Origin of the sequence: Pseudomonas synxantha (assembly GCF_900105675.1) — a bacterium.
Lineage (GTDB): Bacteria > Pseudomonadota > Gammaproteobacteria > Pseudomonadales > Pseudomonadaceae > Aquipseudomonas > Aquipseudomonas synxantha.
Genome location: NZ_LT629786.1, coordinates 228,287 through 456,095 on the forward strand (window position 1 = coordinate 228,287; position 227,809 = coordinate 456,095).

At 56.3% G+C, this 227,809-nt stretch carries 217 protein-coding genes, 4 tRNA genes and 5 pseudogenes (2 of these 226 cut by a window edge); 90 read left to right on the plus strand and 136 right to left on the minus strand.

Translation table 11 applies throughout. The annotated features are described in order from the left end of the window. From clpB to BLU48_RS01080, 5 genes are all read left to right on the plus strand, one after another. Positions 1 to 1,511: the 3' portion of an ATP-dependent chaperone ClpB gene (clpB, locus tag BLU48_RS01060; RefSeq protein ID WP_043049306.1), read on the plus strand. It extends 1,054 nt beyond the left edge of the window; only the last 1,511 of its 2,565 coding nucleotides appear in the window; its start codon lies beyond the left edge, outside the window; its stop codon occupies positions 1,509 to 1,511. Between the two features lie 295 nt (positions 1,512 to 1,806). Continuing rightward, positions 1,807 to 1,882: transfer RNA gene (locus BLU48_RS01065), tRNA-Asn, on the plus strand. Positions 1,883 to 1,891: 9 nt separating this feature from the next. After that, positions 1,892 to 1,968 (plus strand) — tRNA-Pro (locus BLU48_RS01070). A 5-nt stretch (positions 1,969 to 1,973) separates the two neighbouring features. Next, positions 1,974 to 2,049: transfer RNA gene (locus BLU48_RS01075), tRNA-Lys, on the plus strand. 188 nt (positions 2,050 to 2,237) lie between these two features. Further along, positions 2,238 to 2,314, plus strand: a tRNA-Pro gene (locus BLU48_RS01080). A gap of 169 nt (positions 2,315 to 2,483) precedes the next feature. On the opposite strand, the gene BLU48_RS01085 is transcribed toward BLU48_RS01080, so the two are convergent. Next, the gene (locus BLU48_RS01085) at positions 2,484 to 3,803 is read right to left on the minus strand and encodes a site-specific integrase (RefSeq protein WP_008432853.1); all 1,320 of its coding nucleotides are present in this window, start codon (positions 3,801 to 3,803) and stop codon (positions 2,484 to 2,486) included. Then, positions 3,800 to 5,686, minus strand: a complete 1,887-nt coding sequence (mobH, locus tag BLU48_RS01090) for a MobH family relaxase (RefSeq protein WP_008432854.1) — start codon at positions 5,684 to 5,686, stop codon at positions 3,800 to 3,802. Before mobH ends, BLU48_RS01085 begins: the two co-directional genes overlap by 4 nt. A gap of 205 nt (positions 5,687 to 5,891) precedes the next feature. On the opposite strand from mobH, the gene BLU48_RS01095 reads away from it, so the two are divergent. Further along, on the plus strand, positions 5,892 to 6,380 hold the full coding sequence (locus BLU48_RS01095) for a hypothetical protein (RefSeq protein ID WP_019821334.1): 489 nt from the start codon (positions 5,892 to 5,894) through the stop codon (positions 6,378 to 6,380). 235 nt (positions 6,381 to 6,615) lie between these two features. Beyond that, complete coding sequence (locus BLU48_RS01100) at positions 6,616 to 6,939, plus strand: Ac45/VOA1 transmembrane domain-containing protein (RefSeq protein ID WP_008432855.1); 324 nt, start codon at positions 6,616 to 6,618, stop codon at positions 6,937 to 6,939. Between the two features lie 32 nt (positions 6,940 to 6,971). On the opposite strand, the gene BLU48_RS01105 is transcribed toward BLU48_RS01100, so the two are convergent. From BLU48_RS01105 to BLU48_RS01125, 5 genes are read right to left on the minus strand one after another with little or no spacing between them, the layout of a single operon-like run. Next, the gene (locus tag BLU48_RS01105) at positions 6,972 to 8,486 is read right to left on the minus strand and encodes a conjugal transfer protein TraG N-terminal domain-containing protein (RefSeq protein WP_008432856.1); all 1,515 of its coding nucleotides are present in this window, start codon (positions 8,484 to 8,486) and stop codon (positions 6,972 to 6,974) included. Further along, on the minus strand, positions 8,483 to 8,863 hold the full coding sequence (locus tag BLU48_RS01110) for a hypothetical protein (RefSeq protein WP_008432858.1): 381 nt from the start codon (positions 8,861 to 8,863) through the stop codon (positions 8,483 to 8,485). Before BLU48_RS01110 ends, BLU48_RS01105 begins: the two co-directional genes overlap by 4 nt. A gap of 8 nt (positions 8,864 to 8,871) precedes the next feature. Next, positions 8,872 to 10,233 carry an integrating conjugative element protein gene (locus BLU48_RS01115; protein ID WP_024073345.1) on the minus strand — a complete coding sequence of 454 codons (1,362 nt, stop codon included), beginning with the start codon at positions 10,231 to 10,233 and terminating at the stop codon, positions 8,872 to 8,874. Between the two features lie 20 nt (positions 10,234 to 10,253). Next, positions 10,254 to 11,195: a TIGR03756 family integrating conjugative element protein gene (locus BLU48_RS01120; protein ID WP_008432863.1), complete on the minus strand. Its 942-nt coding sequence runs from the start codon at positions 11,193 to 11,195 to the stop codon at positions 10,254 to 10,256. Then, the gene (locus BLU48_RS01125) at positions 11,192 to 11,620 is read right to left on the minus strand and encodes a TIGR03757 family integrating conjugative element protein (protein ID WP_008432865.1); all 429 of its coding nucleotides are present in this window, start codon (positions 11,618 to 11,620) and stop codon (positions 11,192 to 11,194) included. Before BLU48_RS01125 ends, BLU48_RS01120 begins: the two co-directional genes overlap by 4 nt. 948 nt (positions 11,621 to 12,568) lie before the next feature. Between BLU48_RS01125 and BLU48_RS01135 the strand changes: the two genes are divergently transcribed. The 5 genes from BLU48_RS01135 (at position 12,569) to BLU48_RS01155 (ending at position 16,157) form a co-directional block, all read left to right on the plus strand. Continuing rightward, positions 12,569 to 12,901 (plus strand): DUF2790 domain-containing protein, encoded by a 333-nt coding sequence (locus tag BLU48_RS01135; protein ID WP_008432869.1) that lies wholly within the window; start codon positions 12,569 to 12,571, stop codon positions 12,899 to 12,901. 217 nt (positions 12,902 to 13,118) lie between these two features. Further along, positions 13,119 to 14,444: an OprD family porin gene (locus BLU48_RS01140; RefSeq protein ID WP_008432871.1), complete on the plus strand. Its 1,326-nt coding sequence runs from the start codon at positions 13,119 to 13,121 to the stop codon at positions 14,442 to 14,444. A gap of 219 nt (positions 14,445 to 14,663) precedes the next feature. Further along, on the plus strand, positions 14,664 to 14,939 hold the full coding sequence (locus BLU48_RS01145) for a metal/formaldehyde-sensitive transcriptional repressor (RefSeq protein ID WP_024073346.1): 276 nt from the start codon (positions 14,664 to 14,666) through the stop codon (positions 14,937 to 14,939). A gap of 11 nt (positions 14,940 to 14,950) precedes the next feature. Then, a complete protein-coding gene (gene dmeF / locus BLU48_RS01150; protein WP_008437453.1) occupies positions 14,951 to 15,916 on the plus strand; it encodes a CDF family Co(II)/Ni(II) efflux transporter DmeF in 966 nt (321 codons plus the stop codon). Positions 15,917 to 15,959: 43 nt separating this feature from the next. Beyond that, positions 15,960 to 16,157, plus strand: coding sequence for a DUF1289 domain-containing protein (locus BLU48_RS01155; RefSeq protein ID WP_008437450.1), 198 nt, complete (start codon positions 15,960 to 15,962; stop codon positions 16,155 to 16,157). A gap of 303 nt (positions 16,158 to 16,460) precedes the next feature. Here the strand turns inward: BLU48_RS01155 and BLU48_RS01160 are convergent, their stop codons facing one another. The 5 genes from BLU48_RS01160 to BLU48_RS01175 all read right to left on the minus strand — a co-directional run bounded on the left by BLU48_RS01160 (position 16,461) and on the right by BLU48_RS01175 (position 20,661). After that, positions 16,461 to 16,928, minus strand: a complete 468-nt coding sequence (locus BLU48_RS01160; protein ID WP_008437448.1) for a DUF411 domain-containing protein — start codon at positions 16,926 to 16,928, stop codon at positions 16,461 to 16,463. A 162-nt stretch (positions 16,929 to 17,090) separates the two neighbouring features. Continuing rightward, positions 17,091 to 18,143 (minus strand): copper resistance protein B, encoded by a 1,053-nt coding sequence (locus BLU48_RS01165; protein ID WP_008437443.1) that lies wholly within the window; start codon positions 18,141 to 18,143, stop codon positions 17,091 to 17,093. Then, complete coding sequence (locus tag BLU48_RS31585; RefSeq protein ID WP_024073347.1) at positions 18,115 to 18,360, minus strand: hypothetical protein; 246 nt, start codon at positions 18,358 to 18,360, stop codon at positions 18,115 to 18,117. The genes BLU48_RS01165 and BLU48_RS31585 overlap by 29 nt, the downstream gene beginning before the upstream one ends. A 12-nt stretch (positions 18,361 to 18,372) precedes the next feature. Next, positions 18,373 to 20,277: a copper resistance system multicopper oxidase gene (locus BLU48_RS01170; protein ID WP_008437439.1), complete on the minus strand. Its 1,905-nt coding sequence runs from the start codon at positions 20,275 to 20,277 to the stop codon at positions 18,373 to 18,375. A gap of 177 nt (positions 20,278 to 20,454) precedes the next feature. Next, positions 20,455 to 20,661, minus strand: coding sequence for a co-regulatory protein PtrA N-terminal domain-containing protein (locus BLU48_RS01175; protein ID WP_019821302.1), 207 nt, complete (start codon positions 20,659 to 20,661; stop codon positions 20,455 to 20,457). Between the two features lie 386 nt (positions 20,662 to 21,047). Between BLU48_RS01175 and flgB the strand changes: the two genes are divergently transcribed. Further along, the gene (gene flgB / locus BLU48_RS01180; protein ID WP_008437437.1) at positions 21,048 to 21,461 is read left to right on the plus strand and encodes a flagellar basal body rod protein FlgB; all 414 of its coding nucleotides are present in this window, start codon (positions 21,048 to 21,050) and stop codon (positions 21,459 to 21,461) included. 30 nt (positions 21,462 to 21,491) lie between these two features. Here flgB and BLU48_RS01185 read toward each other — a convergent pair whose 3' ends face one another. The 8 genes from BLU48_RS01185 to tnpA (BLU48_RS01220) all read right to left on the minus strand — a co-directional run bounded on the left by BLU48_RS01185 (position 21,492) and on the right by tnpA (BLU48_RS01220) (position 28,083). Further along, positions 21,492 to 21,692 (minus strand): heavy-metal-associated domain-containing protein, encoded by a 201-nt coding sequence (locus BLU48_RS01185; RefSeq protein WP_008437435.1) that lies wholly within the window; start codon positions 21,690 to 21,692, stop codon positions 21,492 to 21,494. A 111-nt stretch (positions 21,693 to 21,803) separates the two neighbouring features. Then, positions 21,804 to 24,161 (minus strand): heavy metal translocating P-type ATPase, encoded by a 2,358-nt coding sequence (locus BLU48_RS01190; RefSeq protein ID WP_024073349.1) that lies wholly within the window; start codon positions 24,159 to 24,161, stop codon positions 21,804 to 21,806. Positions 24,162 to 24,163: 2 nt separating this feature from the next. Continuing rightward, complete coding sequence (locus BLU48_RS01195; protein ID WP_032899631.1) at positions 24,164 to 24,409, minus strand: DUF2933 domain-containing protein; 246 nt, start codon at positions 24,407 to 24,409, stop codon at positions 24,164 to 24,166. Between the two features lie 94 nt (positions 24,410 to 24,503). Beyond that, positions 24,504 to 25,040 carry a cupredoxin domain-containing protein gene (locus BLU48_RS01200; RefSeq protein ID WP_008437431.1) on the minus strand — a complete coding sequence of 179 codons (537 nt, stop codon included), beginning with the start codon at positions 25,038 to 25,040 and terminating at the stop codon, positions 24,504 to 24,506. 165 nt (positions 25,041 to 25,205) lie between these two features. Beyond that, positions 25,206 to 25,559 carry a co-regulatory protein PtrA N-terminal domain-containing protein gene (locus tag BLU48_RS01205; RefSeq protein WP_008437430.1) on the minus strand — a complete coding sequence of 118 codons (354 nt, stop codon included), beginning with the start codon at positions 25,557 to 25,559 and terminating at the stop codon, positions 25,206 to 25,208. Between the two features lie 229 nt (positions 25,560 to 25,788). Further along, a complete protein-coding gene (tnpC, locus tag BLU48_RS01210; protein ID WP_041476245.1) occupies positions 25,789 to 27,357 on the minus strand; it encodes an IS66 family transposase in 1,569 nt (522 codons plus the stop codon). Positions 27,358 to 27,418: 61 nt separating this feature from the next. Further along, positions 27,419 to 27,754, minus strand: coding sequence for an IS66 family insertion sequence element accessory protein TnpB (gene tnpB, locus BLU48_RS32150; RefSeq protein WP_014335806.1), 336 nt, complete (start codon positions 27,752 to 27,754; stop codon positions 27,419 to 27,421). Beyond that, entirely contained in the window at positions 27,751 to 28,083 is a 333-nt protein-coding gene (tnpA, locus tag BLU48_RS01220; RefSeq protein WP_014335805.1) for an IS66-like element accessory protein TnpA, read from the minus strand. Before tnpA (BLU48_RS01220) ends, tnpB (BLU48_RS32150) begins: the two co-directional genes overlap by 4 nt. A gap of 117 nt (positions 28,084 to 28,200) precedes the next feature. Here tnpA (BLU48_RS01220) and BLU48_RS01225 point away from each other — a divergent pair, with 117 nt between their 5' ends. The 8 genes from BLU48_RS01225 to BLU48_RS01260 all read left to right on the plus strand — a co-directional run bounded on the left by BLU48_RS01225 (position 28,201) and on the right by BLU48_RS01260 (position 38,374). Continuing rightward, positions 28,201 to 28,896: a heavy metal response regulator transcription factor gene (locus BLU48_RS01225; RefSeq protein WP_008437429.1), complete on the plus strand. Its 696-nt coding sequence runs from the start codon at positions 28,201 to 28,203 to the stop codon at positions 28,894 to 28,896. Continuing rightward, positions 28,893 to 30,281 carry a copper resistance membrane spanning protein CopS gene (gene copS, locus BLU48_RS01230; protein WP_008437425.1) on the plus strand — a complete coding sequence of 463 codons (1,389 nt, stop codon included), beginning with the start codon at positions 28,893 to 28,895 and terminating at the stop codon, positions 30,279 to 30,281. Before BLU48_RS01225 ends, copS begins: the two co-directional genes overlap by 4 nt. A 359-nt stretch (positions 30,282 to 30,640) precedes the next feature. Then, positions 30,641 to 31,024 carry a copper homeostasis periplasmic binding protein CopC gene (gene copC / locus BLU48_RS01235; RefSeq protein WP_008437424.1) on the plus strand — a complete coding sequence of 128 codons (384 nt, stop codon included), beginning with the start codon at positions 30,641 to 30,643 and terminating at the stop codon, positions 31,022 to 31,024. A 3-nt stretch (positions 31,025 to 31,027) separates the two neighbouring features. Continuing rightward, positions 31,028 to 31,966, plus strand: coding sequence for a copper homeostasis membrane protein CopD (copD, locus tag BLU48_RS01240; protein WP_008437423.1), 939 nt, complete (start codon positions 31,028 to 31,030; stop codon positions 31,964 to 31,966). 74 nt (positions 31,967 to 32,040) lie between these two features. Next, positions 32,041 to 32,382, plus strand: coding sequence for a hypothetical protein (locus tag BLU48_RS32155; RefSeq protein ID WP_073844967.1), 342 nt, complete (start codon positions 32,041 to 32,043; stop codon positions 32,380 to 32,382). Between the two features lie 99 nt (positions 32,383 to 32,481). Beyond that, positions 32,482 to 33,738, plus strand: a complete 1,257-nt coding sequence (locus tag BLU48_RS01250) for a TolC family protein (RefSeq protein ID WP_008437421.1) — start codon at positions 32,482 to 32,484, stop codon at positions 33,736 to 33,738. Then, a complete protein-coding gene (locus BLU48_RS01255; RefSeq protein ID WP_008437420.1) occupies positions 33,735 to 35,219 on the plus strand; it encodes an efflux RND transporter periplasmic adaptor subunit in 1,485 nt (494 codons plus the stop codon). Before BLU48_RS01250 ends, BLU48_RS01255 begins: the two co-directional genes overlap by 4 nt. After that, the gene (locus BLU48_RS01260) at positions 35,216 to 38,374 is read left to right on the plus strand and encodes an efflux RND transporter permease subunit (RefSeq protein WP_008437418.1); all 3,159 of its coding nucleotides are present in this window, start codon (positions 35,216 to 35,218) and stop codon (positions 38,372 to 38,374) included. The genes BLU48_RS01255 and BLU48_RS01260 overlap by 4 nt, the downstream gene beginning before the upstream one ends. Positions 38,375 to 38,479: 105 nt before the next feature. On the opposite strand, the gene BLU48_RS01265 is transcribed toward BLU48_RS01260, so the two are convergent. The 22 genes and pseudogenes from BLU48_RS01265 to BLU48_RS32540 all read right to left on the minus strand — a co-directional run. Then, the gene (locus BLU48_RS01265; protein WP_008437415.1) at positions 38,480 to 39,163 is read right to left on the minus strand and encodes a DsbA family protein; all 684 of its coding nucleotides are present in this window, start codon (positions 39,161 to 39,163) and stop codon (positions 38,480 to 38,482) included. Next, positions 39,160 to 39,456, minus strand: a complete 297-nt coding sequence (locus tag BLU48_RS01270) for a hypothetical protein (RefSeq protein WP_008437414.1) — start codon at positions 39,454 to 39,456, stop codon at positions 39,160 to 39,162. Before BLU48_RS01270 ends, BLU48_RS01265 begins: the two co-directional genes overlap by 4 nt. Further along, positions 39,453 to 42,416 (minus strand): conjugative transfer ATPase, encoded by a 2,964-nt coding sequence (locus BLU48_RS01275; RefSeq protein ID WP_057023788.1) that lies wholly within the window; start codon positions 42,414 to 42,416, stop codon positions 39,453 to 39,455. The genes BLU48_RS01270 and BLU48_RS01275 overlap by 4 nt, the downstream gene beginning before the upstream one ends. Then, complete coding sequence (locus tag BLU48_RS01280) at positions 42,416 to 42,844, minus strand: TIGR03751 family conjugal transfer lipoprotein (RefSeq protein ID WP_008437412.1); 429 nt, start codon at positions 42,842 to 42,844, stop codon at positions 42,416 to 42,418. The genes BLU48_RS01275 and BLU48_RS01280 overlap by 1 nt, the downstream gene beginning before the upstream one ends. Next, positions 42,822 to 44,312, minus strand: coding sequence for a TIGR03752 family integrating conjugative element protein (locus tag BLU48_RS01285; protein WP_024073352.1), 1,491 nt, complete (start codon positions 44,310 to 44,312; stop codon positions 42,822 to 42,824). The genes BLU48_RS01280 and BLU48_RS01285 overlap by 23 nt, the downstream gene beginning before the upstream one ends. Further along, positions 44,302 to 45,204: a TIGR03749 family integrating conjugative element protein gene (locus BLU48_RS01290; RefSeq protein WP_008437410.1), complete on the minus strand. Its 903-nt coding sequence runs from the start codon at positions 45,202 to 45,204 to the stop codon at positions 44,302 to 44,304. Before BLU48_RS01290 ends, BLU48_RS01285 begins: the two co-directional genes overlap by 11 nt. Next, positions 45,204 to 45,857 carry a PFL_4703 family integrating conjugative element protein gene (locus BLU48_RS01295; protein WP_020302977.1) on the minus strand — a complete coding sequence of 218 codons (654 nt, stop codon included), beginning with the start codon at positions 45,855 to 45,857 and terminating at the stop codon, positions 45,204 to 45,206. Before BLU48_RS01295 ends, BLU48_RS01290 begins: the two co-directional genes overlap by 1 nt. Then, positions 45,854 to 46,234: a TIGR03750 family conjugal transfer protein gene (locus BLU48_RS01300; RefSeq protein ID WP_008437403.1), complete on the minus strand. Its 381-nt coding sequence runs from the start codon at positions 46,232 to 46,234 to the stop codon at positions 45,854 to 45,856. The genes BLU48_RS01295 and BLU48_RS01300 overlap by 4 nt, the downstream gene beginning before the upstream one ends. Before the next feature lie 13 nt (positions 46,235 to 46,247). Further along, positions 46,248 to 46,586: a TIGR03745 family integrating conjugative element membrane protein gene (locus BLU48_RS01305; RefSeq protein WP_008437401.1), complete on the minus strand. Its 339-nt coding sequence runs from the start codon at positions 46,584 to 46,586 to the stop codon at positions 46,248 to 46,250. A gap of 18 nt (positions 46,587 to 46,604) precedes the next feature. Further along, positions 46,605 to 46,844, minus strand: a complete 240-nt coding sequence (locus BLU48_RS01310; protein WP_008437400.1) for a TIGR03758 family integrating conjugative element protein — start codon at positions 46,842 to 46,844, stop codon at positions 46,605 to 46,607. Next, positions 46,841 to 47,149: an integrative conjugative element protein, RAQPRD family gene (locus BLU48_RS01315; protein ID WP_178110642.1), complete on the minus strand. Its 309-nt coding sequence runs from the start codon at positions 47,147 to 47,149 to the stop codon at positions 46,841 to 46,843. Before BLU48_RS01315 ends, BLU48_RS01310 begins: the two co-directional genes overlap by 4 nt. Positions 47,150 to 47,306: 157 nt before the next feature. Continuing rightward, positions 47,307 to 47,618: a hypothetical protein gene (locus BLU48_RS01320; RefSeq protein ID WP_008437393.1), complete on the minus strand. Its 312-nt coding sequence runs from the start codon at positions 47,616 to 47,618 to the stop codon at positions 47,307 to 47,309. A 75-nt stretch (positions 47,619 to 47,693) separates the two neighbouring features. Continuing rightward, positions 47,694 to 49,172, minus strand: a complete 1,479-nt coding sequence (locus tag BLU48_RS01325) for a UvrD-helicase domain-containing protein (protein ID WP_008437391.1) — start codon at positions 49,170 to 49,172, stop codon at positions 47,694 to 47,696. Between the two features lie 9 nt (positions 49,173 to 49,181). Next, positions 49,182 to 49,937, minus strand: a complete 756-nt coding sequence (locus BLU48_RS01330) for a TIGR03747 family integrating conjugative element membrane protein (protein WP_008437388.1) — start codon at positions 49,935 to 49,937, stop codon at positions 49,182 to 49,184. An 18-nt stretch (positions 49,938 to 49,955) separates the two neighbouring features. Next, entirely contained in the window at positions 49,956 to 52,172 is a 2,217-nt protein-coding gene (traD, locus tag BLU48_RS01335) for a type IV conjugative transfer system coupling protein TraD (RefSeq protein WP_024073353.1), read from the minus strand. A gap of 3 nt (positions 52,173 to 52,175) precedes the next feature. After that, entirely contained in the window at positions 52,176 to 52,586 is a 411-nt protein-coding gene (locus BLU48_RS01340) for a hypothetical protein (protein WP_008437384.1), read from the minus strand. Next, entirely contained in the window at positions 52,546 to 52,830 is a 285-nt protein-coding gene (locus BLU48_RS31950; RefSeq protein ID WP_024073354.1) for a hypothetical protein, read from the minus strand. Before BLU48_RS31950 ends, BLU48_RS01340 begins: the two co-directional genes overlap by 41 nt. 7 nt (positions 52,831 to 52,837) lie before the next feature. Beyond that, positions 52,838 to 53,341, minus strand: coding sequence for an integrating conjugative element protein (locus BLU48_RS01345; RefSeq protein ID WP_008437383.1), 504 nt, complete (start codon positions 53,339 to 53,341; stop codon positions 52,838 to 52,840). Further along, positions 53,338 to 53,895 (minus strand): lysozyme family protein, encoded by a 558-nt coding sequence (locus BLU48_RS01350; protein WP_008437382.1) that lies wholly within the window; start codon positions 53,893 to 53,895, stop codon positions 53,338 to 53,340. The genes BLU48_RS01345 and BLU48_RS01350 overlap by 4 nt, the downstream gene beginning before the upstream one ends. Continuing rightward, positions 53,880 to 54,632, minus strand: coding sequence for a TIGR03759 family integrating conjugative element protein (locus BLU48_RS01355; RefSeq protein ID WP_024073355.1), 753 nt, complete (start codon positions 54,630 to 54,632; stop codon positions 53,880 to 53,882). Before BLU48_RS01355 ends, BLU48_RS01350 begins: the two co-directional genes overlap by 16 nt. A gap of 40 nt (positions 54,633 to 54,672) precedes the next feature. Continuing rightward, complete coding sequence (locus tag BLU48_RS01360) at positions 54,673 to 55,383, minus strand: methyl-accepting chemotaxis protein (protein WP_082636678.1); 711 nt, start codon at positions 55,381 to 55,383, stop codon at positions 54,673 to 54,675. A gap of 159 nt (positions 55,384 to 55,542) precedes the next feature. Beyond that, positions 55,543 to 55,774: pseudogene (locus BLU48_RS32540) on the minus strand (DEAD/DEAH box helicase); the annotation flags it as partial. Between the two features lie 191 nt (positions 55,775 to 55,965). On the opposite strand from BLU48_RS32540, the gene tnpA (BLU48_RS01370) reads away from it, so the two are divergent. The 5 genes and pseudogenes from tnpA (BLU48_RS01370) to BLU48_RS01390 form a co-directional block, all read left to right on the plus strand. Continuing rightward, on the plus strand, positions 55,966 to 56,298 hold the full coding sequence (gene tnpA / locus BLU48_RS01370) for an IS66-like element accessory protein TnpA (protein ID WP_073844970.1): 333 nt from the start codon (positions 55,966 to 55,968) through the stop codon (positions 56,296 to 56,298). After that, on the plus strand, positions 56,295 to 56,630 hold the full coding sequence (gene tnpB / locus BLU48_RS01375) for an IS66 family insertion sequence element accessory protein TnpB (RefSeq protein ID WP_024073357.1): 336 nt from the start codon (positions 56,295 to 56,297) through the stop codon (positions 56,628 to 56,630). Before tnpA (BLU48_RS01370) ends, tnpB (BLU48_RS01375) begins: the two co-directional genes overlap by 4 nt. A 61-nt stretch (positions 56,631 to 56,691) precedes the next feature. Continuing rightward, positions 56,692 to 57,999, plus strand: a pseudogene (tnpC, locus tag BLU48_RS01380) (IS66 family transposase); the annotation flags it as partial. Positions 58,000 to 58,577: 578 nt separating this feature from the next. Continuing rightward, the gene (ltrA, locus tag BLU48_RS01385; RefSeq protein ID WP_024073359.1) at positions 58,578 to 60,239 is read left to right on the plus strand and encodes a group II intron reverse transcriptase/maturase; all 1,662 of its coding nucleotides are present in this window, start codon (positions 58,578 to 58,580) and stop codon (positions 60,237 to 60,239) included. Between the two features lie 104 nt (positions 60,240 to 60,343). Further along, positions 60,344 to 60,565 (plus strand): annotated as a pseudogene (locus BLU48_RS01390) (transposase domain-containing protein); the annotation flags it as partial. A 38-nt stretch (positions 60,566 to 60,603) separates the two neighbouring features. Here the strand turns inward: BLU48_RS01390 and BLU48_RS01395 are convergent. Beyond that, positions 60,604 to 61,566, minus strand: a complete 963-nt coding sequence (locus tag BLU48_RS01395; protein ID WP_024073360.1) for an arsenic resistance protein — start codon at positions 61,564 to 61,566, stop codon at positions 60,604 to 60,606. A gap of 93 nt (positions 61,567 to 61,659) precedes the next feature. Here BLU48_RS01395 and BLU48_RS32465 point away from each other — a divergent pair, with 93 nt between their 5' ends. The 4 genes from BLU48_RS32465 (at position 61,660) to BLU48_RS01415 (ending at position 65,910) form a co-directional block, all read left to right on the plus strand. Further along, positions 61,660 to 62,094, plus strand: a complete 435-nt coding sequence (locus BLU48_RS32465) for a MerR family transcriptional regulator (protein WP_024073361.1) — start codon at positions 61,660 to 61,662, stop codon at positions 62,092 to 62,094. A gap of 265 nt (positions 62,095 to 62,359) precedes the next feature. After that, positions 62,360 to 62,491 carry a hypothetical protein gene (locus BLU48_RS32470; RefSeq protein WP_024073362.1) on the plus strand — a complete coding sequence of 44 codons (132 nt, stop codon included), beginning with the start codon at positions 62,360 to 62,362 and terminating at the stop codon, positions 62,489 to 62,491. Positions 62,492 to 63,005: 514 nt separating this feature from the next. Next, the gene (locus BLU48_RS01410) at positions 63,006 to 65,465 is read left to right on the plus strand and encodes a heavy metal translocating P-type ATPase (RefSeq protein WP_024073364.1); all 2,460 of its coding nucleotides are present in this window, start codon (positions 63,006 to 63,008) and stop codon (positions 65,463 to 65,465) included. Between the two features lie 46 nt (positions 65,466 to 65,511). Beyond that, complete coding sequence (locus tag BLU48_RS01415; RefSeq protein ID WP_073844972.1) at positions 65,512 to 65,910, plus strand: TFIIB-type zinc ribbon-containing protein; 399 nt, start codon at positions 65,512 to 65,514, stop codon at positions 65,908 to 65,910. A gap of 124 nt (positions 65,911 to 66,034) precedes the next feature. Here BLU48_RS01415 and BLU48_RS01420 read toward each other — a convergent pair whose 3' ends face one another. Continuing rightward, on the minus strand, positions 66,035 to 66,316 hold the full coding sequence (locus tag BLU48_RS01420; protein WP_181125140.1) for a DUF411 domain-containing protein: 282 nt from the start codon (positions 66,314 to 66,316) through the stop codon (positions 66,035 to 66,037). 233 nt (positions 66,317 to 66,549) lie between these two features. On the opposite strand from BLU48_RS01420, the pseudogene tnpC (BLU48_RS01425) reads away from it, so the two are divergent. Then, positions 66,550 to 67,394, plus strand: a pseudogene (gene tnpC, locus BLU48_RS01425) (IS66 family transposase); the annotation flags it as partial. A gap of 761 nt (positions 67,395 to 68,155) precedes the next feature. On the opposite strand, the gene BLU48_RS01430 reads toward tnpC (BLU48_RS01425), so the two are convergent. Then, on the minus strand, positions 68,156 to 68,830 hold the full coding sequence (locus BLU48_RS01430; protein WP_019818115.1) for a heavy metal response regulator transcription factor: 675 nt from the start codon (positions 68,828 to 68,830) through the stop codon (positions 68,156 to 68,158). 495 nt (positions 68,831 to 69,325) lie between these two features. Next, entirely contained in the window at positions 69,326 to 70,669 is a 1,344-nt protein-coding gene (locus BLU48_RS01435; RefSeq protein WP_024073368.1) for an OprD family porin, read from the minus strand. 392 nt (positions 70,670 to 71,061) lie between these two features. Between BLU48_RS01435 and BLU48_RS01440 the strand changes: the two genes are divergently transcribed. The 7 genes from BLU48_RS01440 to BLU48_RS01470 all read left to right on the plus strand — a co-directional run bounded on the left by BLU48_RS01440 (position 71,062) and on the right by BLU48_RS01470 (position 80,889). Beyond that, positions 71,062 to 72,333: a TolC family protein gene (locus BLU48_RS01440; protein ID WP_131672237.1), complete on the plus strand. Its 1,272-nt coding sequence runs from the start codon at positions 71,062 to 71,064 to the stop codon at positions 72,331 to 72,333. 67 nt (positions 72,334 to 72,400) lie between these two features. After that, positions 72,401 to 73,645, plus strand: coding sequence for an efflux RND transporter periplasmic adaptor subunit (locus tag BLU48_RS01445; RefSeq protein WP_024073370.1), 1,245 nt, complete (start codon positions 72,401 to 72,403; stop codon positions 73,643 to 73,645). Between the two features lie 24 nt (positions 73,646 to 73,669). Next, a complete protein-coding gene (locus BLU48_RS01450; protein ID WP_024073371.1) occupies positions 73,670 to 76,822 on the plus strand; it encodes a CusA/CzcA family heavy metal efflux RND transporter in 3,153 nt (1,050 codons plus the stop codon). Between the two features lie 149 nt (positions 76,823 to 76,971). After that, entirely contained in the window at positions 76,972 to 77,298 is a 327-nt protein-coding gene (locus tag BLU48_RS01455) for a DUF2790 domain-containing protein (protein WP_019818112.1), read from the plus strand. A gap of 789 nt (positions 77,299 to 78,087) precedes the next feature. Continuing rightward, positions 78,088 to 78,507 (plus strand): GtrA family protein, encoded by a 420-nt coding sequence (locus BLU48_RS01460; protein WP_024073372.1) that lies wholly within the window; start codon positions 78,088 to 78,090, stop codon positions 78,505 to 78,507. Then, on the plus strand, positions 78,473 to 79,456 hold the full coding sequence (locus BLU48_RS01465; RefSeq protein WP_024073373.1) for a glycosyltransferase family 2 protein: 984 nt from the start codon (positions 78,473 to 78,475) through the stop codon (positions 79,454 to 79,456). Before BLU48_RS01460 ends, BLU48_RS01465 begins: the two co-directional genes overlap by 35 nt. Beyond that, complete coding sequence (locus BLU48_RS01470; protein ID WP_019818109.1) at positions 79,450 to 80,889, plus strand: ArnT family glycosyltransferase; 1,440 nt, start codon at positions 79,450 to 79,452, stop codon at positions 80,887 to 80,889. Before BLU48_RS01465 ends, BLU48_RS01470 begins: the two co-directional genes overlap by 7 nt. Before the next feature lie 187 nt (positions 80,890 to 81,076). On the opposite strand, the gene BLU48_RS01475 is transcribed toward BLU48_RS01470, so the two are convergent. From BLU48_RS01475 to BLU48_RS01490, 4 genes and pseudogenes are all read right to left on the minus strand, one after another. After that, positions 81,077 to 81,307: a hypothetical protein gene (locus tag BLU48_RS01475; protein ID WP_019818108.1), complete on the minus strand. Its 231-nt coding sequence runs from the start codon at positions 81,305 to 81,307 to the stop codon at positions 81,077 to 81,079. A 603-nt stretch (positions 81,308 to 81,910) separates the two neighbouring features. Continuing rightward, positions 81,911 to 83,326: a heavy metal sensor histidine kinase gene (locus BLU48_RS01480; RefSeq protein WP_019818107.1), complete on the minus strand. Its 1,416-nt coding sequence runs from the start codon at positions 83,324 to 83,326 to the stop codon at positions 81,911 to 81,913. Further along, complete coding sequence (locus BLU48_RS01485; protein WP_019818106.1) at positions 83,323 to 83,997, minus strand: heavy metal response regulator transcription factor; 675 nt, start codon at positions 83,995 to 83,997, stop codon at positions 83,323 to 83,325. The genes BLU48_RS01480 and BLU48_RS01485 overlap by 4 nt, the downstream gene beginning before the upstream one ends. A 486-nt stretch (positions 83,998 to 84,483) precedes the next feature. Then, positions 84,484 to 85,390, minus strand: a pseudogene (locus BLU48_RS01490) (cation diffusion facilitator family transporter). Positions 85,391 to 86,244: 854 nt separating this feature from the next. On the opposite strand from BLU48_RS01490, the gene BLU48_RS01495 reads away from it, so the two are divergent. After that, positions 86,245 to 86,979 carry an NADPH-dependent F420 reductase gene (locus BLU48_RS01495; RefSeq protein ID WP_032873293.1) on the plus strand — a complete coding sequence of 245 codons (735 nt, stop codon included), beginning with the start codon at positions 86,245 to 86,247 and terminating at the stop codon, positions 86,977 to 86,979. 485 nt (positions 86,980 to 87,464) lie between these two features. Here BLU48_RS01495 and BLU48_RS01500 read toward each other — a convergent pair whose 3' ends face one another. The 17 genes from BLU48_RS01500 to pilL2 all read right to left on the minus strand — a co-directional run bounded on the left by BLU48_RS01500 (position 87,465) and on the right by pilL2 (position 103,127). Continuing rightward, positions 87,465 to 87,689 (minus strand): hypothetical protein, encoded by a 225-nt coding sequence (locus BLU48_RS01500; RefSeq protein ID WP_019818103.1) that lies wholly within the window; start codon positions 87,687 to 87,689, stop codon positions 87,465 to 87,467. Positions 87,690 to 87,772: 83 nt separating this feature from the next. After that, a complete protein-coding gene (locus BLU48_RS01505; RefSeq protein WP_019818102.1) occupies positions 87,773 to 88,378 on the minus strand; it encodes a DUF3275 family protein in 606 nt (201 codons plus the stop codon). A gap of 77 nt (positions 88,379 to 88,455) precedes the next feature. Beyond that, positions 88,456 to 88,791 (minus strand): hypothetical protein, encoded by a 336-nt coding sequence (locus BLU48_RS01510; RefSeq protein ID WP_019818101.1) that lies wholly within the window; start codon positions 88,789 to 88,791, stop codon positions 88,456 to 88,458. A gap of 74 nt (positions 88,792 to 88,865) precedes the next feature. Beyond that, on the minus strand, positions 88,866 to 89,363 hold the full coding sequence (locus BLU48_RS32605) for a hypothetical protein (RefSeq protein ID WP_019818100.1): 498 nt from the start codon (positions 89,361 to 89,363) through the stop codon (positions 88,866 to 88,868). Positions 89,364 to 89,471: 108 nt separating this feature from the next. Then, the gene (locus BLU48_RS01520) at positions 89,472 to 90,008 is read right to left on the minus strand and encodes an STY4534 family ICE replication protein (RefSeq protein WP_019818099.1); all 537 of its coding nucleotides are present in this window, start codon (positions 90,006 to 90,008) and stop codon (positions 89,472 to 89,474) included. 95 nt (positions 90,009 to 90,103) lie between these two features. After that, entirely contained in the window at positions 90,104 to 90,355 is a 252-nt protein-coding gene (locus BLU48_RS01525; protein ID WP_008437363.1) for a hypothetical protein, read from the minus strand. Positions 90,356 to 91,890: 1,535 nt separating this feature from the next. Further along, positions 91,891 to 92,331 carry a type IV pilus biogenesis protein PilM gene (gene pilM, locus BLU48_RS01535; RefSeq protein ID WP_019818097.1) on the minus strand — a complete coding sequence of 147 codons (441 nt, stop codon included), beginning with the start codon at positions 92,329 to 92,331 and terminating at the stop codon, positions 91,891 to 91,893. A gap of 57 nt (positions 92,332 to 92,388) precedes the next feature. Then, complete coding sequence (locus BLU48_RS31595; RefSeq protein WP_124356003.1) at positions 92,389 to 92,826, minus strand: hypothetical protein; 438 nt, start codon at positions 92,824 to 92,826, stop codon at positions 92,389 to 92,391. Continuing rightward, positions 92,759 to 94,075 (minus strand): shufflon system plasmid conjugative transfer pilus tip adhesin PilV, encoded by a 1,317-nt coding sequence (gene pilV, locus BLU48_RS01540; RefSeq protein WP_019818096.1) that lies wholly within the window; start codon positions 94,073 to 94,075, stop codon positions 92,759 to 92,761. Before pilV ends, BLU48_RS31595 begins: the two co-directional genes overlap by 68 nt. Next, the gene (locus BLU48_RS01545; RefSeq protein WP_008437359.1) at positions 94,065 to 95,006 is read right to left on the minus strand and encodes an ATPase, T2SS/T4P/T4SS family; all 942 of its coding nucleotides are present in this window, start codon (positions 95,004 to 95,006) and stop codon (positions 94,065 to 94,067) included. Before BLU48_RS01545 ends, pilV begins: the two co-directional genes overlap by 11 nt. Positions 95,007 to 95,016: 10 nt before the next feature. After that, positions 95,017 to 95,532, minus strand: a complete 516-nt coding sequence (locus tag BLU48_RS01550) for a type 4 pilus major pilin (protein WP_019818095.1) — start codon at positions 95,530 to 95,532, stop codon at positions 95,017 to 95,019. Positions 95,533 to 95,557: 25 nt separating this feature from the next. Then, a complete protein-coding gene (locus tag BLU48_RS01555) occupies positions 95,558 to 96,697 on the minus strand; it encodes a type II secretion system F family protein (RefSeq protein WP_019818094.1) in 1,140 nt (379 codons plus the stop codon). Beyond that, the gene (locus tag BLU48_RS01560; protein WP_019818093.1) at positions 96,687 to 98,246 is read right to left on the minus strand and encodes a GspE/PulE family protein; all 1,560 of its coding nucleotides are present in this window, start codon (positions 98,244 to 98,246) and stop codon (positions 96,687 to 96,689) included. Before BLU48_RS01560 ends, BLU48_RS01555 begins: the two co-directional genes overlap by 11 nt. A gap of 12 nt (positions 98,247 to 98,258) precedes the next feature. Further along, the gene (gene pilP / locus BLU48_RS01565; protein ID WP_008437355.1) at positions 98,259 to 98,831 is read right to left on the minus strand and encodes a type IV pilus biogenesis protein PilP; all 573 of its coding nucleotides are present in this window, start codon (positions 98,829 to 98,831) and stop codon (positions 98,259 to 98,261) included. Continuing rightward, positions 98,821 to 100,152, minus strand: a complete 1,332-nt coding sequence (gene pilO2 / locus BLU48_RS01570; RefSeq protein WP_024073376.1) for a type 4b pilus protein PilO2 — start codon at positions 100,150 to 100,152, stop codon at positions 98,821 to 98,823. The genes pilP and pilO2 overlap by 11 nt, the downstream gene beginning before the upstream one ends. A gap of 3 nt (positions 100,153 to 100,155) precedes the next feature. Continuing rightward, entirely contained in the window at positions 100,156 to 101,970 is a 1,815-nt protein-coding gene (gene pilN, locus BLU48_RS01575; protein ID WP_019818091.1) for a PilN family type IVB pilus formation outer membrane protein, read from the minus strand. After that, the gene (gene pilL2 / locus BLU48_RS01580) at positions 101,970 to 103,127 is read right to left on the minus strand and encodes a PFGI-1 class ICE element type IV pilus protein PilL2 (protein WP_019818090.1); all 1,158 of its coding nucleotides are present in this window, start codon (positions 103,125 to 103,127) and stop codon (positions 101,970 to 101,972) included. The genes pilN and pilL2 overlap by 1 nt, the downstream gene beginning before the upstream one ends. A 456-nt stretch (positions 103,128 to 103,583) precedes the next feature. On the opposite strand from pilL2, the gene BLU48_RS01585 reads away from it, so the two are divergent. Genes BLU48_RS01585 through BLU48_RS01605 form a run of 5 tightly spaced genes read left to right on the plus strand, consistent with a single transcriptional unit; the run spans position 103,584 to position 107,028 of the window. Next, positions 103,584 to 103,934, plus strand: a complete 351-nt coding sequence (locus BLU48_RS01585; RefSeq protein ID WP_008437351.1) for a metalloregulator ArsR/SmtB family transcription factor — start codon at positions 103,584 to 103,586, stop codon at positions 103,932 to 103,934. A 22-nt stretch (positions 103,935 to 103,956) separates the two neighbouring features. After that, entirely contained in the window at positions 103,957 to 105,246 is a 1,290-nt protein-coding gene (locus tag BLU48_RS01590) for an arsenic transporter (protein ID WP_008437350.1), read from the plus strand. Between the two features lie 9 nt (positions 105,247 to 105,255). Further along, entirely contained in the window at positions 105,256 to 105,726 is a 471-nt protein-coding gene (locus tag BLU48_RS01595) for an arsenate reductase ArsC (protein WP_008437349.1), read from the plus strand. After that, positions 105,726 to 106,460, plus strand: a complete 735-nt coding sequence (gene arsH / locus BLU48_RS01600; RefSeq protein ID WP_008437348.1) for an arsenical resistance protein ArsH — start codon at positions 105,726 to 105,728, stop codon at positions 106,458 to 106,460. Before BLU48_RS01595 ends, arsH begins: the two co-directional genes overlap by 1 nt. 19 nt (positions 106,461 to 106,479) lie before the next feature. Next, positions 106,480 to 107,028 (plus strand): arsinothricin resistance N-acetyltransferase ArsN1 family B, encoded by a 549-nt coding sequence (locus tag BLU48_RS01605; protein ID WP_008437347.1) that lies wholly within the window; start codon positions 106,480 to 106,482, stop codon positions 107,026 to 107,028. Positions 107,029 to 107,283: 255 nt separating this feature from the next. On the opposite strand, the gene BLU48_RS01610 is transcribed toward BLU48_RS01605, so the two are convergent. From BLU48_RS01610 to BLU48_RS01710, 22 genes are all read right to left on the minus strand, one after another. Beyond that, positions 107,284 to 109,239, minus strand: coding sequence for a DEAD/DEAH box helicase (locus tag BLU48_RS01610; RefSeq protein WP_024073377.1), 1,956 nt, complete (start codon positions 109,237 to 109,239; stop codon positions 107,284 to 107,286). Then, on the minus strand, positions 109,236 to 111,116 hold the full coding sequence (locus BLU48_RS01615) for a hypothetical protein (RefSeq protein WP_019818088.1): 1,881 nt from the start codon (positions 111,114 to 111,116) through the stop codon (positions 109,236 to 109,238). The genes BLU48_RS01610 and BLU48_RS01615 overlap by 4 nt, the downstream gene beginning before the upstream one ends. Before the next feature lie 110 nt (positions 111,117 to 111,226). Beyond that, positions 111,227 to 113,131, minus strand: coding sequence for a type I DNA topoisomerase (topA, locus tag BLU48_RS01620; RefSeq protein ID WP_008437341.1), 1,905 nt, complete (start codon positions 113,129 to 113,131; stop codon positions 111,227 to 111,229). 99 nt (positions 113,132 to 113,230) lie between these two features. Next, positions 113,231 to 113,428, minus strand: coding sequence for a CrpP family ICE-associated protein (locus BLU48_RS01625; RefSeq protein WP_073845721.1), 198 nt, complete (start codon positions 113,426 to 113,428; stop codon positions 113,231 to 113,233). Between the two features lie 178 nt (positions 113,429 to 113,606). Beyond that, positions 113,607 to 114,032, minus strand: a complete 426-nt coding sequence (locus BLU48_RS01630) for a hypothetical protein (protein WP_008437339.1) — start codon at positions 114,030 to 114,032, stop codon at positions 113,607 to 113,609. 110 nt (positions 114,033 to 114,142) lie between these two features. Next, positions 114,143 to 114,607 (minus strand): single-stranded DNA-binding protein, encoded by a 465-nt coding sequence (locus BLU48_RS01635; RefSeq protein WP_008437336.1) that lies wholly within the window; start codon positions 114,605 to 114,607, stop codon positions 114,143 to 114,145. Between the two features lie 15 nt (positions 114,608 to 114,622). Beyond that, complete coding sequence (locus tag BLU48_RS01640; protein ID WP_008437334.1) at positions 114,623 to 115,162, minus strand: DUF3158 family protein; 540 nt, start codon at positions 115,160 to 115,162, stop codon at positions 114,623 to 114,625. Positions 115,163 to 115,167: 5 nt separating this feature from the next. Beyond that, a complete protein-coding gene (locus tag BLU48_RS01645; RefSeq protein ID WP_008437331.1) occupies positions 115,168 to 115,893 on the minus strand; it encodes a PFL_4669 family integrating conjugative element protein in 726 nt (241 codons plus the stop codon). Positions 115,894 to 115,961: 68 nt separating this feature from the next. Further along, a complete protein-coding gene (locus BLU48_RS31600) occupies positions 115,962 to 116,552 on the minus strand; it encodes a hypothetical protein (protein ID WP_124356005.1) in 591 nt (196 codons plus the stop codon). 203 nt (positions 116,553 to 116,755) lie between these two features. Beyond that, a complete protein-coding gene (locus tag BLU48_RS01650; protein ID WP_019816979.1) occupies positions 116,756 to 118,057 on the minus strand; it encodes an STY4528 family pathogenicity island replication protein in 1,302 nt (433 codons plus the stop codon). Continuing rightward, positions 118,054 to 118,749, minus strand: coding sequence for a DUF2857 domain-containing protein (locus tag BLU48_RS01655; RefSeq protein WP_008437329.1), 696 nt, complete (start codon positions 118,747 to 118,749; stop codon positions 118,054 to 118,056). Before BLU48_RS01655 ends, BLU48_RS01650 begins: the two co-directional genes overlap by 4 nt. A 28-nt stretch (positions 118,750 to 118,777) precedes the next feature. Beyond that, positions 118,778 to 120,544: a ParB family protein gene (locus BLU48_RS01660; RefSeq protein WP_057023790.1), complete on the minus strand. Its 1,767-nt coding sequence runs from the start codon at positions 120,542 to 120,544 to the stop codon at positions 118,778 to 118,780. Further along, positions 120,541 to 120,777: an Arc family DNA-binding protein gene (locus tag BLU48_RS32475; RefSeq protein WP_008437327.1), complete on the minus strand. Its 237-nt coding sequence runs from the start codon at positions 120,775 to 120,777 to the stop codon at positions 120,541 to 120,543. Before BLU48_RS32475 ends, BLU48_RS01660 begins: the two co-directional genes overlap by 4 nt. A 33-nt stretch (positions 120,778 to 120,810) precedes the next feature. Beyond that, positions 120,811 to 121,812 carry a nucleoid-associated protein YejK gene (gene yejK / locus BLU48_RS01670; RefSeq protein WP_008437326.1) on the minus strand — a complete coding sequence of 334 codons (1,002 nt, stop codon included), beginning with the start codon at positions 121,810 to 121,812 and terminating at the stop codon, positions 120,811 to 120,813. Next, complete coding sequence (locus BLU48_RS32170) at positions 121,812 to 122,051, minus strand: type II toxin-antitoxin system HicA family toxin (protein WP_008437325.1); 240 nt, start codon at positions 122,049 to 122,051, stop codon at positions 121,812 to 121,814. The genes yejK and BLU48_RS32170 overlap by 1 nt, the downstream gene beginning before the upstream one ends. Beyond that, a complete protein-coding gene (locus BLU48_RS01680) occupies positions 122,048 to 122,569 on the minus strand; it encodes a hypothetical protein (RefSeq protein WP_008437321.1) in 522 nt (173 codons plus the stop codon). Before BLU48_RS01680 ends, BLU48_RS32170 begins: the two co-directional genes overlap by 4 nt. 180 nt (positions 122,570 to 122,749) lie before the next feature. Further along, entirely contained in the window at positions 122,750 to 124,099 is a 1,350-nt protein-coding gene (gene dnaB / locus BLU48_RS01685; RefSeq protein WP_008437319.1) for a replicative DNA helicase, read from the minus strand. Then, positions 124,096 to 124,314, minus strand: a complete 219-nt coding sequence (locus BLU48_RS01690) for a hypothetical protein (RefSeq protein WP_008437317.1) — start codon at positions 124,312 to 124,314, stop codon at positions 124,096 to 124,098. The genes dnaB and BLU48_RS01690 overlap by 4 nt, the downstream gene beginning before the upstream one ends. After that, positions 124,298 to 125,017: an HNH endonuclease signature motif containing protein gene (locus BLU48_RS01695; RefSeq protein WP_020301295.1), complete on the minus strand. Its 720-nt coding sequence runs from the start codon at positions 125,015 to 125,017 to the stop codon at positions 124,298 to 124,300. The genes BLU48_RS01690 and BLU48_RS01695 overlap by 17 nt, the downstream gene beginning before the upstream one ends. Next, positions 125,014 to 125,715, minus strand: a complete 702-nt coding sequence (locus tag BLU48_RS01700) for a DUF2786 domain-containing protein (protein WP_008437315.1) — start codon at positions 125,713 to 125,715, stop codon at positions 125,014 to 125,016. Before BLU48_RS01700 ends, BLU48_RS01695 begins: the two co-directional genes overlap by 4 nt. Further along, positions 125,712 to 126,470, minus strand: a complete 759-nt coding sequence (locus BLU48_RS01705) for a hypothetical protein (RefSeq protein ID WP_008437314.1) — start codon at positions 126,468 to 126,470, stop codon at positions 125,712 to 125,714. The genes BLU48_RS01700 and BLU48_RS01705 overlap by 4 nt, the downstream gene beginning before the upstream one ends. A 1-nt stretch (position 126,471) precedes the next feature. Next, positions 126,472 to 127,332, minus strand: a complete 861-nt coding sequence (locus BLU48_RS01710) for a ParA family protein (protein WP_008437313.1) — start codon at positions 127,330 to 127,332, stop codon at positions 126,472 to 126,474. Between the two features lie 1,037 nt (positions 127,333 to 128,369). Here BLU48_RS01710 and BLU48_RS01720 point away from each other — a divergent pair. The 4 genes from BLU48_RS01720 to BLU48_RS01735 all read left to right on the plus strand — a co-directional run bounded on the left by BLU48_RS01720 (position 128,370) and on the right by BLU48_RS01735 (position 133,536). Then, the gene (locus BLU48_RS01720; RefSeq protein ID WP_057023911.1) at positions 128,370 to 129,110 is read left to right on the plus strand and encodes an AraC family transcriptional regulator; all 741 of its coding nucleotides are present in this window, start codon (positions 128,370 to 128,372) and stop codon (positions 129,108 to 129,110) included. Between the two features lie 259 nt (positions 129,111 to 129,369). Further along, positions 129,370 to 130,851, plus strand: coding sequence for a TolC family protein (locus BLU48_RS01725; protein WP_057023792.1), 1,482 nt, complete (start codon positions 129,370 to 129,372; stop codon positions 130,849 to 130,851). Continuing rightward, a complete protein-coding gene (locus tag BLU48_RS01730) occupies positions 130,848 to 131,999 on the plus strand; it encodes an HlyD family secretion protein (protein ID WP_057023793.1) in 1,152 nt (383 codons plus the stop codon). The genes BLU48_RS01725 and BLU48_RS01730 overlap by 4 nt, the downstream gene beginning before the upstream one ends. After that, positions 131,992 to 133,536 (plus strand): MDR family MFS transporter, encoded by a 1,545-nt coding sequence (locus BLU48_RS01735; protein WP_057023794.1) that lies wholly within the window; start codon positions 131,992 to 131,994, stop codon positions 133,534 to 133,536. Before BLU48_RS01730 ends, BLU48_RS01735 begins: the two co-directional genes overlap by 8 nt. Before the next feature lie 129 nt (positions 133,537 to 133,665). On the opposite strand, the gene BLU48_RS01740 is transcribed toward BLU48_RS01735, so the two are convergent. Both BLU48_RS01740 and BLU48_RS01745 read right to left on the minus strand, forming a co-directional pair. Next, positions 133,666 to 138,627, minus strand: a complete 4,962-nt coding sequence (locus BLU48_RS01740) for a hemagglutinin repeat-containing protein (protein WP_057023795.1) — start codon at positions 138,625 to 138,627, stop codon at positions 133,666 to 133,668. 123 nt (positions 138,628 to 138,750) lie between these two features. Then, complete coding sequence (locus BLU48_RS01745; RefSeq protein WP_057023796.1) at positions 138,751 to 140,466, minus strand: ShlB/FhaC/HecB family hemolysin secretion/activation protein; 1,716 nt, start codon at positions 140,464 to 140,466, stop codon at positions 138,751 to 138,753. A gap of 492 nt (positions 140,467 to 140,958) precedes the next feature. On the opposite strand from BLU48_RS01745, the gene nadA reads away from it, so the two are divergent. Then, a complete protein-coding gene (gene nadA, locus BLU48_RS01750) occupies positions 140,959 to 142,017 on the plus strand; it encodes a quinolinate synthase NadA (RefSeq protein ID WP_057023797.1) in 1,059 nt (352 codons plus the stop codon). Positions 142,018 to 142,153: 136 nt separating this feature from the next. On the opposite strand, the gene BLU48_RS01755 is transcribed toward nadA, so the two are convergent. From BLU48_RS01755 to arcD (BLU48_RS01805), 11 genes are all read right to left on the minus strand, one after another. Further along, positions 142,154 to 142,642: an RDD family protein gene (locus BLU48_RS01755; protein ID WP_057023798.1), complete on the minus strand. Its 489-nt coding sequence runs from the start codon at positions 142,640 to 142,642 to the stop codon at positions 142,154 to 142,156. Positions 142,643 to 142,736: 94 nt separating this feature from the next. Next, positions 142,737 to 142,949 (minus strand): cold-shock protein, encoded by a 213-nt coding sequence (locus tag BLU48_RS01760; protein WP_057023799.1) that lies wholly within the window; start codon positions 142,947 to 142,949, stop codon positions 142,737 to 142,739. A gap of 393 nt (positions 142,950 to 143,342) precedes the next feature. Further along, positions 143,343 to 144,467 carry a glycine cleavage system aminomethyltransferase GcvT gene (gene gcvT / locus BLU48_RS01765; protein ID WP_057023800.1) on the minus strand — a complete coding sequence of 375 codons (1,125 nt, stop codon included), beginning with the start codon at positions 144,465 to 144,467 and terminating at the stop codon, positions 143,343 to 143,345. A 166-nt stretch (positions 144,468 to 144,633) separates the two neighbouring features. Next, entirely contained in the window at positions 144,634 to 147,471 is a 2,838-nt protein-coding gene (gene gcvP / locus BLU48_RS01770) for an aminomethyl-transferring glycine dehydrogenase (RefSeq protein ID WP_057023801.1), read from the minus strand. A gap of 10 nt (positions 147,472 to 147,481) precedes the next feature. Then, on the minus strand, positions 147,482 to 147,865 hold the full coding sequence (gcvH, locus tag BLU48_RS01775) for a glycine cleavage system protein GcvH (RefSeq protein ID WP_057023802.1): 384 nt from the start codon (positions 147,863 to 147,865) through the stop codon (positions 147,482 to 147,484). A gap of 346 nt (positions 147,866 to 148,211) precedes the next feature. Beyond that, the gene (locus tag BLU48_RS01780; protein ID WP_057023803.1) at positions 148,212 to 149,720 is read right to left on the minus strand and encodes a sigma-54-dependent transcriptional regulator; all 1,509 of its coding nucleotides are present in this window, start codon (positions 149,718 to 149,720) and stop codon (positions 148,212 to 148,214) included. A 206-nt stretch (positions 149,721 to 149,926) separates the two neighbouring features. Then, complete coding sequence (locus tag BLU48_RS01785) at positions 149,927 to 150,289, minus strand: DUF5064 family protein (RefSeq protein WP_057023804.1); 363 nt, start codon at positions 150,287 to 150,289, stop codon at positions 149,927 to 149,929. 18 nt (positions 150,290 to 150,307) lie between these two features. Then, a complete protein-coding gene (gene arcC, locus BLU48_RS01790) occupies positions 150,308 to 151,237 on the minus strand; it encodes a carbamate kinase (RefSeq protein ID WP_057023805.1) in 930 nt (309 codons plus the stop codon). Between the two features lie 152 nt (positions 151,238 to 151,389). After that, positions 151,390 to 152,400 (minus strand): ornithine carbamoyltransferase, encoded by a 1,011-nt coding sequence (locus BLU48_RS01795; RefSeq protein ID WP_057023806.1) that lies wholly within the window; start codon positions 152,398 to 152,400, stop codon positions 151,390 to 151,392. Positions 152,401 to 152,412: 12 nt separating this feature from the next. Beyond that, a complete protein-coding gene (arcA, locus tag BLU48_RS01800) occupies positions 152,413 to 153,669 on the minus strand; it encodes an arginine deiminase (protein ID WP_057023807.1) in 1,257 nt (418 codons plus the stop codon). A 25-nt stretch (positions 153,670 to 153,694) separates the two neighbouring features. Next, positions 153,695 to 155,122, minus strand: a complete 1,428-nt coding sequence (arcD, locus tag BLU48_RS01805) for an arginine-ornithine antiporter (protein WP_057023808.1) — start codon at positions 155,120 to 155,122, stop codon at positions 153,695 to 153,697. 406 nt (positions 155,123 to 155,528) lie between these two features. Here arcD (BLU48_RS01805) and arcD (BLU48_RS01810) point away from each other — a divergent pair, with 406 nt between their 5' ends. Together arcD (BLU48_RS01810) and BLU48_RS01815 are read left to right on the plus strand one after the other, a co-directional pair. Then, positions 155,529 to 156,956, plus strand: coding sequence for an arginine-ornithine antiporter (arcD, locus tag BLU48_RS01810; RefSeq protein ID WP_057023809.1), 1,428 nt, complete (start codon positions 155,529 to 155,531; stop codon positions 156,954 to 156,956). Continuing rightward, a complete protein-coding gene (locus BLU48_RS01815; protein WP_057023810.1) occupies positions 156,953 to 157,816 on the plus strand; it encodes a DNA-3-methyladenine glycosylase family protein in 864 nt (287 codons plus the stop codon). Before arcD (BLU48_RS01810) ends, BLU48_RS01815 begins: the two co-directional genes overlap by 4 nt. Before the next feature lie 103 nt (positions 157,817 to 157,919). Here BLU48_RS01815 and BLU48_RS01820 read toward each other — a convergent pair whose 3' ends face one another. The 7 genes from BLU48_RS01820 to BLU48_RS01850 form a co-directional block, all read right to left on the minus strand. After that, the gene (locus BLU48_RS01820) at positions 157,920 to 159,269 is read right to left on the minus strand and encodes a CoA transferase (RefSeq protein ID WP_057023811.1); all 1,350 of its coding nucleotides are present in this window, start codon (positions 159,267 to 159,269) and stop codon (positions 157,920 to 157,922) included. A 40-nt stretch (positions 159,270 to 159,309) separates the two neighbouring features. After that, positions 159,310 to 160,653 (minus strand): sensor histidine kinase, encoded by a 1,344-nt coding sequence (locus tag BLU48_RS01825; RefSeq protein WP_057023812.1) that lies wholly within the window; start codon positions 160,651 to 160,653, stop codon positions 159,310 to 159,312. 67 nt (positions 160,654 to 160,720) lie between these two features. Further along, entirely contained in the window at positions 160,721 to 161,182 is a 462-nt protein-coding gene (locus BLU48_RS01830) for an LTXXQ domain protein (protein WP_057023813.1), read from the minus strand. A 103-nt stretch (positions 161,183 to 161,285) separates the two neighbouring features. After that, positions 161,286 to 161,963, minus strand: a complete 678-nt coding sequence (locus tag BLU48_RS01835; RefSeq protein WP_046069286.1) for a response regulator transcription factor — start codon at positions 161,961 to 161,963, stop codon at positions 161,286 to 161,288. A gap of 7 nt (positions 161,964 to 161,970) precedes the next feature. Further along, positions 161,971 to 162,378, minus strand: coding sequence for a hypothetical protein (locus tag BLU48_RS01840; protein WP_057023814.1), 408 nt, complete (start codon positions 162,376 to 162,378; stop codon positions 161,971 to 161,973). Positions 162,379 to 162,484: 106 nt separating this feature from the next. After that, complete coding sequence (locus tag BLU48_RS01845) at positions 162,485 to 162,784, minus strand: YciI family protein (RefSeq protein WP_057023815.1); 300 nt, start codon at positions 162,782 to 162,784, stop codon at positions 162,485 to 162,487. A 1-nt stretch (position 162,785) separates the two neighbouring features. Further along, positions 162,786 to 163,382: a septation protein A gene (locus BLU48_RS01850; protein ID WP_005790819.1), complete on the minus strand. Its 597-nt coding sequence runs from the start codon at positions 163,380 to 163,382 to the stop codon at positions 162,786 to 162,788. An 87-nt stretch (positions 163,383 to 163,469) separates the two neighbouring features. Here BLU48_RS01850 and BLU48_RS01855 point away from each other — a divergent pair, with 87 nt between their 5' ends. The 6 genes from BLU48_RS01855 (at position 163,470) to rluB (ending at position 168,418) form a co-directional block, all read left to right on the plus strand. Beyond that, positions 163,470 to 164,333 carry a PHP domain-containing protein gene (locus BLU48_RS01855; RefSeq protein ID WP_057023816.1) on the plus strand — a complete coding sequence of 288 codons (864 nt, stop codon included), beginning with the start codon at positions 163,470 to 163,472 and terminating at the stop codon, positions 164,331 to 164,333. Between the two features lie 13 nt (positions 164,334 to 164,346). Continuing rightward, positions 164,347 to 164,976, plus strand: a complete 630-nt coding sequence (locus BLU48_RS01860; protein WP_034115727.1) for an L-threonylcarbamoyladenylate synthase — start codon at positions 164,347 to 164,349, stop codon at positions 164,974 to 164,976. A gap of 120 nt (positions 164,977 to 165,096) precedes the next feature. Next, a complete protein-coding gene (locus tag BLU48_RS01865; protein WP_172833438.1) occupies positions 165,097 to 165,795 on the plus strand; it encodes a segregation and condensation protein A in 699 nt (232 codons plus the stop codon). A gap of 12 nt (positions 165,796 to 165,807) precedes the next feature. Next, the gene (gene scpB, locus BLU48_RS01870; RefSeq protein ID WP_057023817.1) at positions 165,808 to 166,722 is read left to right on the plus strand and encodes an SMC-Scp complex subunit ScpB; all 915 of its coding nucleotides are present in this window, start codon (positions 165,808 to 165,810) and stop codon (positions 166,720 to 166,722) included. Positions 166,723 to 166,858: 136 nt separating this feature from the next. Next, the gene (locus BLU48_RS01875; protein ID WP_005790815.1) at positions 166,859 to 167,050 is read left to right on the plus strand and encodes a DUF1289 domain-containing protein; all 192 of its coding nucleotides are present in this window, start codon (positions 166,859 to 166,861) and stop codon (positions 167,048 to 167,050) included. A gap of 144 nt (positions 167,051 to 167,194) precedes the next feature. Beyond that, positions 167,195 to 168,418: a 23S rRNA pseudouridine(2605) synthase RluB gene (rluB, locus tag BLU48_RS01880; protein WP_057013687.1), complete on the plus strand. Its 1,224-nt coding sequence runs from the start codon at positions 167,195 to 167,197 to the stop codon at positions 168,416 to 168,418. A 144-nt stretch (positions 168,419 to 168,562) separates the two neighbouring features. Here rluB and BLU48_RS01885 read toward each other — a convergent pair whose 3' ends face one another. Then, the gene (locus BLU48_RS01885; RefSeq protein WP_057023818.1) at positions 168,563 to 169,522 is read right to left on the minus strand and encodes a M29 family metallopeptidase; all 960 of its coding nucleotides are present in this window, start codon (positions 169,520 to 169,522) and stop codon (positions 168,563 to 168,565) included. Between the two features lie 72 nt (positions 169,523 to 169,594). After that, on the minus strand, positions 169,595 to 169,732 hold the full coding sequence (locus BLU48_RS31955; protein ID WP_003237751.1) for a hypothetical protein: 138 nt from the start codon (positions 169,730 to 169,732) through the stop codon (positions 169,595 to 169,597). A gap of 647 nt (positions 169,733 to 170,379) precedes the next feature. Here BLU48_RS31955 and BLU48_RS01895 point away from each other — a divergent pair. Both BLU48_RS01895 and arfB read left to right on the plus strand, forming a co-directional pair. Further along, a complete protein-coding gene (locus tag BLU48_RS01895) occupies positions 170,380 to 171,801 on the plus strand; it encodes an amino acid permease (protein WP_057023820.1) in 1,422 nt (473 codons plus the stop codon). A 110-nt stretch (positions 171,802 to 171,911) separates the two neighbouring features. Continuing rightward, on the plus strand, positions 171,912 to 172,325 hold the full coding sequence (gene arfB / locus BLU48_RS01900) for an alternative ribosome rescue aminoacyl-tRNA hydrolase ArfB (RefSeq protein WP_057013684.1): 414 nt from the start codon (positions 171,912 to 171,914) through the stop codon (positions 172,323 to 172,325). On the opposite strand, the gene BLU48_RS01905 is transcribed toward arfB, so the two are convergent. The 4 genes from BLU48_RS01905 to BLU48_RS01915 all read right to left on the minus strand — a co-directional run bounded on the left by BLU48_RS01905 (position 172,322) and on the right by BLU48_RS01915 (position 174,479). Beyond that, positions 172,322 to 173,518: an MFS transporter gene (locus BLU48_RS01905; protein WP_057023821.1), complete on the minus strand. Its 1,197-nt coding sequence runs from the start codon at positions 173,516 to 173,518 to the stop codon at positions 172,322 to 172,324. The genes arfB and BLU48_RS01905 overlap by 4 nt on opposite strands. A gap of 103 nt (positions 173,519 to 173,621) precedes the next feature. Beyond that, entirely contained in the window at positions 173,622 to 173,804 is a 183-nt protein-coding gene (locus tag BLU48_RS01910; protein WP_057023822.1) for a hypothetical protein, read from the minus strand. Between the two features lie 74 nt (positions 173,805 to 173,878). Next, positions 173,879 to 174,007: a hypothetical protein gene (locus tag BLU48_RS32480; RefSeq protein ID WP_255320444.1), complete on the minus strand. Its 129-nt coding sequence runs from the start codon at positions 174,005 to 174,007 to the stop codon at positions 173,879 to 173,881. Between the two features lie 160 nt (positions 174,008 to 174,167). Further along, positions 174,168 to 174,479 (minus strand): Mpo1-like protein, encoded by a 312-nt coding sequence (locus BLU48_RS01915; RefSeq protein WP_057023824.1) that lies wholly within the window; start codon positions 174,477 to 174,479, stop codon positions 174,168 to 174,170. Between the two features lie 161 nt (positions 174,480 to 174,640). Here BLU48_RS01915 and BLU48_RS01920 point away from each other — a divergent pair, with 161 nt between their 5' ends. After that, positions 174,641 to 175,699, plus strand: coding sequence for an AraC family transcriptional regulator (locus BLU48_RS01920; RefSeq protein WP_057023825.1), 1,059 nt, complete (start codon positions 174,641 to 174,643; stop codon positions 175,697 to 175,699). On the opposite strand, the gene BLU48_RS01925 is transcribed toward BLU48_RS01920, so the two are convergent. From BLU48_RS01925 to BLU48_RS01950, 6 genes are all read right to left on the minus strand, one after another. Continuing rightward, positions 175,656 to 177,110 (minus strand): TrkH family potassium uptake protein, encoded by a 1,455-nt coding sequence (locus BLU48_RS01925; protein WP_057013678.1) that lies wholly within the window; start codon positions 177,108 to 177,110, stop codon positions 175,656 to 175,658. The two genes, BLU48_RS01920 and BLU48_RS01925, sit on opposite strands and share 44 nt — an antisense overlap. 246 nt (positions 177,111 to 177,356) lie before the next feature. After that, on the minus strand, positions 177,357 to 178,694 hold the full coding sequence (locus tag BLU48_RS01930; RefSeq protein WP_057013677.1) for an imelysin family protein: 1,338 nt from the start codon (positions 178,692 to 178,694) through the stop codon (positions 177,357 to 177,359). A 126-nt stretch (positions 178,695 to 178,820) separates the two neighbouring features. Further along, positions 178,821 to 180,872 carry a putative bifunctional diguanylate cyclase/phosphodiesterase gene (locus BLU48_RS01935; protein ID WP_057023826.1) on the minus strand — a complete coding sequence of 684 codons (2,052 nt, stop codon included), beginning with the start codon at positions 180,870 to 180,872 and terminating at the stop codon, positions 178,821 to 178,823. Between the two features lie 193 nt (positions 180,873 to 181,065). Then, entirely contained in the window at positions 181,066 to 181,251 is a 186-nt protein-coding gene (locus BLU48_RS01940; protein ID WP_124356236.1) for a hypothetical protein, read from the minus strand. 150 nt (positions 181,252 to 181,401) lie between these two features. Beyond that, positions 181,402 to 181,998: a superoxide dismutase gene (locus BLU48_RS01945; RefSeq protein ID WP_043049045.1), complete on the minus strand. Its 597-nt coding sequence runs from the start codon at positions 181,996 to 181,998 to the stop codon at positions 181,402 to 181,404. A 178-nt stretch (positions 181,999 to 182,176) separates the two neighbouring features. Further along, positions 182,177 to 182,776 (minus strand): LysE/ArgO family amino acid transporter, encoded by a 600-nt coding sequence (locus BLU48_RS01950; RefSeq protein ID WP_057023828.1) that lies wholly within the window; start codon positions 182,774 to 182,776, stop codon positions 182,177 to 182,179. A 99-nt stretch (positions 182,777 to 182,875) separates the two neighbouring features. On the opposite strand from BLU48_RS01950, the gene BLU48_RS01955 reads away from it, so the two are divergent. The 10 genes from BLU48_RS01955 (at position 182,876) to BLU48_RS02000 (ending at position 194,087) form a co-directional block, all read left to right on the plus strand. Then, positions 182,876 to 183,769 (plus strand): LysR family transcriptional regulator ArgP, encoded by an 894-nt coding sequence (locus BLU48_RS01955; RefSeq protein ID WP_057023829.1) that lies wholly within the window; start codon positions 182,876 to 182,878, stop codon positions 183,767 to 183,769. A gap of 52 nt (positions 183,770 to 183,821) precedes the next feature. Next, the gene (locus tag BLU48_RS01960) at positions 183,822 to 184,820 is read left to right on the plus strand and encodes an NAD-dependent epimerase/dehydratase family protein (RefSeq protein WP_057023830.1); all 999 of its coding nucleotides are present in this window, start codon (positions 183,822 to 183,824) and stop codon (positions 184,818 to 184,820) included. A gap of 127 nt (positions 184,821 to 184,947) precedes the next feature. Beyond that, positions 184,948 to 185,772, plus strand: a complete 825-nt coding sequence (locus BLU48_RS01965) for a hypothetical protein (protein ID WP_057023831.1) — start codon at positions 184,948 to 184,950, stop codon at positions 185,770 to 185,772. Between the two features lie 221 nt (positions 185,773 to 185,993). Beyond that, positions 185,994 to 187,253 (plus strand): D-mannose isomerase, encoded by a 1,260-nt coding sequence (locus BLU48_RS01970; RefSeq protein WP_057023832.1) that lies wholly within the window; start codon positions 185,994 to 185,996, stop codon positions 187,251 to 187,253. A 104-nt stretch (positions 187,254 to 187,357) separates the two neighbouring features. Beyond that, positions 187,358 to 188,644: an ABC transporter substrate-binding protein gene (locus tag BLU48_RS01975; RefSeq protein WP_057023833.1), complete on the plus strand. Its 1,287-nt coding sequence runs from the start codon at positions 187,358 to 187,360 to the stop codon at positions 188,642 to 188,644. Between the two features lie 157 nt (positions 188,645 to 188,801). After that, complete coding sequence (locus BLU48_RS01980; RefSeq protein WP_034115703.1) at positions 188,802 to 189,710, plus strand: carbohydrate ABC transporter permease; 909 nt, start codon at positions 188,802 to 188,804, stop codon at positions 189,708 to 189,710. Then, positions 189,703 to 190,548 carry a carbohydrate ABC transporter permease gene (locus BLU48_RS01985; RefSeq protein ID WP_056847651.1) on the plus strand — a complete coding sequence of 282 codons (846 nt, stop codon included), beginning with the start codon at positions 189,703 to 189,705 and terminating at the stop codon, positions 190,546 to 190,548. The genes BLU48_RS01980 and BLU48_RS01985 overlap by 8 nt, the downstream gene beginning before the upstream one ends. Before the next feature lie 2 nt (positions 190,549 to 190,550). After that, positions 190,551 to 191,711 (plus strand): ABC transporter ATP-binding protein, encoded by a 1,161-nt coding sequence (locus BLU48_RS01990; protein WP_057023834.1) that lies wholly within the window; start codon positions 190,551 to 190,553, stop codon positions 191,709 to 191,711. An 85-nt stretch (positions 191,712 to 191,796) separates the two neighbouring features. Beyond that, the gene (locus BLU48_RS01995; protein ID WP_057023835.1) at positions 191,797 to 193,143 is read left to right on the plus strand and encodes a carbohydrate porin; all 1,347 of its coding nucleotides are present in this window, start codon (positions 191,797 to 191,799) and stop codon (positions 193,141 to 193,143) included. A 98-nt stretch (positions 193,144 to 193,241) separates the two neighbouring features. Further along, positions 193,242 to 194,087 (plus strand): D-hexose-6-phosphate mutarotase, encoded by an 846-nt coding sequence (locus BLU48_RS02000; RefSeq protein ID WP_057023836.1) that lies wholly within the window; start codon positions 193,242 to 193,244, stop codon positions 194,085 to 194,087. 142 nt (positions 194,088 to 194,229) lie between these two features. On the opposite strand, the gene BLU48_RS02005 is transcribed toward BLU48_RS02000, so the two are convergent. Further along, positions 194,230 to 195,090, minus strand: a complete 861-nt coding sequence (locus BLU48_RS02005; protein WP_169856377.1) for a MurR/RpiR family transcriptional regulator — start codon at positions 195,088 to 195,090, stop codon at positions 194,230 to 194,232. A 219-nt stretch (positions 195,091 to 195,309) separates the two neighbouring features. Here BLU48_RS02005 and zwf point away from each other — a divergent pair, with 219 nt between their 5' ends. From zwf to BLU48_RS02020, 3 genes are read left to right on the plus strand one after another with little or no spacing between them, the layout of a single operon-like run. Continuing rightward, positions 195,310 to 196,776: a glucose-6-phosphate dehydrogenase gene (gene zwf, locus BLU48_RS02010; protein ID WP_046069259.1), complete on the plus strand. Its 1,467-nt coding sequence runs from the start codon at positions 195,310 to 195,312 to the stop codon at positions 196,774 to 196,776. Further along, positions 196,763 to 197,476 (plus strand): 6-phosphogluconolactonase, encoded by a 714-nt coding sequence (pgl, locus tag BLU48_RS02015; protein ID WP_057023837.1) that lies wholly within the window; start codon positions 196,763 to 196,765, stop codon positions 197,474 to 197,476. The genes zwf and pgl overlap by 14 nt, the downstream gene beginning before the upstream one ends. A 17-nt stretch (positions 197,477 to 197,493) precedes the next feature. After that, a complete protein-coding gene (locus tag BLU48_RS02020; RefSeq protein WP_017735662.1) occupies positions 197,494 to 198,159 on the plus strand; it encodes a bifunctional 4-hydroxy-2-oxoglutarate aldolase/2-dehydro-3-deoxy-phosphogluconate aldolase in 666 nt (221 codons plus the stop codon). Between the two features lie 201 nt (positions 198,160 to 198,360). Here the strand turns inward: BLU48_RS02020 and BLU48_RS02025 are convergent, their stop codons facing one another. Both BLU48_RS02025 and BLU48_RS02030 read right to left on the minus strand, forming a co-directional pair. After that, complete coding sequence (locus BLU48_RS02025) at positions 198,361 to 199,536, minus strand: aminotransferase class V-fold PLP-dependent enzyme (protein WP_057023838.1); 1,176 nt, start codon at positions 199,534 to 199,536, stop codon at positions 198,361 to 198,363. A 10-nt stretch (positions 199,537 to 199,546) separates the two neighbouring features. Continuing rightward, the gene (locus tag BLU48_RS02030; protein ID WP_017139191.1) at positions 199,547 to 199,783 is read right to left on the minus strand and encodes a DUF3820 family protein; all 237 of its coding nucleotides are present in this window, start codon (positions 199,781 to 199,783) and stop codon (positions 199,547 to 199,549) included. Positions 199,784 to 199,986: 203 nt separating this feature from the next. Here BLU48_RS02030 and BLU48_RS02035 point away from each other — a divergent pair, with 203 nt between their 5' ends. Continuing rightward, the gene (locus tag BLU48_RS02035) at positions 199,987 to 200,454 is read left to right on the plus strand and encodes a ferritin-like domain-containing protein (protein ID WP_034139096.1); all 468 of its coding nucleotides are present in this window, start codon (positions 199,987 to 199,989) and stop codon (positions 200,452 to 200,454) included. Positions 200,455 to 200,598: 144 nt separating this feature from the next. Here the strand turns inward: BLU48_RS02035 and BLU48_RS02040 are convergent, their stop codons facing one another. Together BLU48_RS02040 and BLU48_RS02045 are read right to left on the minus strand one after the other, a co-directional pair. After that, positions 200,599 to 201,069, minus strand: a complete 471-nt coding sequence (locus BLU48_RS02040; protein WP_057023839.1) for a MaoC family dehydratase — start codon at positions 201,067 to 201,069, stop codon at positions 200,599 to 200,601. Between the two features lie 55 nt (positions 201,070 to 201,124). Further along, positions 201,125 to 202,069 (minus strand): alpha/beta hydrolase, encoded by a 945-nt coding sequence (locus tag BLU48_RS02045; protein WP_057023840.1) that lies wholly within the window; start codon positions 202,067 to 202,069, stop codon positions 201,125 to 201,127. 210 nt (positions 202,070 to 202,279) lie between these two features. Here BLU48_RS02045 and fadD2 point away from each other — a divergent pair, with 210 nt between their 5' ends. The 7 genes from fadD2 to BLU48_RS02080 all read left to right on the plus strand — a co-directional run bounded on the left by fadD2 (position 202,280) and on the right by BLU48_RS02080 (position 212,445). Continuing rightward, positions 202,280 to 203,968: a long-chain-fatty-acid--CoA ligase FadD2 gene (fadD2, locus tag BLU48_RS02050; protein ID WP_057023841.1), complete on the plus strand. Its 1,689-nt coding sequence runs from the start codon at positions 202,280 to 202,282 to the stop codon at positions 203,966 to 203,968. Between the two features lie 382 nt (positions 203,969 to 204,350). Continuing rightward, positions 204,351 to 206,042, plus strand: coding sequence for a long-chain-fatty-acid--CoA ligase FadD1 (gene fadD1 / locus BLU48_RS02055; RefSeq protein WP_057023842.1), 1,692 nt, complete (start codon positions 204,351 to 204,353; stop codon positions 206,040 to 206,042). A 176-nt stretch (positions 206,043 to 206,218) separates the two neighbouring features. Further along, positions 206,219 to 207,007, plus strand: a complete 789-nt coding sequence (locus tag BLU48_RS02060) for an SDR family oxidoreductase (protein ID WP_057023843.1) — start codon at positions 206,219 to 206,221, stop codon at positions 207,005 to 207,007. A 300-nt stretch (positions 207,008 to 207,307) separates the two neighbouring features. Then, positions 207,308 to 208,660, plus strand: coding sequence for a 3-phosphoshikimate 1-carboxyvinyltransferase (aroA, locus tag BLU48_RS02065; RefSeq protein ID WP_057023844.1), 1,353 nt, complete (start codon positions 207,308 to 207,310; stop codon positions 208,658 to 208,660). 63 nt (positions 208,661 to 208,723) lie between these two features. Further along, entirely contained in the window at positions 208,724 to 209,503 is a 780-nt protein-coding gene (locus BLU48_RS02070) for a phytanoyl-CoA dioxygenase family protein (RefSeq protein WP_057023845.1), read from the plus strand. 13 nt (positions 209,504 to 209,516) lie between these two features. After that, positions 209,517 to 211,247 carry a thiamine pyrophosphate-binding protein gene (locus BLU48_RS02075; protein WP_057023846.1) on the plus strand — a complete coding sequence of 577 codons (1,731 nt, stop codon included), beginning with the start codon at positions 209,517 to 209,519 and terminating at the stop codon, positions 211,245 to 211,247. Between the two features lie 10 nt (positions 211,248 to 211,257). After that, the gene (locus BLU48_RS02080; protein ID WP_057023847.1) at positions 211,258 to 212,445 is read left to right on the plus strand and encodes a multidrug effflux MFS transporter; all 1,188 of its coding nucleotides are present in this window, start codon (positions 211,258 to 211,260) and stop codon (positions 212,443 to 212,445) included. Between the two features lie 49 nt (positions 212,446 to 212,494). Here the strand turns inward: BLU48_RS02080 and BLU48_RS02085 are convergent, their stop codons facing one another. Beyond that, positions 212,495 to 212,872 carry a hypothetical protein gene (locus BLU48_RS02085; protein WP_057023848.1) on the minus strand — a complete coding sequence of 126 codons (378 nt, stop codon included), beginning with the start codon at positions 212,870 to 212,872 and terminating at the stop codon, positions 212,495 to 212,497. Positions 212,873 to 213,070: 198 nt separating this feature from the next. On the opposite strand from BLU48_RS02085, the gene BLU48_RS02090 reads away from it, so the two are divergent. From BLU48_RS02090 to def, 3 genes are all read left to right on the plus strand, one after another. Beyond that, positions 213,071 to 213,256, plus strand: a complete 186-nt coding sequence (locus BLU48_RS02090) for a CsbD family protein (RefSeq protein WP_057023849.1) — start codon at positions 213,071 to 213,073, stop codon at positions 213,254 to 213,256. A gap of 179 nt (positions 213,257 to 213,435) precedes the next feature. After that, positions 213,436 to 214,395 carry a YihY/virulence factor BrkB family protein gene (locus BLU48_RS02095; RefSeq protein WP_057023850.1) on the plus strand — a complete coding sequence of 320 codons (960 nt, stop codon included), beginning with the start codon at positions 213,436 to 213,438 and terminating at the stop codon, positions 214,393 to 214,395. Further along, positions 214,392 to 214,931, plus strand: a complete 540-nt coding sequence (gene def / locus BLU48_RS02100; protein WP_057023851.1) for a peptide deformylase — start codon at positions 214,392 to 214,394, stop codon at positions 214,929 to 214,931. Before BLU48_RS02095 ends, def begins: the two co-directional genes overlap by 4 nt. A 130-nt stretch (positions 214,932 to 215,061) precedes the next feature. On the opposite strand, the gene BLU48_RS02105 is transcribed toward def, so the two are convergent. Further along, the gene (locus BLU48_RS02105) at positions 215,062 to 215,475 is read right to left on the minus strand and encodes a GNAT family N-acetyltransferase (protein ID WP_057023852.1); all 414 of its coding nucleotides are present in this window, start codon (positions 215,473 to 215,475) and stop codon (positions 215,062 to 215,064) included. A 279-nt stretch (positions 215,476 to 215,754) separates the two neighbouring features. Beyond that, positions 215,755 to 216,357 carry a glutathione transferase GstA gene (gene gstA, locus BLU48_RS02110; RefSeq protein WP_057023853.1) on the minus strand — a complete coding sequence of 201 codons (603 nt, stop codon included), beginning with the start codon at positions 216,355 to 216,357 and terminating at the stop codon, positions 215,755 to 215,757. A 96-nt stretch (positions 216,358 to 216,453) separates the two neighbouring features. On the opposite strand from gstA, the gene BLU48_RS02115 reads away from it, so the two are divergent. After that, entirely contained in the window at positions 216,454 to 217,323 is an 870-nt protein-coding gene (locus BLU48_RS02115) for a LysR family transcriptional regulator (protein ID WP_057023854.1), read from the plus strand. A 115-nt stretch (positions 217,324 to 217,438) separates the two neighbouring features. On the opposite strand, the gene BLU48_RS02120 is transcribed toward BLU48_RS02115, so the two are convergent. The 5 genes from BLU48_RS02120 to gntR form a co-directional block, all read right to left on the minus strand. Beyond that, positions 217,439 to 217,936: a hypothetical protein gene (locus BLU48_RS02120; RefSeq protein WP_057023855.1), complete on the minus strand. Its 498-nt coding sequence runs from the start codon at positions 217,934 to 217,936 to the stop codon at positions 217,439 to 217,441. Positions 217,937 to 218,070: 134 nt separating this feature from the next. Then, positions 218,071 to 219,480, minus strand: coding sequence for an MFS transporter (locus BLU48_RS02125; RefSeq protein ID WP_057023856.1), 1,410 nt, complete (start codon positions 219,478 to 219,480; stop codon positions 218,071 to 218,073). 9 nt (positions 219,481 to 219,489) lie between these two features. Beyond that, a complete protein-coding gene (locus BLU48_RS02130) occupies positions 219,490 to 220,227 on the minus strand; it encodes an NAD-dependent epimerase/dehydratase family protein (protein WP_057023857.1) in 738 nt (245 codons plus the stop codon). Positions 220,228 to 220,242: 15 nt separating this feature from the next. Further along, complete coding sequence (locus BLU48_RS02135; protein WP_057023858.1) at positions 220,243 to 220,875, minus strand: glutathione S-transferase family protein; 633 nt, start codon at positions 220,873 to 220,875, stop codon at positions 220,243 to 220,245. 357 nt (positions 220,876 to 221,232) lie between these two features. Then, positions 221,233 to 222,264, minus strand: coding sequence for an HTH-type transcriptional regulator GntR (gntR, locus tag BLU48_RS02140; RefSeq protein ID WP_167659874.1), 1,032 nt, complete (start codon positions 222,262 to 222,264; stop codon positions 221,233 to 221,235). A 213-nt stretch (positions 222,265 to 222,477) separates the two neighbouring features. Between gntR and BLU48_RS02145 the strand changes: the two genes are divergently transcribed. Both BLU48_RS02145 and BLU48_RS02150 read left to right on the plus strand, forming a co-directional pair. Beyond that, a complete protein-coding gene (locus BLU48_RS02145) occupies positions 222,478 to 223,011 on the plus strand; it encodes a gluconokinase (RefSeq protein ID WP_057023860.1) in 534 nt (177 codons plus the stop codon). Positions 223,012 to 223,095: 84 nt separating this feature from the next. Next, entirely contained in the window at positions 223,096 to 224,448 is a 1,353-nt protein-coding gene (locus BLU48_RS02150) for a GntP family permease (protein WP_032902782.1), read from the plus strand. Positions 224,449 to 224,573: 125 nt separating this feature from the next. Here the strand turns inward: BLU48_RS02150 and alaC are convergent, their stop codons facing one another. Further along, positions 224,574 to 225,785, minus strand: a complete 1,212-nt coding sequence (gene alaC / locus BLU48_RS02155; protein ID WP_057023861.1) for an alanine transaminase — start codon at positions 225,783 to 225,785, stop codon at positions 224,574 to 224,576. A 197-nt stretch (positions 225,786 to 225,982) separates the two neighbouring features. Here alaC and BLU48_RS02160 point away from each other — a divergent pair, with 197 nt between their 5' ends. Next, the gene (locus tag BLU48_RS02160) at positions 225,983 to 226,465 is read left to right on the plus strand and encodes a GyrI-like domain-containing protein (protein WP_056847666.1); all 483 of its coding nucleotides are present in this window, start codon (positions 225,983 to 225,985) and stop codon (positions 226,463 to 226,465) included. 64 nt (positions 226,466 to 226,529) lie between these two features. Here BLU48_RS02160 and BLU48_RS02165 read toward each other — a convergent pair whose 3' ends face one another. Next, entirely contained in the window at positions 226,530 to 227,021 is a 492-nt protein-coding gene (locus BLU48_RS02165) for a GNAT family N-acetyltransferase (protein WP_046069231.1), read from the minus strand. 143 nt (positions 227,022 to 227,164) lie between these two features. On the opposite strand from BLU48_RS02165, the gene BLU48_RS02170 reads away from it, so the two are divergent. Together BLU48_RS02170 and BLU48_RS02175 are read left to right on the plus strand one after the other, a co-directional pair. Beyond that, positions 227,165 to 227,584, plus strand: a complete 420-nt coding sequence (locus tag BLU48_RS02170) for a YybH family protein (protein WP_043051286.1) — start codon at positions 227,165 to 227,167, stop codon at positions 227,582 to 227,584. Positions 227,585 to 227,626: 42 nt separating this feature from the next. After that, positions 227,627 to 227,809, plus strand: the 5' portion of a protein-coding gene (locus BLU48_RS02175) for a YciI family protein (protein WP_057023862.1). Its footprint extends 165 nt past the window's final position; the window shows 183 of its 348 coding nt (coding positions 1-183); the start codon lies at positions 227,627 to 227,629; its stop codon lies beyond the right edge, outside the window.

Consider the following 227,809-nt stretch of genomic DNA (forward strand, 5'->3'; position numbering starts at 1 on the left):
GCCTGAAAGAACGCTATGAGGTCCACCATAAGGTGGCGATCACCGACGGCGCGATCATTGCGGCGGCCAAGTTGAGCCATCGCTATATCACTGATCGTCAGTTGCCGGACAAGGCCATCGACCTGATCGACGAGGCGGCCAGCCGTATCCGCATGGAGATTGACTCCAAACCGGAAGTGCTCGACCGCCTGGATCGGCGCCTGATTCAACTGAAGGTCGAATCCCAGGCGTTGAAGAAAGAAGAGGACGAGGCGGCGAAGAAGCGCCTGGAAAAACTCCAGGAAGAAATCGTCCGCCTGGAACGTGAGTATTCGGACCTCGAAGAAATCTGGACCTCGGAAAAAGCCGAAGTACAGGGCTCGGCGCAGATCCAGCAAAAGATCGAGCAGTCCCGCCAGGAGCTGGAAGCGGCGCGCCGCAAAGGCGACCTGAACCGCATGGCCGAGTTGCAGTACGGGGTGATCCCGGACCTGGAGCGCAGCCTGCAAATGGTCGACCAGCATGGCAAGCCTGAGAACCAGTTGCTGCGCAGCAAAGTAACCGAAGAAGAAATTGCCGAAGTGGTCTCCAAGTGGACCGGTATTCCGGTGTCGAAAATGCTCGAAGGCGAGCGCGACAAGCTGCTGAAGATGGAAAGTCTGTTGCATCAGCGCGTCATCGGCCAGGAAGAGGCCGTTGTCGCGGTGTCCAACGCGGTACGACGTTCCCGGGCTGGTTTGTCCGACCCGAACCGCCCAAGCGGCTCGTTCATGTTCCTGGGCCCGACCGGCGTGGGTAAGACCGAGTTGTGCAAGGCCCTGGCCGAGTTCCTCTTTGATACTGAAGAGGCCATGGTACGGATCGATATGTCCGAATTCATGGAGAAGCACTCGGTGGCTCGCCTGATCGGCGCACCGCCAGGCTACGTGGGCTATGAGGAGGGCGGTTACCTGACCGAAGCCGTGCGGCGTAAGCCCTACTCGGTGATCCTGCTGGACGAGGTCGAGAAGGCCCACCCGGATGTGTTCAACATCTTGCTGCAGGTACTGGAAGATGGTCGCCTGACCGACAGTCACGGGCGCACCGTGGACTTCCGCAATACGGTGATCGTGATGACCTCCAACCTGGGCTCGACGCAGATCCAGGAACTGGTGGGCGACCGTGAAGCCCAGCGTGCTGCGGTCATGGATGCGCTGACCTCGCACTTCCGTCCGGAATTTATCAACCGGGTGGATGAGGTGGTGATCTTCGAGCCTTTGGCGCGGGATCAGATCGCGGGTATCACCGAGATCCAACTGGGTCGCCTGCGCAGCCGCCTGGCTGAACGCGAGCTGGACCTGGAGCTGAGCAGCGAGGCGTTGGACAAGCTGATCGCGGTCGGGTACGACCCGGTGTATGGCGCACGGCCTCTGAAACGTGCGATCCAGCGCTGGATCGAGAACCCGCTGGCGCAGTTGATCCTGTCGGGCAGCTTTATGCCGGGAACCCGCGTCACGGCCACGGTGAAAGACGACGAGATCGTCTTCCATTAAGGCCGGCATCTGGCGTAATAAGAAGAGGCCCCGCATTGCGGGGCCTTTTTTTTCGCTAGGGCGTTGAACTGTAAGGCAAAGGCTTGTAAAGTGCGCCCCGCAGCAACGTCAGCCCACGGGTTTCTTCTCCCCAAGAAGAAATCAGAAAGAAGCGCAAATCATTGTCTTAAAAGCAATTTAAAGGGTTGACAGGGGTTTTTAAGATTGTAGAATAGCGCGCCTCAGAGACGCTAACGTAGCGATACGGACAGGGTCGAAGAGAAGGTTACACAGCAGTAAATTTGAAATATGTAGTTCCGTGATAGCTCAGTCGGTAGAGCAAATGACTGTTAATCATTGGGTCCCAGGTTCGAGTCCTGGTCACGGAGCCAATTTCAAACCGGGGTATAGCGCAGTCCGGTAGCGCGCCTGCTTTGGGAGCAGGATGTCGGGAGTTCGAATCCCCCTACCCCGACCATATTTGGGTCGTTAGCTCAGTTGGTAGAGCAGTTGGCTTTTAACCAATTGGTCGTAGGTTCGAATCCCACACGACCCACCATTTTTGAGACCAGTTGACGCTGGAATCAAATCTTAGAATCAGAGGTTCTAGCTCTGATAGAGGCGGTTTTACGGTTTTGGAAAGTGTTACAGCACTTAGATATCGCCGTAGACATGCAGCCGTCTGAGGCGAACAGTAGTTTCGGTTCGTCATGATGTCAATGTGCATAGGCTTTGCGATGCGCATTCCGGGGTATAGCGCAGTCCGGTAGCGCGCCTGCTTTGGGAGCAGGATGTCGGGAGTTCGAATCCCCCTACCCCGACCATATTTAATGAAAAAGGCGTCTTTATGACGCCTTTTTTTGTGCCTTGAGCAAAGTCGTACCGTTCGTCTGGAAAAAATCCGGATTTCGACCTGGTTCTTTATTCCGGGCATGCGAAAGCCTCTGGCCAACCAGAATTCCCTATAGCCAGTGCGCTTTGATTATGAGCGTACTAGGGCGATGCTCTGGAAAATGATGAGCTTCGCATTGAATGCTCAGTTGAGGTGCGTTTCCTGAATGTGCCGACACCAAGCCCGCTCGCCATTAGCGTCAATAGTAGACTCTGCTCTACTTGATCTACTGGTGGGTCCATAGAGCATGTCATTGACTCGCGATGCAGTTGCGCAGATGCGAGCTCGAGAGCCTTCTGTAGCGCGCTTCGGCCAGTCGACTTGGTCCGCCGATCAATACTGACCTCTGTGCTGCTAGATTGTTGTGGAGCTGGCAGCTTCTTGGGCTCTGGTTGAGCGGTTTCCTGTGAATGCACACCTATTTTGGCGGGTAAGGGGGCAGAGGGTTTGCCACTTGGATCAACCCGTGTCACTCGGCTCAGAGCGCCCTGAGCCCGACTCCGCTCATGTAGAACAGCACGCATATGGTCGTAGTCCGCCTCTATGTAATTCATCGTTGTCGCTAGATTCGAATGATTCAGCAGGCTTTTCGTGAGATGAATGTTTCGCTCAGGCTGCTTCATCAAGTCTGTTGCTAATGTGTGCCTGAAGCGGTGAGGGGTCATGCGCACGCCGATCTTATCGGTGAGCTTGCCGTACATTGACTCCACCTGGTCGATGTTCATTTCCTTGCCATGGAAGTGACGAGAGAATCTGTTGACGTTGAACAGCTGATCGTCTGGTGAAAAACCGATTTTCTCGGCCTCCCCCAAGATCCTGGATAAGTGTGGAGCGAGTCCTTCCATAATGGGGAGGAAAAACTCCCGATGGGTCTTCTCTGTTTCACCGCGGACCAAGATCATCTGGCTGTCCCAGTCGATATCTTTGTAACGCAGGCACAGCAGGGCATTCAGACGTATGCCTGTGTAATAAAACATCTCGAAGACGCTGAGCCAGAACCAGGCAGGTGTGATCTGGCTACGTTCATGCGTACAACGTTCTTGGCCTACAAGGGATATGAGCCAGTTGCGTGCTCGTTGGATGGCGTCTCCATTGATTGTCTTGCTGGCTCGCTTTGGTGGGATAACGCTGGTTTTCTTGAATGGGTTGATCGTGGTATGGGTCATCAGGCCGTGTTCTATGGCGTAGCCCCAAACAGTTCGAAGGTGATTTGAATAGGTGTTCCAGCTGCGTTTGGATAATCCGTTCTCAAGGACTTTTTTTCGCCATGTCAGAACCGCACGATGATCGATCTCCTCAACTGAGGCCGTTCGGAAATGCTTGAGTAGTGCTTTGGTCGAGGCGCGATAGATCTTTGCACTGGCAGGCCGCAGATCATGGGCAAAGATGTATTCCTCCGTCAGATTCGAGGGCGTCGTCATTGTGGCGGCTCCGTTGCTTCTGACTTCAAGGACAGGCTGATATTGTCGAAAGGGACCTCAGAGAAGATTGTTCGCGGGTCTAGTAGTAAGTACCCCTTGAGCTGCTTGGATTTTCGAGGTCCAACAACGTCACAGGTCCAAATATTCAAACTCTTATGCGTTTTTCGATGAAGTTTCTGTTTCTCGAAACTACGTTGAACCAGCTGCCAGGCGCTGACTTGCTGTACTTTGGCTTGCTGTTCGATATGGGGGAATTCAAGGACGTAGCGTTTGAAAATTCCAGGCGTTACCAGCATAGCGGTCCCTGCTACGGTATGAACCAGCGCTTTGGTATCGTTGATAATGATGGTCCGGGATGCGATGCCTTTCTTAAGCCATTCAACAAATCCCTGACCGATCTCGGTGTTATTGCTAGGCATCGGAGTGACTTCTTCGATTATTGCTAAAGGCGCACCTCCTTGATTGGAGGTTTGGGAAGGCTGGATTTCATCCAGTTTCGGAGGCGCGGTATGTGCCGCTGAGACCGCTTTGTTTTTGGTGTCTTCTGATGGCTCATTGATGTTACCAAGGAGCGCCAGTAGCTCGTCAAATTCATCTGTACTGCTCGAGGAATGCTGAGGTAGTTCGAACGGTGATGGCTGTGCCGGTGCTAAAGGCGCCGGCACAGGGCTGGATTGAATTTCCGAAGGCAACTTTTTGGCCGGTGTGGCGACGGTATTTTCAGCTGCAGAGTCTTCTACCGGGTTGCCAGCTTCTACCTCAAGAGTCCCAGCGTAAGCTGTGGGCCGATCACTTGGATCATTCCAGATCAGTGCCGGTGAGAGCTTCAGCAGGGTGAAGGTGTTTCGCCAGCCACGACCATTGTCTATCGTGGCTTTCCAGATTGCCTTGTCTTGGGCATTGGTTTGGATTACCCCCTGATCTTGCAGCATGTTGAAGAAAGGCGCATTCGTACTGGGTACACCTTCAACGCCTTTGGTCAGCAAATAGGCTCGCAATTGATCAGCAATAGGCTTGCTAACCAGCCAAAGAGCATCCTGTGTCAGCCATCCATCTGACGGTCCATCGGGTTGATTCAGTTTGAATGTATCTCGGACCAGGTGACGCAACCCATCTGCTAATTGACGCTGCAAAGACTGTTTGGGCGCGGACAGCGCGCGGGCTGGATTTCCACCGAGCTCCTGTGCGACGGACGCCTGATCGGCCTTGACCACGATCTCTCCCAAAATGCCGGCATGTTCGTACTGACCAGCCAAAATGAAGATTAACTGCGACCACACTTCGGGGAAATTACTGAGCCAATCTAAGATTTCTGAGGAGAGGATCTGCGCGTAGATCAGTGCGGCAGCGGCTCCGTGAAGTTGGTAGTTGCGTCCTTTCACGTAACGGAATCGATAGGGACGATCGATTGGGCCGTGCCACGGGTGCCAGGTTTTACCTCCTGCCAGCTCGACGTGCACGTCGACGGCGATCTTGCCGAGGTCGTGTATCAGAGCGCCGTAAGCCGCGGCGGCAGTCCAGGCCTCAGCCTGTGCTGATTGAGACTCCGGCGGTGCGCCTATAGGAAGCAGGTAGCTCTGTCGAATTTTCAAGGCATAGGCGACGATTTCAAGCCCGTGATCCAGCATGCCGCCAGGGTGTGCATGATGGTGGTTTTGCGAAGCAGGGAGCTGCTGGACCAACTCCGCGTAGCGCTCAAGTGGACGCCTATAGAGCTCGACAAACTGTGAGCGAGATAACGATGCGCGCTGCCAAATGTTCTCCAGTAGTTTCTGACGGCGCGGCGATGCCAGTAGTGCTTGGCTAGAGGCCGGCTGTATAAAACCGTTAGGGGAGGGGCTTTGGGCGGGTAGCGCTTTATTGCGGCGGAAAATAGAGAACATCGCCTGCTCCGTAAATGATTCATGGGGCAGGCTTTTCTCCTATCAAAGGGGGGGCGAGCAAGGGGAAAGGATCACTGGTTGCCTCGGGTATTTCTTTTGGCGAAGAGCCATCTTTCTATGGTGGTGACGGAGAAAGGAATGCAGAATTATCGTCGTTTCGGTCTAAGGGCACGGGGCCGCAGATCGACTATGTGAGGAAAAAATGATGGTTTCACTTCGCTACGCTACGAAATCAACCTCAGATAATGTTTGGGCACTTTGTGATTTGATACGTGACAATAAGTGTGATGAGATCATTCTTTTTGCTAGTGTAGGGAATGATCTTGATGATGAGGAAGCAAGGTGGGACAACAACCTTCCTCTGGTTGTCGCCTTAGCTAAATATATTATTCCTCACGTTGATAGCGTCTTGGTCATTTTTGATGGAGTGTTTCTAACCGCTGCGCGTTCCGCTCGTTATGGTGAAGTACGTGAACTGCTGGATGTAGCTATTGCGTCTGACAAGGTTTATTACTCTGGGCAGAGAGCCCCACTTACTAGCGAAATGACTCCTGACGAGGCTGTTTCAACTCTTATTAATTTAGGTTCTATCCAACCGTTGACGGTTGAGTCCAGAGCTGAATACTTTTCTTTGCTTAGTAATTTTACAGAAGACGAGTTAGTTGAAGTTTATTCGACTCGCGAGATGCGTTGATGAGATTGGACCTTTTTCCCGCTGAAAGCGGCCCTTTCGGGTAAGGCTTTTACCCTTGTGAACCATTCCATTCGCTTCTACAAAACCTTTTACCTTTTGGGCCATTTTTGTTGTGAAAGGGGGGCATCTGGTGCTGAAGGCAAAGGCCGTTTGTCTCATGATCTTGCAGCATAGAAAAATCGGTATTATAAGTAATGTCAAATCGCCCCTAGACCGGGTAAGAAGGAGACGCACCATGACCGCACAGACCTCTCAGGGAGTAGCAAGTCGCTTAGGCTATGGCCTGGGTCAGGCTGCGCGCCTCGTTTGGTGCAGTCAGAACCGTACCCTGCGTTGGGTCAAGCGTCTGGTTGTGGCTGCCGTACTCCTATATTTTTCTGCAGACATTTTCAGCGGGATTATCAGCGTTGCAGTATTTACCTTGGTTTTGGGTGGAGGGCTCTGGGCGTTGAATCACAGACCTACGCCTCGCAGAAACCAGATAGAGTATGGTCAATGCTATGGCCCCGATGGCTATGGGTACTATGTTGCTGGTCAACGTGTAGACGACGATGATTAAGGGTCTCATATCAATGATATGAGACCCTTACGTTACATAACGCTACGTTTGACAGTATTCACCCCTTCCTGACCTGCCTTTTGAACATCTTTTGTTCCGCTGGTAAGGCCTTCCAATGCTTTTCCTGCGCTCACCCCTGCCCATCCCAGCGCGCCCATCCAAAACACTGGCAGGATGATGAACATCGAGCCCATCACGAAGTTTAAGATTGCGTCCTGGGTGGCAGTGTTCAAACCCATCACAGGATCAAATGATAAATGCGGAGAACCGGCTCCATATAAAGCGTCCAATATCGTGGTATCGACCCATCTAGCCAGTTGAAACCAAAAGTCCACGAATATCAGAGCGAAAAAAACAACGGACATAGTCATGGCCACTTTTAGTTGGTAAGCCCCGACGATTAGCACCAAGGGAATGCAAATCACCATCGCCATTTTCAAGAACGCCATGACCATCGGTAGCGCCTGGCGAACCATGTCCATCGCTGGAAAATAGGCCATAGATCCTAATGCAACCCCGAGAGTCCCCGCTGCCCGGGCTGCACCATTCCACACAGTTCCGTCGATTTGTCCCCCGTAGTCCGTATAAACATCCCCTTTCACCTGGTTCGACGGCGAGACCAGTTGCCGGACAAGCGAGTCAGTGACTTCGTCCGGGGACAACCACTTTGCCCAGCCGAGCATTTTGGTCATGAGGTCCGGCGACACTTGAGCCTTGATACGGTCCCGCAGTCCCACTCCGCTATCTGACCACCATTGTTTGCAAGTTGGATAGCCCCCACCTCCACCCACTTGTGGTAAACCCACATCACGAGATGCGTTATAGGGCCATGATGCCCTTGGAGTTTTGGAGTAGTCCGTGTCGTAATAACCCGAGGTGTTCAATAAATAGTGCGAACCAATCCAGCTGAGTTCCTGCGCAAAACGAGGGTCATTCCCTTGCGCTCCCAATTCGGGTTGGCGCATGAATAATCTGGCACGGGAGGGTCCATAGCAATCGTGCGTAAAGTCGCCAATTTCCTGAGCCAATAGCGGGTTGTTGATCTTGGTGTTGCTAACTTCCATGCGTACTTGCCGTAAATCAGTCCCGCAGGGAATTGCTGCTACAGCGCCATTGGTTAATCCCTTTGATAATGCATGCATTAATGCCCACCACATGGGCATCTGGGCACTCTTTCCTGCCAGTGAGCTGAATGTTGTGTTCCAGCCTGTGTCTGTGGGTTTAGGTAAGTTGTATTGACATTGCTGAGCTCTACTCTGGTCAAATGCCAAGGTATCAAAACTCACATTGACGGCTGGTACAGCGAAGAATGCGACTACGATGTAGCCAACGTAGATATTGGTTTCGATACGTGCCAGTGAGAGAACGCCTTTGTTGCCCTCATCGGCCCCCTCACCACGGACTTTCAGCCACTCTCGAATAACGATGATGCAGAAGGGGAGGGCGAATAGACCGGTATCTGAAATCATCGCCCAGATACCATTGTTGATGATCCAACCGACCAACGTCAGGTAGTACTCTAAATAGTCATTGGTGTAGAGCGTCACAGAACACCCCCTGCCTGATACAGCACCTTGCTCAGTTCAACCATCAGAAATAATAAGATCACCATTATCTCGATCTTCAACAGGCCTTTGCGCCGTTTCGAGCGTTCTGAGTTCGATAACCGTACCTTGAATTTGAACCAGGCAACGGTCAGTGCGATATAAAGCATTAGGCGCCAGGTAAAGAGCGGCCAATAGTGGTCGGTGCGCCAGGCTTGCCATTGCTCGGCGCTGTCGAACATGTTCATCAGGACAGCGCTGAGTAGGACTACGAGGGCGGCAGTCGCGAGCAAAACACCCAGAACAAGCAGAATGCTCCTCCCGGTTCGTCGAACCAGCGAACGGTTGGGAGCGGCGACAGGCTCCTGTATTTCGGTCATGGCCTTTCTCACTGTTTGTTCTGGGCGGGTGACTGCAACTGGTCCAATCGATTCGTTTCTGGGGCTCCCGGGGACACGCCACGAGAGTCTTCTGCCCGTGCTTTGCTGCGTTCAATGATGGTCAGAGGCGAGTTCTTCGCGAGCTGCTGACGCATGTCCAGTTCCATTTTGAGGTTGCCGATCTCCTGTTGCAGCGAGGAGCTCTGCTGGCCGACTGCCTGGACGGCGAGGTCATTAGCCGCGACGTTCGGTTCCCGACTGCCTGCCATCAAGGTGCGCTGTAGGGTCAGAGCTTTCTCCAACACATCGGACAACGCGACTTCGGAGGCAAGCCGGCGAGCGAGTACGTCCTGGTCGCGCTCATCCTTGAGTGCTGCTACAACGCCTCGGGTGATGGGTAACGAGTTGCTGCTCGCTGCTTCCAGGTTTTCTAGCGACAGCGTTTTGCTTCCGCTCAGCAGTTCCTGCAGGGCCTTCAGCTTGGTGTCGTACGTTTCCTGGATCAGCGGCGTGAGGCCGACGCCTGCGGCTGTCACCGTTTTAGGGCAACTGTCACAGGTCTGCTGTTGTTGTTCACCCAGGACACGATTGGCAAAGGTGGTGGCTTCCTGGGGCGATGACCAGACATTGCACACCATGCCGTTGTTGCAGTTCGCTTTACTGATGGATGCGGTGTCGCCGGCCGCGCGCTTGTTCAGAAGGTTGTAGCCCGCCTTGGTGACGTCGCCTACGATACGAATTGGCTTCTGACCGGAACCACCTGCTCTATCACCACCAACCCAAGTGACGCCATCGTTTCCACCTTTCTTTTCGACTTGTTCCACCGCCGACACTGCGTCTGTGTTGGATGTTAGCGCCTGACTCATAGCCTGACCTTCAGCAAGCTTGCCCCAGCCCATTTGGTTACCGGCGATATCCGCCATCTTTTCGCCAATGGCGCGGCAGGTGCCTTTGGAGCGGTCGAAGTCCAGGCGGGCCTGCAAAATGCCGTTGGTGATGAGGTTGTATAGCGCCGGGTTCGCACGTTGAAGAATCAGTGCCGGCAGCGAAGCCACGGCGCTGGTGGCGCTCTGTACCACCGAGCTCATGATGTTTTTGAAGCCGGAAGTGGCACCATTCAATTGGTTTTCAAGGGTTGTGCTCAGGCTCATGTTTCCGCAGATTAGATTGGTATTCCAACCGCCTCCCACAGAAATACTATCCATGTTGCCTGCGCTCCCCATGGTGACTGCGTTGCCGCCGCCAATGCTATACAGCACGTTGTCCCCAATGACGCTTCCGGAGGAGGAGACGTTGATTGGATCAGCAGAGAGCGCTATTGCACTGCTGAGGCTGCAGGCGAGCCCTATCGCCAAGGTAGTGAGTTTCATGCTTTGCTCCGATCGCTGTTTCATTGGAAGTCCGTACTGCCGAGGAAGGTCTGTCCTCGACGCTGGCAACACGAATAAGGGCGCCAGAGTGCCCAGGCGTAGCCGCCATCCTGCGCATCGATGTTCGGATCGATGGTGGGAAAGGTTGCGCAAGTCGGGTTGAGGACTGGGGTGAGCTCTTGCCACTTACCAGTGGAGGCGTCACCTTCGCGTAGCGGCCCTGCGGGCCAGTAACCGGGGTAGGGAAGGGCGAGCATCGGCAAGTAGACATGGACCTGGCCTGGGCGGGTAACCACGTCGCCGGCACGCTGCGCAATAACTGCGCCCGTTTTGTAGTCGTCAGTCTGGTTAAGGAAGCCGCTACGCGGGTAGACGTTCCCCCAGCTGCTTGCTGAGAGCAGGCTACCGACTTCGCGCATGCCCGGAATGAGTGCTTCGGGGTATACGGATTCCGGGACGCCGTATCGCCAAGCAATGGGGTCAAGGGTGCTCAGAAAGTAAGGCACAAGCGGTAAGGTTGCGCCTTTGCATACATAGCCCGAGGCGCTGGCAAACTGACTCAACGCCGCACCACCTGGATGGCCGATGACATCGGCTTCCTTAAATTTGATGATGTTGTTCTCTGCAACGTGATTGGTAGTGCCGTCGTTGCCCGCTTGGGCCATCGGATTCGGGGTGCCAAGAGGTGACATCTCTATCCAAGGGTTCATCCCGGTATTCGCATATGCAGACACCACAGCGTCCGGTACGTAGTGACGAACCTTGGTCGAGGTTTTGACTTTGCATCCGAATGGCGTGCAGAGCAGCCAATAGCAGATGCCGACCACTTTGTACTCCAGGCAGGTTGGTGACAGGGTCGAGGCAATAATCGCTGCCGAGTTGATCGCAGCCGATGCACTGAATGACAGGCTGAAAGTGATAGCCAGCGACAAAGGCCGGATCGCAAAACGTGAGCGTCTCATCGTGACAGGCTCCGTGCTCGTTCAATCAACGCGACGGCTTTAGCTGCGTCAGGCTCGCCGTACACGACGTAGCGACGATCTACGACCACGGCTGGGAGTTTTTCGACTCGCAGGCTCCAGGCGTCTATGACGCCCTGCTGGGCTTGGGCCAACTCGTTTTGCAGATGCTTCCCTGCAGGGCTGACAAGGTAGCGTTGAATGGCCGCTTCTGCCTGGCGTGGATCGGCGGGTAGTTGGTTGGAAAGTTGTTCTTCAAGGCGCTGCTGATCATCCAGGAAGATGACGCGAGCGCCAGAAGGTGCGGATACTGGATGTGCTCGGTTTGTAATGACCCACGTCTCCGCGTGGGACGCAGTTGACAAGAACAGTAGCAGTGAAAACAGCCAGCGCCGCGTTTCGCTAATGTGGGTAAGGATCTGGAGCATGGCACCGTACCTGATATGGATTCAGGTACAGAAGACCGGATGGCTGTCTTGAGCGCAGTAAGAAATAGGAATTTGGAAGCTTTGGGTATTTGAGAGCGACGAATTCGTGTGGGTTGGATTAGAGATGGCACTTGGTCGGCTCAAATTGACGACGCAGTGAGTACGCAGTTAACTGGCTATCCACACAGCAAGAGTTCAAGCCAAGTTTATGAGGCGACCCTTCTTGGCCCCATCGCCGCCGATGGTCCACAGTACGCCAGTCGGACGAGTCTCGCCACCGCCCCACGACATAACGAAAAATCACTTCTATTGAAGCTTCGGGCGACATCAACGGCAAAATGCTCGCCCTGCCGATATCGTCAGCGGGTTTGGTCGTGCTGGAGAAAACAACCTCAAGATTCGAAGGCTTTATCTTTATCCTTGGGCAGGCAGTAGTTTGTGCTGTCCTGCTTGAGATCCTTCACGATCAAATGTTGCAAACGGAGCGCCTGCTGCACAGCTTCAATGTCATCTTCGATGACGTTAAGGATAAGATAAAAACCTATCCTCCGAGACCGTATTGCTGTTAAAGACCATCCTGCCGATTGCGTTTTCGGTGCTCTACGTAGTGCCTAATTTCCGCAGCCCATGAGGCTTTTGTGACACGTTCGTAGTCTCATTTAGCTACGCCCAAACGATTCATCCGCCTGTAGCGGTCAAAGCCGCTTTTCATAATAGGAAGATATGCATTTTTATAAAAAATCTCTAGATGCTCCAGGTGGGATACGAGTTGATTTCTGATGGTCGTATGATGCATTCAGCGTGCTCTGCCAATAAAGCTAAACTTTAAATAGTTGAACTCACGAGCTCTACGAGAGGCCTTACAGATATGTAATATTCGCGGCAGCTTCCTGAAAGGCATCACTGGTTATCCTCTAGTCAGAAGTAAGTGAGCACTAGGAGAAAATCATGAAATTATTAAAAGTTGTTTTTGCCGCTTCCATCTTGACCATGTCTTCTTTGGCCATGGCTGAAGGAGGTGGTGACCGTGTTTATGGTCGAATGATGCAAGAGAACCAGAAGGCGATGGAGCAGTACGCCTTAGAAAACGGAAAGGCGACACCTGAAGTTGTTCATTATGAATACGGAATGAACCTCGATGTCCAGAAGGTAATCAGTACCACTCAAGCCAATAAAACCTGTGGCGTAGCCCCTTCGCGCATGACCTATGAAGATTCGGCGGGCAAGCTCAACACCTTGGAATACAAGGTTATGGGTACTAACTGCCCTCACGGAAGTTAATTAGCGTTAGCCCTGACTGCGCAAGGTTGTTCGGTATGTTTTGAGCCTGCTTGCTGTTCGCTGACACAGAAGTAATTTTCAGGTCACGCTGGAGTTATCTATTGTATGAAATTATGTCTGTCGGCACGTAGGAGAAATCCTCACGTGCTGGTGGCTTTTATAATTATAAAAAATATTTCATAAAGAAACTCTGCCAAGCTAAAGCCTGGAGTGTTAAATGAACAATAAAAGCATTTATGGTCTTTCTCTCATTTCCCTTGGCATGAGCATGGGGCAAGTTGCAGTAGCTGTGGAGCAAAAGCCTGAAGGGTTCATTGAGGGGAGCACCTTTAGTATTCTCAATCGGAATCTCTATCTCAATCGTGATTATCGAAAGGGTCAATCAAGCCCCACGGGCAATGGTTACTCAGCCGAATGGGCTCATGGCATCATTGGCCGATTCGAATCAGGCTTTACTCAAGGTACCGTAGGCTTCGGCATTGATGCGTTTGCAATGGAAGGCCTCAAGCTCGATTCAGGTGATGGTCGCTCGGGAGCCCGTAGCTCAGTCGATGTCTTGCCGCACAATAGCAAAGGCCAACCTGAAGACTCCTACTCAAAAGTAGGCGGGGCCGCAAAAGTGCGTTTCCTGGATACAGTCGTCAAGGTAGGCGACGTATTTCCATCGACGCCTGTCGTTGCCTATGGGGATTCCCGACTTCTCCCGGAGAGTTTCCGGGGTGCAACGTTCACTAATACCAGCATCAAAGGCCTGACCCTTCAGGGGGGCCGGCTGCATGCGATGAGCCAACCCAATTCCAGTAGCATGCGTGACGGCTTTTCAACTTTTTACGCCGGTGTAGTAGATGCTCCATGGATCGCTTATCTAGGGGGCGATTACACGGTCAATGAACACGTAGGTGTGAGTCTTTACACCAGCCAATTCAAGGATGTGTGGAACCAATACTACGCGGGCACCACATTGAGCTATCCACTCTCAGAAAGCGTATCGCTAATTGGCGGCTTTAATTACTACCGAGCGGTTGATGAGGGTGAAAAACTTCTGGGAAGCTTCGATAACAAGATCTGGAGCGGCAAGACCGGGGTCAAATTCGGAGCGCACGCCGTGACCGTTGGTTACCAGCGCAATAATGGTAACGACGACTTTGACTACCTTCGCCAGTCCGACTCAATTTTTTTGGATAACTCCATTCAGTACAGCGATTTCAACTCACCGAAAGAGCAATCCTTGCAGCTGCGCTACGATCTAGATATGCAGGCTTTCGGCATCCCCGGTCTGAGCTTCATGACCCGCTACGCTAAGGGTTGGGATGCGGACTATTCCAACGCAAACAGCGTGTACATGCGTCGCGGAGCGGACGGTGCCCCATTGCAGGACCAAAAGCGTTGGGAGCGAGACATCGAGGCTAAGTATGTCATCCAGTCAGGCTCACTGAAGGACATGTCTTTACGTGTCCGCCAAGCAACGACACGAGCTACCGATTTCGAATCTGATTTGGACGAGGTCAGACTGATTGTTGAATATCCACTGCAACTCCTTTAACGGGCATTAGCCATCGGCATCAACTGTCCGGTATCCCCGATACACCCCGTCTCCTTGTTTCTCCTTTGGTTTGGAGACGGCTTAGGCGCCCTAGTGGCGCCTTTTTTTGTGGATTGAAGAAACTGTTGGTATATCCATCCCGGCGGCGAGCGTCCCTGGGGTTGTATGGCTGATTGGAACGTGTGAACATACTCTCAATATAGGTAGGGGGGGTATGGTATGGGTCATATGAGATCAAGCAAAGACAATCTTCTTAAGCGTGTAAAGCGAATCGCTGGGCAAGTCCAGGCGATTGAGCGAGCACTCGACTCTGATGATGACTGCTCGAAAACCCTGCTTTTGGTCGCTTCTGCCCGTGGCGCTATCAATGGGCTGATGGATGAAATTATCGAAGACCACGCTCGTGAACACGTTGCGAATCCGACACTCAGCAACGAAGAAAGAGCGAAAGGCGTCGATGAGCTTCTCGAAGCCATTCGCCGCTATTCCAAATAGGATTTGCCCAGATGAGTAATTCGTACACCGACTATTCCCACGACCATATGTTCCTGGGGAAATCACATGAAGAAAACGCCAAGCGAACCTTGTGGGTAGTGGCTCTGACCGTCGTAATGATGGTTGCTGAAATCACCGCAGGTTATCTCACTGGCTCAATGGCGTTGCTTGCTGATGGATTTCACATGGCAACACACGCTGGAGCACTTGGCATAGCCGCAGCTGCTTACGGTTACGCAAAAAGACATGCCTCAAATGCTCGCTACAGTTTTGGAACTGGCAAGGTTGGAGACTTGGGTGGCTTCGCATCTGCTCTGATTTTGGGACTGGTCTCTTTGGGAATTGCCGGAGAGTCGCTATTTCGTCTCTTTCAACCGACTCAAGTGCAATTCGGGACAGCGACTCTTATCGCAATTGTCGGATTAGCAGTGAATGTGGTGAGCGCGCTTTTGCTGTCTGGCGGTCATAATCATCACCATGGGCATGACCACGGCCAAGATGAATCTCACCATGCACATGGTCATGACAATAATCTGCGCTCTGCTTATATTCACGTCATTGCAGATGCACTGACTTCGGTTCTGGCCATCGCAGCACTGCTTGCTGGTCGTTACCTTGGTTGGGTCTGGCTCGACCCTGCAATGGGGATTGTGGGTGCAGTTGTCATCGCACGCTGGGCTTGGTCGTTGATGCGGGTGACTGCGAGTGTATTGCTAGACCAGACAGATGATCATGTCGCTGAAGAGATTCGTGAACTGGTTGAGCGACAGGGAGATGCTTCGATCATAGATCTTCATGTCTGGCAGGTAGGGCCGCAAGCCCGCGCCGCTATTGTGAGTGTTCTAGGCAGCCCAGCAGTGAATGCACAAAACATACGAGAACGGCTTGCGACAGTTCATGAGATCACTCATCTGACAGTTGAGTACCGCACGAAGCCGGGCGCTGTTTCACCCGATCAGGTCGCCGTTCAGGCTTAGCAATGAGCCCGTAGTTCGCATAAGTTCGCCGAGGAATTGACCAATGGCCAAGGACATCGAGAATCCGTGTACTTCTGTCTGCCAGTTGAACAGCGAACTGTGCGTCAGCTGCGGTCGCACCAAGGAAGACATCAGAAAATGGAAACGAATGAAGCGTCCAGAAAAAATGGCCGCTGTACAACGCGCGACCCTGCGTCTGAAAAGCCTGCAAAAAAAGAACTCTCAAACCACTGTAATTTAACTTTTCTACGCTTTCAGCCGAGACAGATGTCCAGATTCGGAAAGGCAAGCTGAGTGGCAACGCCACCCGAACTTAGCACTATCGTGGTCAGATGCGCAGTGCTTGTCAGCAGACGGAGCATGGCGTCATCTCAAATTGTTATTGAGGACAGCGGTACGGGGTTATCCGATTCGGCGCAGGCGCGCCTTTACAGCTTGTTGCTGATCGTCCTTTGCGTATTGCTTGAGAATGAAATCAACATAGCATGTCCCGCTGCATGGCCATGAGCTGGGACCATGCTGTGGCCGAATGGATGAGGTGGGATTAGTTTGCGGGGTATTCAGCAATGACCTGATCTACGCCGGCTTTGGTCAGGCCGATTATTTGGTAGGTCTCATGTACTCCGTCGACTTCCATTCCTGGAGAACCTGCTGGCATTCCAGGAGCAGCGATCCCGAGAAGGTCGTCACGCTTACTCATCGCAATTATTTGCTCAACTGGCACATGACCTTCAACAAACTTCCCGTTGATCATCGCAGTGTGACAAGACGAGAGTCGTGGAGCGACACCTAGATCTTGTTTGACAGCACTCATGTTGGTTTCTACATGATCAATGACGGTGAAGCCATTGGCCTCAAGATGCTGAATCCATTTTTTGCAGCATCCGCAGTTTGCATCTCGATGCACATCGATGGTCAGGGCCTGCGCCGCTTGAGCCGTTGAGCCGATGAACAGCGCAGCGAATGTTGCAATACGCAGAAATCGACTTGAAAGTCGGAAGCTACCTGTCATGAATATTTCCTTTTCCCTTGGAGACGGCGAGATGTTCTACGAAGCAATAGAACCCCACTCAAGCGTTCATGCCGCTGCAAAGGTTACATTGAAGGATCTACTTTAGAGTCGGGGAGCCAACTCCCCGATCATTTGAATTCGTAGGGCTAGTGCTCAAATCGCTCAGAACCACATCCGAATACCAGCTACAAACCGGGCCTCGTTTGTCTTTTCCCCTTCATCGCTGGCTAGGTCAGCCGTCTTACCATATGAGCGATTCCAGCTAACACCAATGTAGGGTGCGAATTGACGAGTAATTTCGTAGCGCAACCGCAGGCCTAGTTCGGTGTTGGCCAATCCAGATCCTATGCCGCGCTGAGGATCATTTTTCCCGTACAAGTTTACTTCGGCGGTCGGCTGCAAGATCAGGCGATTGGTCAACAGGATGTCGTAATCGCCTTCAAACCGAGCTGCGGTTTGACCGTTCTCACCAATATAAGCAGTCGCTTCAGCTTCAAAGTTATAGAGGGCCATGCCCTGAATACCGAGCGCTCCCCATGTTTGAGGTGACCCAGGTTTGAAGTCTTGTCGAATGCCGGTGACGACATCCCACCAAGGACCGATGGCGTGTCCCCACAGAGCCTGAAGTTCAGCGTTCTCGGTTACGCCATTGGTACGTTCGCCTTCCGAACGCAACCATAGGCGATCGACGTCACCGCCGATCCACCCTTTTGCATCCCAAGCCAGCGCACTACCGTTGTCAGCGTCTTGGTACTCAAATTTATCCAGGAGGATGAACGAGTTAATTTTTTTATCGTGCACACCATGGCCTGGTAAGTCTGGAAAAGCGGCGGCCCGGTCAGCGTCGGTAAGTACGGGGATTGGGGTTCGGCTTGTGGTAGTCGCCCCTCCATCCATGCTTTCCATACCGTCCATTTGCCCGTTATCGCTGTGATCCATAGCCCCCATCTTGCTATGGTCCATGGCTCCCATTGAGCCGTGGTCCATCTTGGAGTGATCCATCGCGGCATCTTTCGGTTTGGCGGGTTTGGATTTTTGTGCAGTTGAAGACTTTGCGTCCGCACTTGATGGCATCGCCATCGACGGATCCATCTCTTCAGCGGCTTGAGCCATGAAAAAGAATGCTGGACCGGTAGAGACTGCAAGTGCCATCAGCGTTGGGCGTAAAAACTTACTGGTCATGATCTCAATCTGCCTTTTTGGTTTTTTGGTCATGATCCATCGACTCATGGCTCATCTGGCTATGGTCCATCGCCCCGTGATCTAGCTTCGAATCGTTTGCCGTTGCTGGCTTGTCCGTTGCTGTAACAGGAACAGTGGTTGAATGGTCGCTGCCATTTTCCTCTGCCAGCACCGTGGACGAGAGTCCACCCAGCAGGACAGCGGCAAAGAGGCAACCCACGAGGGAATTACGATTTCGGTATGTGCTCACAGATCGTCTCCTTTACTCATCAACCCGTACTTCACGGAACATGCCCATTTCCATATGGAAAAGCAGGTGACAGTGATATGCCCAACGGCCTAAGGCATCAGCGGTGACTCGATAGCTGCGTTTGGTACCTGGTGGCATATCGATCGTGTGCTTGCGCACCATGAACTTGCCGTTCTCGTCCTCAAGGTCACTCCACATGCCGTGAAGGTGGATGGGGTGTGTCATCATGGTGTCGTTCACCAAGGTGATGCGCAGACGCTCGCCATACTTCAGGCGCAGCGGTTCGGCGTCAGAGAATTTGATGCCGTTGAACGACCACGAAAACTTCTCCATGTGACCGGTCAAATGAAGCTCGATGGTACGATTTGGCTCGCGGCCGTCAGGGTCTTGGAAAGTGCTTTTCAAGTCGGAGTAAGTGAGCACTCGACGACCATTGTTCCGCAAGCCTATGCCCGGATCACTTAGCTTTGGCGTTGGATTCATGGCTTGCATATCAACCAGGGGATTGTTGGTTTCAGAGGCAGGGTGTGTCTGCATTTCTCCACCCATACCACCCATGCCAGCCATCCCTGACATATCACCATTGCCCATCCCAGCCATCTTGCTGTGATCCATGCCCGCCATGTTAGTCATGTCACCGCTGTCCATGCCGGTCATCCCGGTCATGTCACTTTGGTCCATACCGGTCATCTTGCTGTGGTCCATGCCCGCCATGCCCGCCATGCCGGACATGTCACCTGGTGTCTTCTCTGCGCCGCCCATACCAGCCATGCTGCCATGGTCCATACCAGCCATACCGCCCATCCCCATGTCATCCATAGTGACGATTGGACGTGGATCTATAGCAGGTACCTGAGCAACTAGCCCTTCACGAAGAGCGAGGGTTCCGCGTGCATAACCCGTCCGATCCATAGACTGGGCGAAGATGGTGTAAGCCTCTTCACTGGCAGGCTCTACGATCACGTCATACGTTTCAGCTACGGCGATGCGGAATTCGTCAACACTCACTGGGTTGACGTGTTGGCCGTCGGCGGCCACAACGGTCATTTTCAAACCAGGAATGCGGACGTCGAAATAGCTCATCGCCGAGCCGTTGATAAAGCGTAGTCGTAGCTTCTCACCCGGCTTGAAAATACCGGTCCAGTTACCGTTTGGCGCCTGGCCATTCATGAGATAGGTGTAAGTATCTGCGCTGACGTCTCCAAGGTCGGTTGGGCTCATGTTCATTTCAGCCCACATCTTCCTGTCAGCTACTGTAGCTGACCAACCTTGCTTACTGACATCGTCGATAAAATCACCAACGGTGCGTTTATGGTGGTTGTAGTAGCCCGACTGTTTCTTAAGCTTGGCCATGACGCGACTAGGATCTTCATCGGTCCAATCAGTCAACATCACCACATAGTCGCGGTTGTATTGAAAAGGTTCAGGCTCTTTCGAGTCGATAACGATTGGCCCGTAAACCCCTGCCTGCTCCTGTAAGCCCGAGTGGCTGTGGTACCAGTACGTACCATTCTGATGAACCTTGAACTTGTACTCGTACATGCCGTCGGGTGCGATGCCATGGAAACTCAAGCCAGGTACACCGTCCATATTGGCCGGCAGAATGATCCCGTGCCAATGGATTGAGGTGTCTTGGTCCAGGCGGTTTTTTACACGCAGGGTGACTGTCTCTCCTTCGCGCCAACGCAGCAAAGGTCCTGGCAATGATCCATTGATGGTCATGGCTGTTCGCGGCGAGCCGGTAATGTTTACAGGTGTTTCACCAATAAACAGATCAAATTCATTGCCGGTGAGTACGCTCGGCAGACCTGGACTTGTCACCGCCCATACTGGAGTGCGCCAAAGGCCAAAGCCGCCGAGAATGCCACCAGCGGCCAAGCCTTTTACGAATGTCCGTCTAGAGGTTTTGGAATGCATGCCGTTTATTTCCAATCAGTCAAAAGGGAAGCCGTGCGAAACAACCGATCATGAGTTGCCCGGATCAGCTTTGCCCACCGTCACAAAAGACAAACTCTTACGGCAAGCGAGCTCAGAAATTGCCACATTTAAACCACCGCAGTGATTACATTTCTGTCAGCTTGGAGGGCTAGCTATTTAGCAATTCTTGTGATCCATCGCCTTGGCTTTGCTTTCAGCGACGGGATGTTGGGCATTTTGCGTTTGAGCTACTCGGTACGATTCCATCGAATTATTCCTGGCCACTTCCATGCGTGCGAAAGTCCGGTCACCACCCCCTTCAGCCATAGCCAAAGAAGAGACGGTCAGAGCCGCGATGACGAACAAGGTTTTGATAGGGTTCATTTGGGGGGCCTCGGATGATTATTGGTGACCCCTGAATCCACATCAGTCGTTGACTCTAGGGGGTGAGCTTGAGGCTCAATAGGACTATAAGACTCATCCCCTGTCAGGAAGCTTAGGCCAATATTACAGTTGTGTCAGGTTGCGATATTTCTCTTGAGATGCAGAGTGATTAGTCCGTAAGGTCTAAGCTATCCAACGACACATAACCTCCATCCACCATCTAAAATTTACCTGTGCGGCGTTGTAAGTTTCCGGTCACTGCACGATGGCGTGGCGTTTTTTGAGTTTTTCGCTGAAATCATACATCGGCTCGGACGCACTACGTTAAGCACTTGAGTGTTCGATAGGTGGGAATTAAATGGCAGCGTAACTAAAGGTGGCCACCGGTGAGTATTAATTTTGACAAAGCGCTTGGCTCCGCAGAAAGAGCATTACGTTTTCGCAGCCAACGAGCTGAGGTACTTAGCAATAATATCGCTAATGCCGACACTCCTAACTTTAAGGCCAGGGACTTGGACTTTTCTGCTGTACTGGCTAGCCAAACAAAAGGAGGTTTGGCTACTCCGTTCTCTTTAAAAACAACAAACCCAAAACATATTGCCGTAAACGAATTAGTAAGTGATATTCACGGCGGTGCTTTGCTTTACAGTACGCCGAACCAACCTTCCATTGATCAAAATACTGTGGATCAACAGGTCGAGGTCGCAAAGTATACGGAAAATGAAATTCATTTCGAAACCGCCTTTACTAGATTAAATGGAGCATTTAAGGGGCTACTTAAAGCTCTGCGAGGTGAATAATAAACTTTACCCAGCGAGGGAATCAGCGCCTCAGGCGCTGATTTGGGAAGGGAAACCGAGTGCTTCGACAGTTTTACGGACTTGCTCTGGGTTTTCACTGCTTTCAACGCTTACCTTACCTGCTGCGCGATCCACGGAAATCATAGCCTCGCTGTCCAGTGACTGAATTGCTTTGGTGATTTTGCTGACGCAGCTACCGCAACCAATGCCTGATACGTTTAAGACGAACATGGTTATTCCTCTTGTGCTGAGCAGTCTATTTTCACCGCAACAACAAGATCAACGTTGACACCACGGTAAGGTCAAGAGTTATGTATAGCGGGCTGTGAGCATCGGTTACGCTCATTCAATTCGGGTATTCCTCAGCCTCAAAGCATTGAAAACTACAGACGCAGAACTGACGCTCATGGCTAACGCAGCAATCATTGGAGACAGAAGGTGCCCCGTCAGTGGATAGAGCAGGCCTGCGGCGAGGGGAATACCCATTGAGTTGTAAAGGAAGGCGAACCCCAAGTTTTGCCGCATGTTTTTTACCGTTGCAACCGAAAGTGCCCGTGCCCGTAAAATCCCCATCAGGTCGCCTTTTACCAGCGTGAGCTGCGCGCTATTCATCGCGACGTCAGTCCCTGTACCCATGGCAATGCCCACATCTGCTCGCGCCAAGGCCGGTGCGTCGTTGATACCGTCGCCGGCCATGGCAACCTTTCGACCGGATTGCTGGAGGTCCGCCACCAGGCGCTCCTTGTCCTGAGGTTTCACTTCACCATGAACCTCTTCAATACCCATCTCCTTGGCGACAGCACGTGCGGTGGTGAGCCCGTCTCCCGTGGCCATGATGATTTTTACGTTATCAGCCTTAAGCTTGGTGACTGCTTCTTTAGAGGTCGGTTTTATCGGGTCTGAGACCGCTAGTAATCCTGCCAAGACCCCGTCAACTGCTAGATAGATGATGCTGATGCCTTCAAGGCGCAACAACTCTGCACGTTCTTGTAAGACCTTTGTGCTCACGCCGGCAGCTTCCATCAGTGCAGTGTTGCCCAGCTGTACTTTCTTGCCATCAACGAGACCACTCACCCCAATCCCTGAGCCGGACTCAAACGATTCAGGCTTGGTGAGCGCAATATTTTCAGTTCGGGCGTGATCGACGATGGCGTGTGCCAAAGGATGTTCGCTGCCTTGATCAAGGCTAGCGGCCAGTTGAAGCACATCGCGTGGGTTGAAATCTGGTGTGGCCTCCACACTGTGAAATACCGGCCGTCCCTCTGTCAGGGTTCCCGTTTTATCGACAATCAGTGTGTCGATCTTGCAAAGGTTTTCGATGGCACTGGCATCTCTGAACAGCACACCCATACTGGCGGCTTTACCCGTCGAAACCATGATCGACATGGGCGTTGCCAGACCCAGAGCACAGGGACAAGCGATGATAAGCACGGCGACAGCGTTGATCAGGCCGAAGACCCAGCTGGGTTCCGGGCCGAACAGTCCCCAACCTATGAGGGTCAGCAACGCAATCGCGATAACCGCCATCACAAAGTAGCCGGCGATCGAGTCGGCCATTCGTTGCATGGGCGCTTTGGAGCGTTGGGCTAGTGCGACCATTTGTACTATCTGCGACAGCATGGTGTCAGCGCCGACCTTTCGCGCCTCCATCACCAAGCTTCCATGAGTATTAAGCGTGGCACCGATCAGACTATCCCCTGCTCTTTTCATGACCGGCACAGGTTCACCAGTGAGCATGGATTCATCCACCGCACTTTCTCCCTCGAGTACAGAGCCATCAACTGGCACTTTTTCACCAGGTCTGACCCGCAAATGGTCTCCCAAGTGAACATGGGTAAGAGGAATGTCTTCCTCCTGACCATCGGCGTTGATCCTGCGTGCAGTCTTGGGAGATAGGCCAAGAAGGGACTTAATGGCGGCGGAGGTTTGTGACCGTGCTTTGAGCTCAAGAATCTGCCCAAGCAAGGTGAGCGAGATGATGACCGCAGCGGCTTCGAAGTAGACGCCGATGCGTCCATCTTGCATGAAGGTGGTGGGAAAACTTTGGGGAAATAGGGTTGCCGCGACGCTGTAAAGATAGGCTGCGGCAGTACCTAAACCAATCAGAGTCCACATGTTTGGACTGCGATTTCTAACGGATGCTATGCCTCTTACAAAAAAGGGCCAACCTGCCCATAAGGTGACCGGAGTGGCAAGAGCGAACTCGATCCAGTTTTGAACCGAACCATGGAAGATTTGTAATGAGTGACCCGCCATGGCTAGAAGGGCCACCATTACGGTTAAAGGCAGCGACCACCAAAAGCGGCGGGTGAAATCCAGGAGCTCGGGTTTGTCATCGTCATCAAGCGCGGGCATGACGGGCTCTAATGTCATGCCACATTTAGGGCAATTGCCGGGCCCTGGCTGTCTTATTTCCGGGTGCATAGGACAGGTAAACTCAGTGGCTACCTGTAGCGTGGGCTCTATAGCGGCGCTGCTGGGTTCAGCGCTGGGATGATTACCAATGTAGCGTTCTGGATCTGCCCGAAATTTCTCTTGGCATTTCTGGCTACAAAATTGATACGTCTGTCCTTGGTAAGACTCGCCAAATTTACTTGGAGGTATAACCGCCATACCGCACACCGGGTCGCGTAGACCACCGTCATTGGGTGAGGCAGCGTGGGCGGGACCGTGATCGTGGTGGCTCGGTGGAGTGGGCATAGCTATTTCTCTTCCTTGTTGGTTCCTGCCTGATCGCCATGGTCATGTCCGCCATGTCCATGTCCAAAAAAATGCATCAATGGACAGATCAACAGGATGAGGTAGGGCAAATACGGATAAACGTGGGTGAAATGTTCCCGCACCCCGTAAAAGGCACCGATCGCAATGAGCATGATCAGTACAACGCCTGTTTTGCGCCTCCAAAATGGTGGGGAGGTGCTTCCAGCCGGATGCTGATGCTTATCCATGATCTAGACCCCGTGTGTGAGCGTGTTGCTCTGATCTCTGCCTCAGAGCATAGCGAACTCTTGCGTCGACGCGGTTTTAGCGGTCGGTTCAGGCTTACTTCAAGTCAAATTGACCGACCATCCCCGACTGGTAATGACCTGGCACGTTGCAGGCAAATTGAAGTCCAGTTGTGTTGTTGAAGGTCCAGATCAACTCCTTGGTTGCCCCTGGCTCGATCAGCACGCTATTCGGGTCGTTGTGTTCCATTCCAACCATCTTCATGCCTCCCATGCTATGGCCCATGTTGCCCCACATTTTTCCAGTTCCGGTGGGTGTAAGCGTTCCATTCTGGAACATGCTCGCCATTTCTTTTTGGTGCGCCGCGTGAGCAGCGGCTTGGCCGATATTGAACTCGTGCAGCAACGCCCCTTTGTTGTGAAGTACAAAGCGAACCGTTTCACCGGGCTTTACGTCGATGCTTTTAGTTTTGAAGAAAATATCACCCATCTCTACATCAACCGTGCGAGTGACCTCTGAGGCGACTCCAGGCTGACCGATATCCTCTTTCCCATGACCTACGCTGGCCATCGCCGTAGCGCCGAGGAGTAGGGTGATTGCCGCAATAACTGGAGTAATGAGCTTAGTTTTCATGGTGACCTCGAGAGCCAGTGGAAAATACTAGCTATGCTAAAGGGATAGAGCTGAGCGTTAACTGACTTGAACACTACATTTCTGTCAGTTTTCCTGAGAAAACACGGCGCCCAGATGACGCCGTGTCTAGTGGGCGGTTCAGAGAGCCCCGTAGGAGTTATTCGGTTACTGATGGTTCTCAGAAAGCATCAGTTTGTGCTCGCGCTGCATTTGGTTCAAAACGTCATCAACCATGGCGTCGTGTTTTTCCATCCAGGCGAGATGTTCCTGAGGTGACATTGATGCTTTTGGATGATCTAGATGAAGCTGGCCCATGATCTCGCCCAGTATTTTCATATGCTCGGCCATGTGAACATGGCGCTGCCCTTCAGGAGCTTTTTCAGCTTGTACCAAGGTCGCTTCGGCTTTATCGCGCAGGCTTTCCATGCGCTCCATAATCCGATCTGCACCACCTTCAGCCAACGCAGATGCTGAGATGAGTATCGAACTAGCAAAGAATAGGACTTTTAAACGGTTCATGAGGAAGCTCCTTTTTGATTTGTTTTCCGGCTCCTCTAGCTTTCATGGTTAAGAGTCGGTCGAGCACCAGAAAGTACTCATGCTCGAACCCTAGACAGCACTCGCTGACATCTACCTGAAGCCAATATTACTTTTCTGTCAGTTGCTGGTTGGCAGAGGCATTTCATTGCAGACTCAGCCTCACAATTATTCGAGAGCCGTATGCGTCCGGGCATCACATCTTGCGTGATTAAACCGGCTGCCACTTATGCGGAAGCAGCAGCTCGATTTCACTCGCCCGCTGCGTCGGTAAACGCGTGAGAACATCCTTTAGATAGGCGTACGGGTCATGACCATTCAGCCGCGCAGACTGGATCAAACTCATGATCGCTGCCGCCCGTTTTCCGCTACGTAGCGACCCAGCGAAGAGCCAGTTTTTGCGTCCAAGAGCCCACGGCCGGATCTGGTTCTCCGCCCAGTTATTATCAATGGGGACGGCCCCATCATCGAGGTAGCGCGACAGCGCTGCCCAGCGTTTGAGACTGTAATCGAGTGCTCTGCTGATGGCCGAACCTTCGGGCACAAGATCACGCTGGGCGATCATCCAGACATGCAATCTATCCATCACCGGAGCGGCTTTTTCTTGTCGTATTCGGCACCGTAAATCCGGTTCCAGATCACGCACTTCGCTCTCGATTTCGTACAGCAACTGGATGTAGCGCAGGGCCTGCTCGGCGATCTGGCTTTTGTTGGTCGCGTGCAATTCGAAAAACTTGCGTCGGGCATGGGCCATGCAGCCGATCTCGGTCACGCCGAGTTCGAAGCTGGCCTTGTAACCGCCAAAGTCGTCGCAGACCAACTTACCTTTCCAGCCTTGCAGGAAGTTGCGAGCATGCTCACCGGCGCGGCTGGGGCTGAAGTCGTAGACGACAGCGGCTGTTTCGCAGAACTGGCTCGTGGCGTAAGCCCAAACATAAGACCGGTGGGTTTTCTTCGAACCTGGAGCAAGCATCTGTACCGGTGTTTCATCCGCGTGGATGACTTGCTGTCCCATCACTACGTCACGCAGGGCATCGACCAGGGGCTGTAATTGCACACCCGTCATTCCAACCCATTGAGCCAAAGTGGAGCGTGGAATCGCCAAGCCGGCGCGACCGAAAATCGATTCCTGGCGGTAGAGCGGCAAATGGTCAGCGAACTTCGCGATCATGACGTGGGCAAGTAAGCCTGCCGTTGGGATACCTTTGTCGATGACCTGCGCCGGTACGGGCGCTTGGATCAGCGTTTCGCAGTCATCGCAAACCCACTTGCCACGAACATGGCGTTCGACGGTGAACACGCCGGGTGTGTAGTCCAGCTTTTCGCTGACGTCTTCACCGATACGCTTGAGTGCGCAGCCACAAGGGCAGCGAGTGTTGTCCGGTTCATGATGGATCAACGTGCGTGGGAATTCCGCCGGCAATGCCGTGCGCTTGGGCTTTTGCTTTTTCTCGGTCGTCGCTGGCGCTATTTGCAAGGCTTGAAGCTCGGCCTCAATCGCCGCGATATCGGTATCGATCAGGTCATCGAGCAGACTGGCCTGCTCAGGATTCATCTGCTCGCTACGCTTGGCAAACTTCAAACGCTTGAGTTGCGCGATTTCGTGGGTCAGTTTCTCGATCACCGTTTGATCGCGGTTGATCTTCTTGCCCATGGTGTCAACTGTCTTGCCCATGGTTTCAACCGTCTTGCCCAGGGTCTCGACTTGCGACAGCAACTGCGCAGCGAATGCACGTAGCTGGTCGGGAGTCATTTGATCGAGATTGGGTGAGGACGTCATGCCGTGGATTTTACCAAAGCAGGCCACTTGCGACAGCCAGCCAAGACGCTAATTACAGTTTTTAAAGCAGCGTGATTGCACCGCCGGCTCCAACACGTTGCCAAGGTAGTCCGAGCACTAAGGCCTGAAGTTGTTCGGTATCCAACTGCATTTCGCTGCTTTGTCGAAGGCTTGGCCAGTGAAACTTGCCCTGGTTCAAGCGACGTGCGGCCAACCAAATACCAATCCCATCGTGTACCAGCACTTTCATGCGATTGGCCCGGCGATTGGCAAACAAATAAGCGCAGTGCGGCTTCGCCGCACCGAAGACCGCGATCACTCTGGCTAGCGCGGTCTCGGTACCGGCGCGCATGTCCATGGGCTCAGTGGCGAGCCAGATGGCGTCGATGCGGATCATCGCAACAGATCTCGCAGAAAGGTGGCACAGGCAGCGGCGCTTTCGGTCGGCCAGTTCACTTTCACGGTGCCGCGCGGGTGTGGGATTTCGAGGCAGATAGTCGATGACGTGGCTTGCGAATTTGCTCCGGCTAACTGCAAGGGCAGCGGAATGAAAGCAGGTTGCAGCGCCATGGCTTTCTGCGTTTGCACTCGAATCCATTTATGGACGAGGTTCGCGTTGAGGCTGTGGCTCAGCGCAACGCTGGCAATCGAGGCCCCGGGCTGGGAACACTCTTGAATGACCTGGGCCTTGAAGGATTTGGAGTAAGAACGGCGTTGTGGCTGCATGAAAGACCCGCTTATAAAGGCTAGAAATGGTGTCCACTTAAATCAGGTGGACACCATCGCCTTTGGCGTCGGGGTCAGGAAGGTGTGTTGGCCGGACGCATACCGAGAGCCATCCCCATGAGACTTCTGGTTGCGGAAGACGAACCCAAAATAGGTATTTATTTGCAGCAAGGACTCACCGAGGCGGGGTTCAATGTTGATCGTTTTACCAATGGCAAAGACGCGCTTCAGCACGCCTTGAGCGAGGCGTATGACCTGCTGATTCTCGATGTGATGATGCCTGGGCTGGATGGCTGGGAAGTACTTCAGAAAGTGAGAGCATCCGGAAAAAATGTCCCTGTGCTTTTCCTCACGGCGCGAGACCGAGTTGAGGATCGGGTAAAAGGACTTGAGCTGGGGGCTGACGATTACCTGATCAAACCCTTCGCATTTTCTGAATTGCTGGCTCGCGTCAGAACGCTGCTGCGTAGAGGTACCACTGCCCCCTCCCAAACCCATATGAAATTGGCTGATTTGGAGGTGGACCTCCTCAAACGCAGGGTTATCCGCGCAGGCAAACGTATAGATCTAACGGCCAAAGAGTTTGCGTTGCTCGAATTGCTGCTCCGTCGTCGAGGTGAGGTTCTGCCCAAGTCGCTTATTGCTTCCCAGGTCTGGGACATGAACTTTGACAGCGATACTAACGTCATCGAGGTTGCTGTCAGGAGGCTCAGAGCAAAGATTGATGATGATTTTGAGGTCAAGCTTATCCACACCTCTCGAGGCATGGGGTACATGCTGGATGCGCCGGATTCGGGGACGGGGTCGGAATGAAGCGAATGTCCCTGACTACGCGCATGAGCCTGATGTTCATGCTAGCTGTAACGGCTGTGCTCACCGTCGCTGGACTCAGTTTTAACAACCTCAGCCGGCATCATTTCAAGATGCTGGATCAGCAGGCGCTGAACGAAAAGCTTCACTCGACGCAAAGAATTTTGACTGGGTTGAACAGCATTGATCAATTCAGTGATGTTAAGCCTGAGCTGGAGGCACTGCTTGGTGCTCATCGTGATTTGACAGCTCTTATCATCGATGGTGACGGTAAGCTCCTGTTTGCTGACCCAGGTCCGATCGTAGTTCCTGAAGACTTCCGAACGGTCACAAACAGCAATGTCTGGGAGTGGCGAGACCAGGAGCAGATATTTCGAGGCGTGACGGCGCAAGCCATAGTGACGGGGCAGGACAAGCCATTGACAGTGATGTTGATCTTTGATGTTACTCAACATATGGCCTTCTTCGAGACGCTTGAACGATGGTTTTGGATAGGACTGGTGATAAGCGCGCTGGTCAGTGCTGCACTGGGCTGGATGGTAGCGCGTAGTGGACTACGACCTATTCGCCTAGTCACTCAGGTAGCAGCTTCGATGTCAGCTAAATCGCTCAAAGAGCGTATTCCATTAGGTCCCGTTCCCCAAGAGCTCCAGCAGATGGTGCTCTCGTTCAACGCAATGTTATCTAGACTGGACGATGCGTTTGTTCGTTTATCGAACTTCTCTGCGGACATTGCTCACGAATTACGGACACCCGTTAGCAATTTGATGACTCACACTGAAGTGATTTTATCTAGAAAAAGAAATATTGAGGACTACGAGGACAATCTGTACTCAAATCTTGATGACTTGAAACGTATGGGACGTATGATTGATGACATGCTTTTTCTAGCGAAATCAGATAACGGTCTAATTACACATGAAAACAAACCGATTGACCTGGTAGCAGTAGTAGAGAAATTACTCGAGTACTACCGTTTGCTGGCTGATGAGCGAGGGATCGACCTGAAGGTCACAGGCAGGGGTAGCGTCCGAGGTGACGTACTCATGCTCGACAGGGCCATCTCTAATCTGCTCTCAAATGCGCTCCGGTACACCCCCGAAGGAAAGTGTATTACTGTCGATATTCGGCAGAAAGGAACTTCAATATCAGTCTCTGTGGAGAACCCGGGAGAGCCCATTGCGTCCGAGCATCTTGAAAAGCTGTTTGATCGATTTTATCGCGTGGACCCAGCTCGCAGAGAAGGAAGTCCAAGTAATGCAGGGCTAGGTTTATCGATTACTCGATCTATCATTGAAGCGCATGACGGAAAAATATGGTGTACGTCGTTAAACGGAATAACAGCCTTTCATATTGAACTCCCATGTGCTGATGCAAGAAAGGTCTAAGACACCTTGTTCATATGTATGCAGGCAACATGTGGTTAGCTCAATAGGATCGTTTTTGGATGAGAGAAAACTCTTGGAGCGTTCCAAAGAAAGTCGCGTATTTGGCGCCGTATTCGGGCAGATCAGTGCCAAAAACCCGCCCCAAGCTGACTGAAATGTAATCGAACAGTTTGCGTTCATGTGGCATCGTGTACTCGCACTGTGACGTTGGAAATCTTGTGATTCCTCCCTGTCCAGCCGGCCCTAGAACACGGAATTTGCTAGGTATTCGTCAGTGGTTTTAACGAGCGTCAAAAAGTAAAAAACTAGATATTCCCTAAAAACCTAGAACCAACAGCTTTTGCTGTCAGGAGTCTTGCATGTCATTCCTTAAAACTACCACCGTAGCTGTTGCGCTGACTGCGGGTTTGCTTCTGAGTGCAGTTGCTCAGGCGCATCCAAAGCTGGTTTCTTCTACTCCCGCTGAAGGATCGGATGCGGCGGCTCCGTCTAAAATCGAACTGCACTTTTCTGAGAATCTAACGACTCAGTTCTCTGGTGCAAAGCTGATTATGACCGATATGCCTGGTATGCCGAATTCACCTATGGGCGTAAAAGCTAACGTGGCAGGTGGCGGTGATCCGAAGACGATGGTTATTACACCCGCATCGCCATTGACCACGGGTACTTACAAAGTCGAATGGCGTGCCGTTTCCTCGGACACTCACCCGATTACCGGCAACTTTTCTTTCAAAGTGAAATGATTCATGAGCGACTCATTAAATATCGTTGTTCGCTTTGCTCTTTATTTCGACCTGATGCTGTTATTTGGACTGGCAATTTTTGGTCTTTATAGCCTCAGGGGAAAAGAAAGAATATCGGGAACAGTTTTGAATTTTGAGTCGCTTCTTTACAGTACTTCTGCTGTAGGTGTAGCTCTGTCCCTTGCCGCCATGTTGTTACTTGCGAAAGCAATGAGTGGCGTGTCGGGTTTCATGGAGCTACATCACCATATCTTTCAAATGGTTCTCATGGGGACTGACGTCGGTTTGACCTGGATGGTCCGAATAGGGGCGTTGGTGACGGCCATTATTGGCGTTTCCCTGAACAAGCGCTTTCCAACACTGAGTCTTTGGATTGTCACTGTCTGTGGCGCGATTGCGCTAGCGACGCTGGCATGGACAGGGCACGGAGCAATGGACGAGGGGAGCCGTCGCTACTGGCACTTTATTAGCGATATCTTCCATCTTTTGGCCGCAGGCGGTTGGTTGGGTGCGCTAGCGGCATTTGCCCTGCTGCTGCGTTTGAAATCACTGAAAGGTGAGCGAGAAGCACGAATTCTTGCTCGGGTACTGACAGGGTTTGAATCGGCCGGCGCGGTGATTGTAGTGATCATCAGCATTACGGGAGTGGCGAACTACCTATTTATCGTTGGGCCAAATCTCGATGAGGTGATGCTCAGCACTTATGGCGAGTTGCTATTTTTGAAGGTCCTGCTCTTTGCCGGGATGATCGTATTAGCGACGCTCAACCGTTTTCACCTAAGCCCGCTCTTGGAACGTTCTGTTCGAAATGGAGACTATGCTGTCGCGGTCAATGCCTTGCGCCGTAGCATGAAGCTCGAATTTTCAATGGCAGTCATCATTATTTGTCTAGTCGCATGGTTAGGTACTTTAAGCCCGGTCATGGAAATGAGCGCGGCATAGCGGTTGGTGATGGCCGACTAAGGAGTCTCAAGGGTGAATTGTAAGGGCCATTTGCACCGTCTACACTCCAGCTCATGAAACGCTACCTGCGGTTTTGCCTAATTTTCCTGATTAGCTTGGCGCTTCCCCTCAGCGGGATGGCGGGTGTTCAGACATCGATTGAACCATGCCCGATGAAAACCATGGGCATGGCGATGATGGATGGTATGGGGCAAGACTGCTGCCACGACATGAAAAGTCCCACCGAGCATGGCAAACCTTGTAAGCCCGGTCAGGAATGCAAAACTGGCGGCATGTTGCAAGTATCGATCATCAAGCCTCCTATCACCCTGTCCAGTCCTCTCATTCTATCATTCTCCAGCCATTTCCCGCTCGTACAAACCTCTTCAGGGGTATGGCGACCCCCACGTACTTGATTCCTGTACCACACTGAGCCTCATTCCGCGTTAGCGGGATGGCATATCTGCGCGCATGTCTTATGAAGCGCGCGGTGGATCATCACAGGAATCGTGAACATGAACTCCAAGTGCTGTTGCACAGGTTGGTCCTTCCTGGCCGGCCTGGCGGCAAGCGTACTTGCATTGCCGAGCTTCGCTAGCGCATTGACATTCGATGAAGCGCTGCGTCTGGCCGAAAACAATGCACCATCGTTGACCGCACAAGACGCCAAAATTCAAGCAGCCACTAGCGCGGCCATTCCCGCCGGCGAACTACCCGATCCCAAGCTACTGCTGGGCGTGCAGAACTACCCCATTGGTGGACCCGACAGATGGAGCATCGACCAGGACTTCATGACCATGCAAGTGGTCGGGATTAGGCAGGAGATGCCCAACAGCGACAAGCGCAAAGCACGTATCGAGGTCGCGGATGCGGCTGTTGATCGAGCGTCAGCCGAGCGTCGAGTGGCGCGTCTGAACGTCCGACAGTCCACGGCATTAGCCTGGATCAGAAGCTACTCGGTTGAGCGTAAAGATGCGTTGTTCCAGGACTTCTACAAAGAAAACCGTCTTCTGACCGATACCGTCAGAGCTCAGATTGCGGGTGGCCGAGCCCAACCCGCCGATGCGGTGACACCTAAACAGGAAGCTGCTCAACTGGCTGAGCAGCAGGATGATTTAGTTCGTCAACGTGCACAGGCCCGGGCCGCCCTCAAGCGCTGGATTGGCCCTGCCGCCGATGACAAACCGGTAGGCGGTTTGCCTGATTGGCCTATTGAGACCTCAGGTTACTCCCATAAGCTGCAACATCACCCCGAATTAGCGGCTTTTGTGCCGATGACCCGTGAAGCACAAGCCAAGATCCGTGAAGCTGAGGCGGAAAAGCAGTCTGACTGGAGCTGGGAATTCGATTATCAGCACCGAGGCCAACAATTCGGTGACATGGTCAGCGTGCAGTTTTCATGGGATCTCCCGCTGTTCCCTAACTCTCGGCAAAACCCCAAGATTGCGGCCAAGCACGCCGAACTAAACCAGCTTGAGGCTGAGCGCGAAGCCCTGTCACGCGAGCATACCCAGCAACTGGAGGATGAGTTGGCTGACTACGAGCGCCTCAATCGTGCAGTCAGCCGTAATCAGGAAAGCTTGTTGCCGTTGGCTAAAGAAAAGGTCGAACTCACGATGGCCAGCTACCGCTCCGGCAAGGGTGATTTGAACTCGGTTGTTGCCGCCCGACGCGAACTCATCGAAGCCCGTCTCAAGCAGGTTGACGTTGAAGAGCAACGTGCCCTGACCAGCGCTCGCCTGTATTTCTCTTACGGGGAGTCCGCTCAATGATTTTTAAATTATGGAAAGGGACTTTAATCATCGGCATCTCGATTGCCTTGGGTGTTGCCGGGGGTTACTGGTTAGCCCAACCGCGAATGAGCGGAGTAGCTGGTGTCGTACCGGATCATGAACCCAAAGCCTCTGCCGATCGAAAAGTTCTGTATTGGTATGATCCCATGTACCCACAACAGAAATTCGATAAACCGGGTAAGTCACCCTTCATGGACATGCAGATGATCCCTCAATACGCAGATACCAAGGGGGACAGCGCTGCCATTCGAATTGATCCAAGCCTGACTCAGAACCTTGGTGTGCGACTGGCTAGTGTCAGTCGAGGCGTATTTGCCTCGACACTGAACGTGGTAGGTGTGCTGGCCTTCAACGAACGGGACGTTGCAGTCATTCAGGCCCGTACAGCGGGTTTTGTCGAGCGTGTGTATGCCCACGCACCTGGTGATGTGCTGAAAGCGAATGCCGCCTTGGCAGATATCTTGGTGCCGGAGTGGGCAGCTGCTCAGGAGGAATTTCTCGCCCTCAAGCGTAGTGGCGATGCTGGCTTGCTGACAGCGGCCCGGCAGCGACTGCGGCTAACCGGAATGCCACTTACGTTAATTGCTCAAGTTGAGCGCACTGGCAAAGTTCAATCGAACCTGACGCTGACCAGCCCTATTGGTGGTGTGCTTCAAGAGCTGAGTGTGCGTGAAGGTATGACGGTGGCCGCAGGCGAGACGTTGGCTCGTGTTAATGGTTTGAGCAGTGTCTGGCTGGCCGTGGCTGTACCAGAGGCGGAAGCTGGGTCAATCGTAGTAGGGCAAGCAGCTGAAGCGCGTTTATCCGCATTCCCTGGAGTTGTGCTCAAGGGCGTCGTCAGTGCGATTCTTCCGGAAACCAGTTCGGACAGTCGCACACTTCGCGTTCGAGTTGAGTTACCCAATCCAGATGGCCGACTCAGACCAGGTTTGACCGCACAGGTAAGCCTCAATCGTTCAACGGAGCAAAGTGTTCTGTGGGTGCCGAGCGAGGCCGTCATTCGTACCGGTCGACGTGCGTTGGTCATGCTCTCTGAAGACGCTGGTCGATATCGCCCGGTGGAGGTGCAGCTAGGCCAGGATAACGATGGCAAGACGGCGATATTGAAAGGCTTGGAAGAGGGGCAGAAAGTGGTGACCTCTGGCCAGTTCCTGCTCGACTCGGAGGCCAGTCTCAAGGGCGTTGTCGCAAGCTCATTGGACGTTTCGCCATCTACTATGCCCGTTGGCGCTTTGCATGAGGCCGATGGTCAGATCGTTGAGATCAACGACAAAGAAGTCACGCTCGCCCACGGTCCCTTCAAGACATTGGGTATGCCAGGCATGACGATGACTTTCCCTCTCGCCACTCCTGCTCTGATGAAGGGCCTAAAAACGGGCGACAAGGTTCGGATCGCTGTTAGCCAGACGGACGATGGTCTGCGTGTTGAACGTCTGGAACGCTCTGGGGGCCAGCCATGATTGCGGCCCTTATTCGCTGGTCGGTGGCCAACCGCTTTCTTGTGTTGCTGGCGACGCTGTTCGTCACGGCATGGGGGATCTGGGCGGTTCAAAGTACGCCCATCGATGCATTGCCAGACCTGTCGGATGTTCAGGTAATTATCCGTACACCTTACCCAGGCCAAGCCCCACAGATCGTCGAAAACCAGGTGACCTATCCACTGGCAACCACCATGCTCTCGGTACCTGGGGCCAAGACTGTGCGCGGTTACTCCTTCTTTGGCGACAGCTTCGTTTATGTGCTGTTCGAAGACGGAACTGACTTGTACTGGGCCCGCTCGCGGGTGTTGGAATACCTGAGCCAGATACAAAGCCGCCTACCAGCCAGTGCTAAGCCAGCCTTAGGACCTGATGCCACTGGCGTTGGCTGGATTTTCCAGTACGCGTTGGTTGATCGCAGCGGTGGGCACGATCTGGCGCAACTGCGAGCCCTACAGGACTGGTTTCTCAAATTCGAGCTCAAGACGCTGCCGAACGTTGCGGAAGTTGCCACCGTAGGTGGCATGGTCAAACAGTATCAGGTCCAGCTCGATCCGCTAAAGTTGGCGAACTTGGGTATCACGCAGTCTGAGGTGACCGAGGCGATCGGCAAAGCCAATCAGGAAACCGGTGGAGCCGTGCTGGAAATGGCGGAGACAGAGTTCATCGTACGAGCTTCCGGCTACCTAAAGACGCTCAATGACTTTCGCGCCATCCCGCTCAAACTGGGCGCGGGCAGTGTGCCGGTCACGTTGGGCGATGTTGCCACGATTCAGTTAGGGCCTGAGATGCGTCGAGGCATTACCGAACTCGACGGTGAAGGTGAGACCGTCGGCGGCGTGGTGATTCTGCGCAGCGGGAAGAATGCTCGTGAAACCATTGCGGCGGTCAAAACCAAACTCGACGAGCTGAAAAGCAGTCTGCCGGCGGGGGTTGAAATCGTCACCACCTACGACCGCAGCAAGTTGATTGATCGTGCCGTGGAAAACCTCAGCCACAAGCTGATCGAAGAGTTCATCGTCGTCGCGTTGGTCTGCGGAATCTTTCTCTGGCACCTGCGTTCATCTCTGGTGGCAATCATTTCCCTGCCGGTTGGGGTGCTGATCGCCTTCATCGTGATGCGCTATCAGGGTATCAACGCCAACATCATGTCCCTTGGCGGGATTGCCATCGCCATCGGCGCTATGGTCGACGCTGCCGTGGTGATGATTGAAAATGCCCACAAGAAGGTCGAGGCTTGGCACGTGGCCAATCCTGGGGAGGAACTGAAAGGTGAACGTCATTGGCACGTGATGACTGAAGCGGCTGCCGAGGTAGGACCTGCATTGTTCTTCTGTCTGCTGATCATCACCCTGTCGTTCATTCCGGTGTTCACGCTGGAGGCTCAGGAAGGACGTCTATTCGGTCCATTGGCGTTCACCAAAACCTACGCTATGGCCGCAGCGGCTGGACTGTCGGTAACTCTCGTACCGGTGTTGATGGGGTATTGGATTCGTGGACGAATTCCCAATGAGCAGCAGAATCCGCTAAATCGCTGGTTGATCCGGATCTACGAACCCGCTCTGGACGCCGTATTACATCGACCTAAAATAACGCTGCTGGTTGCGTTGCTAGTCTTTGTCAGCGCGTTGTGGCCGATCTCTCGTCTGGGTGGTGAGTTTCTTCCCCCGCTGGACGAAGGGGACCTGCTCTATATGCCATCAGCTCTGCCTGGATTATCGGCGCAGAAGGCCGCGCAACTGCTTCAACAGACTGACCGTCTGATAAAGACAGTTCCAGAGGTCGAACACGTTTTCGGCAAAGCCGGCCGCGCTGAAACCGCGACTGACCCAGCACCTTTGGAAATGTTCGAAACCACCATCCAATTCAAACCACACGAACAGTGGCGCCCAGGCATGACCCAGGAAAAGCTCGTTGAGGAGCTAGACCAAGCGGTGCGTGTCCCAGGATTGACCAACATCTGGATACCGCCGATTCGTAACCGCATCGACATGCTGGCCACTGGCATAAAAAGCCCTATTGGTGTGAAGGTTGCCGGTACCAACCTGACGGAGATCGATGCCGTCACCCAAGCCATCGAACGTGTTGCCAAGGATGTCTCAGGTGTGAGTTCAGCGTTGGCCGAACGACTGACCGGTGGCCGCTATATTGATGTGGATATCGATCGTAAAGCTGCGGCCCGCTATGGGTTAAATATTGCCGATGTGCAATCGATCGTGGCCGGCGCAATCGGCGGTGAAAACGTCGGGGAGACGATTGAAGGGTTGGCTCGTTTCCCAATTAACGTACGTTACCCTCGTGAGTGGCGGGATTCACTCGGCGCTCTGGAGCAGTTACCTATCTATACCCCTCTAGGCAGCCAGATCACTCTTGGCACCGTTGCGAAGATCAAGGTCAGCGATGGTCCGCCGATGCTTAAGAGTGAGAACGCCCGACCTTCAGGCTGGGTGTATATCGACGTGCGGGGACGGGATATTGCTTCGGTAGTCGCCGATCTACGACGGGTCGTCAGCGAGCAGGTTAAGTTGCAGCCTGGTATGAGCCTGAGCTACGCAGGACAGTTCGAATTTCTCGAAAGGGCCAACGCACGACTCAAGCTGGTGGTGCCTGCCACGCTGTTGATCATCTTCGTGCTGCTTTATTTAACCTTTGCTCGCTTCGATGAGGCCTTGCTGATCATGGCCACTCTGCCATTCGCACTGACTGGTGGGGTATGGTTTCTCTATCTATTGGGATTCAACCTGTCGGTCGCCACTGGTGTCGGCTTTATCGCTTTGGCCGGTGTTTCTGCCGAATTTGGCGTAATTATGCTGCTTTATCTGAAGAACGCCTGGGCTGAGCGTGAAGACCTCGGCGATAGGACCGAGCACGGGCTGATGGCCGCGATTCGTGAAGGCGCTGTCCAGCGCGTTCGGCCCAAAGCCATGACTGTGGCTGTCATCATTGCTGGCTTGTTACCCATTTTGCTGGGCAGCGGGACCGGCAGCGAGGTGATGAGCCGAATTGCGGCACCCATGGTTGGAGGCATGATTACCGCGCCCTTGCTGTCGCTGTTTGTCATTCCGGCAGCCTATCGACTGATGCGTCGCCGGCACCTCTCAGTTGAGCCCATCAATCCTCAAGAAAAAGTCGTATGAAACTGACCCTGATTGCAGTTGCAAACACCGTATTTGCGCTGTCTCTTTCGGCCCACGCGTAGGACATGCCGGGCATGAAAATGTATGAATGGAATGCAAGCTCATTTAATGACAATGGCTAAGTGATTTAACGTTCGACTTTTGCAGAGCGTCGCAGCTCTTTTTTTGAGCCAGCCAATCACGAGCTGATAATAACAATACCCCGTCAGCTGGTCCCTCAAGCTTTACGGAGCTGCCAGTCGTGTTGTCTTTAATTATCACAGTAGGAGTTGCCGTAATGCCCGCTTTGAGGGCCTCCTCGACCTGTTGGCCAACATGCCGGGCGATCACTTTGTCGGTAGCTGCACAGGACAATAAGTCCTGGTAAGTAACATCAACGACGTTCAGATGCCCATTGAAACCCTCACCGTTGCTACGGGTCCGGTCAAAAATCTGGTCAATGGCTTGCCAGAAGGCAGGTGCGCCACCAAGCGCCCCCGCACATTCAGCGAGCTTGGCTTCGTGTAATGCGGTCGGACCGTGCACATCCAGTGGCAGATGATGCCACTGCAGGTTTACATCCTTCTGCTGCTGTATCCAGGTTTTCAACGCAGGTGTGTACGTCTTGCAGTAGGGGCACTCCAGATCCGCGAACTCAGTCACAGTCCAGCGTGCTTTGGAAGGACCAAACAACCACGGGCCTGTGTTGTGCGGGGATGGTATCTCACTTCGAGTGAGGGCTAAGCAGGCCATCGATGTGCCTGCCAAAACGCACCCCAGCATCAACCAATATTTGCGAAGGCCTATCATGCCCGAGCCTCTGCTGGCTTCGATGAAAGCAGCGCTTGTTTACGAAGGGCCTCAAGAAGAGCGTTCTCAGCATTCTCGGGTTGTGGGTGCTGTAGCAGCCAATTGGCTAACACCGCGTGAAGTTGGGACTCGATGTCACGACGATCCACCGCACGAACCAAAACCTGTTGCAGTTGCTCTATCAAAACGGGGGCACACACCTCAAGGGTTTGAAGGGCGTCTTCACCCGGTTGTTCAAGCAGCTGGGTCAGACTTTCTATAAGGTTCTGGGTCAGGGAATTCAATGCTCTCATGCTTGGCGCTCCAAGGCCGTGACTTGCTCGGGGAAAGTAATGATGTGAGGTTCGATACCGCGATAGCGGTCAAGCGTTGCAGCAACTTCAATGGCCGCATCCAGCTCGCTGCAGCCTTTGGCTTGCATGATGTCGAAGCGTTGCTTTTTCTCTTCCGGCTCGGTCATGGCCAGGGCCAGATACAAACTCGGTGGTACCGCCCGGAATAACATTTCCATGCTTTTGGACAACACGACGCCCTCGGTGAATTTGCCGCTTTCTTTACGCGCTGACAGCATCATCGACTTCTGTGCAGGAGTCAGTTCACGAAACCGCGCGATCTTCTCCACCTCATCAGGCGGCATGTTTAAGCACATCCACCACTCGATCATGTTGAGCAGGGCTGAGGCCTCTGGCGGCACGTCGTCAACGTTCTGGGTGGCCATCCAGAACCAGGCGCCGAGCTTTCGCCACATTTTGGTAATCTTGACGGAGTAGGGGGATAGGAGTGGGACCTTCAACTGGATGTGGCCTTCGTCGGTGAAGCAGATCAGCGGACGGCCTTTAAACTGGTCACGCTCGGCAATGTTGTTGACCGTGTTGAGCAGGGAAATATAAGCGATGGCCATCTGTGCGCTATAGCCTTCTCGCGCATAGGTGGCAAGGTCGACAATGGTAATGTCCGCTTCTGGCCATGGGGTGCCAGGACGGTTGAACATGTCGCCTTCGGTGCCCATACAGAACATGGACAAGGCTTCCGCCATCTCCAAGAATCGTGAGCTTCGGGCGTCTGGAATACCGGGCTCGAGTCCCATTTCTCGCAGCGCTTCACGGATATCTTCCGGCAGAACGATACGTTGCTCCGTCACGCATTTTTTCGCTGCATTCAGTATGCATTGGCGGATGGCGCTACGGTCGGCACGAGTAAGACGGGCATCCTCTTTTTCTTCACCACCGGTGATCATCAGCCTGGCCGCAATTTCCATCTCGCCCAGGATGTCGCGTTGTTCATCCTCGGTCTGGCTAGTCAGATGTTCGTCCGACGCCTCAAGATCATCAGCTTGGATAATCTTCACGTTTTGGCTGGGTTCGATGAGCTTCACGGCATCAGCGAATGGCGCGAGGCTGACACCCGATCCAGGTGCAAGTCGAACCCGGTTTACCGTCAAACCCAACTTTTTGGCGAAATCACCGAGTAAGCCGAAGCTGTTGCCAGCCTCCACAATGAATAGACGTGGCCGATAGATGGCGATGATTTGGCTAAGGATGTTTGTCGCGCTGGCCGATTTACCTGAACCCGTAGGCCCGAAAATGAACAAATGCGCGTTCATCTGCCGGTCCAGCTTGTTCAGCGGGTCGAAGGTTATCGGCGCTCCCCCACGGTTAAACAGGGTAATACCCGGGTGCCCGGTTCCGGTCGACCTACCCCAGACGGGGGCCAGGTTCGCAATGTGTTGGGCGAACATCAGTTGTGCGTACCACTCCAGTGCTTTGCGCGCATTGGGGTCGAAGTTGCCGGGTAGCCATCTAAGGTAGGAGTTCAGCGGTGCCACTTCATCCCGAGGTTCCACCGGCTCCATGCCCGCACCCAGCAATGCGCTGCTGAGTTGCAAACTGCGTTCGTGCAGCTGGGCATCATCTTTACCCCGCAGGTAAAACGCTACGCTACCTCTGTACAGCTTGTGCTTGCGCCCGAGCAACTGACGGGCGGTGGCGACGTCTTCGCGTGTCAGGATCGAGGCCTGAGTGTCTCCAACTGCCTTGCGTGAAAGCTGTTCCAGATGCCCTTCGAGAATGTCCTGCGGGGTGATCACGAGAGTGATACAGAGAATGGTGTCCTCTGGCATTTTGTCGAACAGTGCGTTGAGCGCATCACCGCCCTTTCGGGTTTCACCGGTTAAGTGCCCGGTCTTGGGAGCATCCCTCAAGCGGTCAAGCATCACCACCTGATGGGGAAGGCCGTCGAAATACCACAGACCTTTCTCTATATCTGACAGTGGTTCGCGATAAAACAGGTTTTGCGAGAAGTCAGTGCCGCTGGCGAGCGGCAGCTCGCCCTCTGCAGCACCAGGTGCTTGCTTGCACACCAATTCGTAGAAGCGGCGAATATCTGCATCGGCAGGGCCAAGATGATCGGGACGTGGATTGAACCAATGAATCAGCCAATGGCGAATGGCGTGGCCATCCATGCGATGGGTTTTAATGCCGGCGTTCGCCAAGCCGCCCACCAAGCGATCGCAGATGATTTTCAGGTAAGGACCTGGTGCCTGGCCTCGCACATCCGCTTGCGCGCCTTGGGTACGGCGGTAGACAACAACACGGACGCGGCGCTGTTGGCCCCTCCAGGGCAGTTGGCTGACCTTGGTGTCTTCAAACAGCCCGCCTGGTTTGGAGATGGATTCCAGGTGTTGCTTCATCAGCTTCAAATAAAGCTGGGTGAATGCACTGCCTTGTGCGCGTGGTTGAACGTAGTCATGCAGTTGCTGAAGGTAATCGTCCCAGCTGGTTTCGTCCTGGGCATAGAGCTGAACCACCCAGGGTGAGGTTTCAAGCTCGTCGAAGGAGTCCTGGAGGGCGTTTTCCAGGGCGTCGCGGGCCTTGCGTAACCATTCGGGATCCCGACCTTCAGTACCAATCGGTGTCAGCTCAAAAAAGGCAGCACGAGACACGCCGTCTTCCAATAGCATGGCTTTTTCTGCAGGCAGGTAATCTACCCACGGCAGTAGGTCTACGAAGGAGGGGTTGACGTGGTATAGACGGTCAGCATCAGCGGTTGTGGCTGGCTTTTTCTTTGGGTTACGCCAATCGCTCGGCGAGGGAATACCCATGGCAGCAAGGCGTTCGTAGTAACGCTCTGTAGCAGCCTCAAACGTCTCGGTTGCTGGTCCCTGCACATCGTCAGATAACGGCGAACCTGGTGTTACGCCAGGTTCCACACGCTCTGTCGCCCGTCGCGTTTTGAATCGTTCAAAAAAACCCATCAATATGCCTCCGTGCGTTCGCCAGGCATGGCGTATTGCACCCGCTGATACAGCGGAAACACCGTGGTGTAGCCTGGGATCGGTGCCGGGTCTGAACCCGCTAAATGAGGAAAGACGTACATCACCAGGTCGGGATTGGGTAGGCGTTTAAATTGGCTGTAGATCTCGTTTTGTGCGGTACGTGTGAACATGGTGTTGTCTGTTTCCCTCGTCTCCAGAGGCCGACGAAGATCTTGGCGTGCATCGAGCAATTGGCGGCTGCTCGAGCTGCTTGAGCCGCTGGAGCCTTGATCCCAAACGTCCATCATTGTGCGGTCCCCATGGGGGAGCAATTCGTCTTTGTTGGTGGAACAGGCCGAGGCGAGTAGGGCGATGGCCAGGTATGCACCTAGTTTTAAGCCATGATTAGTCAAGCGCAGTCGAAACATGACGGGCTCCTGAGCGATAGTTGACCTTGCGGCCATTGAGTTCGTAATCGATGGTCAGTTGCTGGTCCAGGTGCACAGCTATCTTTGCCCCGGGTTGTACATACACCGCTGCGAAGGCTTGCCCGTAGAGTTTGTTGACCCAGCTGGAGACGTCATTGACGCCCTGGCCAATAATTTTGCCCATGGCTTCACTGCCCGAGCCGCCGACAGAACCGATGGTCCCGGACTGAGGGTTTATAAAAGAGCCGCTGTTTCCATCTGACTTGATGAGGGAGGCAGCACCTGCGCCGGCGGCGGTAATCAGTACCTGCGAGCCAATGTATTGCGAGGCGTTGCTTTTGCGGTCGCCACTGATACAAGGAATGCCATAGGCATCGCTTATCCAGCCCAGGCCACCCTGAATGGTGGTTTGGTTGCCATTGTTCTGATTGTTACTATTTTGACTGCTATTCGTTTCTTCCTGAGGTTGTGGCAGCGTGCGCACAGTGCCGTCATTGAAGACGAACGTCAGGCTTTTGATCTGACCGCGTACGCAAGACAGGGTCCAATCGCCGGAAGCCGTTCCGCTGGCCACCGCGCCGGCGACGTCGGGCAAGTCGATGCCGTTGGCCGTGAGATTGTCCGGCCCGATCAATACCTTGAACGGGTAGGGGTCGTTGACAGTGCCGTCAATGGGCACCCGGCCGATCAGCGCGGACATGGCCACCGAACCCATCAATGTCGAGTTCTGCGGCAAGGTGTAGACCTTGCGCACCTGTTTGCGGGCCTCCTGTGGCGAGATTTCATTCGCAACACTTTGAGCGCCCGTGCGCAGTGCATTTTGTCCTCGGTCCACGGACTCGCCAAAAGAGGTCGGGAAGTTGAAGCCGCTTGCCGTTTGATTTGTCCCTGCAGCGATGGGCTTGCCGTTGACATCGACCGGCGTTGCGTCCTGCGGCTCTATCCAAACAACGTCCGCGCCAGGTCCGCCTTTGAAGCCTTGACCGTCACCTGGCTGAACGCCGAAGCCGATCGGCAAATCAGATCCAGACTCATTGCCACTGCCCGATTTGCTGCTCAGGGTATTGTACTGCTGCTGCAGTGTGTCCAAGAGGGTTTGGCTCTGTTGTTGCGCCTCCTGCTTCATCGTTTGCTGAACGTTCTGCAGTTTGTTATCGACGTTGAGGTCGATGTTCTGCAGGCGTTTTTGCAGCTCGATGTTCTGTTGCTTTAGTTCGTCATTGTTCTTCAAAGCATTGGAGACTTGGTCCTTGAGTTGTCTGCTTTCCACGACAATGGTGCGCAATGTGTCGCTGGGTGTATCTCCGTCAACCCCAAGCTTTTTAGCCTCCTTCGTACTAAGTACAACCGTTTCCGGCGCATGAACCTGTTGGTCGGCACTTTCGCGATTGAATAATTTGACCACTACGTATATCGCCAGGATCGCGAACGGTATGACCAGGTATTTAACAAGTGGATTACTCTTCACGACGGCCTCCCTTCGGATCGATCTGGCTGATGGCGGCCGGCAATAACGATTCGGCTAGACCATGACCACGGGTCACCAAGTAGACCGTCGAGGTGTCGCTGGAATCACCTTTGGCGCCAAGGTAGGGATGCTGAAAAGTCGCGGTGACAAAGTCACCCATCAGGTCACGCGGATCCAATGTGAGGTTTTGGGCGCTTGTGTTACGTAGCTTCACCGCCGTGACCCAATACTCGTCTAACCGCCACGACCCCAACGCAGAGGCTTCGACCGGCAATATCGGCATTAGGGTGGTGAGGTCCAAACCGCGCTTCAGATTGATCTGAGCAATCCCCTCCACGGGCTCAACGGTGCGTAGGGGCGCGTAAAGCATCTGTGCGGCATAGCGCGTCATGACCACCGGAAGAGGGGTCTCACGACGCGGTTTCGGCGCGTCCTCATCCTCCTCGGCTTGAGCGCTGGCTTGGGCCGTGGAAGAAGTTGAATGGTTGCTTGTAGGTTTGGCGTTGACTTGGCCGTAACGCGGGGCGGGACTGTCCCCGGCTACAATTTTAGCCGGCTCGGATGCGACCTGATTTGGTTTCCCTACCGTTGCGATGATATCCACGAGCATGATCTCACCGGAGTTCATGTTCTGCAGCTGTAAGCGAGTCGGTTCAATCGGCTCTTTCGCCAACAGGTAGAGGGCACCACCGGTGCTCTGCACGCGCAGTTTGTCGACGAGGTTACGAGGCAGACCCACCCGTACGTTTTGGTCCACAAAGACAATACGCTCCTGACCCACGATCAAGGGCAGTGCTATAGGGATACGATCCCAGCGCAGGATTTCGACGGCGTTGGCCAACCCGCAGAAGTGAAGGGCTACGAGCCCGATGATCAGTAGGCGGCGTGTCATCATTTGCCTCCTGCTCTGGTCGTTTCTGCGGAGACTTCGATGCGTTGTGGATTACTGCTATAACAGTCCCAGGCCAAGCCGAATGGGTTTTTTTCGGGATCGACGTCGAATCGGATAATTCTTAACGGATAGCGAGCAAATGCCCGCTTTACGCGCTCCCCGCCGTAGTGCTCGTCAGCGGTGATGTCCAGGTTGACGGTCCAGTCATTGATGCTGTGCTGTTCAATATGTTGCTCAGACTTATCGTCGATGCCTCTGCCTGGAATTTCAAATACACCCCGCTCACGTTTGCGCAGTTCCCCGCTATTGCGGCGTAGCTCGAAATCTTTCTGCAAGTAGGCTTTGCAGCTGGGAGTCAGGTAGCTTTCCAAGCGGGTAATGTTGTCCTCGTAGTCGGTTTCACCGTCAACGGGCCAACGGTTCATCTGCTGAAAAATGTACAGACCGAAGGCGTATACCGACTCCGGTGGAATATCCCACCACTTACGGGTGCTACCTGAACGTAGATCTGGAGGTACATGAACAGTTAGGTCACGCGGTGCGCTCTGCCAGCCATAAGCCATGTACAGACCCAGGGCAATGAGAAAACCAATGACCATGCGCAGGCTGTTAATGTGGGCCAGTTGGGCGTCTACTTTTTTACGGTAAGTCATTGAACCTCCGTTCGATGACAGGTCCACGCACCTGTACGAGTAATCAGCAGGGCTTTATTCCAGGTAGGAAAGAACCGCGCGATGTTCAATTGCATCTGGCGGTATAGCCATGTATCAGGTCGGCCGCGTTTCCACCGACGCAAGAAACGACTGGCAAGAAACAGCCCTAGGACAGCACAGAGCATGGCGGCGCCGATGATAAGTGCCCAAATCTGGGTCAATATCGCGGCCGGAATACCGATAACCAGCCCTGCGCCGGTGCTCAACGCCAAGGTGGCCCACATTTCGTCAGCGGTAAGGCCGCCCATGATGACTGGCTGATTGTTCAATCGCACAGGGAGGAAAATCAGGGTCCCATCGTCTGAGAGTTCTGTCATGGCCACGGCTCTTTTAAAGAATATTTGAAGCCTTGGTGACCAGAAAAATGGCGACACCGAGGATGGCGACGCCAACGGCGGCTGTCGCCCCCAGATCTCCCCATTTTTTCTTGCCAAGTTGAATTTCGTGGTAGGTGCCGAAGGCATGCCAAGCAACGCCACTGAAAATGACTGCGCAGATGATGAGGCCAAGCAAAGTAAAACCGTCAAAGGCGTAGTTCTGCATGGTTTGCATCAGGTTAGAGCCTTCCCCCCGGGTAGGAGGCTGAGACTGCGGAAGAGCCGCCATGGCCAGTTGGGGGAGAGCAAGCAACCCGATCAGCATGCGGCCCGGTTTTAAGAATGAAGTCATGGTGTATCTCCCATAGGGTCAACTAAGAACAAATGTGGTGAGGATCATGCAAAGCAGTAGGATGCGGACGAGCGAGGTCGAGGCAATCGTTCGATCAAGGTTGCCAGTGGCCCATCCTCGGTAGCAGCTCCAGATAGCCCAGGCGCCCCACATAAAGATGATGGCTACAGCGACGCCGACGAAAAACAGGTAGCTCGTCGAGGCAGGAAATCCTCCTGCCGCTTGAAACGCAGCAGCCTGAGCGCCGCTCATGCTCATGGCTTGCGTCCTTCGGTCGTGTATTGGCCTGACAGCTCAACAGGATCACGAGGCTGGGCTCGGGTTGGGGTTAGATAGCCCTCCAACCCATGACGAATTCGAGCGATATCACCTGCTAGACGCTGGTAATCGAAGAAGTAACGCTTGCCAGGTTCGTCGGCCACTTGAGCGCTACGACGTGCGGTGTCCTCTAAGGCATTCAACTGGCGGATCATCACGTCCAGGTTGGCCTGTTCGGAGGCTGAAGCAGCGGTCGCATGAGAGACAGGCAGGCCGCATCCAAAAAGTGCGATGAGGCCTGGCAAGGCAAGTCGGCAAGTGAGTGCAGTGAGACGCGGGTACTGGATCACGGCTGGGCTCTAGTCATTCCTGATGCCGTCAGCTTGCCGTGATCAAGCTATGGTCGCCGCAAGAAAACCATATTCAGGACTGTAAGGATTTCTTCTGACGGTACTGACACCATCAATCACAGTGGATAGGGCGTTTGAAGAACAGCAGATACCCGATGGGCAAGGCGAATCCGTAAGCCCAGCCTTGGGCGTTTTGATTGCCAACCTTGACTTCTCCTTTGACCACGGGCTGCACGCTGACCAGCTCCCAGCCTTCGCTGCCTAATTGAGCAAGGCGGTTTTGACGTTCAGAATCTTCCAGAAAACCCTGGGTGTCGGGTTCAGTGGTGGGCTCTTCGGACTTGAACATGAAGAGCTTTTTGGTTCTGACAACGTACTGAAAGGGAGAGAACTCAGTGTGGTATTCAAATTTCTGACGGCCCATGGCGACGTCCTCAATGTGCAGAGCTACCAGGGTTTCAATAATAAGCGCGTGCCAGCAATCTGAAATAGTTTGTTGCTAAGCGCGTGATTTCTGAGGTTGGAGTGCAGAGGTCCGAGCATCGACATAGCGCTGCATGATAGAAAGCACCATTGAGTTCAACGCTAGGATCTTCATCCCTCGCGTCACCGCCACGTACAGCAAATTCAACTCGTCATCTTTACGACCTTGATCGATATCGGGTGAAAGCGGATCAGCGCTAAAGTCGTCATACAGGCTGACAAAGTCCCACTCCAGCCCCTTGGCCTTGTGCCCAGTCGTGAGTGTCACGGTGGCGTCGAGCTCGTTATCTACAGAGCGGGAACGTAGGGTTTGGATCCGCTGGGGCAGGTCCGGATAGGCTGTAATGATCTTGATCGATCGCAACATCTCCGTATCCTGGCTTACCTCGGCTATTTCCACGTACTGTGAAAAGTCCCGGTAATCTCTCAACAGCCTGCGGTTCTGCACCTCATGGTTACGGTTGCGGCTGAATAGGTATAAATCTTCCAGATCGCGTAGCGAGTAGCTGTCGATACCGCCGACCCAGAAAATCTTGGGGTTGCTTGCGACCAGCTGCAGGGCGTTCTCGATGACGCCGGTCACGGTACGATGGATAAACGTGCGATGCGGTAGCTCTTCAGGCAGAGCCCGTTTAACCAGGGTATTGCAACCTAACCCCTGCAGCTTTCGTGTCTCACCCTTGTAAAAAAGAATGATGTTGGCCACATGCGCGACGGCAGGGCCGAAGCGAAAGCTTTGGGTCAGGTAGTGACGTTCGGCGTCGGCCATCCAGTCGCTGTTGAGCGCATCTTCTGCGCCGCGGAAGCGATAGATCTGCTGGTGGGGATCGCCGACTGCCACCTTGCGGACCCGTTGTATTTTTACTATGTCGGCAATAACTGGGTTCACGTCTTGACCTTCGTCGAGCAGAATGGCGTTAAATCGTTCGCTCAGGTCGGGCTTGCTTAGCTGATACAGCTTCAAGTAAGCGTCATGGGTGATCGACATTGCTGTGTCCTGCAGATCGATCATCCGGTTCCAGATGGTTTTAGCCACGTTTAAAGCATTGTTCAGGAAACGTTCCTGGGCACTTGTGAGCATTCGTTGCCCCTGGAATCTGGGAAAATGCACACGGCCCAACTCGTCATCGGCGCTGGCCATGAAGTTGTTAAGCGTGCTGAGGACATCCCGCACGAGCTCCCAGTCCTGGGTGTTGATGGCCCTTGCGATGTCCGTCAGGCGTAAGTTATTGGTCTGCTTGGTGGCGTACTGACTGCCATAGACTGCATATGCGAGGCCATGCGCCGTCTTACACACCACGTTTCTGCGTGGAAAGCGGCCCCTGGCAGCGAGCTCGACGGATTTGTTGTAGCAGAGGTAGAGCATTTTCACCGAGGCGTGTTGTGTGGCGTAGCCCACCAGTGTGGTGGTTTTGCCGGTACCGGCAAAAGCCTGAACCAGTAGCTTGTCAGCCGTGGAATGGATGATGGGCTGCTGTTCTTGTGTCCACTGCATGGGCAGCTCCTAAAGGTATTTTTTGAAGCTTGAAACGGTGATGTAAACGGACACACCCAACAGCACGGCGCAGGGCAACAGAATCAAAAGGGGGCTGATGCTGATGGGGATGGCCAGGTAGACCGTCCAGGGCACGATGGTCAGCGGAATGATCGTCCCCCGGGCTTTGTGATACAGGTAACTTGACTCGCGGCCGGAGCCGAATTTTCGTAGATCACGCCGCACCAGGCCATCGACCAAGCCAGTGAACGCCGCCAGTGCGAACAGCGGAATCGTCAACGTCAGAATGACCATTCGCACACAGAAGGTCAGGACTGTGTATAACGCGGCTAAGCCATAGTCCTGGAATTTGATCATCGCCCGACCGAGTTCGTAGCGAAGGTTCAAGGTTCCCGTTTGTTGTGGTGATGTTGAGCGAGCGTACTGTGTCAGTGCATTTATATTGTCCTGCATGCCGGTTTTCACCATCAGCCAGTCATAGACCGTTTGTGCCAGCCAGGTTGCCGTACGCCCCGGTTCTTTGATGACAACGCTGTGCAGCAGATCCTGGGACAGCCAGCCCAGTTCATGTTGGAACATCTGCTGAGCATGTTTCCAGCCGGCATCCGGCCAGAACGTGTACATGCAAAGCCATTCAACGACGATGGCGCCGAGCAAGGAGCCGAACATCACCCCCAAGAAATGAAAAGGGGTAGAGAACAGCATGCCCAGGAAGTTTTTTTGACCTTCCTGCTGTTGCTGGGCTTTTTCCGCGATATCGGCCATGGCTCTGTTCCTTCAAGCCTATGCGGCTTTTCCGTTATTGGCCATCTGGCGGAAGTCGTCTACCAAGTCATCAGGAAGCGACTCACTTAGTGCGTCATATCCCGGTGCTTGCCACCAGTCGCTGCTGGTTCCGGATCCTTTACGCATGCCCTCAACCAAGGCCTGAAGATCCTTGGGCATCACTTCATCGGGATCGCTTGCCGGCAACGGCATACGAATCTTCCACAAATTCCCGCCCTCTATCAGGGCAAAGCATTGCCCCTTGGGTAGGGCAACCACATGCGCCGGTTCGATCATCGGTACGCTGACACTTTGGATCTGATCGTGAGTGTTAGAGGTGAAAGCGGTGTTGCCGTTAATAGCGTCGTTTGCACTGCTTGCTGGTGTACTGGTAAACACCTGGACCTTTGGCAACTGGTTGGTCAGCAGCTCGGCGGTTGCAGTCTCACGTACACGTAACATGAACAGGTTGTTGAAGTTACCGATGACTTGGCCAGCTTTAGCCCGGTTACCGATTTTTGCCTCAATATCGCTCATGGTTTGGGTATAGGCCGTGACCTGCATGCCGGCACCACCGCCTTTGTTGATCATCGGTATGAATTCATCGCCCATCAGTTCGTTGAATTCGTCCGCATGTACGTTAATTGCTACCTTGCCGCCGGTGGCCCCGGGCAAGCCATCATCGATGCCAAACTTATAGATGTGACCCGCAACTGACACCAGGTCGCTGAACATCGAGTTGCCCACCGCTGCAGCTACCTCTGTATCAGATAAAGCGTCCAGGCCGACATAGACCACTGCCCGTTTGCGGATGATCTGCATCCAGTCAAAGATTGGTCGTGGGTCCTCAAGATCCATGTAGTCGGGAGATAGCAGCTCTGCAATCCGGCCTGTGGTCAGTTTTTCCAGCAATGGCAGAAGGCTGGCCACGATCTTGTCGAAATAGGTTTTGTCATAGCGTACGGCTGATCGCAGACCCTCCATCACTGGGTCGGAGATGCGTTGCTGAGTGAGGTACATGTCCAGGGCCACCACGCGTAGCGGTCGATCCTTCATGGCGAAACTGAGGTTCTTACGATCGATCTTTCCTTCCAGCTCAACGATGGTTTGCCAGGCTTTGGGATCATTTTCAGCAAAGTGCTTCTGCGCATACTCAATAAACAGCGCGTCAATGTTTGTCACATGCTTGAGGATCTGTTCATAGTCCGGCCGACGTCCCAGTGCCACGAGGGCGCGCGCGATGATGTTGACGAAACGCCAGGCGAATTCCCGGAATGCCGCGGAATTGCCTTCCCCCGAAAGTTGGCCGGCAATGCGGGTGGCAACCTCCGAGATCCGACCAAACCGGCCGACGGCGTTGTAGCGAGCGGAGTGATCGGGCCAGCCTAGGTGGAACACGTAGAATTCCTCCAGTCGGTTTGCGCGCTTGCATTCGATGTACATGCGCTTCAGGAGGTCTGCGTCGCCTTTAGGATCGAAGACAATCACCACTTCGCGGTCCAGGTCCATTTCTACATTGCGCTGGCTTCGATGAACGGGTTGCACGCGGCGCCCCATATGAACGCGGCGCCGGGGGCTACGGCGGGTACGCCTGATGTCTTGGGTGATAAACAACTCTGCCAAGCGGGTTTTTCCAACACGAGTAGTCCCCAATACAAGGGAGTGTCCAACCCGCTCACCCAGTGGCAGGCTGACATCCGCTTCGTTCGGCTCTATACCGTGTAAGCGCGGTAGCCCCCCGACTGGAGGAAGTGGACGCGCCGGGTTAAATGGCACATCCCACGAGGTAGCCTTTGACAGCAATTTGAGTGGAAAGGGTGCGAACTCCAGACGCTCCTCAATTCTGCGAGCAAAGGTATAGATAGACGTGGGCTCGACATACTCGGCGTACTTTGGGAGGTAAGTCTCCATCAACCGCTGAGTATGTTTTTGGGTCCAGCGAAAGCCTTTACCGATGAATAGCCGCTCATTGCTGACCGGCATGTCTTTGCTGGTCATGGTGTAGTGGGGTAGGCGCCGAATATTGCGCCGGTAACGCAGCACTACCAACGCTTGTTTGAGGCGGACGAACCCTAGACCCAGAAAGCCTGTACCGGCAACCATGCCGAATAAAGGCGTCAGAGCAACCGCCCAGGGCGCGAAAATACAGAGCAACGCCGCAGCGGCACATACGCAAACTGTGTACAGCTCAACAGCAGGGCGTAGTAACGACTCAATGGTGTAGGAGGTGGTCATGGATCACTTCCTATGAGTGAAAGGGGACAATGGCCCCACTGTTTCGAAATGGAAAACGACTGGCTTGCCTGTCTCAGCGATCAGCCCATAGGACTTGGCCAGGCGGTATATGGGGTGGTAGCTGTTAAGGGAGTTGACGTGTCCAGCAATGCGCTCTCGCCAGACTTCTAGTGGCATCGCTGCCTTGCTCAAATTACACGGCACGCACGCGGGCATCATGTTGCTGATGGCGTGGTTCTCTGGCCGCCCCAAAATGATGGCACCGGAGTACTTGCCGTCCACCCTCTCTGGTTCTCGCCATACTGCTTCCATGTGGTCCGCATGCCACCGGTCACCCAACAGCACACCGCAGTATGCGCAATGGCCCGCGAATTTAGCGTGAAGCTCGCAGCGTTGCTTCTTGGTCAGCTTCATGGGGCCGGGATCCTCCTTTCATGCGTGATGATGAATTGGCCAACTCTTGCCTCGCTTGCTCAACTGCCTCGGGCAGTCGTTCTTTTAGCCGCTGACATAGCTCCACCTCGTCACCAGGTACGCGGGCGATGACGGTGCCGCCATAGAGCTTGGCGACATAGGTGACCTGTTCAAAAAGCAGTTGGCCTGCTCGTGGGTCATCTGGTTGCTTGATGACCAAGGTGATGTGCGTAAGAGAGGCCATACCCTGGTTACTGCTGGATCGTTGTGGCAGTGATCAACAGCGGGTAATGCTGGACTCCCAAGCGCTGTGCCAGATCATTTGATGGAGCCGGGACCAACTGTAGATTTCCTGCCCATCGTTGGATTTCGGCAAACCGCTCGGCGCTGGCCACGTTAACCACAAGGCCCACTGCCTGCAGTTGCTGTAACTGATCGCGGCGCTGTGATAACCACTTTCTGGAGCTTTCATCGTCGCCTACAAGAAACAATGGTTGCAGGCCAGGTGCATTGATTACCCGGCCCTGTACCTGCCCGGGTGTCAGTTGGTCAGAGCGCACTGGAAACGAGCCTTGCCCACGCACACCAATATTCTCTGACTGTGCTGACTGCTCAGTAGGTTCTGGAGCCAAGTACTGGTAGTAGGGCAGAGCGGAAACACCCCCTCGGTCTTCAACAACAATCAGCGAGGTGGCATGCACTGCCATGGGGGAGGCCAAAGACAGCAAAACAGGCAGATGCAGCAATCTATTCATGGATTATTCGCCATCAGGTTGATACCGGTGACCCGGCTGAGGTGTTTGGCAAAAGCTCGTCGGTATCGGGCAGCGGGTTCGCCTCCGGCAGGGCGGTGGTACCGACCAGCAGCGGTGATCCAGTCGCCTCCTTTGGCTTTTTGCTCAGCCAGGATCTGGGCCGTAACCGAGAGGTTTTTGTACGGATCCAGCCCTTCGCAGGGATAGCTATAACGGTGGCCGTTGGCACCGATGTTGGTTTGTCCAAGCCCGACGTCGACTCTATTTGGGCCTGCGGTCTGAAGGGCGATCATCAACGCTCTGCAAGCATCGCTGCGTGTCGCAAAGCGATATCCGGCGCCGGCGACATTCAACGTCCAGGGCCAGGGGACGATCTGGCCGCGAAGTCGGGTGCCACTCTCTTGCAGTGCAACGGAGTACAGCACCTCGGACGGAACGCCGGCAGGCAGGGCAATCAACTGATAGGCCGGTGGCGGAACCTCGGCACCGTTAGCAAATGCCGCGGTGAGCAGTAGCCCCCCCGTTAAAGCCGCGCGAATTACAGACGCTGCCATTGTCCATTCACCTCGCGTACCACGGCCGGCAGCTCACCGCCGAGTCCAAGGCCAAGCCATCGACCGGCATCGTGATTCAATGTGATCTGTCGGCTTCTCACGCTGGCCGGTTCGACTCCAGCCAAGATGGCCCAGCGGCGAATTATTTCGTCATCACCTTGACTACCAACGAAGTACAGATCAAAGGACTGTTTCTGGTTTTGTAAGTCTTTGACGCGGTCAATACATGCGTTGCAACTGTCTTGAACAAAAACGGCTAGTCGTCCAGTGCCTTTCACAGCAGTTAACGCTCCCGAGCCAGGAGCAGATGCAGGGTTGGACGATAGTTGGATGACTTTTTCATTGGGGTAAAGACGTGCGAAGGCTTGGTCATAGGCCCTTTGGTACGCCAGTTCCTTATCGATACGCTGTCGCTCGGCTCGCACCTGCAGCTCTGCATAGCGTCGCCGCTCCTCCTCCGACTTCGCTTCGATGCCAAGTGCTGTCAGAGGATCCAGGCCTGGCGAATAGATTCCGCGAGGACCCTCCATCACAGTTTGAAAACGGGACCATTCTTGGGGGGTCAATCCCCACTCGCGGGCGAGTTCTGTCTGACTTGCTCCTTGAGAAGAGTTGTGAACTTCACTGTTCTGAGTGTTCGAGATCGACGTTGATTGCCCCGAAGCCGCATGACAGCCGTATGCAAACGCGAAGGTGGCCAAGCCTGCAATGAAACCCAAAATGTTCCTGGGCTTCATTGTTTTCGAGGAAGTGGTAGGGGAGTGCATAAAGGAGGTCCTATTGCGCGACGGTTACGGTTTGAGGTGTTCCGGCCACGTCAAAGCGTGCGGATCTTCCGTCCAGCGCGTTGAGTCGCCAGGCGGTGCCCGCCACAGCGTCACCAGGTCGGATAAGGTAAATTTGATTCAACTGCGTGCTGCCAGGCGGTGCTACGGACAAAAAGCGTTCACCGCCGCGATACTCGATACCGACAACGGTAAAAGGGGGTGTTTGCGGTGTGACAGTGGCGGTAGCGGGCGGTTTTGGCCGCTTTGGTTGGCGGGCAACGGGCTTGGGCTTGAGGGGCACAGCAGTGGTTTGTTTGATGCGTGACTGACTGAGTTCTTGAAGACGGCTATCGAGTGTTTCGACGCTGGCTTTGAGGACTAGCAATTCACCAGCAGACGCAGCATTTTGAGAGATTTCTTGCGCTGACTCCGTCGCTTGCTTTGCATACGCTTGTGCGGCATCAATTCGATTCGATAAAGCCTGCTGCCCGGCTCGGAAGTCCTCGTTGGTCACCAGGTGGTTGCCGGCTACCGTGCCCAGTCGCTCATCGACTTTGCCAAGCCGCGTCAACAACGCATCGAGCGACTCTTTGTCTGCAGTCGCAGCCAAGCTGGTGCGGAGTTGGGAGAGTTGATGATGCTCATAACACAGAATGCCTGCCAATAATGCAAGGCACAGACTGAGTATCGCTGTGGTTCGAGTAGGGCGTGGTAGGTTCATGGGCGTCCTCGCGCAAAAGCGAATACACCCTCTCAAACCAGTCTCTTAGGTGCATCAGGAAATAGGTTTTCCAGGACGCATGGTTTTTGAAGTGTCGAGTTGGCCGCTGGTAAATTGGGATCGTTATAAAAAAATGGCCACCCGAAGGTGGCCGTCAAACTATGAAGCAATGAGCTGCCTTGCAAGTGTCATTTCAACTGAATCACCATCTTGGTTCAGCGAGTCGAGACCAGAATCTGGCACATCTCCCGACGTGCTTTGAATCACGGCGATTTTCTTGGCCATCAACTGCAGGCAAGTAATCTGAGAGCTGCCGGCATAGCCAAAAAAACACCCTCACTGGCTGCTTTTGCCCAATCCGCCATCACCGTCGAAATGCCTGTTGCAAGGTGTTGGGTAAAGCCATATACCGTAGCCCCACTGCGCGGAGTAAAGTCTTAAAAACCCGTGATAATGATCTGCGGAGTCAGAATAAAGTGGGTAACCGTCCGGCCAGGTCATCTACCCAGCTCTGCAAAGCGAAGACATGGTGTGCATTTAAATTAAGTGGACACCAATTCTAGCCTTTCAAGCGGGTATTTCATGCAGCCAACACGCCGTTCCTATTCCAAATCCTTCAAAGCCCAGATCATTCAAGAGTGCGCCCAACCAGGCGCTTCGATTGCCAGCGTCGCGCTCGGCCATAGCCTCAACGCAAACCTCGTCCACAAATGGATTCGGCTGCAAACGCAGAAAATTCCGGCACACCCACCTGCATTTATTCCGTTAGCCATGCCGCTGGCGGGGGCGAACTCCCATCCAGCATCATCGAATATCTGCGTTGAAATACAGCACCCGCGCGCCATCATCAAAGTGGACTGGCCCACTGAAAGTGCTGCCGCCTGCGCGACTTTTCTTCGAGATATTCTGCGATGATTCACATCGACTCCATCTGGCTCGCCACCGAACCGATGGCCATGCGCGCAGGCACCGAAACGGCGCTAGCCAAGGTGATCGCGGTGTTCGGTGCGGCGCAGCCGCACTGCGCTTATCTGTTCGCCAACCGCCGCGCCAATCGCATGAAAGTGCTGGTGCATGACGGCTTCGGAATATGGCTGGCGGCGCGCCGGTTAAACCAAGGCAAGTTCCACTGGCCTGGCATCCGCCATGGTCCTGAGATGGAACTGGATGCCGAGCAACTTCAAACGTTGTTGCTGGGGCTGCCATGGCAACGCGCAGGTTCTGGAGGCTCGATCACACTGCTTTAACGGCAGCCATTAGCCTATCGGTCTATCGTCGCGAAACGCCCGCTCTGGCAAAGTCCGGCGTATGACTTCTTCGCCCAATCTCGACCAACTGTCTCCCAATCAACTGCGCGTCCTCGCAGCGCAGTTGCTCTCGCAAGTCGACACTATGGGCAAGAAAATCAACCGTGATCAAACAGTCATTGAGAAACAGACCCACGAGATCGCCCAGCTCAAGCGTTTGAAGTTTGCCAAGCGCAGCGAGCAGATGAATCCTGAACAGGCCAGCCTGCTAGATGACCTGATCGATACTGATATCGCGGCGATTGAGGCCGAGCTTCAGGCGTTGCAAATAGCACCAGAGGCGACCGAGGAAAAGCTAAGGCCCAAGCGCACGGCATTGCCGGCAGAATTTCCGCGAACGTTGATCCATCACGAACCGGACAACACTCACCGCCCATGCGGCTGCGCCCTGAAGCGCATCGGTGAGGACGTTAGCGAGAAGCTGGACTACACGCCCGGCGTGTTCACCGTCGAACGCCATGTCCGTGGCAAGTGGGTCTGCGATAACTGCGAAACGCTGATCCAGGCACCGGTTCCGCCGCAGGTCATTGATAAGGGCATCCCGACTTCGGGCCTGCTCGCACACGTCATGATCGCCAAGTTTGCTGACCATCTGCCGCTTTACCGTCAGGAATCGATCTTAGGTCGAGCGGGCTTGGCGATTCCACGTTCAACCTTGGCTCAATGGGTTGGCGTGACCGGAGTTCAGTTGCAGCCGCTGGTCGATGCGCTGCGCGAAGTAGTGCTTGGGCAACAAATCATCCACGCAGATGAAACACCGGTGCAGATGCTCATGCCGGGAACAAAGAAAACCCACCGCTCCTATGTGTGGTCCTACGCTACCAGCCAGTTCTCGGATGTGGCAGCGGTGGTTTATGACTTCAGCCCCAGTCGCGCCGGAGAGCATGCTCGCGACTTCCTTCAGGACTGGAATGGCAAGTTGGTCTGCGACGATTTTGGCGGCTACAAGGCCAGCTTTGAACTCGGCGTGACCGAGATCGGCTGCATGGCCCATGCACGGCGCAAGTTCTTTGAACTGCACGCTACGAATAAAAGCACGCTCGCCGAGCAAGCCCTGCGCTATATCCAGTTGTTGTACGAAATCGAAAGAGAAGTCAGAGACCTGGAGCCGGATTTACGGCGCCGAATACGGCAAGAAAAAGCCGTACCGGTGAAGGATAGGCTGCATGCCTGGATGAACGCGCAGCGTGATCTTGTGCCCGAAGGTTCGGCCATCAGCAGAGCGCTCGATTACAGCCTTAAACGCTGGGCAGCGCTGTCGCGCTACCTCGATGACGGGGCGGTTCCCATTGATAATAATTGGGCGGAGGTGCGACACGAAGTCGCTTAATGAAGTTGTTCCCCCTTGGTGGGAACCACCCGTGTCACCGGGTGAATCTAGAAGGCTGAATCAAGAGCGCCTTCGACAATGTTACGAGGCGCCGCAAGGTGCGGGGTACCAATCGTGAGAGGCGTACCCTTCTGGCAGCCATGGCCGGACAAGTGCTAGATAGTTGGTATGGTGAACACACGTGAATCTGCGCAACGATCGTTAAATTAAGCGAGCGGAAATGGCTTACACGCTCGAACCAAAATGGTAATGGAGGTGGGAACTGCGTCTTTCTACTACGCATTCGTGACCCACATGCCTCCCGGTCGATAGCAGGCACCTAACCCGACGCACTTCAGTAAGCGGAACGTGGAAATCCCGTATCGCTCCCGTCAGGGAAAGCCGTTTGTAAAAATTGCCCATGGCGGTGCGGGCGAAGGAACGAGGAAAAAGCGAACGCCGTCCTGTAATGGGTTGGATAGAGGTTGAAACATCACTTCACGCGAAAGCGGGCAGACGTCCTCATGGTCTCTCTTCACACGAGAGTAGGTAGAACCCTTTCAACGGAAGGAGAGCAAATGAACGCAGCAGCATTGGCGTGTGCACCTTCCGGCACGTCGTGGGACAGCATCGATTGGATCGCCGTACAACGTCGTGTCAGAGGGCTGCAAGCGCGTATTGTGAAGGCTGTACAAGATGGCAGACATAACAAGGTGAAAGCCCTGCAATGGCTGCTGACTCACTCGTTCAGTGGCAAGGCATTTGCTGTGAAACGGGTGTCTGAAAACAAAGGCAAAAATACCCCCGGCGTGGACAAGGTTACTTGGAATACGCCTAGGGCCAAGCTCGGCGCGATAGAGTCGTTGACGCGGCGAGGTTACTCGCCGCTCCCGCTTCGGAGAGTGCTTATTCCGAAGAAAAACGGCAAAACGAGACCTCTTGGAATTCCCGCGATGAAATGCCGGGCCATGCAGGCGCTTCATCTGCTGGCTCTGGAACCGATAGCGGAAACTACCGGCGACCCGAACTCTTATGGGTTCAGGCCGGAACGCTCAACTGCGGATGCCGTCGCACAGTGCTTTGGTGTGCTGTCACGAAAAGCAAACGCGGAATGGGTGTTAGAGGGCGACATTCAAGGCTGTTTCGACAATATCAGCCATGACTGGTTGATCGCCAACATTCCCATGGACAAGGCGATTTTGCAGAAATGGCTCCGGGCTGGTTATGTCTACCAAAAGCAGCTATTCCCCAGCCACGCCGGAACCCCGCAGGGAGGCATCATATCCCCGGGGTTGGCGAACATGACGCTGGATGGGTTGGAAGCGATGCTGGCGAAGAGATTTCCCAACGCGAAGTGGACAGCCCGAAAAATGCGCGTGGTGCGTTATGCAGATGATTTCATCATCACTGGTTGTTCGAAAGAATGGCTGGAGAATGAAGTCAGGCCCGCCGTGGTTGAATTTCTGGCAGAGCGTGGACTTGTCCTCTCTCCGGAAAAAACCAAGATAACGCACATAGGGGACGGGTTCGACTTCCTCGGATGGAACCTGCGCAAGTACAACGGCAAGCTCCTGATCAAGCCGTCCAAGGCGAACATCGGGGCTCTACTTGCCAAGCTGCGAGAGTTGATCAAGACCAACAAAACGATACGACAGGCTAACTTGATAGGTTTGCTCAACCCGGTTCTACGGGGCTGGGCGAACTATCACAGTCATGTCGTCGCCAAGAAGGTCTTCAACCAGGTGGACAGCGCAGTGTGGGAAATGCTCTGGCGATGGGCGGTACGTCGCCACCCTCGCAAGACACGCCGATGGGTGAAGGATCGGTATTTCAAAGTACAAGGGGCGCGCCGTTGGGTGTTCTCGTGTACTGAAAAATCCGCCGATGGTCGGAAGCGTCAGTACACGCTAGTAGACGCCTCAGACACACCGATTGTGCGACATATCAAGATTAAGGCTGCTGCCAACCCTCACGACCCTGCATGGGATGAGTACTTCGAGTCCCGCTGGGGCAAGAAGATGCTCACTTCCGTTAAAGGTCGAGCCAAGCTGTATCGGGTATGGGTGCAACAGGGCGGCAGGTGCTGCGCCTGCTTCAAGCCGGTGACCAAAGACACACCGTGGCACAGTCGCCATATTGTGAAGCTAGGTCATGGCGGGACGGACGCTGCGGCTAATCTTGAGATTTACCACCTGCGTTGCCCACGAGATGTGCAATTTGCCAATGTCGACGATGTATAACCGGGTGCCCAATGGCGCCTTAGCAGAGGCTTGAGCCGTGTGCTGGGAAACTCGCATGCACGGTTCTTAGGGGGTTGGACGCGGGCAACCGCGTCTGACTACCCGACAACCAGATCCGGCCATGGGCTCTTGGGCGCAAGAACTGGCTCTTCGCCGGGTCGCTACGCAGCGGAAAACGGGCTGCGGCGATCATGAGCTTGATCCAGTCAGCGCGGCTGAATGGCCATGATCCGTACGCCTATCTAAAGGATGTTCTCACGCGCCTGCCGACGCGGCGCGCGAGTGAGATTAACAAGCTGCTGCCGCACAGGTGGGCACCTGTTTAATCGCGCAGGGTGTTTTGTGCTTATGTCTTCCCTGGCATCTACATTTTGCGCCACACCAAAGCAGGAATTGCTCGGATGTAAATTAGTTCGCTGACCAACTCAATCAGCGTTTGAGTAATCACTGCTGCCGCAGCGAGCCCTCTGATTTCCTCGGGCAAGGCCAATGCCAATGGTAGAACTACCAATGAGTTTCGTGTCGAACTGCTGAAAGCGACAGATCTTGCCGTGCTAGCCGGTAACTTAAACGCCCGAGCCACCAGCGCACCCACCACGGGTGCCAAGAGCATGAAACCAATGTAGACGGGAATAACAGGCAGCAGCTTGTCCATGTCTCTGACCACCGTTGAAATCTGAGAGCCGATCACTACGACCAATACAGCCGCCATAGCTGGCACAGGCATCCAAGCCCATACATTGTTCCAGCCCTCAACGATGCGTGACCCCTTTGCCCCGGCAGCTGTTGCTACTGCCAAGACCAAGGGTAAAGCGATCAGCACTACGAAGGCCTCAACAAATGGGCCGACCGATATAACCACCGCCGAGTCATCACTCACCATGAAGGCTAGATAGAGGGGTAGTAGCACAAGCTGAAGCACGAGTAGTAATGGTGTTGCCGCCAGAGTCAGTTTGGAGTCGCCCTTACCGATATGGGTAAACACAACAACATAATCGATACAAGGCGTCAGCAAGACCAATAGTGCGCCCACCAAAATCGCCGGGTGGTCGGCTAGGCCCATCGTCAACGCCCAAACCAACAGGGGGATGGCGACGAAATTGGCGGTCAGCAGCGCGGTCATGAAACGCTTGTTTGCAAGCCCTTTGCGAAGATCCAAGAATGGGATCTGCAGAAACATGGCGTACATCAGCACAGCGATGGCTGGTGTCACCAACGCACCTAACGCTTGAGAGGCATCAGGTGCGAGCAGGCCCCCGATAGCCGCGACAATGACCGCGACGAAGTAAACGGGAATCTGGTTCTTCTCTAGCTGTTCTCTGTCCACGGAATGCCCTTAAAACGCGTGAAATCATTTTTCGATTGAGCAGGTTAATATCTGTAGCTACTACAGGTTCAAGAAAATGCTTGGGGAGTTTGGATGTCAGGAATCGGAGCGCTGTCGAAATCAACGGGTTGCCACATTGAAACGATTCGCTACTACGAGAAAATAGGCCTTCTCCCTCCGGCCCTACGGTCGACAGGGCGGCATCGAATCTATACCGAAAAGCATCGGTCACGACTCATCTTCATCAGGCAGAATCGTGAACTGGGCTTTCCACTCGACGATATCCGCGAACTCATTGCGCTCGCGGCAGATGCTGATCGTCCGTGTGCTGATGCGTTGTCGGTGGTCAAGAAGCACTTGGCAGAAGTGGAATCTAAGGTAGCTAAGCTCCTGCAGATCCGGATAGAGCTGCTCTCAATGGCAGGCACGTGTGAGTCAAGATGCCTAGGCTCGAACACTCCAGACTGTACGATTATTGAGTCACTGTTCGAACCCGCTGCTGGGGCTCGCTCTGGTTGCTGCTCCTAGACGAGTCAAGAGCATAGGGGAGCAAGCTGCCATTGAAACCGAATAGCGCGATAGTCTCGACAGGGTCTTTCGAGCGTCCGTCTACACCAAACGGGCTGGTGCAAGATGTGTTCGGCAGACGCTTACTAAAGTGGTGCGCCACTGCTGGCATAAAAATATCAAGCTATAGTGTTTGGGGCCCTCAATCTCGTGACCGTACTGAGCGAACGCTTACACGGCAGACGTTTGCCAGGGCATATACCTATCAACTGAAGGAGCAAGTTCTATGGCCATCAAACCTGGGCCCAAGCCAATTGCCGAATCAACCGGCAAGACAGACCAGCGTCGCCGTGTAACCCCCGAGAACAAGCCTAAGCATCCCGACCTGGACGTGCATAAGCACAAGAAGGGTGATTGATGAGACCCCGCCAGACATGGCGGGGTTTTATTCTCGGTTAGCAGGTGTCACCGGATTTCCAGTGGGCATCTCCTAATTAATGCCGAAAAGCTTGTAGTAGGGTTGTTGAGGAGGACATGCTGGTGCGACTGTGTCGAGGAGCTTTCTGGATATTTCTACCCTTAACCCTGTCGGCTACCGATGGTAATGAGCGCTTAGAGAGGTCTACAGCCGACACATGCCAATGGCGTCGAAAACCATCATGGCGGATTTCTCCAAACGTTTACTCGTAGGCTTCACAACGCGATTGACGACTTGCTCGATATGCATGACTCCCAGGGTGAAAGCTGAGTGGGCATTTGAGGTGCTGACCAACCTGGCTGATGCATCGCAGCATGCAGCTATCAGGCGCTCGCACTGAGGGACGTAGACTCGAGCGGCGCCCTCGGCCCAGTCGAAATTTCAAACTCATTGCTTGACACTGTAGCTACTACAGGCTGTTCAATGACGCCATATCCTTATTGGTAGATGCGTCATGAGCCAGGAAAACCCGTCGAAAGCCAAATTGCACCTCGTGCCGAAGTCGGACGATTGCTGTTCTGCTGACCCCCGCGAGACCTTCGCCAAACAGGTTCATTCTCGTGCACATCATGTTGAGCATGGGCCTGATCACGCCGAGAGCTTGGGCAGAACGGGATCGCATGCGTGCGGTTCGAAGGATTCTCAGCCTTGTGGAGCCAAGTCCACCGACCATAATCAAGACCATAGCGCACACGATCATGGCACTTCAGCTCAAGCCCATTCCGATGCCGACCATTGCTGTTTGAGCAAAGTGGATTCCGCAGGGGCGGTGACTTCACATTCGGCCATGGCTGAGCCAGAAGGCACGACCCTGGTTCGGTATCGCATTGATAAGATGGATTGCCCTACCGAAGAGCGGCTAATTCGTAATCGCTTAGAGCCGATGCCTGGCATCGCACGACTTGATTTCAATCTGTTGGATCGTGAGCTGACAGTGCATCATCGCTTGGATGATCCGAAGGCGATAGTCATCGCTTTGACCGCGCTGGATATGGGGCCCAATCTCATCGAGGCCGGCGCAACCCCGAATGCCATTTCACCTGCTCTGACGACGCGCTTGAAAGGGCTGCTGGCGGTCAGCGGTCTAGCTGCCATCGCCGCTGAAGTGATCGCTTGGACGACCGGACAGGAGGGTTCTTTGCCTGTAATGTCCTTGGCTGCGCTGTCCATTCTTACTGCTGGTCTACCAACTCTGAAGAAGGGGTGGATCGCTGTAAAGAACTTCACATTGAACATCTACTTCTTGATGTCTTTGGCTGTCTTGGGTGCCATGGTGATTGGCAAGTGGCCGGAAGCCGCGATGGTGGTTTTCCTTTTCGCTATTGCCGAAGCCATCGAAGCACTCTCACTTGAGCGAGCGCGTAACGCGATTAAATCGCTGACTGCATTAGCTCCTGAGACTGCGGAAGTCATGACCGAAGCTGGCTGGAAAGAACACCCGGTTGAGAATGTCGTTCTCGGCAGCCGTATTCGTGTTCGCACAGGGTCGCGGGTACCGCTGGATGCGAGGGTGGAATCTGGTCGTGCTGCTCTCGACCAAGCCCCTATCACTGGTGAAAGCTTGCCAGTAGATAAGGCAGAGGGGGATCCGCTATATGCTGGCAGTATCGTGACAGACGGCGTCGTGGAGGCGACTGTCACGGCAGTCGCTGGCGAAAGTACGCTCGCTCGTATTGCTGCCGCGATTCAGGATGCGCAGTCTCAGCGGGCGCCGACGCAGAGGTTCGTTGACCAGTTCGCACGGTATTACACCCCAGCCGTAGTGGCGGTGGCATTTCTTGTTGCCGTTTTAGGCCCAGTGCTGCTTGGTGGTACGTGGGGTGAATGGTTGTATGAGGCCCTGGTGTTGTTGGTCATCGCGTGTCCTTGTGCCTTGGTCGTCTCAACGCCTGTCACTGTTGTGAGTGGTCTTGCCGCAGCCGCACGGCATGGAATCTTGATCAAGGGTGGTGCCTACCTGGAAAGCGGGCGCCTGCTGAAGGTGGTTGCTCTGGATAAAACAGGCACGTTGACTCAGGGCAAGCCAGTTCTGACTGACTCAGATATATTCAGTGACTTGTCTATCGAGAAGGCAACTTTGATTGCTGCGAGTCTTGATGAGCAAAGTACCCACCCAGTAGCGAAAGCATTGGTCAATGGGTGGAAATCGCAGCAGCCTGGCGCTGTGGCTCTGCCTGTCAGTGACTTCAGTGTGCTAAATGGCCGAGGCGTGAAAGGCACGATCGACGGTCATCTTTGGCATCTAGGCAACCATCGTTTGGTTGAGGAGTTGGGCGTGTGTTCTTCGGAGCTGGAGGCCAGACTTTCACGGCTTGAGGAAACTGGCAAAACGGTGATCGTGCTATGCGGCAATAGCGGCCCCGCCGCGATATTCGCGGTCGCAGACACAGTCCGACCGGAGAGTGTTGAAGCTGTGGCTGCTTTGAAGGCTTTGAACGTGGTTCCAGTAATGCTGACTGGGGATAATCCTGCGACGGCGAGGTCGATCGCTGAGCAATTGGGCATCGAGGATGCCCGTGGAAATCTGATGCCAGAGGACAAGCAGACTGCAGTCGCTGAACTCAAACGCAGATATGGCGCCGTTGGGATGGTTGGTGACGGCGTTAATGACGCCCCCGCCTTAGCGCAATCCGATATAGGTTTCGCAATGGGAGCCGCAGGGACAGCGACAGCTCTCGAAACAGCTGACGTTGCGATCATGGACGACGACCCTCGAAAAATCGCGTACTTTATCAGCCTGAGTCGCCGATCCGCCTCGGTTCTAAAGCAAAACATCATTTTGGCTCTGGGCATAAAAGTTGTCTTCTTGGCGTTGGCTCTCTCTGGTTTCGCGACATTGTGGATGGCCGTTTTCGCCGACATGGGGGCGAGCTTGCTCGTCGTATTCAATGGCTTGCGGCTGCTGCGTCGGTGAAATGGCTGCTGCGTTTTATATAGCTCATTCGCTGGAGGAGAGAACCATGCACTGCCCAGTTTGCAAAGAAGTACTGTTGGTAATGTCGGAACGTCAAAACGTTGAAATCGACTATTGCCCGCAATGTCGAGGTGTTTGGCTTGACCGGGGAGAACTCGACAAGATCATCGAGCGTAGCCAGCAGGAAGAACAAGAAGCTCGTTTTCTTCCACAGAGCGTATCTCAGTCGCTGCAAGGTACACCTCCGTCTGAACCTGTGTATGCCCAGCCGTCTTCTGGCCACCATGACAACAAACGCGGCACTAAGCACGGCCACTCCGCGCCGCAGCCTGGTCACGGTGGTGGTTGGCGGGACGGATATCAGAACGGCCATCAGAATCAGTCGAGGCATCAGGAAGAGCAGGTTTATCATAAGAAATCGTTTTTACGGGAAATTTTCGACTAATATTTGCTTGGATACAGCGATCCGCTAATCAGACTCCAGCCGGAAGATTTGATCAGCCGGCTGTAGCTTTTTCGAAACCCGGTATCCGGTATTCAACCAGTTTAGTAGAGCGGTTCCTCAGCCACTAGCGGGCCCGAAAATCCTGTAAAACCGTCTCTCCCCTTGACTTGCTCATCCCAATTACCGGGTAGGCGCTGCGTCGGTCACCTGACTCCATTCCGAGCGATCCCACGGGCATACCGAAGGCAGCTATTCCGTCCAGATTGGCTCGTCGACTTAGTTCAGCAATTTGTGTGACCGGAACATGGCCTTCGACGAATTTCCCACTTACAACTCCCGTGTGGCACGACGCCAGATTTACGGGTACGCCGAGCTTCTCGTTCATATCGCTAATGTTGTTTTCCATATAGTCGACCACTCCTTCAGATAAGCGATCCACCTGGTCCAGCAGCCACAGTTAGGGGCTTTGTAGACGGCAATTGATTACGCTGCCTGTAACAATGAGGCTGCATTTAGCGTTGCAACGAGTGCAATGACTTGAACGGTCTTTTTGAATGAATTCATGGCTGATGCTACTTAACGAAGAGAAAGAGAGGAGGAGTTAGCGTGCATAGCCTCACCGACGGTGGCCAGATGGCCGTGACTGGGGTTCAGTTCCAGCCGCTGGTTGATGCGCTGCGCGACGTGGTTCTCGGGCAGCAGATTATTCAAGCCGATGAGACACCTGTGCAAATGCTCATGCCGGGAACTAAGAAAACCCACAGTTCTTATATTTGGTCCTATGCCACCAGCCAGTTCTCGGACGCGGCAGCGGTGGTTCACGACTTCAGCCCTAGCCGCGCCGGAGAACACGCTCGCAACTTCCTGAATGACTGGAAGGACAAGCTGGTCTGCGATGATTGTGTCGGTTACAAAGCCAGCTTCGAACTAGACGTGACCGAGATCGGGTGAATGGCTCATGCGCAACGTAATTTCTTTGAGCTGCACGCTAAGAATAAAAGCACGCTTGCGGAGCAAGCTCTGCGTTATATCCAGTTGTTGTACGAAATTGAAAGCGAAGTCGCGATCTGGGGCCGGATTTACGACTCCGAATACGGCAAGAAAAAGCTGTACGGGTGATGAATATGCTGCACGCCAGGTTGATTGCCTAGCGTGACCTCGTGCCTGAAGTCTCAGCCATCAGCAGAGCACTCGATTACAGTCTCGAACGCTGGGCAGCGCTGTCGCGCTACCTCGATGACGGGGCTGTACCCATAGACAATAACTGGGCAGAGAACCAGATCCGATCATAGGGCCTTGGGCGCAAGAACTGGCTCTTTGCAGGGGCCTTACGCAGCGGAAAACGTGCGGCAGCGATCATGAGTCTGATCCAGTCTGCGCGCCTGAATGGTCATGATCCGTATGCATATCTGAAGGATGCTCTCACGCGGCTGCCGACGCAGCGGGCGAGTGAAATCGATCAGTTGCTGCCGCAATCTTTTTAATCACGCAAGGCGTGATGCCCGGACGCTTATGGCGATACTCAAGCTAATGCAAAAGTTCTGACGATTGAGCAAGTGTGACGGCTTAACCCGACGGCAAGGGGAGGTGTCGAATATCGTCAACCATCAACGCAAAACGCCGTAATCGTTTCAATATGTAGCTTTCACTGTAGAGTTTAAAAGCGTTATGCAATGAGCTTGCAAGGTATCTAGAGAGCCGGAGTGATTCACTTGCTCGCCTTCAGAGATCATAGAGTATGCGACCTTTAAGTCACGACCGTATTGTCCACTCCATGGCATGCTTAGGCTTCATGCCCCGGTAGATTTATCATATCCACACGCAACTACATGGATATGTGCGCCGTGGCACCGTCACGTAGTTCGTCTCACCAGATTATGAGAGTATCAACTGATAAAAATCCACGTTCCTTGAACTACACTTTATCATCGGCAACTACGTTACTCACAAATACCTAAAGTGAAAGCGGGTCTGAACGCTTCCACATACATTGGACACTGAAATCCAGCTTGTGGATAAGCATTATCGAGCGCTGTTTCGGGGGGGTATGGTGTTTTTTCGCACCACGGTTTTGGACCGGTAGGCGAGTTGAAAGCTTCGATTAGCAAGTTTTTTGCGCGCCGAAATGTATATCCGACGCGGTAGGCCAGAAGCGCCAAGTGAAAGACAAACTTGGATGAAACCTGAAGTGCCCGTGAGTCGGCGAAATCACAGGAGCGTATGTGATTGCTTCAAGAACAGCACGCTAGCGTTTTTCTAGAACATATCCTACGCCTCTGAGTGTATGTATCAGTTTGTTTTCAAAAGGATCATCCATCTTGGCTCTTAATCTTCTAATTGAAACTTCTACAACATTTGTATCGCAGTCGAAATTCATGTCCCATACCTGAGATATGATCTGTGTACGACTCAGGACAATTCCCGTATTTCTCATTAAATAGTGCAGAAGTGCGAATTCCTTCGTTGTTAAGTCGATACGCTGACCGTCTCTAAACGCCCTATGACGGCTTTGATCCAGCTCCAGATCGGCTACGCGAATGATCTCAACAGATGCTGGATTATCAGACCTGCGCATCAGTGCGCGAACTCGAGCAAGCAGTTCCGGGAATTCAAAAGGCTTAATTAGGTAATCATCTGCACCATTCTCTAGTCCTCTGATTTTATCAACCAAGCGACTTCGAGCAGTAAGCATCATAATTCTACAAAGACAATTGTTTCTTCGCAACAATTCAAGTACCTGCCACCCATCCATCTCCGGCAGGTTGATATCTAGGATGATTAACTCGTACATATGTTGTTTGGCCAGAAAAAGCCCGTCGTATCCGGTATGTACGCAATCCACGATATAACCGCTCTCCGTAAGGCCTTGGCGCACATATTCGGCAGTTTTTACTTCGTCCTCAATTACCAGAATTCGCATTGGATTTTGTCTCGATATGACTGAGCTGTTTTAACTACGCGAATGCGCTGTCATCATTGGCAGGAATGATAATTCAAAACCACTTGGGTGGGGGCTAAATAACGTACTTGTAATCAGTGAGCAATACACTTGATAACATCGCGATATATTATATCGTGGCTCGGACCAACCAGTTGCGGGTTATTTCTCTACTGCTGAATTGACCTTATGAAATGTTGGGTTGTTTTTTTTATTATGGCCATTTTATTCCGTGCAGATGAGGGCGATTTTTCTCATGCTGAAGAAGGCGGTCACTGGTGCAGTCATGAACTCCATCGGGACGCGGTGCGCGTACTCGAAGATTTACTCGAATTTTAGGTAAAAAAAAGCGCCCCAGGGGGGCGCAAAATATTCACCTTTTACCAAAGGAGCATTTAAGCAACTCAAGGTGAATTCTTTAAGCTCGCTATTTTTGTTTTAGGCGAGTCACATGAATAAATCGATCTTGTTTAGGGCTCACAGTATCGAAAGTGGATATTCAACGATCAGGCGTACTTCATCCAAGTCCGATTCGAATGCAGTGGCACGAGTATTTGCTTGACGTAATCGCAAGGAAAGATCTTTCGCCGCACCTGTTTGTACGACGTATTTGACTTCAATATCACGCTCCCAACGTTTTTGATTCGTGAGCGGATCGCCGTTACCATCAGTGCGCATATAGAATTGATTGGCGTTCGAATAGTCTGCACCAGAACCTCTGGCATAACGAGTCATGAACGATAGCCCCGGAATACCGTAGCTGGTCATGTTCAAGTCGTAGCGCAGCATCCAAGAGCGTTCCTTCGGTGAGTTGAAGTCGCTGTACTGTATTGAGTTGTCAACGAAGATTGAGTCTGATTGACGAAGGTAGTCGAAGTCGTCATCGCCATTGTTTCGCTGATGAGACAGTGCAAGAGTATGCGCACCGTACCGGACGCCGAGCTTGGCGCTCCATATATTGTTGTCGAATTCGCCCAGGCGCTTCTTGCCTTCATCTACAGCTTTGTAGTAGTTGAATCCGCCGATAAGCGTCAAATCATCGCTGAGTGGGTAAGTGAGGCTGCTACCGGCATAGTATTGATTCCAAACATCCTTCAATTGGCTGGCGTAAAGGCTCACCGTGATGTTGTCGTTGACTTGGTAATCACCGCCGCCGTACCCAATCCAAGGCGAGTTGACCGGGCCGGCATAAAATGTGGCAAAGTTATCGTTCAAGTTGCTGGAACCAGGCTGGCTCATCGCATGCAGTCGACCACCCTGCAAGGTTAGGCCTTGAATGCTACTATTTTCGACCGTCACGCCGCGGAAACTTTCAGGGAGTAAGCGAGAATCTCCCGATGCCACGACGGGTGTTGCGGGGAAAACATCTCCAACCTTTACGACAGTATCAAACAGCCGAAACTTCGCTGCTCCACCCACCTTAGTGTATTCATCACGTGCTTCGCCGTCACCGTTAACAGGCAGCACGTCAAAGCTGCTACGGCCACCGTTGCGCCCGCCACCAGTATCAAGCTTGATGCCAATCATTGCAAACGCATCTATACCAAAGCCCACAGTGCCCTGCGTAAAACCAGAGTTGAATTTAGTGATTATCGCATGTGCCCAAGCTTCGGAATAACCGTTGGTATTGCCTTTGCCGCTGTTGAAAGTCGGCGCAGATGCATCACGATTATCACGATTGAAATAGAAGTTGCGGTTTAGAACAGTAAGGCTGCTACCTTCAATAAAACCTTCTGGTTTACCTTCCGCTTGTGCCGTGAGGGCATAGCTTCCAGAAAAAGCTGAAACCGCAGCCAAATACAAAGTTACTTTGTGTCTCATGCGATGCTCCTTTGATTACGGCAGTTTTTATTATGATTTACCTACGCGGGTATAGTCTGTTGTTTTGGCCCGGTGGAGCACTTAGAATAGCGCCTGGGTCATATTTGCAGATCAAAGATAACGAGTCGGTGACGGGGTGATTACAATTCTGTTATCAGGTATTTCCACCGTTGCAGGGCTTCCAGAATCTTTTTCACTAAATCCCTGCGTTTCGCCTGAAAGCTTTCTATTTCGACTATCCCCCCAGGGTTTCTAACGAAATTGTAATTTTATAGCCACCCCTCTGATAGTGATCGCTGATTAGAGTGCCATCACCTGATCCAGAGGAGCTTGGCAGCTGTTTAGGCGTTCTCGCCAAGCTTTATCAAAGTTTGTGCATGAGGACTATCAAAGTGCCCTGGTATAATCACATTGCTTTATCTAAAACCCCCATCTTTCCTTTGAAAGTCTTTGTGTTCTGTATGGTCTTGTCTGGATTGTGGGTGCCTGCCGCATTTGCCCAGAGTCTCAGTCTGGCTGAAGCGCTTTCGACGGCAATAGACGCTAACCCCGATCTTGCAGCAGCACGTCAAGAGATCGGAATCTCTGAAGGAGTGCGCAAGCAGGCTGGACTCATCCCCAATCCTGAAATTTCTTATCAAGTAGAAGACACCCGTCGTAATACCAGCACGACGACTGTCGCGCTTAGTCAGCCGTTAGAGTTGGGTGGCAAGCGACGTGCTCGTGTCGAGGTTGCAACCTACGGTCAAAGCGTCGCGCAGTTAGAGCTGGACCGTCGAGTCAATAGCCTTCGTGCAGATGTTGTTCAATCTTACTACGCTGCTTTGAGAGCTCAGACCGGCTTGAATCTGGCAAAACAATCATTGGAGCTCACCGAACGCGGTCTGCGCATCGTCGATGGACGGGTGCGTGCCGGTAAGTCCTCGCCGGTGGAAGCCACGCGCGCTCAGGTGCAACTGGCTGAAGCCAAGTTACAGGTAAGGCGCGCTGAAACCTTGAAGTCAACGGCTTACCAGCAATTGGCCCAGTTAATAGGCAGTTCGGTCACTGCATTTGATCGTCTTGACTCGCCAGACCTATCTCCCGGCAAGCCGCCGCAAGCTACAGAATTACTGGCGAAGCTCGATCAAACCGCAGATATGCGTCAAGCGCTTGCTCAAATAGATAAGAGCGATGCCTCACTAGGCGCGGAAAAGGCGCAGCGCATCCCGAATCTCACCGTGAGTGTTGGTAGCCAATACGACCGCTCTATTCGCGAGAGGGTCAATGTCGTGGGGCTGTCGATGCCTTTACCGCTGTTTGATCGCAATCAGGGCAACATTCTTTCCGCTTCTCGCCGCGCAGATCAGGCCCGAGACCAGCGAAACGCTGTTGAGCTCAGGCTACGTTCCGAAACTCAAACCGCAGTGAATCAGTGGGCTACCGCCATGCAGGAGGTCGAGTCCTATGACAAGACGATCCTGCCTTCAGCTCAACAGGCCGTGGATACCGCAACTCGTGGATTTGAGATGGGCAAATTCGGTTTCATCGAAGTGCTGGATGCTCAGCGCACCTTGATAGTTGCTCGTGGCCAGTACCTCGACTCTTTGGCGGCTGCGACCAATGCGCGTGCTCAAGTGGAAAGGGTGTATGGCGACGTCGGCTTGACTGCCAATACGCGCTGAACAGGCCAGGCATTTTCCTTGTATGCGTCTTTGAATAAGCCGGTACCTAAGATCAGCAGGAGTAGCAATGGATAACAAACGCAAGATCGCGCTCGCGGTAATCGCTGTGGCAGTCCTCGGATTTGGCAGTTTCGCCTGGAACTCCAGTTCCGAGCAGCCTCCAGTCAGTAAGGCCGAACATGGCACTGAAGATGGCCATGAGAGAACTGCTGTAGCACCTGCTAAAGACGGGGGGGATGAAGGTCACGGTGAGGAAGGCCACAGCGAAAATGCCAATGAGGAAGAGGGCAAGATGACGCTTAGCGCCGAGCAGATTGAGGCTGCGGGCGTCGTTCTGGAAGCAGCTGCTCCCCGTGAGATTAGCACTATTGTGACTTTTCCTGGCGAAATACGGTTTGATGAGGACCACACCGCACATGTGGTACCTCGCGTTCCTGGAGTTGTTGAAAGCGTTCAGGCGAACCTGGGCGAGTCGGTCAAGAAGGGCCAAGTCCTTGCGGTGATTGCCAGTCAACAGATCTCGGATATGCGCAGTGAGCAACAAGCTGCACAGCGACGTGTTGAGTTGGCACGCTTGACTTTTGACCGCGAGAAGCAGTTGTGGCAGGACAAAATCTCCGCCGAGCAAGATTACCTTCAGGCGCGACAAGCTTTGCAAGAAGCTGAAATATCACTGGCCAACGCTAAGCAAAAGGTCGGAGCAATCGGCGCTTCGGTCAATTCTGCAGGCGGTAACCGCTATGAACTGCGTGCGCCTTTCGACGCAGTTGTAGTGGAAAAGCACCTGACCGTCGGTGAGGTGGTCAGCGAGGCAACCAATGCTTTCATCCTGTCCGATCTTAATCAGGTGTGGGCAACTTTCGCGGTTCCTCCTGGCGATCTCGGAAAGGTCGTGACTGGCCGCTCGGTAAAGGTTTCTTCTCCTGACATGAAGGCTGAGGTCGAGGGCAAGGTGGGTTACGTAGGCAGCCTTTTGGGCGAGCAGAATCGTGCAGCGCCCGTCCGTGTCACTCTGACCAATCCCAATGGGGCCTGGCGACCGGGGCTGTTCGTGAGCATCGCAGTCACGTCACAAACTGATCAAGTTGCTGTAGCTGTTCCAGAGTCAGCGGTGCAGACCGTCGAGGAAAAAACTGCAGTTTTCGTGAGGACCACTGAGGGCTTCGACACTCGCAGGGTAACTCTAGGTCGCCGTGCCGGTGGCTATGTGGAAATAACCGAAGGCCTCCAATCGGGTGCCCAAGTGGCAACCAGTGGCAGCTTCACGCTCAAGTCTGAGCTTGGCAAAGCGTCTGCCGAGCATGGCCACTGATGCGAATTTACAGGATGATTTCTTATGTTTGAACGTATCATCAGATTCGCCATTGAGCAGCGCATCGTAGTAATGATCGCAGTTCTAATCATGGCCGGTATAGGTATCTACAGCTACCAAAAACTGCCCATTGATGCGGTGCCTGATATCACAAACGTCCAGGTGCAGATTAACACTGGCGCCCCTGGTTACTCGCCGTTGGAAACCGAACAGCGGATCACGTTTCCAGTTGAAACGGCCATGGCCGGTCTTCCGGGCCTTCAGCAAACCCGATCCCTATCTCGCTCCGGCTTGTCACAGGTCACCGTGATCTTCAAAGACGGTACTGACATCTTTTTTGCCCGCCAACTCATTAACGAGCGTTTGCAGGTTGCAAAGGAACAGTTGCCAGATGGGGTCGAGGCCGTCATGGGGCCTGTATCCACCGGGCTTGGTGAAATCTTCCTGTGGACCGTTGAAGCGGAAGATGGCGCACTCAAAGAAGATGGTACTCCTTACACTCCCACCGACCTGCGAGTGATCCAGGATTGGATTATCAAGCCGCAGCTGCGCAACGTCCCTGGTGTTGCCGAGATCAACACCATCGGTGGCTTCGCCAAGCAGTTTCTGATTGCGCCGGACCCGAAGCGGTTGGCTACCTACAAGCTGACACTTAATGACCTGGTAGTTGCATTGGAAAGCAACAACGCCAACGTGGGCGCCGGTTACATCGAGCGTAATGGTGAGCAGTTGCTCATTCGTGCGCCGGGTCAGGTAAGCAATATCGAAGATATTGCCAACATCGTAATTACCAGTGTAGATGGCACGCCGATTCGCATCAGCAACGTTGCTGAAGTCAGCATCGGTAAAGAACTGCGAACGGGGGCTGCTACTGAGAATGGTCGCGAAGTAGTACTCGGTACCGTATTTATGCTGATTGGTGAAAATAGTCGTACAGTGTCCCAAGCTGTGGCCACCAAATTGACCGACATCAACCGCACCCTGCCGAAGGGCGTGGTTGCTGTGACCGTTTATGACCGTACCAACTTGGTTGAAAAAGCCATTGCGACGGTGAAGAAGAACTTGGTGGAAGGCGCGATTCTGGTAATTGCTATTCTCTTCCTGTTCCTCGGCAACATCCGCGCAGCACTGATCACCGCAATGGTGATCCCGCTGTCCATGCTATTTACCTTCACAGGTATGTTCAACAACAAGGTTAGTGCAAACCTAATGAGTTTGGGAGCACTCGACTTTGGCATTATTGTAGATGGTGCCGTGGTTATAGTAGAAAACGCGATCCGCCGACTGGCTCATGCGCAACACAAGCATGGTCGCATACTCACCAAAGCAGAACGCTTCCATGAAGTCTTTGCCGCTGCAGGTGAAGCTCGCCGGCCACTGATATTTGGCCAGTTGATCATCATGGTAGTGTATCTGCCGATCTTCGCCCTAACCGGCGTCGAAGGAAAAATGTTCCACCCCATGGCATTCACTGTCGTAATGGCGCTGCTGGGGGCAATGATTCTTTCCGTAACCTTTGTTCCTGCTGCTATCGCCATGTTCATCACTGGCAAGGTCAAGGAAGAGGAGGGCGTGGTAATGCGCACCGCCCGACAGCGCTATGAGCCGATACTGCAATGGGTTCTTGGGCACCGGAACATTGCGTTCTCGGCTGCAGTAGCTCTGGTCGTACTTAGCGGTATACTTGCAAGTCGTATGGGTAGCGAGTTCATTCCCAGCCTTAGTGAGGGCGACTTTGCGATGCAGGCTATGCGAGTGCCCGGAACGAGCCTTACTCAGTCCGTCGAGATGCAACAGCGCCTGGAGAAAGCGGTAATAGCGCAGGTCCCAGAAGTAGAGCGGATGTTCGCACGCTCGGGTACTGCAGAAATCGCATCTGATCCAATGCCGCCTAACGCCTCTGACGCCTACATAATGCTTAAGCCTCAGGATCAGTGGCCAAATCCCAATAAGCCTCGTGATGAGCTGATCGCTGAGGTGCAGAAAGCCGCAGCAGGTGTCCCGGGAAGCAACTATGAGTTGTCCCAGCCGATCCAGTTGCGTTTCAACGAGCTGATTTCGGGCGTGCGTAGTGACGTTGCGGTGAAAGTTTTTGGCGATGACATGGACGCGCTCAACAGCACCGCCAACAAAATCGCGGCATCGCTTAAAGCGGTACCGGGCTCATCGGAGGTCAAGGTTGAGCAGACTTCCGGCCTTCCTGTGTTAACCATCAACATCGACCGCGAAAAAGCAGCACGCTACGGTTTGAACATCGCGGATGTGCAAAACTCAATTGCTATTGCTGTGGGTGGCCGCCAGGCAGGTACATTGTATGAGGGCGATCGTCGGTTCGATATGGTGGTGCGACTGCCTGAGACCGTGCGCACTGACGTAGCGGGTATGTCCAGCTTGCTGATTCCTGTGCCTGCTAATGTTGCTCAGGATGCTAATCAGATAGGGTTCATTCCTCTGTCCCAAGTCGCTAATCTTGACTTGCAGTTGGGCCCGAACCAGATCAGCCGCGAAAATGGGAAACGGCTGGTAGTAGTTAGTGCAAACGTTCGAGGCCGTGACCTAGGCTCGTTCGTTGAAGAAGCGACTAAGTCGCTGGCTACTGTGCAGATCCCAGCAGGCTACTGGACTACCTGGGGTGGCCAGTTTGAGCAGTTGCAATCAGCAGCCAAGCGTCTGCAGATCGTTGTTCCAGTCGCATTGCTTCTGGTCATGACACTGCTGTTCCTGATGTTCAACAACTTGAAGGATGGCATGCTGGTCTTCACCGGAATTCCATTCGCACTCACCGGCGGTGTAGTTGCACTGTGGTTGCGGGATATCCCGCTGTCTATCTCGGCGGGAGTTGGCTTCATTGCGCTGTCCGGTGTGGCAGTTCTAAACGGCCTGGTTATGATTTCTTTTATCCGCGGGCTGCGGGAGGAAGGACGTACCCTCCGGCAAGCGGTAGATGAAGGCGCGTTGACACGGTTAAGGCCCGTTCTGATGACAGCCCTAGTCGCATCCCTCGGATTTATCCCGATGGCTCTCGCAACAGGTACCGGTGCTGAAGTTCAGCGGCCACTGGCGACAGTGGTGATTGGCGGGATTCTTTCGTCTACCGTGCTTACTCTGTTGGTGCTTCCTGCTCTGTATCAATGGGCACACCGCAAAGATGATGATGGTGATGAAGCGGGTAGCTGATAGCCCATAACAGAAGCCCACAGCAACGTTGTGGGCTTTTCATTCTGGATATTGTTGTCACCTTTCAAAATTGTAAGTTTACCGTCATGCCGGTGATGCCTGTGAGTTGATAAGGTTACTCCCAATAAGATTGATATTGAGAGGACCTTATGAAAAAGCTTATCATTGCGGCAGCCCTAGCTGTTTTGCCTATAGTTTCACAAGCTACTACGTTTTCCGAAAAGAAGCAGTTGCAATATATTCAGGAACATCAGAACGCCGTGGCTAGCTATGCGGCGAAAAATAATAAGCCAATACCAGAGATTCAGGACTACAAGTATGGAATGAAGATTGATGTTGCAAAATTTGTGCGTCAGTCCCAGGATCCCCGTACTTGCGAGGTGTATCAACGGTTGATGACCTACGAAGACTCGCGGGGTGAGCTTAATACGATTCGTTATTCTTTGTTTTCCCAATGTGTCAACAACAAAAATTGAATGCATCGATAGGATTTTTAGAGGCCATAGAAAAACGCCAGGCGATGCCTGGCGTTTTCTATGGTCCTTGACATGTTTTAACCAAAGATTGTCAGTCCTTGCCCCCCTCCCCAAAAGTAAGTCAAGTCCAGCTAAAAAATTTAGGCCGGCGAATTTGCACTCAGAAGCAGCGAATTTTGAAAAAAACTGATTTCTGTGACATCCAGGCAAAGCATGAGCACTGACTCAGTCGAAGTGCGGCTTGATAAGGGTGTTTATTGGAAAGTTTATAATTGGCTCGGGGCTTAGGCTTACTTAAAGACTTAACTCCGGATAATTGCTTTAGGTGAGTCCTCAGGCTTTGAACGAAAAACGAAAGTCGATGGTGTGGCAGCAAGTTCTGGGTCGTACTAGCTTGCTACCCAACCAAAAATAAACACTGAATATATGGGCTTAGCTCGACGACACGTACGTTTAGCAGGTTGCTTCTTGTTTAAACTGATGGGCGCTCGTGAGAAAATGGATCACTGGTTGGTAAGTTGATACTTAATTGGTGTAATTATTGGTGTCGTTACTGGTTTTCATGTTTTGAGAAAGTGCTTAATTGTCCAAGATCTAAAGTGCCATCATGTATATGCTCTTATCAGAATTGTAATCTCTGGATCATGCTAGAGTTATTTGTTCAGTTTATTATTAGGGTTTTTTGGTGTTTGTTGGGTGGCACAGCTATTGTCGAGGTGCTGCATCATTTAGTTCTGAAATTACATGCAGTTCACTTTTTTTTCACTTCGGGTTGTTTAGTCTTTGTAGATGGAAAATACAAGCATGTCGATCATAGCTTTGCTTATTCGTTATCTAGGCATTGGATTCGTAGCAACCGGGGGGCACTATTTTGTATTTCTCCTGCTTATTGTAAATGGAGTTACTGATCCAGTGTTAGCCAGCGTTGGCGGAGGCGTGATAGGCGCTATTATTAGCTATATTGGTAATAGAAGGCTCAGTTTCGTGGCGACGGGAATTTATAAGCTTCAACCTATCAGGTTTGTACTTGTCTCGTTGGCAACTAATATCGGTAATGGTGTAGGTATGTGGGTTCTGATTAAATTCAATCTCTCACCGCTTGTCTCTCAGATTTTAGTGACTTTAACCCTAACTGCGCTCGGATTCACTGCGCATCGTTTCTGGACATTCAATCATGCGGACATCACATCGGCTTTCCGAACGCGCTGACCCCTTGTTAACAATAGTGGTTCCTTGCTTTCAAGAAGAGCAAACCATTCCGGAATTTCACAAGCGCATCACCAGAGTTGTAAAGCGCCTGCCTGTTTCGTGCGAGATTCTCTATGTCGACGATGGTAGTAGCGATCAAACTGCAGACCTACTTCGACACTATCAAGATGGATCAAATGTACGATGCCTGTTCCTAAGTCGGAACTTCGGAAAAGAGGCTGCGTTAAGTGCAGGGATCGACCATGCACGCGGTAGCGCATTGATCTTCATTGATGTCGACCTTCAGGATCCACCTGAACTCATCTCGAGTATGGTATATCATTGGCAGATGGGTTACGACGTTGTGAACATGCAACGCGACTTGCGAACTGGCGACTCCTGGCTAAAACGCACGAGTGCACGTAGCTATTACTGGATCATGCAGCGCCTGGTGGAGAAAGTTGATCTTCCGGTGGATGTCAGTGACTTCCGTCTGATTGGTCCTGCTCCATTGGCCGCCTTAAGAGCGCTGGACGAACGCTCCAGAATTCTTAAGGGTTTGATCGGCTGGGTAGGCTTTCGCACCATTGAGTTACCCTACAATCGCACTTCCCGTCATGCCGGCAATACCAAGTGGAACGCCGCTAGCCTGCTGGACCTAGCCATCGAAAGTATTCTCAGCTTCTCCCGCAAGCCGCTTCGTATATTCAGTCTCATTAGCTTCAGTTTCTTTGTCTCCAGCATCTGCTACCTGCTCGCAGTACTGGTAGCAGGCTCCTTTGACATCCATCACCTGCTTGTCGGAATTGCTTCATTCATGTGCGTGGGTGTTGCACTGGTGGGCGAGTACGTAGGCGTAACGCTCGCGGAGGTCAAACGCCGCCCCCTTTATTTTCTAAATAGTAATAATGAAGCGCGACCCATGACTATTCATCCTCCGGCTTCCTCACTCGAGGGTAAGAAATGCTGAATTTGAAAAGCGAGCGAACATTGTGGTTCATCCTGAGTTCGATTCTGCTTTTGCGTCTCCTGGGGCTGGGCGTATATCCCCTGATGGATACCTCTGAAGCACGCTACGCTGAAATGGCACGCAAGATGGTTGAACTGAGTGACTGGGTGACTCCGATGTTCGATTACGGAGTTCCATTTTGGGGCAAGCCACCGCTGTCTTTCTGGACCCAAGCGGCGAGCATGACGGTATTCGGCACCAATGAGTTTGCTGCTCGATTCCCAGCCTGGTTTCTCCACTTGGCAAGCTGCTTCATCATCATCAGGCTCGCGACACAGGAGGTATCGCGCAAGGCGGGCATTTGGGCAGCCATCATCTTTTCCGGCACGGCGCTGGGCTTGGTGTCCAGTGGTGTTGTGCTGACTGACCCCGTTTTATCGTTCTCGATCCTGTTGGCCAGCTATGGTTTCTGGCGTTGGATGAAGTGCGCAGGCAAAGGGGATGCCTACCTTATGTTCTTAGCTCTCGGCTTGGGCCTGCTTGCTAAAGGGCCACTGACCTTGGTACTGATGGGCGCGCCAGCATTTTTTTGGATCGTCATCTACAAGCAATGGAATCGGGTATTGAGGCTTCCTTGGGTAACGGGGATTGCTCTCATGTTAGGTATATCAGTGCCTTGGTACATTGCAGCCGAAATGAAGACGCCGGGTTTCCTTGAGTATTTTTTTGTCGGCGAGCACTGGAGCCGATATGTTGTAAGTGATTGGGCCGGGGATCTCTACGGGAGTGCTCACGCCAAGCCCTACGGCACCATATGGATTCAGCTTGGCTTAGCGTTGCTTCCTTGGACTTTCTTTCTACCCCTCGTTATTAGCAGGCGTGGGACGATGCAGCGCTTCGATGTATACCTTTGGCTTTGGGCATTGGCGACACCTGTTTTCTTTACTTTCTCTGGTAACATTCTCTGGACCTATCTTCTTCCTGCTCTGCCTGCATGGACGCTACTCCTTGCCGAATGTATCAGCGAAGTGGGCAGAAAGACTGCTTGGGCTGCTGCAGCGAGCGCTCTGATGCTGCCAGTCGCGGGCGCCGGTATTATCTATAACGGTGTGCTTGAGGATCGTCCTCAGAACCAGCGAGATTTAGTGCAGGCCTGGCTGGATGTGCAGTCGTCTCAATCGGGCCCCCTGATTTATCCTGGCCGCCGCTCGTATTCGTCGGAGTTTTATAGCCGGGGAATGTCCAAAAGCATCAAAGATCCTGACAAGTGGCCTCGCGACAGATCGTTCTACCTTTCCAGGCGTTTGCGCGACAGCGATTCTGATCTACCTGTAGACGTTGGTTGCAAAATAATCACTGAAACGAACGCGAGCCAACTGCTTCTATGCCGCTGGAAGGACACTGCACAGGATGGTGAAAATATTCTAGGAGATAGTGCTACTGGCTCCCGTTGAAAGTAAGAGCCCGGCGAAGAGAGTATTTAAATTTCTAGCTGCTTTTCAGTTTAAAGTGAATAATCCATCTCAGGATTTATCTTTGATGCTGAAAAATTATTTAATAAGTACAATTAGGGAGAGGTTGCTAAAAAGCCAGATATTAATCTGGCTTTTTGTCGATGGCTTTGATCGTGTTAATTGTTTTTTACTGTCTCTTAGTTGTCGACTTGCTGCTAATGCCCTTAGGTTCTTTCTGTTTTTCTTGAGCAATTTTCTGCTTACTTTTCTCCGATACATCAGGACCCCATAGACGAGCTTGCTCGGCTCGGAAGTTATCTTTGAAATTTTTGGTTCGCTCGAAACCGTCTTCAGCAAAAGCGGAACTCATAAATCCAGTCAGTACGATACCAATAGAGAGGAGTTTTATGAATTTCATTGTGCCCTCGATGTTTACTAGGTCTGCTTAACTAGCAGCCTTTGTGGTTTGATAGTTTAGGATTTTGAAGCTAACAGCAGGGTGAGGGAATCATTACAATTTCGTAATTTATGCGTTTGGTGAAACGGTATAAATTTTGTGTTTGTGAAAGCTCCGAAGCAGGCTATTTTTCTTTCATAACCTTTAATGTGATATCTAAGCCATTGATGTTTTTGGATTTTTTGCCACTAGTGGAAGCTAGCCATAAACGATCTAAAGACTGTGTAGCAGCGATTGGATATTTTTGTTTACGCATCGAAGCTAACGGCTAGATTAGCTGGCATCTCAAATGCGGCGCCGTTGGCGGTTAGTCAAACTGGCTGTCGAATTTTTTTGACTCCGTCTGTGGTTCACTCAGAGGGGCGTGAAAGAGTTTAAGGCGGGGGGGGGGGGCGTGCCGATAAGGTCGCGTTATATGTGGCTGCTCGCCATATTTTCGGGTAGGGCTGCCTTCCCCTCTAGACGTCGAGCTAAAGACCAAAACAATACGGCAGCCCTCAGGCATTAAAGCTTTCAAGTAAAAAAGAGAGCTCTTCTAAAATCGGCCCCCTCCATATACGGGACCTAGGCTGCGCCCATTTGCGTTTGCTTCATTTGGGTGTCGGGAAAGTTGAGGTGAAACCAGGTAAAATTCTGATCAGTCACTTCTACGCTCGCAGAACCCTGATGCAATCCCATAATTGACTGTACTATAGCTAGGCCCAGACCCGTACCACCTTCATTTCGTGCTCGGCTTTTGTCTACACGGTAGAACCGCTCGAACAAATGCACCTGGTGTTCCTTGGCGATTCCGCGCCCCGGGTTACCAACACTCAAGGTAGTTCCGTTAGCACCGCGTTGAACTTTCACGTAAACCGTCCGGCCTCTTGGGCAGTAGCGAATCGCGTTCGAGACAAGGTTCGAGATGGCTCGTTGAATCATTATCTGATTGCCACGCACCACGCCATTTCCTGTGAGCTGGAGTTGTATTTCGCCTTCTTCGGCCGTAATGCTGAAGAGGTCGCAGACCCGCTGAATTTCGTCGAGCAAACAGACATTTTCGAATTCTACCATTGACGCGGGGTGGCTGACCTGGGCTAGAAATAGCATGTCGGAAACCATTCGACTCATGCGGTCCAACTCTTCCGTGCACGACTCCAAGACTTCTCGGTACTCAGGAAGAGACCTTTCCCGGGTCAGCGCAACCTGAGCCTTACCCATGAGATTGGACAAAGGTGCACGCAGTTCGTGAGCAAGATCGTCCGAGAACTGCGATAGCTGCTGAACCCCATCATCTAGACGCATCAGCATGATATTGATTCCATCGCCGAGCTTCTTCAGTTCTGCCGGCATCCCCTTCGTTGGTAGGCGATGATCAAGGCTCTCGGTGGAAATTTTCGAGGCAATCCTCAAGAACTTGGTCAGAGGCAGTAGTCCTCTGCGCACAGTCCACCATCCAATGGCCAAGATCAGCAAGAGAATAAGAGGCGAGACCATCAGCGCCCAGGTTAGCAATGCATCGAGCAGGGCTTGGTTGGCTGACTGGTCCATGGTCATGAACACACTAACTTCGGTTCCATCGCCTAGATTCATTACTCGCGAAGCGCTAAGTAGCGGGCGACCCGTGGAGTCACGCCACTCGTGCTGTTTAACCTGCTCGGTTGGCTTGAACTTGTGCACTTCCAGGTTGACTGCCTTCGAACCTATTGAGAGCAGTGGAGTTTGCGTTTGTCCTGACTCAAAGATGCTGACGTACAGATTATTGTGCCCCATGACCAAGTCAACTAGCTGGTGCGCGTCTGGATTGACATCAGCGATACTAGTGATAGCGGATAGGTTGTGAGTCATACCCGCCATTTTCACTTCGAGGTCCATTCGGGAGTTTCTCTCGAGAGCTTGGCTCACCATCACATACCCAAAGGTGGCGAAAAGGAGGAGCAGCGCTGCGCTCATCAAACCGACTTTGAATCCCAGCTTCACAGCCAGACTGAACGGCCTCATGCGCGCTCCTCCAGAACGTACCCTATGCCTCGAAGTTTATGTATGAGCTTGGTCTCAAATGGATCATCGATCTTCGAGCGTAATCGCCGGATAGAGACGTCAATAACGTTATTATCGCAGTCAAAGTTCATGTCCCATATCAGCCAGATGCTCTGAGAGCGTGTAAGTGCTTTGCCAGCTCGACTAATGAGAAGGTGCAGGAGAGCAAATTTCTTGGTGTTGAGGTCTATGCGTGTAGATCCACGGAACACCCGATGGCGCACAGAGTCGAGCTCTACATCCGAAATTCTCAGCGCGTTTTTCTCAAAAAGCTCGTCGCCACGTCTTTGCAGCGAGCGCATGCGAGCAAGCAGCTCGGGAAACTCGAAGGGCTTGACGAGGTAGTCATCTGCGCCACCGTCCAAACCCTTGAGCTTGTCGTTGGTTCGTCCCCAGGCAGTCAGCATAATGACGCGGACCCGGCTGGTTTCTCTAATGACTTCCAAAAGGTCCAAGCCATTGATGTCAGGGAGGTTCACATCGAGAAGCAGAAACGAATAAATATTAGTATTGAATAAGTGAGCGGCATCAACACCATTGTTTGCTATATTTACGATGTACCCGCTTTCAGAAAGGCCCTGCTGAAGGTATTCTACGTTTTTGGTTTCGTCTTCCACAACTAGAACGCGCATAACTTATCTCAGGATGTGAGTAAAATAATAGTCCAATCGGCCGCCAGTGTGGTTATACGCTGATTGGTAGTACTGCTGTGTGCTTGGTGTTTAATTTCATTATTTATTTTCATGCGCATTACATTAACTCAATAATAACTGATCCTAGCGCGAATTGGCTAAATGCGCGTAAGCTTTGCAAATTTGTAATTTTTGCGCAATATTATTGATAGTTATGATAAATTGATTGTTTGGAATAATCGAGAATCTGTCAATGGTAAGGTTTTTAAGGCCAAAGCTGGCGGATGCCTTCAGTGCGCGTAGCAGGCGAATCTGCCTGAAGGCTCCTTTAATATTGGCCGCCGGTCAACTCGATTAGTCGTTAAATTTAGAGGTGGCAGTAATGCATATTTAAAAGCGCGTATAGTCTTGGGGAACGCATCTTAAGTCGATTTTTCTTAGGGCTTCTGCCTGCAAATACAACAATTAGCGTCATCAAAAAAACGACTAGTGTGAAGGCTTCGGAGCATTATCATGAAAGGCTGCTTGCTCCATTTGAATCGTGCAGTGATGAATTTCGAACGATTTACTCACCGCGTCAATGACTGATGCGAGAATAACATCTCGATTTAATGAATCTCGCACGACTACGTGCGACGTCAGGATATTGCGGCCACTACTTAGAGCCCAAACATGCAGATCATGGACCTCCATGACCCCATCTACTCCAAGTATCAGGGACTCTATTTCCGCAATATTGAGATTGTCGGGTACCCCTTCCATAAGTACCCCCCAAGCTTTCGCGCAACAACTGCCAAGTACGTGGAAACACCCATATACCGATTGCTACGGCGACAATCGTATCGACCCAGCTCCAACCTGTAAATCGGATGACAAGTGCCGCTATGATCACGCCCAATGAACCAAGCATGTCGCTCCAGACTTCAAGATAGGCTCCCTTGAGATTCAGACTTTCACTGCTGGCAGAGGAGAGCAGACGCATCGATATCAGGTTCACAAAAAGACCCCCAATTGCGATCCACATCATCGCACCGGTAGCAATCTCCGACGGTACTAGCAAGCGCTGATACGCCTCGTACAAAATGTAGGCAGCGACCATAAAGAGTAATAAGGCATTGAACGTTGAGGCTAGGATCTCTATGCGAGCATATCCAAAAGTCCGTTTCTGGTCCGCTGGCCGCTTGGCTATTTGGAGAGCAATCAGTGAAATTGCCAGAGCAGCAGTATCTGTGAGCATATGTGATGCATCAGACAGCAGGGCTAGGCTGCCGGTAACGCATGCTCCGATAACCTCCGCAATCATAAAAATACCAGTCAGGGCAAGCGCCATGAGTAGTTTTTTCTGGTGTCCTTCACGTAGAGCGGCACCGCCATGAGCGTGATTGGATCCCACATGCTTCTCCTTGCCTAATGTAGTGGTTGGCTTCAATCTAGATTCTCATCGCTACAAACAAAAACACAAATATGGATCCTACCTTTCAGAACGGCTAATAAAACTCATTTAAACTAATTGTAGTTTAGGATGAAAGTATGTTGTTGGTATGCGATTTTTTGCAGACCTGCGTCTCCTCTAGCCGGCGATACGGTGCTAGTCAACAGCCTACTTTGACACGGCTCAAAAAAAGAAGGTTCCGCTGGGATTGTGTCAGAATTGTAATTCTGCTGTAGCTATCTCGTTATCCGTCGTCAAAAATAATACGGCTAGCTAAAAATTTACGCTACGTAGCGGTGTCGCTAAGCACAGACACGAAATTACCTCAAACTCCTCGCAACGCTGCTGAGTAACATAATTACCTAGTTTTTTAACGCCGGCCGCGGTCAATATTTTCATCGCAAATTCTGATTCCTTAATCACTGAACTATCTCGTAAGGAAGAAACCGCGGGTTTTGAAATGATGCTCGGCGATACGGAGCTCGAGAGTGCCGTTCGATGTGAGGGGTTAGGTCGATGACACCGTTGAGATGCGGAACGGACTGAGGCTTAACCATTAACACCGATTGTCGAAAGTGGTCGTCGCTACCGACCCAAAAGGGGCGAATGGCGGTAATTTGGATGCCGCTAGACGCTGGCATCGTGTGCCGATTACCGACAGCGTAACCTTTCATTCTTGAAGAGTCGTATTTACCTGAGTCAAGCGACATGCGTGCTCACCCCAGATCGCAGCGGCTTTGCGACACGCTTGATTCATTCGCACACCTAGCCAGGTAGCAACTTGAATATTGGTTGTGGGTGAGGAGGTTATTGAAGTGAAAATCGGAGTTAGCGGCGCCGGCAATATTGGGGCTACCCTTGCCCGCAAGCTCGTCGCGTGCGGCCATGAAGTTAAGCTGGCAAATTCGAAAGGCCCCGAAAGCCTTCAAAACCTGGTCAGTGAAATCGGCGCACACGCTGTGACCAAGGAAGAGGCAGTGTCCGAGGTAGGCGTTGTGATCCTCTCGATACCCTTCCCAAAATATCCAGATCTCAAACAGACGTTAAAGAATGTCCCCGAGAAAGTCGTTGTCATTGACACGTCCAATTACTATCCGGGACGCGACGGGGCAATCATAGAAGTTGACGACGGCAAGCCCGTGAACGTTTGGGTAAGCGAGCAGTTTAGCCGCCCGGTCATTAAGGCTTGGAACGCCGTCCTTGCAGCGACTCTTGCCGACAATCGGCAACCAACTGGATCTTCGACACGCATTGGCTTACATGTAGCAGGGGATGACACTCATGCAGAGGCCGTCGCGCAGGATCTCGTTGAGGATACGGGCTTTATCGCGCTTGCCGCTGGTAGCCTTGAAGATTCGTGGCGTCAGCAACCAGGAACACCAGCCTACTGCACCGAGCTAACATTGCCGGAGCTGAAGATGGCGCTGGAGGCGGCAGACAAGGTACGGGCACCTCAAAACCGAGACGCACTTATCGCAAAATTTATGGTTCCCGGCAGTCAGTTTACAGATGAGCAAATTGTTGCCACAAATCGCGCTAGGACGGCCTGACTACCGGATTAGGCGGGATTCTTTGCTAGAATTTCGCCTAATTGATCTAGTCGCTAAACTCATCTCTTTACGTAAACAGGGCACTGCAGACGCGTGCCTAACTCAGCGTCTGGATGAGGCCGCGAATTTCCTAACCTGTCCTGTATCGCGGCCTAGGCCACGTCACGTTGTTCAAGCATCCGCTCAATCTCAGCGCCAGCTAAAGCGTCGCAAGCGTGCGGCGTGGTCTACTACCGATCTCAACTATTAAGGCGTTGGCGTCAGGAAGGCGTGTTTACCGGACGCTTACCTTCAAGGAATTCCGGGCAACACAGAAACAAGAACGCCGATTTGATTGATGATGTTCGTGCGAGCAAACACATCTAACAAACCGGCGTTCTTATGTGCGATATTATACTTTTCTTCCTTTTTGGGAGGGCTTTTCTGTCGTTAACACAAAGCCTGATGGTGATGCCCTCCAGATCGATCTGACTCCCCGCGCCAAACTAGACCGTCTCGTTTTGAAATAGTGGGCTGTGCCCAGTGAGAAAGATTTGCCCCAGGTATTTGGGGCGAAGGGCAACGGCGCCATCGGCTTGTTCTGCCGTCATTTCGAGCTCCTCTACGAAGAAGTCCCAAAGCTCCTCATTCGTCGATACCTCGTTATTGGCGAGCTGATCTTCGATGTTTTCAAGGATTTGTTGGGTCAGGTTATTGAAGATTAGATTCATGTGCTGCTCCTGTTGAGTCGAGGAGCGCCCAGGAGGGAGCCTCTCATGAATGTGCCGATTGGCTTGGCGTATCGCCGGCATCGTTAGGTATTGGAGATATTCCATACCTGCAGTTTGAAGTTGTGTAAATAGCCGAGCTCCGAGAGCCGACTGCACTGTTGGCGTAGTTGCTGACGATCAACAGTTGTGTCCAGCCTGACTGTATAGCTTAGAGGCCAGATTGTGCCGAACAACTCGGCATCTGCCTCGAGGTCGTTGGTTGCGCCGGTCGGGGTCATCCCGAACGGGGCATCCTCTTTTGATACCTGTTTATTGGTGGCCGGTAGGGCGGGCGGATTATTACGCTGCACAGGCTTGGAGAGGTTGGAAGAAGACTCTTCATCCATAGGGTCAGGCTCGTTTGGCGAGAGCCTGGCGGCGTCTTCTGGTGTCAGATTGTCGACGTCGTCGAGGCTCATGCTTTCCAGCCTTGCACGGATCTCAACGATCAGGCGGCCTGCTGTGGAGTAATACGAAGGACGGATCTCCGTTATCAGAAAGTCGCCTCGGTATTTGCCTTCATCGTACTGATCGAGGAGTGCGTCTTTGATCACGAACTCACCGATAGAGGTCGAAAGCCGTCCGACGTTGAATTCGCCATTACGGCCGCTGATGGTACGGATGGCCAGTTGGCCGGGGATGTTGATCATGGGCAGCTCCACACTGCTACGAATGAAAAAAGCCCGACAGGTGTCGGGCTTTGGGCAGTGCTGTGATTGTCGAAGGATTACGGGCAAGAAGTATGAGTTTCTTCCTTGAGTGAGATGTACAGATAGAAAACGCCTGGCGGTGATTCTATACGGTCAAGTTTTAGGTCCAGCCAGACTCGATCAGTGCTATTGCCGGCAGGCAATAAACGATAGAGGCCGAAATGGATCTGTGTGCTGTCAGGTTGCAAGTGCAGTTCTCGGTAGGCCTCCAGGACAACTTCGCCCAGTCGCTCACTGACAACACTTGCATCCTGAGGGTTTTCAATATGCACCGCTTCCTGCCAGGCCCGGGGTGTTAAAACGACCGGGAGCTTGAGCAGGTCAGACGACACGAGGTTAGTGGTGCTTTGCATGTTTATCTCCAGGTGTGAGAAACCACCCGGCCCGTCCGGGAAGTGGTTTCCCGGTTAGGTATGTTTTGGTTATGTCAGGACCAGCACACGTGGCGTTGTGTCCAGAGGTTGAGGTCAAAAGCTTGTTTCGCGGCATATTCGCTGCGGTAGTATTCTTCGGACTCCCTTGATACCGGTTCAAACTCATCAGCGGTACCAATGTAATAGCCCGCAGCGCTCTTCAGTATTTGGAGGGGGTACTCGATACCGCACTCGGCGAATGCAAGTTTCCCGTATGCAAAATCCGACACAATGTATGGTTCCGGTGTTATTAGCTGCTGCTGGTCTTCTTCAGTAAAGCGTGACCAACCGCCACCATTAATGGCCGCGTTCACTCCTTCGCCCCAAGCTCGACTGAGCGCAGGAACGGTTTTGAACAGCTCGGGTACGATCGGCTGGCCGGCGCGGTACGCGTCGGCACCCAGAATATGAGCCTCGATCTCAGCCTCATATTGGGTAATCTCGTCGCCATAGATTTCCGCTTTTGCATAAGCAACGCGTATATCGAGAGATTGCGTAAATAACGTGTTCATAAAGGTGAGTCTCCAACGGACGAGAATCACCGTGCCCGGAAGGGAGGTGTTCCCTGCGGACTTTGATAATAATGAAGGCACCCGAAGGGTGCCTTTCAACAAAGTGAATCAAGATGCCGTACGCTGCTGTTTAGCGGGCGTTGGCTTGGATTGTTCCTCTGCTACTGGCTCGGATGCTTCTTCGCTTGCGAGCTGTGCTTCAGGTTCCGCTTCGCCGTCTTCAACAACTGGTTCTACTTCACGAGGCTTTGCTTCATAGACGGTTTGGCCATCCACCTTGATCCAGCCGATAAACAACAGGCGTCCCTTGAGGCTTGCTCCAGGTTGACCTTTTTTATCGCCTTTCTCGTAGGTAAATGCGTCGGTCCAGATATCACCGATGCGGAAGCTCACAAGGACCTTCTTTCCGGCTTCAACGGCTGCTTGGCTGCGACGAATCAGCTTTTCAGCTTCAGCGCCGACCACGTTGCAGTCGATATAGGAATACTCGGCATCATCCATCGAGCCGCGCAGAGCCGCAACGGTAACTGCCATGAATGGCTTACCTTTGCCGCGAGGTTTCACTTCACGGATACGGTTGAGATAACCGATACCAGTGGTGTGAAGGTCGAAGAATTTTGCTTCGTTGGATTGATTAGTGCTCATGGTGATTCTCCAGTTTCGAAATAACAGAAAGCGGAGAAACACTTCGCCCTAGGGGGAAAGTATTCCCCGCGAGGGTGGGTGGAGCTTAAGGTTGTTTAATGCATCAGCTTCATTGCAGCAATCATTACACCGACAGCTGCAGACAACATGACGCCCATGCGAATGGTGAGCTTGACTTCAAGCTGTGAAATCTCAGATTTGAACTCTGCAGCAAGAGCAGTTAAATCTGCCTTGGTAGCCAAACGTGAAAGCATGTCGGTCTCCAAAGCTTCAATAACAGCATTTGCCTTCTGTTCCGGGACGTTAATCGAAATCAACGCCTGGTAGAGAGCCAGTTCAGTTTTCATCAGACCTCCAAAAGTGAGAGGCCTGCCCTGACGGGGTAGGCCCGTCATGGGTGGGAAAGGTGCTTCCATCGACTAAGTCGACTGATCGCGCTACCGGAAGCTATGGCGATCTTGGGAGTGGATCAATGCAGAAAACCGCATCGTAGTCTTGCGGATCCAGACTACTTGGGCATGTTGCTGACGACGTCAGCGATACATGTGCAGATCATGGAAATACGATTGTCGCTTGTCAAGCCCCTACCGTGAAAACTCTGAGGAAACCTTCCCTTTGGGAAGGCTCCCTACAGAGGCGAAGGACGCAGACTTAGCAAGTTGCTGGCACCAACGAGCGTGCAGCTGGCTTCTTACGCGGTTTCCGAGCTGGCTTTTCGACCACTCGAGTGTTAGCCGCGTACCAAAGGTTCAGGTCGACACCTTTACGAGTTATTGCCGGTACATGATCCATCTCACGTACGAGACGCTCAGGTACGCAGGGCGGTGGAAGCAACGGAGCTGCTTTGGTATGGATAGCTGTGGGCGCAGCGCTGGTTTTCTTTACCGCACGCAGAAACTGTCGCGTGATGGTGCCAAGCGCGAAACCGAAGCCATAAGCAAGTTTGGACATGGTGATTCTCCTGCAGGTTGAATGCGGAGAACCCACTGACCCCGTTGGGGAAGTGATTCCCCGCGAGGTGAGTTGCATAAGGTGCTTCCATCGACGATTGTCGACCGACCGCGCTACCAGAAGCTCAGCGGTCTTGGGCGGATCTGACACGAACATCGTGTCGCAGTCTTCAAGATCCTGACTGCCTGGGCATGATGCTGACGACGTCAGCAAAGCACGTCCATATCATCGAAGGGGGGATGGTGATGTGTCAAGCGGAGAGGGATATTTCGCGGAGGGCAAAGAAGGTTCAGGTCGACAGGAGAAGCTACCGAGAGTAGCTGGGTCAACAGTCACTCTCGGATGTAGTAAGTAGCGTCTTTCAGAAAAAAATACCACCTGTGCGGGATGAAGGCGTTGTTGATCCCTGGGCTGTGATCTGAACGTCTTACTTCCAACACCTGGCCGATTATCGTGGCTGAGGCCAGCTAGCATAAGGCACGCATCCGCGCACAAAGGGAGCCCTGCGTTTCGCCGGCGGGCCACCGGCAAGGAAAAGCAGCTACCAATAGGTAGCCTGATCATCCTTTGCAAGATGATCAGGCTACCTATTGTGTGAGCTTTAAAAAGTGTGGGCCACAACACCAGTGTGGCCCTTAGACTACGGTGCTTCGAACCTCAACAGAGCCCTATGTGCCTTTGAACTCGCAATTCACGAGTTAGACGGCTGCGTGTCTGGCTTGAACAGGGAGACACAGGGAGAGCTCTGAACCAGGTCCGCACGCCCTTCCCGGAGCTATGCGTGCTTTGGGGTTGGTGATGAGGCAAGCCGCATCACCGGGCGCTACTGATGACCGCCAGTAGCCAACGGGGTGGAAACGTTGTTGTGATCATTATGTTGATAGGCCGGAGCTTATGCAACCCGGCGCCTTTCAAAGTCGGTCGACTCAGACTAATTGACTGCGACGACCGCACCTTCGGGAACAGGGGACGGAATTGCTATACCGGTCGCCCCAGTTATCTGTGAAATCAGCATTCCTGAACGCTTTAAACCAACGGTAGTTGTCTTTGTCAGGTCTACCAGCACAGAAGGCAAGCCTGACGGTGCAACCCCATCAAAATAAGTATAGGCCGTTCCTGATGAGATGTAAGAACCTACGCCCACAGGTTTCACAAACCACCCAGGTAGGTTGAGCGCAGAATCGCTCGGTACTCCGCTGAAGCCCGGGTTGGCCTGGGCATATTCGGTAGCGGCAGATCGGTACACCAGAAAGCCGCGACCCAGTGAGTCGAGGGTAGCGTAGTCGGATGTACGTTGGTCCTGATGTTGGTTCTCCATGAAAATGCTGGAGGCAATGAGCACAATCATCAAAACGAGCCATTGCATTGTCATGATATGAGCTCCATCCACAAAATGGTGGTTGTTACCACCTACGCGTCAATAACAAAACTATTTCGTGAGGATAATCAATGTTAAGCAAATTCCTACTAGGCCAAGCGCAATGACAGTCCACTTTGCGGCTCGCTTGATGCTCATTGGTTTGCGTTGTGGATTGATTAATTCCATAGTGGCGATCTTTTTTACTAAATAACGACCAGAGGCCGTTGGTTGTAACTTGTAAGTGAACTCGCCGACCTCGAATGCCTCTTTTTCTTCTAGTGCGCGACGCCATAGCACAGTTGAGCATATCCTGCTTCGGGTGCTTAGCCAGGTCTGTAATTCTCCAGCACTATACTCAACGTTATTCTCAAGCGTCTGCACTGCAATAATCCCCATAAACATACTATAAAACGTTTTTGAAATTTTATAAATGGATGCTTTATTTGAAGCAGCTCCAATAGAAAAGACCTGGCCAGGAAAGTCGAGATGTGGAGAGAAACCATCCACTTGCATTTCTGAAGATGTACCCAGTCTCACTATCCCCGATGCCAAAAGCGCCAGTTAAAGAGCATGACTTCCATGTAGTGTCGCCAAGGGAGCAGGTCACACTTCCTCTGGCAGGCGCCTGGCAGGTGCCCTGGATCAGCTGGAATTCCCACCCACCTGGTCTTTTCCATAAGCCTTGTTCGCAGGACAACGTTATTCCCGCGGCGCTTTTTGCAAGAAGGGTTCGGTCACTGCACTGTTGCCCCTCGGTAGCTATGCCTCCCAGGGACAAATATTCATTTGTCTGAATGCGATCATAGGCCGTTATCTTGCCCGTCGAGGTTATCTTTCCACCCCATAGTTCACCTCCGGTTGAAAAGTTTTTGTCGTTATAAACTTGGACCCAGTTGGGGCTATTTTGATAAATCCCGCCTCCCCATTTTTCGCTGTACCAGCCTGTGTCACCACGTGTTCTGAACCAACCACCTGTGCTGGTATCACCGGTAATGGTTGCAGTAGCGGCATTAACATTGGCTGTGGCGATAACGTTTCGAGCTGTAATGTCGGCGTTAGCTGTTATGTTGCCTGACGCTGTGATACTTCCTGCGTTGTTAATATTGTGGTTGCCCATCGTGATATCAGTATTCATCGTGTTGAATTCTGGATGATTGGGCACTGCGTTTCGATATAGATAGTCATTAGCCAACGCTCCATCCATAAGAAAAAGTGCGCTAGCTGTATGTCCTGGGCCAGGAGCTATAGCATAGTTACTTAGTGCTACCTGCCATCCACCCCGCACGCCCTGGACGATGTTCGGATTGGCAGAAGAGATGAACCCACCAGGTCCTCCGAGATTTTCAGCGATGGTTCGAATACCCATTTCAGGAATCGTCTGCCCACCTGTAGTAACCACAATCACTTCCAGTTGATTGGCGTTGGGTTTCCGGGCGAGGCCGACAATGGTCTGCCCAAAGGCGTTAGTGGGGCTATAACCTGCAGGAAGGTAGTTGGTGTTGACGAGCATCGGAACGGTTATTTGCACCGGTACGGTTGCTGCCGCGTTGGCCAGCACCACGCTGTAGTTATCCTTCAGATATTTGGCCAATGCCTCTGAAATGGTTCTCTGTTGATCAGCCGCAATTCGATAGTCCTGAGAATCCATCTGCTTGATTTGCCATGCGATCGCCAAAGTGACGACAACGGAGAAAACGGCCAATCCGATCGCCATGTCCAAGCTCAAGAACCCCCGCTGCTTGATCCTACTGGTCATTCCAGAGACTCCTTGATGATTGGTGAGCGATGTCGTGATCGAGCATCGTGATCTTTCCTGCATGGACTTTCTCTCGGATGCCCGGTCCGTCATCGCCTGTGAAAAGCAGGCTCTGCAGGGTTAATCGACGACTTCCTTCGTTGCCACTTGATAAGGACTGGTGAAGAACAGCCACCAACCCCTTGGAGAGCAGCTCTCGGGCGTTATTGAGTAACGGCTGAGCCAGGGCTGATATACGTTCAATGCCTTGAGTAACGCTGCCGGCATGACCTGTGCTGATAATGAGATGGCCATTGATCGAGGCTTGAATTACTTGTGCTGCTGTCGAGCTGTCGCGAATTTCTCCCACGAACAGGAAATCGGCTCTTGTGCGCAGCGCTAGGATCAAAGCTTCCTCGTATCCCCCCATCCGGCGAGAGACCGGAACTTGAATGCAGCGCCCACTCCCATGCCTGCCATTCAAAAATGGTTCTGGAGGATCCTCTACAGCCACACAAATGCCTCCCCAGGCCTCGAGACGTGCTTTCACCAGTGATGCAGCACTTGAGGTTTTCCCTGTGCCCATTTCCCCACAAATAAATATCAGGCCGCGTACCGTGTCGCTCATCAGCGCGTCCTGCAGATAGTCGGGCAGACCCAGCATGTCCAATGGACGGATCTGGACTGAGGATTTGCTTACGACAAACACAGGCTTGCCATTCAAATCCAGCAACTGGGTTACACGAAGGACGACGCCATCTTCAATTAGGGCGAACTCTGGATCCTGGGTTGCCTTGTGCTTTTCCTCGCACTGCGCCCGTAAGCGCTCAAGGTCTGCCCGCCATTCGGCGGGCGCTTCAACCCTTCGTGCCTGCCCAGGGAGACCTTTGGCGTCGGCAAATCCATCGCCGAGGTACAGGTCGACGAATTCAGCATCAGAGATCACGCTCACACTGAGTTCCTTAGTACGAAGTCCAAGCGATGGTATTGGCGTCCGAGGAGCAGCTGGTCGCAGCTGCCACCGCAGTGATTTCGCCGGCAATTGCAGTGCCGCCATTGATCGCCGTCGTTGTCTGTTTGTCCTTGGCCATGTTCGAGGCAAGGGTGATGCAGGCATTTTTCGGAAGGTTGGATTCTGTGATGGTGAAGGTCATGCCGTTGCTCATTACGGTCACTGCGCCGTTCCAGCGGTTGGACAGGGCATTACCGTTGATGCTCATGCCGCCAGTTGCCTCGAGGTTGATCAAAGAAGGCGCCAAGTTGGTGCCTGCCGTGGCGTAGCCCGTGGTGCTTTTCAGTCGTTTGGTATTGCTCAGCAACGTGCCGAGATTGCTCTGTTCAATGGTGACGTCCGAGCTGCCGAACGTTCTGTAGCCCATGAACACGATGAAACCAAGTGCCACCGCGATCAGCATCAACCAGAACATCCCGTCCAGGGAGAGAAATCCGCGTTGGTTGTTTTGAGTGTTTGTTGGCATTTCCAGTACCTCATTTAGGTTTGATTTAAAGCGTTGCAGTCACATTGCCGGCCAACTGGAAGATCCCGACCACTACCAGAATCATCATGACCCCCATGGCCATGGAGGACATGCCGATAAGAGATTTGGCGATGGCTTCGACGCGCTGAAGCGTTTGCTCCAGCCACCGGTTGGAAAACCGTTCCATCGACTCAGCGAAGCCTTTGCGGGTGGCGAGCACTTCCAGAAAATGCATCGCCATGGGGTCTGGGAATTGATGACCCGCAAGCTTCAATGCGGTACCGAAGTTTTTGCCGGCGCTCACTCCGTAATGAATGGCGCTCAGGCGCTCTTTCAACCATGGAGAGGCATTGCGTTGAAGAGAGGTCAGCGCATCTAGTTGGTTGATGCCGGAGCGCAGCATCACAGCCATGTTGAGCAGAAAGATCGATCCGTGGAGCGCCTTGTAGACTGACCAAGGCGGGAGCCTCTCTGCTCGGACTCGCAGGACCTGGAGCAGCTTGTTCAACTGCAGCTTCCACGAAGGGCTGGCGGCCGTAATCTGAAGGCCGCAAAACACGGGTAGAGTGATGATCGATATGAGGATAAAGACGATTACAGCTATCAGCGTCACTAGCCCGTAGTGGGTCACGAAATTCGATAGGGCATAGAGGAAGGCCGGCACGCCGGTCCACGCCTCGGGGTTGGAGCGTCGTGTCATGGAGGGCACCATCCACACTGCAATCACATACAGCAACGCCGCCATGACGCTCCACACCATGGAGGGGAAAACGGTGGCGGACGCTACGAGTTTGCTGATCCGCTGACGTACTTCGATGATCCTCACGCAGTCCCGAAATGCCTGCACCAGGTTGCCGGTGTCTTCCCCGGAAGCGATCAAAGAGTTCTCGTCATAGGGAACCCAGCCTTCGCAGGAAATGCTCAGCGATTTCCCACCTTTTACCGATTGCGCGATATCCCTGCAGGCAAGGGACACTGGATGGAGCTTCTGCCCGTTATCGCTGAATGCTCTGGCCACCGTGTGCAGTGCGTCTTCAAGCGACACACCATCCTCAAGGATGCCCATCAGGCTCTCGTAGAACTGGATTCTTTCGTTTTTGCCAAACTGCTTGGCATAGAAGGTCTCTGCCCAACGATTCAGCATCGCTCTGACGTCACTCAGCATGAGCGAGCTCCAGGATTTGCCGGTCAAAGTCCAACGGCCCCACCGTCATTTCGGCGTGGCGGGGGTCTACTAATCCTTGTTTCAGTTTGATGATCGTGTGTGCGGTCTTGGTAATACCGCCCATTTCCTTGACCCAGTGGCGACGTGCCGCACTTGCACCCTGCCCATTGAAAACGCGCATGAATTCAAGGTCGGTGAGCAAAGTTTCCGCAACCACCGTGCGACCGGTGATGCCCAAGCCTTTGCAATGCGGGCATCCCGGTCCTTTGAGGTAGGTCTCATCAATCGCTTCCAAATCGCGCAAGTGCTGCACCAGCGCACTGTTGAGCTGCCCGAGATGCTCGCGTGCGGGGACGCGGCAGTGGGAACACAGCACGGGCAAGAGGGATTGATTGACCACGCTTGTCATCAGTGCAGGATCAGTAACCAGGTGTCGGTCTACACCCATGTCGATCAGTCGTTGAAGAGCTGCTACAGCGTTGTTGGTGTGCAGTGTCGTCAGCACCAGGTGACCAGTCATACCGCCGCGGAAAGCCGCTTGTGCTGATGCAAGGTCCCGGATCTCCCCATACATGAGAATGTCAGGGTCGAGTCGCATGGAATTGGTGATCCCGTCATTCCAGGTTTCACCGGCGCCCAGCGGTGACTGATTGGCGAGAAGTGGATATTCAGGTGGATCTTCCATCGTCAGAATGTGTTTTGTTCCACCGCACTCTTCGTGCAAGAGGTTCAGGTTTACCTGCAGCGACTTCGATTTGCCGGAACCGGTGGGTCCAGTGATCAGGTTCACCCCATAAGGCAAGCTGCGGATGCGGCTGAATGCATCAATTTGCTGCGTCAGGAAACCGAGATCACTAAGCGTCATTTTGGTTTTGTCGTCATACAGCAGACGCAAAACCATCAGAGGGCCATCTACGAGCGGCCGAGTGGCGACTCGGGCACCGAACAAACCGAGTTGGTCGACATAGGCGCGTTTTACCCTGGCGTCCTGGCTCACCTGCGGCTGGTAGTGGTCTTTCGCGACATCGCACATGCTGTTGTAGAGGGACGAGCAGAGCTCCATGCCCACCTGGCTCTGGTGCTGTTCTGCCTCCCACAAGAGCCCGTGGATGCGAAAGAAGATTCGAGTGATATCGTGACCTACGACAAAGTGGACGTCGCTGGCATTGCGCCGGTGGGCTTCTCCTAAAAGCTGCACCACCTGGGCCTGGCGCTTCGTCTCAGTCGCCGATAGTGCTTTACCATTTGCATCATCATTGGCGCGGTAGAGTGCCTTGATTGTGCTCATCGAGCAGACCTTGACCTCAAAGTGGTGATTTTCGTGTTCCAGCTGGTCCTCGAATGCCATGACATAGGCATCCGTTTGGTGTTGGGCTGACACATACAAAATCCCATCGCTGGTCAACGCACATAGTTGACGCAGCTCGGGTTTCAGCTCAAACGGTCCACCAGGGGCCGTCAGCAGTATTTGGTGCGACGTCAGTAGGACTGCAGCAGACTCATCACTGTCAGGCTCTATGACATCTGGTTTTTCAGTCAGGATCGTCATCGAACTTCTCAATCAACGTTGGCCAGGGATCAGCCCAGGCGGCATAGGTGCTGATGGGGTAATGCTGGGGGCTGAATTGTTAACGTTGCTCAAGCTGGCCGGGGGCGTACTGGAAAAGCCGAGGGGGTAGCGCTTACCGCCACGCTCGAGGGTCACGTTTTCGACGGAGAGGATGGCCATGCGATAGCCACCGGGTAACTCCCGAGATGAGGCATCTGCGTCTACTTCAAATCCGCTGCTGTAGAGCAGAGTCGCACGCAGCCGTTTTGCTGAGCCGAATACCGCTTTCACGACAGGCAAGTCAGACTGTGTATCACTGCTGTGCGCCGAGGCTGCAGCCGGCTGTGTGAGGTTTCCTTGAGAAAAAAACACAGTTGACGGCTGCGTCGTCGCACTTTGGTCTTCACCCTTGATCGATCTTTCGGCCTTGGCCTTCTCGGCTTTGGCATTCAACAAGATCGTCTGGCTTTGAATCTGGGCCAGCTCGCCGACGTTCACCCCAGATAGGGTGTTCTCATCTGCCCAGCTCGATGGTGCCCCTAACGCAAGGATGGAGCACAAAAAGCACAGCGCTTTATTTCGCATATAGGTCACCTATTACTGACCAGACAAGGTGGCCGGTCTCATATTTGGTTGTGATTTCGCGCAGCCGTAAGCCCTGACTGGGTGCGCCGGATAATGAGTCCAGCGGCGTAATGCCAGTGGCATAGCTCAGCTCGAATTGCTTCCATTGAGGCGGTGGGGGCGGCGGTGGCGCAGGTTGGCCCGGTATCGCTGGTTGAATGGGCACAACGACCGGCACTTCTTTCAGCACTGGGGTTTGAGTGAAGCTGTGCAGCCAAGACGACAGGTTCGCCAACATCACGATGGCGTCTTTTAGAGGCTCATCACCGGCTGCGGGTAGAGAGATGTCGAATTTCAACGTGGCCGAGTTGCCCTCGTCAAAGAAGGCCGGCCGATCAGAAAAGTGGCCCTGCGTCGCCTGTATCAGTTTGTCGGCCGTGCTATTGCCCGAGCGCTTATAGGAGGACAAAACCTGTGCGCCGTCGCAGACGGCACTCGTGAACTGCCATCCCTGAATGGACAGAGGCAACTGATAAATGACGTTGCTGCAACCCTCCAGGAAATCTGCAACAGATGGACGTTTGGCCCAAGGGTGTTCAAGCGCTTGGGGCGTCTGTTCCATACCGGATTCTTTTTGCAGTCTGGCCAACTCTGCCAGGCGTTGCTGTTCAGCCTGGAAAGCCGCCTCTTTGGCTATCTGGTCCTGATGGTTCTGCCATTGAGCCCATCCGATGATGCCGGCAGCGATCAGCACGCCAAGAACCGCCAGCTGTACAAGTTCTGGTTTGGATAGCCCAAAGACGAGTGGCCGTAGCCGGTACTCGCGTTTTAGATGCGACGGCTGAAGCAGCTCTGCCACGTCCAGTGGTTGACCGCCCATATCGAACTCTGGGGGCAGGTACTCGTTGTCGAAGTTGATCCCACGACTGCGTTGTTGCGCGACTCGGCGGCGGACCTCAGCACCAGTGCCGATCATGTCGCAGCCAGAGATCACGCCACCTTGATACACAGCAACGAGGGCATATTGGTCAATCTCGCTTTCAGTTTTCCAGGCCGCGATCCATGAGTCCCCCAGCTGTCCAGCCAGGGTGGCCGCGAGCGAGTACATCCCTTTGATGACCTCCTCGCTGCGCGCTACAAAACCTGCCTGAATAATGGCTGGTGTTCTTCTAATGGCGACAATGTCGAGGTGGTGCTCACGACCGTACTGGCGCGCTTCCTTCATGTGCCCGGTGACACTACCCAGCGGATGCCAGCGCAGACCGGTGACAAATGATTTTCCACGATACTGGAGTACCTGGACTCGAGCAGAGCGTGCATTTTTTGAGGTTTCCGCAACCATGGCTTACCCCTTGGAACCTGTGCAATGCAGCAGTGGGGTAGGGCAAGAGCCCCAAGGCTCGTTGGCAGCAGGTGAAATCACCGCGCTGGGGCTGCCTGTGTCGCTATCAACAACAGGAGTAATCAGCACTACGAGTACGCTGTGCCCTGTGGTGCGGACACGGCTGCCGCCCAAACCGAAGAATCCAGGATCCCCTACGCCAGACTTGGTTGCGTTTTCGCTGTTCTCCTCAAAACCAGTCAGTACGAGGGTTTGACCGCTGCGCAATTTGACCTTGGGCGACAGATTCTTGGTGTCGTAATCCGCTGTCTGGACACTGGAGCCGTTGCTCGTAAAAGTGGTGAAGGTCGGTTTGCTACTCATGCTCAGGGTGATCATCAGCAACATGTTGTCCTGGTCGATGATTCGAGGGAGCAACATCATGTTGAAGCCGCTGGTGATAGTCGCGGGGGTGAGCGAAGTAGACGATCCAACGGAAGCCGTAGTGGTTGTCGAGCTTGATGCGACATAGCTCTTTACGTTGCCGATCTGGATGGGTGCCGGCTGCAGATTCAGCGTGGTGACCGACGGCGAGCGAACGTTCGAGATTCGGCCCTGTTCGGAAAGTGCTTTGATGATTAAGTTGGAGCCAGCCCAAGGAGACTTCGACGTGTCCAAAATACTCAACGAGCCCGACACCGCGCCCGTGCTTATGCCGGTGGTGGCATTCTTCAGCGAAAAGCCCCATTTGTTGCTCAAGGACGTATAGACAGCCGTCCAGTCCAGGCCGGTCTGGTCTGTGTCGGTGAGAGTTACCTCGAAAACTTTGACGTTGAACAACACCTGACGGGTGATACTGCTGTTGATCGAATTCAGGTATTTAGCAACGTTTGAGAGTACTTCTGGTCGATCACTTACCGTCAGGGTGCCAGTGGAACGCGAGAGGAACATCCGACCTTGGGGCTGTTGGCTCAGCATCGCCTTGACGTTTTTTTCAATGTCTCCGATCAGCGAGGTCTTGATGGTAACGGTGGTGCTCTGGTTGCTGCCTGATTCACCCGATGCACCTGTCGACGAAGATCCGCCGCCACCACCACCGGAACTGCTCCCGCTGCCTGTAGCGGTCAGCAAGCCCGACTTCACTGTGCTTTCAATGACCTGGTCATCACCAAATGCCCAGACGTCGAACGTCTTGGTGTCGAAGTAAGTGACATGCACGCTTCGATCATCGGAGGAATAATTCCACGCTAAGCCCAACTGGGAGGTCGCTTGATTCAACAACCCTGACAGCTTGCCGCTGTACTTAATGGGGAATGTGTTGGGTGCAGTCAGCCCAATCGAATTCATTGAGCGGGCGTTGCTCGGAACATTGCCGATGACGCCGGCGGGCATGAAGTTGGTCAGGTTGTCGGCAGAGCCCAAACCAGGTGGAACTGCAGGTCCTGAGTTGCCCTGCGTCGAACTGGAAAGGACACTTGGGTCGATTGCGTCAGGGGCTACGATGACCGGTACACCACATTCACTAGTGATGTACTGCGCGATCTCAGCGATCCCAACGTTATATGAGGGGCGATAGGTGATGTCGCAATCCATGGTCAGCGGTAAACCACGCTTGGCGACCAGCGGTTTTTTGGACACCCATGGTTTGTCGCTGAACACCACCGTAGCGCGCGCGGACTCTTGCTGCTGATTTCTCAGAAATCGGCTGTATTGAGAGGCTGTCGCAGCGTCATTTTCAGCTCGGCTGGCCGATTCATTCACACGCTGCAGCGAACAGGAACTCACCAGTGCGACGATAAGTGACAAGGCTGTGCTTTTGATCCAGAGACGAGCAGTCATCATTTGTTCCTCTCTGTAATAAAAATCAGCCGCTGTGAGGAGTTACTGTCGACCACATCGACCAGAAAGGACCGTGGAGCCGAGTCGTAGAGAGGGAAAATCGACCCAATGGCTTCTTGGAAACTGCCCTCAAATCGAAGTGGAGCGTCAATTGAGTAATCCAAATCATCGACCTGCCACATCAGTTTCCAGCCCGCTTTTTCAGCCCAGCCTTCGACGGTTTGACGAAGGGTTGAGCCAGTTGAAGCCGTCCATGTCTGGGCCAGCGGCTTCGGCGCTGCAATGTCCGTCGCAACCGGCTTTGGCGCTGCAGAAACTGCGGACGGCGCGGTGACCAGTTTCGGAGTTGAAGCGGCCTTGGCATCTGGGTTGCTGGACGAAGTCGAGGCCGGACTCTGAGTCGGCAAGGCAGACGTTTGTTTTGTAGAGCCATCCTTGGTAATCACCGTAGGAGGGGCCACGGTTTTGGCTGGTGCAGCGTTCGCCACAGGGGTAGCGGCTGATGCCGTTGTTGTGAAAGGCGCTGTTTGGGGAACGGCGGCGACTACTACTTGGCTGCCCGCATCATTGTTATTGCTCTTCGCTGCGATAGGCTGTGCAGCTGTCGATGTGTTGAGTTGAGCAATCTGAGTTGATGCAGGACGTGGAGAGTCCGGGAGCTGGTAGCCAGGGCGCAGGACGTAGCACACCTGACGGTTGACCTCGTCGACCTTCACCTGCCAGGCCGGACCTGCGAGCACCTGCAGGGTGTTACGCAGGGTCATAGGGCCAAGTTTATATTGGGCTGCTGGGAGTGGTCGGGTGTAAAGGATGTTGACGTGGCCAGAGTCTGCCGAGCAAAGCGTATAACCTGAACGGTCCACCACGTACTGCATGGCCTCATGCACATTTGGGTGCATGTTGGCTGGAATGCTGATGTCGATAATCTGAGCCATCAGGTCACGTTGGCCAGAATCTGGCAGCGTGCTGACGAGGGTGTAGCGGCCATAGCGCACTACTGGTTCTTTTTCAGGAACGGCGCCGCCAGGATAGAGGTCTGGCGTCAACATGTCCGGATTGCGACTGCTGTCGAAAGCGGGCTTGGGTGTCTGCGCCGTTTGGGTCGTGCAACTGGCGATTAACGCTAGAAGCGAGAGCGTGGTGACGTGCCTGATCATGTGCCGAGAGGCCCCCTGTAATGATAGGGGAACGGTGACAGGCTGGTACCAGCTGCGCAGTAGGAAATAGAAAACTACGTCTATAGGTATTTATAGGCTATACAAAGATGACGCGACCGAGGTGGAAAATTACCTAGTATCTGATCACCCATTTCCATTCACGCTGAGCATTCATTTGCATTCACGCTGACCACTCAATTGCATTCGACCTGACCAGCTATCCTGCCATTACGCCTAGAGTAATGAATCCAAAATCGCGTTCAGCGAACATCCATTCGAACATCAAATCTCCGTCCGCGTGCTGAGGCGATTGTTAATCCCTCCTGGTCGTTACCCTGTGGTCGACCGGTGAGCATTGATCCCCATCGTTAACTCCCGCCACAGGCATTTGTGCAAGCAGGCTGAACGTGGTTAAATCTGCATATTCGATTATCCACATATGCAGAGCGATTGCTTATGAGCCTTACACCACACACATTCTTCAAGTGCTTGGGTGATGAAACTCGCGCCCGGATCATGCTCATGCTTTCGGCTGAGGGTGAGTTGTGCGTGTGCGAGTTAATCTGGGCACTGGACGATAACCAGTCGAAGGTCTCCAGGCATCTTGCCCAACTGCGTGCTTGCGGGTTACTCGCAGATCGGAGGCAGGGTCAGTGGGTTTACTACCGGCTGCATCCCGAGCTTGAACAGTGGGCACTGGATGTTCTGAACGTCACTACGCAGGCACACCAGTCCTGGGTTAACGACCATCAAGGACGGCTGGCTTCCATGGAAGACAGACCCGTGCGCCAAGCCTCCTGCTGCTGACATCCTGATCTGGAACATACTCATGCTCATCGCAGCATCGATTTTCGTAGTTACGCTCGTCTTTGTTATCTGGCAACCCAAGGGGTTAGGTGTCGGCTGGAGCGCGGCAGCGGGTGCCGTTCTGGCACTACTGACTGGCGCCGTAAGTCTAGGGGATGTGCCGGTTGTGTGGCACATCGTCTGGAACGCTACCGCGACCTTCATTGCTGTGATCATCATCAGTTTGTTGCTCGATGAAGCGGGATTCTTCAAATGGGCGGCGCTTCATGTCGCTCGCTGGGGTCGGGGCAAAGGCGGACGTCTGTTTGCGCTGATGATCCTGCTCGGTGCAGCCGTTTCGGCACTGTTCGCCAATGATGGAGCCGCACTGATTCTGACCCCAATCGTCATCGCGATGCTGACGGCGCTTCGCTTCAGCCCGGCATCCACCTTGGCATTCGTGATGGCCGCAGGCTTCATCGCTGATACCGCCAGTCTGCCGATGGTGGTGTCCAACCTGGTGAACATCGTTTCGGCAGACTTTTTTGGCGTGGGTTTCGGTGAATACGCTTCTGTCATGTGGCCAGTGAACCTAGTGGCCGTGGCCGCGACACTGTTCATGCTCTGGATGTTCTATCGCAAGGACATTCCCGCCCAGTACGACGCGGATCAGCTTGAGGCCCCGGAGTCGGTGATTCGAGATCGGGCGACCTTCATTGCTGGCTGGTGGGTACTTGGCCTGCTGCTGGTTGGTCTGTTCGCACTGGAGCCGTTAGGTATCCCCATCAGCGCTGTTGCTGCTGCGTGTGCAATGATCCTGCTGGTCATCGCAGGTAAAGGCCAAATCATCTCCACGAGAAGGGTCATCAAGGACGCGCCCTGGCAAATTGTCGTGTTTTCGCTGGGCATGTATCTGGTGGTCTATGGCCTGCGTAATGCTGGCCTAACCGACTCGCTCTCGGGGCTGCTGAACATATTTGCCGAGCATGGCCTATGGGCCGCTACCTTGGGCACCGGTATCACCGCTGCGCTGTTGTCCTCGATCATGAACAACATGCCGAGTGTGCTTATCGGCGCTCTGTCCATTCAGGGCAGCGACGCTACAGGACTGGTACGTGAGGCCATGATCTACGCCAACGTCATCGGTTGCGATCTTGGCCCCAAGATCACGCCCATCGGAAGCCTGGCCACGTTGCTGTGGCTGCATGTGCTAGCGCAGAAAAATATCCGCATCACCTGGGGTTACTACTTCAAAGTCGGCAGCATCCTCACCCTCCCTATCTTGCTGGTAACGCTGGTGGCACTGGCGTCGCGGCTGAGCATCCCTGTCTAGGAGAAACCCATGAAAGTGCTATTTATGTGTACGGCAAACAGCTGCCGGAGCGTTCTCTCGGAGGGGTTGTTCAACCACCTGGCCCCGAGCGGTTTTAACGCCGTCAGTTCGGGCAGCTTCCCAAGCGGACAACTGAATCCACGCGCCGTGAGTACGTTGCAAGCGCTTGGTATCGACACCACAGATCTCTACAGCAAAGGCTCAGAGGTGTTTTCGGACTCACCACCGGATGTGGTGATCACCGTGTGTGATAAGGCTGGAGGCGAACCCTGCCCGGTCTATTTCGGGCCTGCTGTCAAAAGCCACTGGGGCCTCGCCGACCCTTCCGATGTAGAAGGCACAGACAGCGACATCCAAGCCGCATTTGACGCGACCGTCGTCCAGATTAAAAAGCGTTTCGAGGCATTCTTCAGCTTGGATCATTCGGCGCTCACACCGCAGGAACTGAAGCGCGAGCTAGATCAAATAGGTGAACTGTAATGGACGAATTTTCCTCGGAAAGCAGCCTGGATCTACCTAATCTGGATCAGTCGCTAATCGACTTCGTCACACTGGATCGCCTGCAAGGCAACGAGCAACCGACTCACAAACCACGCATCTTGTTGCTGTATGGCTCAACCCGTGAGCGCTCTTTCAGCAGGCTGCTGACCCAAGAGGCCGCGCGCATCCTGACCCTAATGGGAGCCGAGACCGTCATCTTTGATCCCTCGGGTCTGCCTCTCCCTGATGACGCTCCGGAAGACCATCCAAAGGTTAAAGAGCTGCGGGATCTGGTTCTGTGGTCAGAGGGACAGGTGTGGTGTTCGCCAGAGCGTCACGGTGCAATGTCTGCTGTATTCAAAGCCCAAATAGACTGGATACCTCTCACGTTGGGCGCTGTCCGCCCCAGCCAGGGCAAGACGTTGGCCGTCATGCAGGTCTGCGGTGGATCACAGTCCTTCAACACGGTAAACCAGCTTAGGATCCTCGGGCGCTGGATGCGGATGATCACCATCCCAAACCAGTCGTCAGTACCCAAAGCCTTTCTGGAGTTCGACGACGCAGGGCGTATGAAGCCATCCGCCTACTACGACCGTGTTGTGGACGTGATGGAGGAACTGATGAAGTTCACGCTGATGGTTCGGGGCCGGGAAACGTATTTGGTAGACCGCTATTCGGAGCGCAAGGAAAGCGCCGAAGCACTCTCGAAACGAGTCAATCAAAGATCGATTTGAGCGACCAAGGGGATAGAGGATGAGCAACACCACAGTAAGGATTGCGCAGATTTCGGACGCTCAAGCCATCCAGGCAATTTACGCACCGATGGTTGAGCATACGGCGATTTCGTTTGAGCTTGAGCCGCCCACAGTCGAAGAGATGGCCAAGCGGATTGGGTCGACTTTGCCGACTTACCCGTATCTGGTAGCGGAGCGAGACGGCCAGCTCATCGGCTATGCATATGCCAGTCAGCACCGGGCTCGTGAGGCCTATCGCTGGTCGGTCGACGTCACCGTTTATATATCGCCAGAAGCGCACCGTAGCGGGGTCGGCCGGGCACTGTATGGCGTGTTGCTGCCGACATTGAAAAGGCAAGGGTTTCACGCAGCCTTTGCCGGGATCGCGCTGCCAAACGATGGCAGCGTGGGGCTGCATGAAGCACTAGGCTTCGCTCACATCGGTACGTATCCAGAAGTAGGATTCAAGCATGGCGCTTGGCATGATGTTGGATATTGGCGTATCGCGCTGGATTCAACGAGTCCGCCAAAACTGTCCGTGCCTTTCAGTGAGATCAGTCTCTTCTGAATGGGTCTCGACGGCCATTATGAGCGATGGGAAGATTCTAATACGTAACAAAGTCAATTATGTTCGACTCCTCGAAATGAATACGAGCAAAGTGGGTAAAATCGAAATAGATTTGCCACTTTCGGAAGTTTGCAGATATCGAACGAAACTATTGTTGCCGATGGGGAGGCCTATTAGATTCCAGAAAACAAAAGTAATGGTTCCAAGTACGTTTACAAGGTCTCAGCCACTAAGAAGCAGTGATATACCGCAGATCTACAAATTGGTCGCCAATGCTTGTCTCGCGTTGCCGGCCGCGTCGGGCTCAATGAGGTCACTTGCCAACTGACGCTTATCCTGCAGCATTTGCCAAAGCATCTGGTCGATTGTGTTTTCCACCAGCGGGATTTTCACCACGACCATGCGCAATTGCCCATTGCGGTAGGCCCTGTCCTCAGCCTGGTCCTGCAGTCCAGGCGTCCAGGGGAGGCCCAGGAACATCACATAGTTGGCCGCAGTGAGGTTGTTGCCGGTGCCGGCAGCGGAGGTAGTGGCGGCAAAGACGCGGGTTTCTGGATCACTTTGGAATTGATCGATCGCCTTCTGCCGTTTGCCTACAGAGTCACTGCCGACAACCGTGACGCACCCGTACTCAGCTTGCTTGCACCGAGTGCGAAGTGTTCCTACCGTATCCTTGAACTCACAGAACAAGATTACTTTGTCCTCCGCGTCCAGTTCGCACAGCAGATCCATTACGACACGAATCTTTACCTGCTCAAGCAACTGACGCAGTGATCCCAACCTGGCGAGGCTAGGCCTGTCTTCGAGCCGAATTTGATCGTATTGCTTGCGCTCTTCAGCAGTGAGTTCGATGGGTAAAGTTTGGCGCTGTTTGCCCTTGAGACCGGGCAAGACATCCTTGCGTCGACGGAGCATCCAATCGCCGATTGCGCCCCGCAGATTCATGCGGAAATCCTGACTGCCGGCGAACTGTTCGCAGAATTCTTTCAAGGGCAGTTTCCCAACGGGGTGGCCGGATAGCCGTAGCAGCGTGTGCAGCTCAGATTCTCGGTTGAGGACTGGCGTACCCGTCAGCAGGTAACGGTTGGGTATCTTGGCGGCAATGTCGAAGCCGTGACGTGTCCACGCGGCGGTCGGCTCTTTCAGGCGGTGCGCCTCGTCGATGATCATCACTTCAAAGTGTCCTGCATGCAGAACAAAATCGCCAAGGCGTTCGTAGTTGGTGATAATCCATTGCGAAGAGGGATCAAAGACCTGTTGGCCGATAGTGGCCTTGGGATACACCATCTGGATTTCGCGTTGCCAGTTGATGATCAACGTCGACAGGGTGATAACCAAGATGGGTCTATTAGCTGCTCGGATTGCAGCGGCAATGATTGCTTGGCGAGTTTTACCAAGCCCCATGTCATCCGCAAGCAAGGCGCTTGTGCGCTGTAGCAAGTGCCGGATGCCTGCCGGTTGATGGTCCAGTAAAGAATAACCAGCCAATGCCTGGTTAATCTGTTCGGTAGTGGACCCGGTGCGCTCGATTGAGGGCACCGCGGCTAAATACACATCGGTTGAGGTGCTATCGTCAGCCGCTTTTGCTGCGCGCTCTTGTGGCGGTCCACCAAGACTGATGCGGGTGATTTCATCAGCTGGAACAACGGATCCGTCGGTCAGCAGCTCTTGCACGGTGTCGAGGATTTCGAACTGATCCTCCGACAATCCAAGCTCCAGGATCAAGTTGCTTCGCACCACTTCCGCACCAGCGTCAATGCGCCAGGACTTGGAATGCCCGAGAAACACGCCGTGCATGCGCCTTGAAACGGCGACCGCGCCAGGATGGTAGTCACCTGACAGCAGGATCCCGCCCTGAACGAGTGGAGCTATCCGAAAGGTCAGCCCCCACGTGAATGCCTGCCGATCTGGGTCGTTTTGTGCGGCTGTGATTTTATGTGAAAACGTCTCCCAACTTTCATTGAAACGGTCCTCGGACAACTCCATCAAACGGTGGAAGAGCACATCCAGGTCATCCAGCAACTTGCCTTTTGGTAATCGCCAATAGCGATGTTGAGGATGCTCGGCACGCCGAATATAGAAACCATTACGTTCGAGAAACAGCCGGTTCGCACCCTCAACGTATTGCATTAAGACCCCGAAGTCATAGCCGTCAAAAATGACTTTTTCGACCAGGTCCTGCCGGCGGTTCATCAGACGTGGACGACTCATGTCCTGCTCAATCGTTGGTTGATCCATTCCGCACAGGCCTGGGCATGCATTTTTTTCCGGTTTCGATTTGTATAGCGCGACATGGATAGTGTTTGGTCGGGCCATTCCAGGTTAATGGCGAGCTCACCCGATTTGATCTTTGCCCAAAACCATTGATAGGCCCGGTCAACCCTGGAGCCCGACTTAGGTGTGCGATTGCGGAGCCCTCTCAGTTGTATCGTCACCAGGTGTTTGGGAGTCAATTTTGCTAACGTTTCGCCCCAGGCACTTTCATCCATTTGGATTTCTGCAGAGGCCAACGATTTCCCGTTTTCGCGAACCGAAAAAAGACGGCAGATGCCCCGATAAGCACTGTAGTCGTAACCATCAATGCAATGGCCCAGCGCTCGATGTTCCGCATCAAGATCGGCGGGGCACTTCAGTTCGATAATTTGCAGCCCATTTGGACTCACGAGGGGTGTGCTGGTTGAATAAAGCAGCGGCTTCCAGGGCGTTAAAGAGTCTGTTCTTGTTTGTGGATCTACTGCATCTAAAGCCTCACGGATGTCTATCAACGCGAGGTGAAAGCCATTCACCAAGCTGGCGATCTGGTGATAGGAAGCAGTAGCAATGAAGCTTTTGAGTTTCTGCAGTGCTTCACCAGAAGCTGGTCCGTCGCTCTCATCAACGTTGTTAAAGAGCTCGTTCAGGTCTCGAAAGTCGTCGGCGATTTTGGACCAATTGTCGTCCGACCAATCAGTTGGACACCCTGACAGCAGCCTGTTCCAGTCCTGCGTTTGATCCAGCAGTTGATACGGGATTTTATCCAGCAGCGCGAAGAGAGTGATCCAGTGCGCTTTTTTAAGAGGACGGCGATTGCCCAGTGAGGCTCCCAGCAGCAGTCGATGCCAGGGTCCTTGTGGCCCCTCGCGGCTGATACGGGTCAATGCACTGCCGGTATCGAATACCCGCTGTTGACCCAGGTAGCGCACTGCAGCGCGCGGCGCCTGTAGCAGCCAAGCCAGTGTGTCGGAAAGGGGGAGGCCCGCGTCGGCTATGCGACCTACCAGGCACTCTTCAGCGGAAATCAAATAACGGTCCTCACTCCAGTATGGGCGCCACGCCTGAAGTTCATCCCATGGGCAGTTCATGTATACCTGCTGCTGCCCATCCCACGGCCACGGCCATTGATCTGCTAGTACCAGAAGTGGAATCAGTACTGGCTGGGCTTTTAGGGCCTGAAGGCGGCGTTTTCGGTCACCTTGAGCCAGCCAGTTATAGAGCTTGGGTGAGGGACATTGCGCTGAACGAATGGCGAATAAAAGCTCTTGGTCCAGACACTGGCAAAACTGCTTCAGCGTGCTGCCAATCTGCTTCAGGTAAAATCGGGTGCGGGGATTGAAGTACCGATTGTTGCTCGCCGTCCAATCGAAGCCGCGGCGATTAAAGCTTCCTAGATCTTCAATCGAAAGGGCTTTCGCCCTCTCTCCAGCAGACTTGCAGAAGGAGGTCAGTAGGACGTCTGCATACCAGCGTTTTTCAAACCTGAGCAGTAGCTGCTGGGCCACCATTGCGGTGGGTTTTCTCTTATGCACGCGGTCCTTGCTGAAGATTTTGCAGGCCTTAACCTGATGACCATCGAAGTACTGGAGGTGATCGCCGATTCTGGCCAGGAGCCGCCGTGTTTGATCATCTGTAGAGGGCAGGGCTACGCACCAGCAACGAGTATGGACAGTGGAACTCAGATAGGTATCGATGAAGGAGGTCAGCTGGGAGGGCGGTACGTTAAATTGTAAAGCCCAGGTCTGGGCGACTTCAATTTGCCGGTCTGAGAACTTCTCCAGCTTCGGCGCTAAGATGCGCAGCCCCACCACCGATTGTCTCTTCTGTACGCTCACCCATGACCTCCTCTGCAATTTCGCAGAGGACTGTCAGGTATAGGAATGGTGGGCTTCTAGGGTTAATGCGTAACGGCGTTGTCGGTGATTTATATCGGCAATGGCAGAAGTCACACCCCTCTGGGTTTATTGAGATCTGGTTTGCCATTCAAGTTTGGAAAACTCACCTTGCATCCATTCGATTTGAAGCCTGTGCAACCCCAAAAGTCATAGCCACCGCCCCCTTTTTTTTGTCGCCTTGCGAGGGGTTGATTGCACTTGGGACAGTTGAAAGCGCCACCTGCTGTGGCTGGGCGTGGAGCGGACGCCATCGGCACACTCGGCATTCCACGTTGCTGAGACAGTTCCTCTTCCAGGCGTCTATGCAGACGCGCAACGACAGCTCCATAGGTGTCTTGGCCCTGGGCGACTTTGTCCAAATCCCGCTCCAGCTCCCTCGTAAAATCGAGCTCCACGAAACTGTAGAACCCTTCCAGCTTCGCGATTGTTTCCTCCCCCAGCGGCGCCGGTACCAGCTTGCGGCTTTTTTCCTCAATCATTCCTTTGCTGGTGATGTTCTTCAAGATCGAGGCGAACGTGCTGGGACGACCAATACCGCGGCGCTCCATTTCTTTGATTAGACTGGCCTTGGTGTAGCGGGATGGCGGCTGAGTTTTCTTCTTCAGCAGTTCTCCGTTGTGCACAGAGATGATCTGTTTTGGTGTGAGTGCAGGAACTGGGTTGCTCGCTGCTCCATCTTCCTCATCGTCTGTGTCATCGCCCTTGAGCAGTTTCCGCCACCCAGGATGAAAAAGGGTTTCACCAGTTGCATTGAATCGCAAAGCCTTACCATTTGGGCCAACCGCGAGCAGTTTTACAGCACGCACGTCGAATACCGCCGCTTCGATCTGGCTGGCCAGCGCCCGGACCCAAATCAACTTGTACAGGGCGAGTTCCTCGTCGTTCTCACCAGCTTTTGTATCAGCCCAATGCGTCGGGGTAATAGCGGGGTGGCCTTCCTGCGCGCCTTCGGCGGCCTTGAATGTACGTCGCTCGTCGACGGTCTTCAATCCGATAGATCTAGCTACGGTTCTAATATCCTCCATGGCCTCGTCTGGTACGTTGGGATTATCCGTCCTGTGGTAGGTGATCACGCCTTGTTCATACAATCGCTGGGCGACTTGCATGGTCTTGTCCGGGTCCCATTTCAAGGCGTTGCTGGCTGCTTGTTGAAGGGTGGAAGAGATGAAGGGCGCGGGTGGGTGGCGCTCGGCCTTGCGGTCTTCACAGGACTCGACGACGACATTACGTGTGCCGGCGACGAGTCGGGCCAGGTTGGCATCTTGAACGTAAGGAAAGTCTTTGCTCGCGAAATCCGGTACCGGTTGCCAGTCTGCATACCAGGTGGTGCCCTGATTCATATCCACAAAGTTCAGACGCACACCGAAGTGGTTGATTACCTGAAAGTTGCGGATCTCGCGCTCGCGCAAAACCACCAGGTATACGGCAGGCGATTGCACGCGGCCTGCAGAGGTGGGCTTGCCCATCAGTCGGCGTAGCTCCTGAGTCACCAGGTAACCCACCAAACGATCAAGTACACGCCGGCATTCTTGTGACGCGACTCTGTTCAAATCGATTTGGCGAGGATTGGCTAGAGCCTCTGCGACACGCTTCAGGGTGATTTCATTGAAGGTGATGCGTTTGTAGGATTTGACCGCCAGTACCTGCTGGATGTGCCAGCTGATGCTTTCACCTTCGCGATCCGGATCGGTTGCGAGGTAGATTTCATCGGCCTGTTTAGCTGCGGCCTTGATGGTCCGCACGGCCTTGGCGCTCTTATCCAGGATCTCGTACACCGGTGTGTAATTTTTGCGGACGCCTGTGGTGATCATGCTGTCGTCCTGCCCTCTGGCGGGCAAGTCACGTATGTGCCCACCACTGGCGACAACCAACCAGTGTTCGCCTGGGCGCAGTTTCTTCATCATTGGCTGAAGCTTTTTCAGCTTCCCAGGTGCCTCGATGATCAATAGCTTCACGGTGTGCCCCTTCTCAATTATGCAGAGCGGGACTGTCACGTCATGGCAGGTAAGGCTTCAATGGGAAATGGTCAATGCACAACGGGAGGCTTTTAGCGGCTAGAGGTCCAGCGTCAGCTGCTGTTCCTGGGCAAAGCCCTTTAGCCACGACGCGCGCATCGCAGGATGGTGGTAAGGGCAGTCATACACCCGTAGCCCTTTTCGGGCGGCGTCAGCACCGGCTATTTGAACGGCAGTATGGGGGTTATTGAATTGCCGCCTATCTGCTGGTTTCAAAGAAGTTCGAGATTGCGCCATTGGCTATCGGTCCCCGAAGAACAGATCTATCAGACAGTAACATCACGAATAGCGCATTTTTTTGCATCAAAAACGGAAGTTTTAAACTTCTGTGCTTGAGATAGCCGAATGGAAGTGTGACTCAACCTGAAAGTTAACGAATGGCGCGATTTTTTGCCAACCAATTGGCGGTTTGATGTCAATTCGAAGCTGGCTCGTCCGTCCAGTTCGCAACTCTGATCCACGCGATGAAGTCCTGAGTGGATTGTCCGCTTTGAACACGTAGTTGTTCCAGCTTGCCGTATAAGTGTTCAGTCATTTCGTCGTCGTCGTCAAAGTCGACGCGGTATTCAGTATCTAAGCGGTATTCATCGAGCAAGGTGTTGATAAATCGGCGGGCTTGCCAGGTATCAAGGTCTGTCTCTCCACGGCCCCCCATCAGATACTCTCCCGTTCGCCACCCAACTGGAGCCCATGATGCTCGGTTTATGTCCAGGGTGAGCCCGTAGTAGTCCGGAGCATTCACCTCGCTTTCATCAAAGTAAGCCCAGTAAACACGGCCTAAAGCTGGGTGCTCTGCGCCAATGACAACGTACCCTGTTGGGTCCCTCAAAACTTCATCCATCGGCACGTCCTAATTTGTAGTGGTTCTCTAATGAGGTCGGGGGAAACGATGAGCTGTTTCCCCCAACACCGACAGCTACACGAATGGGCCGAAAAATTAAGCCCCTGTTTTCAGAATTGCGGTGGATCGGTATCTGGATATTCATCCGGGCCTGGAGCTGGCTGCGGCCGCGATTCGGGTCTGTTGGACTGTTGCGAATTCTGGTTTTGCGAAGGCGCCAGATTCACCATGGTCACGCGGTGTGGCAGCATGCCGACCCGGCTGGCCTGGATTTTCAAAGCTTCGAATTCGCCATCGTCGTTCTTCCAACGGTCCATAACGGCGCGACCGGAAACCAGCACTCGCATACCTTTCTGGAACAGTTGCGAATAATGCTCGGCGTCCTTGTGCCACCACTCCACATTCGCCCAAAAACCGCCACGATCTTCGTAGCCGCCTTTGCCATCCGGAATCGAATTGTCGAAGTAAACGTTGGCTCGCATGAGTCGACGTGGGTCTTTATTGCCGTTGGGGAATTCTTTGAATTCCGGTGCAGAACCGATATTGCCTTCCCAGCCTTGTACGGGCGTGCCCATGAGTATTCTCCGAGGTTATTGGTGTTGCGTTGGGTTGTTGAGCTGCTGCAGGCGAGCGGTATACACGGCCTCTGCCTGGCCCATTTTTTCTGCGCACTCGGCGGCCTGTTTGGTGATCGAGTGCAGCAAACTCATTTGCATATTCAAGGTGATGCGCTGCAGCTCCATCACGTAAAGATCCTGCAGCATGGATTCCGGTGTTCTGGGTGAGCCCATCATTTCTGCCCAAACCCCTACGCCCATCCGCCGATCTGTCACCTGCTGCCATCTCAAAAACTGGGTGCCGGCTTGGGTGTTCTGCTCAGTCAACCGCACTGGAACTAGGGTGAATGGATATCGGCGGGCCTGGCTCAGCACTTCCTGGGCAAGAGCTTTTAAGTCCGATTCTTGAGCTCGGCAAAGATCGGCAAATTGGGTCAGCTCCCCCTTACCTTTAAAAGGCTTTAAAAGGCCCTTTAGTGAGGCAGCCTGTTGCAGTCGCTGAAAGGCTTCCTGTTGCAGTGGCCGGAAGGCGGTCTGTTGCAGCGACCCATCATTGGAGGGAATCTGGCCCATGCTCTTTAACCCTCAACGGGGTCATCGAGATGATCATCCGTCTCGGTTTGCTGCTGACCGCGGATGATCGGTGGCGCGAAATTCGAACGGCGGGTGCCTTCCAGGATGTCTTGTGGCAGCTCACCGTACCGCTCGTACATTTTGCGGGCTGCTTCAGCCTTGGCATTGTTTGCAGCGAAGTCGTCGCGGGCAGCGCCTGAGTACTTATAGATCTGGGCCAGACCAAACAGTCTCCGCAGTACCGCTGCGCCTTCGTCGATCCAGGTTTCCATATCGTGGCGCCCGACAAGGCCAACGTGCTGGGCCAACAGAATGCGTCTGACAATTTCGTCGTAGTTCGTCAGCAGGTACACAGCCTGAAATCCCAGGGGATTGGAGATGTACAGCGGGAGGCTGACAGGCTGGATCGAGAGGTTTTCGCTAATGCTGATGGCCGGTGGAAGAGAGGCCATGGCTGTGTCCAGGCGATCTTCGATGGTCTTTAACGCTTCCTTGGAATCGTTGATCTTTTCCTCGAGGAGGATCATCCACCAGTCAGAGTAGGGATCATCCTGTTGGGCGCCTCGAGACATTCGATTGACGACAGTGCAGAACCCTGACAGACCAATGATGCCGGCTTTGAGGTCATTTTTAGGGCGCCCCATCCATATACGAGCGGCGTGGTGAGTGTGAAGGGTGAGCTTCACATCGCTGCGCAGTGAACCGATGTTGAGCCGGAAGTTATCAGCCATGGTGCAGTGTTTCCTTGGGAAGAGGATTGACGTACCCATGCTGCAATTTGGCTATAGGAGACGCAGCATTAAATACGTAGCCCGATGGAAGGGGATTTGTTGAGGCTTCTATATAGGAAGAGCTGAAACTCGCCGGTGCGGACCGAATCCCTTGCGTGGCGGCCACCTCCGGTGCCGGATGCTGTCAGGGTGTTGTGGGCCACAACACTTGCCATGTCGCCGGCACGGATGCCGGATCCTGCCAAGGTGGTGCGGGCCGCACCACTTATATGGCTGCCACCTCCGGTGCCGGATGCTGTCAGGGTGTTGTGGGCCACAACACTTGCCATGTCGCCGGCACGGATGCCGGATCCTGCCAAGGTGGTGCGGGCCGCACCACTTATATGGCTGCCACCTCCGGTGCCGGATGCTGTCAGGGTGTTGTGGGCCACAACACTTGCCGTGTCGCCGGCACGGATGCCGGATCCTGCCAAGGTGGTGCGGGCCGCACCACTTATATGGCGGCCACCTCCGGTGCCGGATGCTGTCAGGGTGTTGTGGGCCACAACACTTGCCATGTCGCCGGCACGGATGCCGGATCCTGCCAAGGTGGTGCGGGCCGCACCACTTATATGGCGGCCACCTCCGGTGCCGGATGCTGTCAGGGTGTTGTGGGCCACAACACTTGCCGTGTCGCTGGCACGAATGCCGGATCCTGGGCAAGTGATTTGGGCCGAGTCACTTGCGTGGCGGCCGCGGCGTATTTCGGTTCCTGTCAGGGTGTTGCGGGCCGCAACACTTGCTGTGTAGCTGGCACAGATTCCGGTCACGACCGCTTCGCTCTGGGCCGCGTTACCACGATATTCTGGTTGTCCACCTGACATCATGGATGTGTACCCCGATTAGGCTTCAGCAGATGCAGCATTCCGCTGAGTGTGTGTTTTGCGGTTTGTATCGACTCAGGGCTACGCGTCTGCGTTAGCGTCTTCGTCGGCTGCTCTGCGCCCTCTGGCGGGGCTGAAGCGTCTTGACGCTCGGGGCTCGCTTTTGCCTTGTCGTCAGGGTTCCATTGGCTGTTGAAATCGCCGCGAACGGCCATGCCGACGAGCGTCATTAAGTATCCAAGCGGGTTTCGGACCCCTCCCGAGTCACAGCGGTGGACCCATTGTTTGATGAGCGCGGTTTTCAACTCTGCTGGAACCTTTTGCAGCGCCAGGACCGCGTTCTGTTTTTGCTCGACCGGTAGTCGATGCAGTGCACCGAGCAAATCGGCAGCGATGTCGTTTGGTGTGGGCGGTACATGTACAGAGCTTTTACAAACATCTTTGTGTGTATCTGTATACGTACTATATGAGTTCGGATGCCGAACTAAGTCCGAACTCAGTGATTTACGGCTGAGTTCGGCATCCGAACTCTGCTCCAAAGCGATTCGCTCTTCGCCTTTTTCACTGAGTTCGGTATCCGAACTCAGTGGAGATAGAGCTATATTTTGCTGAGTTCGGATTCCGAACTCAGTCGCTTTAAGAACGACTGGAGCCTGCGCTTTGGTCCAGGCCTGGCTATTCATGCGGGATTCGATGATGTCCAGCCTGCTAGGTAAGCGTTGGCCAACATCAGGATCAGCTGCAAATTCCTTCCAGGCAATTTCTGCCACTTCGCGAATCACCTTGGTCTGGTGCTGCATTGACTGCGCGAGTAGCTGCAAGTAGTCCTTGTCGAACTCTATAGCTTCGGCCGGTGTGACCGGTTCGTCGTGAAGCAGGTAGACGTTGCCTTGCACTTGTCCACTCAGATCATTGCGCACCCGTCGCCCCAGGCTAAGCCAACGGGTGAGACGTAAGGTCACTAATGCTTTTGATACAGTTTCACGCGAGGCAGGCCTACCGGGTTGCATACCCAAATATGGCCGCAGTTGGTCATAGGTAGGGAACGCCGTAAGGCCGTCGTCATTGATCAGTAGGCGAAATACCTGCCAGGTGTTTCTTTCAAGCGGGGTTAAGCGATCATCCAAAAGCAATCGGCGAGGAACCGTTTCGTGTGGGTTCCCGCTGAAAATAATTCCGGAGTAGGGGGAAGACCCTTCAATCCCCGGAGGCGCCGACTCTTTTTTCTGAAGCAAATGAGCTTCAAGGTGACCCGAGGCCGAGTCTAAAAGCGTCGACAAGGGAAGCCGAGACAACCTCATAATACAGAGTCACCTTCCACCGATGTCGCTGCAGGCTGTGCAAGTCGTTGAGAAGACACAAGCTGTAGCCTTCTCGGAAGGCCAGGGTTTGCAGGAGGGTAAAGCCCTTCCTTTATCCAGGACTGAATGCGATGCCAGATGATGGCCAGGCTGAGGTTTTCGTGGGTCTCATCTGGGCTAGTATCCTGTGGAGCATTGAGTTCCTCGGCGACCAACATGGCGATGTCCAGCAACGCGAGACTGTCGCCAAGCTCTACCTGATGCTCTTGCATTAGGTGCGTCCATCGGTACCAAAGCTGAGCGTCCATCTCCTCACTGAATTCGCGCCAACGGCCACGACGTGCCGTCACGCCGATCATTAGGCGTTGAAGGGCCACATCCTGCGGAGACAGCCCGAAGAACTGTTGCAGCATTTGAGTGGTCGCGCCAAGTCGCAGCGCACGTTCAATCATGCGCACTTCTTCATCAGAACGCTGCGCGCCTGACAGTAGTTTTTTTACCATGTCCCCATCAATGGTGACGTTGCACCAAGACACGGGAGTGTTAAGCAGCAAGCTCAGTACTGAAGGTTGTTGGAGCTGAGCCAATATCTCTGGCTCCAGGCCCATTTCGATGCAGCGCCGAAGTTGGCCATTACGCATGTGATGAAGCACCTGTGACAGGATTGCTTCATTTATTGGTGTCTTGGACATGACGACTCCCCCTTGTAGAGTCCGTGTGTTAACTGGCTGAATTCGGACCGTTGTTGGCGACTGACTGGATTTCCAGGTCAATCAAACGTCTTGCGAGACGAATAATGCGGAACAGCTTCACTAGAGCGCCGTCGCTGAGACGGCATTCACTTTCAGGGGGCTGATCTTTTGTGTGAGGCTGGCCCAGTAAGATCTGGCCCAGTCCGGCTGCGAACTCAAAGTCAGCCAACGCGTCGATTTGAAGCTTGGGTTGCTGCTGAATCATTTTCAGTACGATGGCCATCGAGCCGCTCAAAGACTGGAGCAGCGTCAAGGTATGTTGGGCTGTGGCAGTAATTTCGACTTCCGCTTCGGGGTGTCGGTAGCTGAACCCGACGCCACCATCGATATCGATAAATTGACCTGGGGCTTTGACCGAGCTGGCTATTTCGCGAGCCAATTGAGCGATGTGCTGACGCAGGGTCGCGGTATTGTCTATTTCGCGTTCGATGTACCAAAGGTCAGAAATGGGATTGAGTCCGCCAGCTTGAACAGGGATGGCCACCAAGGCATTGGAGGCGAAGTCGGGCAAGACCTCACCGTCAAGCGCAGCGAGCTCCCGTTTCATCTTGTCGACTCTGGGAGAAGTCTTCACAGGGCTCGCAACGTGCCCATCGATACGTGCTTGGCGCTCTTGTGGGCTCATTTGCTCCTGCGGAGTTGGGGCCAGTTGCTGTTGCACCCCTTGAGGTGAAGGACTCTCTTTGGAGGGCGTCGTCTTATGTGTGCTGCCCCCCGAAGTAGTAGGGGGTAGTTGTAGAGGGTTCTGATTAGCCTCAATGCCATTGTTCGAAACGTTAAGTTGAGTCCCCCCCTCAAATTGCGATGCAGGGTACTGTGGCAGCTCAAGAACCGGCGTAGACCGGCGCAATTGGTCCTGGTTCTGAGTGATTTCCAACAGTATTTGCTCGTAGCCGAGGTTCAGCGGCTTTTTAAGGTGATCTATCAGTTCGTCCTGAAATCGCTGGAATAGAAATTCTTCAGCGTCGCCCTCAAACTGGGACAGTACATCTTGGAAAAGCGTATCGAAATCAAGGTGCTGCTCCTGCTCTTGATAATTGCGATCCCAGCACTGAAGAGCTGTTTTGCGCAAAGACAGAAGCTTTATGATTCTGTCTACTCCCAGTCCAGAGTACAGCGCGCCTGGAATTGCTGGCAGTAAGTACCGAATGGTGTCGTGCATACGACTCAAGTGAGACGCGGAGACCGGGTAGCCATCCGCTGACAGCCGCCGTGAAAGCTCACGTAATGAGATAGACTCCCCTGCCTCTGTTTCATACAGCGCGCTCGCTTTGTCGACCCCAATAGCCCGCTCAATGAACAGGAGCTGGCCTTGGAGGTCGTTTTCAGCCAAGTGGCCGGTGAGCGAGATGATTTCGCCCCGAACGGCGTCCCAGGGTCGAAATAGGCAGTGAAACTTGAAGTACTTCTCGTCGCCGGTCTCACGATACAACTCGTTTAAAATTGCCAGGCGAGTGTTGCCGCCGTTGCGGATCCGGTACTTATCTTCCCCAGGTTTACGAGTGACGGGAGGTGGCGTATCGAGTCCCCGATTTCGTATCGACTCTTTAATTTCATCGTACTTCGGGTTACGAGTCGTCCTTGGGTTTTCGTCATACGGCAGCGTTTCGTCGAGAGTCAACAGCATGGGGGTATCGACGATGGGGTCGCTCATTCGCGCTGCCACCGGCGACTTCGATTCAAACGCCGGCAGCAACAGCTTATCTTTCATGGTTTGGGCCAAAGACGCTTTCATACTCTGGCTCCTGGCTGCTCATAAGCCGGGCTTGCCGCCAAAAGCTGGTCAATGATTTTCAAAGCACGATCCAGAGCAGCTTCAAGTTCGGCAGTTGTCTCCAGCCGATAAACAATTTCTGAGTTCATCGACCTGGCGTTTTCACGTGCTTCCAACGCGATGCGTTCGCGCATCCCGTCGGGCAGGCGAATAACGAATTTTTCTTCATGCAGACGCTGTGGTTTGTTACTCATGGTGGGCTCCGATGCCTAGGGTAGAAAGTGTGTTCAGCGACGTTTCAACTGATCAGTGAGTTGGGTAGGTAACCCCTTGATGACTAATGAATTGGACGCCTCGTCGTACTCGATCTTGTCCCCTAGCAGATGCGCTTCAAAACTGATGGACAAGCCTTCGGCACGGCCGGTGAACCGACGGAATTGGTTGAGAGTGCGTTTATCCAGGGGGATTTCCGGCGACAGGCCGTAGTCCTTATTGCGGATATGGTCGTAGAACGCCTTGGGGCGATCTTCATCGATCAAGCCTGACAGTTCCTCCAGGCCCATGGGTTCACCGAGCTTGGCCTGGCTGGTGGCGTAGTCCACCAGGGCCTTGGTTTTCTCGCGGGCCGATTCGTCTGGCAGGTCTTCGTTTTCAACGAAGTCGCTGAACGCCTTGAGGAGGGCGCGGGTTTCGCCCGGGCCGTCGACGCCTTCCATGCAGCCAATGAAGTCGCTGAAATACCCCGAGATCTTCTTACCGTTTTTGCCTTTGATGTACGAGATGTACTGCTTGGATTGCTTGTTGTTCTGCCACTCGGACAAGTTGATACGCGCTGCCAGGTGCAACTGGCCAACGTCCAGGTGGCGTGAAGGAGTGACGTCCAGATCGTCAGTAACCACCACGCCTTCACTGTGGTGGAGCAGGGCGACAGTTAGGTAGTCGGTCATGCCTTGCTGGTAATGGGCAAACAGTACGTGGCCACCGGTGGAGAGGTTGGACTCTTCCATCAGCTTTTGCAGATGCTCGACCGCCGTGTGGCTGAAGGCGGTGAAGTCCTGGTCACCTTCAAAGTACTGCTTTAACCAGCCGCTAAACGGGTGCGCGCCGGACTCGGCATGGAAGAAACCCCAGGCCTTGCCTTGTTTGGCGTTATAGCTCTCGTTGAGGTCGGCAAGCATGTTCTCGATGGCGACCGATTCGGATAGCTCCGAATCGCGTGCCTGGAGAACAGCAGGTGTGCCATCGGGTTTTTTGTCGATCAGGTGGACGATGCAATGACGGATAGGCATTAGATTGCCTCCTGCGAGTGTAGGGTTTGAGCTCGATCAGCACGACGAATACGGGCTTTGGCGTTGAGGCCTGAGCGGTAATCGCTTGCGGTTGATGAGGTGTAAATCGATCCAAGGCCAGATTTCGTGAACTTGATATGGCCACCTTGAGTGCGAGACACCGTCCAGCCATTCGCTTCAGCAAACTTCACGAGTACACGAAGGCTCTCGCTTTTTCCGCGTAGGAGATTGGTGGTCATAGCTCTGCATCCCTGTCTGCCAGAACGTTACCGGTCTGGATCGCGATGATTTCAGCCTGATCGCCAGGAAACTTGGTACCGAGCTCATGCAAAAAGTGACGCGTAGCCTCACGTGCTCCAGGCACGCGGAACACCACGCTGCAGTGCTGAACTTCCGCGGGGTGTTGCAGGTGAGACATGACGGCCACTTTCAGCGAGCAGCACTGGAGGTAGCGGGGCACCCAAACCGACCAGAAGTAGCTGGATAGCAAGGCGCCCGCACAGAGCAGTTCAACGGTAATTGTTGCGCTGGGCGTGTTGGTCAGCTCGACGTAGCCGAGCTTCTCAAACTCCAACAGATCCTCACGCATGCTCATTGGGACCACGGTGCTGTGGTCACGAGCAAGGCGGCCGATCGCTTGAGCTAATGCGTCGAGCTCCACCGGGTTGATCCCAGATTTATGGGCATGAGCCACAGCAGAGGCTTCGAACACGGCACCGGCATGGATACTAGGAAATAGCTCGGCGCTACTGTGCATCCGACACCTCCTGAAGCTCCTCGATGTCATAGCTATTGCAAGTAGGGCAAATAAGCTCGTCCACTTCACCGCCGGGTAAGGCTGGAGCGCCACTCACTTGATGTTTCGGGTGGTGGCTATCGCATTGAAGGCACCAGTGAGTGATGCGTACGAGAGTATTCATCGCTGAGGTGTGCTTTTTCATAGTTGAGCCCCTTGCCAGCCGGCGTTGGGACTGAGGTTGGCAAACCGGGTCTGATTGGCGATGAAGGCTGTTCGTACGGTCCCAGTTGGGCCGTTACGCGCCTTGCCGAGAATGATTTCTGCAATGCCTTTGTGTTCGCTCTGAGGGTGGTACACCTCGTCCCGGTAGACGAACATAATCAGGTCCGCGTCCTGTTCAATCGCACCGCTATCACGCAGGTCTGCGTTGATCGGACGCTTATTTGGCCGTCGCTCCAGTTCTCGGTTGAGCTGGGAAAGCGCAACCACCGGGCAATTCATCTCTTTCGCTAGGGCCTTGAGGGACTGGGATATAGCGCTGATCTCGTTGGCCCTGTTTTCCTGACCTGGGCAGCGCATGAGCTGCAGGTAATCGATCAGGATCAAGCTCGGGTGTCCGAAGCGACGAGCTGCTCGACGAGATTTAGCTCTGATTACTGCAGGCGTGAGCGCTGATGAGTCGTCGATGACCAGCCGCTCTCCATAGCCATTAATACGAGAAACCGCTGCAGTCAGCTTCGGCCAATCATCATCATCGAGCTTGCCCTTCAATAGCCTGCCCAGATCGATATGGCCTAGGATGCCCATCAATCGATACATCAGTGCTTTGGCCGGCATTTCCATGCTGAAAACCTGAACTGTACGATCAAGCTTTGCCTGCAGAGCCGTATCTATGAAGTTCAAGGCCAGAGAGGTCTTCCCCATAGACGGGCGCGCGCCGAGGATGATCAGGTCGGCTTCTTGAAAACCCGACGTCAGCTCGTCCAGGTCCTCCAGGCCTGAAGGCAGGCCGGTCACGGTGATATTGCCGTTGAAATGTTCGTCTATTTGTTCGACGACGTTCGTCAGGCATTGGTTGATATTGACGAATTCCGTTGCGCTCTTGCCTTCACCCAGAGCGAACAGTTGCTGTTCAATTGATTCTTGAACATCCTCCGCACTTGCCAACGGGTCTGTCGCCTCGCGAGAGCATTGGTATCCAAGGGACATGAGCTGTCTGAGCCGAGAGCGATTACGCACGATGGATGCGTAATGCTCGATGTTGGCTACAGACGGCGTGTTTTTGGCCAGCTCGCCCAGATAGCTCAGCCCTCCGGCTTCGTCTGGCTCCTCCAACGCGTTGTGGACGGTGACGATGTCGAACGGAATGGACTTGTCAGCAAGGCTTGCCATTGTCCGGAACAGCAACCGATGGTCGTGTCGGAAAAAATCAGAGGCATCCAGTTTGTCTGCGACGAGATCCCAGGTGTTGTTGTCGAGCAGTAGCCCACCTAACACACCTTGTTCAGCCTCTACGGAGTAGGGAGGTGAGAGGTCAAGGTGATTCATTTCCCAGACTCCTGGCCTATCTGAAGAAAACCACTCCCGTTGCGTGCCCCCAGGGCTTTGACCATGTCGACTTCAACCTTCGCTGAATTGATCATGACCTGAGCAACCTCGGCAACCGCTTTGGCCCGTTCGATTTCCATTGGTCTTTCTGGGTCCAGGAGGCTCTCGATCGCGACGAACAGGTGATTACGTAGATCTTCAATCTTGTTCTTCATGTTCAACCTCCCGGATGGTGCGTTTGAGTTTGCCGATAGCGCGTATTGCGGATTTCAGCTCTTCCGGATACCGATGAATGGTGTTCCGACGCATACGTTCTGCTCTCGTCAGCAACTCCAGGTTATTCAGGGCTATATGGGCCTTGTTGCCGTCCTTGAAGCACACGCACATGTTTATAGGGACTGGTCCGTGATGCTCCTCCCAAAGCAGTACATGCACGGCTTTCCAGTCAACGGGTGGGTAACCGGTATCGGTGATTTTCTTCTGCTGATAACCGTCAGGAGTTGTGCGCAGGCTGCCAATAGGCAGCCAGTTCCCCGGTTTATTGCCGGCCTTAAACTGCGTCTGAGTCATACGGCCAGAGGAGGGGAGCCCCTTAAGGCCCTTATTCCATGGGACGGATCCCTTGGGAAAGCGGAATTCTGCGCCCAACTTGCCGTCAAGCCGGCCACAGAGACTACTGCGAAGAAACTCGGCGCTTTTGCTCAAGCCCAGCCGTTTGGCTTTGGCATAGACCTGATAGACGCTGAGCCCCAATTCGGCGGCTAGGACCTGAGTCGGTTCATTGGGATAGCGGGCAATGAGCGAGCGCTCTTCTGCCTCACTCCAAACATGGTGTTTGTGAACCGGGGCAAGCCCAAGTTGGGATCTGGCTTGTTCCAGCGCCGCCATGGCCAAAGGTGAAAGCGAATGAGTTCTCATTGGCTCCCTCCATGCCCAAGGGCTCCTTGTGACTGCTGTCCGACACCACGATGCAGCCTGGCATGCTTGCCCTGGTCCCATCCCGCTTGCAAAGAGCGGGTGTCATGACCTTTGGCTTCGATGGGCTTGATAATGGCTAGCGTTAGTTTTGGATGATGCCATTCCAGGTAGGCTTGGATCTCCAGCGCAGTGTTTTCGTCTATCCCACCTGCAAACTGGTTCACCTTAGAGGCGACGGCATTGAGCCAGCCCTCGGCAAACAGTTGGCCGCGGTGACGTTTGGTTTTCAGTTGGCAGCGCTTCTGCTGGGCAACATGAGCTCGTCGGGCTGCGACAAGCTGGTGATGCAGCGTTGAATAGGTGTGAGCTGCCAGATCGGGTGAAATACCTTTCCCCAAGAACTTGAAGGACCAGCCAAGTAGCGGATTGAAATACGCCAAGTGGCTGCAATCGAAGGCTTGGGAACAGATTGAGGCCAGGTTGTGCAGCCAATCCTGCGGTGCCCGACGGGTTTTGGTACCCACAATGGATTCTTCGATTGTATGGGCAGCGACTTCGGTGTGTTCCAAGTTGTACTGATTCATCAAATGGCGAGCTTGACGAAGTGCAATTTCCACTTCGTTTGGGGCAGCGCCTTGTGACTTGGCCAGCGCCATGAGTTTGGCGACCTTGCTGAGGACTTTTTGCTTGTCCATCATTCACCCCCTTCCTGTTGGAGGCGGGGGGAGAGCGCCTCTGACCACAGGCGAAGTGTTTCTTCCTCATCAGCAGAGAGGTGAGTCCGGGCAAGGCAGTCCGCAACCTTCTGTTTCAGGGCATCAAGGCGGTCTTGAACACTTGACCCATCGTCGTAAGCAATCTCTTGCTCAACAGCTTGCACAACGTCATTACGAAGAGAGAGAACCGTGCTTATCCAAAAAGCACTTGGGCTGGTCCAGCCAATGAGCTTTCGAGTTCTGGCAGGCGACAGGTAATCACGGAGCCTGAGATTGAACTCCCTAGGGGAATAACCATTCCTGAAAACGTCTGCTCGATTAAGCGTCAGCGCTGTTTTAAGAATATCTAGAAGAGGGTCCAAAGCCGTTGGCTCAGGAGCAAAGGGTTCTAAATATGTTTCAGCTACCAGGCGTTTGGCTTCGGCATATCGACTTTGCTGACGGCGTTTGGCTTGGTTTTCGTCGCGGCCGCGCTTTTCCTTCGCGTGCTTAATGTTCGAGTTCACTGACTCGATAAGCTTCGCGGCGTCCTGCAAAAGCTGAAGCTGGTCAACGCTCAACTGAGCGCCAATCCGACCGGGTAATTGGTAACCGCTTGTCAGGGCTCGGATTTCTCGTGCGGTTCCACTGAGCTTGGCTTGCAAGCTGCGCAATTGCTGAGCGCTGTAGTACTTGCCAACCTCTAGGATGAGGTTTGCAGTAATACTGCGGGCGTCGGTAATGGAGGGCTTCGCCATTTCAACGACCCTCCCTCACCAAGTTAGCTACCTTTTCCTCGGTCATGGCCTCGAAGCGGTCACGCCATTCTGGAAAAAGCTCAATGGCCAATTGGCGGATCACGACAAGGGCTGCAGGGGATATGCGGTTGGAAGGCTGTCTGTATTCCAAGCGGTGTACTGGGACGCCCAGGGATGAACTGTTACGAAACACCACTGCGGAGGGGACGACGCATTCCAGAACGTTGATTTCGTCATTGTCCTGGAAAATTTCCCGTACCGACTGCTCGATCATTTGCGCGTCGGTGGTTTGGTCGAGATTGTTGACGACGATCCGCACAGGAGGGATTTTCATGCCCAGGCGCCCATAGGCGCGCAGGCCGTCCAGCATCTGCATGGATCCCCGGCTGAACTCCCGTGCAGCGAGCATATTGGGCGGAAGTGGGGATATGACCAAATCAGAGGCTAGGACCACCATTTCGAGCATTGCCGACCTGGCGCCTTGGGTGTCAATCAGTACCAGGTCGAAATGATCTTTGAAGCCCGGCATCAGGTTGGCGAGTCGCAACCGTCCGTCAGGTGCTTGCAGGATCAGGCTGTTCAGTTGGTTGTTGATGTCGTTGGAAATGACAAGCGACAGGTTTGGTATCGTGGTGCTGGATATGATCTTGGCTGATTCGGTGATATTGAATGCCAGCAGGTCGTAGATGCCTCCTTGAGCTTCATCGACCAATTGGTAATACGAGGAGAGCGAAGGCTGTGCAGGATCTAGGTCGATCATGAGCACGCGCAGGCCTGCATCCGCACAAAAAGCGCCGAGGTTGGCCTCGATGGTAGTTTTGCCTACGCCGCCTTTGGTCGAAACGACCGCAGAGATTTTCATGGTTTGGAGCCTCTAATGTGGGTTCATTAGAGGCTGCGAGGCCACGGAAACAGCTATGTGTAGCGAACACGATCCTGGGCTATGAAGCACTAAAACCAATTGTCTTTTAACCAATTGGTCGTAGGTTCGAATCCCACACGACCCACCATTTTTGGCGGTTTAGAAAATCCGGAAGGCCCACGCAAGTGAGGATTTCCGGGTTTTTTTTTGCCTGTGAATTGAGGGCGAAGCTGCAAGCTTGCAGAAAAACCGCCCCACCTGTCTGATATGCAGCCGTCAGCGCTCACATCATTTTTTTGTAGCCCACCGGTTTCCATTCCTGCGCGCTCGGTGACCATTCTAGCTGTCGCCGCATGTAGCCCCTTACTCCTCTCTCTGATCCCACGCATGGGCTTTGAACTGACCGGGGGCACCTACGGTGACGATGAAGATGAACTTGAGGCGGTACTCAAGTTCGCAAGTTGATCCCTGAACATGAGGCCGGTTTTTTTTGCCTGGAACTTGGCCTGTCCACACCGACGCGGTGCCAGCTGCGATCAGATGCTGATTGTCGATCAAGAGCAGCCTTCAATCCAAAATTTTCCTATCCTGGGCCGGTACTGACCAGAGAGTCGGGTCGGGCCAGCGTGATAATCGTGAAGCCGTGGGTGTGCGCTTGGCTGGCAGACGGTGGGCGCCAGCTATACCCGGCAGGCGCGTAGTGGGTTTGATGCTGATGGGGTGATGGTCAAGGCGCGTCATGCGTTTTAGGGTTAACCCCGAACAGGGACTCTTTGCGAGCCCCTGTTATCCCCAAAGCAATAATTTTTTTTCCTTGAAATCTACTCGCCGATATTTTGGTTTTTTTAATTTTTACTCGACGTTTTTTCACGCTACCCACCCCAATACGCAATTCCCCTTACCCTTTCTTTGTTTAGTATTGGATCCAGTGGCCACTGAGGCCCAATGGGTCACGCTGTTCAAAAAAAGGAGAGGCGACATGATGCCCAAGGATCCGTCCAACAGTGGCCGACCTGACCTGCTCGCGGCCTGCTGAAATGAACGCACATACCCCATTAGCCGCACTCGCCGCTAACTATGAACATGGCCACATCGTGGCGCCCCATCGACATGACGAGGGCCAGCTCGTCTATGCCATCAACGGCGTGATGCTGGTGTCGGTGGAGGCGACGGCCTGGGTGGTGCCTTCCGGGCATGCATTGTGGGTGCCTTCGGGGAGGGAGCATCAGATCCGCATGACCGGTGAAGTGCGTATGCGTACCTTGTTGATCTCGCCGGGGGCGCATCGTGGCTTGACGACGGAGTGCGAGGTCATCAGGGTTTCGCCGCTGTTGCGTGAGCTGATCGTCTCTGCGGGGGATAAGCTCGACAGTGAGCCGGCGTTGTTGCGCCACGCGCAGATTGTCGAGTTGATTTTCTCGGAGCTCGACCGGGCACAACGTGTGCTGGCGCATGTGCCGATCCCGGATGAGCCGAGGCTCAAGTCGTTGTGTGCGGGCTTTATCGACAACCCTTCCCAGGAGTCGACACTGGAGAGTTGGGCGCTGCAGCTCAATATGAGTTCGCGTACCTTGGCGCGGCTGTTCCAGAAAGAGTTGGGCATGAGTTATGGCGAATGGCGCAAGCGCACGCGGCTGTTGCTCAGCATGCAGCGCCTGGCCTGTGGCGTGTCGATCCTGGAAGTGGCGCTGGAGCATGGTTATCAGAGCCCGAGTGCGTTTACTGCGATGTTCAAGCGCACCATGGGTTACACCCCGAGTAACTGTCGATTGGTGTGATTTAACTTGGCGACAGGCTTACCTGTCAGCCTCGGTCCAAAGTGGGAGGGGGCTTGCCCCCGATGGCGGTAGGTCAGTTACAGATTTGCTAACTGATACTCCCTCATCGGGGGCAAGCCCCCTCCCACATTTGGATTGAGTACTGCCAAGCCACTGCGCACTTTGTCCCAATCAAAACGATGGTTGTCCGGAACTCGGGAGATTCGCACCCCGTTGCGCTCTTACGCTGGGTCTCTACTTGGCCTTCTGGATTTCTTCGATGGGTTCGCCTTCTTTTCCCCCATGGCATGGCCGTCTTGCGCTGCTGGGCATTGCGCTGGCGTTGTCGGCGGGTTGTTCGTCCTGGGTTGCTCACCCGCTTGCACAGTCACATCCAGAGCGCATCAATGCCCTGAGCCACTTGCCGCAAGGTGTTTCGGCCCAGGCATTACCCGAGCGCTGGTGGCAGTTGTACAACGATCCACAGCTCGATGGGCTGGTGCAGCAGGCATTGCTGCACAACCGTGACCTGGCGGCGGCCCAGTCCCATGTGCAGGCGATGCTGGCCGGGATCATGCAGGCCGATGCCGAGCGTTGGCCGGCCACCCAGGCGTCACTGGGCGCCGAGTACGGCAAGACGGCCGATGACCAGACCCTGGCCAAGGCCACCGATAGCCATGCGCCGTCACAGTGGGCGTTCAACCCGGGCTTTGAACTGGCTTATCAAGTGGACGTCTGGGGCCAGGTCCAGCGCAGTATCGAACGCGCCCAGGTGCAAGCCGCGGCGGCGCAGGACGCCGAAGACCTGTTGCGCATTACAGTCGTGGCGCAAACCACCCACGCCTATGTGAATGCTTGCGCCCTCGGTGCACGTGCCAAGGTCCAGCGTCATTCGTTGGACGTGGTCGGGCGCAGCCTGGCGTTGATCGATCGCCAGCGCCAGGCCGGTGTGGTGACGGACCTTGAATACACGCGCATGCAAGCCCTGCAGAGCGAAACCCAGGCCTTGCTGCCGATGCTCGAGGCGCGTCGGCAAGCGGCGCTGTACGAGCTGGCGATGCTGACCGGCGTGGCTGATCTGGAACAAAGCGCTGGCGCTGCGAGCTGTGAAGTGGTGCCACAACTCAATGCCGAACTTCCGGTGGGTGATGGCTGGCAATTATTGGCACGCCGCCCCGATATCCGTCAGGCCGAGCGAGCGTTGCAGGCGGCCACGCTGCAAGTGGATATCGTGCAGGCCGACCTGTATCCGAAGGTGACCTTCGGCGCCTCGGTGTCTTCATCGGCCAACAGGCCCCATGAGCTGGGCAACAGCAGCGCGGTGATGTTCGGCATTGGCCCGCTGATCACCTGGCAGTTCCCCAATTGGCGCGCCAACCGCGCGCGGGTCAAGCAGGCGCGGGCGCTTGAGCAGGTAGAGGTGGCGCAATTCGAGGCCAGCGTGCTCAACGCCCTCAAGGAGGTGCGCCAGGCCCTGGCGTTATACGACGGCGAACGCCAGCGCCACGCGGCCTTGAGCCAGGCGCTGGACAGCAGCCGCCACGCCTACAGGTTGGCCCAATTCAACTACGACGCGGGGTCTATCGATTTCCTGGACGTGCTGGACAGCGAGCGTGAACTAATCCGCTTGCAGGCCACTCGCGCCGACGCCGACGGCCAGTTGCTTCAACGCCAGATCAGCCTGTTTCGGGCGCTTGGCGGTGGTTGGCAGCCTTCAGCTCCCACCCACGCTTACACCACTTTTTCCGGTACCCAGCCATGAATATCGCCGTTGATGAAACAACTGCTGTCCAGGATGAATCGGCGCATACGCGCAAGCAACGTCGCAAACGGCACCTGATCCTGCTGGGCGGCGCGGCGCTGTTGATCGCAGCGGTGGCGTTCGGCGTGTACTGGATGACGGTCGGCCGGTATCTGGAACAGACCGATGATGCCTATGTGCGTGCCGACTGGATTCCCATCAGCCCCAAGGTCTCCGGGTATGTGGCCCAGGTGTTGGTGGAGGACGACCAGCCCGTCAAGGCCGGGGATGTGCTGGTGCGCATCGAGGACCGTGACTACCAGGCACGCTTGGCACAGGCCCGTGCACAACTGGCCGAAACCCAGGCCTCGGTGGCGGCGCAAGAGGCCAACCTGCGCGTCACCGACAGCCTGATCGCCCAGCAACAGGCCGGCGTTGCCCAGGCTCAGGCCCACGCCCGCAGCGTGGCCGCCGAGTTGCACCGCGCACGCCTCGACCAGCGCCGCTACGAAGGGTTGGTGCGCGAACACGCCGCCAGTGCCCAGCGTCTGGAAACGGCGGCCGCCAGCTACACCCAGGCCAATGCCGCGGTGGAAATTGCCAAGGCCATGCAACGTCAACAGGAAGCCCGGTTGACCGTTGCCATCAGTCGTCGCCAATTGGCCCAAGCTTCGCTCCAACAACAGATTGCCCGGCGCAGCGAGGCCCAGGCGCAGTTGAACCTGGCGACCCATGCCCAGGAAGACACCTTGATCCGCTCGCCCATCGACGGGGTGGTGGGGCAGCGTAAAGTGCGCACCCGACAGTACGTCGCGCCAGGCCTGCCGCTGCTGGCGGTGGTGCCCTTGCAGCAGGCCTACGTGGTGGCCAACTACAAGGAAACCCAGTTGCGCGACATGCGCGCCGGCCAACCCGTGAACATCAGCATCGACAGTTATTCAGGACGCAAGCTCAAGGGCCACGTGGTGAGTTTCTCGCCAGGTTCGGGGGCGGTGTTCGCATTGTTGCCGTCGGACAACGCCACCGGCAACTTCACCAAGATCGTGCAGCGCTTCCCAGTGAAGATTGTCATCGATGAGCATGATCAGGGCGGGCCTATCCTGCCTGGTATGTCGGTGGTCACCACGGTCGATACCCGGCCAGCCAACCAGGGCGCGGCAAATGACTGAAGCCGCTGAAAAGAGCGTCTCCTTTCGCGCCTGGGTCGCAGTGATCGGTGGGCTGTTCGGCTGTTTCATGGCCGGCATGAACGTGCACGTGACCAGCGCCGCATTGCCGGAAATCGAAGGCTCCCTGGGGGCGACGTTCGAGGAGGGCTCGTGGATCTCCACCGCCTATTTGGTCGCGGAGATCGTGATGATCCCGCTGACCGCCTGGCTGGTGCAGGTGTTCTCCCTGCGCCGGGTGATGCTGGTGGGTTCGTTTGTATTCCTGGTGGCGTCCATTGCCTGCTCCTGGGCGCCCAACCTGGAAGTGATGATCATCATTCGGGTGATCCAGGGCGCGGCCGGCGCGGTGCTGATCCCGTTGTCATTCCAGTTGATCATCACCGAGCTGCCGCCGAGCAAGATTGCCATGGGCATGGCCTTGTTCGCCCTGTCCAACAGCGTTGCCCAGGCCGCCGGGCCGTCCATCGGTGGCTGGCTGACGGATGCTTATTCCTGGCGCTGGATTTTCTACCTGCAACTGGCCCCGGGCATTCTGTTGCTGCTGGCGGTGGCGTGGTCCATCGACGCCAAGCCTATGCAGTTGAGCCTGCTCAAGCGCGGCGACTGGAGCGGCATCCTGGCCATGATCGTCGGCCTGGGTGGCTTGCAGATCGTACTGGAAGAAGGCGGGCGCAAGGATTGGTTCGGCTCCGATTTCATTGTGTGGATGTCACTGGTTGCAGGCGTTGCCCTGGTGTATTTCGTGCTGTCGCAGCTGTATGGCAGCCGCTCCTTCATCAACCTGCGCCTGCTCAAAAGCTACAACTTCGGGGTGGCCAGTGCGGCAATGTTCATTTTCGGCGGAGCGACCTTCGGCCTGGTGTTCCTGGTGCCCAATTACCTGTCCCAGTTGCAGGGCTACAACGCCCGGGAGATCGGTATCAGCCTGATCGCCTACGGCATGGTGCAACTGGTGCTGGCGCCGTTCATGCCACGCCTGATGAAGTGGCTCAACCCGAAACTGATGGTCGCCAGCGGCTTTTTCATCATGGCGCTGGGGTGTTATCTGGGGGCGCATCTGGATGTGGATAGCGCTGCCAACGTGATCATTCCTTCCACGGTGGTGCGCGGTATCGGACAACCGCTGATCATGGTGGCGCTGTCGGTGCTGGCGGTATCCGGCCTGGCCAAGGAGGAAGCCGGTTCTGCCTCTGCCTTGTTCTCCATGCTGCGTAACCTGGGTGGTGCCGTGGGCACCGCGGGGTTGACGCAGATTGTCGCCATGCGCGAACGCTTTCACTCCGAGCGGGTAGGGGAGTCGATCACCTTGTTTTCGCCGTCCTTGCAGGAGCGTCTGCGCGCCAGCATGGCCGACAGCGAAGCGTTTATTTTCAATCAATTGCTACCCGCCCAGCAGCAGGTACTTGAGGGGCTGATCCGTACCGTGCGGCGCGAGGCGTACCTGATGGCTTACAGCGACGCGTTCTACGTGTCCTGTGTTGCGTTGGTGTTGTGTGGTGTGGCGGCCCTTGCCTTGCGGCAACAAGCCAGGAATTAGCTCTACAAATGTGGGAGGGGGCTTGCTCCCGATAGCGGTGGGTCAGATACAGATAAGCTGACTGACACACTGCAATCGGGAGCAAGCCCCCTCCCACATTTGGATCTGTTTCGTTCGGTAAGTCGGTGCTTAACCTTCAGTTGATGCTTGTTCAATCCCCGCCTGCAAGACCTGGTTTTCACTGTGCCCACCCGCTCGCAGTGGTCCCAGGTTGAAGGCTTGATCCTTGCGCGTGGCGTCGTCCTGTTTCTGAGTCAATTCATCCTTGGCTCCCAGTGCGAGGTTGACCGGTGATTTCGAGACGTTCAGCCCGACATCAGCACGGTAGTCGCTGCCGGCCAATGCCGTAGCGGTGACTTTGGAACCGCCCAGCTCGACCTTGCCGTGCTCGGCGCCGATCCGCGCACCCGTGAGGCGCGTATCACCGCTCACCTGCAGATTGACGCCCTGGCTTGCGCGAATGCCTGACGCCTGGGTGACGCTGTCCTTGACCACATGGCTGACGTCCAGATACAGGGTCGGGGTGTAGTTGGTGTTGCCACTCTTGTCACCGAACAACACGCTTTCGGCGGTATTGGCTACCGAGCTGCCGGTGGTGTTCTTGCCGCTGACGACGTAGCTGTCGCTGTTTTTCGGCCAGACCTTATCCTTGAAGCCCGACAGGCGTGTGCCCAGGGCCTCCTTCTTGTCCGCCAGGTAAGCCTTGGCCTTGTCCACACGGGTGCCGAAAGCGCCACGGGGCTCGGGGTTCACGTCGTAGCTACCGCTGCGGGTGAATTTTTCCTCCAGGCGTTCCTTGACGTTGACGACGCCGTTGACCACTTTGTCCTTGGCCGAAGCCAGGTGCCCGGTGCTTTTGTCTACGACGTTCTCCAGTTTGTCGCGATGCTTGTCGAACGCACCTTCGGCCTTGGCTTGCACTTTGTCCTTGAGCGGGCCAGTGGCAGTGGCGAGTTTATCCACCACGCCGGGCTGGTTTTTTTCCACATCCAGCCTGGCATCGACATTCACCTGGGTGCTGTTGACCTGGTCCTTGCGACTTTCGACGATGAGATCGCCACCTACCTTGCCGTTCACCTGGTCGGCTTCGATGCGTGCCCCGGCCAGGTGGGTGTCGCCGGCACTGTTGATGACCACGTTGTCGGCCTTGATCAGGCTGTCGTGCTGGGTGGTGCTTTGCAGGTGATCCACGTCGACCTTGGCTCGCGCATTGATGCCGCGCTGGGTCTTGGGTGTGGCGTGCTCACCGGCATCGGCCAAGGTGGTCTTGCCAACGCTGCCACCCGCGCCCAGGGTCACGCCCCAGTTGTCATGGGCCTGGGTTGACTGTGCAGACTCTTGCAGGATGCCGCCGTTCTGCGCGACGAGGTCGACTCTGGCCGCGTTGATCTGAGTACCCTGCAAGTGCAGGGCATCAGCCGCCTCGGCACCACTGGCGAGGCTGACCTTGCCGTTGCTGTGCAACTGCCCGACGACGATGCCCTGGTCATTTTCCGCCACCTTACCGATGTTGAAATTGGCACTGAGGCTGCCGGTCTTGCTGCTGCTTTCGGCAGTGCTGGTCTTGCCGGCGCCGGCAGTCAGGCCGCCGCCCAGGTTGCTGCCTTTGCTGATGTGGCTGTTGGTGGCGGCTTGCAGGTCCAGCTTGCCCCCGGCATTGAGGCTGATATCGCCGGTCTTGGCGGTGGCGGTGCCGATCTGCGTGCCTTGCAGGGTCATGTCGCCGCCGCTGCTGAGCTGGATCGCCCCGTTGCCCTGGACCGTCGCGACGCGGGCCTGGCGGTCCTGGGTGTCCAGGCGCTTGTTATCCAGTTGCACACCGGCACCGAGGTTGACGTTGTTGCCATTGGCGCCCGGCGCGGTGCCCACGGTCAATGAACCGTTACCGCGCAAGGTGCCGCTGTTTTTGCTCTGGGTGTCGTTGGCCTGGTTGAGCGCCAACTCACCGCCGGTCTTGAGGTTGACGCCGGCCTGGCCGCCGTTGAACTGGCTGCCTTCATAACGTGCATCGCCCTTGGCCTCGATGCTCACCCCCTGGGTGCCGGCATAGCTGCCGACCACCGCCGTGCTGCTGGTTTCACGCACATCGCTGCTGCCGCCCAAGCCGCTGCCGCGCACATTCAGGTCTTCACCGGTGGTGGTGTAGATCCGCACGCCCGCCTTGGCGTCCACGCCTTGCTCGCTGCTGTCGTAGGTATTGGCCGCTGCCGTGGCGACATGTTCGCCGGCCTTGATTGTCAGCCCGCCATCGGTGGCCCGATATTGAGTGCCTGCATCCTGCAGTTTCCCAGCGGTATCGACCTGCACCGTGGCGCCACTGAACTGGCTGACCACCGCCGTGCTGTCCTGCTGTGTGCGGGTGTTGTGGGTGTGTCCGACTTCCACGTCCAGCCCGACATTCGGTTGTTCGAGCGCGTCCAGCAAACCGGGCTGATGGAACTTGACCTGGGCCACGCCTTCGACGGCTTTTTCGATTGGGCGGGTGATGCCTTTGTACTCCACATTGGCGCCGACATCGGCGGCCCAACCGTTTTCCTTATGGGTGCTGGCTTCGGTGGAATGGGCTGACTGGTTGTCGATTCGGCCTGCGTTGACCTGCAACTCGGTGCCGGCCTTGACCTGCGCGCCCTGGCTGGTAAGGGTGTCGCCGACGTTGATGACCAGCTTGCCGGCCGCAGCCACGGTGCTGGTTTGCGCGGTGGTTTTGCTGTTTGTGTCGTGGCTGCTCTGGTGGCTGAATTGCGCGCCACTGCCAGCCCGATCAAGGCCGCCGGTGTAGTAGAAACTACCGCCGGTGGTGGTCTTGTCGACGGCTTGGGTACTGCTGTCATCGGCCGCCAACAGTGCGACGTTTTTACCGTTCAGGCTTGCATTGCCCTGGGTCGCCTTGAGGTCCGAGCCCTTGATGCTCACATCGCCGCCAGCGCTTACCGCCACACTGGCGCCCTTGAGGCTCGAAGCCTGCTGCCGGGTGGTGTCAGTCTTGCGGGTTTGCTGCTGGTCTTCATAGCTCACCCCTGCACGGTATTGACGGCTGACGTCGGCGGTTTCCCTGGCGTAGCTATCGAAGCCACGGGTGTGCGTGCTGGTGGTGTCGTGGGTGGTGTTCTCGGCCGCAACCACCTTGATATCGCCCCTGGCCTGTGCCTGCAGTTCGTCGCCGGCAGACACCTGGGAACCAGTGACGGTGATGTCTTGGGCGCTTTGCAGCTTGAGGTTGCTGTCCGAGCGCAGGTGGCTGGCGACGATGGTGCTGTCCTTGAGGTTCTTGCGGCTTTCGTCCTTGGAGATGCCGAAGAACTTGCTGTCGTTGCTGTAGCGGTTGTCGTGGGAGGTGTCCTGTACGCCGTCGATCACCAGCGAGCCGTTGTCGCTGATGACGCTGGCCTGCTTGCCGCCACGGGCCTGGCTGCCGCTGATGCGCACGTCGTCGGCCTTGACGATCAGCTTGCCGTCGGCGTTGACCTTGCTGCCGGTGTTCAGGGTTTTGCCCTGGTTACCGTTGCCTTCCTTACCGAAGAAGCTGCCACCGGTCAGGTCGCCGGAGTAGGCGTTATCGCTGCTGCTTTGGGTGCGGCTGGCGCTGGCGATTTCGATTTGGCCACCGGCCAACTGGATATCACCCGGGGTTTTCAGCTCGGCGCCCTGGAGTTGCAGTTTCTGCTTGCTGGTCAGCACCAGTGAGTTGCCAGCCTTGAGGCTGCTGGTGACGCTGCGCTGTTCGCTGCTGGATTTGTCCCAGTTGGCTTTCCACAAATGCTTGCGATGGTTGCCCTGGTCGCGGGTTTCATGGGTTTCGGTGGCTGCGTTCACTTGCAGGTCGGCGCCGCTGTCGATGCGCAAGGCGCTACCGGCTTGCACCTGGCCGGCTTTGATCTCGGTGCTGGCGCCGGAGGACAGCGCGGCATCCTGTTGCGCGACGATCTTGTTGCCGTGCTGGCGCGAGTCCTTGTCGGTGGTGGTGCGGTCATAGGTTTCGTAGGTGAACAGGAAGTTGCTGTTGTCCCACTGTTCACGCTTTTCCTGAAGCTTGCGGCTTTCCAGGCTGCTGAGGGTCAGGTTGCGGCTGGCAGCGAGTTTGACGTTACGCCCGCTGACGTCGGTGGCAGCCAGGTTCAGGTCCCTGGCGCTGTGCAAGTCGACATCGCCCTGGTGGCTCTGCACACCGGCGCGGGTGGCGTCGAGGCTGTTGGCGTGGACCTGGCCGCTGATATCGAGGTCACCGGCCGAGCTGATCTTTACGCCGTCAGTGCCTTGCACCTGCACGCCGCCCACGCGCACACCGGCACCTTCGGCGGTGCTGATGATATTGATGCGCCCGGCCAGCATCGCCCCGAACAGGCGCGCGTCGATACGCTGGTCCTGGGTCTTGCTGGCCGGGTCTGCCTGGCTGACTTGCCCGCTGGCGAAATCGACCTGGTTGCGCCCGACCGTGAGGTTCAATTGATCATGGGCACTGATGCTGCCGTCGCTGTCGATACGTGGCGCGATCAGGTTGATGGAGCCTTCGCGGTTGTGCAGGCCCTGGCCTTGCACCGTCAGCTGACCGGTGGCATCCCGGGTGCTCAAGGCTTGCAGCTTGCCGTTGTCGAATTCAGGGCGGCCGACCACCAGGTCGGCATTCGGGGTGTTGATGAAACTGCCGCCATTCACAGAAATGCCGTTGGGGTTGGCCAGCACATAATCGGCGGCCTGGCCGAAAATCTCCTGGGCGCCGTTGAGGGCCGAGGCATTGCGACTGATCACTTCGTTGAGGATCACGCTTGCCGCCTGGCCCTGGAACTGCGGGTTGGCCGCCAGTTGCCCGGCGAGCTTGGACACGTCGGCCTGCAAGGCATTGTTCAGCACCAGCCCCTGGCGGTCGACGTTGTAATCCAGAAACTGATTATGGGACAGGCCGCCGGCATTCGGCGCAACGATATTGACGATCGGCACGCCGCCCTGGTTTTGCAGTTGCGGCGTACCGCCAGGCCCTTCGGCAACGGTCACGCCCGCGGCGAGCGCAAGCTGGGGCAGCAGGAACAGGCTGGCAATGGCCCAGCGCAGTTTGCCCTGGGGCGAAAGGCGAAAGCTGTGGGAAGTACTCGGCATAAATGATCTCGCTCTGTGTTGGCTGATCCACGGCGTGCGTTGTTCGTTGCAACGCTGTTGGGCGGGTCAGGTACGGCGGTTGTCTCAGGCTAAAAAAACAGCGGTGTTCTCATATTTTCAGGCTCATATTTGCAAGCTCAGGCGTGTCAGCCAGACCTCCGGCTCCTGGCGAAAACCTGTTGGGGTGTTGAGGTTGCGTTGGTAATCGAAGTCGAGCTGCACGTTCTTCCAGCTCAGGTTGAGCCCCGCGCTGGCGCCGCTCAGGCGTTGGCTTTGGACGCCGTGTTCGCGCTTGACCCAGCCGTTGTCGAGGCCCAGGCGCGGGGTGATTTTCACCGGCAAATCGCTGTTCAGCGGCAGGCGCAAAGTGTTGCGCCACACCGCGCCAATCGCGCCGGAGCTGCTGTTGTCGCGGTAGCCACGCACGGCCGAGTCGTCGGTGACCAGCAGCTGTTCGATGGCAGGCAGCGCGTCCGGGCTGTATTGCACCGACAGCTGGCTCTGCCACTGCCACGGTTGCGCCGACCATTGGCCGTTGCGCCATTGGCTGAGGTTGGCGCGGTACTTGTGAAACTGCGCCTTGGGCCGGTTTTTCTGCACCTGGTCGGCATCGCGATCGGCGCCGAACCAGGTCAGGCCCTGGGCGTAATTGACGTCCAGGTTCCACACCGCGCTGTTGAGCCAGAACAGGTTCAGGCCGGCCTCGGCCACCGTCAGCGTCGGGCTCTGGATGTCCAGGTGGGCTTTCTGCAGGTAGCTGTCGACGTCCTTGTAGGCCAGTTGCAGGTTGGCGCTCAGTTGATGGCCCTGGTCGCGCCACAGCACCCGATCGCTGCGCAGGCTGACCTGATCGGTGCGACCGCTGTTGTAGAGCGTCGTGCGGCTGAGCTTGAACGGCGAGCGGTATTCGGCATGGCTGGCGAACAGGCTGTAGGTCCAGTAGCCATAGGGGATCGAGTAGAACAGGCTGGTGCTGCGGCTGTAGCGCGGCCCATGGTTGAGCGTGTCGCTGAAACTCAGGTTGAGCGAATCGCCCAATTGCAGCGGGCTGTCCAGGTTCAGGCTGAGGGCATTGCGATCACGCCCGGTGCCGGCGCTGCCAAGGTTATCCAGCCCAAGCCCCAGGGCCCAACGCGAGGCACTGCTGCGCGAGCGCAGGATGATGCGCGAGGCGCCCGCTTGGCTGCCAGGGGCGATATCGGCGGTGAGGTCGACCGAGCGCAGGCGGTTGAGCTGGTCCAGGCCCTGTTCCAGGTCGCGCAGGTTCAGCGGCTTGCCGAGCATCCCGGGAAACGCTGCGCCTAACGACACGGGCAGGCTCTGGTCGGCCAGTTCGATGGCTTCGAGGTAGCCTTCCTCGACGTGAATATCCAGCGGGTGCCCGGCGCTCGGCGCACTGATCAGGTAGGGACGGCTGGCGATATAGCCGGCCTCGACATACAGACGCGTGATCTCGGCCAATAGTCGGTTGATCTGAGTGACGCCCATGCAGGGGGCAACGTAGGGCTCGATGTGTTTGTCCAGCTCGGTGCGGCTGAACAAGGTGACCCCGGCCAGGCGTGTACCGCGCAGGGGCCAGCAGCGTTCATCCTTGGCGACGTCCTTTGGCGCGGTCGGTGTGATCGGCGGCGTACCGAAACGGCCGCGCTGCATCTGGCGCTGGCGCTGCTCCAGTTGTAATTGCTGCAGGTCGCGCTGCTGTTGCTGCTGCAAGCGAAGGGCTTCCTGGCCTGGCTGCGGCGCATCGGCGGCGGCCGCAGGCAGCGCGCACAGGCAGAGCAGGGTGATGCCCCACTTTTGAATACGACACCAGTGTCCGGTTGTGGGCTGAATTGGCACTCGACATCCTTAACGTAGAAATACACACGATCTATGCCTCCTGAGCCAAACCGTTAACTCAGGGGAGTTGCCACACTGGAGTCATGATTAAACGGTTCGTTACATGAGCGGGGGATTTATTGCACAAAACGTGAGGAGTACCACGTTATTTAGGGAAAAAACGCACAAAAATAGTGCGTAATGGGCGAGTGGTAACCTGAAGTGTCAGTGTTTAAAGGGTGTTTTGGGCGAAGGAGGGGGTGGAGGTTTTTTGGATTGTTGCAGTTATTGCGCTTAATCATTGTGTTTATAGCAGGCGGCGGTGCGCCCAACAGCCGCGTACCGGCATACCAGATTAGGCTTTTGAATCCATTCGATATTCTGTAGCCTTGCGCGGCTTCATCTTTACCCGTGCTTGATGAACACAAACACTTCGTCCGGCGGCGCCCGAAGGGCTCCAGAGCCGGTGGTACACTCGACTTTCGCGCTACTGCGCCTGCAGGTCTTGCGAACATGACGCACATTTCCGAACGCCTACTGGTTCAAGCCCACCTCGACGCCAAACAGCCCAAGGTGCTTAGCGCCGCGCAAGAGGCGAGCCTGCGCGCCGCCATCGCCGCCGAGCTCAACGCTCAGGATGCGGTACTGGTTGCCCACTTCTATTGCGACCCGGTGATCCAGGCCCTGGCCGAAGAAACCGGTGGCTGTGTTTCCGACTCCCTGGAAATGGCGCGCTTTGGCGCCGCCCACCCGGCCAAGACCGTGCTGGTGGCCGGTGTGCGGTTCATGGGCGAGACCGCCAAGATCCTCACCCCTGAAAAACGCATCCTCATGCCGACCCTGGAAGCCACCTGCTCCCTGGACCTGGGTTGCCCGGTGGATGAGTTTTCAGCGTTCTGCGACCAGCATCCGGAGCGCACCGTGGTGGTATATGCCAACACCTCGGCGGCGGTCAAAGCCCGTGCCGATTGGGTCGTGACCTCCAGCTGCGCGCTGGAAATCGTCGAAAGCCTGATGGACAACGGCGAGACCATTATCTGGGGCCCGGACAAACACCTGGGCACCTACATCCAGCGCCAGACCGGTGCCGACATGCTGCTGTGGGACGGTGCCTGCATCGTCCATGAAGAGTTCAAGTCCAAGCAGTTGGAAGACATGAAGGCGCTGTACCCGGACGCGGCCATCCTGGTGCATCCGGAGTCACCGACCTCGGTAATCGAGCTGGCGGATGCCGTAGGCTCGACGAGCCAACTGATTGCTGCGGCGCAGCGTCTGCCGAACAAGACTTTTATCGTGGCAACTGATCGCGGCATTTTCTACAAGATGCAGCAGCTGTGCCCGGACAAAGTCTTCATCGAGGCGCCGACTGCAGGTAACGGCGCGGCATGCCGCAGTTGCGCGCACTGCCCGTGGATGGCGATGAATACGCTGGAGCGTACGTTGCAGTGTCTGCGTGAGGGCAGTAATGAGATTTTCGTCGAGCCGTCGGTGATTCCACAGGCGGTGCGGCCGCTCAAGCGCATGCTCGACTTCACCCAGGCTGCGCGCCTCAAGCTGGCCGGCAACGCATAGCCCAGGTGTGAACACTTTCCAAATGTGGGAGGGGGCTTGCTCCCGATAGCGGTGGATCAGTCAATATATCTGGTGACTGTCACACCGCCATCGGGAGCAAGCCCCCTCCCACATTTGGATCTACGCTATTGTGCGATTACTTCTTTTGCTTCGGGATCCGCACCAACTGCGTATCCGAATAGATGTCATGCCAGCTGCGTTTCTGTTTGTCGAACAATGACCAGACAAACCCCAACCCCACGCACAGCCATGACGCAATCGACACCACAAAACGCAACAACGCCTGCCACAAGCTGATGCGCGAACCGTCGGCGTTTTGTACACGCACGCCCCACACCTGCATGCCCAAGGTTTGCCCGGTATGGGTCCAGAACTTGGCGAAGAAACCGAACAGCACAAACAACAGGATCGTCGATAGCAGCGGGTCACCGTCCAGGGCGCCGGATTCGGTGAGGGTGCGCATTTTCGCTTCGCCCACAAAAGCGATCCACGCCAGCTTGTAGATAAAGGCGGTGACGATCAGCAGCGCCGTGCACAACAGGAAATCGTAGAACATCGCTGCCAGGCGACGGCCAAGGCCAACGGCGGGGAATTGGCCCTGGGGGCTCAGCAGTTGCTTGGACATGGCAGGACTCTCTGGAGAAAAAACGCATTTTACGGAATCTCGCCCATAAAAAAGCCCCTGATGTCATATCAGGGGCTTTTTGTCGCAGGAAGGATCAGGCTTCTGCTTCTACTTCATCAGCCTGCATGCCTTTCTGGCCTTGTGCCGGAACGAAAGTTACTTTCTGGCCTTCTTTCAAACTCTTGAAGCCGCTGCCTTTAATGGCGCGGAAATGCACGAACAGATCCGGGCCGCTTTCAGGAGTGATAAAACCAAACCCTTTTTCGTCGTTAAACCACTTGACGGTACCGCTCTGACGTTCAGCCATTTTCTTCTTTCCTTTGACGCTAAAAATTAATGACAGCCCCTTTCACACGAAAGAGTACTGGGCTGGGTTGCAGGAAAGTAAGAGACGTCGAACGGGTTGTAGCAAACTACTTCAGCTACTGCCCAGGTCCAGGTTCCAAGCGACCCATGCAAACACAGTGAGCAAACTCTACGCCAACTAATATGAAAAAAACAAGCCCCGCGAAAGGGCCTGTTTTTACTCGGTCATATGACACTTTGTTGAATGTCGTAATGCCGAGTTATTCGATAGAGTTATTCACTTGTTATAGAAGGATTCCTACAGAAATGCCTATCGTACATGCACTGTTTTATGGCGGCTGCGTTACAGTTTAGTGCGTCTTGATGCAGTCGCGTTACTTATGGAAACAAATAATCAGCCACGATAGTAACGTTGTGGCACGAATGGCATTTTACTTACACGCAATGGCACCTTTTTCCCACGCACCAGCGCAGAGACTTCGGTGTCCAGTGCAATGAAGGCGCTGTTCAGGTAACCCATGGCCAGCGGACCGCCAAGGGTTGGACCAAAGCCACCGCTGCATACGCTGCCGATCACGGTGCCTTGTTCGTCGACGATCTCGGCACCTTCACGCACCGGGGTGCGTTCCTGGGGCAATAAGCCTACGCGCTTGCGGCTCACACCGGCTTGTTGCTGGGTGAAGATGCGGTCCGCACCTGGGAAACCGCCGGCACGTGGGCCATCGGCACGCCGGGCCTTGGAGATCGCCCACAACAGGCTGGCTTCGATTGGCGTGGTGTCGGTGTTCATGTCATGGCCATAGAGGCACAGGCCAGCTTCAAGGCGCAGGGAGTCGCGGGCGCCCAGGCCGATGGCCTGTACTTCGGTTTCGGCCAGCAGGCTGCGGGCGAGGCTTTCTGCGTTGGCCGCCGGTACCGAGATTTCAAAACCGTCTTCACCGGTGTAGCCGGAGCGGCTGACATAGCAGTCGACGCCCAGCAGACGCAAGGTGGTGAATTGCATGAAGGTCATCTTATTCACTTCCGGCGCCAGGCGCGCCAGTACCTTCACCGCCAATGGGCCTTGCAGGGCCAGCAGGGCGCGCTCTTCGAACAGCGGCTCGATGGTGCATTGGTCGCCGATATGTTTGCGCAGATGCGCCAGGTCCTGGTCCTTGCACGCGGCGTTGACTACCAGGAACAGCTCGTCGTTGCCCAGGTTGGCGACCATCAGGTCGTCGAGGATGCCACCTTGCTCGTTGGTGAACATCGCGTAGCGCTGCATGCCCACCGGCAGGTCGATGATATCAACCGGCACCAGGGTTTCCAGGGCCTTGGCGGCATTGGCGCCGGTCAGGCGGATCTGGCCCATGTGGGACACGTCGAACAACCCGGCCTGTTCACGGGTGTGCAGGTGTTCCTTCATTACGCCCAGCGGGTACTGCACTGGCATGTCATAGCCCGCGAAGGGCACCATGCGCGCGCCCAGTTCTAGGTGCAGGGCGTGCAATGGGGTTTTCAACAGGGTTTCGGTGGACATATTCAGCTCCTGAACAACGTGCTGGCGCGCGGGTAGGCGTCAGCACTCGATAATGTTGTCAAAAATGTGGAAGCGGGCTTGCGCGAAAACGGGCCGTCAGTTGATGCATCTGTAACTGATACACCGCTTTCGCGAGCAAGCCCGCTCCCACCTTTGATCCTTCAGGTTATGCGTAGCTCTCGATCGAGGGGCATGCGCAGACGAGGTTGCGATCGCCAAACACGTTGTCGACCCGGCCAACCGGCGGCCAGTACTTGCCTTCGATCAGTGACGCGACCGGGTACACCGCTTGTTCACGGCTGTAAGGGTGCGACCACTCGCCGACCAATTCAGCGGCGGTGTGTGGCGCGTTTTTCAACGGGTTGTCGTCCTTGTCCAACGTGCCGTTTTCCACCGCACGGATCTCTTCGCGGATGGCGATCATGGCGTCGCAGAAGCGGTCCAGTTCTTCCTTGGACTCACTTTCGGTCGGCTCGATCATCAAGGTGCCAGCCACCGGGAACGACATGGTCGGCGCGTGGAAACCAAAATCGATCAGGCGCTTGGCCACGTCATCCACGCTGATGCCGCTGCTGTCTTTCAAGGGGCGCAGGTCGAGGATGCATTCATGGGCCACCAGGCCGTTGCTGCCGGTGTAGAGCACTGGATAGTGCTCTTCCAGGCGACGGGAAATGTAGTTGGCATTCAGGATCGCCAGCTGCGAAGCACGCTTGAGGCCGGCGCCGCCCATCATGCTGATGTACATCCAGGTGATCGGCAAAATGCTCGCGCTGCCGAACGGTGCGGCACACACCGCACCTTCCTTGCGCTCCATGGCCGCGTGGCCTGGCAGGAATGGCGTGAGGTGCGACTTGACGCCAATCGGGCCGACACCCGGGCCGCCACCGCCGTGGGGGATGCAGAAGGTCTTGTGCAGGTTCAGGTGGGACACGTCGCCGCCGAACTTGCCCGGTGCGCACAGGCCAACCATGGCGTTCATGTTGGCACCGTCGATGTACACCTGGCCGCCGTTGTCGTGGATGATCGCGCAGATGTCGCGGATGCCTTCCTCGAACACGCCGTGGGTGGACGGGTAGGTGATCATCAGTGCGGCGAGGTGCTCGCGGTGCTCGATGGCCTTGGCGCGCAGGTCTTCGATATCGACGTTGCCACGCGCATCGCAGGCGGTCACCACCACGCGCATACCGGCCATGTTGGCGGTGGCCGGGTTGGTGCCGTGGGCTGATGACGGGATCAGGCAGATGTCGCGACGTGCTTCGCCACGGCTCTGGTGATAGGCGCGGATAGCCAAGAGGCCTGCGTATTCACCTTGGGAGCCGGCGTTTGGCTGCAGGGAGATCGCATCGTAGCCGGTGGCCGCGCAGAGCATGGCCTCCAGTTCGGTGGTCAGTTGTTGGTAACCGGCGCTTTGCTCAGCCGGGGCGAACGGGTGCAGGGCGCCGAACTCGGCCCAGGTCACCGGGATCATTTCGCTGGCGGCGTTGAGCTTCATGGTGCACGAGCCCAGCGGGATCATGGTGCGGTCCAGGGCCAGGTCCTTGTCGGCCAGCTTGCGCAGGTAGCGCATCAGCTCGGTTTCCGAATGATAGCGGTTGAATACCGGGTGGCTGAGGATTGGTGACTGGCGCAGCAAGGCGGCAGGCAGTGCGCTGTCGGTGGCGGCGAAGGCGGGCAGGGCCTTGCCGTCGGCGAAGATCGCCCACAAGGCCTGGATATCGGCCTGGGTGGTGGTTTCGTCGACCGACAGGCCAACGCGCTCGGCGTCCACTACGCGCAGGTTGATGCGCTGGGCGTGAGCCTTGTCATGCAGGGCTTTGGTGTTGGCGCCGGTGTTGAGTGTAATCGTGTCGAAGAAGTTTTTCTGCTCGACCTCAAGGCCCAGGGCGGTCAAACCCTTGGCCAGGATTGCGGTCAGCTGGTGTATGCGCTGGGCGATCTGAGTCAGGCCTTTAGGACCGTGGTAAACGGCGTACATGCTGGCGATGTTGGCCAGCAGCACTTGGGCGGTGCAGATGTTGCTGGTGGCTTTCTCGCGACGGATATGTTGTTCGCGGGTCTGCATGGCCAGGCGCAGGGCCGGCTTGCCGAAGCGGTCGACGGAAACACCGACCAGGCGCCCCGGCATATCGCGCTTGAACGCATCCTTGGTGGAGAAGTACGCCGCGTGCGGGCCACCAAAGCCCAGCGGCACGCCGAAGCGTTGCGCACTGCCGATGGCGACGTCGGCACCGAACTCACCCGGTGGGGTCAGCAGGGTCAGGGCCAGCAGGTCGGCGGCCACGGCCACCAGGGCGTTGGCGGCGTGGAAACGTTCGGTCAGCTCGCGGTAATCAAATACATCGCCGTTGCTGGCCGGGTATTGCAGCAGGGCGCCGAAGAACGGGCTGACGTCGGTCAGTTCGCGCTCATCGCCGACCACCACGTCGATGCCCAGTGGTTCGGCACGGGTGCGCAGTACGTCGAGGGTTTGCGGGTGGCTGTGGACTGAGGCGAAGAAGGCATTGCTGCCTTTGTTCTTGCTCAGGCGCTTGCAAAAGGTCATGGCTTCGGCGGCGGCGGTGGCTTCGTCGAGCAGGGACGCGTTGGCGATCGGCAGGCCCGTGAGGTCGCTGATCAGGGTCTGGAAATTCAGCAGCGCTTCCAGGCGGCCTTGGGAAATCTCAGGCTGGTACGGCGTGTAGGCGGTGTACCAGGCAGGGTTTTCCAGCAAGTTGCGCAGGATCGGCGACGGCGTGTGGCAGTTGTAGTAGCCCTGGCCGATGTAGGTCTTGAACAGTTGGTTCTGGCCGGCGATGGCCTTGATCTTGGCCAAGGCCTCAGCTTCGCTCAAGCCGTCTTCCAGGCCGAGCACGCTGGTGCCCTTGATGCTTTCCGGGATCACGCTGGCGCTGAGGGCCTCAAGGGAGTCAAAGCCCAGGGTGGCGAGCATCTGCTGCTCATCTGCCTGGCGCGGGCCGATGTGGCGGGCGATGAATTCGTTGGCGGTGGTCAGATTAACGGTCATGGCGCGCTCCTCAGGCTTCTGCGTTGGCTTTGATCAGGCGGTCGTACGCATCCTGATCCAACAGCTTAGCCACTGCCTCGGCGTCGGTTGGTTTAAAGCGGAAGAACCAGCCTTCGCCCATTGGGTCTTCGTTGACCAGTTCCGGGCTGTCACTCAGCTTTTCGTTCACTTCCAACACTTCACCGTTCAACGGCATATACACGCCGCTGGCGGCTTTTACCGATTCCACGGTGGAGGCTTCAGCGCCTTTGTCGTAAGCCTGCAACTCCGGCAGTTGCACGAAAACCACATCACCCAGCGCATTCTGCGCAAAAGCGGTAATGCCCACGGTGACGCTGCCATCGGCTTCGGCGCGCAGCCATTCGTGATCTTCAGTGAAACGCAACTCGCTCATGGAAACTCCTCAGGGCCAGAATCGTCTGGTGGACGGGATTTGAATAATAGGGAGTTGCTTAGCAATATTGCGGCCAAGGTTATTAAATCCTTATAAATCAATAATTTAATAAAATTGGTTATGGCGTTAGTGCATTTTGCTGTAGCGATTTCGCTACAGTCGGGTGCTTGAAAAAAAGCCTATGTGGATCAAAGCCTTGCATGGCGCGCAAAAAACAGGGTTGTAGCGATATCGTTACGCTGTAGCGCTTTCAGTACACGCAATGTCGTTCCTGGACCAAAATTTGGAATGCTCTGCAAATGTGGGAGGGGGCTTGCTCCCACATTTGTTTGTATTCCAACTTGAATCAGGGCTTGTTGGGGATGCCGTACTTGCGCAAGCGATGGGCAATCGCCGTGTGGGAAGTCTGCAACCGGCTGGCCAGTTGGCGGGTCGAGGGGTAGCTGGTGTAGAGCTTTTCCAGCAGGTCGCGCTCGAAATCCTCCACGGCCTGTTCCAGGCTGTCGATTTCGCCATCGTTCTGGCGTGCTACGGAGGTGCCGGCGATGTCCAGGTCGCCGATGTCCACCAGGCTGCTTTCACAGATGGCAGCGGCGCGGAAGATCACGTTTTGCAGTTGCCGCACATTGCCCGGCCAGCGATTGTCCAGCAGTGCCGGGTAAGTGCCGGGCGCCAGGCGGCAGACCGGGCGCTGGATCTGCGCGCAGGCCTGCTGCATGAAGTAGCGGGCCAGCAGCAGGATATCCTGGCCGCGTTCGCGCAGGGGCGGTACTTCGACGTTGAGCACGTTGAGGCGGTAAAACAGATCTTCGCGAAAAGTGCCTTCGCTGACCATCTTTTCCAGGTTGCGGTGGGTGGCGCTGAGGATGCGCACATTGACCTTCACTTCGCGGTCACCGCCCACACGGCGAAAGCTGCCGTCATTGAGAAAGCGCAACAACTTGGCTTGCAGGTACGGTGACATCTCGCCGATTTCATCCAGAAATACCGTGCCTTGGTTGGCCAGTTCCATCAGCCCCGGCTTGCCGCCGCGCTGGGCGCCGGTAAAGGCGCCCGGGGCGTAACCGAACAACTCGCTCTCTGCGAGGTTTTCCGGGAGTGCCGCGCAGTTCAAGGCCAAAAACGGCGCACTGTAGCGTGCGCTGGTGGCGTGACAGGCGCGGGCCACCAGCTCCTTGCCGGTGCCGGTTTCGCCCTGGATCAGCAGCGGTGCATCCAACGCCGCCACCCGTTGCGCTCGCGCCTTGAGGGTGCGGATGGCCGGGGATTCGCCCAGCAGCGCATCAAAACCTTCGGCATGGTCGTGGTGCAGTGCCGACAGTTGCTCGCCGATACGATTGGGCTGGTAGAGGGTGAGCAGGGCGCCTGCGTCAGTGATTGGCGTGGCGTCCAGCAACAGGGTCTGGCCGTTGACGCTGATCTCGCGCAACGGTAAGCGAAAGCCATGTTCCAGCAAGGTGTCCAGCAGCGTTGGGTCATTGAACAGCTCGGCAATGCTTTCCCCGGCAGGCTCGCGCCCGTACAGGGCGATCAACGCCGGGTTGGCCAACAGGATCTTGCCCGCGCTGTCCAGGGCCAGTACCGGGTCGGTCATGGCCGCCAGCAGGGCGTCGAGTTGCAGGTGGCGGCGTTGGCCCGGCAGGATGTCGACCACCTTTACCGCTTGTACGCCGTGCACGCTGAACAAGGCGTCACGCAGCTCCTCGAGTACCTCGGCGCTGAGGGTCGGCGCATCGATATAGACGTTGGGCGGTACCATCTCCACCGCATCCAGGTTGAGATTGCGCCCACCGAGCAAGGCCAGGACTTCCTGGGTGATGCCGACGCGGTCGATGAAGCTGACGTGGATACGCATGGGGTGCTAGCAATTCTGGGGAGCGAGATGCGGCAAGTATGCCTTGGCGCGGGGCGCAGGTGAAATCTGACAAATGATGGAGATCAAAATGTGGGAGGGGGCTTGCCCCCGATTCGGTGGATCAGCTAATAAATCTGTTGCTGACACACAGCCATCGGGGGCAAGCCCCCCCACATTTTGAACTGCATTGTGTGAGTGCAGGCGTGTTATTCCAGATGTTCGGGTTTGACTGGATCACCTGATTTCACATCCAACTGATGCCTTACATCCTCGAACATCAGGTCGTACTGCTTGTGCATCGACCCATTCAACACCGCGGCTTTCGGCATGCCGTATTTCTGCGCAATGTTCATCGCATGCCGCGCAAAATCGAAGGCCTGGTCCTTGGGCAGGAAGAACTCTTCCTTGAGGTCCTTGCCCTGCACCGAGCCGTGCAGCTTGAAGAGCATTCCCTTGCCTTCCTTTGGGTCCTGGCTGACTTCATAGTCGATGCACAGGTTGTAGCTGTAGTCGTCTTTGTTAAGCGCGTGGCGTTCAACGTGCAAGTGACCGGGTTCAAAGGTAGCCATAGGCGTATCTCCTCTACTTCACAGATAGGTGATGCCAGGTTTCGCCGTGCTGATGCGGGTGCCGGCGCTGCCCTGGACGATGGCTTCGATGTCCGAGAGTGAACCGATCACCGCGGTTTTGCCAGTCTGGCGGGCGAACTCGCAAGCCGCTTGCACCTTGGGGCCCATGGAGCCGGCGGCGAAGCCGAGTTTTTCCATGTCGTCCGGGTGAGCCTGGCCGATGGCCTTCTGGGTTGGCTTGCCGAAGTCGATAAAGGCGGCGTTGACGTCGGTGGCAATCACCAGCAGATCGGCGTCCAGTTGGGTGGCCAGCAACGACGAACACAGGTCTTTGTCGATCACTGCTTCAATGCCCTTGAGCTTGCCGTCTTCGCCATACATCGTCGGGATGCCGCCACCGCCGGCGCAGATCACGATGGCGTTTTTTTCCAGCAGCCATTTGATCGGGCGGATTTCAAAGATGCGTTTGGGCCGCGGGCTGGCAACCACACGGCGGTATTTGTCGCCGTCGGGGGCGATGGCCCAGCCTTTTTCGGCGGCGAGTTTTTCTGCTTCGGCCTTGGAATACACCGGGCCGATGGGTTTGGTCGGGTTCTGGAACGCCGGGTCCTTGGCATCGACTTCAACCTGGGTGAGCAGGGTGGCAAACGGTACTTCGAAGTCCAGCAGGTTGCCCAGTTCCTGTTCGATGATATAGCCGATCATGCCCTCGGTCTCGGCGCCCAGCACGTCCAGCGGGTAGGGCGAGACGCTGGTGTAGGCCGCCGCCTGCAACGACAGCAGGCCCACTTGCGGACCATTGCCGTGGGCGATCACCAGCTCGTTGCCGGCGTGGATCTTGGCGATCTGTTCGGTGGCGATGCGGATGTTGGCGCGCTGGTTGTCCGCGGTCATGGGTTCACCACGGCGCAGGAGGGCGTTGCCGCCCAGGGCTACGACGATGCGCATAATGCAATCCTTCTAGGGTGTGAGCACAGAGCCCAATGTGGGAGGGGGCTTGCTCCCGATGGCGGCGGGACAGTCAATTTATCTATAGCTGAGCCACCGCTATCGGGAGCAAGCCTCTCCCACATTTTTGAACCCTGTTCCGACAGTGAGAGTTAGATATCCGCCAATGCCGACACCAGAATCGCCTTGATGGTATGCATGCGGTTTTCCGCCTGCTCAAAGGCAATGTTGGCTGGCGACTCGAACACGTCCTCGGTTACTTCCACACCATTGGCCAGGTTCGGGTACCGCGCAGCGATGTCCTTGCCAACCTTGGTTTCGCTGTTATGGAACGCCGGCAGGCAGTGCATGAACTTCACCCGGGGGTTGCCCGAGGCTTTCATCATCTTGGCGTTGACCTGGTAGGGCAGCAGTTGTTCGATACGCTCGTCCCAGGCCTCCACTGGCTCGCCCATCGACACCCAGATATCGGTGTGGATGAAGTCCACGCCCTTGACCGCTTCGGCAGGGTCTTCAGTAATGGTGATGCGTGCGCCGCTTTCCTCGGCAAACGCCTGGCATTGCTTGATGAAGTCCTCGTGCGGCCACAGGGCCTTTGGTGCGCCGATGCGCACGTCCATGCCGAGCTTGGCGCCGATCATCAGCAACGAGTTGCCCATGTTGTAGCGCGCGTCGCCCAAGTAGGCGTAGCTGATGTCATGCAGCGGCTTGTCGCTGTGCTCGCGCATGGTCAGGGTGTCGGCGATCATCTGGGTTGGGTGGAATTCGGCGGTGAGGCCGTTGAACACCGGCACGCCGGCGAACTTGGCCAGTTCCTCGACGATTTCCTGTTCGAAACCACGGTACTCAATGGCATCGAACATCCGGCCCAAGACGCGGGCGGTGTCTTTCATACTTTCTTTGTGGCCGATCTGCGACGACACCGGGTCGATGTAGGTGACGTGGGCGCCCTGGTCATGGGCCGCGACTTCGAAGGCGCAACGGGTGCGGGTCGAGGTTTTTTCGAAGATCAGTGCGATGTTCTTGCCTTGCAGGTGCGGACGCTCGGTGCCGGTGTATTTGGCGCGCTTGAGGTCGCGGGACAGGTCCAGCAGGTAATTCAGCTCGCGGGTGGTGTGGTGCATCAGCGACAGCAGGCTGCGGTTGCGCATATTGAAAGCCATGATGGAATCTCCTTAATAGTCGATAGGGTCGCGGATGATCGGGCAGGTCATGCAGTGGCCGCCGCCACGGCCACGGCCCAGCTCACCGGCGCTGATGGTGATGACTTCCACACCTGCCTTGCGCAGCAGGGTGTTGGTGTAGGTGTTGCGGTCGTAGCCGATTACCACGCCAGGCTCTACAGCCACCACGTTGTTGCCGTCGTCCCATTGCTCGCGTTCGGCGGCGAAGCTGTTGCCGCCGGTCTCGACCACGCGCAGGGCCTTGAGGTTGAGGGCCGCGGCAACGGTATCGAGGAAGTTGGTGGTCTCGCGTTGGATATCGATGCCGTGGGGCTTGCTGTCGTCAGGGCGCAGGGTGAACGGCACGATCTGGTTGACCACTTCGGGGAAGACGGTGACCAGGTCGCGGTCGCAGAAGCTGAATACGGTGTCCAGGTGCATGGCTGCGCGGGATTTGGGCAGGCCGGCAACGATCACCCGCTCAACGGCGTTGTTCTTGAACAGGTTGCGCGCCAGTTGGCCGATGGCCTGGTGGGACGAGCGCTCGCCCATGCCGATCAACACCACGCCATTGCCAATCGGCATGACGTCACCGCCTTCCAATGTGGCGGCGCCGTGTTCCTGGTCGGGGTCGCCGTACCAGATCTGGAAGTCGGCGTTGGTGAATTCCGGGTGGAACTTGTAGATGGCGGAGGCCAGCAGGGTTTCCTGGCGTCGCGCCGGCCAGTACATCGGGTTGAGCGTTACACCGCCGTAGATCCAGCAGGTGGTGTCGCGGGTGAACTGGGTGTTGGGCAGCGGCGGCAGGATGAAGCTGGCGTGGCCGAGGAAGTCGCGGAACATCTCGATGGTCTTGCCACCGAAGCTGCTCGGCAGGTCATCGGCCGACACGCCACCAATCAGGAACTCGGTGATCTTGCGCGGCTCCAGGCTGCGCAGCCACGAGCCGACTTCATCAACCAGGCCAAGGCCTACGGTATTGGCGGTGATCTTGCGCTCCAGGATCCAGTCCAGGGCTTCGGGGATGGCAACGATGTCGGTGAGCAGGTTGTGCATTTCCAGCACATCAATATCCCGCTCGCGCATCTTGGTCACGAAGTCGAAATGGTCGCGCTTGGCCTGGGCCACCCACAGCACGTCATCGAACAGCAGTTCGTCGCAATTGTTGGGGGTCAGCCGCTGGTGGGCCAAGCCTGGGGAGCACACCATGACTTTGCGCAGTTTGCCGGCTTCGGAATGTACGCCGTACTTAACTTTTTCCGTGGTCATTACAGATCCTCCAGTGAACACACAATTACAAAGTCAGGAAGCCGTCGTAGAGCCCATAGGCCGCCACCAGGGCGCCAATGACCACTGCGGCGAAAATCAGCTTCTCGACGTTGGTGAAAATCGGTTTGCCCAGTTCACGCTTGGCCTTGGCGAACAGGATCGCGCCGGGGGCGTAGAGCAGGGCGGAGAGCAGCAGGTACTTGGTGCCGCCGGCGTAGAGCAGCCAGATCGCGTAGATCAGCGCGACGGCGCCGATGAACAGGTCTTTCTTGCGCTCCTTGAGGGCGTTTTCGTAGGTTTCGCCACGCACCGCCAGCAACAGGGCATAGGCCGCCGACCACAGGTAAGGCACCAGGATCATCGAGGTGGCGAGGTAGATCAGCGACAGGTAGGTGCTGGCGGAAAACAGCGTGATCACCAGGAAGACCTGTACCATCGCGTTGGTCAGCCACAGGGCATTGACCGGCACGTGGTTGGCGTTTTCCTTACGCAGGAACTCCGGCATGGTGTGGTCCTTGGCAGCGGCAAACATGATCTCCGCACACAGCAGCACCCAGGACAGCAACGCGCCCAGCAGCGAGATGATCAAGCCGACGCTGATCAGCACCGCGCCCCAGTGGCCCACCACGTGCTCGAGCACCGCGGCCATCGACGGGTTCTGCAGCTTGGCCAGTTCCGGCTGGGTCATGATCCCCAGGGACAGTACGTTCACCAGCATCAGGAACAGCAGCACGGTGATAAAGCCGATCACGGTGGCCTTGCCCACGTCGCTGCGTTTCTCCGCACGGGACGAGAAGATGCTCGCGCCTTCGATACCGATAAACACCCACACAGTGACCAGCATCATGTTGCGCACCTGGTTCATCACGCTGCCCAGGTCGGGGTTTTTCACGCCCCAGATGTCAGCGGTGAAGATATCCAGCTTGAACGCGAACACTGCGATGAGCACGAACAGCAGCAGCGGTACGACCTTGGCCACGGTGGTGACCAGGTTGATAAACGCCGCTTCCTTGATCCCGCGCAGCACCAGGAAATGCACAGCCCACAGCAGCACCGATGCACCAATCACCGCCGCTGGCGTGTTGCCTTCGCCAAAGATCGGGAAGAAGTAGCCGAGGGTGCTGAACAAGAGTACGAAGTACCCCACGTTGCCCAGCCAGGCACTGATCCAGTAACCCCAGGCGGATGAGAAACCCATGTAGTCGCCGAAACCGGCCTTGGCGTAGGCGTACACACCGCCGTCGAGGTCAGGCTTGCGGTTGGCGAGGGTCTGGAAGACGAATGCGAGGGTCAGCATGCCGATGGCGGTAATTACCCAGCCAATCAATACTGCGCCTACATCGGCACTGGCGGCCATGTTTTGCGGCAACGAGAAGATCCCGCCGCCAATCATTGAGCCCACGACAAGTGCAACCAGCGCACCAAGCCTAAGTTTTCCGGGAGAATCAGACATTGCGTGACTCCAATGCAGGAGAAGAGAGATCACAGAATAATTCCGTGCGCTAATCAAACAGCTGACTCAGATCACTTCATTGGCACATTCCATTGTGAATTAACGACTTAGGGGGGTAGAAGTTGCTGGGCGACGCAGTCCGCGGGGGGCGCTTGCTAGAGCGGGCTCCTCCGATGTGGTTAATCATTTCGTCCGGGACATGGTGGTTGACGCTAGTTCGTATTTGCGGATGTGCAAACTTTTTGTACGGCGTCTGACGAACGCTTCATAATTGGCTTATTTAAATTCTAAATAAGCCTAAACTTCTCGCGTTTACATGCACTTATGTTATGAAGCGCTAGCGTCATTAAATTGAATTAGTTGAGTTCGCAGTGGTCGGCTCAAACTTTTATTGCGAGGAACCTGCATGTCCCAACCAGCCCAGAAACTTAGGCTCAGTGCCCTGATCGCCCTGGTCGTGGGTTCGATGATTGGCGGCGGGATCTTCTCGCTCCCGCAAAACATGGCGGCCCGTGCAGAAGTGGGCGCCGTGCTGATTGGCTGGGCAATCACGGCGGTCGGCATGTTGACCCTGGCCTTTGTGTTCCAGACCTTGGCCAACCGCAAACCGGAACTGGACTCCGGGGTGTACGCCTACGCCAAGGCCGGTTTTGGCGATTACATGGGGTTTTCATCCGCCTGGGGTTACTGGATCAGCGCGTGGATGGGCAACGTCGGTTATTTCGTGTTGCTGTTCAGCACCCTGGGTTACTTTTTTCCGGCGTTCGGCCAGGGTAATACACCGCTGGCCATTGGTTGTGCATCGCTGTTGCTGTGGGCGGTGCATTTCCTGGTGATGCGCGGGATCAAGGAGGCGGCGTTTATCAACCAGGTCACCACGGTGGCGAAGATTGTGCCGCTATTGATGTTTATCGTGATCGCCGCCGTCGCGTTCAAGGCGGATATCTTCACCCGCGACATCTGGGGCCTGGGTAACCCGCAGATGGATAGCGTGGTCGAGCAGGTGCGCCACATGATGCTGGTTACGGTGTTTGTGTTTATCGGCATCGAAGGCGCCAGCGTGTACTCGGCGCGGGCCGAGAAACGCTCGGATGTAGGCCGCGCCACGGTGATTGGTTTCCTGGGCGTGCTGGCGCTGTTGGTGCTGGTGAATGTGCTGTCCCTGGGCATCATGAGCCAGCCGCAATTGGCGCAGTTGCAGAACCCTTCTCTGGCGGGCGTGCTGGAACACATCGTCGGGCCCTGGGGCGCGGTATTGATCAGTATCGGCCTGGCGGTTTCGCTGCTCGGGGCGTTGCTTTCATGGGCGCTGCTCTGCGCGGAAATCCTCTATGCCACTGCCCACGACAAGACCATGCCGGCGTTCCTGAAAAAGGAAAATGCCAATCAGGTGCCGGTTAACGCGTTGTGGCTGACCAATGTGATGATCCAGGCGTTCCTGGTGATCACGCTGTTTTCGGCCAGCACCTACACCACCCTGATCTACCTGGCGTCGTCGATGATCCTGGTGCCCTACCTGTGGTCGGCGGCCTATGCGGTGTTGTTGAGCGGGCGCGGCGAGACCTATGCCGGCGCCCAGCGCCAGCGCATGAAAGACTTGGCAGTGGGGCTGATTGCCCTCGGCTATGCAGTATGGCTGTTGTACGCCGGGGGCTTGAAGTATTTGCTGTTGTCGGCGCTGCTGTATGCCCCGGGTGTGATCCTGTTCGCTCAGGCCAAGCGCGAGCAAGGCCAACCCTTGTTTACCCACGTGGAAAAAGGCATTTTCAGCTGCGTGATCGCGGGCGCCGGGTTGGCGGCATACGGGTTGTATAGCGGGGTATTGTCGTTGTGAGATTGGCGTATCAGCCGCCCTACGATTGGGCGGCAATGTTGGCGTTTTTGTCAGCTCGAGCCATCAATGGATTAGAAATCGTTGAGGCTGGCGCGTACCGGCGCAGCATCAGCGTGAACGGGCAACTGGGTTGGCTCAGCGTGGCGCCGGGCGCCGGCGATTGGCTGGAGGTGGGCGTCGAGTTTCCTGACGCGGCGGCCCTGCCCAAGATCGAGCGACGCCTGCGGGCCATGTTCGACCTGAATGCCAACCCCGAGCTGATTAATGCCCAATTGGCTGGCGACCCGTTGATGGCACAACTGGTTGCGGCCCGTCCTGGCCTGCGCGTGCCCGGGGCCTGGGACGGGCTGGAGCTGGCGATTCGTGCGGTGCTTGGCCAGCAGATTACAGTGGTGGCGGCCATTCGCCTGGCGGGCAAGCTGGTGGCGCAGTATGGCCAGCCGCTGCACACCCCATACGCCGGTATCACCCATGTTTTCCCGACACCCGAAGTGCTGGCGGCGGCAGACCTGGCGACCCTGGGCATGCCCAAGGCGCGAGGCCGTACCTTGTCTGCCGTGGCCCAGGCAGTGTTGGATGACCCCCAGGTGTTCCAACCCAAGGCCAGCCTCAAGGACGGCGTTGCGCGGTTGGTGGCGTTGCCGGGGATTGGCGACTGGACCGCGCAGTATATCGCCATGCGCCAGTTGCGCGAAGCGGATGCGTTTGCATCAGGGGATATCGGTTTGATCAATGCGCTAGCGGCGCTGGAGGGTGGGCCGGTGTCGGCGCGACAGCTGCTGGCCCGGGCCGAGGCGTGGAGACCGTTGAGGGCGTATGCGGCGCAGCATCTGTGGACGTCGTTGAGTCGGGGGGATTGATGGTGGCTGTACTGGCCTCATCGGGGGCAAGCCCCCTCCCACTTTTGAATTTATTCACAAATCAAATGGGAGAGGGGGCTTGCCCCCGATGGCGATCTTCAGTTCACCACTGAGGCCGGTGCGCGCCCAATTCTCCAGCCGGTAAATCCCACTGCAACGGCGTGCCACTGATGCTCAGCGGCGCCAGCAACCGATGGGCCTGCCCCCACGCCGTCTGCTCCACCACCAAACCCTGATCGCCTGGCTCTTCGGCACGCAACGCCGCTTGTACCGGCACTTGCCCTGCCTCCACCAGCAATTTCGCCGTACGCGCCAATGACAAGCGCGCCGAGCCACCGCGGCCGGATGCCAGGCGTTCGCCCAAGGCCCGGATCGCACTGGCAGCCATCAGGTAGCCGGTGGCGTGATCCAGCGCCTGCACTGGCAGCGGCACGGGCTTGTCCGTCCGCTTCCAGGCCATGCCCGCCTCGGCAATGCCGCTGCTCATCTGTACCAGGCTGTCGAAGCCGCGACGGTTGCGCCATGGGCCGCTCCAGCCGTAGGCGTTGAGGCTGACGTCGATCAACCCGGGGGCGAGGTCTTGTAGTTCGCCGATGGTGTAGCCCAATCGTTCCAGAGCATCGGCGCGGTAACCGTGGAACAGCACGTCAGCATCCTTGAGCAAGGCTTCGAATACCTGTCGACCCTCGGAGCTTTTCAAGTCAAGGCGTGCGCAGCGCTTGCCCAGGGTCATTTCCGGCACCACGCCGGGTTCGTTCCAGGTCGGCGAATCGATGCGCAGTACATCGGCACCCAACCCGGCGAGGAAACGACTGGCCACCGGGCCGGCCAATACGCGGGTCAAGTCCAGCACCTTGATACCGGCCAGCGGGCGCGCAGGCGAACCGAGCCAGGGTTTGTCGGTGCGGCTTTCGAAAACCTTGCGCTGTATCAGCGCTTCACTGTTTACCGCCAAGCCTTGTGGATGCTGCTGCCAGGCTTGCCACCCACGCATCTGCGCGGCGCAACCGCCGGCGTCGACAATGGCCTGTTCCAGCTCGGCGGCGTTCCATGCCGCGACTTTGGTTGCCATTTCGGCGCGGTCGGCCACAGGCCCCAGCACCCGCTCGGCCGCTGCACGGTGATGGGGCGCGTTGGTGTGCAAGCGAATCCAGCCATCGGCGCTGGCGTAGTCGCCGGCCACCGGGTCCCACAGCGGCGGCACTTGCCAACCCACGGGGCGAATTGAAGAAGAGAACCACAAGGAGGCCAGGCGCCGGTCCACGCTGACATTGGGCAAACGCCCGGTCTGCTGCTGGAGCAACTGGGCGATGGCCTGGCCGGCGGCGCCGATGCTGGCAGCGGCCAGGTCGGTGACGGCGAAGGCCGAGGGCAGGGCCCCGGTTTCGGTCATGGCTATTGCTGCGTGTGGTAAATCGAGTGCGGCTTGGATGGGAGTCAGCAGGTCAGTCATCAAAGGCCCTCCGTAAGAGAAGGGCCACTATAGAAGATCTTCACACAGCTGTGACAACGCCGGGTTCCAGCGGCAGATCGATACTGGCGACAAAACCGCCGTCAGGGTGATTGGCCAGAATCAGGTTGCCGCCATGGCGCTCGGCGGCGCGACGGGCGATGGCCAGGCCCAGCCCATGGCCCTGGGCAACCTGGCCGGGGGCGCGGTAGAACGGCTCGCCGAGTTGGCTCAGGTGCTCGGCTTCAACGCCGGGGCCGTGGTCACGCACGCTGATCAGAATGCGCCCGCCTTGGTGCTGGGCCTGCAATTCAATCGGTTGGCCGACGGGATTGAAGCGTTGGGCATTGCGCAGCAGGTTATCCACGGCGCGTTCGATCATGGTCGGCCAGCCTTTGAGGTACAGGTCGGCTTCGGTGGTGAGGTGCACCATCTGGTCCGGCGCGCCGAGTTGGGCGTCCTTTTGCAGGGTCTTGAGCAGCGGGTTGAGGTCGATGTCTTCGGCGCTGGCGTTGTCGGCATCGACCCGCGCCAGTACCAGGATCTCGCTGATCAAGGCTTCCAGGCGGTCGCATTCGCGGGTCAGGCGTGGCCAGAGTTTCTCCCGCTCCTCGGGGCTCGCACGTTCGGCCAGGGCCAGGGCGATCCGCAAGCGCGCCAGCGGCGAACGCAGCTCGTGGGACACATCACGCAGCAATTGGCGCTGGCTGCCGATCAGGCTTTGCAGGCGCGCACCCATGCGGTTGAAGTCGGTGGCCAACACACCGAACTCGTCACGCCGATTGGCCAATTGCGCCAGGCTGTTTTGCTGATAAGTGGCTTGCCCCAGATCATGCACTGCGCCGCGCAGGCGGCTGAGTGGGCGGGTGATGGACAGCGTCACCAGCAGGCTGAACAGGGTCAGCACCACCAGGGCAATCGCCAGGGCACTGAACGGCCACAACAGGCTGCTACGGTGCCAGGCATCTAGCTCGGGGTGAGGAATGCGGTAGATCAACAGGTAGGTGTCGCCGGTTTTGTCGCTGGTGTACTCGGCCGTCAGACGTCGCCAGGGTAGGTGGCCGTCCTGGCTGTCATTCTGCCGGGCCTCGAAGGCGGCGGCGCGGCGCGGGAAGGTGCCGCGCACCACCGGCTCGCCGCTTTCGTTGAGTACTTGCACGTCGATGTGGTACTGGCGTTTGCGTTGTTGCAGCAAGTCCTGGGCGGCGTCCTCGCCCTGGGCTTCGTAGAGTTGGGTCCACTCCTGCGCCAGGTTGTTGAGGCCGGGGTGGCGGCTGAGAATCCAGGCGTCCTGGTTGAGCATATGTCCGAGCAGGATCGACAAGCCGGCAACCAGGGCGATGGCCAGCCAGAAACTTGCCAGGATACGCCAGAACAATGAACGCACAGGAAACCCTCAAACAGGAAAAGCCCAGCGGCGTGAACCACTGGGCTGTAGAGATGAAGCTAGAGCATTATTGCGCTTTTTGCGCCTGCTGGGCTTTCCAGGCCTGGAATTCCTTCCACTCGGCGCGGCGCTCGGCTTGCTTCTTGACGATCTCGTCGTACTTCTTCTGTTGGTCGGGCTTGAGCACGGCACGGATATCGGCCTGGGTTTTCTGCTTGTCGGCGGCGATTTCGTCCTGCATGGCTTTCTGGTCGGCGGCCGGCAGTTTGTCCAGGTACTTCTTGACCAGGTCTTTGCGAGCGTGCCATTGGTCACCCATCAGCTTGCGGACCTGTTCGCGTTGTTCCTTGCTCAAGTCCAGTTGGCTGAACGGGCCACCTTTGCCACGCGGACCATGTTCACCACCGTGACCCGGGCCACCCATCATGTGGCCGGAAGGTTCGCCCATTGGGCCTGGGCCTTCTGGCATGGCCATGGCAACGGTAGGCAGGGCAGCGGCGAGCATCAAAGCGATAAGGGTCTTGCGCATGGTGATTCTCCTGTCTCTATTCCGGTGAGTCCGGATGTGAGTAGATTAGGGAGATCAAGGTCAGCCGCCGTCAGCAGAGGGTAAAGATTTGGTAAGGCTGCCTCTAGAGGCTGTAGTAGTACCCGCGACTGCGCAACGCGACGATGCGTGGCCGACCATCCGGGTGCGGGCCGATTTTCTTGCGCAGGTTGCTGACGTGCATGTCCAGGCTGCGATCGTAGAGTGTCAGCTTGCGGCCCAGGGCGATCTGCGCCAGTTCCTGTTTGTCCAGAGGCTCGCCGGGTTGGCGCAACAGGGCTTCGAGCAGGCGACTTTCGGAAACAGTGAGGGTGAATTCCTGCTCATCGATACTGACTACGCCGCGCACCGGGCTGAAGCACAGGTCGCCCAGTTCCAGCTGGGTCGACACCGCGGCCGGGTGGCTGCGGCGCAATACCGCGCGCAGGCGCGCCGTCAATTCGCGTGGATCGCAGGGCTTGGCCAGGTAGTCGTCGGCCCCCAGCTCCAGGCCGAGGATGCGGTCCAGGGGTTCGCCCCGGGCCGAGAGCATCAGCACCGGCAACTCCGGGTGGTCGTTGCGCAATTGCTTGAGCAGTTCCAGGCCGCTGCCGTCGGGCAGCATCACATCGAGCACCACCGCCGCCGGGGCGGCCTCGGCCAATGCTCTGCGGGCGCTCAAGCCGTCGTGGCAGGCGCGCACCTGGAAGCCTTCCTGGCTCAACCAACTGGTCAGCAGCTCACAGAGCTCCTGGTCATCATCTATCAGTAACAGCTCGCTCATGACTCACTCAATTTAGCCATTGTCGACGGCGACGATGCCCACCGCTGGCGAAGATCCCACACAATAGGGCGATCAGCGCGACGGCCGCGCCGATGACGAACCACTGCTGCTGTTCGGTCAGCCAGCGGGTCAAGGCGCCGCCCTGTGTCTCTTTGAGTTGCTGGGCCAGGCGTTGGTTCTCTTGGCGCAAACGACTCAGTTGGACGCTTTCGCGGGCAGCGTCTGCGCTTTGCAGTTGCTTGCCCAGTGCTTCACGCTGGCGTTCGCTTTCTTTCAAACGTTGCTGCAACTCGGTGACCTGGGCGTCGGCACTCAAGGACAAGGGCGCGGAACCGCCGCTGTACGAGGGCTCTTCAGCGTGGGCCGTAGCCCCGATCGTTAACACTGCCAACAGACACAACTGACGTAAGCGCATCGGAACTCCTGATTCCACACGAATATTCAGAACGTTGTCGGCAGGTCACCGGGAATAATGAGCCATTGGCAGTGCGCCGAATCGATTTGGTTCGGCGCCGCCGGGCTCAAGGCAGGACTTGCTTGAACGGCTTGATCACGACTTCGGCGTACACGCCGGCCGCGACATAAGGGTCTGCCTTGGCCCAGGCCTGGGCGTCGGCCAGGGAGGCGAACTCGGCGACGATCAAGCTACCGGTGAAACCGGCTTCGCCCGGGTCATTGCTGTCTACCGCAGGATGCGGCCCAGCCAGTACGATCCGGCCTTCGGCCTGCAGTTGTTTGAGGCGCTCGACATGGGCCGGGCGCACGCTCAGGCGTTTTTCCAGCGAGTTGGCGGCGTCAGTGGCAATGATGGCGTAGAGCATGTCAGTCCTCGGTTTTCGGCGTGGTAGGGGCGGTGTCATGCAGGTGACGCGACAGGTAGATACCCTGGCCGATCAGGAACAATACGGTCATGCCGAGGCTGCCGAACACTTTGAAGTCGACCCAGTAGTCCTGGAAGGTGAATGCCACGAACAGGTTGGCGGCACCGCAGAACAGGAAAAACACGATCCAGGCCACGTTCAGGCGCACCCATACCGGTTCCGGCAAGGTCAGCGCATGGCCCATGATGCGCTTGATCAGCAGGCGGTCACCGATAAAGTGACTGCCGATAAACACCAGCGCGAACAGCCAGTTGACCACCGGGGCTTTCCATTTAAGGAAGGTTTCGCTGTGGAACGCCAGGGTCAGGCCGCCGAAGACCAGGCAGGCGATGAGCGTGAGCCATTGGCTTTTTTCCAGCTTGCGCTGGGAGATGAAGATGGCGCCGTAGACCACGATGGAACTGATGATCAGTACCGCGGTGGCGCTGTAGATGCCGCCGAACGACAGCTCGTGACCGGCGATTTCGATGACCCTGGGGTCGAGTTTGGTAACGATGAAAAACAGCAACAGCGGGATGAAGTCGATGAATTGTTTCACAGTAAGAGCCAGAAGCTGGATGTGGCGGCATAATAACAAACATCCTTGGTTGCGATAGCGCCAGCTGACTTGAGGTTACATACCCACGTGAATGTTGATTTGCACTGCCACAGCACGGCCTCCGACGGCGCCCTGGCGCCCGCGGTACTGGTTGCGCGGGCGTTTGAAAAAGGCGTGCGAGTCCTGTCGTTGACCGACCATGACACCCTCGAGGGCCTCGATGAAGCCCGTGACGCCGCCCATTCCCTGGGCATGCAGTTGGTCAACGGCGTGGAGTTGTCGTGCACCTGGGGCGGTGCCACCATCCATGTGCTCGGCTACGGCTTCGACCAGCATGCCCCACCCCTGGTGGCCGCCATCGCCCAATTGCACGATGGCCGCTGGCTGCGGTCCGAAGAAATAAGCCGCAAGCTCAGCCTCAAAGGCATGCCCGGTGCCCTGGACGGTGCGCGCACTATCCAGCAGGAGCTGGGCGACAGTGGCAACGCACCGGCCCGTCCGCACTTTGCCGACTGGATGGTGCGTGAAGGCTATGTCAAGGATCGCGCCGAGGCCTTTCGCAAATGGCTGGGCGCCGGCAAGTTAGGCGATGTGAAGCTGCATTGGCCGACCCTTGAAGACACCGTCGAGACCCTGCGGGCCTCCGGGGCCTGGGTCAGCCTGGCGCATCCCTGGCATTACGATTTCACCCGCAGCAAGCGTCGCAAGCTGATCAGCGACTATATTGGAGCGGGCGGCCACGCGATCGAAGTGGTCAACGGGTATCAACCTGCCGAACAGGTCGGCAGCCTGGCGATTCTTGCCCGCGAATTTGGTCTGCTGGTCAGTGCCGGCAGTGATTTCCATGGCCCAGGCGGCTGGTCCGAGATTGGCGAGTATCGCCAGGTCCCGGAAGATCTGCCGCTGTTGTGGGGGCGATTCAAGCATGACCCCATTATTGCCACCGTCTGAACAGGTAGAACACGTGAGTCAATTCTTCCAGATTCATCCGGAAAACCCGCAAGCGCGCCTGATCAAGCAGGCCGTAGAGATCATCCGCGCTGGCGGCGTGGTGATCTACCCGACTGATTCGTCCTATGCCATTGGTTGCCAGATCGGCGACAAGGGCGCGGTCGAACGCGTAAGGCGCCTGCGCCAACTGGATGACAAGCACAACTTTGCGCTGATCTGCAGCGACTTGTCCCAACTGGGGCTGTTTGCCAAGGTCGATACCGGCACCTTCCGCCTGCTCAAGGCCCACACGCCGGGGCCCTACACCTTTATTCTCAACGCCACCCGCGAAGTGCCGCGCCTGTTGCTGCACCCGAAGAAACGCACCATCGGCCTGCGTGTGCCGGAGCATCCGATAGCCCTGGCTTTGTTGGCCGAGCTGGGTGAACCGTTGATGAGCGTGTCGTTGATCCTGCCGGGTGAAACCGAGCCGCTGTATGACCCTTACGAAATGCGCCGCCTGCTGGAAAAACATGTCGACCTGATCATCGACGGCGGTTATGGCGGCAACAAGGCTTCCACGGTGATCAACCTCGCCGATGGCGAACCGGAGGTGGTGCGCGTGGGTTGCGGCGACCCGACCCCGTTCATGGTCGAGGCCTGAGTGTCGGCCGTGGAAACCGCTGACCCCCAGGCCGGCGCCCAGCAGGAACTGCCGTTTGCCATGGTGTATGGCCAGGCGGTCATGGAAATGCCCCTGGACCTGTATATCCCGCCGGATGCCCTGGAGGTGTTCCTCGAAGCCTTCGAAGGCCCGCTGGACTTGCTGCTGTACCTGATCCGCAAGCAGAACATCAATATCCTCGACATCCCGGTGGCGGAAATCACGCGCCAGTACATGGGTTATGTCGAGCTGATGCAGTCGGTGCGCCTGGAGTTGGCTGCCGAGTACCTGGTGATGGCCGCCATGCTCGCCGAGATCAAGTCGCGCATGCTGCTGCCGCGCTCGGAAACGGTGGAAGCCGAAGAGGATGACCCGCGCGCCGAGCTGATCCGCCGCCTGCAGGAATACGAGCGCTTCAAGGCCGCTGCCGAAGGCATCGACAACCTGAGCCGTGTGGGCCGCGATGTGGTGGTGCCCAAACTCGATGCGCCCGAAGCGCGTGCGCGTAAACTGCTGCCGGATGTGAGCCTGGAAGAACTGCTGATGTCCATGGCCGAAGTGCTACGCCGTGGCGATATGTTCGAAAGCCACCAGGTCAGCCGTGAAGCCCTGTCCACTCGCGAGCGTATGAGCGATGTACTGGAACGTCTCAAGGGCGGTGGGTTTGTGCCGTTTGTCGAGCTGTTCACTGCCGAAGAAGGGCGACTTGGGGTGGTGGTGACCTTTATGGCGATCCTCGAGCTGGTCAAGGAGTCCTTGGTGGAGCTGGTCCAGAATGAGCCTTTTGCGGCTATCCACGTGCGGGCGCGAGCCGAATAACGAGCTGAATCGATGAATCTGACTGAACCCCGCGAACTGGCACCCTTGCTGGAGGCCTTTCTCCTGGCCTCGGGCAAACCGCAATCCCTGGAGCGCCTGTTCGAACTCTTTGAAGAAGCCGAACGCCCGGAGCCGCCGGTCTTCAAGAAAGCCCTGGAGATCCTGCGCAAGTCCTGCGACGGCCGTGCCTTTGAACTGCGCGAAGTGGCGTCGGGTTACCGCCTGCAGATCCGCGAGAAATTTTCGCCGTGGGTCGGCCGCTTGTGGGAAGAGCGCCCGCAACGTTATTCCCGGGCAATGTTGGAGACCATGGCGCTGATCGCCTATCGCCAACCGATCACCCGGGGCGAAATCGAAGACGTGCGTGGCGTAGCGGTCAACAGTCATATCGTCAAGACCCTGCTGGAGCGCGAGTGGATCCGCATCGTCGGCTACCGTGATGTGCCGGGTAAACCGGCGATGTTCGCCACCACCAAGGTGTTCCTCGACCACTTCAACCTGAAAAACCTCGACGACCTGCCGCCCCTGGCCGAACTGCGCGAAATGGAAGCAGAGCCGGTGCTCGACTTCGACGACGCGCCGGTGCCGGCCAGCCTGCAGGAACTGGCCGACGCCAGTGCCGAGCCGGAGGAGCCAAAGGACGAGACCAGTTTCCATACGCTGTTGTTGGAGCTGGACGATATGGAGCAGGGGATCAAGACCGACTTTGACGATTTATTGCGCGATGCTGCCGACGAGCCGCAGACCGAGGTGAACGTTGAACCCGAGCCCGAAGTCGAAGAAGACATCCTCGGCGTCGCCGATGCCCGGGAAAAGCTCCTGGCCGCCGTCGCCGCCCTCGAACAACCGCCGCTGAGCGACGAAGAGGACGAAGCCCGAGCACTGGCAGAGGCCATCGAAAACGAACGCCGCCAACTCGAAGACTGATGCTGATTTAGTGTGGGAGGGGGCTTGCTGCCGATGGCGGTGTATCAGCAACATATGCAACAACTGACCCACCGCTATCGGGAGCAAGCCCCCTCCCACATTGGATCTCCATTGTCTGGATGGTCTGGGAGAAAAAATGAGTTCAACCAAAGACCCGTGCATCAGCATCTGCAAATTCAGCGACGACATCTGCGTCGGCTGCGGTCGCAGCAAGCGTGAAATCCGCGCCTGGAAGAAACTCGACAAAGTCGACAAGCGCACGGTTCTCGCCGAAGCCGAGCTGCGGTTGTTGGCCCTCGGCGCCACCGGTCGGCGGAAAAGCAAATGACTTGGGCTTTATCGACTAGTCTGTGATGCGCAACACGCGCCATGCGCGTATGATTCGCGACCCCTTGGCGACCTATTCGCCCAAGGCCCCGCTTTCAATACCCTTCAGGCCACGCCTGAATCGACCCACCGGGAGGTGCTTACGATGAATGACCAAGACCAGAACGACAGCCAGGAAATCGGCCCAGCAGGCGAAAAGCTGCAAAAGGTGCTGGCGCGTATCGGCGTGGGCTCGCGCCGCGACGTTGAAGCCTGGATCACCCAGAAGCGCATCAAGGTCAACGGCGTCGAGGCCACCCTCGGCCAGCGCGTCGACCTGCACGATGCAATCACCATCGATGGCAAGGTGATCAAGCGTGAAGAGGCTGCCGAATCGGTGCGCCGCGTGATCATGTACAACAAGCCCGATGGCGAGATCTGCACCCGTGACGACCCGGAAGGCCGTCCGACCGTGTTCGACAAGATGCCAAAGCCTAAAGAAGGCCGCTGGATCAACATCGGTCGCCTGGACATCAACACCACCGGCTTGCTGATGTTCACCACCGACGGTGAACTGGCTAACCGCCTGATGCATCCGTCCTACGAGATGGACCGTGAATACGCTGTGCGTGTACGCGGTGAAGTCGATGACGAGATGATCGAACGCCTCAAGGCCGGCGTGGTGCTGGAAGACGGCCCTGCCAAGTTCACCGATATCAAGCAGGCTCCAGGCGGTGAAGGTTTCAACCATTGGTACCACTGCGTGGTGATGGAAGGCCGCAACCGTGAAGTGCGTCGCCTGTGGGAATCCCAGGGCTTGGTGGTCAGCCGCTTGAAACGCGTGCGTTTCGGCCCGGTGTTCCTGAATTCCGACCTGCCGATGGGCCGCTGGCGCGAAATGAGCCAGTACGAAGTCGACATCCTCAGCGCCGAAGTCGGCCTGACGCCGGTCGCGATGCCGCAGATGAATGCCAAGAGCAAGGACAAGCTTGAGCGTATGCAGCGTAAATCCTCGCGCCCAGTAGCGCGTACCGAGCGCGTGGCCCGTACCCTGCGCCCGGCGCTGAATGCACCGGCCACGGGCGGTCGTATCTCCCGTGAGCCGCAGATCGAAGGTGAGCGTCGCCCTACCGCACCGTCCCGTCAGGAAGGTGAGCGTGCTCCCCGCACACCACGTCCTGCTCGTGGCGAAGCGCCAAGCGGTGGTCGCAGCAACCGTGGTGAAGCGGATCGCCCGGCCGACAGCGCCAGTACCAAGCGTCCAGCCAAGCCAGCGGCGAACAAACGCCCTGGCCCGAAACTGGTAGCCGATGAGCCATCGGGCAAGCGCCGTGGCGCACCGGCAGGCTCCGGTCAGCGTCCTGGTTTTGGTCGCAAGAAGCCGCAGTGATCTAAGGTTGCAATGCAATCAACTGTGGGAGGGGGCTTGCTCCCGATAGCGGTGTATCAGTCACGGATGTGATGACTGACATAATGCTATCGGGGGCAAGCCCCCTCCCACATTTGGATCTTCATTAGATTTGAAATGGGGCGCTCAGAAAGCAAAAGTCCCATCAAACACCGGCTTGTCATCCAGCGCCAGTACCCCACTGGCAAAGATCAAATCCAGGTGATGGCTGCCTTTCTGCCCGCCGCCCAGGCCCAGGTGCAACCCGCAATGGCGCTCCTCGAACCCGGCGTTGCGCGCATACAGATCCTTGACCCCTTCATTGGTGCCAATGCCCAACTCCTCCACGCGACGGTTGGACGGGTTGGCATTCAGGTATTTGTTGAAGTCATCCGCCAGCCCCGGCACGTCGCTGGCCACGCTGCAAATGGTCGAATTTTCGATCCACAATTCCAGCGGTGATTGCAGCACGCCGTATTTGCGCGCAAACGGAATGGTGCTGAGGAAGGTGCCGACAAACCGCACCTGGCCGTTGATGGCTTCGCTGTGGGTGGCAATTTCACCGGGGGCCAGGTCATGGTTGCCGACGCCGTTGATATTGGTCCACTTCTTGATGCTGCTCATCGGCGCTTCCAGGCGCGAGCCATGCTTGTCGGTGAAGCTCAGTACATTGGCCTGGGACATGCGTCGGATCAGCGTGGCGTTAAGGTCGGCGATGCGCTGCGGCTCGACGCTGAAAGTGTCGTAGAAGTAATCACCATAATCCTTGAATAGCAGGGATTTCTTCCAGTGCTCGGCCATCACGCCGTGCAGGGCTCGGATAAAGTCAGGGCCTTCAGCGCGTGGATTGGGCAGGGTCGAGGAGTCGTAGAGAAACAGGTACAGGTCGCAGGCTTCGATGGCTTTGACCAGAGTGTCGCTGGGTGCCAGGTCCAGGCGTTGCAGCTGGAAGTTGAAGCGCGCGGCGCTACCGTGGGTGATTGCCTGGGCGATGGCGTCGTAGCGCTCGGTATGGCCCAGCAGCACGGTGGGACGATGCAGGCCGCTGAGGGCCGGGTGGTGTGCGAGGTAGTAGAGAAAGTGTTCGACGGCGCGGGCCTTGTCCATGACGTGTGTCCTTCTGTGCCTGGGTAAGGGGGCAGGTGCCGTGCACAGCACCTGCCGGATGCCTGCCGGGTATTAGAAAGGCCACATCGCGGTGCCGAAAGGCACAACGGCATCGGCTTGCATCATTTCAACGGCGGCCTCATGGGTCGGCGCTTCAAACCAATCGTCGAGTTGCAGTTCGGTTTCCAGGTCTTTTTCCAGTGCTTGCATGGTGTATCTCCTAGAGGACGTTGTTTGAGAACGGCTTGCCAGCGGGCTTCGCGGGCAAGTGCAAAGAACCTAGAAGAGTGTGTTTCAGAATGCAAAAAATTTATTGACACGGTTTCATTTGGATTTTTTCTTCTGTTTTTTTGCGGATTTTTTTATTCAAGCAAAACAGTGAATTGGCTGAACCGATTCTGCGGAAAATTCTCACCGACAATTTTCTGGTAGCTGACGGTAAAAGCCGGCTGTAACGTAGATTTTCCATTATGTAACGATAAGTTTACGAGTTCGCCCTGCTAATTCAGCTTGTGCCCAACGCGTAAGGAATATCTGCCAGTTTGTCGCGGGCGCTTTGCAGGCTCGGCCTGAAGCCGTCGAGCGGTGTACAATGCGCCGTGTTTTACTGTGACCCCCCTTGCGTACCCACGCAAAAGGCCAAGACCCAGGGTTTGTTCGCCCTGATCACTCCGCCTGGCCACGAGCCGGACGGGTTCGATTTCGTCACAGATAAAAACAAACAGGTGACGCATGACCGTTAGAAAGACGCTGTACTCCTGGTGCCTGCGCTGGGGTTTGAGCGGCGCTGCTTGAGTCGGTAATTCAAGGCAGCAACCTGCATTCAACATCCTCAAACCTTGCGTGAGACCCTTTTCATGAGTGGACCCCATTCTTCTTCAGGCGAGCTGAAACGCGGCCTGAAAAACCGGCATATCCAGTTGATCGCCCTCGGGGGCGCCATCGGCACCGGCCTGTTCCTCGGCTCGGCCGGGGTGCTCAAGTCCGCCGGCCCGTCGATGATCCTGGGCTATGCCATCTGCGGCTTTATCGCCTTTATGATCATGCGCCAGCTCGGCGAAATGATCGTAGAAGAACCGGTCGCCGGTTCCTTCAGCCATTTTGCCCACAAGTACTGGGGTGGCTTCGCCGGCTTTTTGTCGGGCTGGAACTGCTGGATCCTGTATATCCTGGTGGGCATGTCGGAGCTGACGGCCGTGGGTAAGTACGTGCACTACTGGTGGCCGGAGATCCCGACCTGGGTGTCTGCGGCGGCCTTCTTCGTGCTGATCAACGTGATCAACCTGGCCAACGTCAAGGTTTTCGGTGAAGCCGAGTTCTGGTTCGCCATCATCAAGGTGGCGGCCATCGTCGGCATGATCGCCCTGGGCAGCTACCTGCTGGTCAGCGGCAGCGGCGGCCCGCAAGCCTCGGTCAGCAACCTGTGGGACCACGGCGGCTTCTTCCCCCATGGTGTCGGCGGTTTGGTGATGGCCATGGCGATCATCATGTTCTCCTTCGGCGGCCTGGAAATGCTCGGCTTTACCGCGGCCGAAGCCGACCAGCCTCGTACCGTGATCCCCAAGGCGATCAATCAGGTGATCTATCGCATCCTGATTTTCTACATCGGCGCCTTGGTGGTGCTGTTGTCGCTCACACCTTGGGACAGCCTGCTGGCGACCCTCAATGCGTCCGGCGATGCCTACAGCGGGAGCCCGTTCGTGCAGGTGTTCTCGATGCTGGGCAGCAACACCGCCGCGCATATCCTCAACTTCGTGGTGCTGACCGCAGCGTTGTCGGTGTACAACAGTGGCACCTACTGCAACAGCCGCATGCTGCTGGGCATGGCTGAGCAGGGCGATGCGCCCAAGGCCCTGGCGAAAATCGACAAGCGCGGCGTGCCGGTGCGTTCGATCCTGGCCTCGGCGGCGATCACCCTGGTGGCGGTGCTGATGAACTACCTGATGCCCCATGACGCGCTGGAATTGCTGATGTCCCTGGTGGTGGCCACGTTGGTGATCAACTGGGCGATGATCAGCTTCTCGCACTTCAAGTTCCGCCAGCACATGAACCGCACTGGCCAGGTGCCGCTGTTCAAGGCGCTGTGGTACCCGTATGGCAACTATGTGTGCCTGGCATTCGTGGTGTTTATCCTGGTGGTCATGCTGATGATCCCGGGGATTCAGATGTCTGTGTACGCGATCCCGGTCTGGGTGGCGTTCATGGGCGTTTGCTACTGGATCAAGAACAAGCGAAGGGGGCCACAACCCTTGGATATGGCCGCTCCTGCGGTGAAGTGATCTTCCAATGCTGTTGAGCAGACCCGGCCTTGCGCCGGGTTTGTTGTTTGAGAGGATGGGCAAGGTGCATTCGCGTATCCTGGGACTCCTTCTGGAGGACCTTGTTGCTCATGCTGGTGATTTCCAACAACGTACACTTGCCCGATGCCGAGATCGAGTTGACCGCCATTCGCGCCCAAGGTGCCGGCGGGCAGAACGTCAATAAGGTCTCGAGTGCGGTGCACCTACGCTTTGATATTCCCGCGTCGTCGTTGCCTGCGTTCTACAAGGAGCGCCTGCTGGCGTTGCGCGATAGCCGTATTACCAGCGAAGGCGTGCTGGTGCTCAAGGCCCAGCAATACCGTACCCAGGAACAGAACCGCGCCGATGCGCTGGAACGTTTGGTGGAGTTGATCCAGAGTGCCACCAAGGTCGAGAAAAAGCGTCGTCCGACCAAGCCAACCCTGGGCTCGAAGAAACGCCGCCTGGAGTCCAAGACCAAGCGCGGCAGCATCAAGGCGGGGCGCGGCAAGGTCGACTTCTAGGCGTCGCGTGTTTCGCGGGCCTTGGGCGCCTGGCGGTACAGGTAGAGGCTCAGCAGCAAGCCCGCTGCAGCGGCGAGGGCGGCGAACAGGAAGATCGACGCAAAGCCAAAACCTGCCGCCACGGCGCCAGCCAGCGGCCCGGTGATGCCCAGCGACAAGTCGATAAACAGCGAATAGGCGCCCACCGCCGAGCCACGGCTGGAGGCCGGCACCAGGTTGACCGCCTCCACCCCCAGCGCCGGGAACACCAGGGAAAAGCCGAAGCCACTCAACGCCGCACCTGCCAGTGCCAGCTGGGCATCTGGCGCCAGCCACAGCAGCAGCAGGCCGAGCACTTCCACAGACAGGCAGGCAATCGCAACCCGAAAGCCGCCAATGCGGTTGATCAAGTTGCCGAACAATAAGCGTGCGCCGATAAAGCTGGCGCCGAACAGGCTCAGGGCCCACACCGCGTTGTCCCAGTGCTGGGTGCTGTAGTACAGGGTGATAAAGGTGGCGATGGTGCCAAAGCCGATTGAGCCCAACGCCAGCGCGCAACCATGGGGTAGTACCCGGCCCAGCACATTCATGAACGGCAAGCGGACGCCAGGCACAATTGGCGCCGCTTGCTTTTTCCAGGCCAGCAGCACGCCCACTACCGCCAGCAGAATGATGCTGAAGCCCATGCTCCACAATCCGAAATGGCTGACCATCAGCACCCCCAGCGGTGCTCCGACCGCCAGCGCGCCGTAGCTGGCGATGCCGTTCCAGGAGATGACCTTGGCCGTATTCGCCGCACCGACGCGACCGATGCCCCAGCCAATCGCGCCCGAGCCCACCAGGCTTTCAGCGCTGCCCAGCACCAGTCTACCGATCAGCAGGCTGCCCAGGCTGAGCGCCGGCAGGCTGGAAAACCACGCTGCCAGCAGCATGAACACCCCGCTCAATCCGCAGCCCGCCAGGCCAATCAGCACGGCGCGCTTGCTGCCCAGGTTGTCGATAATCTTGCCGGCATAGGGACGGCTCAGCAGGGTGGCCAGGTATTGCACGCTGATCACCAGCCCGGCGATCACCGCGCCATAGCCCAATTGGCTATGGACGTAGCCCGGCAAGACGGCCAGGGGAATGCCGATATTCAGGTAGCCGATAAAGGTAAACAGCACGATGGATACGACTTGCAGCGTGACCGCCATGGGTCGCTGGGAATCTGGCATGGGAAGGGTCCACTGTCGCAGCAGGCAAAGATAGGCTGCTAATGATACCGGCGCGCAGGCCGGGCAGGGCGGGAAAAATGTAAAACGTCAGATCAACAACACATCAAGCCTGGGCAGGGGCCAACAGTTGAGTTGTTACCAGGGCCGCCAGGGCGTTTTCCTGGGTGCCGAAGCGCTTGAGCAATGCGGCCTGCTTGTCTGCACTGAGGCGGTTCCAGATTTCGACCATCTGCAAGGCAGCGTCGAGCACGGCGGCGTCCGGGGCATCGGGAAGGGTCGTGGTCATGATGAAGGTCTCGAGTGATTCAGGCAGTGTGGAAAGCGCTCAAAGGTGCGCTTTCCACACGGTCTGGTACGGCGTCAGTCCTGGCTTTCGCGGTCGACTGGTTTTGCTTCTTTGGCCTCAGGCTGCTTGTCGCTGGCCTGCTGCGGTGTTGGCTGCTCAGTTGGGTGCAGGCTTGGGAAGGGGAGATTAGGTATCTCGTGCATCGTCGTCGCTCCTCGCAAGGTCTGTTTTTTCAATCGCAGGTGATTCCGCGCTCTCAAAAAGCCTTGGCAGGATACAGCACCGTAAATGACAAAAAGACTTTTATCTCGGCGAATTCATATTTTTTCATGGTTCAAACGCAAGTGACATGAGGTCACACCCTTAGAACGGCACCTTGCCCAGGATCATGTCGCGGTACATCACAAAATCCCCCAACAAGCTGTAGAGCGGATGCTGGAAGGTCGCCGGGCGGTTCTTTTCGAAGAAAAAGTGGCCGATCCAGGCGAAGGTGTAGCCAGCGACGGGCAAGGCCAGCAAAAGAACCAGTGAGCCCCTGCCAATGGCATACGCAAGAATGCCGATCACCAAGGTGGTGCCGATAAAGTGCAGGCGCCGACAGGTGCTGTTGCCATGCTCGCTCAGGTAGTACGGGTAGAACTCGGCAAAACTGTTGAATTTCCTGACGTTTTCCACGACTGCCGGCCCTCGGGTTGTTATACCGCCCAACAGATGTTCGGCGGGAGCTTATTTGAGTCTAGAGTCATCGGAGGTAACGGCCAGTGACAATAGATGCCATTTTAGTATCCTTGGCTTCCTGGCTGCCGTTTGAGCCTGCTTTCCAATAAGAAGACGCCATGAGCGAACGAACAACTTCTGCAAGCTGGGCGATGGGGATAGTCAAGGCACTGGAAATGGACGGCCTGGATTGCCGTGCCTTGTTCAGGCAACTGGGCCTGGATTATGCGGCGCTGAATGACCCCGACGCGCGATTCCCTCAGGATGCCATGACTCGTCTGTGGCAGCGGGCGGTGGAATTGTCGGGCAACCCGGCGATTGGCCTGAACATGGGCAAGGTAGCGCGTCCTGCCTCGTTTCATGTCGCCGGTTATGCCTTGATGTCCAGCAACACCCTGGCCGAAGGCTTTATGCGACTGGTGCGCTACCAGCGCATCATCGCCGAAAGCGCTGACTTGAGCTTCCGACTCTTGCCCGAAGGCTATGCGCTGATTCTGACGGTTCATGGCGATCACCTGCCGCCGACCCGACAAAGCGCCGAAGCCTCGTTGGCGAGCGCCCTGGCCTTGTGTGGCTGGCTTACCGGTCGCACCCTGCAACCGCGCAAAGTGCTGCTGCAGGGCGATCAACCCGCGGACCTGGCGCCGTACAAACAGGCCTTTCATGCGCCTTTGCAATTCGATGCACCTTATGACGCGCTGATCTTCGAGCAAGCCGACATGGAGGCGCCACTGCCCACCGCCAACGAAGCCATGGCGCTGTTGCACGACCGCTTTGCCGGTGAATACCTGGCGCGTTTTTCCGAAAGTCGCGTGACCCACAAGGCACGGCAGGTGTTGTGCCGTCTGCTGCCCCAAGGCGAACCCAAGCGCGAAGCGGTGGCCCAGACGTTGCACCTGTCCCAGCGCACCTTGCAGCGGCGTCTGCAGGAAGAGGGCACCAGCTTCCAGGCTTTGCTCGATGACACCCGTCGCGAACTGGCCGAGCAATACCTGGCACAGCCGAACATGACCTTGCTGGAAATTGCCTACCTGCTGGGTTTTGCCGACCCGAGCAACTTTTTTCGCGCGTTTCGTCGCTGGTTTGATGCTACGCCCGGCGAATACCGGGCGCGGTTGCTGGCAATGTCGGCGGTCAGTGGCGCCAGAACGCCGGAATGCACAGCACAAACACGGTAATAATCTCCAGCCGGCCCAGCAGCATGCCCAGTGACAGGATCCACTTGGCCGCATCCGGCAGGGTGGAGAAGTTGCCGGCCGGGCCAATGGTTTCGCCAAGGCCCGGGCCGACGCCGGATACGGTACTGGCGGCGCCGGTCAGGGCAGTCATCCAGTCCACGCCCAGCAGTGACAAGGCCAGGGCGATGGTGCAGATGGTAATGGCGAAGAAAAACGAAAAGGTCAGGATCGAGCGCACAATTTCTTCGTCGAGGCGATGGCCGTTGTACTTTTGCTTGATCACTGCCCGTGGGTGAATCAGTTGGTTCAAGTTGGCCTTGAGCAGGATATAGGCGACCTGGAAACGAAAGATCTTGATGCCGCCCGCCGTGGAGCCCGAGCAGCCGCCGATAAAGCCCAGGTAGAAGAACAGCATCAGTGAGAAGTTACCCCAAAGGCTATAGTCCCCCAGCGCAAATCCGGTAGTCGTCATCACCGAAGTCACGTTCAGAGCCACATGGCGCAAGGCGTCTAGCCAATGCAGGTCGGTGGTCCACCAGTACCAGGTGCCGAGTACCAGCCAGGTCACGAACAACAGGCCGAGCAAGCCTTGTACCTGCTGGTCCTTGATCAGCGCCCTACGGTTGCCGCGCAATGTGGCCACATACAAGGCGAACGGCAAGCTGCCGAGGATCATCACCACCACGGCGACCCAGTGCACCGCCGGTTGTTTCCAGTGCGCCAGGGACTCATCCGACGTGGAAAACCCACCGGTGGAAATTGCCGACATCGCGTGGTTGATCGCATCGAACAAGCCCATGCCTGCCCACCAGAATGCCAGGCTGCCGAAGATGGTGATGCCCACATACGCCGCCACGATCAGCCGCGCCACCATGTGCGAGCGGGGCATGACCTTTTCCGAGCGGTCCGAGGATTCGGTCTGGAACAAGCGCATGCCACCAATGCGCAGCAGCGGCAGGATCGCCACCGCCATGCCGATAAAGCCGATACCGCCAAGCCAGTGCAACAGCGAACGCCACATCAGGATGCCCGGTGACATGCTGTCCAGGCCGCTCAATACCGTGGAGCCGGTGGCGGTGATGCCCGACATGCTTTCGAAGAACGAGTCGGTATAGCTGATGTGCTGGGTCAGCAAAAACGGCAGGGCGGCGAAGATGCACACCACCACCCAGCTGCTGACCGTCAGCAGATACATGTCCCGGGGACGCAGGTGCACGTGTTCGGGGCGACCGGGGATGACCAGGGCCAGCCCGGCGATAAAGGTGATCAGGCTGGCCCACAGGAACGAGGGCAGGTCGCTGGTGCGTTCGAAAATCACCAGGGTGGCCATCGGGATGACCATGGCGACCGCAAGGGTGATCAGGAAGATGCCGATGATGAAACCGATGATGCGTAGGGTCGGCAACGCCATGAAGTTCGCTCGGGTGGTTGGGCAGAGGCGCCATTCTACCTGCGGTGCAGGGCATGTAAACCAGAGTGCTTGAGGTTACACGGAGCAAAATGTGGGAGGGGGGCCCCCGATAGCGGTGGGTCAGTGAAGCATGTGGTTGCTGGTCCGCTGCTGTTCGGGAGCAAGCCCCTCCCACAGGGGATCTGCAGTGTTTGAAACAGGTATAAAAAAAGCGACCCGAAGGTCGCCTTTTCAACAGCGTACGGATCAGAACTCGTGATCAGCGCTGTCCGGGTTCAAGTCGCTGATGCCCAGCTTGCCCGCAGCGGCTTCGATCGAACCGGTCTGTTTGACCAGTGCGGCGATGGCGTCACGTACGATCTGGTTGCCCGCATCGTTGCCGGCGGCGATCAGTTGGTCGTAGTGCTCGCCTTTCTCGGCGTGGTCGACCATGACCTGGATTTTCGCTTCGGTCGCCGCCAGGTCAGCCTTGAGGGCCGAATCGGCTGCCGGGTCGGCCTTGGCCACCAGGGATGACAGGCTGGCACCGCTCATCTTGGTGCCGTCAACGCGAGTGTATTCGCCCAGGTAGACGTTACGGATGCCCTTGGCATCGTAGAAGTGCGAGTAGTGGGTGTTGTCGCTGAAGCAGTCCTGCTCGTCTTCCGGCGAGTTGGCTTCCAGGGATACCTTCATGCGCTCACCGGCCAGCTCGCCCAGGGACAGGCTGCCCATGCCGAACAGCATTTTGCGCAGGCCGTCGGTGGCAGGTTCCGACTCCAGAGTGGCGCGGTAGTTGTCTTCGACGTTGGGTTTCCAGTTGCCGACCATTTCTTCCAGGTCGCTGACCAGCAGTTGGGTCACGGCGCGCAGGTAAGTGCGGCGGCGCTCGTTATGACCGCCGGTTGCACCGTCACCGGTCAGGTAATCCGAGGCCGGACGGTTGCCCGCGCCAGGGCCGGTGCCGTTGAGGTCCTGGCCCCAGAGCAGGAATTCGATGGCGTGGTAGCCGGTGGCAACGTTGGCTTCGGAACCGCCCAGCTCATTGAGGCTGGCGAGTTTTTCCGGGGTGATGTCCTTGACGTCGACCTTGTCTTCGCCGACCTGGATCTCGTTATTGGCGATGATGTTGGCGTTGGCGCCTGGGTTACCCAGGGCGTGCTCGTAGGATTTATCGACATAGTCGATCAGCCCTTCGTCCAGGGGCCAGGCGTTCACCTGGCCTTCCCAGTCGTCGATGATGGTGTTGCCGAAGCGGAACACTTCGCTCTGCAGGTAAGGTACGCGGGCGGCGATCCAGGCGGTACGGGCCGCTTTGAGGGTTTCGTCGTTCGGGTTGGCGAGGAACGTATCGACTGCGGTCTGCAGGGTCTTGGCGGTGGATTCGGCATCGCTGTACACCGCAAACACCATGTCTGCGTAGTGCGCGACCACGGCTTTGGCAGCCGCTTCGTCGACCTGGCCTGCCGGGGCAGCTGCAGGTGCGGTAGCGCTGGCGGCTGCGGGAGCTTGAGGCGCGGCGGCCTTGTCTTTACCTTCGCCGCAGCCGGCGAGAGAAATGGCAATGGCCAGCAGACTGGCGGTGGCCAGGGGCATACGAATCATGGCGAACATCCTGCTTCGGTGGTGAATAGGGCGCGCGGGGAGCGCAAAAGCTGCGACATAATGCGAAAGATTTGCATTTTGTGTAAAGGCTTATGCGTGGGAAATATTCAGTATCGTTTTTCGCGGTCAGAGACTCACTGCGTTATTGCGCTCGGACTGTTTCAAATAAGCGGCCAACTCCCGTGCCGGCAGGGGTTTGCTGTAGTGATAGCCCTGGCCCTCATGGCAGCCCTCGGAGATGATGTAGGCCTCTTGCTCGGCGGTCTCCACGCCTTCGGCAATCACCTGCATGCCCAGGCTTTTGCCCAGTTGGATAATGGCGCGCACGATCGTGGCGTCGTCGTCGTCATCCTGAAGGTCCTGGACGAAGCTCTTGTCGATCTTGATCTTGTCCAGCGGCAGGCTTTTCAGATAGCTCAGGGATGAATAACCGGTGCCGAAGTCGTCGATGGCAATCAGCGCCCCGGAGCGGCGCAGGCTCAGCAGGTGCTGCGCGGCTGTGCTGATGTCTTCCATCAGGCCGGTCTCGGTCACTTCCAGCTCCAGGCTGCGTGGTGGCAGGCGGTAGATCTGCATCAGGTTGTTGACCACCCGCGGTAACTCGGTGTGGTGCAATTGCACGGTGGACAGGTTGACGGCCATGCGCAGTTCAGTGAAACCCAGGTCATGCCATTCGCGCAGTTGCCGGCACGCCTGGTCCAGCACCCATTCGCCAATCGGAATAATGGTGCCGTTTTGTTCCGCCAGCGGAATAAACAAATCCGGCGGTACCAGGCCGTGTTCAGGGTGGTGCCAGCGCAGCAGGGCTTCCACGCCGACCACTCGATGGTCGCGGTAGCTGATCTGCGGCTGGCACACCAAGTGGAACTGCTCACGGCCGAGGGCCTCGCGCAGGTCCTTTTCCAGTTCGCGGCGTCGGCGCATTTCGCTGTCGACACTGGCGATATAGAACTGATAGCGATTGCGCGAGCGGCTCTTGGCCAGGGTCATGGTCTGCTCCGCTTTTTGCAGCAGCTTCTCGGTAGTGTCCCCATCTTCCGGGAACAGCGTAATGCCGATGGTGGCGCGCAAGCGAATCAGGTCATGGTCGAGTGCGAATTCCGCTTCCAGGTCATCGAGAATGCTTTGCGCCAGTTCGGCGGCTTCGTAGGGCTGGTCGATATCGGCTTGTACCAGGGCGAACTGGTCGCCGCCCAGGCGGGCGAGCGTACCGAGGCGGCCGCTGTGGGCGCGCAAGCGGTCGGCCAGGGCCAGCAGCAGTTTGTCGCCGGCCTGGTAGGTAAATTGTTCATTGACGCTCTTGAAGTCATCGAGCCCCACGCACAGTACAGCTACACGTCGTTGCCGCCGGCCAGCGTCGGTGAGGATCTTGTCCAGTTGCTCCTGCAGCTTCTGGCGGTTTGGCAGGCCGGTGAGAAAGTCGTACTGGGCCATGCGCAACAGGCTCGACTCCGCTTCGTGGCGCAGGTGGGTATTGCGCTCGATGGATTCGAGCAACTGGTTGGCGGTATTTATCCACAGTCCCAGCTCGTTGCGTTCGTGCCCCTTGAGCTGAGGGATCTTGTGCTCGCTGGGGCGGTCGGGATTGATCGAGGTCAGATGCTCGATAATCCGTGACAGCGGCTTGGTCAGCAGCCAGTGATAGACCAGGTACAGCACCAGGCCCATGGCCAGCGCGCGCAGGACGCCGGAAATAAAGATGATCACCGAACTGACAATAAAGCCGTTGCCGTAGGTGGCCGTATCGAGAGTGATACTCAGATCGCCGTAATACTCGCTGTAAGGACCCTTGCCGACCAATGCAGTGGTGAATGTGCGTTCCTGGCCGAGAATCAGGTCGGTCAACCAACGGCTGGGGGACTGCTGCAAGGCGCGGCTTTTTTCCGCGAGCATGGTCTCGTTGGGGTGACCGATAGAAGCCATGCGCACCGCGTCGTCCTGGAACAGGCCCTCAATCACCTGCATGCCCATTTCGCGATCCAGGCTGTAGACGGCCTGGGTCGAGGGGTCGCGAAACATGTCGAGAATACGTTGGGCATCGCCGGCCACGGCCTGGCGTGTCTTGTAGGCATCGAAAACGATCTGCGCCACGCTCAGCGCCACGCCCACGATTAAGGCCGACAGCAGCGCAACCCGTAGCAACTTCACCGACAAGCTGTTCTTGAGTTCCAGCTTCAAAGGGGCATTCCTTGTCTCATGCGGGTGGCCTTCAATATGCCATGAGTATTGGCAATCTGATGATGGCAGTCAAAGGGACATTGGGGCCTGGGCTCAATTGAGGTTTTGGCTAGACAAACTTATAGAAGGGGAGGGGGCTCAAAGCCCGGCCAGGGGAGAAGGCGGAGGAGATCCGCCTTCGAGTTGGGGACGATTAAAAGTTGACCTGACCCTCGGGCTGTTGTTCTTCCCCACCGATCTTCGCGCCTTCACCGGCCATGTCCAGAGCTTTGTTGCAAGCGTCCATTGCGCCGTTTGCCAGGTCCAGCCCTTTATCAACAATACCCGCTACCATTGGGGCTGCACCTGCAATTCCTGCTGCCATCGAAATAGGATCCATCGTCATTCTCCACATTTGAATTAGGAGGCTTATTCCTCCTGGCGTTTGTGTGGTGAATTGTTACTGTTGAGTTCCGTGTTTCTGGCGTGTCTATCTGGCGCACAAAAAAAAGCCCGGCAATCGCCGGGCTCTCTTCAATGCACGTGCTGCTTAGGCAGTGAAGGCCTTGCCTTCGAACTGCTCAGCCACGAACTTCCAGTTGACCAGGTTCCAGAACGCTTCCACATACTTCGGACGCACGTTGCGGTAGTCGATGTAGTAAGCGTGTTCCCACACGTCGCAGGTCAGCAGCGGGGTGTCGCCGCTGGTCAGCGGGTTGCCGGCGCCGATGGTGCTGGCCAGGGCCAGGGAGCCGTCAGCCTTTTTCACCAGCCAGCCCCAGCCGGAACCGAAGGTGCCAACGGACGTCTTGGTGAATTCTTCCTTGAACTTGTCGAACGAACCGAACGCTGCGTTGATAGCTTCAGCCAATGCGCCGGTCGGTTGGCCGCCGGCGTTTGGCGCCAGGCAGTTCCAGTAGAAGGTGTGGTTCCAGACTTGAGCGGCGTTGTTGAAGATGCCGCCCGAGGAAGACTTGACGATCTCTTCCAGGGTCTTGCCTTCGAACTCGGTGCCTGGCACCAGGTTGTTCAGGTTCACGACATAGGTGTTGTGGTGCTTGTCGTGGTGGTATTCCAAGGTTTCCTTGGAGATGTGCGGCTGCAGGGCATCGTGTGCGTAGGGCAGCGGCGGCAATTCGAAAGCCATGATGATTCTCCTAATCAGGTCAGTTGCGGTGAGCGCAAGGCCGATCACGGGCGGCCAGACATGCGCCGGGGAGTTTGTACTCTTTGCGGCGCAGGAGTCCGATCATAGCACCGGGGGTGCGGCATAACCACGCAACAACTGTGTGGGATAGAGGTTCCAGAGCGTTTTGGAATATTTGTCAGGCGCTGATCAATTGATAGGCCACCGTGAACATCATCACCGCGACCAGCAAGTCCAGCAGGCGCCAGGTGGCCGGGCGTGCCAGCCAGGGCGCCAGCCACGCCGCGCCGAGCGCCAGGGTGGTGAACCACAGGAGCGACGCACTGGCTGCGCCGGCCACGTAGGCGCCCGGCTCTGTTTGTTGCGCGCCCAGGGTGCCGATCAGCAGGACGGTGTCCAGGTACACATGAGGGTTAAGCAGGGTCACCGCCAGTGCGCTCAACAGGACGGCGCGCAACGAGCGGGTCTTGAGGCTGGCTCCCTGATCCAGGCTTTGCTTCGAAAAGGCCCTGCGCAGCGCGCACGCGCCATACCAGAGCAGGAACGCCGCACCGCCCCAGCGCGCCACCGCCAGCAGTATCGGGCTTTGGGCCAGGACAGTGGCCAGGCCGAACACTCCCGCGGCCACCAGCAGCGCATCGCAGATCACGCACAAGGCCGCGACGGGCAAATGATGCTCGCGGCGCAGGCTTTGCGCGAGGACGAATGCGTTCTGCGTTCCGATTGCCATGATCAGCCCGAGGGCCACCAGCAATCCATTCATATAGCTCTGCCACATACTGAAAGATCCTTTTAATGCTCAAACGGTGCTGGCTATGATGCGCATCGTGCCTGTATAAGAAAAACCAATATTGCTGATCGCTCATTAGAGAAACTGATGTTCGACTATAAATTGCTGTCTGCCCTGGCGGCAGTGGTGGAACAGGCCGGCTTTGAACGTGGCGCCCATGTATTGGGGTTGTCGCAGTCGGCCATCTCCCAGCGCATCAAGTTGCTGGAAGCGCGTATCGGCCAGCCGGTGCTGGTGCGCGCTTCGCCGCCGACGCCTACCGATATCGGTCGGCGCTTGCTCAACCATGTGCAACAGGTGCGCTTGCTCGAGCGCGACCTGCAAAGCCAGGTGCCGGCCCTCGACGAGGAGGGCATGCCCGAACGCCTGCGCATCGCCCTAAATGCGGACAGCCTCGCCACCTGGTGGGCAGAGGCCGTCAGCGATTTCTGCGCCGAACAGCACTTGCTGCTGGACCTGGTGGTGGAAGACCAGACGGTTGGCCTCAAGCGCATGCGTGCCGGTGAAGTGGCCGCCTGTATCTGTGCCAGCGAGCGCCCGGTGGCCGGTGCGCGCAGCCTGTTGCTGGGCGCCATGCGGTATCGCGCGCTGGCGAGCCCGGCCTTTATTGCCCGGCATTTTCCCGAGGGCGTGCGGGCCGATCAATTGGCGCGCACGCCTGCGCTGGTGTTCGGCCCGGATGATTTCCTGCAACACCGCTACCTGGCATCCCTCGGGGTGGACGGCGGTTTCGAACACCATCTATGCCCGTCATCCGAAGGATTTATCCGCCTGACGGAAGCCGGCCTGGGCTGGGGCCTGGTGCCTGAATTGCAGGTGCGTGACCAGCTGGAAACCGGCGCATTGGTCGAGTTATTGCCAGATAAGCCCATCGACGTGCCGCTGTACTGGCATCATTGGCGCAGTGGCGGGCAACTGTTGGGCCTGTTGACTGAACATCTGGCCCAGGCGTGTGGCCAATGGTTGGTGCCGTTGGAGTAGCGGCAGGCGTCAAGGCAACAGCGATGAAAAACGAAAGAACACGGAGCACTACATGAAAATTCTGGTCACCGGCGCAAGCGGCTTCATCGGCGGGCGCTTTGCGCGCTTCGCCCTTGAGCAGGGCCTGGATGTGCGGGTCAACGGGCGGCGCGCCGAAGGTGTGGAACACCTGGTACGGCGTGGTGCCGAGTTTATCCAGGGTGATTTGAATGATGCCGACTTGGTGCGCGACCTGTGCCGCGATGTCGAAGCCGTGGTGCATTGTGCGGGCGCCGTCGGGCTGTGGGGTAAGTACCAGGACTTCCACCAGGGTAATGTGCTGGTCACCGAAAACGTGGTCGAAGCCTGCCTCAAGCAGCGTGTCGGCCGCCTGGTGCACCTGTCGTCGCCATCGATCTACTTCGATGGTCGCGATCACCTGGGGCTCACTGAAGAGCAAGTGCCCAAGCGCTTCAAGCATCCCTATGCCGCCACCAAGTACCTGGCCGAGCAGAAAGTCTTCGGAGCCCAGGAGTTTGGCCTTGAGGTGCTGGCCCTGCGCCCGCGTTTCGTTACCGGTGCCGGCGACATGAGCATCTTCCCGCGCCTGTTGAAAATGCAGCGCAAAAATCGCCTGGCTATTGTGGGGAACGGTCTGAACAAGGTCGACTTCACCAGCGTGCATAATCTCAATGAGGCGTTGCTCAGCAGCCTGCTCGCCCCCGGCTCGGCGTTAGGCAAGGCCTACAACATCAGCAACGGTGCGCCGGTGCCAGTGTGGGACGTGGTCAACTACGTGATGCGACAAATGGAGCTGCCCCAAGTGACCCGGTATCAATCCTACGGTTTGTCCTACAGCGTGGCAGCCTTGAATGAGGCATTTTGCGCCATGTGGCCGGGGTGGCCGGAGCCGGCGTTATCGCGCCTGGGCATGCAGGTAATGAACAAGGATTTCACCCTCGATATCAGCCGCGCCAGGCATTATCTCGACTACGAGCCCAAGGTCAGCCTGTGGACCGCGCTCGACGAATTCTGCAGCTGGTGGAAGGCCCAGGACTCGGGCTTCAAATAAGCTCATAACCAGCAATATATGGGGAACCGAATTCGCGGTTCCGGGTCGATCCATGCGCCGCGAGTACGGTTTATACTCCTGCCGCTCGGCTTTGCAGCCAGCCATCTCATTGATTCAGGGTAGATTCATGCGTAACGATGCAAACGATGATCTCGATAACGTTCCCACCCTGCGGGCCGACCATGGGGACGACGATGATTTCGTGCCGACGCCCGCCACGTCGGTGCGCTCGCGAGCGACGCCCGTGGTCAAGGTCAAGAGCGCCAGCACCGGCCCATTGTGGGCATTGGTCGGCGCACTGTTGATCGCCTTTGCTGGCCTCGCCTGGTGGAGCTTCCAGCAGATTTCGCTGATGGGCCAGCAGTTGGTCGCCACCCAGGAAAGCTTCGCCCGGATCAGCGAGGAAGCGGCGGGGCGCCTGCAGGCTATCTCGGGCAAGGTGGTAGCCAGCGAAGCCAACGTGAACAACGGCAGCGAAGCGTTGAAACTGCAGATCAAGCAGTTGCAGGACCAGTTGCAGGAGCAGGGCAAGCAACAGATGGGCGTTGCCGGCCAAGCTACCGAGCTGGACAGCCGCTTGGCCCAGATGACCGCCAGCACCACCGAACTGACAGCGGCGAACGCCAAGTTGCAAGGCGAGGTGCAAGCCCTGACCGATGCCGTTGCTACGCTCAAGGCGGCGCAAGGCGAGATCAAGGACCTGTCCACCGAGGTGGCGGCTTTGAAAAAGCAGGGCAACCCAAGCGCGGCCATCGCCCGCCTCGAGCAGGACGTGCTGGTACTCAAGAGCGCCCAGGAAAACCAGCCTGCCAACCTCGATGCGCCGACCAACAAGGAGTTCGATGTGTTCCGCATCCAGACCACCCGCAATATCACCACCTTGCAGAGTCAGGTGCAGAATCTTAACCAGCGCCTCAATGCGCCTGCTGCGGCCACACCGCTGGGTCAGTGACCACCAATCGTCCTCTGTAGGAGCGAGCTTGCTCGCGAAAAACGTTAACGATTACGCAGGTTATCCTGGATAAACGCGGTGCTTGTTAGCTTTTCGCGAGCAAGCTCGCTCCTACATGGATTGTCACCAAGCGGTGACATTTCTTTTCCCCTTCGTTACTTGCCCCTCCTGCGCCCTTGTTTAGACTCCGGTCATTCCACAAAAAACAATAAGGGCCACCCATGACCACCCAACCACTGCCTGCCAGCAGTTGGCTGAACGCACCTGCCCATCATGCCTGGCTTGCCGCCGAAGGCCAGCGCCTGCTGGCGTTTGCCAAGGCATCGCGGCTGCCGGACGGTTTCGGCAACCTGGACGATAAAGGCCAACTGCCGGCCAATGCCCACGCCGAAACCATGAACACCGCCCGTATGACCCACAGTTTCGCCATGGCCCATGCCATGGGGCTGCCTGGTTACGCCGAGTTGGTAGCGCATGGTGTGACGGCCCTCAGCGGCCCGCTGCGCGACAGTGAGCACGGTGGCTGGTTTGCCGCACCTAAAGCCCTTGATGGCAACACCGGCAAGGCTGCTTACCTGCATGCCTTCGTCGCCCTGGCCGCCAGCTCTGCCGCAGTGGCCGGCGCGCCCGGCGCGCAGGCCTTATTGAACGACGCCATCCATATCATCGACCAGTTCTTCTGGAACGAGGAGGAGGGCGTCATGCTCGAATCCTTCGCCCAGGACTGGAGCGGCGTCGAAGCCTATCGCGGCGCCAACAGCAACATGCACGCGACGGAAGCCTTTCTGGCCCTGGCCGACGTCACCGCAGATACCCGTTGGCTGGACCGCGCGCTGCGCATCGTCGAACGGGTGATCCATACCCACGCCGCCGGCAGCCAGTTCATGGTGATCGAGCATTTCGACGCGCAGTGGAAGCCGCTGCCGGGCTACAACCAGGACAACCCCGCCGATGGCTTTCGCCCTTATGGCATCACCCCTGGCCACGGTTTCGAATGGGCCCGGCTGGTGTTGCACCTTGAAGCCTCGCGCTTGCAGGCAGGGCTCAGCACGCCAGACTGGCTGGTAAGCGACGCGAAAAACCTGTTTGCCAGTGCCTGTGAATACGCCTGGGCGGTGGATGGCGCTGCCGGCATCGTCTACACCCTGGACTGGTACCATCGCCCGGTGGTGCGCGAGCGTCTGCACTGGACCCACGCCGAAGCCAGCGCCGCCGCGCAAGCCTTGCTCAAGCGTACCGGCGAGCTGCATTACGAGACCTGGTACCGGCGATTCTGGGAGTTTTGCGAAACCCACTTTATCGACCGCATCAACGGCAGCTGGCACCACGAGCTCAGCCCCCACAACCAGCCCAGCAGCAAGATCTGGGGTGGCAAACCGGACCTGTACCATGCCTGGCAAGCGGTGATGCTGCCGGCGCTACCCTTGTCACCCAGCATGACCAGCGCTTTAGCTCAGGGTGGTTATGTCACCAAGTGGTGACATTTGTACGTCCCTTTGTTACCTGCACCCTGGAAATCCATGTTTAAACTCCGTGCAGCGCAAGCTCTAGACTTGCATGCATAACAACAAGAAAAGGTACTCAGATGAACGCGATTAATCGCCTCGCCGTCGCTATTTCCATTGCCTCGTTGTTTCCCCTCAGTGCACTTGCCGCCGACTCCAAGGGTACGGTTGAAGTGGTGCATTGGTGGACCTCAGGCGGTGAGAAAGCGGCTGTGGATGTGCTGAAGGCCCAAGTTGAGAAAGACGGCTTCACCTGGAAAGACGGTGCCGTAGCAGGTGGCGGTGGTGCCACCGCGATGACCGTGCTGAAAAGCCGTGCGGTCGCCGGCAACCCACCAGGTGTTGCCCAGATCAAGGGGCCCGACATCCAGGAATGGGCGTCCACTGGCCTGCTCGACACCGACGTGCTCAAGGACGTCGCCAAAGCAGAAAAATGGGATTCTTTGCTCGACAAGAAAGTCTCCGACACCGTCAAGTACGACGGTGACTACGTTGCCGTACCGGTCAACATCCACCGCGTGAACTGGCTGTGGATCAACCCGGAAGTCTTCAAGAAAGCCGGTATCACCAAGAACCCCACCACCCTCGAAGAATTCTACGCAGCCGGCGACAAGCTCAAGGCCGCGGGTTTCATTGCGCTCGCCCACGGTGGCCAGCCTTGGCAGGACAGCACCGTGTTCGAAGCGGTGGTGCTGTCGGTGATGGGCGCCGATGGCTACAAGAAAGCCCTGGTCGACCTGGATAACGGCGCACTGACTGGCCCGGAAATGGTCAAGGCCCTCACCGAACTGAAGAAAGTCGCGACCTACATGGACGTCGACGGCAAAGGCCAGGACTGGAACCTCGAGGCCGGCAAGGTCATCAACGGCAAGGCCGGCATGCAGATCATGGGTGACTGGGCCAAGTCCGAGTGGACTGCGGCCAAGAAAGTCGCCGGCAAGGACTACGAGTGCGTAGCCTTCCCGGGCACCGACAAAGCCTTCACCTACAACATCGACTCCCTGGCGGTGTTCAAGCAGAAAGACAAAGGCACTGCCGCGGGTCAGCAGGACATCGCCAAAGTCGTGCTGGGTGAGAACTTCCAGAAGGTGTTCAGCATCAACAAGGGCTCGATCCCTGTGCGTAACGACATGCTGAACAAAATGGATTCCTACGGCTTCGACTCCTGCGCCCAGACCGCCGCCAAGGACTTCCTGACCGACGCCAAGACCGGCGGCCTGCAGCCAAGCATGGCGCACAACATGGCCACTACCCTGGCGGTGCAAGGTGCGTTCTTTGACGTAGTGACCAACTACATCAACGATCCGAAAGCCGACCCGGCCGACACCGCCAAGAAGCTTGGCGCGGCGATCAAGTCGGCCAAGTAACGCAGCTATCTGTAGGAGCGAGCTTGCTCGCGAAAAACTCAAGGTCACCGCGTTCATGCTGTATGCACGCGCTATCGTTGAAGTCCTTCGCGAGCAAGCTCGCTCCTACAGGGTTCGGTCTACCTGTTAGTTCTTTTTCCCTGTACTGGATTTCCCCATGAGTTCTGTTGCTGTGTTCAGCAAGGCCTCGCCGTTCGATGCACTGCAACGCTGGCTGCCCAAACTGGTGCTGGCGCCGAGCATGTTCATCGTGTTGGTGGGCTTTTATGGCTACATCCTGTGGACGTTCGTGCTGTCGTTCACCACCTCCACGTTCCTGCCCAGCTACAAGTGGGCGGGCCTGGCGCAGTATGAGCGGTTGTTCGACAACGACCGCTGGTGGGTCGCGAGCAAGAACCTGGCCGTGTTCGGCGGCATGTTCATTGGCATCACCCTGGTGATCGGGGTGACGCTGGCGATTTTCCTTGACCAGAAAATCCGCCGTGAAGGCTTCATCCGTACCATTTACCTGTACCCGATGGCGCTCTCGATGATCGTCACCGGTACCGCCTGGAAATGGCTGCTCAACCCGGGCATGGGCCTGGACAAACTCCTGCGCGATTGGGGCTGGGAAGGCTTCCGTCTCGATTGGCTGATCGACCCGGACCGCGTGGTCTATTGCCTGGTGATTGCTGCCGTGTGGCAAGCTTCCGGTTTCATCATGGCGATGTTCCTGGCCGGCCTGCGCGGCGTCGACCAGTCGATCATCCGCGCCGCTCAGATCGACGGTGCCAGCCTGCCGCGTATCTACTGGAGCGTGGTGCTGCCCAGCCTGCGTCCGGTGTTTTTCAGTGCGGTAATGATCCTGGCGCACATTGCGATCAAGAGCTTTGACCTGGTGGCCGCCATGACTGCCGGCGGCCCGGGCTATTCGTCCGACCTGCCGGCGATGTTCATGTACTCGTTCACCTTCAGTCGTGGCCAGATGGGCATGGGCTCGGCCAGTGCAATCCTGATGCTCGGTGCGATCCTCGCGATCATCGTGCCGTACCTGTATTCCGAGCTGAGGACCAAGCGTAATGACTAGTCTCGTTGCCAAACCTGCCATCAGCCTGAGCCGCATCGCGATCTACGCGGTGCTGATCCTGGCGGTGCTGCTGTACCTGGTACCGCTGGTGGTGATGCTGCTCACCAGCTTCAAGACCCCGGAAGACATCAGCACCGGCAACCTGCTGAGCTGGCCGACCGTGGTCAGCGGCATCGGCTGGGTCAAGGCCTGGGCCACCGTGGATGGCTACTTCTGGAACTCGATCAAGATCACCGTGCCGGCGGTACTGATTTCCACCGCCATCGGTGCCTTGAACGGCTATGTGCTGTCGTTCTGGCGTTTCCGGGGCTCGCAGTTGTTCTTCGGGCTGTTGCTGTTCGGCTGCTTCCTGCCATTCCAGACCGTGCTGCTGCCGGCGTCGTTCACCCTCGGCAAGATGGGCCTGGCCAGCACTACCACCGGCCTGGTGTTTGTGCACGTGGTCTACGGCCTGGCGTTCACCACGCTGTTTTTCCGTAACTACTACGTGAGCATTCCGGATGCACTGATCAAGGCCGCACGCCTGGATGGCGCGGGGTTCTTCACTATCTTCCGCCAGATCATCCTGCCGATGTCGACGCCGATCATCATGGTCTGCCTGATCTGGCAGTTCACCCAGATATGGAACGACTTCCTGTTCGGCGTGGTGTTCTCCAGCGGCGACTCCCAGCCCATTACGGTGGCGCTGAACAACCTGGTCAATACCAGCACCGGGGCCAAGGAATATAACGTGGATATGGCGGCGGCGATGATCGCCGGGCTGCCGACCCTGCTGGTCTATGTGATCGCAGGCAAGTATTTCGTGCGCGGCCTTACGGCCGGCGCGGTCAAGGGGTAATCATGGCTACGCTTGAACTTCGCAATGTAAACAAGACCTATGGCGCCGGCCTGCCCGACACCTTGAAGAACATCGAACTGTCGATCAAGGAAGGCGAGTTCCTGATCCTGGTCGGCCCGTCGGGTTGCGGCAAATCCACGCTGATGAACTGCATCGCCGGCCTTGAGACCATCAGCGGCGGCGCGATCATGATCGGCGACCAGGACGTCAGCGGCATGAGCCCCAAGGACCGTGACATCGCCATGGTGTTCCAGTCCTACGCGTTGTACCCGACCATGAGCGTGCGCGAGAACATCGAGTTCGGCCTGAAAATCCGCAAGATGCCCCAGGCCGATATCGATACCGAAGTAGCACGGGTGGCCAAGCTGCTGCAGATCGAGCACCTGCTCAACCGCAAGCCCGGCCAGTTGTCCGGCGGCCAGCAACAGCGTGTGGCCATGGGCCGTGCCCTGGCGCGTCGGCCGAAGATCTACCTGTTCGACGAACCACTGTCCAACCTCGACGCCAAGCTGCGCGTCGAGATGCGCACCGAAATGAAACTGATGCACCAGCGCCTGAAAACCACCACCGTCTATGTCACCCACGATCAGATCGAAGCGATGACCCTGGGCGACAAAGTGGCGGTAATGAAGGATGGCATCATCCAGCAGTTCGGTACGCCGAAAGAGATCTACAACAACCCTGCCAACCAGTTCGTGGCGAGTTTTATCGGTTCGCCGCCGATGAACTTCGTGCCTCTGCGCCTGCAACGCAAGGACGGCCGCCTGGTGGCGCTGCTCGACAGCGGCCAGGCCCGTTGCGAGCTGGCGCTTAACATGACGGACGCCGGCCTTGAGGACCGCGATGTGATCCTGGGCCTGCGCCCGGAGCAAATCATGTTGGCGGCGGGCGAGGGCAACAGCGCATCGAGCATTCGTGCCGAAGTCCAGGTCACCGAGCCGACCGGCCCGGACACCCTGGTATTCGTGCAGCTCAACGACACCAAGGTCTGCTGCCGCCTGGCACCGGACGTGGCGCCGCAGGTAGGCGAGACCCTGACCCTGCAATTCGACCCGGCCAAGGTGTTGCTGTTTGACGCCAAGACCGGTGAGCGACTGGGTACCACTGCTTCACTGCCGGCACAGGGGCATGCCGACAACGTGGCCCAGTTCAAGGGTCGCTGAAGCAGATAAGCAGTTGTTTTAGTTAAAAAATGTAACCCGCGTTAGATAAAAACAGTTTAATAACAATAAAGACGAGGATGTAGGGATGAAAAAGCAACACAACAACACTCGGCTGATCTGCCAACTGTCAGCAGCAGCAGCCCTTGTATTGTCCGCCAATGCGATGGCGGCCGATGCGTTCAGCGCCGATTCCAAGTGGATGACCGGCGATTGGGGTGGTGAGCGTACCAAGCTGATCGAGCAAGGTATCGACATCAAGGCCGACTACGTTGGGGAAATGGGCTACAACGCCCACGGCGGCTACAACGACGACAAGACCGGTCGCTACTCTGACCAGTTCGGTCTGGGCGTGGCACTGGACCTGCAAAAACTGTGGGGCTGGGATAACACCCAGGCCAAGATCCAGTTGACCAATCGTAATGGCCAGAACATCTCCAATGACCGTATTGGTGACCCGCGTGCCGGCACCTTGAGCTCTTCCCAGGAAGTCTACGGTCGTGGCCACATGGTACGTCTGACCCAGTTCTGGATTCAGCACCAGATGTTCGACAACAAGTTGGACGTGAAACTCGGCTACTTTGGTGAAGGCGAAGACTTCAACACCTTCCCGTGCGACTTCCAGAACCTGTCGTTCTGTGGCTCCCAGGTGGGTAACTACGTCAACACCTGGTACAACTGGCCGGTTGCCCAGGCCGCGATCCGCGTGAAGTACAACATCACGCCTGAGCTGTATGCGCAAATCGGCGCCTACAACCAGAACCCATCGCAGCTGGAGCACGGCAACGGCTTCAAACTAAGCGGTAGCGGTACCAAGGGTACTGTGATTCCGGTGGAGTTGGTCTGGTCGCCGAAGGTTAATAACCTGCCGGGCGAATACCGTGTGGGCTTCTACAAGAGCGCCGCCGATGCCCCGGATGTCCGTGAAGACGTCAACGGCGGCGATGCTGTCCTTTCTGGCGCAGACTTCCGTACCCGTAGCAGCAAGAAAGGTTACTGGTTCGTTGCGCAACAGCAACTGACCACGCATAACGGCGACGCTTCCCGTGGCTTGAACATCGCTGCCAACGCGACCTTCCACGACAAGGAAACCAACCTGGTCGACAACTACCAGTCGTTGATGCTGGTGTACAAGGGCCCATTCGACGCGCGTCCAAAAGATGATGTCGGCATTGGCGTCGCTCGCCTGCATGTCAACGATGACGTGAAGAAGAACTCTGAGCTGCTCAACGCCGCCAATGGTGTGAGCGACTATGACAATCCGCTGTACACGCCCATTCGTGAGACCGAGTACAACGTCGAACTCAACTACGGTTTCCATGTCACCAACTGGCTGACCGTGCGTCCTAACCTGCAATACGTGGTCCAGCCTGGCGGCGTGGATAAAGTCGACAATGCTCTGGTCGCTGGCCTGAAAATTCAGTCTACGTTCTAACGCTGTTGCGATAAGCTCCTCTCTCTGTGCGCATTTGCGGGTAGCCATGGCTATCCGCTTTTTTTTGGGTTGCACTGTGATATTCGGGACCTGGGCACATGCATGAGCAACCGCTGCAACGCTTTTTCAAATCCCTGCGCGAACGTCCAGTGTTCGCCTGGGAGCGCTTTCAGATGCGCGACGTGTTGGTGATCGACCATCCCCTGTGCCAGGCAGTGTTCAGTCGCCAGGGCGCGCAATTGCTGCACTTTCAACCCTCGGGCCAGAAGCCCTGGCTGTGGTGCGCCGCCAAATGGCCGCAAGTCGGTGCCATTCGTGGTGGCGTGCCGGTGTGCTGGCCCTGGTATGGCCGCCATCCCAGCGAAAACGCCTGGCCTTCCCATGGTTGGGCGCGCTTGATCGACTGGAAGCTGCTCGACAGCAGCACCGACGACGACGGCGTGCGCCTGCACTGGCAATTGCAGCTGTGTGACTGGCAGGTGGACTTGCGCGCGCACCTGGGCGAGACCCTGGACCTGCGCCTGAGCACCGAGCACCAGGACGAACTGCCGTGCCAGTTGAGCCATGCATTGCACGCTTACTGGCGTATTGGTCACGTTGATGAGGTAGCGCTGTCTGGGCTTGATGGAGCGCAGGGCTACGACCAGCTCAATCGCCAGGTTTGCCAGCAGGAAGGCGAGCTAAGGGTCGATGGCGGTTGCCAGCGGGTGTTCCAGCATGAGGGCGAATTGCAGCTCAAGGATCATGCCTGGCAGCGCGAACTGTGCATCGACACCGGCGACAGCGCCGACACGGTGGTGTGGCATCCGGGTAGCCGGCCGCTGTTGGGCGTGAGCTTTAACGAGGCGTCGGGGTTTGTGTGCGTGGAATCGGCGATGGCCGGGGCCAGCCTGGCGCCGGGGGAGAGGGCGCATTTGAGTTTGCAGGCCAGGGCAGGGGTTTAGCGGTGTGACTGCGGGCCTCATCGGGGGCAAGCCCCCTCCCACATTTGATCTTCAGTGCTAATAGATTGTAGGCACCACACAGCACCCATGTGGGAGGGGGCTTGCCCCCGATGAGGCCAATAAAGCCGACATAAATGCTGACTCAGTTGAACTCATCCCCCACCGGATACCGGCTGTCATTCAAGCTCTCTTTGATCTTGCGCAAATGTGGCTGGAAATCCACCCCGCGGCGCAGGGTCATGCCGGTCGCCAGCACATCCAGCACTGTCAACTGGATAATCCGCGAAGTCATCGGCATATAGATGTCGGTATCTTCGGGCAAGGGGATGTTCAGGCTCACTGTACTGGCCTTGGCCAGCGGCGAGTTCTCGGCGGTGACGCCCAGTACTGAAGCACCGTTTTCGCGGGCAATACGCGCTACTTCCACCAGCTCGCGAGTACGTCCGGTGTAGGAAATGATCACGAACAACTCACCGGTGTGGGCCACCGAAGCGATCATGCGCTGCATCAGCACATCCGCATGAGCGGTCACCGCCAGGTTGAAACGGAAAAACTTGTGCAGCGCATCCATCGCCACCGGTGCCGAGGCCCCGAGTCCGAAGAAGTGGATCTGCCGCGCCTGGATCAACAAGTCCACCGCCTTGCTGATCAGGGCCGGGTCGAGGGCCTGGCAGGCGCTGTCCAGGGAGGCAATGGCGCTGCCAAAGATCTTCTGGGTGTAGGCTTCGGGGTTATCATCAGCCTCCACGGCCCGGCTGACATACGCGGCGCCGCTGGCCAGGCTTTGCGCCAGCTGCAATTTAAGTTCAGGGTAACCGCTGACACCGAACGAACGGCAGAAGCGGTTGACCGTCGGTTCACTGACCGAGGCGGCCTGGGCGAGGGCGGCGATCGAGAAGCGTGTGGCCTGCTGCGGGTTGAGCAGGATGACTTCAGCGACTTTGCGCTCGGCCTTGTTCAATTCTTCGAGGCGGTTCCGGATCTGTTCCAGAAGATTTCGCACGCGGTCCATTCAGTCTTTCCTTCGGGCGACGATGCAAATAAAGGGCAATGACCAATCGATGAGTGGTCCTTTGCGGTGGCCTATCCTACTGAGGGTAGCGGAACACCACCACTCGGAATGCGTATTTCGGGAAAATGTTGTGGTTATTACTACATTTTTCCTTGAGTGATGCCTTGAAAAAAGGTATTTGTAGCTTAACTTGATAAAAGAACAAACATCATGCCTTCGATAACCGTAGAACCCTGCACCTTTGCCCTGTTTGGCGCCTTGGGTGATCTGGCGCTGCGCAAGTTATTTCCTGCTCTCTATCAACTCGATGGCGCCGGGTTGCTGCACGATGACACGCGCATCCTGGCCCTGGCCCGTGAAGCCGGCAGCGAGCAGCAACACTTGGCCCATATCGAAACACAATTGCGTAAATACGTCGGCAAGGAACTCGACGAAGCCGTGACCACACGCTTCCTCGCACGCCTGGCCTATGTGCATGTCGACTTCATGAAGGCTGACGACTATGTCGCCCTGGCCGAGAACGTCGGCAGCGAACAACGCCTGATTGCCTATTTCGCCACCCCGGCGGCGGTGTACGGCGCGATCTGCGAGAACCTGGCCAAGGTCGGCCTGGCGGACAACACCCGTGTGGTGCTGGAAAAGCCCATCGGTTCGGACCTGGAGTCCTCGCGCAAGGTCAACGACGCCGTGGCGCAGTTTTTCCCGGAAAACCGCACCTACCGTATCGACCACTACCTGGGCAAAGAGACCGTCCAGAACCTGATCGCCCTGCGTTTCGCCAACAGCCTGTTCGAAACCCAGTGGAACCAGAACTACATCTCCCACGTGGAAATTACCGTGGCCGAGCAGGTCGGCATCGAAGGCCGTTGGGGTTACTTCGACAAGGCCGGCCAGCTGCGTGACATGATCCAGAACCACTTGTTGCAACTGCTTTGCCTGATTGCCATGGACCCGCCCGCCGACCTGTCCGCCGACAGCATTCGTGACGAGAAGGTCAAGGTGCTCAAGGCCCTGGCGCCGATCAGCCCCGAGGGCCTGACCACCCAGGTGGTGCGCGGCCAATACATCGCCGGCTACAGTGCCGGCAAAGCCGTGCCGGGCTACCTGGAAGAAGACAATTCCAACACCCAGAGCGACACCGAGACTTTCGTCGCCCTGCGTGCCGATATACGTAACTGGCGTTGGGCCGGGGTGCCGTTCTATCTGCGCACCGGCAAGCGCATGCCGCAAAAGCTGTCGCAGATCGTCATCCACTTCAAGGAACCGTCCCACTACATCTTCGCTCCCGAGCAGCGCCTGCAGATCAGCAACAAGCTGATCATCCGCCTGCAGCCGGACGAAGGCATTTCCTTACGAGTGATGACCAAGGAGCAGGGCCTGGACAAGGGCATGCAACTGCGCAGCGGGCCACTGCAACTGAATTTTTCCGACACCTATCGCAGCGCACGGATCCCCGATGCCTACGAGCGTTTGCTGTTGGAAGTAATGCGCGGCAATCAGAACCTGTTTGTTCGCAAAGATGAAATCGAAGCCGCGTGGAAGTGGTGCGACCAGTTGATCGCCGGCTGGAAGAAGTCCGGCGATGCGCCCAAGCCTTATGCGGCAGGGTCCTGGGGGCCGATGAGCTCGATTGCACTGATCACGCGGGATGGGAGGTCGTGGTATGGCGATATCTGAATTGAAACTGCCTCAGGGCGTGACTGCCCATGAGTACCGTACGCCCGCGCTGCTGGCCGATGGCCTGGCCAATGACGTGGCCGAACAGCTGCGCGCAGCCATCAGTGCCCGTGGCGAGGCGACCTTGGTGGTGTCCGGTGGCCGCAGCCCCGTGGCGTTTTTCCAGAACCTGGCCAAGCAGGGCCTGGACTGGTCCAGGGTCACCATCACCCTGGCTGATGAACGCTGGGTGCCGGTAGAGCACGCCGACAGCAACGCCGGCCTGTTAAAGCAGCACCTGCTGCAAGGCCCGGCGGCCAAGGCCAGGTTCCTCAGCCTGTACAGCGCTGCCGCTAATCTTGAAGACGCTGCCGAGCAGGCTGATCGCTTGCTGGCCGAACTGCCGTCCATTGATGTGCTGGTGTTGGGCATGGGTGATGACGGCCACACCGCATCGTTGTTCCCCAACAGCCCGAACCTGGGTGAGGCGCTTAAGGCCGACGGAACCCGCCGTTGCTGGCCGATGCTGGCGCCCACCGTGCCACATCAGCGCCTGACCATGAGTCGCGCCTTGCTGGCCACGGCCAACTACACCGTGCTGTCGATTTCCGGCAGTTCGAAATTGACCACCTTGAGCGCCGCGCTGGCCAGTGACGATGTTGCTGCCATGCCGATTCGCGCGTTTTTGCAACCTACTCTAGAGATTTACTGGTGCCCATGAGCCAAGGATCAGCCGCTATGAAAAGCCCTCAACCGACCGTGTCCATGGCGGATAAAGTTGCCTTGATCGACAGCCTCTGCGCCAAGGCGCGGATCCTGCCGGTGATCACCATTGCCCGCGAACAGGACATCCTGCCGCTGGCCGACGCCCTGGCAGCTGGCGGTTTGACCGCATTGGAAGTGACCTTGCGTTCGGAGTTCGGCCTCAAGGCCATTCAGGTCTTGCGTGAGCAGCGTCCCGAGCTGTGCACCGGCGCCGGCACCGTGCTTGACCGCCATATGCTCGAAGCGGCTGAAGTGGCCGGCTCGCAATTTATCGTTACCCCCGGCATCACCCGCGACCTGCTGGAAGCCTCGGTACACAGCCCGATCCCGCTGCTGCCTGGGATCAGCAACGCTTCGGGCATCATGGAAGGCTACGGCCTGGGTTATCGCCGCTTCAAGCTGTTTCCGGCCGAAGTCAGCGGCGGCGTCGCGGCCATCAAGGCCCTTGGCGGCCCGTTTGGCGAAGTGAAGTTCTGCCCGACCGGCGGCGTCGGCCCCGCCAACATCAAGAGCTACATGGCGTTGAAAAATGTGATGTGCGTGGGCGGTAGCTGGATGCTTGACCCTGAGTGGATCAAGAACGGCGACTGGGCGCGTATCCAGGAAGTCACCGCCGAGGCGCTGGCGCTGCTGGATTGAGTTGATTTACCGAATCGTTGTTGCTGTGCTTTAACGGCATTTTTGCGGTGCACTTGGTCGGTGCGCCGCTTTTTTTTGCCCGTAGAAAATCTTCAGGCTCACCGAAAAACTGTGGGAGGGGGCTTGCTCCCGATAGCGGTAGATCAGCCACTGCGTCTGGTAACTGACACACGCAATCGGGAGCAAGCCCCCTCCCACAGTTTAATCTTTGCTTAGCTCGGTAATGGCGTTGACCAGTACGCCGATATCCGCTGCCGACGTCACCAACCCCGGCGTCACCCGGATACAGGTGCCAAACGCAGCCCCCGTGCGCGTGGTGACAAACAGGTCGTGTTCCTTGAGCAACCTATCCACCATCACTTGCTGATCCCGCCCGATGAACTTGAACGCTGTGATCCCGCAATACAGTCGCGGATCATCCGACGTCAGCACTTCAATTCCCGGCAATGGCCTTACCTGGCTTACCCACAGATCGCGCAGGTAATTTACCCGTGCGCCTTTGCTCGCAGCGCCACCCAATTGTCGATGTTCTTCGAACACTAAAGGCAAGGTCATCAGCGCGGGAAAATTCGGTGTGCTGTAGGACGTACGCGCGCGCACATCAGTGGCCGGATAGTGAAACTCGCCCATGTCCGGATCTATATCGGCCAGGCGTTCCGGGGCGATATACATAAAGCCCAGGGTCAGCGGCGCGCCGATCCATTTATGCAGGTTGAAACCGGCGAATTGAATGCCCAGTTCGGCCAGGTTGAACTCGATCTGGCCCAGCGCGTGGGCGCCGTCGAGGATCACATCGATAGCCTGTTCTCGTGCAGCCTTGGCAATGGCTGCAACGGGCATTACCAGGCCAGTGCGATGGGTGACATGGGTCAGGGCCATCAGCTTGATGCGCGGGTACTGCACGAACGCGTCGCGATAAGTCTGCACCAGGCTGTCGAAACTGGCCGGGTGAGCGTGTGATACCTCAATCACTTCCACGCCGCGAACGCTTGCAAGCCAGCGCATGGCCCCCTTGACCGTGTCGTACTCCAAATCACTGATCAATACCTGATCGCCCGGTTGCAGGCGGTTGTAGTTGCGGATCAGCGACTGCAAGGCTTCGGTGGCGTTGCGGGTGAAGGCGAGCGCCTGCGGATCGACATTGATCAGTTCGGCCAACTGGCGGCGGATCTGGATATTTTCACCCTGCTCAAAGCGCTGGCGCACGTACACCGAGTTGCTGCGGTTGATATAGCTTATGTGTTCAAGGTACTGCGCCTGTACTGCACGGCTCATGCGCCCGAAATAACCATTTTCCAGGTTGATCGGCCCAGGCTCCAGGTCAAAGCGCTCGGCGATGGCGCGCCAGTGGGGTTCGTTATCAGCATTCCTTGGCATGGCGAGTCTCTTAATGGCGGGGGGCGGGTTTACCGTGTTTAACGCGTAGCGGTTCGAGCAATTCAGACAAGCCGTTGTGATCGATTTCCTGCATCAGGGCCAGCAAACCGCCTAATTCACCATGGGGAAACCCTTCACGGGCGAACCAGTTCAGGTAAGGGCCAGGCAGGTCAGCGATGATCCGGCCCTTGTATTTTCCGAAGGGCATTTCGCGGGTGATCAGCAATTCGAGTTTTTCGGGGTTCATGAGCTTCGTGCGATTGAGGCGAGGTCTTCGAAAATACAGGCATTCTGCATGAAGGCCAAATGACAGATCATGCAAATAACGTCAATACAGATGGTTCAATAAATCGTAACTTATTGAAATTTAAGGTTATTTTTGTTTTTAAAAACCTGGCACGGGCGCTGCAATAACAAGACAACCTTCTAACCCGTATAAGGAATTGAAAAATGACTGACATCAATAAAGAATCGATCTCCGTACTGAACGACCTGATCGAGACCAGCATCGACGGCCAAAAGGGTTTCAAGGAATGCGCTGAAGATATCAAGCATCCAGAACTCAAGGCTCTGTTCGCCAAGCGTTCTGCCGACTGCGCAACGGCTGCCGCAGAGCTGAAAACAGCCGTGCGTGCCCTGGGCGGCGATCCGGAGGATTCCGGCAGCATGGCCGGCGCCCTGCATCGTGGCTGGGTCGACGTGAAGTCGATGGTCACCGGCAAGGACGAAGAGGCTGTGCTGAACGAAGCTGAGCGCGGTGAAGACCACGCACTGAAGGCTTACCGTGAAGCGATCGAGAAGATCAACAAGCACAACCTGCTGGGCATTCGTGACCTGGTAGAGCGTCAGTACCATGGCGTACAGCGCAACCACGATCAGGTGAAGGCCCTGCGTAACCAGGCTCGCGCTCAGTCGTAAGACCTGCACTGTAGCAACTGTGGGAGGGGGCTTGCTCCCGATAGCGGTGAATCAGTCGACCTATTCAGTGACTGACTCACCGCCATCGGGGGCAAGCCCCCTCCCACATTTTGCATTGAGTGACTTTTAAGGTTGCGCTTAGCCTCAGCCGATGCTGATCGGCGGCAACTCAGTCAGGGTCACAATCTGTTGCTTGCGCGGCGCCAGGATCTCTGCCTCGCCATCCACCACCAGCTCATCACGCTGGTTGAACACCCGCGTGGCAATGCGCACACGGAACTTCGGCAGCTTTTCGAGAATTTCCAGGCGCACGGTGAGGGTGTCGCCAATCTTGACCGGCTTCTGGAAGGTCATCTGCTGACCGATGTAGATAGTGCCCGGCCCAGGCAGCTCGCAGGCTACGGCTGCACTGATCAACGCGCCGCTGAACATGCCGTGGGCAATACGCTCCTTAAACATGGTCGCCTTGGCGTATTCGGCATCCAGGTGCACGGGGTTGTGATCGCCGGACATGGCAGCGAACAGCTGGATATCGCGCTCTTCTACCAACTTGCTGTAGCTGGCCGTTTGGCCGACTTCGAGGGCTTCATACGGGGTGTTGGTTACCTGGGTCATCTAAAGCTGCATCCTGTGGCTAAGCGGTAATTAATTGACTGATTTTAAACGAAAATTATTCACAGCGGGCCGGCCTGCGCAGGGCCAGGGCCTGGTCGAGCCAGGTCAATACATCCGTTGTGACTTCAGCGCGGTTGGTTTCGTTGAACACTTCATGCCGCGTCTGAGGGTAAAGATTCAATTGCACGTTCTGGCAGCCGGCTTCACGCAGGGCATGGGCCAGATCCTTGAGACGCTTGCCTTCGCTCACCGGATCACATTCGCCGCCTATCACCAGGATCGGCAGGCCCGGGTCGATCTGGGCGAGATTGGACGCTTTGCTGATTTGCTGCAAGCCGCCGAGCAGGTCAATCCAAAGCTGGTTGGTGCAACGGAAACCGCACAGCGGGTCGTTGATGTATTTGTCGACTTCATCCGGGTCGCGACTGAGCCAGTCGAATGCCGTGCGGGTGGGTTTGAACGCTTTGTTGAACGAGCCGAACGACAGGAACTCGATCAGCGCACTGCGGCCGCGCACACCCTGGCGCAGGCGTTCGATACGCGCGATCAACCGCGCTGCGGTGTACAACGCCACCGGCTGGAAATTCGAACCGCTGAGAATCGCTCCATGCAGGCTGGCACTGTGGTGCAGCAGATAACCCTGGGCGATGTAGCTGCCCATGCTGTGGCCAAGCAAAATAATCGGCAGGCCCGGTTGTTGCTGGCCAATATGCTGGTTGAGGCTGGCCAGGTCGCCCACCACCTTGTTCCAGCCATCCTTTTCGGCGTAGAGCCCCAAGGTACCCTCGTCAGCAGTACGGCCATGGCCGCGCTGGTCCAGCGCATACACGCCATAGCCTGCGCTGCACAGGGCTTCGGCCAGGCGAGCATAACGACCACTATGCTCGGCCATGCCATGGGCGAGCATCAGCACGGCCTTGGGCAGCCCGTCGGGTATCCATTGATTGACGTACAGGCGGCTGCGGTCGTTCGCGGTCAGCCAGAAGGTGCTGTGGTTCATGGCGACTCCATTTGCTCAGAATCATTGCAGTGTATCGCTCATTGGCAGAGGGACGCAGTATCTGCCTACACGTTAGCCGCAAGATTCATACAATCAATGACACGATTAAGCATATTTGCCTGTTTGGCCATAGCTGCTAACGTCCCCAAGGCTCCGCTTCTTATAAATGGATAGAGCGGCCGGACACATTCAGGTAAGAGGACAAGAATAATGCAACCTGATTTCTGGAATGACAAACGCGCGGCGGGCGTCCCCAATGCCATCGACCTCAGCACCTACAAGTCGGTGATCGAGGTCTTCGAGCGTTCCTGCAAGGCTTTTGCCGACCGTCCGGCGTTCAGCAACATGGGCATCACCCTGACCTACGCTGAGCTTGAGCGCCAGAGTGCGGCGTTTGCCGGTTACCTGCAGCAGCACACCGACCTCAAGCCTGGCGAGCGTATCGCGGTGCAGATGCCCAACGTGCTGCATTACCCGGCGGCGGTATTCGGCGCTCTGCGCGCCGGGCTGATCGTGGTCAATACCAATCCCCTTTATACCCCGCGCGAAATGCGTCACCAGTTCAAGGACGCGGGCGTGCGGGCGCTGGTCTACCTCAACCTGTTCGGTTCGCGGGTGCAGGAGGTTTGCACCGACACCGAGATCGACTACCTGATTGAAGCCAGGATGGGCGACTTCATGCCCGCCGCCAAGGGTTGGCTGGTCAATACCGTCGTCGATAAGGTGAAGAAGATGGTCCCGGCCTACCACCTGCCACGGGCGGTGTCGTTCAAGCGCGCCTTGCGCATGGGCGCGGGGCTTGGCGTGACGCGACATCCGGTGAGCCTGGACGATATTGCCGTGCTGCAATACACCGGTGGCACCACTGGCCTTGCCAAGGGCGCAATGCTCACCCACGGCAACCTGGTTGCGAACATGCAGCAAGTGCGCGCATGCATGTCGCAACTGGGCGAGGACGGCCACCCGCTGGTCAAGGAAGGGCAGGAGGTGATGATTGCCCCGCTGCCGCTGTACCACATCTACGCATTCACCGCGAACTGCATGTGCATGATGGTGTCGGGCAACCACAATGTGCTGATTACCAACCCTCGGGACATTGGCGGCTTTATCAAGGAACTCAAGCAGTGGCGATTTTCTTGCCTCTTGGGGCTCAACACCCTGTTTGTGGCGCTGATGGATCACCCTGACTTCAAGAACCTGGATTTCTCCCACCTCAAGATCACCAATTCCGGCGGCACCGCTCTGGTCAAGGCCACGGCTGAACGCTGGAAGGCGTTGACCGGCTGCTCCATTGGCGAAGGCTACGGCCTTACCGAAACCTCACCGGTGGCCAGCACCAACCCCTACGGCGGCCTGGCACGCCTGGGCACCGTGGGCATTCCAGTGCCCGGTACGGCAATGAAAGTCATTGATGATGAGGGGCACGAACTGCCGCTGGGCGAACGCGGCGAGCTGTGCATCCAGGGTCCGCAGGTGATGAAGGGCTATTGGCAGCAACCGGTCGCCACCGCCGAGACCCTGGACGCCGAAGGCTGGCTCAAGACCGGCGACATTGCGGTGATCGATACCGATGGCTACGTCAGTATTGTGGATCGCAAGAAGGATTTGATCATCGTCTCGGGTTTCAACGTGTACCCCAACGAAATCGAAGACGTGGTGATGGCCCACCCGGCCGTAGCCAACTGCGCGGTGATCGGCGTGCCGGATGAGCGTACGGGTGAGGCGGTGAAATTGTTCGTGGTGGCACGGGCCCAGGGGGTGAGCCTTGAGGAGTTGAAGGCGTACTGCAAGACCAACTTCACGGGCTACAAGGTCCCCAAGCATATTGTGCTGAGGGAGTCGTTGCCGATGACGCCGGTGGGCAAGATTCTGCGGCGGGAGCTGCGCGACATCGCCTGAATTGAAATAGAGTCAAAATGTGGGAGGGGGCTTGCCCCCGATTGCGCAGTGTCAGTCACCTGGTTAATTGACTGGCCCACCGCTATCGGGGTAAGCCCCCTCCCACAGTTGTTATTTGTCGCCCGTGAGGCCCATTCCAGAGCGGATTTCAGTGATATAGAATCTTTGCTCTAAAAATGACCATTAGATGTTCTTGAGTCATGTTTATGACTGTAGGGCCCTCTTTTGGCTCTAGGCGGCCCTTGGCAAAGCTGCTACTCTCGGCGCGCTTTGTGACGTCTCGGCCTGCTTGAAAGCGCCAGATTCACCTTAAAAAGACATACACCAATAATAATCGCATCAAATGCGATGATGAATTCGCGTCGCTGAGGAGTGGGCTTCCATGAATGAAGACTTTTGGAAGGATAAGTACCCCGCCGGGATTGCTGCACAAATCAATCCAGACGAGTATCCGAATATTCAGGCGGTACTGAAGCAGTCCTGCCAGCGCTTCGCCAACAAACCGGCTTTCAGTAACCTGGGCAAGACAATCACCTACGGTGAACTGTACGAATTGTCCGGCGCCTTCGCCGCGTACCTGCAACAGCATACCGACTTGAAGCCTGGCGATCGAATCGCCGTGCAACTGCCCAACGTCCTGCAATACCCGGTCGCGGTGTTCGGTGCCATCCGTGCCGGCCTGATCGTGGTCAACACCAACCCGCTGTACACCGCGCGGGAAATGGAACACCAATTCAATGATTCCGGGGCCAAGGCCCTGGTCTGCCTGGCCAACATGGCGCACCTGGCTGAAAAAGTCGTGCCCAAGACCGCCGTCAAGCATGTGATTGTCACTGAAGTTGCTGACCTGCTGTCGCCGTTTAAGCGTCTGCTGATCAACAGTGTCATCAAGTATGTGAAGAAAATGGTCCCGGCCTATCACTTGCCCCAGGCGATCAAGTTCAACGACGTGCTGGCCAAGGGGCATGGCCAGGCGGTCAACGACGCCAGCCCGGCCAGCAGCGACGTGGCGGTGTTGCAATACACCGGCGGCACCACCGGCGTGGCCAAGGGCGCGATGCTGACCCATCGCAACCTCGTCGCCAACATGCTGCAGTGCAAGGCGCTGATGGGCTCGAACCTCAATGAAGGTTGCGAGATCCTGATTACGCCGCTGCCGCTGTATCACATCTATGCGTTCACCTTTCATTGCATGGCGATGATGTTGATCGGCAACCACAACATCCTGATCAGCAACCCGCGTGACCTGCCGGCGATGGTCAAGGAACTGTCGAAGTGGAAGTTCAGCGGTTTTGTCGGCCTCAACACGCTGTTTGTAGCGCTGTGCAACAACGAAGGCTTCCGCAAGCTGGATTTCTCAGCGCTGAAAGTCACCCTGTCAGGCGGCATGGCGTTGCAACTGGCAGCGGCCGAGCGCTGGAAGGCAGTGACCGGCTGCAGCATCTGTGAAGGCTACGGCATGACCGAAACGAGCCCGGTGGCCACAGTAAACCCTATCCAGAATATCCAGATCGGTACCATCGGCATTCCGGTGCCGTCCACGGTGTGCAAAGTCATCGCCGACGACGGCACCGAGCTGCCGCTGGGTGAAACCGGCGAGCTGTGCGTCAAGGGCCCGCAAGTGATGAAGGGCTACTGGCAGCGTGAAGACGCCACGGCCGAGATGCTCGACAGTGAAGGCTGGTTGAAGACTGGCGACATCGCGATCATCCAGCAAGACGGTTACATGCGTATTGTCGACCGCAAGAAAGACATGATTCTGGTCTCCGGTTTCAACGTCTATCCCAACGAGCTGGAAGACGTGCTGGCGACCCTGCCGGGCGTGCTGCAATGCGCGGCCATCGGTGTGCCGGACGAGAAGTCGGGCGAGCACATCAAGATCTTCATCGTGGTCAAGCCAGGGGCCACCCTGACCAAGAACCAAGTCATGGAGCACATGCGCGCCAATGTCACCGGCTACAAAGTCCCCAAGGCCGTGGAGTTCCGTGATGTGCTGCCGACCACCAACGTGGGCAAGATCCTGCGTCGCGAACTGCGTGATGAAGAGTTGAAAAAACTGGGCGTTAAAAAATAGCTCAGTCAAGCGTCCTGCCGCACGTGAACAATACCCCTCACTGAGGGGTATTTTTTTGCTTCTTTATAGGTGAAATACCCTGCTTGTTTCTCTGCGGACATCTGTGATATCGAATGGACAAGTGCGGGTTTTTAATACCCGGGTTTGCAAGATGAACGACTGATCGAGGAGTGATGATGGACTTAGGGATTCGAGGCAAATGGGCAGTCGTCTGTGCGGCCAGTAAAGGCTTGGGTTATAGCTGTGCGCAGGCGCTTGCGGATGAAGGTGTAAACATCGTGATCAACGCGCGAGGCGCGGTTGACTTGCAAGCCGCCACGCAACGCTTGAAGCAAAGAAATCCGGAGGTCGAAGTCATCTCGGTTATCGGAGATATTACGGATCCATCGATTCGCCAATCATTGGTCGATGCCGCGCCGCAAGTTGATATTTTGATTAACAATGCCGGGGGGCCCAAGCCGGGAAACTTTCGCGAATGGACAGGTGACGAGTGGCGTTCAGCAATTGACACCAATATGTTGGCGCCTATCGAGCTGATAAAGTTGGTGATCGACGCAATGGCAAGTCGAGGCTTCGGCCGCATCATTAATATAACGTCTGGTGCGGTCAAGTCGCCCCTGGATGCCTTGGGGCTTTCAACATCGGTGCGGTGTGGGCTCACAGGCTTCGTTGCCGGCCTGGCACGCCAAAAGGACTTCGCTGCAAAAAACACCACGATCAATAATATTTTACCTGGAGCGTTCAAGACGCAACGCCTGGAGCACACGCTTCAAGCGACAGCAGAGCGTTCAGGAAAAACCTTCGACGCGGTGGCTGGAAATCGTCTGGCGAGTATTCCCATGGGGCGCTTTGGTGACCCCGCTGAGTTCGCTGCATTGTGCGCATTTTTATGCAGTCATCAGGCTGCCTATATGACGGGGCAGAACCTCCTTATTGATGGTGGCGCATACCCTGGTATCTTTTAATGAATAGCAATATGTGTCGTTGTGCCATCTGATTTATTCAAGATTTCCAATCTTAAACCGCCAACAATGGCGGTTTTTTTATGGATTTTTCTTTTTTTTGTGGTTCGTAATGCACTGAAAGTAAAGAATAAAATAAAACACGTCATAGATTGGATCCAATCTTATTCCTTTTTGTTATTTGAAACGTGCCAATCCCTAGGTTAGGTTTTTAAGCGGTTGTAACAAGATGTTTCAGCCTAGCCGGTGAGTGTTATGCCCACTCGCCGATCACGTTGGATCTACTGTCTTAGGGAGCAACGCATGTCGACCCAAAAACGCTTGAAAGTCTTTCCTACTGCATCGATCGGCAACATCGCTACCATCCCCTCCTCAAAACCTGAAACGCAGCGGGCAATTATTGCCGCGAGCTTGGCATCAGGAACTTCCTATATTTACAACGACCTTCGTTGTCTCGAAACCGAAACAATGAAAAAGGCCTGTCGTAGTATCGGCGCAGTGATTGAAGAGCAACCAGGACGGTTAGTGGTGACGGGCACCGGCGGCTTGATCAAGCCCGAAAAGAAGGTGATCGACGCGCTAGGTTCTGGGTTGGTATTTCGAGTGTTTGCCGCGCTGACCTGCTTTACAACGACCCCGGCCGTTATTACCGGGGATGATGTACTGCGCGGACGTGTCATGGAGCCCTTGTTTGTAGCGCTGGAAGGGCTGGGCGCACACATTTCATGCATCAACCACAGTGGCAAGGCGCCTATCGTCAATTGGGGTGGCTATCAGGGTGGGGAGTGCACGATTGAGGGCAACATCAGTTCGCAATTCATCACCGCTATTCTTTTCTGCGCGCCTCTGGCCAAACAACCTACAGTGGTGAATATCCGTGGTGAAATTCTGTCGCTGTCGTATATCAAGCAAACCCTGGAAACACTCGGTACAGCGGGGATTGCCTTTGAGGTGAACGCGGACTATTCGCGGATCACGGTATACCCAGGCCAGTACCAGAGTGCAAACTACACGATAGTCGGTGATTACACGTCCTCGTCCTACTTGATTGCGGCTGGAATAATCTTCCCCGGTACGTTGACCCTGAAAAACATGAACAGCAAGAGTTTGCAGGGGGAGCGTGCAATTCTTAAGGTGGCCGAGGCGCTGGGGGTAAAGGTCGAATTCAATGACGCTACCAATGAAGTGCGCATTATTAATAACTTGGCCGAATTGAAAGGCGAATATCATTTTGATGCGAGTGATTATCCTAATATTGTGCCAACGCTGGCGGCGATCGGTGCTTATGTGCAAGGCGAGTTCAAGGTTACTGGCGGCTCCATTACCCGCTTGCACAAGTCGCCACGCATCGAAGCGATGGTGACTGAACTGGTAAAAATGGGCGTGGCCATAGAGCCGTTATTTAAAAACGGCGTTTACGACGGCTTCGTCATTCGTGGAGAACCTAGTTACGCCGGAGACGCAGTGTTGTCGGCCTGGGGTGACCATCGAATCTTCATGTCGCTGTTTGTCGCCTCCCTGCGGTGCCAACAGATCAACGAGTTGGATGGCTATCAGGATGTTCACTGTTCCTTTCCGGATTTCTTCCAGGAGTTTGAACGCCTGGGGGTGTCATTTGAAGAGTCTTCGACAGCAGCCAAACATGTTGAAGTCTGATTGATCATCCATGAATTGAACTGAGGGTGGCCGGGTCACCCTCTTTATAACGGACTATAAAACATGAATTATCGAGAAAAGCTTCAGCAAGAAGGGTATGTCGTTATTCCGAAAGTTCTTTCCAGCGATCAAGTGGCCATATTGCGTGAGACTTATACTCGCAGTTTGGCGCAAACTCAGCAAAGCACGCTGCTGCCAACGGCCTTTCTACAATTCAGTGACATGATCAACGCGCTGTTCGAGCCTCGAGCCGTCAACGCTCTCAAAGAGATGCTCCAGTCGGATTTTTCTTTGTTGCCGAACTTTACGGTGCGTGAAAGTGTTTATATACCTTGGCATAACGATGCCTATTTCCTGCCTGAAGAAGTAATTGAGCCCAGTGCATCTCCTGAATTTTTGCAGTGTGCCTATTATCTTCAAGATAATGACCCTGTCTCGGGCGGTGGTATCACGTTATTACCCGGTTCGCATAAACTCAGCAAGGATGAAGTCAAACTCAGGCTTGCCGACCCGGCGGCCTTTGAGCGCACCGTCATGAGTAAGGCTGGCGACCTGGTCATTTGGGACAATCGAGTTACTCACCGCAGCAGCGCACCCGATGAAACACCGGTGGCGACGAAGTTGGCCATTCAATGGACTGTCTCCGCTTCGACCAAACATAACGCTTCCTATATTACCTACTTGCGCGCACGGGCAGAACGCAGTCTGCACGTGTCCGACTATTTGCCGAATAGCCCTAAGCCGTATTTTGCCGATATGCCCAATGTGCGATACCCATCCTCTTTTTCTCAGGATGCCGTATTGAAGATGAAGCGCGAAAGTATCGCTTTTATTGAGATCTGAACAGGGGATTGCAATGGACTTGCAAAGTACTGGCGAAACCGGTGCACATTACATTCTTCGCCAACTTCAGTCTTTTGGCGTTACGCACTTCTTTATGGTGCCCGGCAAACTGATCAATGCTTTTATGCGTTGTTATCCCAATGATGGTTCCGGAACGCTGGAGATTGAGCCGGTCGTCACTGCCTGCGAAACAGGTGCGTCTTATATGGCGGAAGGTTATGCGCGGGCCAGTGAAAAAATCGGGGTGTGCCTGGTCATCGGCGGCCCGGGCGTCACCAATGCATTGACTGGGATAGCGTCTGCCTATACCGATCATCAACCGGTCTTGCTGTTGTCAGGCCAGATTGCTTCCTCCCTGGAAATGCAGAACGTGCTCCAGGACGGCAGCCAAACGGGCGTCAATCTGTGCGATGTGTTCAAACCCATCACCCGCAGTGCCCTTGAAGTCAAGGCCGGGCAACCCTTGCCGGCCTTTCTGCGCGAATCGGTCCGGCTATTGAGGGGCGTGGAAAAAGGCCCGACTTACCTGGCTGTCAGCAAAGAAGCGCTGTATGAAAAGTCCATGGCTCGCGTTGATATCGCTCCAAGCGTACTGGAGTCGTGGAGCAATCAAGCGCTTGCCGTCGAAAAGATCAAAAGTGCTGCGATCAAGGCAGTCTTCAAGCGCTCGACCAATCTCGTCATTCTCGCGGGGCTGCGTTGCAAGAACGCTAAGGTGGCAGCCGCGCTCGTGGCGTTTTCCGACCGTTTTTCGATCCCGGTCGCCACCACCTTGAGCGCCAAAGGCCTGTTTCCGGAAGACCACCCCAATGCACTCGGGGTTTACGGTTATTCAGGAAATAAACGCGCCATTGAAGCCTTCAAGAACGGTGTGGATGGCGTGATTTTACTGGGGCTCGACACCACTCAATGGAGCACCATGCTGTGGTCCCATGAGTTAAGGCCGACGTGTGGTGCTATCCAGGTGGACGAGAGCCCGGATTACCTGGGGCGTTTTCTCGATATTGATCACGGCGTGGTGGCGACGGGGGATGGGTTCCTGCGCCTGGTTTGCGAGGTTCATGCAGAGGAACTGGCCGCCACTCAGGAAAGTCGTTCCAAGTGGTCGAATGATCTTCAGCGGGTGCCTTTGCATTATCCGGTCGATGCCAAGGCCACAGGCAATATCGCAGACCACCCCGCGGCCTATATCCCCGTGCTGCAGTCGTATTTCCCCAGTGATGGCGTGGTGTGTGTCGACTCGGGATCGCATCGCTCGTTCTTCGGTCACTATTGGACCGCGCGCGGCCCCAGCGCTTATTTATCGGCAACCACCCTGGGCCCGATGGGCTGGAGTATCCCTGCGGGCATAGGTGCAAGCTTCGCCCGTGCCCATGGCAAGACCATGGTGGTTACCGGTGACGGATGCATGTTGATGCAAGGGCTTGAGCTGTCCACCGCCGCCAAACATGGGTTGAATATCGTCTTTGTCGTTTTCAACAACAGGTCGTATTCGGCAAGTTACTTCAATAACAAAGATAACTTGCCTGCGCTGACGCAAATCCCTGACTACAACTGGTGCCTGTTTGCCGAGAGCCTGGGCGTGAGCGCGACATGCGTCAGTACCCCGGAGGCATTGCACGATTGTATTGAAAGCATCATGAGCGCGGCTCGGCCTCATCTCATTGAAATCAAGTGCGACGGGCGACATACCACGCCCAACAGCGAATACAGCTCACGCCTGAAAGATCACCCCTTACTGTGAGGAGCCTGTTGTGAATTCAAAAATGGTCATCACCAACTCCTGCCTGATCCTGGTATTGGGATTGTTTTCAATCGACCTGTACAACCCGGCCTTGCCCGAAATCGCACGGGTATTTTCGGTGACGGACGCACAGTCCCAAAGCCTGGTGGTTTTCTATCTTGCAGGTTTTGCACTGTCGCAACTGGTGTATGGGCCGATCTCCGATAGAAAAGGGCGGGTGCCGGTGATTATGGTGTCCCTGGCCCTTGGCGCCTTGGGCAATTACTTGACGTCGACGGCAGACAGTATCCAGGCGCTCTATCTATTTCGTTTGTTGACCGGCATCGGTGCTGGCGGTTGCCCCGTAATAAGCCGGGCAATCTTGAGCGACACGTTCAAGGATAAAACCGAACTGTCCAAGTCACTGACAGTTTTTTCCATGGCGTCCCAGGTTTCGCCAGCGATTGCGCCCGTGCTGGGTGGCTTTATTACTGCAGCGCTACCCTGGCAATACAACTTCTACGCCCTCACCTTGATCACGCTGCTTGGCGCGGTATTTATCAAAGCTACATTGGTTGAAACGGCTCCACTCCACGGTGTGCCTGCCAAGCGGCTCGAGGGCTTCAAGGTGCTGCTACGGGACTTCAACTTCATGGTCTACAGCCTGGTTTCCGCGGTGCTGTTTGCGATCACCATCGGCTATTTCACCGCCAGTCCGTTTATTTACCAGCTGCAGTTCCATCTGGAGAGCCAGGAGAACGGCCTGCTATTCGTTGGCTACTCTGCGGGTATTGTCCTGGGGTCTTACCTGACCAAGCGTTTCTTGAATCGCTACTCGCCTGAGCGGATCCTGATGGCGTCCCTGGTTGCGCTGACGGGGTTGGCAGCGCTTGCGCCGCTGGTGCTCCAGGCATTCAACCTGGTCACGGCGCCGGCGATAGTGGTGTACGGCTTTTTGGTTGCCCTTGGCTGTGGGCTGTCCTCACCGCTGCTGTTGGGGATCAGTTTGCATGGCCAGGCCAAACACGCCGGCACCGGGAGTGCACTGCAGGGGGCTATCAAGATGGCCGGCGCTGCATTGGCGCTGTACTTTTTCTCTGAGGGGCACACCAGTACGGCGATGGGACTGATGCTGGGGATTTTGGTCATGGCGTTGTTTTGCCTGTTCGCCATCGCCCTGGCCCAGCGTATTGCCAGCAGGTCTGTGGCAACCGCCTGAAAAGGAGCGAGGGCGTAACGCTCTCGCCCACGGTCCTTTACCTGCCAGGTTACAGCGCGAACTGCGCGAAGCTCACACCCGCACCCGCCGGGCGCACATCCTTGAGGAACGAATCCTTGTCGGCGCTCAGCTCCAGGGTAATCTCCGGCTTGCGCTTGCCCGCATTGCGCACCACCAGGCCTTCGAGTTTTTCGCGCAGGAACACGGTCGGCACCTTCAGGTGCAGCAACTGGTCGGTCTCGGCGTTGTGCATCAACAGGTGGAGCCACTCGTACTGGCCCACGGCAATCCGCGCCACTGGCAGGTCGAACCACCAGATGTTGCGTTTGCGGTCCAGGTCGGTGAAGTGGCAGTTGTTGACGCCGAGTACGGCACCGCCCAGTTCCTGGTTTCTACGGGCAATGGCCTGCGCTTTATTGAGTTTCATAATCTTCCTACGGGATCTGTTATTCAGCCGTGTAGCCTGAATGTGCCGGGCATTCTCGTGGGTTGGGGGCAAAACATAAAGCCAAACCTGCAAAGGCTGATGAAATGCCCGGGGAAAATAATTGAAACTCTGCCGAACGGCCTTGGGTCAATCATCAGGTAGTGACCAAAACCATTGATTGTTATCAGGAGTAATACCATGGGCAGCACTTCCGATAAGGTAAAAGGCATGGCTAACGAGGCGGCCGGGAACGTCAAGCAAGGCGTCGGCAAGGCCACAGATAACGACAAGCTGCGTGCTGAAGGCGTGGTCCAAGAGAAAAAAGGCGAAGCGCAGCAAGCAGTGGGCAAGACCAAGGACGCGGTAAAAAAAGCCACTGAATAAGGTGTGGTGCTGGTTCTACCCGGCATTATGGCGGCCATCCACGGATGGCCGTTTTTATGTGAGCGGTTGCAACTAAACTTTTGAAATTGTTTCAAAGTCGCCAAATGGGCTACCTTGATGTAGAAAACGGACCCTGAGTCGCCCACGAACTCACCCTCTTTGCGGCGAAAGGAGACGCTATGATTTTTCCGGTACTCGAAGGTCTCAAGCTGCACAAGGTGCTGGTACGCACCGTCAAGGAATTCGTCGATGACGAGATGCCTACCTACGCCTCGGCATTGGCCTACCAGATGCTGTTCTCGTTGTTTCCCTTCCTGCTGTTCCTCATTGCCCTGATCGGTTTCCTGCACCTGCCGGACTTCTTTACCTGGCTGCGCCTGCAATCGGAACTGGTGTTGCCGCCCCAGGCGCTGGAGCAGGTCAACCCGGTGATCGACCAGTTGCAGCAGTCCAAGGGCGGCCTGCTTTCGGTGGGTATCGTCATCGCGCTGTGGACCGCCTCTGCAGGCGTACGCCTGATGATGAGTGCGATGAACGCGGCCTACGACGTGGTCGAGGGGCGGCCGATCTGGAAGCGCTTCCCTCTGTCGATTTTCTACACCGTGGGTATCGCCGGCATGTTGCTGGCCGCCGCGGCGTTGATGGTGCTTGGCCCGCAGGTCATGGAGTGGCTCGCAGGGCAGATCGGCATGCAGGAATTCGTCGTCACCCTGTGGACTATCCTGCGCTGGCCGCTGATCGTGATCCTGCTGATGTTCGCCGTGGCCCTCATGTACTACGTGATGCCGGATGTGGAGCAGGAGTTTCGCTTCATTACCCCAGGTTCGGTATTGGCCGTGGTGGTGTGGATCGTGGCTTCCCTTGGCTTTGGCTATTACGTGAAGACCTTCGCCGACTACAACGCCATGTATGGCAGTATCGGTGCGATCATTGTCCTGCTCCTGTACTTCTATATTTCCGCCGCCGTATTGCTGCTGGGGGCGGAGATGAATGCCGTGATCGAACATATGTCGGCCGAAGGCAAGGACCCAGGTGAAAAGGAATTCGACGAACCCAGCCACACCAGTGAAAAACAACACGTCTCGGGCCTAGGCCGGGACCACTCCAAGCCCACCCCTGATGAAGTGCCAGAGCGATGATCCGTGAAATCCTGAAAATGGGCGATGAGCGCCTGCTGCGTATCGCCTCGCCGGTGCCGCCGGAAATGTTCGACAGCCCCGAACTGTGGCAACTGATCGATGACATGTTCCAGACCATGGAGCACGTGGGTGGGGTTGGCCTGGCCGCGCCGCAGATTGGCGTCGACCTGCAGCTGGTGATCTTTGGCTTCGACGCCAGCGAGCGCTACCCGGACGCACCGCCGGTGCCGCAGACCATCCTGATCAACCCACTGATTACCCCGCTGAGCCCGGTGCTGGAAGAGGATTACGAGGGGTGTTTGTCGGTGCCCGGCTTGCGTGGAGCGGTGAACCGTTATCAGCAGATCCGCTACGAAGGTTTCGATCCCAAGGGCGAGCCAATCGTACGTTTCGCCGATGGTTTTCATGCGCGGGTGGTGCAGCATGAATGCGATCACCTGATCGGTCGCTTGTACCCATCGCGGATCACCGATTTCAGCAAGTTCGGGTTTATCGAAGTAATGTTCCCGGAAATGGACCCAACGGCTGACGAATAAACACCAGGCTACCTGAGGTCCCAATGTGGGAGGGGGCTTGCTCCCGATAGCGGTGGACCGGTCGATATTTCAGCGACGGACACTCCGCCATCGGGAGCAAGCCCCCTCCCACATTTTTGTCCTGCATCATTCAGGTGATTGAGAACCCCATCGCAATCATCGGCTTGTTCCGCTTGTAGCGCACCAACCGCTCACTGAGCGATTGCGGCAATACCGTGTCCTGGCTGAAACCCATACGCTGATACACCCCCTCCAGATCCGGATGGCACAGCAGCCACACCGTACCCTCCACCTCAGCCACCGCCTGTTGAATCAAGCGCGCCGCCAGCCCCTGGCCGCGATAGGCCGGGTCGACAAACACGCCGGTCAGCCACTGCCCACCCACCACCGGGCTCAGGCATAGCCCTGCCACGATCGCGCTGTCGCGTGCCACCCACAAGCGTCCACCCTTGAGGGCCTTCATCGAGGAATTGTGGCTGCGGTAAAACTTGTTCAACAGCGGCCACAGGGGCTCTGCCAGCGGTTCGATGTGCAATTCGGGCATGGTCTTCTGGCCAGCATTATCAAGGGCCGGGGATTATAAGCGCCTTCTGCCGGGCAATAGGTGGTATACCCAGTGCTACATCCCCGTTCAGTTGAGTACGCATCATGGCCAAAGGTATGGATTCAAAGAAAGCCGCGAAGAAAAAACCGGCAAAGACCGCCGATGAAAAACGCGCTGACAAAAAGGCCAAGAAATCCGACACCGGCCTGTTCGGTCACTGAGTCACCCGCTGTCGGTGCCCAAGGCCAGCACCGCCGGCGGCGGTGCTCCTATCTCAACTCATGGATGTTCGACAGCCAGTGCCGCAACCACTGCGGGCCGTGCGCCTACGCGCTGTTGAAACGCCGCCAGTGCCGGCCACTCACGCAGATCAATGGCGTGCACGGCGGCCCAGCGCAGCACCACGAACAGGTAGGCATCTGCTACCGAATAGTGCGAGCCCAATAGGTAATCCTGACGCTCAAGGGTTTGCACCAGAATCGCAAAACGCTTGAACAGCGTGGCCCGGAACTGGGCTTTCACCTCTCCCTGGATCGCGGCGTTGAAAAACACCGCGAGCCCGCCATGCACTTCGCTGGCAATGAAATTCAACCACTCCTGCAAGCGCACGCGCTCCCAGCTGCCATTGGTCGGGGCCAGGTGGGCGTCGGGTTTCAGATCGGCCAGGTATTGCAGGATCGCACTGGCTTCGGTCAGCACCTGGCCATTGTCCAGTTGCAGTGCGGCCACATAGCCTTTGGGGTTGATCAGCAGGAAGTCTTCGCCGTTGGCGGTGATCTTGGCCTGGTTATCGACGCGCACCAGGTCGAAAGGCAAGGCCAATTCGCGCAAGACGATATGGGGCGCGAGCGAGCAGGCATCGGGGGAAAAATACAGTTTCATGGCGGGCCTCTGTGTAGGATTTGCGCCAGTCTCCGGGGCATGGCACCGTGGGTAAAATTAAACCTTCAGGCCCCACCCATAAGGACAGCGACTGCCATGATGAACCTGATGCACTGGCGCCTGCTGGTGGCCGTGGCCGATCACGGCAGCATCACCGCCGCCGCCGAACGCGTGGGCATGACCCAGTCCGCCGCCAGCCAGGCCATGGCGTCCATGGAGGCCACGCTGGGGGCGCAATTGTTCATCCGCGAACCGCGCAAGACGCTGCCCACTGCCCTCGGGTTGAGTGTGATCGAACAGGCGCGGGTGATGCTCGGTGCCTTGCAGGCGATTCGCAGCCGCGTCGACGAAGCCAGGCCCATGCTGCGTGGGAACCTGCGCATCGCCTGTTTCCCTCAGGTGCTGGCGAAGTTTCTGAGCCCCAGGTTGCAGCGTTTTGCGCAGCTCTATCCGGGAATTGAGGTCACCACCCTCGAAGTCACCGACAATGAAGTGACAGCCTTGCTCGACGCCGACCTGATCGACCTGGGGGTGGTGCTCAACCCAGGGCCCGGGTGCCAGGCAACGCCGCTGGGGCGGGACAATTGGCTGGCCGTGGTGCCGGCCCGGCATGCACTGGCCCAGCGTGCGGCGGGGGCCACGGTGAGCCTGGCGGAACTGCTTGAGCAGCCCTTCGTGCTTGCCACCGGCGGGTGCACTGCCAATGCCCGCAGCTTGGGTGTCGACGCCGGTCTGGCGTTGCGCGATGTGCGGGTGCAAGTGAGGGAATGGAGCAGCGCCTTCAGCCTGGTGCGCGAAGGCGTAGGCGTCACCCTGGTGCCGGAATCGACCTTGCCGGCCCAGCGCCAGGGCTTGCGCGTGATGCCTTTGAGCGTGCCGATACACCGCGAGTTCGCCCTGGTCAGCGCACCCGCCCGTACGCCTTCCGCCGCCGCCAGCGCCCTGCTGGCAATGCTGGCTGACTAGGAAGGCTCGCGGCATGGAGGCGGATACGATCCGTCAGCTCAACGCCACGCTTCAATTGCACTAACTGAAACCCTGCTGATCCCATGTGGAAGAAGATCAAAATGTGGGAGGGGGCTTAGATCGCCGCCAGGGTTTCTTTCACCGTCTGCGCCTGCGGGTCAGCAGACTTCGCCGCTACCTGCTGCGCTTGCTGCTGCTGGAGCCGCTCGGACACTTCCTTGGCAAAGGCATTTTGCTCTTCCACCGGCAGCGCGTTCAGCTGCTCCAACGTCAGCCCCCGTTCTTTGAGCAACTGGTCGCGGATGCGCTCGGCCGGGGTCTTGGTCATGTAATCGGTGAACTCACTGCGTGCTGAACCGGCGACGCTGGTCGCTGGCACATTGCTGTTCGACGCTGTGGCCTGCAACTGCACGCGAGTCTTGGCGAACGCCTCATCAATGCGATCGCCGGCCTTATCCAATGCCTTCTGCACGACCGGTACCGTGATGTTCTGCTGCGCAGTCTGCAGGGCACCGCTGTACAACGCGCTGGCGGCGGCGTTGGCGGGGTCCATGTCGGGTCGCTTGATCTGTTGGACGGTCGACATGGCTTGGGTGTTGTTGTTAACCAGCATGATCGGTCACCTGTGCAAATGGTCGGTGCCACAGCTTGAGCAAATAGCGTGCCGGGTATGCAAACCCCAATGTTTATTGAGAGTGGCTTTGCTGCCGCGGCAAGCATGCTGCCGCTGGCGGCCAAGCATTGCCGTCAGTGGGCGATATTTTCCAGCGCCAGGTTACGCGTACGCGGCCCGAACCAGCTGATGGTGATCATCACGATCAGCATGCTGCTGGCGATAAACGCCAGCACCCCTGGCGTACCCAGGTGTTCGAGGATAAAGCCGATCAACAAACTGCTGAACACCGTGGACAAGCGGCTGAACGAATAGCAGAACCCCACCGCCCGTGCGCGGATATTCGTGGGGAACAATTCGCTCTGGTACGAGTGATAACTGAAGCTCAGCCAGGCATTGCAGAAGGTGATCATCACCCCGCAGAACACCAGCCCCAATGCGCTGGTTTGCAGGGCGAACAGGCTGCCGAAGATCACCGCGCCCATGGCGGAACCGACGATCTGCCATTTGTTCTCAAAGCGGTTGGCCACTTTCACAAACAGCAAGGGGCCGAGCGGGTAGGCGAGGGTAATGATAAAGGCGTACATCAAGCTGTGGGTCACGCTCACGCCCTGACCCGACAACAGCGCTGGCAACCAATTGCCAAAGCCAAAAAAACCGATGGCCTGGAACACATGGAACACGATCAGCATCAAGGCGCGACGCCGGTACGGTGGTTGCCAGATATCAGCAAAACGGCCGCTGCCCTGCACGCTGACGGCTTCGGGCTCCGGCTCATCCAAGGGCTTGCCGTGATCTTTCAGGCAGCGTGCTTCCAGGCTATCCATAATCACACCGGCTTCTTCGAAACGGCCCTTCTGTGCCAGCCAGCGCGGCGATTCCGGCAGGCGCTTGCGCAGTTGCCAGATAAACAGCGCAAACACCGCACTGCTTAATACCACCCAGCGCCAGCCGGCGACGCCGAACGGCGCCTGGGGCACCAGCCACCACGACATCAAGGCCACCGCCGGTACCGACAGAAACTGAATGAAAAACGCAAAGGCAAACGCCGAACTGCGCATGCGCTTGGGCACCAGTTCCGAGAGGTAGGCATCGATGGTCACCAGTTCGATGCCCAGGCCGATGCCCACCACAAAGCGCATGCAGATAATGCCCAGGGCGGAGGTTTGTATACCCATCAGCACCGTGGCGACGGTGTACCAGATCAATGCAAAGGTGAAGATTGCCCGGCGCCCGAAGCGGTCGGCGATGGGGCTGAGCAGGCTGGCGCCGAGGAACAGGCCGAGGAAGGTCGCCGAGGCGAATGCGGCCTGGTCCGAAAAGCCAAACACGCCCTGGCTGCCGGTATGGAAAATTCCGTCGCTGATCAGGCCGGGGCTGATATAGGCGGTCTGGAACAGGTCATACAGCTCGAAAAAACCACCGATCGATAGCAGCGCCACTAGGCGCCAGATGGTGGCCACGGCGGGCAGGCGGTCGATGCGTGCACTGATATGGGCGGCGCGGAGCGGGTCGAGGCCTTCTGTGGTGGAGTGGGCGGGCATGGTGAAAACTCAGTAAGTGATGGGGGTTTCAAATATCTGGAACGCATCATCCTGCGGTTGGTAGCCCAGCACACGTGTGGTTTCGCTCAAATCCAGGCGCTTGAAGCGGTTGTTGGAAATACCGTGAGCGATCACGTGCTTCACGCCGACGACCTCCACTGAGCGTTGCAGCAGATGCACGGCATCCCGCGGGCTGAGCCACGCGCTGAGGTCGCGGGCGTTGTTCAGGTCGTGGGTTTCGGGGAATTCAAAAGCGCCGATGCGCAGGGCGATGGTCGACAGCGGCGTCTTGGCTGCGTAGTAGCCACACAACGCCTCGCCGTAGCATTTGCTCACGCCATACATATTCGCGGGCATCACCTGCATACCAGGGGTGATCTGCCGGTCCACCGGATAGCCTTCGATGGTTTGCGCGCTGCTGGCGAACACCAGGCGCTGCACGCCGGCAGCCACGGCGGCTTCGAACAGGTAGGTGGTGGCGAGGATGTTGTTGGGCAACAATTCGTCGAACGAGGCACTGGCGTGGGGGATGCCCGACAGGTGCACGATTACGTCGATGCCTTCGAGCAGGGTCGCCAGGCTGGATTTATCGCTGAGGTCGGCGTGTACGAAGCGGTGTCCACCCAGGTCGAAGTCCGGCGCGATGCGGTCGGTGAGGGTGAAGCGGTAGCGGTCTTGCGAGGCTTGGAAAAATGTCTTGCCGATTCTGCCGCAGGCGCCGGTGAGCAGTACGTTGAGTCCGTTCACGTGAGGTCCCTGTGCTTAGTTGTGGCCGTCGAGGGCGAAGGTTTTGAAACCGGCGTGTTGGCTGAGCCGCTGATAGTAGGCGGCAATGGCGGGGTAGGGTGGGCGCTGCATGGGTGTTGCCTGCCAGCGGTGTACCGAGAGGCCGATCAAAATGTCGGCGAGGGTGAATTCCTCGCCGGCCACATAGGCTCCGGTCTTGGCCAGCTGCTGTTCGAGAATGCCCATCTTGTCGTTCCATACCTGCACCGCGGCGGCGATCTGCGCAGCGTCCAGACCATCTGGGTTGTTGCGTACCAGTGCGGTAAAGGCGTCGCCCCAGGCGCGGTTCAATTCCGTGGCTTGCCAGTCAATCCACTGTTCGATACGGGCCCTGGGGGCGGGCTCGGTCGGTAGCAGGTCGTGACGTTGATACAGGCCGACGAGGTAGCGGCAGATGGTGTTGGATTCCCACAGCACGCCGTGGTCATCGATCAGCACCGGCACCTGCGCGTTGGGGTTCAGGGCGAGGAACTCGGTCGATTGGGTGGGTTTGAAGCCGATGCCCCAGTCTTCGCGCACATAGTCGATGCCCAGTTCCTGGCAGGTCCACAACACTTTGCGCACGTTGATGGAGGAAGTGCGGCCCAAGATTTTCAGTGAATGTCCCATGGTGCTTCCCTGGCGATGGAAAGTGGTCAATCTAGCAGGGCGCAAGCGGGCATGGTTAAAAAATGTGGGAGGGGGCTTGCTCCCGATAGCGGTGGGTCAGTCAACTTACAGATAGCTGACCCACTGCATCGGGAGCAAGCCCCCTCCCACATTTGGACCGAGTAAGGTCACAGCAGCGTGGTGTGTGCTGGTCCATGGCCTTGCCGAGCAGCGAGTTAAACGAGGGTGGCAGCTGTACGCAGGTTAGTAGACCGGTGGACACTCAAAGCCGGCGCACCCGAAAGTGCCCTACGCACAGCCGCCATTAACACAGGCAGACTTCTGATCGTTCCCACGCAGAGCGTGGGAACGAGCGGGTCAGGTGCTCTCCCGCACCTGCAACTCAAACCCCATATCCACCACCGGCTTGGCGATCTTGTTGCCCGCCATGATGGTCAACAAATGCTCCGCCGCCCTGCGGCCAATGGCTTCTCGTGGCGTGCTGATACTGCTCAGGCGCGGCACCATGAATGACGACGCGGGCAAGTCGTTGAAGCCCAGCACTGCGACACGCTCCGGCACCTTGATGCCGTGGCGCAGGGCTTCGAGCAGGGCGCCCTGGGCCAGGTCGTCGTTACCGAAGAAGATCGCATCCACATCCGGATGCGCTGCCAGCAATTGCAGGAACAGTTCGCCGCCCAGGCCCACTGAGGAGGGGCGGGGTGTCAAAAGCTCCAGCGCCGGGTCGTACATGCCCGCCTGCTGCAAGGCGCGGCGGAAACCTTCACCGCGCAACAACGTGCGCTGATCCAACTGCGCGCCAATGTAGGCCAGGCGCTTACGCCCCCGGGACAGCAAATGCGCCGCCGCCGTCTCGCCTGCGGCCAACTGTGAGAAACCCACGCAGTTCACCCCGGCATTGGGGTCCAGATCCATCATGTACACGCACGGCACATTGCTGGTCTCGACCATTCGTCGCGCGCTTTCGGTGCGGTCGAACCCGGTGAGCAGCAAACCCCGTGGCTGGTACGCCATGTAGTTGCGCAGCAGGTTTTCTTCTTCATCGCGCGAATAATGGGAGTTGCCGATCAGCACTTCGAAGCCCTTGGGCCGCAGTACTCGATGGATGGCCTCCAGGGTTTCGATAAACAACAGGTTGGACAGCGATGGCACCAGCACCACCACCGAATGGCTCTGTGCAGACGCCAACGCGCGGGCAGCGGGGTTGACCACATAGCTGAGTTCGGCGGCGGCCTGCTGGACTTTTTCCACCAGTTCGGTGGCGACGGTGCTGATACCGCGCAGGGCGCGGGAGGCGGTGATCGGGCTGACCCCGGCCAGGCGTGCAACTTCATTGAGGGTAGGGCGGCCCGTCGTGCGGGTATTTTTATCGTTCTTGGAGGTCATCAGGCGGCTTGCCAAACAAAAATCGAGGCACTAAGGTAGCGCTGTCTCCAAAGGGCTGCAAATTATTGAACCTAGGGTTGCCTGATCCGGTTCGAATGATTGGAGCAGATGCACGCGTCACTCCATAAAAATGACAAGTCGGCGCGGGAAAAGCCTGTCTTTTGCACTAGCCTTATAGCGTGCAAAGGTAGCGCTATCTGCGTCCTGAGGTGTTTCATGAGTCAACCTGTTACCGCCCTGGTCATCATGGGTGTTTCCGGCTGTGGCAAGTCCAGCGTCAGCCAAGCCCTGTGCCGCCTGAACGGCGCCACTGCCATTGAAGGCGACAGCTTTCACCCCGCCGCGAACATCGAAAAGATGAGCGCCGGCCACCCCCTTAACGACGACGACCGCGCCGGCTGGCTCGACATCCTGTGCGATGAACTGCGCCGCTCGCTCAGGGCGGGCGAGCATCCGGTGCTCACCTGTTCGGCCCTGAAAAAGAAATACCGCGACCACCTGCGCGAAGCCGCGCCGGGCCTGGGCTTTGTATTCCTGGAGCTGACCCGTGAAGTCGCCGCCGACCGTGTGTCCCACCGGCCCGGCCATTTCATGCCGGCCAGCCTGATCGACAGCCAGTTCGCCACCCTCGAATCGCCCAAGGGCGAGCCGCTGACCCTGGCGCTCAACGCCAGTGAAGACAGCGTTGAGGAACTGGCCGAGCAGACCAACGCCTGGTGGCTCAAGCACGGCTTTGAACCAACTCATTAATTTTTTGCCGGAAAAGATAGCGCTATCCCCGGCAGGAAATTCAACACCCGCTTTAATAACAACAACAAACAGGAGAGACCCCCCATGTTTGGCATGTCCCACGAGTCTTACCTGCTGCTAGATGCAGTGGTCACTATCATCGGGTTGATCGTTCTGATCACCAAGTTCAAGGTGCACCCGTTCATTGCACTGATCATCGCGGCCGGCTTCCTCGGCCTGACCTCGGGCATGCCCGTGGACAAGATCATCAAGGCATTCCAGGACGGTTTCGGCGGAGTGCTCGGCTTTGTCGGCATCATCCTCGCGCTGGGCACGATGCTCGGCAAAATGATGGCCGAATCCGGCGGTGCCGACCAGATCGCCCAGACCCTGATCCGGGCCTTCGGCAAAGAGAAAGTCCAGTGGGCCATGATGTTCGCCGCCTTCCTGGTGGGCATCCCGCTGTTCTTCGAGATCGGTTTTGTACTGCTGATCCCGCTGGTGTTTATCGTCGCGAGGCGTACTGGTGTGTCGCTGATCAAGATCGGCATCCCGCTGCTCGCCGGCCTCTCGGCGGTGCACGGCCTGGTACCACCGCACCCGGGCCCGCTGCTGGCCATCGGCGTGTTTGGCGCGGACATCGGCAAGACTATCCTGTACGGCCTGATCGTTGCGCTGCCGACGGCCATTATCGCCGGCCCGATCTTCGGTACCTTTATCGCCAAGTACATCCCGGGCAACCCGTCCCAGGAACTGGTCGATCAACTGGCCCGCGAGCCTGAAAACAAAGACCTGCCGAGCTTCAGCATTACCCTGGTCACCGTACTGCTGCCGGTGTTCCTGATGCTGCTGAAAACCTTTGCCGACATCGCCTTTGCCGAAGGCAACGTGGTGCGCAACTGGATGGACATGATCGGCCACCCGATCACCGCGCTGTTGCTGGCCTTGTTGTTGTCGCTGTACACCTTTGGCCATCGCCAGGGCATCCATTCCAAGCAGATCCTCAAGCTGCTCGACGCCAGCCTCGCACCGACCGCGGCGATCATCCTGATCATCGGTGCCGGTGGTGGCTTCAAGCAGATGCTGGTGACCAGCGGCGTGGGTGACGTGATCGGCCATATGGCGGTGAACGCGCAGATCAACCCGATCCTGCTGGCATGGCTGGTGGCGGCGGTGATTCGGATTGCCACGGGTTCAGCGACGGTCGCGACCATTACCGGCGCGGGCATTGTGGTGCCGGTGGTGGGGATGATTCCGGGGGTTAACCGCGAGTTGCTGGTGCTGGCGACGGGGGCGGGGTCGTTGATCCTGTCGCACGTCAACGATGCCGGGTTCTGGCTGGTCAAGCAGTACTTCAACATGACCGTGGCCGAGACGTTTAAGACCTGGACGGCGATGGAGACCATCCTGTCGATCGTGGCGCTGATCTTCATCATGTTGCTGTCGTTGGTGGTGTAAGCCACACCGCAAGACAAATGTGGGAGGGGGCTTGCCCCCGATAGCAGAGTGTCAGTCACTGCATCTGGTGACTGATCCACCGCCATCGGGAGCAAGCCCCCTCCCACATTTTGACCAGGTCAGGCTCAGGCTTTCGTGACCAGCCCATCCGCCCTGAACATCCCGCGAATCCCGCGCACTGCCTGGCGAATCCGGTCCTGGTTTTCGATTAGCGCAAAGCGCACATGATCATCCCCATACTCGCCAAAGCCAATCCCAGGCGATACACAGACCTTGGCCTCCAGCAGCAGTTTCTTGGCAAATTCCAGGGAACCCATGGCGGCGTACTGCTCGGGAATCTTCGCCCAGACATACATCGACGCCTTCGGGTTCTCCACCATCCAGCCCAGCTCATGCAGGCCCTTGACCAGCACATTGCGGCGTTGGCGGTACTGCTCGGCGATGTCCTTGACGCACTGCTGGTCGCCTTCCAGCGCGGCAATGGCGGCCACTTGCAGCGGGGTAAAGGTGCCGTAGTCGTGGTAACTCTTGATCCGTGCCAGGGCGTTGACCAGTTCCGGGTTGCCCACCATGAAGCCGATGCGCCAGCCGGCCATGTTGTAGCTCTTGGACAGGGTGAAAAACTCCACCGCGATATCCTTGGCACCCGGCACCTGCATGATCGAGGGGGCCTTCCAGCCGTCGTAGACGATGTCGGCGTAGGCCAGGTCGTGAACCACCAGCACGTCGTACTGTTTGGCCAGGGCGATGACCCGTTCGAAAAAATCCAGCTCCACGCACTGTGCGGTAGGGTTTGACGGAAAACCCAGGATCATCATCTTTGGCTTGGGGATCGAGCCGCGAATCGCCCGTTCCAGCTCGGCGAAAAAGTCCACACCAGGCACCAGCGGCACCGAACGCACCTGGGCGCCGGCAATCACGGCACCGTAGATATGAATCGGGTAGCTGGGGTTGGGCACCAACACGGTGTCGCCCTGGTCCAGGGTCGCCAGCATCAGGTGCGCCAGGCCTTCCTTGGAACCGATGGTGACGATGGCTTCCGACTCAGGGTCGATATCCACCTCGTAACGGTCCTTGTACCAGCGCGAAATCGCCCGGCGCAGGCGTGGAATGCCTTTGGAAGTGGAGTAGCCGTGGGTGTCGTCACGCTGGGCGACGGTGACCATTTTCTCCACGATATGCGCAGGCGTGGCGCCGTCGGGGTTACCCATGCTCAAGTCGATGATGTCTTCGCCGCGCCGACGCGCAGCCATCTTCAGCTCGGCAGTGATATTGAAAACGTAAGGGGGGAGTCGATCTATGCGCGCAAAGCGGCGCGGCGAACCTTGTTCGGCCATTGTTGCCTCGAGAGTACGTAAGCGCCCGGAACCGTCCGAGCGACGTCGGCCACTGCGGTGGCCTGCGGGGCAGACAATACGGGCGATGATGGCGCGTTGTCCAGATGGCGTGGCAAAAATTTGTACATGGAGCGCAGCCGGGATATGCCCCTATACTCGATGCGGGTTTGTTCCCTCATAAGAAGGAGACTGTTCGTATGGATCAGCAGACAAAACAACCGTTGGAGCCACGCATGGAAGCCGGCAAGGCCCTGGTGATCGCCGGTGTACAAGGGCGTTATTCGAAGGCCACCGTGGGCGATATCCCCAAGTTATGGGAGTTGTTTGACACGTGCATTAAAGACATCAAGAAGCGCGTTGGCGGCGTGACCTACGGCGTTTGCCACAACCCCCACCACGGCGAGTTTGATTACATGGCCGGGGTAGAAGTCCCAGGCAAGGGCGATGTGCCGAGCAACTTTGAGTTCATCGAAATCCCGCCGCTCAACTATGCGGTGTTCCCGCATTACGGGCCGGTGCAGGCGCTTGAGCAAACCTACGAGCGCATTATGTTCGAATGGCTGCCGCACTCGGGTTACAAGGTGATGGGCGCGGATTTCGAGCGCTATAGCGCAGATTTTGACGCGAGAAAGGGCACGGGAGCGGTGGAGATCTGGTTGCCGGTTGGAGAGCGGGGCTGACGCTCGCCGATGTCATGTAAACACGACAGGCACGCGTCAACGTCGTGTTTGCGTGACATTACCGTTATGAATTGAAGATCCAACTCAACCGGCGCTCATACCCAACCTGTCCCTTGTACGCTTCGCCGCTGTCCACCCATCCAGCCCCCAGATACAGCCCCATTGCCGCCGGGTTGTGCGTGTCCACAGACAACTCCAACCCTTTGATCTGCGGCCACACCTCAAGCGCCAGGGTTGGCAGTGCCTGCAAACACGCCTTGCCGAACCCACGCCCTTGCTGATGCCGATCTACTTGCAACGCATGCAGGGTGGCGCAGTGTTCATCGGCCCAATGGGGCAGGCAGGGTGGGCGCTTGAGTAGGAGAAAGGCCACGGGGATATCATCGGCCAACAGCGCAAAACCTTTGACGCCAGGGCTCGGGTTGACCAGCAGCGTATTGAGGGCGCAATACATATCGCCGCAAAACGGCAGTTGTTCAGGATGAACTTCGATGGCGCTGACTTGCTGTTGTTGCACAGCATTGAGCGCCTCATAGGCAACAAGGCGGGTTTGCATCGGATTATCCGAACGGCTGCAAAGAAGGCTGCAGTCTATCGGGTTTGTGGTGGAGGAAATTATTTTTCCATGGCCTGTCGATTTGCCCAAGGGCCATTCGACTAAGGGTGTCTTCCGTGTTTTTCAACCAAGGAGTCATCGCCATGAGTACTGCAATCAACACCCTGATCGAGCAATGGAAACAAGCCGTGGTATCCCAGGATATCGACAAGATTGTCAGCTTTTACGCCGACGATATCGTCGCGTTCGACGCGGTTGGCGCGCTGCAATTCAAGGGCAGGGAGGCCTATCGTGCACACTGGAAGGCGTGCATGGAACATTGCCCGGGCCCGGGCGTTTTTGAGTTTCATGAGTTGCGCATCAACCAGGCCCAGGACAGCGCCTTCGCCCACTGGCTCGCGCACTGCGGTGGCACCGGCCCGGATGGTGTACTCAAGACCTGCTGGATGCGCGTCACCGCCGCTTACCAGCGTATCGATGGCCAATGGAAAGTGGTGCATGAGCACTGGTCGGCGCCGTTCGATATGCAAAGCGGCACGGCGCTGTTCGACCTGAAACCTTGAGCACGGCGAACTATAGTCAGGAGGCCGAAAACGGAGAGCATCATGAAATACCTGTGCCTGATCTACAGCGACGAACAGCTGTTGCACACCTCGCCCGACAGCCCTAGGGACCCGGAGTGTCTTGCCTACGCCGAGGCCATCCAGGCCAGCGGACGCATGCTTGCCGCCGAGCCGCTGCAGCCGGTCAATACTGCCACCACCGTGCGCATGCGCAATGGCCAGGTG

Bases quoted from the DNA above. Each gene is read 5' to 3' on its own strand.
- BLU48_RS01740 (WP_057023795.1), bottom strand. From the start codon at position 138,627: ATGCCGAGTACTTCCCACAGCTTTCGCCTTTCGCCCCAGGGCAAACTG.
- fadD1 (WP_057023842.1), top strand. From the start codon at position 204,351: ATGAATGAAGACTTTTGGAAGGATAAGTACCCCGCCGGGATTGCTGCA.
- pilP (WP_008437355.1), bottom strand. From the start codon at position 98,831: ATGCGAAATAAAGCGCTGTGCTTTTTGTGCTCCATCCTTGCGTTAGGG.
- BLU48_RS01645 (WP_008437331.1), bottom strand. From the start codon at position 115,893: ATGGCTGATAACTTCCGGCTCAACATCGGTTCACTGCGCAGCGATGTG.
- BLU48_RS01270 (WP_008437414.1), bottom strand. From the start codon at position 39,456: ATGAGAGCATTGAATTCCCTGACCCAGAACCTTATAGAAAGTCTGACC.
- BLU48_RS32475 (WP_008437327.1), bottom strand. From the start codon at position 120,777: ATGAGTAACAAACCACAGCGTCTGCATGAAGAAAAATTCGTTATTCGC.
- copS (WP_008437425.1), top strand. From the start codon at position 28,893: ATGAAGCGAATGTCCCTGACTACGCGCATGAGCCTGATGTTCATGCTA.
- BLU48_RS02075 (WP_057023846.1), top strand. From the start codon at position 209,517: ATGGACTTGCAAAGTACTGGCGAAACCGGTGCACATTACATTCTTCGC.
- arcD (WP_057023808.1), bottom strand. From the start codon at position 155,122: ATGTCTGATTCTCCCGGAAAACTTAGGCTTGGTGCGCTGGTTGCACTT.
- BLU48_RS01560 (WP_019818093.1), bottom strand. From the start codon at position 98,246: ATGACGATCCTGACTGAAAAACCAGATGTCATAGAGCCTGACAGTGAT.
- BLU48_RS01910 (WP_057023822.1), bottom strand. From the start codon at position 173,804: ATGACCACGACCCTTCCCGATGCCCCGGACGCCGCCGTGCTCGACGCT.
- BLU48_RS01875 (WP_005790815.1), top strand. From the start codon at position 166,859: ATGAGTTCAACCAAAGACCCGTGCATCAGCATCTGCAAATTCAGCGAC.
- BLU48_RS01795 (WP_057023806.1), bottom strand. From the start codon at position 152,400: ATGGCTTTCAATATGCGCAACCGCAGCCTGCTGTCGCTGATGCACCAC.
- BLU48_RS01550 (WP_019818095.1), bottom strand. From the start codon at position 95,532: ATGCCAACAAACACTCAAAACAACCAACGCGGATTTCTCTCCCTGGAC.
- BLU48_RS01460 (WP_024073372.1), top strand. From the start codon at position 78,088: ATGGAAAATACAAGCATGTCGATCATAGCTTTGCTTATTCGTTATCTA.
- ltrA (WP_024073359.1), top strand. From the start codon at position 58,578: ATGAACGCAGCAGCATTGGCGTGTGCACCTTCCGGCACGTCGTGGGAC.
- dnaB (WP_008437319.1), bottom strand. From the start codon at position 124,099: ATGAATCACCTTGACCTCTCACCTCCCTACTCCGTAGAGGCTGAACAA.
- BLU48_RS01485 (WP_019818106.1), bottom strand. From the start codon at position 83,997: ATGCGCGTTCTAGTTGTGGAAGACGAAACCAAAAACGTAGAATACCTT.
- BLU48_RS01720 (WP_057023911.1), top strand. From the start codon at position 128,370: ATGAACGCACATACCCCATTAGCCGCACTCGCCGCTAACTATGAACAT.
- BLU48_RS01510 (WP_019818101.1), bottom strand. From the start codon at position 88,791: ATGCAAAGCACCACTAACCTCGTGTCGTCTGACCTGCTCAAGCTCCCG.
- BLU48_RS01700 (WP_008437315.1), bottom strand. From the start codon at position 125,715: ATGATGGACAAGCAAAAAGTCCTCAGCAAGGTCGCCAAACTCATGGCG.
- BLU48_RS01725 (WP_057023792.1), top strand. From the start codon at position 129,370: ATGGGTTCGCCTTCTTTTCCCCCATGGCATGGCCGTCTTGCGCTGCTG.
- fadD2 (WP_057023841.1), top strand. From the start codon at position 202,280: ATGCAACCTGATTTCTGGAATGACAAACGCGCGGCGGGCGTCCCCAAT.
- BLU48_RS01265 (WP_008437415.1), bottom strand. From the start codon at position 39,163: ATGATAGGCCTTCGCAAATATTGGTTGATGCTGGGGTGCGTTTTGGCA.
- BLU48_RS01320 (WP_008437393.1), bottom strand. From the start codon at position 47,618: ATGGGCCGTCAGAAATTTGAATACCACACTGAGTTCTCTCCCTTTCAG.
- BLU48_RS01175 (WP_019821302.1), bottom strand. From the start codon at position 20,661: ATGAACCCTATCAAAACCTTGTTCGTCATCGCGGCTCTGACCGTCTCT.
- BLU48_RS01255 (WP_008437420.1), top strand. From the start codon at position 33,735: ATGATTTTTAAATTATGGAAAGGGACTTTAATCATCGGCATCTCGATT.
- pilN (WP_019818091.1), bottom strand. From the start codon at position 101,970: ATGACTGCTCGTCTCTGGATCAAAAGCACAGCCTTGTCACTTATCGTC.
- BLU48_RS01500 (WP_019818103.1), bottom strand. From the start codon at position 87,689: ATGAATCTAATCTTCAATAACCTGACCCAACAAATCCTTGAAAACATC.
- BLU48_RS02025 (WP_057023838.1), bottom strand. From the start codon at position 199,536: ATGCCAAGGAATGCTGATAACGAACCCCACTGGCGCGCCATCGCCGAG.
- gcvP (WP_057023801.1), bottom strand. From the start codon at position 147,471: ATGACCGTTAATCTGACCACCGCCAACGAATTCATCGCCCGCCACATC.
- tnpA (WP_014335805.1), bottom strand. From the start codon at position 28,083: ATGCAGCCACAACGCCGTTCTTACTCCAAATCCTTCAAGGCCCAGGTC.
- BLU48_RS02085 (WP_057023848.1), bottom strand. From the start codon at position 212,872: ATGAAACTCAATAAAGCGCAGGCCATTGCCCGTAGAAACCAGGAACTG.
- BLU48_RS01185 (WP_008437435.1), bottom strand. From the start codon at position 21,692: ATGTTCGTCTTAAACGTATCAGGCATTGGTTGCGGTAGCTGCGTCAGC.
- BLU48_RS01475 (WP_019818108.1), bottom strand. From the start codon at position 81,307: ATGAAATTCATAAAACTCCTCTCTATTGGTATCGTACTGACTGGATTT.
- tnpC (WP_041476245.1), bottom strand. From the start codon at position 27,357: ATGACGTCCTCACCCAATCTCGATCAAATGACTCCCGACCAGCTACGT.
- BLU48_RS01445 (WP_024073370.1), top strand. From the start codon at position 72,401: ATGGATAACAAACGCAAGATCGCGCTCGCGGTAATCGCTGTGGCAGTC.
- BLU48_RS01605 (WP_008437347.1), top strand. From the start codon at position 106,480: ATGAGCAACACCACAGTAAGGATTGCGCAGATTTCGGACGCTCAAGCC.
- BLU48_RS01895 (WP_057023820.1), top strand. From the start codon at position 170,380: ATGAGTGGACCCCATTCTTCTTCAGGCGAGCTGAAACGCGGCCTGAAA.
- BLU48_RS02030 (WP_017139191.1), bottom strand. From the start codon at position 199,783: ATGAACCCCGAAAAACTCGAATTGCTGATCACCCGCGAAATGCCCTTC.
- copD (WP_008437423.1), top strand. From the start codon at position 31,028: ATGAGCGACTCATTAAATATCGTTGTTCGCTTTGCTCTTTATTTCGAC.
- BLU48_RS01985 (WP_056847651.1), top strand. From the start codon at position 189,703: ATGACTAGTCTCGTTGCCAAACCTGCCATCAGCCTGAGCCGCATCGCG.
- gcvT (WP_057023800.1), bottom strand. From the start codon at position 144,467: ATGTCCACCGAAACCCTGTTGAAAACCCCATTGCACGCCCTGCACCTA.
- BLU48_RS01355 (WP_024073355.1), bottom strand. From the start codon at position 54,632: ATGAAGCCCAGGAACATTTTGGGTTTCATTGCAGGCTTGGCCACCTTC.
- BLU48_RS02090 (WP_057023849.1), top strand. From the start codon at position 213,071: ATGGGCAGCACTTCCGATAAGGTAAAAGGCATGGCTAACGAGGCGGCC.
- BLU48_RS01820 (WP_057023811.1), bottom strand. From the start codon at position 159,269: ATGACTGACCTGCTGACTCCCATCCAAGCCGCACTCGATTTACCACAC.
- BLU48_RS01470 (WP_019818109.1), top strand. From the start codon at position 79,450: ATGCTGAATTTGAAAAGCGAGCGAACATTGTGGTTCATCCTGAGTTCG.
- BLU48_RS02115 (WP_057023854.1), top strand. From the start codon at position 216,454: ATGATGAACCTGATGCACTGGCGCCTGCTGGTGGCCGTGGCCGATCAC.
- BLU48_RS32170 (WP_008437325.1), bottom strand. From the start codon at position 122,051: ATGACCACCAATCTCCTACGCGGAAAAAGCGAGAGCCTTCGTGTACTC.
- BLU48_RS01690 (WP_008437317.1), bottom strand. From the start codon at position 124,314: ATGAAGAACAAGATTGAAGATCTACGTAATCACCTGTTCGTCGCGATC.
- pgl (WP_057023837.1), top strand. From the start codon at position 196,763: ATGGCGATATCTGAATTGAAACTGCCTCAGGGCGTGACTGCCCATGAG.
- tnpB (WP_014335806.1), bottom strand. From the start codon at position 27,754: ATGATCCGCATCGACGCCATCTGGCTCGCCACTGAGCCCATGGACATG.
- BLU48_RS02170 (WP_043051286.1), top strand. From the start codon at position 227,165: ATGAGTACTGCAATCAACACCCTGATCGAGCAATGGAAACAAGCCGTG.
- BLU48_RS02160 (WP_056847666.1), top strand. From the start codon at position 225,983: ATGGATCAGCAGACAAAACAACCGTTGGAGCCACGCATGGAAGCCGGC.
- BLU48_RS02125 (WP_057023856.1), bottom strand. From the start codon at position 219,480: ATGCCCGCCCACTCCACCACAGAAGGCCTCGACCCGCTCCGCGCCGCC.
- BLU48_RS32470 (WP_024073362.1), top strand. From the start codon at position 62,360: ATGGCCATCAAACCTGGGCCCAAGCCAATTGCCGAATCAACCGGCAAG.
- BLU48_RS01290 (WP_008437410.1), bottom strand. From the start codon at position 45,204: ATGACACGCCGCCTACTGATCATCGGGCTCGTAGCCCTTCACTTCTGC.
- BLU48_RS01635 (WP_008437336.1), bottom strand. From the start codon at position 114,607: ATGGGCACGCCCGTACAAGGCTGGGAAGGCAATATCGGTTCTGCACCG.
- BLU48_RS01940 (WP_124356236.1), bottom strand. From the start codon at position 181,251: ATGGATCCTATTTCGATGGCAGCAGGAATTGCAGGTGCAGCCCCAATG.
- BLU48_RS02105 (WP_057023852.1), bottom strand. From the start codon at position 215,475: ATGCCCGAATTGCACATCGAACCGCTGGCAGAGCCCCTGTGGCCGCTG.
- BLU48_RS02035 (WP_034139096.1), top strand. From the start codon at position 199,987: ATGACTGACATCAATAAAGAATCGATCTCCGTACTGAACGACCTGATC.
- BLU48_RS01420 (WP_181125140.1), bottom strand. From the start codon at position 66,316: ATGGAAAACAACATTAGCGATATGAACGAGAAGCTCGGCGTACCCGTA.
- BLU48_RS01990 (WP_057023834.1), top strand. From the start codon at position 190,551: ATGGCTACGCTTGAACTTCGCAATGTAAACAAGACCTATGGCGCCGGC.
- BLU48_RS01785 (WP_057023804.1), bottom strand. From the start codon at position 150,289: ATGGCTACCTTTGAACCCGGTCACTTGCACGTTGAACGCCACGCGCTT.
- arfB (WP_057013684.1), top strand. From the start codon at position 171,912: ATGCTGGTGATTTCCAACAACGTACACTTGCCCGATGCCGAGATCGAG.
- BLU48_RS01125 (WP_008432865.1), bottom strand. From the start codon at position 11,620: ATGCTCCAGATCCTTACCCACATTAGCGAAACGCGGCGCTGGCTGTTT.
- BLU48_RS01135 (WP_008432869.1), top strand. From the start codon at position 12,569: ATGAAATTATTAAAAGTTGTTTTTGCCGCTTCCATCTTGACCATGTCT.
- alaC (WP_057023861.1), bottom strand. From the start codon at position 225,785: ATGGCCGAACAAGGTTCGCCGCGCCGCTTTGCGCGCATAGATCGACTC.
- BLU48_RS01280 (WP_008437412.1), bottom strand. From the start codon at position 42,844: ATGTTTCGACTGCGCTTGACTAATCATGGCTTAAAACTAGGTGCATAC.
- BLU48_RS01480 (WP_019818107.1), bottom strand. From the start codon at position 83,326: ATGAGGCCGTTCAGTCTGGCTGTGAAGCTGGGATTCAAAGTCGGTTTG.
- BLU48_RS01155 (WP_008437450.1), top strand. From the start codon at position 15,960: ATGGCCAAGGACATCGAGAATCCGTGTACTTCTGTCTGCCAGTTGAAC.
- BLU48_RS01695 (WP_020301295.1), bottom strand. From the start codon at position 125,017: ATGAGAACTCATTCGCTTTCACCTTTGGCCATGGCGGCGCTGGAACAA.
- BLU48_RS01710 (WP_008437313.1), bottom strand. From the start codon at position 127,332: ATGAAAATCTCTGCGGTCGTTTCGACCAAAGGCGGCGTAGGCAAAACT.
- BLU48_RS01430 (WP_019818115.1), bottom strand. From the start codon at position 68,830: ATGCGAATTCTGGTAATTGAGGACGAAGTAAAAACTGCCGAATATGTG.
- BLU48_RS01095 (WP_019821334.1), top strand. From the start codon at position 5,892: ATGGTTTCACTTCGCTACGCTACGAAATCAACCTCAGATAATGTTTGG.
- BLU48_RS01360 (WP_082636678.1), bottom strand. From the start codon at position 55,383: ATGAACCTACCACGCCCTACTCGAACCACAGCGATACTCAGTCTGTGC.
- BLU48_RS02165 (WP_046069231.1), bottom strand. From the start codon at position 227,021: ATGCAAACCCGCCTTGTTGCCTATGAGGCGCTCAATGCTGTGCAACAA.
- pilL2 (WP_019818090.1), bottom strand. From the start codon at position 103,127: ATGATCAGGCACGTCACCACGCTCTCGCTTCTAGCGTTAATCGCCAGT.
- BLU48_RS01955 (WP_057023829.1), top strand. From the start codon at position 182,876: ATGTTCGACTATAAATTGCTGTCTGCCCTGGCGGCAGTGGTGGAACAG.
- BLU48_RS02120 (WP_057023855.1), bottom strand. From the start codon at position 217,936: ATGCTGGTTAACAACAACACCCAAGCCATGTCGACCGTCCAACAGATC.
- gstA (WP_057023853.1), bottom strand. From the start codon at position 216,357: ATGAAACTGTATTTTTCCCCCGATGCCTGCTCGCTCGCGCCCCATATC.
- BLU48_RS01350 (WP_008437382.1), bottom strand. From the start codon at position 53,895: ATGGCAGCGTCTGTAATTCGCGCGGCTTTAACGGGGGGGCTACTGCTC.
- yejK (WP_008437326.1), bottom strand. From the start codon at position 121,812: ATGCCTATCCGTCATTGCATCGTCCACCTGATCGACAAAAAACCCGAT.
- BLU48_RS32465 (WP_024073361.1), top strand. From the start codon at position 61,660: ATGTCAGGAATCGGAGCGCTGTCGAAATCAACGGGTTGCCACATTGAA.
- def (WP_057023851.1), top strand. From the start codon at position 214,392: ATGATCCGTGAAATCCTGAAAATGGGCGATGAGCGCCTGCTGCGTATC.
- BLU48_RS01455 (WP_019818112.1), top strand. From the start codon at position 76,972: ATGAAAAAGCTTATCATTGCGGCAGCCCTAGCTGTTTTGCCTATAGTT.
- BLU48_RS01465 (WP_024073373.1), top strand. From the start codon at position 78,473: ATGCGGACATCACATCGGCTTTCCGAACGCGCTGACCCCTTGTTAACA.
- BLU48_RS01945 (WP_043049045.1), bottom strand. From the start codon at position 181,998: ATGGCTTTCGAATTGCCGCCGCTGCCCTACGCACACGATGCCCTGCAG.
- BLU48_RS01435 (WP_024073368.1), bottom strand. From the start codon at position 70,669: ATGAGACACAAAGTAACTTTGTATTTGGCTGCGGTTTCAGCTTTTTCT.
- BLU48_RS01450 (WP_024073371.1), top strand. From the start codon at position 73,670: ATGTTTGAACGTATCATCAGATTCGCCATTGAGCAGCGCATCGTAGTA.
- mobH (WP_008432854.1), bottom strand. From the start codon at position 5,686: ATGTTCTCTATTTTCCGCCGCAATAAAGCGCTACCCGCCCAAAGCCCC.
- dmeF (WP_008437453.1), top strand. From the start codon at position 14,951: ATGAGTAATTCGTACACCGACTATTCCCACGACCATATGTTCCTGGGG.
- BLU48_RS01110 (WP_008432858.1), bottom strand. From the start codon at position 8,863: ATGACCGAAATACAGGAGCCTGTCGCCGCTCCCAACCGTTCGCTGGTT.
- BLU48_RS01930 (WP_057013677.1), bottom strand. From the start codon at position 178,694: ATGATTCGTATGCCCCTGGCCACCGCCAGTCTGCTGGCCATTGCCATT.
- BLU48_RS01170 (WP_008437439.1), bottom strand. From the start codon at position 20,277: ATGCATTCCAAAACCTCTAGACGGACATTCGTAAAAGGCTTGGCCGCT.
- BLU48_RS01325 (WP_008437391.1), bottom strand. From the start codon at position 49,172: ATGCAGTGGACACAAGAACAGCAGCCCATCATCCATTCCACGGCTGAC.
- BLU48_RS01965 (WP_057023831.1), top strand. From the start codon at position 184,948: ATGCGTAACGATGCAAACGATGATCTCGATAACGTTCCCACCCTGCGG.
- tnpB (WP_024073357.1), top strand. From the start codon at position 56,295: ATGATTCACATCGACTCCATCTGGCTCGCCACCGAACCGATGGCCATG.
- BLU48_RS32480 (WP_255320444.1), bottom strand. From the start codon at position 174,007: ATGCACGAGATACCTAATCTCCCCTTCCCAAGCCTGCACCCAACTGAG.
- BLU48_RS01225 (WP_008437429.1), top strand. From the start codon at position 28,201: ATGAGACTTCTGGTTGCGGAAGACGAACCCAAAATAGGTATTTATTTG.
- BLU48_RS01680 (WP_008437321.1), bottom strand. From the start codon at position 122,569: ATGCACAGTAGCGCCGAGCTATTTCCTAGTATCCATGCCGGTGCCGTG.
- BLU48_RS01845 (WP_057023815.1), bottom strand. From the start codon at position 162,784: ATGCTCTACGCCATCATTGCCACTGACGCCGCCAACTCGCTGGAAAAA.
- BLU48_RS01085 (WP_008432853.1), bottom strand. From the start codon at position 3,803: ATGACGACGCCCTCGAATCTGACGGAGGAATACATCTTTGCCCATGAT.
- BLU48_RS02145 (WP_057023860.1), top strand. From the start codon at position 222,478: ATGAGTCAACCTGTTACCGCCCTGGTCATCATGGGTGTTTCCGGCTGT.
- BLU48_RS01780 (WP_057023803.1), bottom strand. From the start codon at position 149,720: ATGCGTATCCACGTCAGCTTCATCGACCGCGTCGGCATCACCCAGGAA.
- BLU48_RS01585 (WP_008437351.1), top strand. From the start codon at position 103,584: ATGAGCCTTACACCACACACATTCTTCAAGTGCTTGGGTGATGAAACT.
- BLU48_RS01650 (WP_019816979.1), bottom strand. From the start codon at position 118,057: ATGAGGTTGTCTCGGCTTCCCTTGTCGACGCTTTTAGACTCGGCCTCG.
- BLU48_RS01525 (WP_008437363.1), bottom strand. From the start codon at position 90,355: ATGAAAACTGAACTGGCTCTCTACCAGGCGTTGATTTCGATTAACGTC.
- BLU48_RS01960 (WP_057023830.1), top strand. From the start codon at position 183,822: ATGAAAATTCTGGTCACCGGCGCAAGCGGCTTCATCGGCGGGCGCTTT.
- BLU48_RS01200 (WP_008437431.1), bottom strand. From the start codon at position 25,040: ATGAAAACTAAGCTCATTACTCCAGTTATTGCGGCAATCACCCTACTC.
- BLU48_RS01410 (WP_024073364.1), top strand. From the start codon at position 63,006: ATGAGCCAGGAAAACCCGTCGAAAGCCAAATTGCACCTCGTGCCGAAG.
- BLU48_RS01950 (WP_057023828.1), bottom strand. From the start codon at position 182,776: ATGTGGCAGAGCTATATGAATGGATTGCTGGTGGCCCTCGGGCTGATC.
- BLU48_RS01275 (WP_057023788.1), bottom strand. From the start codon at position 42,416: ATGGGTTTTTTTGAACGATTCAAAACGCGACGGGCGACAGAGCGTGTG.
- BLU48_RS01735 (WP_057023794.1), top strand. From the start codon at position 131,992: ATGACTGAAGCCGCTGAAAAGAGCGTCTCCTTTCGCGCCTGGGTCGCA.
- zwf (WP_046069259.1), top strand. From the start codon at position 195,310: ATGCCTTCGATAACCGTAGAACCCTGCACCTTTGCCCTGTTTGGCGCC.
- BLU48_RS01310 (WP_008437400.1), bottom strand. From the start codon at position 46,844: ATGAGCATGAGCGGCGCTCAGGCTGCTGCGTTTCAAGCGGCAGGAGGA.
- BLU48_RS01205 (WP_008437430.1), bottom strand. From the start codon at position 25,559: ATGAACCGTTTAAAAGTCCTATTCTTTGCTAGTTCGATACTCATCTCA.
- aroA (WP_057023844.1), top strand. From the start codon at position 207,308: ATGTCGACCCAAAAACGCTTGAAAGTCTTTCCTACTGCATCGATCGGC.
- BLU48_RS01660 (WP_057023790.1), bottom strand. From the start codon at position 120,544: ATGAAAGCGTCTTTGGCCCAAACCATGAAAGATAAGCTGTTGCTGCCG.
- BLU48_RS01165 (WP_008437443.1), bottom strand. From the start codon at position 18,143: ATGACCAAAAAACCAAAAAGGCAGATTGAGATCATGACCAGTAAGTTT.
- BLU48_RS32155 (WP_073844967.1), top strand. From the start codon at position 32,041: ATGAAACGCTACCTGCGGTTTTGCCTAATTTTCCTGATTAGCTTGGCG.
- BLU48_RS31950 (WP_024073354.1), bottom strand. From the start codon at position 52,830: ATGGCCTCTCTTACGCACATCACCTTGGTCATCAAGCAACCAGATGAC.
- BLU48_RS01730 (WP_057023793.1), top strand. From the start codon at position 130,848: ATGAATATCGCCGTTGATGAAACAACTGCTGTCCAGGATGAATCGGCG.
- traD (WP_024073353.1), bottom strand. From the start codon at position 52,172: ATGACCACCTCCTACACCATTGAGTCGTTACTACGCCCTGCTGTTGAG.
- BLU48_RS01140 (WP_008432871.1), top strand. From the start codon at position 13,119: ATGAACAATAAAAGCATTTATGGTCTTTCTCTCATTTCCCTTGGCATG.
- BLU48_RS01705 (WP_008437314.1), bottom strand. From the start codon at position 126,470: ATGGCGAAGCCCTCCATTACCGACGCCCGCAGTATTACTGCAAACCTC.
- BLU48_RS01250 (WP_008437421.1), top strand. From the start codon at position 32,482: ATGAACTCCAAGTGCTGTTGCACAGGTTGGTCCTTCCTGGCCGGCCTG.
- BLU48_RS01975 (WP_057023833.1), top strand. From the start codon at position 187,358: ATGAACGCGATTAATCGCCTCGCCGTCGCTATTTCCATTGCCTCGTTG.
- gcvH (WP_057023802.1), bottom strand. From the start codon at position 147,865: ATGAGCGAGTTGCGTTTCACTGAAGATCACGAATGGCTGCGCGCCGAA.
- pilM (WP_019818097.1), bottom strand. From the start codon at position 92,331: ATGACAATGCAATGGCTCGTTTTGATGATTGTGCTCATTGCCTCCAGC.
- rluB (WP_057013687.1), top strand. From the start codon at position 167,195: ATGAATGACCAAGACCAGAACGACAGCCAGGAAATCGGCCCAGCAGGC.
- BLU48_RS01835 (WP_046069286.1), bottom strand. From the start codon at position 161,963: ATGAGCGAGCTGTTACTGATAGATGATGACCAGGAGCTCTGTGAGCTG.
- BLU48_RS01840 (WP_057023814.1), bottom strand. From the start codon at position 162,378: ATGCGCTTACGTCAGTTGTGTCTGTTGGCAGTGTTAACGATCGGGGCT.
- BLU48_RS01625 (WP_073845721.1), bottom strand. From the start codon at position 113,428: ATGGCGCAATCTCGAACTTCTTTGAAACCAGCAGATAGGCGGCAATTC.
- BLU48_RS31955 (WP_003237751.1), bottom strand. From the start codon at position 169,732: ATGCAAGCACTGGAAAAAGACCTGGAAACCGAACTGCAACTCGACGAT.
- BLU48_RS02070 (WP_057023845.1), top strand. From the start codon at position 208,724: ATGAATTATCGAGAAAAGCTTCAGCAAGAAGGGTATGTCGTTATTCCG.
- scpB (WP_057023817.1), top strand. From the start codon at position 165,808: ATGAATCTGACTGAACCCCGCGAACTGGCACCCTTGCTGGAGGCCTTT.
- BLU48_RS01980 (WP_034115703.1), top strand. From the start codon at position 188,802: ATGAGTTCTGTTGCTGTGTTCAGCAAGGCCTCGCCGTTCGATGCACTG.
- BLU48_RS01595 (WP_008437349.1), top strand. From the start codon at position 105,256: ATGAAAGTGCTATTTATGTGTACGGCAAACAGCTGCCGGAGCGTTCTC.
- arcA (WP_057023807.1), bottom strand. From the start codon at position 153,669: ATGACCACGGAAAAAGTTAAGTACGGCGTACATTCCGAAGCCGGCAAA.
- BLU48_RS01505 (WP_019818102.1), bottom strand. From the start codon at position 88,378: ATGATCAACATCCCCGGCCAACTGGCCATCCGTACCATCAGCGGCCGT.
- pilO2 (WP_024073376.1), bottom strand. From the start codon at position 100,152: ATGGTTGCGGAAACCTCAAAAAATGCACGCTCTGCTCGAGTCCAGGTA.
- BLU48_RS01590 (WP_008437350.1), top strand. From the start codon at position 103,957: ATGCTCATCGCAGCATCGATTTTCGTAGTTACGCTCGTCTTTGTTATC.
- BLU48_RS01260 (WP_008437418.1), top strand. From the start codon at position 35,216: ATGATTGCGGCCCTTATTCGCTGGTCGGTGGCCAACCGCTTTCTTGTG.
- tnpA (WP_073844970.1), top strand. From the start codon at position 55,966: ATGCAGCCAACACGCCGTTCCTATTCCAAATCCTTCAAAGCCCAGATC.
- BLU48_RS01920 (WP_057023825.1), top strand. From the start codon at position 174,641: ATGAGCGAACGAACAACTTCTGCAAGCTGGGCGATGGGGATAGTCAAG.
- BLU48_RS01760 (WP_057023799.1), bottom strand. From the start codon at position 142,949: ATGGCTGAACGTCAGAGCGGTACCGTCAAGTGGTTTAACGACGAAAAA.
- BLU48_RS01305 (WP_008437401.1), bottom strand. From the start codon at position 46,586: ATGACTTCATTCTTAAAACCGGGCCGCATGCTGATCGGGTTGCTTGCT.
- BLU48_RS32605 (WP_019818100.1), bottom strand. From the start codon at position 89,363: ATGAACACGTTATTTACGCAATCTCTCGATATACGCGTTGCTTATGCA.
- pilV (WP_019818096.1), bottom strand. From the start codon at position 94,075: ATGACCAGTAGGATCAAGCAGCGGGGGTTCTTGAGCTTGGACATGGCG.
- BLU48_RS01145 (WP_024073346.1), top strand. From the start codon at position 14,664: ATGGGTCATATGAGATCAAGCAAAGACAATCTTCTTAAGCGTGTAAAG.
- BLU48_RS01295 (WP_020302977.1), bottom strand. From the start codon at position 45,857: ATGACTTACCGTAAAAAAGTAGACGCCCAACTGGCCCACATTAACAGC.
- BLU48_RS01640 (WP_008437334.1), bottom strand. From the start codon at position 115,162: ATGGGCCAGATTCCCTCCAATGATGGGTCGCTGCAACAGACCGCCTTC.
- BLU48_RS01610 (WP_024073377.1), bottom strand. From the start codon at position 109,239: ATGAGTCGTCCACGTCTGATGAACCGCCGGCAGGACCTGGTCGAAAAA.
- BLU48_RS02045 (WP_057023840.1), bottom strand. From the start codon at position 202,069: ATGAACCACAGCACCTTCTGGCTGACCGCGAACGACCGCAGCCGCCTG.
- BLU48_RS01190 (WP_024073349.1), bottom strand. From the start codon at position 24,161: ATGCCCACTCCACCGAGCCACCACGATCACGGTCCCGCCCACGCTGCC.
- arcD (WP_057023809.1), top strand. From the start codon at position 155,529: ATGTCCCAACCAGCCCAGAAACTTAGGCTCAGTGCCCTGATCGCCCTG.
- BLU48_RS01885 (WP_057023818.1), bottom strand. From the start codon at position 169,522: ATGGACAAGGCCCGCGCCGTCGAACACTTTCTCTACTACCTCGCACAC.
- BLU48_RS01905 (WP_057023821.1), bottom strand. From the start codon at position 173,518: ATGCCAGATTCCCAGCGACCCATGGCGGTCACGCTGCAAGTCGTATCC.
- BLU48_RS01655 (WP_008437329.1), bottom strand. From the start codon at position 118,749: ATGTCCAAGACACCAATAAATGAAGCAATCCTGTCACAGGTGCTTCAT.
- BLU48_RS01100 (WP_008432855.1), top strand. From the start codon at position 6,616: ATGACCGCACAGACCTCTCAGGGAGTAGCAAGTCGCTTAGGCTATGGC.
- BLU48_RS01415 (WP_073844972.1), top strand. From the start codon at position 65,512: ATGCACTGCCCAGTTTGCAAAGAAGTACTGTTGGTAATGTCGGAACGT.
- BLU48_RS01970 (WP_057023832.1), top strand. From the start codon at position 185,994: ATGACCACCCAACCACTGCCTGCCAGCAGTTGGCTGAACGCACCTGCC.
- BLU48_RS01555 (WP_019818094.1), bottom strand. From the start codon at position 96,697: ATGCTGAGTGACGTCAGAGCGATGCTGAATCGTTGGGCAGAGACCTTC.
- arsH (WP_008437348.1), top strand. From the start codon at position 105,726: ATGGACGAATTTTCCTCGGAAAGCAGCCTGGATCTACCTAATCTGGAT.
- BLU48_RS01755 (WP_057023798.1), bottom strand. From the start codon at position 142,642: ATGTCCAAGCAACTGCTGAGCCCCCAGGGCCAATTCCCCGCCGTTGGC.
- BLU48_RS01995 (WP_057023835.1), top strand. From the start codon at position 191,797: ATGAAAAAGCAACACAACAACACTCGGCTGATCTGCCAACTGTCAGCA.
- copC (WP_008437424.1), top strand. From the start codon at position 30,641: ATGTCATTCCTTAAAACTACCACCGTAGCTGTTGCGCTGACTGCGGGT.
- BLU48_RS01345 (WP_008437383.1), bottom strand. From the start codon at position 53,341: ATGAATAGATTGCTGCATCTGCCTGTTTTGCTGTCTTTGGCCTCCCCC.
- BLU48_RS02000 (WP_057023836.1), top strand. From the start codon at position 193,242: ATGCATGAGCAACCGCTGCAACGCTTTTTCAAATCCCTGCGCGAACGT.
- BLU48_RS02060 (WP_057023843.1), top strand. From the start codon at position 206,219: ATGGACTTAGGGATTCGAGGCAAATGGGCAGTCGTCTGTGCGGCCAGT.
- BLU48_RS01160 (WP_008437448.1), bottom strand. From the start codon at position 16,928: ATGACAGGTAGCTTCCGACTTTCAAGTCGATTTCTGCGTATTGCAACA.
- BLU48_RS01195 (WP_032899631.1), bottom strand. From the start codon at position 24,409: ATGGATAAGCATCAGCATCCGGCTGGAAGCACCTCCCCACCATTTTGG.
- BLU48_RS01300 (WP_008437403.1), bottom strand. From the start codon at position 46,234: ATGACAGAACTCTCAGACGATGGGACCCTGATTTTCCTCCCTGTGCGA.
- arcC (WP_057023805.1), bottom strand. From the start codon at position 151,237: ATGCGCATCGTCGTAGCCCTGGGCGGCAACGCCCTCCTGCGCCGTGGT.
- BLU48_RS01120 (WP_008432863.1), bottom strand. From the start codon at position 11,195: ATGAGACGCTCACGTTTTGCGATCCGGCCTTTGTCGCTGGCTATCACT.
- BLU48_RS02135 (WP_057023858.1), bottom strand. From the start codon at position 220,875: ATGGGACATTCACTGAAAATCTTGGGCCGCACTTCCTCCATCAACGTG.
- BLU48_RS01330 (WP_008437388.1), bottom strand. From the start codon at position 49,937: ATGGCCGATATCGCGGAAAAAGCCCAGCAACAGCAGGAAGGTCAAAAA.
- BLU48_RS02095 (WP_057023850.1), top strand. From the start codon at position 213,436: ATGATTTTTCCGGTACTCGAAGGTCTCAAGCTGCACAAGGTGCTGGTA.
- BLU48_RS01115 (WP_024073345.1), bottom strand. From the start codon at position 10,233: ATGAAACTCACTACCTTGGCGATAGGGCTCGCCTGCAGCCTCAGCAGT.
- BLU48_RS01340 (WP_008437384.1), bottom strand. From the start codon at position 52,586: ATGAAGCTGACCAAGAAGCAACGCTGCGAGCTTCACGCTAAATTCGCG.
- BLU48_RS02020 (WP_017735662.1), top strand. From the start codon at position 197,494: ATGAAAAGCCCTCAACCGACCGTGTCCATGGCGGATAAAGTTGCCTTG.
- BLU48_RS01830 (WP_057023813.1), bottom strand. From the start codon at position 161,182: ATGCGCAAGACCCTTATCGCTTTGATGCTCGCCGCTGCCCTGCCTACC.
- BLU48_RS01630 (WP_008437339.1), bottom strand. From the start codon at position 114,032: ATGGATGAAGTTTTGAGGGACCCAACAGGGTACGTTGTCATTGGCGCA.
- BLU48_RS01925 (WP_057013678.1), bottom strand. From the start codon at position 177,110: ATGGCGTTGCCGACCCTACGCATCATCGGTTTCATCATCGGCATCTTC.
- nadA (WP_057023797.1), top strand. From the start codon at position 140,959: ATGACGCACATTTCCGAACGCCTACTGGTTCAAGCCCACCTCGACGCC.
- BLU48_RS02150 (WP_032902782.1), top strand. From the start codon at position 223,096: ATGTTTGGCATGTCCCACGAGTCTTACCTGCTGCTAGATGCAGTGGTC.
- BLU48_RS02040 (WP_057023839.1), bottom strand. From the start codon at position 201,069: ATGACCCAGGTAACCAACACCCCGTATGAAGCCCTCGAAGTCGGCCAA.
- BLU48_RS01520 (WP_019818099.1), bottom strand. From the start codon at position 90,008: ATGAGCACTAATCAATCCAACGAAGCAAAATTCTTCGACCTTCACACC.